We start from the raw sequence: 230,686 nt of genomic DNA, 5'->3' as shown, positions 1-230,686 counted from the left end.
TGGCCGCACTCTCTTTCTGAGCGCTGGCGCTGAAGCGTTTACTGAAGCGACGAAATTCACTGGTGGCTTCGCTCATGGCGAGCGACAGACGCTCACGTTCGCGATGGACATCCAGCGTTGAGGCAGCCGAAACCTGATCGAGCAGTGGCTGCGTCTCATCCACCCAGCCCGGTGCCACCGCCACGCCAGGCGCAGCTGCAATTGCGCGCACCCGCGTCTGCCGGAACTGACCAAACAGCTGAGCCATCTGCGACTGCGACAGCAATGCCGCCATCTGGGTGGCAAGGGTGACCAGAAACGACTCTTCGCTTTCATCAAACTGACGGTGCTCGCGCTGCTGCACCACCAGCACGCCCAGTAACTGGCGACGGCTGATAATCGGCACGCCGAGGAAGGAGCGGTAGCGCTCCTCTTTCACTGCGGGGATATATTTGAAGCTGGGATGACTCTGGGCGTCAGCAAGGTTAATCGGTTCGGCCAGACGGCCCACTAAACCGACGATCCCCTCGTCAAACGCCAGGGTCACGGTGCGGCCACGCGGTTTTTTAAGTCCGCGCGTCGCCATCAGGTAGTAGCAGTGACGATCATGGTCGGCGAGGTAAACGGAACAGACTTCCGTATCCATCGCCAGACAGATCTCATTAACCAGGATGTCGAGTGCTTCATTGAGACGCGGCGCACTCGCCACTTTTTCTACAATTTCGCGCAACTGAGTGAGCATAAAGGGCGTGGCCTATCCTCTCTTACGTCGATGGGCAGGATTATTTCGCTGCCCCGCACTCTCCTGCATAGACATCACCACGCCAGCGAATTCCTTCATCACCCGACGATAAACGTCGCGCTTAAAGGAGACAACCTGACGCACCGGATACCAGAAACTGACCCAGCGCCAGCCATCGAACTCGGGCGTGCTGCTGTGCTGCACATTGATATCCGCGTCATTACACATTAACTGCAGAAGAAACCACTTTTGTTTCTGGCCGATACATACCGGCTTTGTGTCCCAACGCACCAAACGTTTTGGCAACTTGTAACGTAACCAGTTACGGGTAGAAGCAAGTATTCGAACATCTTTCCGGTGTAATCCGACCTCTTCGAACAGTTCGCGATACATCGCCTGTTCTGCGGTTTCACCGGGATTGATGCCTCCCTGAGGAAATTGCCAGGAGTGCTGTCCAAAGCGCCTGGCCCATAACACTTGTCCCTGCCGGTTACAGATTACGATACCAACATTCGGGCGGTAGCCATCATCATCGATCACCGGACTACCTCAAAGCAAAATTTGAATGAGCTGATTGTTTCACACTCCTTACAGGCGGTAAACCACTGGATTCATGGGGGGTTAAGCCATCATCGCCGGGATAACTCACAGAAAATGGCAAAGTTATAAACAATGACCGAGAAAAAGATCGATCTTATTCACCTTTTCTGTGGATAGCTTTGTGCAGAACGCGGGAGTTATCTGAATAACCTTTTCCGTGCACGCTGAAGAGCCAAAAAGAACCAGCAACACATCCGTTTGATTTTTAATGATATTAAATCAAAAACCTTACCAGTAAATCTTTTATAAACAGTGAATATTTTCATGGTAACTGACAATTGCTTAAAATATAAGCACACTGCTTTTTATCCACAGATAATCGCTCAGGGTTAGGCCAGAGCGGCGAAATTATGGCCAGATCGTGAAAAGTCAAGGCTGTAAATGGAACCAGTACCGCACTCAGACGGTGGTTATCCCATTTTTCTGTGGATAACCGGGCTGGAGATCCTGTTCATTGTTGCGGGTAAGCTGGGATAACCCTGAAGCACCTGGGGCGGCGAGCGTGCAATCCGCTAAAAAAAGCACGATCTATCATGTTATTATCGATCCCTGACGCGGATTATTTATGTGAGAAACGTGACTCACCCGCTGCTGTACAAATTTTAATCATTGCGAGTATTCACCATGAGTTACCAGCCAGGACCACCTGAAGATGAAGCCAGCCTGCTGGCACGCGCGCAGGATTTAGCCGGTTTAACCCTGGAAACCCTGGCCGCGCGCGCCGGTCTGCTCATGCCTGCGGATCTCAAACGCGACAAGGGCTGGGTCGGCATGCTGCTGGAGTGGCATCTTGGTGCCAGCGCAGGCAGCAAAGCGGAGCAGGACTTTGCCCATCTGGGTATCGAATTGAAAACTATCCCGATTGATGCGCAGGGTAAACCGCTGGAAACCACCTTTGTCTGTGTGGCACCTCTGACCGGCAACAGCGGCGTGACCTGGCTCACCAGCCATGTGCGCCACAAGCTGGCGCGGGTATTGTGGATCCCGGTTGAAGGCGGGCGTGAGATTCCGCTGCGGGAACGCCGTGTCGGCGCGCCGCTGTTATGGAGCCCCGATGCGGAAGAAGATGAGATGCTGCGGCAGGACTGGGAAGAGCTGATGGATATGATTGTGCTGGGTCGCGTAGAGCAGATTACCGCGCGACATGGTGCCTGGCTGCAAATCCGGCCCAAAGCCGCCAATAGCAAAGCGCTGACAGAAGGAATCGGCGATCAGGGCCAGCCAATCATGACGCTGCCGCGCGGTTTCTACCTGAAGAAAAGCTTCACCGGGCCCCTGCTGGCGCGTCATTTTCTCCTCTGAACGTCGCCACCCGCGTTGATGTGTCGCAATTTTGTGGGAGATCGGCGAAATGAATGCGTATAATCGCCGTTTACTTTTCGTTTAGGATTAAATGTCGGTATGTTTGAGTGGATTTCCGATCCCAACGCCTGGCTGGCGCTGGGCACCCTGACCATCCTTGAGGTGGTGCTGGGTATTGATAACATCATTTTCCTGTCGCTGGTGGTCGCTAAACTGCCAAAACACCAGCAAGCCAGCGCACGTCGCATTGGTCTGATGGGCGCGATGCTGATGCGTCTTGGCCTGCTGGCTTCTATCGCGTGGGTAGCCCGTCTGACTAACCCGCTCTTTACGCTGATGGATCATGCGTTCTCGGCGCGCGATCTGATTCTGCTGTTTGGCGGACTGTTCCTGCTGTGGAAATCGAGCATGGAGATCCATGAAACGATCGAAGGCAGCGAAGGCGAACACAACACCCGCGTCCATTCCTTCCTGGGTGCGATTGTGCAGATCATGATGCTCGACATTATTTTCAGCCTCGACTCGGTGATCACGGCCATCGGCCTCTCCGATCATCTGTTCATTATGATGGCGGCGGTGGTTATTGCCGTGCTGATGATGATGTTCGCTGCGCGCGCGATCGGTGAGTTTGTTGACCGCCATCCGTCAGTGAAAATGCTGGCTCTCTCTTTCCTGATTCTGGTCGGTTTCACCCTGATCCTGGAGAGTTTTGCGGTCCACGTACCAAAAGGTTACATTTATTTCGCTATGTTCTTCTCAATGGCGGTTGAGTGTCTTAACCTGATGCGCAGTAAGAAAAAGCACGCCTGATAAAGTCAAGGGCGAGCCTGCTCGCCCGGTTATTTTCAGATTCATACGATTAACCCTGCCGGCAAAACCATTTATTACTACACTGTTTGCACTTGACCATTTGTGAGGATTAGGCGTGATGAAAGGGTTGGCAGGAGTAGCACTGGTGATGGTAACCGCCGCATTTTTAAGTGGATGCAGTTCTGATTATGTCATGGCGACCAAAGATGGCCGGATGATCATGACCGAAGGCAAGCCGAGCATTGATAAAGAGACCGGCCTGGTGGAGTACACTGACCAGACGGGTCATATGGTGCAGATTAACAGCGATGAGGTTTCTACGATCATTGAACGTTAAGTGCCCGATTTAATCACCTGCCACCGATTCCCGGCTGGCAGGTGATTTCCCCGACTTTTCCCCCTTCCTTCCCCGCCATTGCTCGCGCTATAGTCCCTGAGGACACAACATTCCATTCCATAAAGAAAAGGAAGCTGGCAATGCACTATCATCGTATTCCCCACAGCACGCTGGAAGTGAGTCAGCTGGGGTTGGGCACCATGACGTTTGGCGAACAGAACAGCGAAGCCGACGCCCATGCTCAACTGGATTTAGCTATCCGTTCCGGCATCAACTTTATTGATACTGCCGAGATGTATCCGGTGCCCCCGCGTCCGGAAACCCAGGGTCTGACCGAACAATATATTGGCAGCTGGCTTAAACAGCGCGGCAGCCGCGACAAAATCATTCTTGCCAGTAAAGTGGCCGGGCCTTCACGTGGCAATGATGCGTCGATTCGCCCGGATATGGCGCTGGACCGTAAAAACATCCGCGCAGCACTCGATGCCAGCCTGAAACGCCTGAATACTGACTACCTTGACCTCTACCAGCTGCACTGGCCACAGCGTCAGACCAACTATTTTGGCAAGCTTGGCTATCAGTACAGCGAAACCACTGCTCAGGTGACGCTGCTGGAGACGCTGGAAGCGCTGACCGAACAGGTGCGCGCTGGTAAGATCCGCTATATCGGGGTGTCGAACGAAACCGCGTGGGGCGTGATGCGCTATCTGCAGCTGGCGGAGAAGCATGAGCTGCCGCGCATTATCAGCATTCAGAATCCCTACAGCCTGCTGAACCGCAGCTTTGAAGTGGGTCTGGCCGAAATCAGCCAGCATGAAGGCGTAGAGCTGCTGGCGTATTCCAGCCTGGCGTTTGGAACGCTGAGCGGCAAATACCTGAATGGCGCGCAGCCTGCGGGCGCACGCAACACGTTGTTCAGCCGCTTTACCCGCTACAGCGGTGAGCAGTCACAAAAGGCGATTGCCGAATATGTGGCACTGGCTCAGCAGCATCAGATTGACCCGTCGCAGATGGCCCTGGCCTATGTGCGTCAGCAGCCGTTTGTGGCCAGCACGCTGCTGGGCGCCACCACGCCTGAACAGTTGCAGATCAATATCGACAGCTTCAATCTGACCTTAAATGCAGAGATCCTGGAAGGCATTGAGGCGATCCACCGTCGTTATACCTATCCGGCTCCCTGAGCGCTCTGTTGCCAGCTGCCGCGATGGCGGCTGGCATCTCTTACAGGTCGCGATAATAGAGTTTTACCGGCTTAGCGGGATACTCCAGCGCTTCACCCTGTGGCAGCCAGCCATAACGTTCGTAGTAACCCTCAAACGTTGACCATAACCACAACTGTGGATAGCCCCGTGCCTGTGCATAGGCGATGACATGCTGCTGCAGCGCTTGACTGACACCTTTGCCGCGCACCGACTCATCAACATAGAGCGCCGCCAGCCAGGGGAAAAGATCCTGACGGCTGATCAGGTCGCAGCGCCAGAATCCCACCGTGCCGACTGCCCTGCCCGCCTCCACGGCAACGAAAGTCACCGGAAAATCAGCACCGATAAGGCTGCTGTTCACCACACTGGCAAAGAACGCCCGGCTGGTGGCTTCACCAAATGCGCGCCACTGCCAGTCGATGATCTGATCGGCAAATTGGGGGGCATCGCTGAGCGATACAATCTCAATCACATCAGTTTCCCCTGAAAGATCGGGACTGAATCAAACAGGTAGCCATCAAAGTCAGGCGCATCGGCGTCGGAAAGCTCCAGCAGCGTATTCTTGACGTTCTCAAGGTGCTGCCAGGTGGATTGCCAGGCCCCCATCACATCACGCCGACGCAGAGCAGCCAGGATTGTCTGGTGATCGCCGAGCCACTTCAGGCGATAGGCGCGGGTTTCAAACTGCGGGCGCAGCTGCTGCCAGAGCGGGCTACTGTCATGATGTCGCCAGATGCTGGTGACGGTATCGAGCAGCATCTGATTCTGACTGGCACCCGCCAGCAGCAGATGAAACAACTTGTCGTTGTCCTGACTGCTGTCGTTGGCGGCGATAGCACGCTGCTCCTGTTCCAGCGTTCGGCGCAGATTTTCGATGTCCGCTTTGGTCGCCATTTTTGCGGCAAAGGCTGCAATATTGCTCTCCAGCAACTGACGTGCCTGTAGCATTTCAAACGGGCCAACGTCGCTGCGGAAGAAGGCCTCTTCTTCATCATCACTGGCGGAAGGAATACGCATCACATAGACGCCGGAGCTCTGGCGGATATCCACCGTACCTTCCAGCTCCAGCATCAATAATGCCTCGCGCACGATGGTCCGGCTGACGCCCCAGGTTTCAGCCAGCTGACGTTCAGGCGGCAGGCGCGATCCCACCGGATAGTGCCCGTCACAGATCTGCTGACGCAGGTGCTGACCAATTTCCTGATACTGCTTTTTTTCTTGCGGCGCTTCGGCTTTGTCCACACTGTCACCCTTTGCAATCAATGCGCTAACGGCATTGCCGCGGTTCCCTGCGCGACAATGCCCGCGAACCGGAGAGGCTGGCTCGCAAACTGGGGCTCAGTGTATCAAAGCCAGCGCCTGATCGAGTACCTTTGCACCATTCAGCGTGCCGTAAGCAACCGTATCGATCACCGCGATGGGCAACTGATAGCTGTCGGTAAGTTTTCTGTTTTCTTCCAGTTTGAAGCGCACCTGTGGCCCGAGCAGCACGACCACCACCTCGTTGCCGTAGTTTTGCAGCTCTTCACGCAGGTTTTGCTCCGGAATGGCGTAGATCTGAAATGCCAGACCGCGCGCGGCAGCCTCCTTTTCCATCCGCGTCACCACCATTGAGGTCGACATGCCCGCAGCACAGGCCAGAACAATTCGTTTCATGCTCGTTTCCTCGCGTTATTTCGGCTCATCATCAAGCCACAGGGTAAATTGCTGCGTGTCGCGCAGCGTACGGAACCAGTGGGCAGATTTCTTCATACGGCGCTGACGCTGCTTATCTAAGTCGATTTCGATAAGACCATAGCGATTTTTAAAGGCATTCATTGGCGAGACATTGTCGGTAAACGCCCACAGCATATAGCCCTGACAGTTAATCCCCGCCTGACTGGCGCGTATCGCCTGATGCAGGTGCTCGCTGATAAACGCGATGCGGTAATCGTCCTGAATCTCCCCGTCGGCATTTTTGAACTGCGCTTCGTTCTCAATTCCCATACCGCTTTCAGCCACAAACCACGGGATATTGCCGTACTCATCGCGCATCCGCTGCGCCATATCCCAGATAATTTCAGGCTGAATTTCCCAGCCGCGTGAAGGGTTCATCCGTCGCCCCGGCAGTTCAAAGTGTTCGTAATACCAGGCGGGATGAAAGGGTGTCTCGGGATGCCAGGCGCGGGACGGTGCCTTCACGCGATGCGGATAGTAGAGATTAAGCCCGACTTCATCGACGGTATTGGCGGCAATAATCGCCAGCTCTTCCGGGGTGGTTTCCCACTCAATCTGATGCTTATCAAGCAGCGCCAGCAGCTCCGCCGGATACTCGCCTTTAATGGCGGGGTCGAGAAACACCCGGTTGTAGAACAGGTCATAAATATGCGCCGCCTTCTGGTCGTGCGGGGCTGACGATCGCGGATAGGTGACTTCCGGATTGAGTATGGTACCAATGCGACCGGCATAGCCTGCCGCGCGGAACAGCTGCACTACCCGGGCGGTAGCAAGATTTTTGTGGTGGTTCCACTGCATCCATTTATGGGTGTTCTGCTCATAAGGCCAGCGCAGCGCGTCAAGATAGACGCGGGTCTGCACCACAATCGGCTCGTTAAACACAAACCAGCGCGTGACCCGACCGGCATAGCGTTTAAACACCTGTTCGACATAACGGATAAACAGTTCAACCACATGCTTTGACTGCCAGCCGCCATACTGGTCCAGCAGCGTGGCGGGCAGCTCGTAATGCTCCAGACAGAGCATCAGTTCTATGCCCTGGCGCTGCATTTCATCAATCAGCCGGTCATAGTAAGCCGCGTATTCCTCATCGACCGTAGCGGTTTCGTAATCGATCAGGAAACGCGACCAGTTGATCGAAGTGCGGTAGTGGGTCAGCCCGCTGGCCTTCATTAGCGCCACATCCTCACTAAAGCGGTTGATAAAGTCGGTGGCAACCGCCGGGCCGTAGCCGTTGTGCCAGACGTGACGATCCTGCTGATACCAGGCGTCAGGCCAGGAGTCCTGCCCCGCTTTTTTTCCGCTCCAGCCTTCCGTCTGCCAGGCGGAGGCAGCAGCTCCCAGAATGAAATTTTCAGGTATGTGGACAGTCTGACGACTCATAACACCTCCGTTCGGTTAGGGTTCAGCTCAGGTTGCAGGCTCTTTGCTTCCGCTGCTTCTGCTGCATCCGCGCGGCGGGCTGCGACTTTCACAAATGGCAGATAGATAAGTACTGACACCAGAATGCAGACGATCTGCGTCACCACCGCACCCATCGATCCGGCCGTTGACAGCCAGGCATTGATAATCGGAGGCGTGGTCCATGGCACCATCACCACGGCTTTCCCGGCAAATCCCATCACCGTAGCGAAGTAACCGATAGAACCTGTCACTAGCGGTGTGATGATGAAAGGGATAGCCAGTATCGGGTTAAGCATAATCGGCATACCAAATATAACCGGCTCGTTGATATTGAAAATGCCTGGCCCGAACGACAGTTTGGCGATTTCACGCATCTCTTTGCGTCGTGTTGCCAGCATCACGGCGGTGAGCAGCCCGATGGTCAGGCCGGAGCCGCCGATGCTCATATAAACATCCCAGAACGGCATGGTGATGATGTTCGGTGCCTCTTTTCCCTGCTCAAAAGCGGTCATGTTGACCATAATCGCGCCAAGCAACAGCGGCTCACGGATCGGCTTCACCATCTGGTTGCCGTGAATACCAATCACCCAGAACAGCTGGGCGACGAACATCAGAATCAGAATGCCCCACAGGCTCTGCACCACCGACTCCAGCGGCTGCTGCACCACCTGGTATACCGCGTCGTAAAGGTACATGCCGGTGACGCGATGGAAGATAAAGCCAAAGGTCGCTATCAGCGTCACGGTGATGATTGAGGGGATGAGCGCGGAGAAAGAGGCGGCCACATTGGGCGGCACGGTGTCGGGCATTTTGATTTTCAGCCGCTCAACCTGTTCGAGGCGGCAGTAGATCTCTACCGACAGAATGGCGATAAACATGCCGAGAAACAGGCTTTTGGTATCGGAGAATTGTTTGGCCAGCACGTCGGTGACCAGGTGCATCTGCCCATCGACCATCATCTGTAAGGTGGTCGGCGTTACGGATACAAAGCAGATGATCGCCAGCAGGCCGGGAAACAGCGTTTTTATACCGTTGATGCGCCCAAGCTCAATACCAATCAGGAACACCGCACCAATGTTGAGAAAGCTGAGCGTGGCGTAATTGATACTGCTGGTGATGGGCTTGAGGTCAGCTAAAAAAGCCAGGGCGGCAAAGCTGGCAAGGCCATTTTTGCTGTCCAGCACCATGTTAGAGATCAATACCGAGAAGGCGCCAACAATGATCACCGGCATCAGGGTAATGAACGAGGCTTTAATCGCCATGATGTAGCGATAACTGTTAAAGCGGGTGGCAAAGCTGCCCAGGGAATCGATAAGGCGGTCCTGTAGAGACATGATCAACCCTCAGAGATGTAAGATCGGTATTCCTGTAATCGTCGTGGTCTTCCCTGTTAGTGGCATACCAAAATGACGAATATCCTCGGTTTTTTCTGTGACGAACCTCCCGGAAACGTTTATTGGCATTCCAGTATGATTAAAACGGCCAATTTGGCATACCAATAGCGGAGGCGTTATGGATTACGAACAGACCATGATGGAATTGCTGATCAATGCAGGGGAAGCCCGTTCGTCGGCGATGATGGCGATTCAGTGTGCGCGCAAACGCGACTGGACCGGGGCTGACGCGGCGCTGGCAGCTTCAGATACCGCGGCAAAAGCGGCACATAAAATTCAGACCGCGTTGATTGGTGCAGACGAGGGAAGCGGAAAATTGCCGGTCACGCTGATTCTGGTGCATGCGCAGGATCATCTGATGAATGCAATGCTGTGCCGCGAGCTGGCAGAGGAGCTGGTCATGCTGCGCAAAGAGATCTATGGCTGACAGGCGGCGCGCCGGCCGCCTGAGCGAGGTGATTAGCTGATTTCCAGTGCCAGTAGCGACTCAATAGTCTGCGCGCGGCGGATCTCGCGCGGCTGGCCCTGCTCAAACAGCACTTCCGGGATCAGCGGACGGCTGTTGTAGTTAGAGGACATGGATGCACCGTAAGCACCGGTGTCGTGGAACACCAGGTAATCGCCAACCTTTGCCGCCGGAATCGCGCGTGGTTCGACCATGCCGCCCTCCAGCTGGGTAAAGACATCACCCGATTCGCACAGCGGGCCAGCGACCACGGTGTCGATAGTCTGCTGCTCATCAATGGCCCGCTCATCGCCCGCCATCAGCGAGATATGGTGATAGCTGCCATACATGGAGGGACGCATCAGGTCACTGAAACCGGCATCGACCAGCACGAAGTGACGGCTGCCCATCGACTTAACCGCCCGAACCTGAGAGACCAGCACACCGGCCTCGGCCACCAGGAAACGGCCCGGTTCGATCTCCAGCTTTATCGCGTGACCCAGATGCTGAGCGATACGCTGCCGCGCTGCATCCCACAGGCCGAAATAGTGATCGGTATCGATCGCCTCTTCGCCATAGCGATAAGGCACAGAGAGGCCGCCGCCCGCAGAGATCGCGGTCAGATCCTGACCCGACGCCATCACCAGTTCAACCATCGCATCACAGACCTGCTGCAGATGCGCATAATCGACGCCTGAGCCGATATGCATATGAATGCCCACCAGCTGCAAGCCGTGCTGCTTAATCGCCGCCAGCGCCTCGGCTAAATCGGCATGCCAGATCCCGTGCTTGCTGTTTTCGCCACCGGTATTGGTTTTCTGACTGTGGCCGTGACCAAAACCAGGATTGACCCGCAGCCACACCGCATGTCCCGGTGAGACCGCGCCGAGCTGATGCAGCATATCGATCGATCCGGCATTAACCGGCACCTTTAACGCGGTCACCCGCTCCAGCGTCGGCTGATCGAACAGATCCGCGGTAAAGACGATCTCATCACCGCCAGGCTGGTAACCCGCGGCCAGCGCACGTTCGATCTCACCCAGCGATACCGAGTCCACTTTCACGCCTGCTGCGCGCATCAGGCGCAGGATATGCGTATTCGAGCAGGCCTTCTGCGCAAAGCGCACCACATCAAATGCCTGCAGCTGGGCAATACGCGCCTGAATAATCTGCGCATCATAAGCCCAGAATGGCCCGGCGTAGCGGCGTGCCAGCGGCAGCAGGTTAGCGGCGCTGAGTGCGGTTTCGGTACTCTGTAAGGAACGTGGCATGGCAATTCTCCTGTGGCAATAGCTGCATTAAGCCAGAATCGTGTCATAGCGAAAAATATCTGTTTTAATAGCATCTATGCAGAATGGATATAGGAAGGGTGCGTGGCGAACATTAACTGGCGGCATATCGAGATTTTTCATGCGGTGATGACCAGCGGCAATCTGACTCAGGCCGCGACACTGCTGCACACCTCACAGCCGACGGTGAGCCGGGAGCTGGCACGCCTGGAGCAGCAGCTGGGATTAGAGTTGTTCGGACGGGTTCGTGGTCGCCTGCAACCGACGGTGCAGGGATTGCGTCTTTTCGAAGAGGTGCAGCGATCCTGGTACGGACTGGATCGCATCATGGAAGCGGCTGAAGGGCTGCGCCAGTTCCGTCAGGGTGAGCTGTCGATCGCCTGCCTGCCCGTTTTTTCGCAGTCGCTGCTGCCACCACTGTGTCAGCCCTTTTTACAGCGCTACCCGGATGTGAGCCTGAATGTGATTCCGCAGGAGTCGCCGCTGCTGGAGGAGTGGCTGTCAGCACAGCGCTACGATATCGGCTTAACCGAAACCCAGCACGCTCCGGCCGGCACTGACCGTCTCGCCCTGCTGACCTGCGATGAAGTGTGTGTATTGCCTCAGCATCACCCTCTGAGTCAGCGTTCAGAGCTGACGCCGCACGATTTTGCGGGCGAACAGTATGTGAGCCTGTCGCGCAGTGACAGCTATCGTCAGTTGCTGGATGCGCTGTTTCATGAGCAGGGAGTCGAGCGGCGGCTGGTGATGGAGACGCACAGTGCCGCTTCGGTGTGCGCCATGGTCAGAGCGGGCGTGGGCATTTCAATTGTGAATCCGCTGACGGCGCTGGATTACGCCGACAGCGGTGTGGTGATGCGTAAGTTCAGCGTGGCGGTTCCGTTTACCGTCAGCCTGGTGAGGCCGCAGCACCGCCCTGCATCGGCGCTGGTCGATGCCTTTGTCAGCCATCTGCAACGGCAGGTGGCTGACTTTCCGGCACGCATCGCCGCCCGCCTGGCTTAAGCGCGAACCCTGGCGGTTGCGCGGCCCGATTTGCGGAAGGTGATCAGACAGATCAGCAGGCCGATTGCCGCCAGCGCAGCGGCAGCAACCGGCACCGCCGTCAGGCCATATCCACGGCCAATCACCGCACCGCCGACCCAGGCACCCAGCGCATTGCCCACGTTAAACGCCGAAATGTTCAGGGTTGAGACCAGGTTAGGCGCCTCTTTGCCATGACGTACCACGTTGATCTGCAGGCCCGGCACCGTCGCAAAGGTCGCCATCGCCCACAGGAACAGGGTGATCTCTGCCAGCCACAGTGCATGGCTGGTCCAGCTGAACAGCAGCGAGAAGATGGCGATCAGGGAGAAGCTGAGGATCAGGCTAAAGGAGACTTTCCAGTCGGCCAGTTTGCCGCCAAGAATGTTACCGACCGTCAGGCCTGCGCCAATCAGGAACAGCGTCCAGCTGACGCCGCGATCGCTGATGCCCGTCACCTCTAGCAGCAGCGGCGCAATGTAGCTGAACAGCGCAAACATCGCCGCGGCAAAGAACACCGTCATCAGCAGCGACAGCCACAGTTTCCCGTTGGCCAGTGCCCCAATTTCACTCGCCAGGTGAACCGGCTTTTCCTGTTTATTGTTGGGCAGACTCACGATCAGGGCGATAAACGCCAGCACGCCAATCACAGCCACGCCCCAGAAGGTGGCTCGCCAGCCAAACATCTGTCCGAAACTGGTCCCCAGCGGAACGCCCAGCACGTTGGCTAAGGTCAGTCCGGTGAACATCAGTGCGACAGCGGAAGCCTGACGACCGGCTGGTACCAGACTGGCGGCGACCACCGCGCCAATACCGAAGAAGGCACCGTGACAAAGCGCGGTGACGATGCGTGCCAGCATCAGCAGGTTATAGTTGTAAGCCAGCGCACACAGCAGGTTGCCGACAATAAATATCACCATCAGCAGAATCAGCGTTTTTTTACGCGGCAGCCTGGCGGTAAGCAGCGCCATAATCGGCGCACCAATCGCCACGCCCAGCGCGTAGCCGCTGATCAGCCAGCCCGCCGACGGAATCGACACCTGAAGGTCACGCGCCACCTCCGGCAGCAATCCCATAATGACAAACTCAGTGGTTCCGATGGCGAACGCACTCAACGCCAGCGCCATTAATGCTACAGGCATAACACTCTCCCAATATCATTTGCAGGTGAACTGCACAGACGCGCAGCCCTTCGACGCTTATTAAAATTTGATCTGCGTCACGGTGAGCATTACAGCACAGTGCTGATGCGCGACATAGCCTGCGCGCAGCAAAGGATTATTGCCGGGGCCGCAATAATCCTGCTGCTTTGCCGGAACAAATGGCTTTGTCAGCCTGCTGGCTAAGCCCGTTAAAGCGCACATGACCCAGGGTCAGGTTGTCATTTCCCGCGAACCCGTTACGCTTTTTAGTGCGTATTTAATTAATAAATCCTTAACGTTGCCGATATATCCCTAATCAATTGCCAGGTGATGTGATCAACTTCTGACGCAGGGAGAGAGAATGCAACGACTCATAGCCTTAATGGTGTTTGGCTTAACCGGCTGCTCGGTGGGTCATTATGAGTACAGTAAAGAAGCTGAAAAACGGGTGGATATGACCGTGACCGGTATTCCCACCGTGCTGGGTTTAGGCACGCTCGGTACCACCATCCCACTGACGCCGGAGTACAGCCTGACCGCCGCACATGTGGCAAAGTTTTCGCTTTACCGGGTCAAAGCCTGGCATCCGCAATGCGATCTGGCCGTGGTCTACCACAAAAACAGCGAAATGAACCTGCCACCCAACTTTCGTAACAGCCACATCGGCGATCAGGTCAATCTCTACGGCTACAGTTTTATTTCGGCCATGCCGGTCAGTTCCAGCGGGCAGAACCTGATCAATACCACGCTGGCGAACAGCTGGAACAAATCAGACTGCGTCGTGGTGGCGGCGAATGCGGGGGTGGTTAAAGGGATGTCGGGCGGCGCAGTCTATAACGCCTCTGATGATACGCTGGCGGGCGTGATTATTGGCTACAGCAATAACATCAACGACAATGTCAGCGGTAAGACACTCTATAAGAACGTTGCGCTCTATGTGCCTTACTCGCGATTTCAGACATGGCTGGATCAGGCGATTAAATCCTGATATCTGCTAAACGAACAGATGTAAAAAAGGCCGGAATTTCCGGCCTTAAGCTTGGTGACAAAGTCGGGCCTGGTTCGCTGTAAGACCGAGCCTGCACAGGTAACACGGTCAGATCGGAAAGACGCAAAAACTGTCATCCATGACCGCTCGGCCCACGCCATCCATGGCGCGGGACGCTTTCCTCTTCTGACCGTGTTCCCTGTGCCGTGAGTTTATCAGTTGCTGCCAAATTCACTCTGATTCGGCTTTGTCATCACGCTGTCAGGCCTGAAGATCAGGCCTGACAGCGACTCATAACGATTACTTGCTGCCTGGGCGCAGTGCCGGGAACAGAATCACATCGCGGATAGTGTGGCTGTTGGTAAACAGCATCACCATACGGTCAATACCGATACCCAGACCGGCGGTTGGCGGCAGACCGTGCTCCAGTGCGGTGACATAGTCTTCGTCGTAGAACATCGCTTCGTCGTCGCCAGCATCTTTGGCATTCACCTGCTGCAGGAAACGCTCAGCCTGATCTTCCGCATCGTTCAGCTCGGAGAAGCCGTTACCGATTTCACGACCGCCAATGAAGAACTCAAAGCGATCGGTGATTTCCGGGTTCTCGTCGTTACGACGGGCCAGCGGAGAGACTTCAGCCGGATATTCAGTGATGAAGGTCGGCTGAATCAGATGCGCTTCTGCGGTCTCTTCAAAGATTTCGGTTACGACACGGCCCAGACCCCAGCTTTTCTCAACCTTGATGTGCAGTGATTGAGCAATCGCCACCGCTTTATCAAAGTCTTCCAGATCGGCCAGATCCGTTTCCGGACGGTATTTCTTGATCGCTTCACGCATGGTCAGTTTTTCAAACGGCTTACCGAAATCAAACTCCTGCTCGCCGTAAGGCACCACGGTGCTGCCCAGCACATCCTGCGCCAGCGTACGGAACAGGCTTTCGGTCAGCTCGATCAGATCTTTGTAATCCGCATAAGCCATATAGAGTTCCATCATGGTGAACTCTGGGTTATGACGTGGCGAAATACCTTCGTTGCGGAAGTTACGGTTGATCTCGAACACGCGATCGAATCCGCCCACCACCAGACGCTTCAGATAAAGCTCTGGAGCGATACGCAGATACATGTCGATATCCAGCGCATTGTGATGGGTGATGAACGGACGCGCAGACGCGCCGCCAGGGATCACCTGCATCATCGGGGTTTCCACTTCCATAAAGTCGCGGCCCACCATGAACTGGCGAATACCGGCCATGATCTGCGAACGAATTCTGAAGGTGTTGCGCGATTCCTCGTTGGCGATGAGATCAAGGTAACGCTGACGGTAGCGCGTTTCCTGATCGGCCAGGCCGTGGAACTTGTCCGGCAGCGGACGCAGTGCTTTGGTCAGCAGGCGCAGTTCAGAACAGTGAATCGACAGTTCGCCGGTTTTGGTTTTGAACAGTTTGCCGCGCGCGCCCAGGATATCGCCGAGATCCCACTTTTTGAACTGCTCGTTGTAGATGCCTTCAGCCAGATCGTCACGCGAGACGTAAAGCTGAATCCGGCCACCCACATCCTGCAGGGTCACGAAAGAGGCTTTACCCATGATACGACGGGTCATCATACGTCCGGCAACGCTGACTTCGATGCCGAGATCTTCAAGCTCTTCGTTGCTCTTCTCGCCATAGCTCTCATGCAGCTGGTTTGAGAGGCTGTCACGACGAAAATCGTTAGGAAACGCCACGCCATTTGCACGCAGCACGCTCAGCTTTTCGCGACGCGCTTTCAGTTCGTTATTTAACTCAACGGCGGCATCAGCGCTCTGCGGTTGTTGTTCAGACATGTCGGTTCCTTATAACCCTGCTTTTAAACTAGCTTCAATGAATCGATCCAGGTCGCCGTCCAGCACCGCCTGGGTGTTACGCGTCTCTACGCCGGTGCGCAGATCTTTGATGCGTGCATCATCGAGAACGTAAGAACGGATCTGACTTCCCCAGCCGATGTCGGACTTATTGTCCTCCAGCGCCTGTTTCTCAGCGTTTTTCTTCTGCATCTCAAGCTCGTACAGCTTCGCTTTCATCTGCTTCATCGCCTGATCTTTGTTCTTGTGCTGAGAACGGTCATTCTGACACTGGGTGACGGTACCGGTTGGAATATGGGTAATACGTACCGCAGATTCCGTCCGGTTAACGTGCTGGCCGCCCGCCCCTGACGCACGATAGACGTCAATGCGCAGATCGGCTGGGTTGATGTCGATATCAATATCGTCATCCACTTCCGGATAGATAAAGGCTGAGCTGAAGGAGGTGTGACGACGGCCGCCGGAGTCAAACGGGCTCTTACGCACCAGGCGATGCACGCCGGTTTCTGTACGCAACCAGCCAAAGGCGTAGTCGCCTGACACGCGAATGGTCACAGATTTAATGCCTGCAACTTCACCTTCAGACTCTTCGATAATTTCGGTTTTGAAGCCTTTGGCTTCAGCCCAACGCAGATACATACGCATCAGCATGCTGGCCCAGTCCTGCGCTTCGGTGCCGCCGGAACCCGCCTGCAGATCGATGTAGCAGTCGGCGCTGTCATACTCGCCAGAGAACATGCGGCGGAATTCCAGCTCGCCCAGCTTGCCCTCAAGGACATCCAGCTCGGCAACCGCTTCGTCGAAAGTCTCTTCGTCTTCCGCTTCTACCGCCAGTTCAAGCAGACCCTGCACATCTTCCAGGCCCTGCGACATCTGATCCAGCGTCTGCACGATCGCTTCCAGCGAGGAGCGCTCTTTGCCCAGCGCCTGAGCACGCTCAGGTTCGTTCCAGACATCGGGCTGTTCCAGCTCGGCGTTTACTTCTTCGAGGCGTTCTTTCTTGGCATCGTAGTCAAAGATACCCCCGAAGAACGTCGCTGCGCTCACTGAGGTCCTGAATACGGTTTTTGACCGGGTTGATTTCAAACATGGCTTTAGCGTCTTTCTTATGTTCGATGGGACAGGAAATTTAACGCACAAGTTTACCCGAAACTGGCGGCAGTTTGTAGCGCTGAGACAGCGGGCTGATGCCGGGGCGGCGTGACGCGTTGCATTTGCTTATCGGGCCGCGACGACAACCGCTCGTACAGCAGGTTAACGCAGGGAAAAAACAGGCTGACGCGCCTCTGCAGTGACCGGAGACGCGCGCGCCTTAGAAAAATCAAAGCGGCCAGATATGGTCAATGATCAGCTGTACCGAGCGGTTACCACGGTACTCATTGATATCCAGCTTATAGGCCAGTTCGACCTGGCGAATGCTGCTGTCGGGCCACAGGGTGGTATCGACATTAAAGGCGATCCCGTCGATCAGCGGACCGCCGTCCAGCGGTTCGACCATCACTTTCAGATGTCGCTCGCCCACCAGCCGCTGTTGCAGCAGCTTAAATTTGCCGTCAAAAGCGGGTTCCGGGAACGCCTGGCCCCAGGGCCCCGCTTCGCGCAGCATCTCAGCGGTCTGCAGCGAAAACTCCTGCGGCTGCAACGCACCATCTGACCAGATGATGCCCTGCAGAGATTCGCCATCCAGCCACTCACCGACCAGATCGGCAAAGCGCTGACGAAACTCCTCGTAGCGTGCGGTTTCCAGTGATAAGCCTGCCGCCATGGCATGACCGCCGAACTTCAGCATCAGGCCGGGATTCAGCGTATCCAGACGCTCCAGCGCGTCGCGCAGATGCAGACCGGCAATTGAGCGGCCTGAGCCTTTCAGCGTGCCGTCGCCCGCCGGAGCAAAGGCAATCACCGGACGATGGAAACGCTCTTTCAGACGGGAGGCGAGGATCCCCACCACCCCCTGATGCCATTCGGGATGATAAAAAGCCAGCCCCAGCGGCAGATCGCGCTGCTCACGTTCCAGCGCCTGACACAGCGCCAGCGCTTCGCTCTGCATGCCCTGCTCTATCTCTTTGCGCGTCTGGTTCAGCGCGTCCAGCTCACTGGCTAACATCCGTGCCTGACTGAGATCCTCAGTCATTAACAGCGCCACGCCCACCGACATATCGTCGAGCCGGCCTGCGGCATTGAGCCGTGGCCCCAGCGCAAAGCCGAGATCGCTGGCCGCCATCTGACGCGCATCGCGATTAGCAATCTCCAGCAGCGCCCGGATGCCTGGCCGGCATTTTCCAGCCCGGATGCGGCTGAGTCCCTGCCACACCAGAATGCGGTTGTTGACGTCGAGCGGCACCACGTCGGCAACCGTGCCGAGCGCCACCAGATCCAGCATCTCTGCAAGATTGGGTTCAGTGCGGGTGGCACCAAACCAGCCCTGGGTGCGCAGATGGGCGCGCAGCGCCAGCATCAGATAGAACGCAACGCCCACGCCCGCCAGTGCACGTGAGGGAAAGTTGCAGTCCGGCAGATTGGGATTAACGATCGCCTCAGCGGCCGGTAAGGTCTCGCCCGGCAGGTGGTGGTCGGTAATCAGTACCGGAATCCCGTGCTGATGGGCACATTCAACGCCGGCGTGGGAGGAGATGCCGTTGTCGACGGTCAGGATCATCGCCGCGCCGCGCGCCCGCGCCTGCTCAACCACTTCAGGGCTGAGGCCATAACCATCTTCAAAGCGGTTAGGCACCAGATACTGCACGTTGCCGCCGCCCATGCTGCGCAGCGCCATGACCGTCAGCGCGGTACTGGTCGCGCCATCGGCATCAAAGTCGCCCACCACCATAATGCGACGCCCATCCAGCAGCGCCTGGTGCAGCAGTTCCACTGCGCTCTCAATCCCGCTTAAAGACTGGTACGGCAGCAGGTTTTTCGCCCCGCGCTCCAGCTCTGCCGCGTCGCGCACGCCGCGTTGCAGATAGAGTCGTTTCAGCAGCGGCGGCAGCGTCGCCGGAAGCGCATCATCAACCGTCACCTCACGGCGACGGAGTTCCACATCCTGTTTTACCACCGATTAACCACCACGCTTCTGATTGTCCAGCACCTGCTTCAGCTCCTGCGGCGACTGATAACCTGGGATCATCATGCCGCTGTCAGTCAGCATCGCGGGCGTGCCCTGAATGCCGAACAGCACGCCAAGCTTATAGTGCTGGGCAATATCGATTTTGCAACTGTCTGGTGCGGCCATCTTCGGCGCATTGCCTTTCATCGCCTCATCAAACGCTTTATTGCGGTCGGCGCTGCACCAGATCGCTTTCATCGCTGGCTCAATCTGACCATTCAGCCCTTCACGCGGAAACGCCAGGTAGCGCACGGTGATGCCCAGCGCATTGTAGTCCGCCATCTGCTCGTGCAGCTTGTGACAGTAGCCACAGGTGATGTCGGTAAAGACCGTGATCACGTGCTGCTCTTTAGGCGCTTTGTAGACGATCATCTCCGGCACCAGCGCTTCGACTTTTTTGTCCAGCAGCTGGTTGGTGACGTTGACCGGCTGTTTGCCGCTGACGTCATAGAGCGGGCCCTGGATCATATGTTTGCCGTCGTCGGTCACGTAAAGCACGCCGCTTTCTGACAGCACGGTTTTAAAACCCGGCAGCGGTGACGGGCTGATCTCCGTCTGGTTCAGACCAAGCTTTTTAAGTGATTGCTGAATGGCGCTGTCATCGGCCTGTGCGAGACCGGAAAAGGCGCTGGCTAAAAGAGCCAGCATGGCAAAATGCTTGTTCATTTTTGTCCTTATCGCCGCGGTTCAGGCCCGCGGATGGTGTTGTTGATGCAACTGACGCAGGCGCTCAGTGGCGACGTGCGTATAAATTTGGGTGGTGGAGAGATCGCTGTGTCCCAGCAGCATCTGTACGACACGCAGATCGGCACCGTGGTTCAGCAGATGGGTCGCAAAGGCATGGCGCATCACATGCGGTGATAACTTTTCGCTGTCGATCCCCGCCAGCGTGGCGTAATGCTTGATGCGATGCCAGAAGGTCTGCCGCGTCATCTGCTGCGCCCGATTACTGGGAAACATCACGTCCAGCGTCTGACCGTTGAGCAGCCACGGACGACCATGTTCCATATATTGCTCCAGCCAGTAAACCGCTTCTTCACCTAAAGGCACCAGCCGCTCTTTATCCCCTTTACCGATAACCCGGACAACGCCCTGGCGCAGGCTGATGTCGCTGAGCGTCAGGCCAATCAGTTCGGAGACGCGCAGGCCCGTGGCGTAGAGAAGCTCCAGCATCGCTTTGTCGCGCAGCTCCAGCGGGATATCGATATTCGGCGCCTGCAACAGTCGCTCGACCTGCGCCTCACTGAGATCTTTCGGTAAACGCTGCGGCAGTTTTGGTGCTGACAGCAGCGCGCTGGGATCGTCCGGGCGCAGCTTTTCGCGATAAAGATACTGGAACAGGCGACGCATGGCGCTGAGCAACCGCGCTGAGCTGGTCGCCTTGTAGCCTCCCTCCAGCCGTTCAGCCAGAAACTGCTGCAGATCCAGCGGCGCCACGCTAAGCAGCGTCAGCTGATGATGCGCCAGCCATCCGGTCAGCGTCTGGAGGTCCTGGCGATAAGAGGAGAGAGTGTTCTGCGCCAGATTGCGTTCAATCCAGAGCGCATCAAGAAACTGTTCTGTCAGATCGCTGTCCTGCACGTTATCTCCGCCGTCTGGTGTAAAATCATGCTCATTATGCCTGATTCAGCAGCGCTTCTGGTACAATTGCGCCAAAGTCAGTATTTACAGAGTGTTATCTGCATGAAAATCGGTCTTTTTTACGGTTCCAGTACCTGTTACACCGAAATCGTAGCGGAGAAAATTCGCGATTTTATTGGCGAAGAGTTAGTGACGCTGCATAACGTGAAAGATGACGACCCGCGCCTGATGGAGCAGTACGATTTGCTGATCATGGGCATCCCGACCTGGGATTTCGGTGAGTTGCAGGAGGACTGGGAGGCGAGCTGGCCGCAGTTGCCTGCGCTGAATCTGCAAAACAAGATTGTCGCACTGTATGGCATGGGCGATCAGATTGGCTATGGCGAGTGGTTTTTAGATGCGCTCGGCATGCTGCACGATTTGCTGCAGCCGATGGGAGTACGTTTTGTTGGCTACTGGCCGCTTGAAGGCTATGAGTTCACCAGCCCGAAACCGCTGAGTGCAGATGGCTCGCAGTTTGTGGGTCTGGCGCTTGATGATGTGAATCAGTTTGAGGTCACCGATGAGCGCGTTGAGCAGTGGTGCGAGCAGGTGTTAACCGAAACCGCCGGACTGCTCTGACGGCCCTTCTGCCGGTGTCGAACCGTAGCCTGAACAGGTGAGCGGCTTTAATCGCTCTTGCCTGTCATTATTGAACCGCAGTGCAGGCAGATGAACGGCTTCAGACGCTCTTGCCTGCACTGCTGCCATTAATGCCGCGCCGGGCTGAAGCAGCAGGCGCGTAACGCCCGCCATTCGCCAGGCTGCATATTGTCCTGCATCAGCCACCAGCGCAGCGTGGCACCCTGTTCGCTCTTCGCCACCAGCAGCACGCCAACGGGTAACCAGCGTAGTGGCTGAGTTGGCCGCCAGCGTTTTCCCTGCCAGATCCAGCAATGGACGCTTTCCCGATGTAACGTACCGTGCCGTTGAATCAATCGCCAAACGCTGCGCCAGCCCTCAGCCAGCAACAGCAGAATAATCGGCGCTTTAACCAGCCAGCCGCCTGCAGGCAGCGTCATCAGCACCACGCCAGTCACGGCTGCTATCAGCCAGGCGCAGACTAACCCGCACGCCAGACGAGAGGGCCGCAGCTTACATTGCCACCGGGCCGCGAGCATGGTTACGCTGCTGGATCAGGTTCACCATCCGCTTAAGCTCCGGATCCTTTGGCTCACCGTGATTCATCAGCCAGTTAAACAGATCGGGATCGTCACTCTTTAGCAAATCCACAAAGACCTGCTTATCGGTGTCGCTCAGCGTCTCATACTCAAATTTGAAGAACGGCATAATAGCCACATCCAGTTCCAGCATGCCGCGACGGCAGGCCCACTGAATGCGTGATTTATCATTAATATCCATGCATCAATTTCCACAATTCACAACGTGGCGCCTAGTGTAACCTGGTTTAATGCGGCTCGCAGGCGCAGCGTCGCATGCTGTGCAACCTGCCACATTTCAGGCTGGATCTTTTCAGGGTTATCACGCCTTTTGTGCGCCGTTTTCCGTAAACAGGTTGCATTGCCAGTCGGCTCTTTTAACATTGAAGATATTATTCCGGATGAACCTTCTTATACAGGATATCTCCATGCCCACATTTACTTTACCGCCGCGCCAGCCTGCCGCGTCGTCTCGTCTGCCGTTAACCCTGATGTCACTGGATAGCTGGGCGCTGGTTTCCATTACTGGTGCCGACAGCACCTCTTACCTGCAGGGTCAGTTAACGCTGGATGTCGCCACGCTGGATGCCGACCACCATTCGCTCGCCGCACACTGCGATGCTAAAGGCAAAATGTGGAGCAATATGCGCCTGTTCCATCGCGGTGAAGGCTATGCTTATCTGATCCGTCGTGAGCTGCGCGACACCCAGCTGCCCGAGTTAAAGAAATACGCCGTGTTTTCGAAAGTGTCGATGGTGGCTGATGATGAGTCAGTATTGCTGGGCGTGGCCGGTTTTCAGGCGCGCGCCGCGCTGGCAAATCTGTTTGATAGCCTGCCCGACAGCGAAAAACCGGTGGTGCAGCAGGGAGAAACCACGCTGCTGTGGTTTGCCCATCCGGCCGAACGTTTTCTGATTGTCACTTCGCTGGCCCAGGCAGAAGCGCTGAAGCAGAAGCTCAATGACGATGCACAGTTCAATGACAGTCAGCAGTGGCTGGCGCTGGATATTGAAGCGGGCATTCCGGTGATCGATCCCGCCACCAGCGTGCAGTTTATTCCGCAGGCCACCAACCTGCAGGCGCTGGATGCTATCAGCTTTAAAAAAGGGTGTTATGCCGGTCAGGAGATGGTGGCTCGGGCGAAATATCGCGGCGCCAATAAACGCGCGCTCTACTGGCTGGCGGGTCAGGCAAGTCATCTGCCCGAAGCCAATGCCCCGCTGGAGTTGCAGATGGGTGAACGCTGGCGTCGAACCGGCAGCGTGCTGGCTGCGGTGCAGTTAGATGACGGGATTAGCTGGATTCAGGTCGTGATGAATAACGATCTGGAGCCGGACAGCGTGCTGCGGGTGGAAGGTGATGAAGGCGGACATCTGACCATTCAGCCACTGCCCTACTCGCTGGATGAAAGCTGATTGAGCGTATGGCCCTTCCGCTAAGGGAAGGGCCAGTGCCACAATTCAGAGCAGGCTCAATTTAGCGCACATAAAAGTAGATAGCGCAGAAGTGGCAGAGACTGCCGCCCAGCACGAACAGATGCCAGATGGCGTGGTTAAACGGAATACGGCGCGCCACATAGAAAATCACCCCCAGCGAATAGATAATCCCGCCTGCGGCAAGCAGCCAGATGCAGCCCGGCGGCAGGATCATCGCCAGCTGATAAACCACAATCAGCGACAGCCACCCCATACAGAGATAAGTCACCAGCGACAGCGCTTTAAAGCGATGCGCAATCGTGAGCTTGAACAGGATACCGGCCAGCGCCAGCCCCCAGATCACCGCCATTAATCCATACGCCAGCGGCGTCCTCAGCGCGACCAGCAGAAACGGCGTATAGGTGCCAGCAATCAGCAGATAGATGGCGCAGTGATCAAACTTTTTCAGCCAGGGTCTGGCCGGGCCAGCCGGAATAGCGTGATAGAGCGTCGAGGCCAGAAACAGCAGGATCATGCTGCCACCATAGAGGCTGTAACTGATAAAAGTGAGGGTGTCGGCCTGCCTCTCCGTTGCCTGATTGAGCATCAGCACCAGTCCGACGATACCGAACAGGCAGCCAAGACCGTGACTGATACTGTTGGCAATTTCCTCGGCGAACGAATAGCCCGCAGCGTGTTGATGTTTGTGAGAGAGTGTGGGGGTCATAACAGGTTCCTGATCAGCTCCATAGCAGTGATATCGTTATCCAGCGTAGCCAACACTTTTTTCAGTGTACACTTGTACGCTAAAATTATCCTGGTGAAATTCACTATCCCTTAAACCGGGTGATGAATCTGGTAAACTGGCCGCCAGTCAACTGTTCAATGAGTCATTCATGTTTTCGCATAGCGATCTCGCCCGCCTTAACGATCTGGAAATGAAGGTCTATCAGTTCATCATTAAGCACCGCGAAGGCGTCAGCTACATGACGATCCGCGAGCTGGCTGAGCAGGCTGGCGTCTCCACCACCACCGTGCTGCGTTTCTGTCGCAAGATGGGCTGTGAAGGCTGGTCGGAATTCCGCATCCGCCTGCGCTTAAACGAACAGCAAAGTGCGCCAATGCTCAACACGGCGGGCGTCAGTGAAATGCTGAGCTTTTTTAAGAGCATCAATAATCCGGAGTTTGAACAGCTCATCGCTGAGGCCGCGCAGAAGATTAATCAGGCTGAGCGGGTCTTCTTTATTGGCGTCGGCACCTCCGGCAGTCTGGCAAAATATGGCGCACGCTTTTTCTCTAACCTCGGTAAATTCAGCCACGCGATTGACGATCCCTATTATCCGGTCAGTCCCGATCTCTATGAAAACGCCATTGCCATTATTTTATCGGTCTCCGGTGAAACGGAAGAGATCCTGCGCATTGCCAGCCAGTTCAGCCTGAATAAGTGTAAAATCATTGCGATAACCAACACGGAGAGCTGCTCACTGGCGAAGATCGGTGATTTCAACCTCTGCTACCATGTGCCCATCATCCGTATGGCGGACAATTCCGACATTACGACTCAGGTGCCAGTGACCTATATTATTGAAGCAATCGGCCGCCAGCTGGGGAAATAAAACAGCCTGTTTTTTGGATGTAACAAACGCAATTATTGCCGCGCTGTTATATCGTGACTTTCATTATTGCCTTGCTACACTCAGCTCAATTTCAATATCCGTAATGGGGTGAAGCATGAGTGCAGAATTGCAGTTACCAAAAGGCTTTCTTTGGGGCGGAGCGGTGGCAGCGCATCAGGTTGAAGGCGGCTGGGATCAGGGCGGCAAAGGCGTCAGCATTGCTGACGTGATGACCGGCGGTTCACACGGCGTTGACCGGGTGATCACCGACGGCGTGCAGCCGGGTCATTTCTACCCGAACCACAAGGGTGTGGAGTTTTACTCCCACTACAAACAGGATGTCGCGCTGTTTGCCGAGATGGGCTTCAAATGTTTCCGAACCTCGATTGCCTGGACCCGTATCTTCCCTAACGGTGACGAGCAACAGCCCAACGAAGCGGGCCTGCAATTCTATGACGACCTGTTTGATGAACTGCTGAAGTATGGCATTGAACCGGTCATCACCCTTTCGCACTTCGAAATGCCTTATCACCTGGTCAAAGAGTATGGCGGCTGGCACAACCGCAAAGTGGTCGACTTCTTTGTGCGCTTCAGCGAAGTGGTGCTGAACCGTTATAAAAGCAAAGTGAAATACTGGATGACCTTCAATGAGATCAACAACCAGCGTAACTGGCAGTATCCGCTGTTTGGTTACTGCTGTTCAGGCGTGATCTTTACCGAACATGAGAAACCTGAACAGGCGATGTATCAGGTGATGCACCACCAGTTTGTTGCCAGTGCAAAAGTGGTGAAACTCGGCCACGACATCAATCCTGATTTTCAGATTGGCTGCATGATCGCCATGGTGCCGGTCTATCCCTTCTCCTGCCACCCGGACGATGTGGTGCTGGCGCAGGAATCGATGCATCAGCGCTATGTGTTCAGTGACGTGCAGATGCGCGGCTACTATCCGGCCTACACCCTGAAAGAGTGGGCGCGCAAGGGTTACGACATTCAGATGGAAGCGGATGATGCCGAGACGCTGCGCCAGGGCTGTGCAGACTATGTCGGTTTCAGCTACTACATGAGCAACGCAGTGAAGACCGATGCCAGCGGCGTTGACGATCCGATCACCGGCTTTGAAGGTGTGGTGAAAAACCCGCATGTGAAAGCGTCAGACTGGGGCTGGCAGATCGATCCGGTTGGTCTGCGCTACGCCATGAACGAGCTGTATGAGCGTTACCAGAAGCCGCTGTTTATTGTTGAAAACGGCTTTGGTGCTATCGATAAGCCAAACGCCAATGGCGTGATTGAAGATGATTACCGCATCGACTATCTGCGTGCGCATATCGAAGAGATGAAGAAAGCCGTGGTGTACGATGGTGTTGAATTAATGGGCTATACGCCGTGGGGCTGCCTCGATTGCGTCTCGTTTACCACCGGCCAGTACGACAAACGTTACGGCTTTATTCATGTGAATAAAAACGATGATGGCAGCGGCGATTTTTCTCGTGGGAAGAAAAAGAGTTTCAGCTGGTATCAGCAGGTTATCGCCAGTAACGGCGAAAACCTGTAAGTCATCACGCCGCATCAGCGGCGAAGTGAGTTAACGCCCACCGGCAGCGTCAATGATGCTGCCAGTGACGTAAGAGGCCGCGTCGCTGGCCAGCCAGACGATCGCTTCCGCCACCTCTTCTGCTTCACCGCCGCGTCCCATCGGGATCACGCTGGCAAGCCTGTCCACTCTGCCTGGCTCTCCGCCATCGGCATGCATCTCTGTATAGATAAATCCCGGACGTACGCCGTTGACCCGAATCCCCTGCTGCGCCACTTCCAGCGACAATCCTCTGGTCAGCGTGTCCATCGCCCCTTTTGAAGCGGCGTAATCGACATATTCGCCAGGCGCACCGGTACGCGACGCGGCCGATGAGACGTTGACGATGGAGCCGCCCTGGCCGCCGTGATGCGTGCCCATCCGCTTAACCGCCTCACGACAGCAGAGAAAAGACCCAATCACGTTGGTGGCAAAGACCTTATGCAGGCGTGCCGCATCCAGCTGCTCGGTGCGACACTGCTGAAACAAAATCCCGGCGTTGTTCACCAGCAACGCCAGCGGTTCGGACTGCTGGTCGAGATGCGCAAACATCGCCATCACCTGGGCTTCATCACTGATATCTGCCTGAACAGCAAAGGCTTCACCGCCCTGCTGCCGGATCTGTGCCACCACCTGTTGAGCTTCCGCTTCGCGCTGACGATAGTTCACCGCCACCCGATAACCCCGCGCGGCCAGTAACAGCGCTGTGGCCCGCCCGATACCGCGGCTGCCCCCCGTAACCAGTGCCAGTTTCATGCTGATTCTCCAGTATAAAGGGCCGACGAATCGGCCCTTTATGGTTAACGTTTGCCTGCGGGGAAATTACTGATAGTCGCTCATCGGCACGCAGGAGCAGAAAAGATTACGGTCGCCAAACACATCATCCAGACGTTTTACCGTCGGCCAGTATTTGTTGTGGCTGCCCGCCGGGAAGACTGCGAGTTCGCGGCTATAAGGATGTGACCACTCACTGACGATTTCCAGCTGAGTATGCGGCGCATTAACCAGTGGATTGTCATCCAGCGGCCATTCACCTGACGTCACCCGATCAATCTCCATGCGGATCGCCAGCATCGCGTCGATAAAGCGATCCAGTTCGATTTTGCTTTCCGATTCGGTCGGCTCCACCATCAGGGTGCCCGCCACCGGGAAGGACATCGTTGGTGCGTGGAATCCGTAATCGATCAGGCGCTTAGCAATATCCAGCTCACTGATGCCGGTCTGCTCTTTCAGCGGACGGATGTCGAGAATACATTCATGCGCCACGCGACCGTCACGGCCGGTGTAGAGCACCGGATAGGCAGACTGCAGCCGGCGGGCAATGTAGTTGGCATTCAGAATCGCGACCGAGCTGGCCTGTTTCAGCCCTTCTGCGCCCATCATGCGAATGTACATCCAGCTGATTGGCAGAATGGATGCACTGCCAAACGGCGCTGCGGATACGGCGCCCTGCTGCGTCAGCACACCGTCAATCTGCACCACGCTGTGTCCCGGCACAAACGGGGCCAGGTGCGCTTTGACGCCAATCGGTCCCATACCCGGGCCGCCGCCGCCGTGCGGAATGCAGAAGGTTTTATGCAGATTCAGGTGCGAGACATCCGCGCCGATATAGCCAGGCGTGGTGATGCCGACCTGCGCATTCATGTTCGCGCCATCCAGATAGACCTGACCGCCATACTGATGCACGATCTGGCACACTTCGCGGATGGTCTCTTCATAAACGCCATGAGTTGACGGGTAAGTCACCATGATGCAGGAGAGCCTGTCGCCCGCCTGAGCCGCTTTCTCGCGCAGATCGCCAAGGTCGATGTTGCCCTGTTTATCGCAGGCCACTACCACCACGTCCATGCCCGCCATCTGGGCTGAGGCCGGGTTAGTCCCGTGCGCCGAGCTCGGGATCAGGCAGAGATGACGATCGCCCTCGCCACGGCTTTCGTGATAGCGGCGGATCGCCAGCAGTCCGGCATATTCACCCTGCGCGCCGGAGTTTGGCTGCATACAGAGTGCATCATAGCCGGTGAGCTGCACCAGCCACTGTGAAAGCTGGCCGATCATCTGCAGATAGCCGGTAGCCTGTTCAGCCGGGCAGAATGGATGCAGCTCCGCAAATTCCGGCCAGGTGATCGGGATCATCTCTGCCGCGGCATTGAGCTTCATGGTGCAGGAGCCCAGCGGGATCATCGCCTGATTCAGCGCCAGATCCTTTTTCTCCAGGCTGTGCATGTAGCGCATCATCTCGGTTTCGCTGTGATGACGGTTGAACACCGGATGGGTCAGGATCTCGCTGTGGCGTTGCAGGCCAGCAGGAATCGCGTGGCTCTCGCTGGCCACTTCGCTGTCGAGCTTTTCCAGGTCCTGACCGTGTTCATCACCCAGCAGAATGGCAAACAGCGCCAGAATATCTTCGCGGCAGGTGGTTTCATCCAGCGTGATGCCCACGGCGTTATGGATGTCGCTACGCAGGTTAACGCCAAAGCTCAGGGCGCGGTTCAGCACGGCGGCTTTATCCGCCACTTCCACCGTCAGCGTATCGAACCAGTGCTGATGGCGCAGCTTCAGGCCGCCCTGTTGCAGTCCCGCCGCCAGAATGTTGGTGAAGCGATGAATGCGTGAGGCAATGCGTTTCAGGCCCGCCGGGCCGTGGAACACCGCATAGAGACCGGCGATGTTTGCCAGCAGCACCTGCGACGTACAGATGTTGGAGTTGGCCTTTTCACGGCGGATATGTTGTTCGCGGGTCTGCATCGCCATACGCAGCGCCGTGTTGCCCGCCGCATCACGTGAAACACCAATGATACGGCCTGGCATAGAGCGCTTATGCTCGTCGCGGCTGGCGAAAAAGGCCGCGTGAGGGCCGCCGTAGCCCATTGGCACGCCGAAGCGCTGAGCTGAACCAAAGACAATGTCTGCACCCTGTTTGCCTGGCGCTTCCAGTAACACCAGCGACATAAAGTCCGCCGCTACGCTGACCACTACTTTGCGGGCTTTCAGTCCGGCAATCAGCGCGCTGTAATCGTGCGCTTCGCCGGTGGTGCCCACCTGTTGCAGCAGCACACCAAACAGGTCGTCATGATCGGGCGCTTTGTCCGCGCTATCAATAATCAGTTCGAAACCGAACGTCTCCGCACGGGTGCGGACCACATCCAGCGTCTGCGGATGGATATCATCGGCAATGAAGAATTTATTGGCATTTTTGAGCTTACTGACGCGTTTTGCCATCGCCATCGCTTCAGCGGCAGCGGTCGCTTCGTCCAGCAGTGAGGCAGACGCGATATCCATGCCGGTAAGATCCAGCGTCAGTTGCTGGAAGTTGAGCAGCGCTTCCAGACGGCCCTGGGAGACCTCGGGCTGATACGGGGTATAGGCGGTATACCAGCCCGGATTCTCCAGCATATTACGCAGGATGACCGGCGGGGTGATCACCGCGCTGTATCCCATACCGATCCAGGATTTGTAACGCAGATTCTGGCTGGCAATCGCTTTCAGTTCGGCCAGAGCCTGCTGTTCAGTGGCGGCTTCGCCAACCGCTGGCGGGCCAGGCAGCTGAATGTCTGCCGGCACAATCGTGCTGATTAACGCTTCCAGCGAACGGGCACCAATAGCGTCAAGCATCTGCGCCTGCTGCTCAGGTGAAGGACCGATATGGCGCTCAATGAATGCACCGTTGTGTTCAAGCTGGCTGAGAGTCTGAGTCATTAGCAGTAAATCCTGAATCGGGCTGGGGGAACCGGAGAGCAAACATAAATCTGCGGCCTCAGTGTGAGGCCGCCTGACGACTACTCGTCGATGGAGGCTTTGTAAGCATCTGCATCCAGCAGCGTGTCGATTTCAGACGCGTCGCTGGCTTTGATTTTGAATAACCAGCCGCCTTCATAAGGCTCGCTGTTGACCTGCTCCGGTGAGTCAGTCAGTGCTTCGTTGACCGCCACAATCTCACCGCTGATCGGCGCATAGATATCTGAAGCCGCTTTAACGGATTCCGCGACCGCGCACTCTTCACCAGCGGCAAACGTCGCGCCCACTTCCGGCAGATCGACAAACACCATGTCGCCCAGTAACTCCTGCGCGTGTTCAGTGATACCCACGGTGTAGCTGCCATCTTCTTCTTTGCGCACCCACTCGTGGCTGTCGCGGTACTTCAACGTATTCGGCACATTGCTCATTGGCCATTTCTCCTGAATAAAATTTACTGAGCGACCGGTTTACCGGCGCGGACAAAAACGGGACGGGTAACCTGGACCGGCATCTGGCGGTTACGGATCTCAACGATGGCGGTGCTGCCGACTGAGGTCGGTACGCGCGCCAGGGCGATGCTGCAACCCAGCGTCGGAGAGAAAGAGCCACTGGTGATGATCCCCTCCTGCGGCTGCCCCTGGTCATCGGTGAAACGCACCGGCAAGCCGTTACGCAGCACCCCTTTTTCTGTGAGGATGAGTCCTACCAGCTTTTCGGTACCGCGTTCACGCTGCAGTTCCAGCGCTTCCCGGCCGATGAAATCGCGGTCAGCAGGTTCCCAGCAGACCGTCCAGCCCATGTTGGCAGCCAGCGGTGAAACGCCTTCATCCATCTCCTGACCATACAGATTCATACCCGCTTCCAGACGCAGCGTGTCACGTGCGCCCAGTCCGGCAGGTTTAACGCCAGCAGCCAGCAGACGCTGCCAGAAATCGGCCGCCTCCTCTGCAGGCATAGCAATCTCATATCCCGCTTCGCCGGTATAGCCGGTGGTGGCGATAAACAGGTCACCTGACTGCACGCCGAAAAATGGCTTCATGCCGGCAACAGCCTGACGCTGCTCCTCGCTGAACAGCGTCTGAGCCTTCTGCTGCGCCTGCGGACCCTGCACGGCAATCAGCGCCAGGTCGTCGCGTTCCGTCAGCGTAATGCCATAGCCCTGCGCGTGTTGCGTGATCCAGGCGAGATCGTTTTCACGGGTGGCAGAGTTCACCACCAGGCGGAAGAACTCTTCGCTCATAAAGTAAACAATCAAATCGTCAATGACGCCACCCGAGGCATTCAGCATCCCGGTGTAGAGCGCTTTGCCTGGCTGGGTCAGTTTTGCCACATCATTTGCCAGCAGGTAGCGCAGGAATTCACGGGTACGCGGGCCTGTCAGGTCGACGATGGTCATGTGAGAGACATCAAACATACCGGCGTCGGTGCGCACTACATGATGTTCATCCATCTGGGAGCCATAGTGCAGCGGCATCATCCAGCCATGAAAATCCACCATGCGGGCACCGCAGGCCTGATGCTGTTCAAACAGAGGTGTTTGCTGAGTCATAACCATCCTGTGCAGAAGCGAGTGAGTGCAAAAGTGCGCCGGAATTCAGTGCCGACGCAAACGTTCTCTTAGGGCTGACGTTACCACCGAATCTGACGATTAACCATAAGCAAACCGGGGTCGAAAGCAGAGGCACAGCCTAACCAGGAACGGCTGCTAACAGGATATAAAACTGCAATTTTGTGATTAATCGCGCAATAAATGCAGGGATTTTAAATATACGCAGCAAATTTATGCGGGATGGCATTCAGGATGTTAAAAAAATCCCGCGACCAGCGGGCAGAAGAATGAGAAAAAGTAATGCGAATTAGCCCGCAAAATTAGAATAAATCAAACGAAGACCTGTGCTGGTGCAGCGTTGCCTTTTTGTGGTGCAGAGCGGTGTCAGGCATAAAAAAAGCCAGCAGAAGCTGGCTTATCAGAAGGGCGGATTTAGCGTAGCCAGGCGGGCAGATCATTCAGGCCCATCGCCTGCTTCAGCATCATGGGTTTAACACCCGGCAGGCGGTCAGCCAGTTTCAGACCCACGTCGCGCAGCAATTTTTTCGCCGGATTATTGCCTGCGAACATTTCACGGAAGCCCTGCATTCCCGCCAGCATCATTGCGGCGCTGTGCTTACGGCTGCGCTCATAGCGACGCAGATAGAGGTGCTGACCAATATCTTTGCCCTGCTGATGCAGACGGCGAATCTCACCGATCAGCTCGGCGGCATCCATAAACCCAAGGTTAACGCCCTGACCCGCCAGCGGATGAATGGTGTGAGCCGCATCGCCCACCAGCGCCAGACGGTGTGCCGCGAAGTTGCGGGCATAGCGCGCCACCAGCGGAAACGATTTGCGCTCGCTTTCCAGCTGGCACAGGCCGAGCCGCATATCAAACGCCACCGAGAGCTGCTGATTGAACAGCGCTTCCGGCATGGTTTCCAGACGGCTCGCTTCCTGCGGCGAGAGCGACCAGACGATGGAACTGAGATGCGGATCCTGCATCGGCAGGAAAGCCAGAATGCCGTCGCCGTGGAACACCTGGCGCGCTACTGCGTCGTGCGGCTTCTCAGTACGGACATTAGCCACTAACGCATGGTGATCGTAATCCCAGAAGGTCAGCGGGATATCGGCTTTGTTGCGTAGCCAGGAGTTAGCGCCGTCAGCGGCAATCATTAATCGCGCACTTAACATGCTGCCATCCTGCAGGGTAACAAAGGCTTCGTTGTCACCAAACGCGACCTGCTGTAACTGCGAAGGTGCCATTATCGTCACGTCGCTGCAGGCGCTGGCACGTTGCCAGAGCGCATTGTGGATCACCGGGTTTTCGATGATATGTCCCAGATGCGACAGGCCCTGCTGCTCATCATCAAAGGCGATGGAGCCGAAACTGTCCTTATCCCACACTTCCATACCGTGATAAGCGCTGGCGCGCAGCGAGAGAATGGTCGACCAGACATCCAGCTTCTGCAGCAGCCGTTCGCTGGCGGCATTGATTGCCGACACGCGAACTGACGGTGACGCACTCAGCGCCAGCGGTGGCTCCGGTGATTTTTCCAGTACGGCGATGCGCAGTCCGCTGCCCTGCAAGCCGCAGGCCACCGCCAGTCCCACCATACCGCCACCGGCAATCACCACATCAAAAGTTTGCATCTGAGCCTCTTTATTAACGCTTAACCCAGCCAAGCGTGCGCTCAGCCAGTTGATTTCTTAACCACGGCAGATGATCCATCGCCAGCAGGCCCAGGTTACGTCCTGCCACCAGCGGGCCATAGCGATTCGCAAAGACGCGAACCAGTCCGTCGGTGATACCGATGGTGGCAGCGCGGTCGGGCTGACGACGCTGCTGGTAATGATGCAGCACCGCATAGCTGCCGGGGTCCTGGTGCTGCCGATGGGCGGCTGCCAGCGTTTCAGCCAGCGACATCACATCGCGCAGGCCCAGGTTGAAGCCCTGCCCGGCAATCGGATGCAGCGTCTGCGCCGCATTGCCCACCACCGCCACGCGATGCGTCACCGGCGACATCGCCCGGTGCAGCGCCAGCGGGTAATACTCACGCTGACCGGTATGGGTGAATTTACCCAGCCGCCAGCCAAAGGCACGCTGCAGCTGGCTGAGGAATTCAGCCTCGCTCCACTGCTCAATGCGTTCACGCTGTGAAACCGGATGACACCAGACCAGCGACAGGCGATTGCCGGACATCGGCAACAGCGCCAGCGGGCCATGTTCGGTAAAACGTTCAAATGCCCGGCCCTGATGAGGCAGCGCGGTGGAGACATTGGCAATCACGGCAAGCTGTTGATAGTCGTCTCTTTGCCACTGAATGCCGCACGAAGCCGCCAGTGCAGAGCGCGTGCCATCCGCCGCCACCAGCAGTTTGCCGCTGAGTTGTTCGCCACTGTCCAGCGTCACCTCAACCTGCTGCTCATGGCGGTTAGCCTGGATGACACGAGCCGGACAGCGCAGCGTTACGCCGGGTGCTTTTTTCAGTTCCGCAAACAGACGCTGACCGACGTCAAACAGCTCGACAACCTGTCCCAGCGCCGGAATAGCGTAGTCAGCCGCCGCCAGCGACACAAAACCGGCGTGACCGCGATCGGAGACATGGATGTCGGTAATCGGCGTGGCACAACGGGCGATGTGCTGCCACAGATTGATGTCCGCAAGCTGCTGGCAGGTACCGGCAGAGAGCGCAATAGCGCGGCCATCGAAACCGGGATGCGCCCGACTGCCAGGCTCGCTGCTTTCAATCAGCGTTACCGGCAGAGTGCCCTGGGTCAGATGGGAGATCGCCAGCGCCAGCGTCGCCCCGGTCATGCCGCCACCGGCAATCAGAATCGTCATGCCTGTTTTGCCGCCGCCATCAGTGCTTCAATCTCATCCGCCTCTTTCACGACGCTGTCGGTGAGATTTTCAATGCCATCTTCAGTGATCACAATGTCATCTTCGATTCGGATACCAATGCCGCGATACTGCGCGGGCACGTCGGCATCCGGTGCGATATAAAGACCCGGCTCGACGGTTAACACCATGCCCGGTTCCAGTACGCGGTCGCGGCTCGGGGTGCCGTAGTGGCCGACATCATGCACATCCAGCCCCAGCCAGTGGCCCAGGCCATGCATATAGAACTGACGATGGACTTCCTCGGCGATCAATGTATCGACGTCGCCCTCCAGGATGCCCAGCTCCACCAGCCCGGTGACCATGATGCGCACCACTTCATCATTCACTTCACGAATGCTGATGCCTGGCCGGAACAGTTCAAGCGAGCGGTTGAGGCAAGCCAGCACGATGTCATAAATCGCGCGCTGCGCCGGGCTGAATTTGCCGTTAACCGGGAAGGTGCGGGTGATATCGCCTGCATAGCCGTGGAACTCACAGCCTGCATCGATCAGCACCAGATCGCCGTCGCGCATTTCGCTTTCGTTTTCGGTGTAGTGCAGAATGCAGCCGTTAACTCCGGCACCCACAATGGTGTTATAGGAGGGAAAACGCGCGCCGTGACGGTTAAATTCGTGCTGAATTTCCCCTTCGAGCTGATACTCGAACAGGCCTGGCCGACAGGCTTGCATGGCGCGGGTATGCGCCAGAGCACTGATTTTCCCGGCGCGACGTAACAGTTCAATCTCATCCGCATCTTTAAACAGGCGCATCTCATGCACCCAGGGACGCCAGTCAGTGAGGGTATCGGGCGCACTGAGATGCTGGCGGAAACCGCGACGCAGCTTATCCAGCGCGCTGAACACCAGTGCGTCCGCGTGGGCATATTCGCCCTGCGCATGGTAAACCACATCCAGGCCATTCAGCAGCAGGTGCAGTTGGTCACCAATATCATTCCAGGGTAAAGCGCGATCGACGCCCAGTTTGTCGGGTGCGGCCTCCTGACCCAGGCGACGGCCAGACCAGGTTTCCGCCGCAGGATCGCGCACGCGGTTAAACAACACGCTGTGGTTATGATTCTCATCGCTTTTGATCAGCACCAGCAACGCCTGCGGCTCGTTAAAACCGGTGAAATACCAGAAGTCGCTGCTCTGGCGGAACGGATATTCGGTGTCATTACTGCGCATCACTTCTGGCGCAGCAAAGATTAACGCTGCGCTGCCAGGCACCATCTTCGCCAGCAGCGCCTGACGACGCTGCAGGAATCGTTCCAGTGAAATCATCTCTGCACTCCCTGTAAACTGACCGGTTTAACTCGTTGACCTGAAATTAGTGTAGCGTCGGTTTTTGCACTTCTGGCGCGGTTGGCTGCGGGCGGGTGAACGTATCGTGGCACAGCAGCACGGCGACACGTACATACTCAATCACCTCCTCCAGCGACTGCTCCAGCTCCTCCTGGTCTTCATCTTCTTCGTAACCGAGCTGTGCGATAGTGCGCAGATCATCGATTGCTTCGCCGGTTTCGCCGGTGACTTTATCCAGTTTAGGCTGTGTTACGCCCAGGCCGAGCAGAAAATGGTTAACCCAGCCCGCCAGCGCGTCGGCACGGTCAAAGACGGTGATGTCGTCGTCAGCAGGCAGCAGCAGCTGAAACAGGAAGCCTTCATCTTCCAGCGTAGTCGCCGTATGCTCGTGTAGCTCCGCCAGCGGCACGGCAAGAGTGTGTGAAAACGCCATGCCTTCGTTAGCCAGATCGTGTACCAGCGTCTTCCAGCTGGTGTCCTGGTTCCCACCGCAGAGGATCCCGCTCAGCAGGCCGTGCATTTCTGCGGGCGTCATTCCTACGCCCTGCTGTGAGAGCACTGCCGCGAGCGCGTTGTAATCGGGGGTTGCGTTCTGTAAGGACATAAGTTTTCATCGTCGTTGGCAGAATAAGTTCGTGTTATGCTACCACTAGCTGCCTCAAGGTTTCCAGAAAAGGGGTTGTATCTTATTTCGTGGGTCTATATAGTTGCCCGCCTCCCAAGCCATTGACTGCTAAGGGAGTTGCGAGCGAAGTAATCAGTCAGGAAGGTGGCATGTCTGCACAACCGGTAGATTTACAAATTTTTGGTCGTTCGTTGAGAGTAAATTGTCCGCCAGAGCAGCAAGATGCGCTCAATAGCGCGGCTGAAGATCTCAATCAACGGTTGCAAGATCTAAAAGTTCGCACTAGAGTCACCAATACAGAACAACTGGTGTTCATCGCCGCGTTAAACGTCTGCCACGAGCTGGCGCAAGAGAAAGTGAAAACGCGCGATTATGCTGCTAATATGGAACAGCGTATCCGTATGTTGCAGCAGACGATTGAACAGGCATTAGTTGAGCAGGGTCGCATCTCTGAGCGTGAGGGTGCGAAGTTCGAATAAAACTTCATGGTTGCTATACTTAAGTAACGGTGAGGTAAATTTTCTCTGAGATGTTTGCATGTGGGCCAGTCCCCTGAGCCGATATTTCGAAAAAACAGAATGTGACGCTCGTAACCTGTGTGCATGCTCGGTTCGTCCGAGAAGCCTGATGGTTATGACGGCATGTTCACCTTGAACCAAGGGTTCAAGGGTTACAGCCTACGGCGGCATCTCGGAGATCTCTCTTCCTGTAGTCCTGCTTTTTTCCCCTGACTGACATGTTATAGTCGCTCAACAGCGACTTATCCGGCGGGGAAATCATGTCTGAACCTTCCATGTCTGAACCTTCAATGACCCAGCGTCAGGCGATTCGCCAGCATGTGCGACATCTGCGACGGGCACTTACCGATGAGCAGCAAACGCAGGCCGCTGAGCAGCTCGCTGAACATGCGCTCAACTACGCCCCGGTGACTGAAGCGCGCAATATTGCCCTGTTTCTGTCGGTGGATGGCGAACTTAATACCCGTCCGCTGATTGCCCGCCTCTGGCATCTGAAGAAAACGGTCTGTCTGCCGGTTTTACACCCCTTCTCCCCCGGTAATTTGTTGTTTCTGCGCTATTCGCCCGATACCCCATTGCTCAAAAATAAGCTGCGCATTCCTGAACCGCCGCTGGATATCCGGCAGGTGATCACCCTTGATCAACTGGATCTGATGATGGTGCCACTGGTAGCGTTTGATCAGCATGGACAGCGTCTGGGGATGGGCGGCGGCTTCTACGATCGCACCCTGCAGAACTGGCGGCAGCACGGTTTTTTGCCGGTGGGCCTGGCACACGATTGTCAGCAGGTCGATAGCCTGCCGGTGGCAGAATGGGATGTGCCGTTGCCGGCGGTAATGACGCCATCAAAACTCTGGCAGTGGGAGTAGAAGAGTCGCTTTTGCAGCCAAGTGAAAACCCATACCTGGGCGCATCTGGCAGCAATGAAATAGCTTAACGCGCAGGGAACATGGTCAGAAGAGGAAAGCGTCCCACCGCCCGGATAAAAACGCCGGGAGCGTTTTTGAACAACGCAACGCGTTGGCCCGGTTACGGGCGCACCTCAGGGATGAGGTGCGTAATCGCGCGGGACGGGCATGCCATGGATGGCGGCTTTTGCATCTTTCCGATCTGACCGTGTTCTCTTCGCAGTCTCGGTCTTACAGCAAATCGGGACAGCCTGTATTAACTACCTGAAGAGACGCAACTAAGCGCCTGTTCAGGTTGGTAGCGCTTAGTAAAGCAGACGGGCGCGGATAGTACCCGGAATCGCCTTCATCAGCTGAAGCGCGTTCTCGGCCACTTCCGGCTCTGCATCAATGTCAATCACCACATAGCCCATAAACGGCGAGGTTTGCAGATACTGGGCGGCGATGTTGATGCCCTGCTCGGCAAAAATCTGGTTGATGGCCGTCAGCACGCCAGGGCGGTTCTCATGGATATGCAGCAGACGACTGGCGCTGATACCGTGAATCGGCAGTGACACTTCGGGGAAGTTAACAGCCGAGAGAGTCGAGCCGTTATCGGAGTATTTCGCCAGCTTGCCCGCCACTTCAATGCCGATGTTCTCCTGCGCTTCTTCCGTCGAGCCGCCAATGTGCGGCGTCAGGATCACGTTGTCGAACTCACTCAGTGGAGAGATAAACGGCTCGCTGTTGGTAGCTGGCTCGCTCGGGAAGACGTCGATGGCTGCGCCACCCACATGCTTGCTGGCCAGCGCATCGCACAGCGCCGGGATATCCACCACCGTGCCGCGTGAGGCATTAATCAGCAGCGCGCCAGGCTTCATCTGCGCCAGCTGCTCTGCACCAATCATATCCTGTGTAGAGACGGTTTCCGGCACGTGCAGGCTGACCACATCGCTCATGTTGAGGAGATCGGCCAGATGGCGTACCTGCGTGGCATTACCCAGCGGCAGCTTGTTTTCAATGTCGTAAAAGAAAACATGCATACCCAGGCTTTCTGCCAGCACGCCCAGCTGCATTCCGATGTGGCCGTAACCGATAATACCCAGTTTTTTGCCACGCGCTTCAAATGAGCCTTTGGCAATCTTATTCCAGATGCCACGGTGTGCTTTCGCATTCGCTTCCGGGATGCCACGCAGCATCAGCAGCATCTCACCAATCACCAGCTCCGCAACCGAGCGGGTATTTGAGAACGGCGCATTGAACACGGGAATCCCCCGGCTGGCAGCCGCCTGCAGATCAACCTGGTTGGTACCGATACAGAAACAGCCAACGGCGACCAGCTTTTCAGCCGCCGCAAAAATCTCTTCAGTGAGCTGGGAGCGGGAACGGATACCAATAAAGTGTGCATCACGGATCGATGCTTTTAACGCGTCGGAATCCAGTGCGCCCTTATGGAATTCGATGTTGGTATAACCTGCAGCCCGCAGGTTCTCCAGCGCGCTCTGATGGACACCTTCCACCAGCAGGAACTTAATCTTATCTTTTTCCAGTGATACCTTTGCCATTTCCCGATCCTATTCAGCATTCAATGAGGACTACCATAAGCCAGCCTTCTGTCAAAATATCAAAAAAATCGCGTCGGGCAATACAAACGATTGCCCAGCCGCCAGCACGGCAGCGGCTGACGGCAGCACATTGCCGGACAAAATAAGGAGGTCGGACTGGAAGAGAGAACGAACCCACTGCCGATGACGGTTATGTGACATAAGTCACCAAATTTCACCGCAGCGAGAAAAGATGATTTGCAGGCAGAAATAACCGACGCCGCATCGACGCCGGACAGATCATTTTTTGATGGTTTTCACGCCATCAGGCCCGCCAATCAGTGCAATATCGGCACCACGCGCGGCAAAAAGGCCCACGGTAACGACGCCAGGCAAGGCGTTGATGGTTTTTTCCAGCTCAATGGGATCGAGAATGCGCAGATTATGCACATCGAGAATAATGTTGCCGTTATCGGTGACCACGTTCTGACGATACTCAGGCAAGCCGCCCATTTTCACCAGCTGACGCGCCACATAACTGCGCGCCATCGGGATCACCTCGACCGGCAGCGGGAAACGGCCCAGCACATCGACCTCTTTTGAAGCGTCAGCGATACAGATAAAGGTTTCAGCCACGGCGGCCACGATCTTTTCGCGCGTCAGCGCCGCGCCGCCGCCTTTGATCATCTGCATCTGTGGGTTGATCTCATCCGCGCCATCTACGTACACCGACAGCAGGTCAATCTCGTTCAGGTCGAACACCTGAATACCCAGGCTCTTCAGCTTCTGGGTTGAGGCATCCGAGCTGGAGACGGCACCTTCAATCTGATGCCTGACCGTGGCAAGCGCATCGATAAAGTGGGCAGCGGTGGATCCGGTGCCCACACCAACAACGGTGCCCGGCTGCACGTACTCAAGTGCAGCCCAGCCAACGGCTTTTTTCAGTTCATCCTGGGTCATGGTATGTTTAAAACCTGTGCGACAACGAAGTGCGCGTAGTATAAAACAAGGCTTGCTGAAAATGCTCGGCTGACCGACATGGATTTATCGCTTTGGAAGCCAGCCCACAAAAAACAAGAGAGCCATCACAGGTGATACTTTTGTGGCATAGTGACATCCATCCTGAAGGAGAGAGAAGAATAATGAAACGCCCGGATTATCGAACGCTTCAGGCGCTGGATTCAGTGATCCGCGAACGCGGATTTGAGCGTGCCGCTCAAAAATTATGTATCACCCAGTCAGCGGTTTCACAGCGTATCAAGCAGCTGGAGAATCTGTTTGGTCAGCCGCTGCTGGTGCGAACCGTGCCACCACGTCCGACCGAACAGGGTCAGAAACTGCTGGCGTTGCTGCACCAGGTGGAACTGCTGGAAGAGGAGTGGCTGGGCGATGAGAACAGTGGCACCACGCCACTGCTGCTGTCGCTGGCGGTCAATGCCGACAGTCTGGCGACCTGGCTGCTGCCTGCGCTGAAAGATGTGCTGGCAGATTCCCCTGTACGCCTGAATCTGCAGGTCGAAGATGAAACCCGCACCCAGGAGCGTCTGCGTCGTGGTGAAGTGGTGGGTGCGGTGAGTATTCAGCCGCAGCCGCTGCCCAGTTGCCTGGTGGATCAGCTCGGTGCGCTCGACTACCTGTTTGTAGCGTCGCGCGACTTTGCCGATCGCTTCTTCCCCAACGGCGTCACCCGCTCTGCCCTGCTGAAAGCGCCTGCGGTGGCGTTTGACCATCTTGATGATATGCATCAGGCCTTCCTGCAACAGAACTTTGATCTCTCACCGGGCAGTGTGCCCTGCCACATCGTGAACTCCTCTGAAGCCTTTGTGCAGATGGCGCGACAGGGTTCGACCTGCTGTATGATCCCGCATCTGCAGATTGAGCGTGAGCTGGCGAGCGGTGAGTTAATTGATCTGACGCCAGGCTTGTGTCAGCGCCGGATGCTCTACTGGCATCGTTTTGCACCGGAAAGCCGGTTAATGCGTCGGGTGACCGATGCGCTCATTGCGCATGGACATCGGGTACTGCGTCAGGATGACGTCGCAGCCTGAAAACAAAAACGGGGCGAAAGCCCCGTTTTTACTGCTGACAAATTATGCCCCGAACGGCTGTAAGGATGGATTGGCTCAGGGAACAAGGTCAGATCGGGCTGTAAGGATGGATTGGCTCAGGGAACAAGGTCAGATCGGAAAGGCGCTTAAGCCAATCCCTGGCCGCTCGGCCCGCGCCGTCCATGGCGCGGGACGCTTTCCTCCTCTGACCATGTTCCCTTCGCTTTGAATTTATTCATTGCGGTCAGATCCTGAGATTCATCGGCAGTCTTAACGGGGCATCAGCCCCGTTTTGCACTATGGCGTATTGGGCTTGATCTCAAACACCACATCAACCTGATCGTCAAAGTTAATGCTCTGCTGATCGTAAGTCTCCTGCGCCGAGGTATCTGCCGCTGCAGCCGCTTTATACATACGGTTCATCGGCATCGGCTGATAGTTAGCGACCTGATAACGAATGCTGTAGATTGATCCCAGTTTCGCGTTAAAGCCTTCAGCCAGCTGTGATGCCTGCTGAGTCGCATTTTTAATCGCTGCTTTACGCGCCTGCTCTTTGTAACTCTCCGGATTTGCCACGCCTAACTCGACGCTACGCACCTCATTCAGACCGGACTTCAGCGCCCCGTCCAGCAGATCATTCAGCTTGTCCAGCTGACGCAGGGTTACCTGCACCTGACGCACCGCACGGTAGCCTTTCAGGACGGATTTACCCTCTTTGGTGTAATCGTACTCAGGCTGGGTGCTCAGGTTTGCCGCATCAATATCTTTCTTCTCAATGCCGTTTTTCTGCAGAAAATCGAAATATTGTGCAACCCGGCTATCCGCCTGCTTTTTCGCATCTGCGGCATCTTTTGACGACACGTTCACCACGATAGAGAGCGTGGCGATATCGGGACGGGCATCGACCGTTGCCTTGCCTGAGGTCACCACGTGTGGCCCGTTCGGTAACTCATCAGCGTATACGCCAGGCAATGCCCCGGCGCTCATGATTGCGGCCAGAGCCAATGCTTTCAGTTTCATGAAAGTCCTCCTTGAAAAGGTACTATGACGGCTTCCAACCGGCGAAGCCCAACAGCGCATCGGTATGCGCCATGCTTTGAGTGGTCATTATGGCAAAAGTTCGGCCTCCGCGCGGCAATAACCGCACCGGATCGACGTTGGGATCAAAATCCGGCAATGCCCTGGCGCGCCAGTTGCAGGGCGATAAACCACATCACCGCGCCTACCAGCAGGTTAATGATGCGCTGGGCTTTGGCGGTGCGCAGGCGTGGTGACAGCCAGGCGGCCAGCAGCGCCAGACCAAAGAACCACAGGATCGACGCACTGATGGTGCCCAGCGCAAACCACTGACGCGCAGTGGTGGTCGGCAACTGACCGCCAAGACTGCCCAGCACCACAAAGGTATCGAGATAGACGTGCGGATTGAGCCAGGTCACTGCCAGCAGCGTCGCGATAATGCGTCCCCTGCTCTGCTTTAATGGCTCACCATCCGCCAGATCGGCGTCGCCGCGAAAAGCGCTACGCAGTGCGCCCCAGCCATACCACAACAGAAAGGCTACGCCCGCCCAGGTGATCACCATCAGCAGCAGTGGAGACTGGCTCAGCAAGGCACTGCCGCCAAAGATCCCACCGCAGATCAGCAGAATATCACTCAGCGAGCAGAGGGCCGCCGTCATCAGATGATACTGACGCTTCACGCCCTGATTCATCACAAAAGCGTTCTGCGGTCCCAGCGGCAGAATCAGCGCGGCGCCCAGGGCAAGCCCCTGAAAATAGAGAGATAACACAGGATTATTTCCTCACATCGTTAGAGGAGGAGAAGTATAAAGAGAGAGGATGATTAGCGGAAATTGAAAGAATTAATCTGCGATTAGCAAAATGAATGGGCGACAGACGCCGCCCACTGAAAGATTACTGTGGCTGAACCTGGGTTGCTTCTGCTTCAGGCGCCGGCTTCTGATGCAGATGCACATCCATCTGCGGATAAGGAATACCAATCCCTTTTCCATCCAGCGCACGCTTAAAGTTCTTCAGCAGATCCCAGTAAACGTCCTGCAGGTCGCCGCTGTTGCTCCAGCAACGCACCACAAAGTTCATAGAGGAGGCTGCCAGTTCGTTAAGACCGATCTGGATACCTTTATCTTTCAGCACGCGGCTATCCGCTTCTACAACCTGTTGCAGTAAGGCGATCACTTCATCCACATCCGCCTCGTAAGCCACGCCAATGATAAATTCATTACGGCGAACCGGTTCACGCGAGAAGTTGACGATGTTCCCGCTGATGATCTTGCCGTTTGGCACCACCACGATTTTGCCGTCTGCCGTTCTCAGCGTGGTGGAGAAAATCTGCACATGCAGCACGGTTCCCATAACGCCGCCCAGATCGACGAACTCGCCGGTGCGAAACGGACGGAAGGTGACCAGCAGAACGCCTGCAGCAAGGTTAGAGAGTGACCCCTGCAGCGCCAGACCCACGGCCAGACCCGCAGCACCCAGCACGGCAATCACCGAGGCGGTCTGCACACCGATGCGTCCCAGCGCTGCGATAACGGTGAAGGCGATGACCCCATAGCGCACCAATGCGGAGAGGAAGTCCGCCACGGTAGCGTCTATGTGACGGGCGCGCAGCAGGCGATTTACGGCATTAGAAATGATACGGGCGATAATCATCCCGATAATAATGATGGCAATAGCTGCAACGATATTTACGGCATAGCTGATGATCAGCGCCTGATTGCGAACCAGCCAGTTACCTGCATTGTTTAAGCCGTCGACGACGTGTAACTCTTCCATTAATAAGCCCTGTTGTTAGATTCCCACCGGGAATGAAAAAACTGCCAGATGACATCCGACACCCTGCCATCAAGGGTAATCAATTATCTCCTTAAGCGCCAAACCGACCGGCGTTTAACCCTGTTTTTCCAGAAATTGTGCATAAAAAAAGGCCCTTTCGGGCCTTTTTTGTACGGTAACAACTCTTCAGTTACAGCACGTCGACAGCGTTAAGCTCTTTGAAAGCCTGCTCCAGACGCACTACCATAGAGGCCTGGGCTGAACGCAGCCAGACGCGTGGGTCGTAGTATTTTTTGTTTGGCTTGTCAGCGCCTTCCGGGTTACCCAGCTGCGACTGCAGATAGCCCTCGTTCTTTTTGTAGTACTGCAGGATGCCGTCCCAGGTTGCCCATTGGGTATCGGTATCGATGTTCATCTTGATCACGCCGTAGCTGATAGACTCTTCGATTTCTGCAGCAGAAGAACCTGAACCGCCGTGGAAAACGAAGTCCAGCGCGTTGTGCGGCAGGCCATGTTTTTCACACACATATTTCTGCGAATCGCGCAGAATGGTTGGGGTCAGTTTCACGTTGCCTGGCTTGTAAACGCCGTGCACGTTACCGAATGAAGCCGCAATGGTGAAGCGCGGGCTGATAGCATTCAGTTTTTCGTACGCGTAGTTCACATCTTCTGGCTGGGTGTAGAGTGCAGATGCGTCCATGTGGCTGTTATCAACGCCATCTTCTTCACCACCGGTGCAGCCCAGTTCGATTTCCAGCGTCATGTCGAGTTTCGCCATGCGCGCCAGATATTTGCTGCTGATCTCGATGTTCTCTTCCAGTGACTCTTCTGACAGGTCGATCATGTGAGAAGAGAAGAGTGGCTTGCCGTTTTTCTGGAAGTACTCTTCACCTGCGTCCAGCAGACCGTCGATCCATGGCAGCAGTTTCTTGGCACAGTGGTCAGTGTGCAGGATAACCGGCACGCCATACTGCTCAGCCATCAGGTGAACATGGTGCGCACCCGCGATAGCGCCGAAAATTGCCGCGCCCTGTGGTTTGTCAGTCTTGAAGCCTTTACCCGCGATAAATGCAGCACCGCCGTTAGAGAACTGGATGATGATTGGCGCTTTAACTTTCGCCGCTGCTTCCAGTGCCGCATTGATGGAGTCAGTGCCGACGCAGTTTACGGCTGGCAGTGCGAATTTGTTCTCTTTCGCAACTTTGAAGATCTTCTGTACGTCATCACCAGTGACAACGCCGGGTTTTACGAAATCAAAAATTTTAGACATGATTGTGTCCTGTTTCGTGACCGTTGTTCCCCTTGAGGAACGTCGATTTAAACGCCCAGACGGGCAAGACTTCAGGCGATGCCGCCAGGCATCGCCCCCAAAGGATTACTGCTTCGCACGCTCTTCCAGCATGGCAACTGCAGGCAGTTTTTTGCCTTCCACGAACTCAAGGAACGCGCCGCCGCCGGTAGAGATGTAGGAAATTTTGTCTTCGATGCCGAACAGGTCGATAGCCGCTAAGGTATCGCCGCCGCCTGCAACAGAGAAGGCATCGCTGTCTGCAATGGCGTTAGCTACGATCTCGGTGCCTTTACGGAAATTAGGGAACTCAAACACGCCTACCGGGCCGTTCCAAAGGATGGTTTTGGCATCCTTCAGGATGGCAGCCATCGCCTGTGCGGTTTCATCACCAAAGTCCATAATCTCTTCGTTATCCGCAACTTCCGAAACCTTTTTCACGGTAGCGGTCGCAGTTTCAGAGAATTCTGTGCCAACGCGTGAATCAGTTGGAACCGGAATACCGTGCTGATCGCGCAGGCCTTTAGCCGCTTCAACGAAGTCTGGCTCATACAGGGATTTGCCGACGTTGTTGTCGATAGCGACGAAGGTGTTGGCAATGCCGCCGCCCACAATCACGGTGTCCGCGATTTTGACCAGAGATTGCAGCACATCAAATTTGGTAGAGACTTTAGAACCCCCTACCACAGCCACCAGCGGACGCTCCGGGTTGCTCATGACTTTACCCAGCGCTTCCAGTTCTGCAGAGAGCAGCGGGCCAGCACAGGCGATAGGGGCAAATTTACCGACGCCGTGGGTAGAAGCCTGTGCGCGGTGCGCGGTACCAAAGGCGTCCATCACAAAGACGTCGCACAGAGCAGCATATTTTTTAGACAGTGCTTCGTCATCTTTCTTTTCGCCTTTGTTAAAGCGAACGTTTTCCAGCACAACCAGTTCGCCAGCGCCGACTTCAACGCCATCGAGGTAATCTTTTGCCAGGGTCACGGTGGTGCCGCTAAGCTTGTCTTTCAGGTAGTTAACTACCGGCAGCAGCGAGAACTCTTCATTGTATTCACCTTCGGTCGGACGACCCAGGTGAGAGGTAACCATTACTTTCGCGCCCTGTTTCAACGCCGCTTCAATGGTTGGCAGAGAAGCACGGATACGTGCATCAGACGTCACTTTACCTTCTTTAACCGGTACGTTCAGATCGGCACGGATCAGAACGCGTTTACCAGCCAGATCCAGATCGGTCATCTTAATTACAGACATGGTGAATCCTCTCGTTGATTCTCATAAGTTTTGCCAGACGCATACCGCGTCTTACCTGAAACCGCTTGCGGCCATCGCTAACGTCGTGTCGAGCATTCGGTTAGCAAAGCCCCATTCGTTGTCACACCAGACCAGGGTCTTGATAAGGTGTTGACCGCTGACCCGCGTTTGTGTTCCGTCCACAATGGCACTGTGCGGATCATGGTTAAAATCTACTGAGACTAACGGTAATTCCGTATAGTCAACTATACCACGAAATGTCCCTTCTGCCGCGCTTCGCAACAGGGTGTTAACTTCACACGCCGTCACCGCCTGATGCACAGAAACGCTGAGATCAATGGCCGTCACGTTAATCGTCGGGACGCGAACGGCTATCGCCTCGAAGCGATCGTTGAATTTCGGAAAAATACGGGTAATGCCTGCCGCCAGGCGAGTGTCCACCGGGATGATCGACTGACTGGCTGCACGCGTACGGCGCAGATCGCTGTGATAGGCGTCGATCACCTGCTGATCATGCATCGCCGAGTGGATCGTGGTGACGGTGCCGGATTCGATACCAAACGCATCATCCAGCAGTTTGATCACCGGGATAATGCAGTTAGTGGTACAGGAAGCGTTGGAGACGATACGGTCACTGGCGGTGAGTGACTGCTGGTTAACGCCATACACCACTGTGGCGTCGAGATCGTTTCCGCCGGGATGAGAGAACAGCACTTTTTTGGCGCCAGCCTGAAGATGCGCTTCGCCATCAGCGCGTGAGCCATAGACGCCGGTGCAGTCCAGCACCACATCCACGTCGAGTTCACGCCACGGCAGATCGGCAATGGCTGCACGGTGCAAAATGCGCAGGGTATCGCCACCCACCCACATTACATCGCGCTCCTGGCGGACATCGAAAGCAAAACGGCCATGGCTGGTATCGTATTTCAGCAGATGCGCCATACCGGTAGCTTCTGCCAGCTCGTTAATCGCGACCACGGTGAACTCTGCACGTCGGCCCGTTTCATACAGCGCGCGCAGGACGTTGCGCCCAATCCGGCCAAAACCATTTATCGCTACCCGTACCGTCATTTCTCTCCTGCCACGTCAGACTGAAAAAAACGTGCCGTTAGCCTGAGCGTTTCACTGCATTTTGTACAGGAGATTCTTACCCGGCATTGTCCGAAACCAGGGCGATTCGCCTGGCGACTGAAACGGTTCAGCTACAATAATAGAAGGAAGGAATAACAGGAATGATTGTGATCAATCTGGCTGCTTAAATTTGGATCTGCGTCACAAATTAAGGCAAAAGGCGGTTATTACTGCAGGAATAAAAAAATAAAAGGGACGAAAATTTCGTCCCTCTGTTTTTACAGCCGGGCGGGAACAGGCCCGCCTGACCGGTTTTACGCCAGCAGCGCTTTCGCTTTCGCGACGACGTTGTCGACGGTAAAGCCAAACAGTTCGAACAGCTGATCGGCAGGTGCAGATTCGCCGAAGCTGGTCATGCCCACGATAGCGCCGTTCAGGCCGGTGTATTTGAACCAGTAATCAGCGATGCCCGCTTCGATTGCGACGCGGGCGCTGACCGCTTTTGGCAGCACGGATTCACGGTACTCATCACTCTGCTTGTCGAAGGCATCCGTTGATGGCATAGAGACCACGCGCACTTTGCGGCCTTCGCTGGTGAGTTTGTCCCAGGCACCGACAGCCAGCTCAACTTCGGAACCGGTGGCGATCAGGATCAGCTCAGGCGTGCCATCGCAATCTTTCAGCACGTAACCGCCGCGCGCTACGTTAGCCAGCTGTGCCGTGTCACGATCCTGCTGCGCCAGGTTCTGACGGGAGAAGATCAGCGCAGTCGGGCCATCTTTACGCTCAATGGCATATTTCCACGCCACCGCGGATTCAACCTGGTCACATGGACGCCACAGGCTCATGTTTGGCGTGGTGCGCAGGCTCGCCATCTGTTCAACCGGCTGGTGCGTCGGGCCATCTTCGCCCAGACCGATAGAGTCGTGGGTGTAGACCATGATCTGACGGATCTTCATCAGTGCCGCCATACGCGCTGCGTTACGCGCATATTCAACAAACATGAGGAAGGTCGCGGTGTAAGGCAGGAAGCCGCCGTGCAGCGCCAGGCCATTGGCGATTGCGGTCATACCGAACTCACGCACGCCGTAGTGGATGTAGTTACCCGCAGCATCTTCGTTGATCGGCTTAGAGCCAGACCAGATTGTCAGGTTGCTGGGTGCCAGATCGGCTGAGCCGCCAAGGTATTCCGGCAGAATTTTACCGAAAGCTTCAATAGCATTCTGTGAGGCTTTACGGCTGGCGATCTTCGCCGGGTTCGCCTGCAGCTGCTCAACGAACTTCTGCGACTCTTCCTGCCAGTTAGCTGGCAGTTCGTTGCTGACGCGGCGTTTAAACTCGGCAGCCAGTTCAGGGTGAGCCTGTGCGTAAGCGGCGAATTTCTCATTCCATGCAGACTCTTTCGCCTGGCCCGCTTCTTTCGCGTCCCACTCAGCGTAGATATCAGAAGGAATTACGAACGGCGCGTGGGTCCAGCCCAGCTGTTTGCGGGTCAGTGCCACTTCATCATCACCCAGCGGTGCGCCGTGTGAATCATGGGTACCGGCTTTGTTCGGTGAACCAAAACCGATAACGGTTTTGCACATCAGTAGTGAAGGCTTGTCGCTGACGCTTTTCGCTTCCTCGATCGCTTTCGCAATCGCATCCGCATCGTGACCATCGACGCCGCGCACCACGTGCCAGCCATAAGCTTCAAAGCGCTTAGCGGTGTCGTCGGTGAACCAGCCATCAATGTGACCGTCGATAGAGATACCGTTGTCATCATAAAACGCCACCAGTTTGCCCAGCTTCAGCGTACCGGCCAGTGAGCAGACTTCGTGCGAGATACCTTCCATCATGCAGCCATCACCCATGAAGACATAGGTGTTGTGGTCTACGATGTCATGACCCGGACGGTTGAACTGTGCTGCCAGCGTGCGCTCAGCAATGGCAAAACCTACTGCGTTAGCGATGCCCTGCCCCAGCGGACCGGTAGTGGTTTCAACGCCCACGGTGTAGCCATATTCCGGGTGACCTGGAGTTTTTGAGTGCAGCTGACGGAAGTTTTCCAGTTCGCTCAGGGGCAGATCGTAGCCGGTCAGGTGCAACAGGCTATAGATCAGCATTGAGCCGTGACCGTTAGAGAGCACGAAACGGTCGCGGTCAGCCCACAGCGGGTTGGTTGGGTTGTGGTTCAGGTAGCCGCGCCAGAGTACTTCAGCGATGTCCGCCATGCCCATTGGGGCACCCGGATGTCCCGATTTCGCTTTCTGTACTGCATCCATACTTAACGCACGAATGGCGTTGGCAAGCTCTTTACGAGAGGGCATTTTCTACTCCAGGTCGGATTAATGCTTCGCACCTTAACTTATTGTTATTAATGAGTTACCGGGCAAAACAAGGAAAAAGTTGCCCATCAATGTACATGAGAAACGGGGCAAAAGTACATGCTGTAAAACGCTAAATGCAGCCGCTTCGTATGGCTTTTCCAGCCATATCTGCTAGCAAAGTGCAGACTGGCACGCTATAACCAAATCGTTTATTCACCTGTCTGAGTTTCAGGTGTTTGTTTTTATTACCTTGTTATGAATGGGATACAGCATGAAAATCAAAAAAATGGTGTTAGCGCTTGGACTGACGACGCTGCTGAGTGGCTGTCAGGGTTTAGACAACAATGCGCTGATGCAGTCGGGCGCGCAGGCGTATCAGGCTTATACCCTCAGCGACGATCAGGTAAAGCAGCTGAGCGATAAATCCTGTGAGCAGATGGACAAAGATAATCAGATTGCGCCTGCTAACAGTGATTATCAGCAACGTCTGAACAAGATCGCGGCGGCGCTGGGCGATAACATCAACGGCGTACCGGCTAACTACAAGGTTTATCAGACCAAAGATGTCAACGCCTGGGCGATGGCAAATGGCTGTATTCGTGTTTACAGCGGTCTGATGGATATGATGACTGACAATGAAGTGGAAGGCGTGCTGGGTCATGAGATGGGCCACGTCGCGCTAGGTCATACGCGCAAGGCGATGCAGCTGGCATATGCCACAACCGCGGCCCGCACCGCAGCCGCCTCGGTTGGCGGCGTGATTGGTTCATTGTCGCAGTCGCAGTTGGGTGAAATGGGTGAAAAACTGGTGAATGCGCAGTTCTCCCAGACGCAGGAGTCACAGGCGGATGACTACTCCTATGATCTGATGAAGAAGCGCAATATCGATCCAATGGGCCTGGCCACCAGCTTTGAAAAGCTGGCGAAGATGGAACAGGGACGTCAGAGTTCGATGTTTGACTCGCATCCCGCCTCTGAAGCGCGCGCAGCGCATATTCGTGAGCGAATTGCTGCCGACGGCAAGTAATTCCGCCGCTGAGCGCGCATGCACCCGGCGTGCGCGCTTAGCCGCACGAAGTCCGCTAGCGCTTAAATATCTGATCCACCATCGAGCCCAGATCCAGCTTATTGTCATGCAGCGCCTGTTCATCCATGTGTCCCTGCGGCGACATTTTATCAATCAGCTGCGGCAATAGCGCGGCCAGCGTACCCGATGCACCTTTCACATCGGTGCCGAGTTTGTCGGCCAGTGACTGCAGTTCATCCTGACCAAAAGCAGACTGAATCTCACTGTGGCCAACCGGATGGTTATCGCCGGTGCCGATCCAGGAACCAAACACCTCACCCAGCCCGCCCTGCTGGAATTTTTGCAGCAGCACTTCAATACCGCCCTGCTCCTGCACCCAATGCCAGACAGCCTGTAACTGTCCCGGCGGATGCCCTTCACTCTGGTTGCCATCCAGTGCGCCAGCCAGTTCATCAAGAAAGCCCATGATTATCTCCACTACGCCATTTTTACGCTGTAAGTTTAGTTGCAGATAGGGGTTCGCGCCTGACGGTTACCCGTCGGGGTCAGAAGGGAATCGATCGGATCATGGCAAAGAGAGGAAGATCACAGCAGCGGCGTCTGCCCGATGGACAGGACGCCGCGTTCAGCGCCTGCCGGACTGAAGCCGGCAGGCAGCAGGCATCAGCCTTTATTCACAGCCTGAACATGCAGCATATCCAGCGCCAGCGTAGCTGCTGCCAGTGCCGTCAGATCAGCATGATCGTAACCCGGTGCGACTTCCACCAGATCCATGCCGACAATGTTCATGCCCTGCAGGCCACGGATCAGCTTGGTCGCTTTATCGGTGGTCAGGCCGCCAATCACCGGCGTGCCGGTGCCAGGCGCATGCGCCGGATCCAGACAGTCAATATCGAAGGTCAGATAGACCGGCAGATCGCCGACGGTGCGTTTCACTTCGGCGAGGATATCGTCAACGCTGCGGTCGTTGACCTGCGCCGCATCCAGCACGTTGAAGCCCAGGCTCTTGTCGAATTCGGTACGGATACCAATCTGCACTGAGTGCTGCGGATCGATCAGACCCTCTTTCGGCGCGGTAAAGAACATGGTGCCGTGGTCGAAGGTCGGGCCGTTGGAGTAGGTGTCGGTATGCGCATCAAAGTGCACCAGCGCCATCTTGCCGAAGTGTTTTGCATGGGCGCGCAGCAGTGGCAGTGTGACGTAGTGGTCGCCGCCAAAGGTCATCATGCGCTTGCCATTGGCCAGCAGTTTTTCAGCATGGGCCTGCAATTTGTCGGAGAGATCCTGCGAATCACCGAAGGCGTAAACCAGATCGCCGCAATCGACGACGTTCAGACGCTGACGCAGATCGAAATCCCACGGCCAGCGGCAGCCTTCCCAGGCCAGATTGGTGGAGATCTGGCGAATCGCACCAGGACCCAGGCGACTGCCCGGACGACCCGAGGTCGCGGCATCAAACGGCACGCCGGTGATAACCCACTCGGCGTCGCTGTCGTAAGGCTGAAAATTCAGCGGAAAACGCATGAAACCAAAGGCGTTAGAAACCAGGGAGTTGTCGTACTGATTGCCAAGCGTGTTATACATAATTGCTCTCTCTATGTGCGTAAGTCGGGCCAGCCCGCAAACCATTAAGGTTGAGATGAAAAAAATCCCCTCCGCGTCGTTAGGCCCGACGAGGAAGGGATTGAGTGAGTCAGATTATCGACATAGTTAACGGCAACTGCAATATGCGATTACCGGTCGCCATAATCGATTATTCATCTTCTAAATAGGTATAACCGTAGAGGCCGCTCTCGAACTCTTCCAGGAACTGCGCGCGCAGCTCTTCGTCGAGATCGGATGCCTGAACCTGATTGCGGAACAGCGCCATCAGCTCGTTGGGATCAAGCTGCACGTAACGCAGCATGTCCGCCACGGTGTCGCCTTCATCGGAGAGCTGCACTTCCACATCGCCATTTTCGCGTGCGTAGACATCCACCGCTTCGGTGTCACCAAACAGGTTATGCATGTTGCCCAGAATTTCCTGATAAGCGCCCACCATAAAGAAGCCCAGCATGGGTGGGTTATCAAGGTCATATTCCGGCATCGGCATGGTCGTCGCGATACCGTCGCCATCCACGTAGTGATCGATGGTGCCATCGGAGTCACAGGTGATGTCGAGCAGCACGGCACGGCGCTCCGGCTTCTTGTTCAGGCCTTCCAGCGGCAGTACCGGGAACAGCTGATCGATACCCCACGCATCCGGCATTGACTGGAACAGCGAGAAGTTAACGTAGATCTTATCCGCCATCCGCTCCTGCAGTTCGTCGATGATTGGACGGTGTGCACGGTTGCTCGGATCGAGATGCTGCTGAATATAGTGGCAGATGCTCAGATAGAGCTGCTCAGCCCATGAACGCTGCTTGAGATCGTAGGTGCCTGACGAGTAGCCGGTATGGATATCAAACAGATCCATCTGGCTGTCATGCAGCCATTCACGAAGCGAGCGGCGGGTACTTGGCTCGTGCATCTCCTGCCAGGTTTCCCACATGCTGAGGATCGGGCGCGGCGCATCCGCATCCGGCGTTTCAGGTTCGCTGAACTCGTTGCGCTCCACCCCAATGATGTTGGAGACCAGTACCGTGTGGTGCGCGGTTACCGCACGGCCCGACTCGGTGATCACCGTCGGATGCTCCAGACCGTGCTCATCACAGGCAGCACCAATCGCCCAGATTACGTTGTTGGCGTACTCATTCAGGCCGTAGTTGACCGAGCAGTCAGACTGCGAGCGCGTTCCTTCGTAATCGACGCCCAGACCGCCGCCGACGTCGAAACATTTGATGTTGACGCCCAGCTTGGCCAGTTCGACATAGAAGCGCGCCGACTCACGCACGCCGGTAGCGATGTCGCGGATGTTGGACATCTGCGAGCCCAGATGGAAATGCAGCAGCTGCAGGCTGTCGATGCGACCCGCTTCACGCATGATCTCAACCAGTTTCAGCACCTGGGTGGCTGACAGGCCAAACTTCGACTTTTCGCCGCCGCTCGACTGCCATTTACCGGAGCCCTGCGAAGCCAGACGCGCACGGATACCAAGACGCGGCACCACATTCAGACGCTCTGCTTCTTCCAGCACCAGCCGCACTTCGGTCATCTTCTCCAGCACCAGATAGACCTTGTGGCCCATCTTCTCGCCGATCAGCGCCAGACGAATATATTCGCGATCTTTATAGCCGTTACAGACGATCACCGAACGGGTCTGACCGGCGTGCGCCAGCACCGCCATCAGCTCGGCTTTTGAGCCCGCTTCCAGTCCCAGCGGTTCGCCGGAGTGGATCAGTGACTCAATCACGCGTTTGTGCTGGTTAACTTTAATCGGGTAAACCAGGAAGTAGTCGCCTTTGTAACCGTAAGATTCACGCGCACGTTTAAAGGCGGCGTTAATGGAACGCAGACGGTGTTGCAGGATCTGCGGGAAGCAGAATAAAGCAGGCAGACGCTGGCCCTGCGCTTCGCGCTCTTTGACCAGACGAGCTAAATCGACGCGCACGTCAGGACGATCCGGATCGGGACAGACACTGATGTGGCCCAGTTCGTTAACGTCGTAATAGTTGTTGCCCCACCAGGCGATGTTGTACGTACGCAACATTTTGCTCGCATCCTGATCGTTCATTGCCACCTCCTGCATGGAGCGGAGTGTACCCTGTTCGCCAGCTGACGAACCTTTGATATTCTTCATGTCGTCAGACATCGCGAACCTCAATTTTCCGTTGAAAGATGAAACTGTTAACCGGCTTTATGGCCGCTAATCTGAAAACCTGTTGCCACATTAAACGCAATGTCCTGTTCACCTGACGTTGCCGTCAGCGCGATTCACGCATGAGAGTTAAGTGTAAAACACCCGGGCCATCTCCGTTTAAACAGAGAACATTTAACTGATCTGTATTGACCATGGATAACCTGCGTCGTTCCGCTGCGCGTGCGCAGAGAAGAGACAAAACCGATCGAGCAGAGATAAAGATTAGCCTGCGCCTGTGTCGGTAAAATTACCGCATCGGACATCGCGTCGGCAGGAAAGAGAAACAGATGGGAGGCAGGAGAGAGCCAGCGCAGCGCCGCAGCGCAGAGAACCGGAAGAAGAAAAAGCGTGGTTCATTACTTGTATCACCTCCGCATATGCCAGGGGCACATGGAAAACAACCTGGGTGAAAGCCAGACCAGAGTCTGACAGGCGCGACGCAAACAGTGGCGTCATCCTTGCTGCTGCTATCAAAGCAGCGGCGTTTTATACAGTTTACAGCCGTAAAATGCAAAAATATTATCGGGGAATTGCGTGTAGCGTCAGCAAATTATGCCGATAACAGAGACAGGTTAAATGCTGAAACAGAAAAAGGGCTGGTAATTGGTTTACCCTCTATCCTAAAATAGCCGTCCAGATGGTTTTCCATCTAAACAGGTTACTATCCAGGCGGTGTTGGCCTGCTGTGCTGACACAACCTCACTGCTCGCGGCTTTGCCTGAAGGGGCGTCAGGTCAGACCACCTCACTGGCGCTATGCAGTCGTACTCAAACCATATTTAAGGTAAAGAACAGAATGGCTAAACACCTTTTTACGTCCGAGTCTGTATCAGAAGGACATCCCGATAAAATCGCCGACCAGATCTCCGATGCTGTGCTGGATGCGATCCTTGAACAGGATCCTAAAGCGCGCGTGGCCTGCGAAACCTACGTTAAAACCGGTATGGTGCTGGTTGGCGGTGAAATCACCACCAGCGCCTGGGTTGATATCGAAGAGATCACCCGTAAAACCGTACGTGAAATCGGCTATGTCCATTCCGATATGGGCTTTGACGCCAACTCCTGCGCGGTATTAAGCGCGATTGGTAAACAGTCTCAGGATATCAATCAGGGCGTTGACCGTACCGATCCGCTGGAACAGGGCGCGGGCGACCAGGGCCTGATGTTCGGCTATGCCACTAACGAAACAGACGTGCTGATGCCTGCGCCGGTGACCTATGCGCACCGTCTGGTACAGCGTCAGGCTGAAGTGCGTAAAAATGGCACCCTGCCGTGGCTGCGCCCGGATGCCAAGAGCCAGGTCACTTTCCAGTATGACGATGGCAAAATCGTGGGCATCGATGCAGTTGTGCTCTCTACCCAGCACGCTGAATCCATCAGCCAGAAAGATCTGCAGGAAGCGGTGATGGAAGAGATCATCAAGCCGGTTCTGCCCGCAGAGTGGCTGAGCGCCTCGACCAAATACCACATCAACCCAACCGGTCGCTTTGTGATCGGCGGCCCGATGGGCGATTGCGGTCTGACCGGTCGTAAAATCATCGTAGACACCTACGGCGGCATGGCGCGTCATGGTGGCGGTGCGTTCTCGGGTAAAGATCCATCTAAAGTTGACCGCTCTGCAGCCTATGCGGCACGTTACGTGGCGAAAAACATCGTAGCGGCCGGCCTGGCTGACCGTTGTGAAATCCAGGTCTCCTACGCTATCGGCGTGGCTGAACCCACTTCTATCATGGTGGAAACCTTCGGCACAGAGAAAATCTCTACCGAACAGCTGACGCTGCTGGTGCGCGAGTTCTTCGACCTGCGTCCATATGGTCTGATCCAGATGCTGGATCTGCTGCACCCAATCTATAAAGAGACCGCAGCTTACGGTCACTTTGGTCGTGAACATTTCCCATGGGAAAAAACCGACAAAGCTGCCCTGCTGCGTGAAGCAGCTGGCCTGTAAGGTTACCGGCTGCTGATAAAAACCCTGCCACTGCGGCAGGGTTTTTTATTGCCTTTTCAGCCCCATTGCTAACCGGAGCAATTTTGCTCCCGCTACCCTTCTGAACGACAGGCCAGCGCAATTTCTGGTGAGCGCGTGACGACAAAAAAAACGCATCTGCCCGACATCTTCTTCTCTCTGCAGCAAATTTTCAGTTCTCAGCTACACTTCTTTTCGCTTTTTCTGACGACTAAATGTTAACGATTACAAATTGAAATGCTTTGTTTATCCGATATTTAGGAATTAACGCACGTAGTTATTCTGCTGAAAATGCGTTATTTTCAGCGTCGTCTGATAGCCAGTAAATAGAGCATTGTCAGAAACTTAATGAGTGCTATACCTCACTGGTTAATTAATCTTTCCGGGAAAAATATGCTGAATTTCAGGGTTTCAGCGTGTGTAAGCGATTACACTGATGTGATCAGGCTCACTTTTTTCCCGCAAAAGGTTTTTTAACATTGATAAAAACAATGATGGATAAACCTGGAGGCTAAAATGCCTGGCAATACACACAAAAGCAGAACTTCAAATAAGGCGATGACCTTATTTGTCTGCTTTCTGGCGGCCCTTGCGGGTCTGCTGTTCGGTCTGGATATCGGCGTTATCGCCGGTGCTCTGCCGTTTATCGCAAAGGACTTTAACGTCACCCCTCATCAGCAGGAATGGATCGTCAGTTCCATGATGTTTGGTGCGGCGGTCGGTGCTATCGGCAGCGGCTGGATGTCATCCCGCCTGGGCCGTAAAAAAAGCCTGATGGCCGGTGCGATTCTGTTCGTTATCGGTTCACTCTGGTCGGCGATGTCGCCAAACCCGGAAATGCTGATCAGCGCCCGCGTTCTGCTGGGCCTGGCAGTCGGTATCGCCTCTTATACTGCCCCGCTTTATCTTTCTGAGATCGCTCCGGAAAAAATTCGCGGCAGTATGATTTCGCTTTATCAGCTGATGATCACCATCGGTATTCTTGGCGCTTACCTGTCCGATACGGCGTTTAGCTTTACCGGCAACTGGCGCTGGATGCTGGGCATCATCACTATTCCGGCACTGTTGCTGCTGGTCGGCGTTTTCTTCCTGCCAAACAGCCCACGCTGGCTGGCGGCGCGAGGCAACTTCCGCGATGCACAACGCGTACTGGATCGTCTGCGTGACACCAGCGAGCAGGCAAAACGTGAGCTGGAAGAGATCCGTGAAAGCCTGAAGATCAAACAGTCTGGCTGGGGTCTGTTCACCAGCAGCAGCCACTTCCGTCGTGCGGTCTATCTCGGCATCCTGCTGCAGGTGATGCAGCAGTTTACCGGCATGAACGTCATCATGTATTACGCGCCAAAAATCTTTGAAATCGCGGGCTTCACCAACACCACCCAGCAGATGTGGGGCACGGTGATTGTGGGTCTGGTTAACGTACTGGCGACCTTTATTGCCATTGGCCTGGTGGATCGCTGGGGTCGTAAACCTACTCTGATTCTGGGCTTTATGGTGATGGCAGCCGGTATGGGCGTTCTGGGTACGATGCTGCACTTCGGCATTCACTCGCCGGGCGCACAGTACTTTGCGGTAGGTATGCTGCTGATGTTCATCATCGGTTTTGCGATGTCAGCCGGTCCGTTGATCTGGGTACTCTGTTCCGAAATTCAGCCGCTGAAAGGCCGCGATTTCGGTATCACTGTCTCCACCACCACCAACTGGATCGCGAACATGATCGTAGGTGCGACCTTCCTGACGATGCTGAATACGCTGGGCAATGCGAACACCTTCTGGGTCTACGCACTGCTTAACCTGTTCTTCATTCTGCTGACGGTGATGCTGATCCCTGAGACCAAAAACGTCTCGCTGGAACACATCGAACGTAACCTGATGGCAGGTAAAAAACTGCGCGACATCGGTTCACGCGACTAACTTTACCCGGTAAAAAACGCGGTAAAAAAAACGGCGGGGTTTCTCTGGAAACCCCGCCGTTTTTATTTGTTCAACGCCCCACTACGCTGTGGTTACCCGCGTTACCGGCAGGGGCCGCCGTATGCAGCAGAGCGCCAGTGCCATAATGAAAATGGTCGCGGTCTGATTATAGGGCAGCACCGAATCGGTCAGTCCGGTGGTAAATAGCGCCACCATCGGCAGCGCCACGCCGCGCAGATCACACTTCTTCAGCCAGCCCGCCAGCACCGTCAGATAGAGCAGCGCCAGCGACGCCGTACCCAGCCAGCCCTGCAATGACGTCACCTCGAGGAACTCGTTGTGCATGTTGTATTTAACGTTGGTGAAGCCTTCAACATTGAGAGGATAGTGCGCAGTGATGAACTGACGCGCCTCAGTGGTGCGCGCATCCGGCGTCGCAAAACCGCCATGGTGCTCAATAAAGTTGACCGCCCCGCCCCAGATGGCGACACGTGCGCCCAGCGAGGTCGAACTGTTTGAACCAAAGTTCTCAATATCCTGCACTCCCTCTACCCAGCGGTTGCTGGTCATCAGAATCAGCACCGCCATTACGCCCACCAGCAGAGCGCTAATCCGCCAGTTGGTCAGCAGCGACAGCCGGTAGGTCTGCACCAGGAACAGCAGCCCCACGGCAATCAGCGCAATCAGGGTCACACGGGTGCCGCACAGGTAGAGCAAGGCAAAGGTCACTGCCAGCACAGCGATATCGGCCACCTTCCAGTAAGCGTGCGTCTCATAGCGGCTTAGCCACAGCCAGGCACAGTAGATAAACAGAATCATGTAGGAGGACATGGAGGCGGCTTCGGTGGTGAGCTTGATGCGGATATTCTCAGTGTAGAGATGCTCGTGGATACCAAAGCCCAGCGTAATCAGCAGGCCAAGAAGGATGAGCCCTTTTCCGACGCGTAGCGTAGTCAGGGAGACACGATCCCCATAAACAGCCAGACTGAGCAGCACAAAGGCACCCATCAACAGCCGCTTCGCGCCCAGCAGATAGTTGCCCATATTAGTGATGGCATCGCCTGAGGGCGCGGTTTCGATCCCCTTCACGTGTATCGCCCAGAACAGCCGAATCAGGGCAAAGATAATCAGCACAGCAAACAGGGCGATATAAAAACCGTTCTCTTTAAAGTCCATCCGCCTGCGCACCAGGCCATACAGCACGGACGCGATAGAGAGATAAGAGACCTGATAGAATATTTTTTGCGGCAGGCCGGTAACAAACATATTCAGTGACAGCGCCAGGCAGAGCGCAATAACTGAAAAATTAACCATTAACGTTAATCCATTGCGACTGATTTTATTCGTCATGCTTAACCTCAGTAAGGCGGTTAAACACACTCATCAGGTGCTTCATATAATTTTCCTCATAAAAACCGGTGATGCTCGCTTTAATAGCCTGATGATCGGGGAAGTAGAAATCCCCGCTCATGGCGTTGAGAATCGCGGCCAGCGCCATGCTGTCATGGGTGGGATAGAGCTGACCATTAATACCGTTCTGAATAATTTCCGCCGGGCCGCTGATGCAGTCGGATGAAATACAGTAGACGCCGCGCGACATCGCCTCCAGCAGGATCAGCGGGAAGCCTTCGAAGTTAGAGGTCATGACCAGGCAGGTTACCTGTCTGATATGGCGGATGACATACTCCCAGGCATTCTCCTGCCAGCCATGCCAGGTGATGCGATCCTGAATGCCGAGTTGCGTCACGTAGTGCTGACATTGCGTCAGATCTTCCCCGTCACCCACTATCTCCAGCGTCCAGGGCGCATCCAGCTGCTGCAGGGCATCAAACAGATCTTTAAGCTGTTTCTGCCGCTGATAATGGACGCGACCAATATAGAGAAACTTCAGCGCCTGGGGTCTGCCGATTACCGTGTCATTGCGTTTGATCGGGTTATAGATCACGTCAACGTCAGTGGCGCGTGCACCCAGTTCCACCAGCTGCTCTTTAATCTGATTACTGATCGCAAAATGGTGATCGGCCCGCAGCAGATAATGGGGACGATAACGTTCACGCGGAGGCAGGTGCATCCAGCTCGACAATACGATTTTACGTCCTGAAAGCGTGATTGCCCGGCGCGTCATCAGGCAGGGAATGGTGTTGAGGGTCAGGACATGATCGGGCTGATAACGACGAAAGAAGGCGGCCATTCTCAGCGTATGAATAAGATTTTTTATTTTCTTATTCCGCAGCGTGCAGACGCTCTCAGCCAGAACAGCATTGGCGGTCCAGGCGCGGGAGTGGCTCTCCTCTCCGCTGTTGATAATAAACAGCCCTGCTTCGGTACCGGGTTCCGCATTCAGGGCCTTAATCAACTGACCAGTCACATTTTCCATCCCACCACGACCGGCCATCAGATCCGTCACCAGCACAATCCGTTGTTTCCTGACGTTATCATTATTTTTCATTGGTTTATCCATGCCCTGTGCCGTTCGCTTTTCATCCATCCACTCTGCGGTGAATCTCATTAATAGAATATTCTAAAAAAGCCCATAACAATATTTAAACCAGAAATTTTCCCCCAGCCAGAACCACACTTGTCGCTGGCGACGTTGAGTTCCTGCGCGGCGGCGATTATTCTGAGCGCCATGAAAACGCCTCGTCTCCCCATTGCCCTGCAGCAGGCCGTAATGCGCTCGCTGCGCCAGTCGCTTGAACGTGCGAATCAGGCGCTGAAAACCCGTTATCCGGAACCGAAGCTGCTCTACCAGCAGCGTGGTACGGCGGCGGGCACCGCCTGGCTGGCGTCCTGGGAAATTCGCATCAATCCTGTGCTGCTGCTGGAAAACCAGCAGGCATTTATCGATGAAGTGGTGCCGCATGAGCTGGCGCATCTGCTGGTCTGGAAGCAATTTGGTCGCGTTGCGCCGCACGGCAAAGAGTGGAAGTGGATGATGGAGCAGGTGCTGGGCGTTCCGGCACGGCGTACTCACCAGTTTGAGATCGCATCCGTACGCAGCAACACCTTTGCCTACCGCTGTCAGTGTCAGCAGCATCAGCTGACCGTGCGCCGCCACAATCGTATACTGCGCAAAGAGAGTGAATATCGCTGCGTGCACTGTGGCAGCCTGCTGATCGCGGGTGAATTTGTCGCGTCCTGAGAAGAATCCCCATTCCGCCCTATTCCACATTCTGTTACCCTGCCGCCCTTTTTCGTACTGAGTAGAAATCTGGAATATGTCTCGCATACTAAGTCTGGCGGTTGCGCTGCTGTTTGCGCCCGCCGCTGACGCCCTTAACCTGAATAACTATCATCAAAATAACTTTCAGCAGGCCAAAACCTTTGCGGCGGCGATCAACGCCGATGCACCGGGTTCTTTTTACTGTGGCTGTAAGATTCAGTGGCAGGGAAAAAAGGGGATTCCCGATCTCAACAGCTGTGGCTATCAGGTGCGCAAAAACGCCAATCGCGCCGCACGCATTGAGTGGGAACATGTGATGCCCGCCTGGGAGTTTGGCCATCAGCGTCAGTGCTGGCAGGATGGCGGTCGTAAAAACTGCAGCAAAGATCCCGACTACCGCCGCATCGAAACCGACCTGCACAACCTGCAGCCTGCGGTGGGTGAAGTGAATGGCGACCGTGGCAACTTCGCCTACAGTCAATGGAACGGCAGCGAGCAGCAGTACGGCCAGTGTGAGATGAAGATCGACTTTAAACTCAAACAGGCGGAGCCACCTGCGCGGGCGCGTGGTGCCATTGCCCGCACCTATTTCTATATGCGCGACCAGTATCATCTGCGTATTTCGCGCCAGCAGACGCAGCTGTTTACCGCCTGGAACAAGCTCTATCCCGTGACAAAATGGGAGTGCGAACGCGACCAGCGCATTGCAAAGGTTCAGGGCAATCACAATCCTTATGTGCAGCAGGCTTGCCAGCGCTAAAATCCCTGCCCTACACTAGCTCTTTTTCCAATGACGCCGCTGCAGCGCGGCGTCCGGTCTCAGGAACCTTATGCGCATACCTCGCATCTATCACGCCGGTCCATTAAGCATCGGCAGTGAAATTACCCTGGATGAAGATGCATCCAATCATGTGGGCCGGGTGCTCCGGATGACGGCAGGTCAGCGTCTGGAACTCTTTGATGGCACTAATCTGACTTTTGCAGCAGAGATCACGCATGTAGATAAAAAGCGTGTAAAAGTATCGGTCACAGAGAGCCAGCCGGACGATCGCGAGTCACCGTTACATCTGCATTTAGGTCAGGTGATGTCGCGCGGTGAAAAAATGGAATTCACTATCCAGAAATCGATCGAACTGGGCGTGAATGTCATTACACCCTTGTTTTCCGAGCGCTGTGGCGTAAAGCTTGATGCTGAGCGTCTGGCGAAGAAGATCCAGCAGTGGCAGAAAATTGCTATTGCCGCCTGCGAGCAGTGCGGCCGTAATCGCGTGCCGGAGATTCGTGAAGCGATGACGCTGGAAGCCTGGTGCGCAGAAGCAGATAGCGGACTGAAGCTTAACCTGCATCCGCGCGCCAGCCACAGCATCAACACGCTGCCACAGCCTGTTGAGCGGGTAAGGTTGCTGATTGGCCCTGAAGGCGGTTTGTCTGCGGACGAGATTGCGATGACGGCGCAGCACGATTTTACTGACATTCTGCTTGGCCCACGGGTATTGCGTACCGAAACTACCGCGCTGACGGCCATTACGGCACTTCAGGTGAGGTTTGGCGACCTGGGTTAAGCGATACTTTCAGCGGAAAGAGAGCAGGCATGATGTCCTGACCGATCGGCCCACTGCAGACCGAACCAGACGAGGCGGTAAATGCCGCCTCACCGAGGAGATAATAATGATTAAACTTGGCATCGTGATGGACCCTATTTCGTCCATCAATATTAAAAAAGACTCCAGCTTCGCTATGCTGCTGGAAGCACAGCGCCGTGGTTATGAAATTCACTACATGGAGATGCACGATCTCTCCCTGCGCGGTGGCGTGGCCTCGGCCCGCACCCGCCTGCTGACCGTCGAGCAGAACCCTGAGAACTGGTATCAGTTTGGCAGCGAGCAGGTGATCCCGCTGGCTGACCTGAATGTGGTGCTGATGCGCAAAGATCCGCCATTCGATACCGAGTTCATCTATGCGACCTATATTCTGGAGCGCGCTGAAGAGCTGGGTACGCTGATCGTGAACAAACCGCAGAGCCTGCGTGACTGTAACGAAAAGCTCTACACCGCCTGGTTTGCCGAGTTTACGCCTGACACCCTGGTGACCCGCAGCAAAGCGCAACTGCGCGCTTTCTGGCAGGAGCATGGCGACATCATCATGAAGCCGCTGGATGGCATGGGTGGTGCGTCGATTTTCCGCGTGAAGAAAGATGATCCTAACTTTGGCGTGATTACCGAAACCCTGACCGAGCATGAGAGCCGTTTCTGCATGGCGCAGAATTATATTGCGGCGATCACCGAGGGTGACAAACGCGTGCTGGTCGTCGATGGCGAGCCGGTGCCTTACTGCCTGGCGCGTATCCCTCAGGGCGGTGAAACGCGTGGTAACCTCGCCGCCGGTGGTCGCGGTGAAGCGCGTCCGCTGAGCGAAAGCGACTGGGAAATCGCGCGCCGTGTTGGTCCGACGCTGAAAGCAAAAGGGCTGATTTTTGTCGGTCTGGACATCATCGGTGATAAACTGACTGAAGTTAACGTGACCAGCCCAACCTGCATTCGTGAAATTGAGGCTGCGTTCCCGATCTCCATCACCGGCATGTTGATGGATGCCATTGAGAAGCGCCTGGGCTGAGCATGACGCCGGGGCGAAGCTCCGTGATCAACCCAATACCGGTGCGGCCGTCGCGTGCCGGTTATTTTTTTGGTACATCGTGTGAGAATGAATTTACAACATCACTTTTTGATTGCCATGCCTTCATTGCAGGATCCTTTCTTCAAACGTTCCGTGGTCTATCTCTGCGAACATAACGAAGAGGGTGCAATGGGACTGATCATCAATAAACCCATGGAAAACCTGACGGTTGAAGGCATTCTGAAGAAGCTCAAAATCTCTGCTGACGATCGCGATCCGGCGATCAAGCTGGATAAACCGGTGTTTACCGGCGGCCCGCTGGCGGAAGATCGTGGCTTTATCCTGCACTCCGCGCAACGCACCTTTACCTCCAGTATTCGTGTTTCAGATAACACGATCATCACCACGTCCCGTGACGTGCTGGAGTCGATCGGTACGGCGTCTCAGCCCACTAACGTGCTGGTCGCGCTGGGTTACTGCGCCTGGGAAAAAGATCAGCTGGAGAATGAGCTGATGGAAAATGCCTGGCTGACCACGCCCGCTAACAGCAACATCCTGTTCCAGACGCCGATTTCAGAGCGCTGGCGCGAAGCGGCGCGCAGTATTGGCGTCGATATTCACAACATGGCCAGCGACGCCGGACACGCCTGATGTCAACTCAAACTCTGTTAGGATTCGACTTCGGCACCAAAAGTATTGGTGTCGCCGTAGGTCAGCAACTCACTGGCAGCGCCCGTCCGCTGACCGCCCTGAAAGCGCAGGATGGCATCCCGGACTGGCTGGTAATTGAAAAACTGCTGAAAGAGTGGCAGCCCGATTTCGTGGTGGTGGGATTACCGCTGAATATGGATGGCACCGAGCAGCCGCTGACCGATCGCGCACGTAAATTTGCCAACCGCCTGCACGGGCGCTTTGGCATCCGCGTGGAGCTGCAGGATGAACGACTCAGCACGGTAGAAGCGCGTGCTGGCCTGTTTGAACGCGGCGGCTATCGCGCGCTCAATAAAGGATCGGTCGACTCACAGTCTGCTGCCATCATTTTGCAGGACTGGTTCGAAAACCATTACTGACATCCTCACTCAATCAGTCCGGCAGCCTGACGCGCCAGCCTGCTCTGCTCAAACGTCTGCATACCGGCCTGTGCGCCGGTTTGTAACAGCGCAGGGATCTGGTGCATCTTGCCTTCTCTGATCAGATTGGTGATGCCCGGTGTGGCAATCAGTACCTCAAACAGTCCGATGCGCGAACCGGCAACTGACGGCACCAGCCGCTGTGCAATTACCGCTTTCAGGCTGCCCGCCAGCTGAGTACGCACCAGCTGTTTCTCCTCTGCCGGAAAGACATCAACCAGCCGATCCACCGCCTGCGCTGCGCCACGGGTGTGCAGCGTCGCCAGCACCAGATGGCCGGTCTCCGCAGCAGTCAGTGCCTGACGAATAGTGTCGCTGTCGCGCAGTTCGCCCAGCAGTATAACGTCGGGATCTTCACGCAGTGCTGCCTTTACCCCCAGCGAGAACGAACCACAGTGCGGGCCGATTTCACGCTGCTGTATCAGCGACTGCTGGCTGTGATGGATAAATTCAATCGGATCTTCCAGCGTGATGATATGCCGCGCCTGCTGGCGGTTCAGCGCATCGACCAGCGCCGCCAGCGTGGTTGATTTACCGCTGCCGGTCGCACCCGTCACCAGAATCAGCCCATCCTGCTGCTCCAGCAGCGTCGGGACAATGGCGGGCAGTTGCAGGCTCGCAAGCGTCGGACATGCCGTGGCGATGATGCGCAGTGCCAGTGACAGGCCGTTGCGCTGCATAAAGAGATTGGCGCGCAGACGCTGACCATCGGCCAGGCTCAGGGCGAAATCGAGCTGCCCTGCGCGCTCCAGCTCCTGACGCTGCGGGTCACTGAGCCAGCGGGCCATAAACTGCGCCATCCATGCGCCAGAAAGCGGGCACTGCTGCGGCATCGCCTCCAGCCTTCCCTGCCGCCGCCAGTAGGGCAAATGTCCGCTGCAAAGGTGCAGATCGGCGGCATTATGCTTTACACTAAGCCCCACCATTTCATCCAGATTCATAATTTCTCCTGACTATGACCTCAATCCAGCAGAACCTACAGCAAGTGCGGCAGCGAATCGCTGCTGCTGCCGCGAGTTGCGGCCGCGCACCAGAAGAAATTACCCTGCTTGCAGTCAGTAAAACCAAACCTGCGAGCGCGGTCGAAGAAGCCTTTGCCGCTGGCCAGATTGCCTTTGGTGAAAATTACGTTCAGGAAGGGGTTGAAAAGGTCCAGGCACTGGCCGCACATCCTGAGCTGGAGTGGCACTTCATCGGCCCGCTGCAGTCCAATAAAAGCCGTCTGGTGGCGGAACATTTCGCCTGGTGTCACACCATTGACCGTCAGCGCATCGCGCAGCGGCTCAACGATCAGCGGCCTGCTTCGCTGCCACCACTGAATGTGTTAATTCAGGTAAATATCAGTGACGAGAACAGCAAATCTGGCATCATGCTGGAGGCCGTTTCCGGGCTGGCGGAGCAGATCGCTGCCCTGCCGCAACTGCGGCTGCGCGGATTAATGGCGATTCCGGCAGCAGAGAGTGATTACGCGCGGCAGCTGGCGGTGTGTCAGCAGATGGCGGAAGCCTTCCGGCAGCTGCAACAGCACTATCCGCATGCAGACACGCTTTCGCTGGGAATGAGCGATGACATGGAGGCGGCAATCGCCGCAGGCAGTACGATGGTGCGTATCGGCACCGCCATTTTTGGCGCACGAGATTATGCGCACAACTCACAACAATAACAGAGGAACTTCATGTTAACACTGACGTTTTTAGTAAAAACGCTGATCGATCTCTACGTCATGGTGCTGCTGTTACGCATCTGGATGCAGTGGTCCCGCTGCGATTTTTACAATCCAGTGGCGCAGTTTGTCGTAAAAGTGACACAGCCGATTGTTAAGCCGCTGCGCCGTATACTGCCGGCACTGGGCCCGATAGATACCGCCTCGCTGCTGCTGGCATTTGTGCTGACTACGCTGAAATACCCGATTTTATTGCTGATTCAGGTGGGCGTCTTCTCAGTCGACCCAACCAATCTGCTGGTCGGCCTGCTGTCGCTGGTTAAATCCGCCGGCTATCTGGTCTTCTGGGTGATTATTATTCGCTCCCTGATGAGCTGGATCAGCCAGGGCCGGGGTCCTGTCGACTATCTGCTGGTGCAGTTAACCGAGCCGATGATGGCACCTGTTCGCCGTATTCTGCCTGCGATGGGCGGCATCGACTTCTCAGCGATGATCGTCATCCTGGTGCTGTATGCCCTGAACTTTCTCGGCATGGACCTGTTCCCGGGTCTCTGGTATCTGCTGTAAATGAATCAAACTGGAACTGTTATGCAAAAAGTTGTCCTCGCAACCGGCAATCCCGGCAAAGTGCGTGAGCTGGCGGAGTTACTCTCCGCCTTTGGTCTGGATATCGTCGCACAGACCGACCTTGGGGTTGAATCGGCGGAAGAGACCGGCCTGACCTTTATTGAGAACGCGATTCTCAAGGCGCGTCACACGGCACAGATCACCGGATTACCGGCTATTGCCGATGATTCCGGCCTGGCCGTAGATGCGCTGGGCGGCGCGCCCGGCATCTACTCGGCGCGCTACGCCGGTGAAGAGGCCAGCGATCAACAGAACCTGGAGAAGCTGCTGCAGGCGCTGGAAAACGTACCGGACGGTCAGCGCCAGGCACAATTTCACTGCGTGCTGGTCTATCTGCGTCATGCGGAAGATCCGACCCCGCTGGTGTTCCATGGCAGCTGGCAGGGTGAGATCACCCGCGCCGCCGCTGGTGCCGGTGGTTTTGGTTACGACCCGATTTTCTTTGTCCCGGCACTGGGTAAAACCGCGGCCGAACTAAGTAAAGCGGAAAAAGGTGCAGTTTCTCACCGGGGTAAAGCATTGACGCTGTTGCTGGAAGCGATGCGTAATGCCTAATCTGCCGCCGTTAAGTCTCTATATCCACATTCCGTGGTGCGTACAGAAATGTCCCTACTGTGATTTTAATTCCCACGCGCTGAAAGATGAGGTGCCGCACGTTGAATACGTGCAGCACCTGCTGCGCGATCTGGAGAGCGATTTACCGCTGATCAATGGCCGGGAAGTGCGCACGATCTTCATCGGTGGCGGCACGCCCAGCCTGCTGAGCAGCAGCGCGATGCAGATGCTGATGGATGGTGTGCGGGAGCGTCTGACGCTCTCGCCCGATGCGGAAGTGACCATGGAAGCCAATCCGGGCACCGTGGAAGCGGACCGGTTCAGCGCCTATCAGCGCGCCGGTATCAACCGTATTTCGATTGGCGTACAGAGTTTCAGTCCGCAAAAGCTGCAGCGCCTTGGCCGCATTCACGGCCCGGAAGAGGCGGTCCGCGCCGCTGAACTGGCCGAGTCGCTCTCGCTGCGCAGTTTTAACCTTGACCTGATGCATGGCCTGCCCGATCAGTCGCTGGAAGAGGCGCTCGATGATTTACGTCAGGCGATTGCGCTTAATCCACCGCATCTCTCCTGGTATCAGCTCACGATTGAACCCAACACCCTTTTTGGCTCACGCCCGCCGGTGCTGCCGGATGATGATGCGCTATGGGATATTTTCGAACAGGGCGATCAGCTGCTGCAGGCTGCCGGTTATCAGCAGTATGAGACCTCTGCCTACGCGAAGCCGGGTTATCGCTGTGAGCACAACCTCAATTACTGGCGCTTTGGCGACTATCTGGGGATTGGGTGTGGCGCACACGGCAAGCTGACGCAACCGGATGGCCGCATAGTCCGCACGGTGAAAACCCGTCATCCGCGTGGATTTATGCAGGGGAACTACCGCGAAAAGCAGTATGACGTTGCCGATAGCGACAAGCCGTTTGAATATTTCATGAACCGCTTTCGCCTGCTGGAAGCCGCGCCGCGCGACGAGTTCAGCCGCTATACCGGTTTGTCAGAGCAGGTGATCCGTCCGCAGATGGATGCCGCGATTGCCGCGGGTTACGTGACTGAAACCGCGGAGCAGTGGCAGATTACGGAGAAAGGGAAGCTGTTCCTGAATTCGCTGCTGGAGCTGTTCTTAGCGGAAGAGTAACAAAAGCGCCTCAGCCCGACAGGCTGAGGCGTTGACCTATTTTTTCAGTGCGCCGGTAAGCTGTTTACGCTGATCTTCCAACGAAATAACGCGATTACACACCTCGTGACCGAAGTTCTGGAAATCCTGCTCCTGCTTGCTCCACTCAGCCTGAATCGACTGCTGCAAACCGCCCAGATTACCCATAATCGCCTGCAGCGGATTACTGCCGCCGCTGCCCTGCTTACTGCCCATCTCGTTCAGGCTATCCTGCATCACGCCGCCCAGTGTCGACTGCACCAGCCTTTCACCTTCGGCGCGAACCTGATCAATCGCCTGATGGTGGAACGTCAGCCCATCTTCACGGTGTTCAATGATGCGGTTCATCTGCTGTTTCAGCTGACCATTCAGCGTGGTCAGGCGATTACGCACGTTGCTGTCGGTGCCCAGTTTTTCAACGATGACCTGATCCAGTGCCGCACGCCCTTTCTCCAGACGTGATGTCGCCCCGCTGTCGATCCACGGCAGATCGCGACGCAGCGCGTTCTGATAGTCGATCGCTTTCTGGCGTCCGGCCGTATCGAGCGTGACCTTCTGTCCATTGAACTGCACGTCGCCCTGCGGCGAGATTTCCATATTGCCGTTGGCACCGACCACCTGCACGCTCTGCGGCTTAATCACCACATCGTCCTGCGGCTTAACGCTGCATTCATAGGCTGCCTGAGCCTGGGTTGCTGCCACCAGCAGCACAGCAAGAAGCGCTTTACGCATCATATCTACTCCCTAAGATCGGGTCTGAAACCCTCTGATCGGGCCTCAGCCCGACACTGTGTGACGACTTAGTCCCACCAGACGTCAAAGAGTTCAGTCATCTGAACGTCCTGCAGCTTGCGATCTTCCAGCCATTTGCGGACCAAAGCACGATGCTCATCAGTGCATTTGCCGGTTTTCTGCAGGCAAACCAGACCTTCCCACACCAGGTAACCGCTGCCATCGAAGGCCAGGCCGTTAGGGTCGATCGCTTCATTGATGAACTGGTTCAGCGTCTCATCAATTTCGCTTTCGCTGGTGCCTTCCGGGAAGCGCCAGGCAACCGAGAAGCCCAGTTCCTGAAACTCATCGATGTGCAGTTTTTTACGTAAACGGCGGCTGCGTTGTGTGGCCATTATTTCACCCTCTCAAACATTAAATCCCATACGCCGTGGCCTAAACGCTGCCCGCGCTGCTCAAACTTGGTCAGTGGACGCGTCTCAGGACGCGGCACATAATTCTGTTGTTCTGACTGGTTGCGGTAACCATCGATGCTGTTCATCACTTCCAGCATATGCTCCGCGTAGGCTTCCCAGTCGGTCGCCATGTGGAAAACGCCGCCCAGCTTCAGTTTACGCATCACCAGCTCGGCAAAAGGCACCTGGACGATACGGCGTTTATTGTGACGCGCTTTATGCCACGGATCGGGGAAGAAGAGCTGAACCATGCGCAGCGAGTTATCCGGAATCATCTTCTCCAGCACTTCCACCGCGTCATGGCACATCACCCGAAGGTTCTGCACATCGGCTTCTTTGGCGGCGGCCAGACAGGCACCCACGCCCGGCGCATGCACTTCAATACCCAGGAAGTTCTGATGCGGCGTGTTCTGCGCCATCGTTACCAGCGAAGCGCCCATGCCAAAGCCAATTTCCAGCGTCACCGGGGCTTCGCGGCCAAACAGCGCAGGCAGATCGACAGGCTCCGGCTGATATTCCACCCCCATGACCGGCCACAGGGTGTCCAGCGCCTGCTGCTGGCCTTTGGTTAAGCGGCCCTGGCGGCGCACAAAGCTGCGGATCCGGCGTAATGGCCGCCCGTTCTCATCAAATTCTGGGGTGATGACGTCATTAATCATGTAAAAGCCTGCTGGTTAGCCTGTTCCGGGAAACGGGCATTATGCAAAGTTCATAAGCAGAAGCAAGCCTTTGCAATCTTCCGGTTTACACCCAGGTGCGCATGTGCTGGAATTCCTGCCTGAGTGTAGAGTAAACACGGAAAATTTCCTTCTTATGATGCAAGCGCCGCAGTTCGCGCAACAGGTGCTGGACTGGTATCAGCGCTTTGGTCGCAAAACCCTGCCGTGGCAGCTGGAGAAAACGCCTTATAAGGTGTGGCTCTCCGAAGTGATGCTGCAGCAAACCCAGGTTGCCACGGTTATTCCCTATTTTGAACGCTTTATGGCGCGCTTCCCCACGGTTACCGATCTGGCTGCGGCTCCGCTGGATGAGGTGTTACATCTCTGGACCGGCCTCGGCTACTACGCCCGTGCGCGTAATCTGCATAAAGCCGCAAAGCAGATTGTCGAGGTTCATCAGGGCGAGTTCCCGCGTAATTTCGATGATGTCTCTGCCCTGCCCGGCGTAGGCCGCTCCACGGCGGGCGCGATCCTGTCGCTGTCACTGGGGCAGCATTTCCCGATTCTGGATGGCAACGTCAAGCGCGTGCTGGCCCGTTGCTATGCTGTCAGCGGCTGGCCGGGTAAGAAAGAGGTCGAAAAGCGGCTCTGGCAGATCAGCGAAGAGGTCACACCCGCCGAGGGCGTCAGCCAGTTTAATCAGGCGATGATGGATCTGGGTGCTATCGTCTGTACCCGATCAAAGCCGAAGTGCGAAATCTGCCCGCTGAACAGCGGTTGTGAGGCGTATGCCAGCAGCAGCTGGGCGAGCTATCCCGGTAAGAAGCCTAAGCAGGTGCTGCCAGAGCGCAGCGGCTGGTTCCTGATGATGCAGGATGGTGATGATGTCTGGCTGGAGCAGCGCCCGCCTGTGGGCTTGTGGGGCGGCCTGTTCTGCTTCCCGCAGTTCACAACGGAAGCGGCGATGACCGACTGGCTGGCGGCCCGCGGCATCCATGCAAAACCGCAGCAGCTTACTGCGTTCCGTCACACCTTCAGCCATTTCCATCTCGATATCGTGCCAATGTGGCTGACGTGGCCTTCTGTCGGGGCGGCGATGGATGAAGCAGGCGGTCTCTGGTATAACTTAGCGCTGCCACCATCTGTGGGATTAGCCGCACCCGTTGAGCGCCTGTTACACGAGCTGCGCCATCCCCGACAACTGGCTTTGAACAGTTGTGAGATTAATGAGGAAGAATAATGAGCCGCACTATTTTTTGTACTTTTTTACAGCGCGACGCGGAAGGACAGGATTTTCAGCTCTACCCGGGCGATCTGGGTAAGCGCATTTACAACGACATTTCTAAAGAAGCCTGGCAGAAGTGGATGGCGAAACAGACCATGTTGATCAACGAGAAGAAGCTCAACATGATGAATCCCGAAGATCGTAAAGTGCTGGAGAAGGAGATGATCAATTTCCTGTTCGAAGGTAAAGACGTTCATATCGAAGGCTATACACCGCCAGAAGCGTAAACATTCCGGGCCTCATCGCTGAGGCCGGTTATCCAAGTCAGGCTTGCATTCCCAATGAATAAAAAATTAATCGCCCTGCTGGTGATAGCACCACTTTTGGTTTCCTGTTCCGGGTCAAAGAAACAGCAGTCCCACGAGGAGTGGGTAAAAGATACCAACGCCTTTGATATTCTGATGGGGCAGTTTGCTCATAATATTGAGAATATCTGGGGTATCAATGAGGTCCTGATCGCCGGACCCAAAGATTACGTCAAATATAGCGACAACTATTACACCCGCAGCCACATTAACTTTGAAAGCGGTAAGCTGACCATCGAGACGATTTCTGGCACCGATCCTATGGCCAGCCTGCGTCAGGCAATCGTGACCACCCTGTTGATTGGCGAAGATCCGGGTAATGTCGATCTCTACTCTGACGCCAACGATATTGAAATCAGTAAAGAGCCGCTGCTGTATGGGCAGGTGCTGGATAATACCGGTCAGCCGATTCGCTGGCAGGGTCGCGCGGAAGCCTTTGCTGACTATCTGATTCAGAATAAATTGCAGCGCCGCACCTCGGGTCTGCATGTGATTTACACCATTTCGATTCCGATGGTGCCGAACCACCTGGATAAGCGTGCGCACAAATACCTGCCGATGGTGCGTAAAGCCGCCGATCAGTATGGTGTCGATGCCTCGTTGATTCTGGCGATTATGCAGACCGAGTCGAGCTTTAACCCCTACGCCGTGAGCCATTCTGATGCGCTGGGTCTGATGCAGGTGGTGCAGCATACTGCCGGTGTTGACGTGTTCCGCATGAAGGGTAAATGGGGCAAGCCGAGCCGCAGCTACCTGCTGGATCCAGAGAACAATATTGATGCGGGTACCGCTTATCTGTCGCTGTTGCAGCGTAGCTATCTGGGCGGCATTCAGGATCCGGTGTCACGTCGTTATGCGGTGATCACCGCCTATAACGGCGGCGCAGGCAGCGTGCTGCGCGTCTTCTCCAGCGATAAAGATCGGGCGTTTTCGATGATTAACGGCATGTCACCGAGCAAAGTTTATTCGACCCTGGCGAACCAGCATCCGTCGGCGGAATCGCGTCGTTATCTTTATAAGGTGAGTACCGCGCAGAAGAGTTATCGGGGATTCTGATTGGCTCAGCGCTAAAGCGGGGAGTGTTCGCTGCGCGAACGGGCTTGGGTGCAGCGCCTGAAGCTGGGATTGTTCGCTGCGCGAACAGGCTATGAGAAGGTTTCGTTCGCTTAGCAGCGGGTATGCACTGAGCGGGTTCCGCCCGCCAGGCGATCAGGAGTGAAGCGCCTGAAGCTGGGAGTGTTCGCTGCGCGAACGGGCTATGAGAAGGTTTCGTTCGCCTGATTAGCCGGGCAGTTTCAGATTCGCCTCTGCAGGCGACCGACAAGGGGGCGCCAGTCGCCGCGCCCCCTTGACCCCGGGCTCCGGCCTGCTTCACCGCCGCTTCGCGGTTCCTTCGCCTCTTCAGGATTTCTCACGGAACGGCGGGACGCGCCATCCATGGCGCGAACCCGCCTCTTCGCGACATCCCTGTCGCTCGTCCTGAAATCCCTCATCCGCTCAGCGGTTCTGACGGCCTCCCCACCCCCTCGCTGTTATCTTCTCTTTTTATGTTAGGTTCGCTGTCGCTGTGAGTTTGGGATTGCCTCTGACTTTCGGCTCAGCAAACAGAATGGCATTCAACTAGCCCGCTGTTATCTCTGCTTTTATGTTGAGTGCTTTTTCGCTGTAATTTTTTTGGGATTGCCTCTGACTTTTGGCTCAGCAGACCGAATGTTATTCAACCCACCCGCTGTTATATCTTCTTGTTATGTCGGGTAATTTATCGCTGTGTTTTTTTGGGATTGCCTCTGACTTTCGGCTCAGCACACAGAATGGCATTCAAACCTACCCGCTGTTATCTCGTTTTCAGGTAACTAAGATTGTTGCGGTGAACTTCAGGAATTGAGACTGGCTTTCAGACCACCAGACAACTGTGCACCAAAGAAAACATAAAGAAATCACCGGCAGGGGTTTGCCAGAGGCGTCCGCAGCGCTGAGGAACAACCGGAGGCCAGGATGAGCCGACAGGACGTCGGCGAAAGGACGGTACGAGCCAGGGATGGCGAGTCCGGACGGTCCGTCGGCCGCAGGGCGTGACGAAGGCACCCCGCACAGCGGGGCGCGCAGGCAGCCGGACGCCGGGATTGTTAAGGGGCGGGCGTCCGCCCCTTAATACGTCCGCCTGCTCGGGCGATCTGAAACTCCCCATCGCCTGGCGGGCGGAACCCGCTCAGTGTTAGCCCGCTGCTAAGCGAACGAAAACCTCTCATAGCCCGTTCGCGCAGCGAACCCAGGGCCTGCCGGACAAAACCTGCTCAGTGCATACCCGCTGCTAAGCGTAGCCCGCTGCCAGGCGAAAACCCATTAAGTGCCAGCTCGCTGCAAAGCGTACACCGCCGCCAGGCGAAACCTTCTCAGCCCCGTTCGCGCAGCGAACAAAAAGGCAGGCGGGCCGCTACCCGCCTCTGCCCACGCTCAGATCAGCGCCCCACTATCATATTGGCCACCAGATACTTCCGTCCCTGGTCATCCTCTTCGGTGTAAACGCCCTGCAGCTCTGGTGAGAAGCCAGGCAGCAGATTAAGCCCCTCTTCCAGCGCCAGGAAGTAACGCTGCACCGCGCCGCCCCAGACTTCCCCAGGGACTACGCACAGCACACCCGGTGGATAAGGCAGTGCACCTTCTGCGGCAACCCGGCCTTGCGCTTCGGCTATCGGCACCAGCTCCACTTCGCCGCGAATATAAGCCTGATGCGCATCCTGCGGATTCACCCTGACCGGCGGGAACTCCGCGGCGCGGAACATCAGGCGCTGCAGATCCTTGACGTTGTGACTGACGTAAAGGTCGTGCATCTCCTGACAGAGGCGACGCAGGGTATACCCGGCATAGCGTTCGGCATTTTTGCGATAAATGGTCGGCAGCACTTCGGCCAGCGGCGCATCCTCTTTGACGTGCTGTTCGAACTGCGCCAGCATCGCCACCAGATTCGCCATCTTCTCCGGACTCTCTGCCGGGGTCAGCAGGAACAGGATTGAGTTGAGATCGCACTTCTCCGGCACAATGCCGTTTTCGCGCAGATAGTTCGCCAGAATGGTCGCCGGAATCCCGAAATTACTATACTCACCGCTGGCCGCATCAATCCCCGGCGTGGTCAGCAGCAGCTTGCAGGGATCCACCCGATACTGATCGCGCGCATAGCCCGCGAAACCGTGCCACTTCGCCTGCGGTTCAAAGCTGAAGTAGCGCAGATCGCGGGCGATCGTCTCAGTGGGCGCATCCTGCCAGCGCTGACCATCTACCGTCTCCGGCACAAACGGCAGGATCATCTCACAGCGATCCAGGATCGCTTTACGCGCCTCAATACCCAGCGTGACGCACTCATCCCACATGCGACGCCCCGCTTCGCCCTGATGCATTCTGGCGTTGATATCCAGCGCGGCAAACAGCGGATAAAACGGACTGGTGGATGCGTGCAGCATAAAAGCGTTATTCAGTCGCTTATGCGGGCAGAAGCGGCGCTGTCCGCGAATATGATTATCTTTTTTATGGATCTGCGAAGTCTGCGAAAAACCTGCCAGCTGCTTATGCACTGACTGCGTGACAAAAATGCCGGGATCGTTCTCGTTCAGTTGCAGGGTCAGCGGCGAACAGCCTTCCATCAGTGGAATGAACTGCTCATAACCGAGCCACGCGGAATCAAACAGGATGTAATCACACAGATGGCCGATGCGATCCACTACCTGGCGCGCGTTGTAGACCGTGCCGTCGTAGGTGCCCAGCTGGATGATCGCCAGACGGAAAGGCCGCTCTTCAGCCGCGCGCTGCGGAGCCACGGCCGCGATCTGCTCGCGCAGATAAGCCTCATCAAAACAGTGCGCGTCAATGCCGCCAATAAAGCCGAAAGGATTGCGCGTCGCTTCAAGATAAACCGGGGTCGCGCCCGCCTGAATCAGCGCGCCATGATGGTTCGACTTGTGATTGTTGCGGTCGAACAGCACCAGATCGCCACGCGTCAGCAGCGCATTGGTCACCACTTTGTTGGCACTTGAGGTGCCGTTGAGCACAAAGTAGGTTTTATCGGCGTTAAACACCTTTGCCGCATACTTCTGCGCATCTTTAGCCGAGCCTTCGTGGATCAGCAGATCGCCCAGTTTGACATCGGCATTGCACATATCAGACCGGAAAACATTCTCGCCGTAGAAGTCATAAAACTGTTTGCCCGCCGGATGCTTTTTAAAGAACGCACCGCCCTGATGTCCGGGACAGGCAAAGGTGCTGTTCTGCATATCGACATAGCGGGTCAGCGTTTCGAAGAAAGGTGGCAGCAGCGCCGCTTCATACGCCTGCGCAGCCGCTTCCAGCGCGATCCACTCCTGCGGATCGCCATTCAGCTCACCGCAGACGCCGGGCAGGTGCATCACCTCTTCTTCAAACACGTTAGCGACAAATACCGGCAAATTAAAGCCGGTATGACGCAGCAGCGCCAGCACGCCGCTACGGGTATCCGCCAGCGAGACGACAACCGCCGCCACATCGGTGAAGTCGGTGTTATCCAGCGTCACCACGTCTCGCGCAGTGTTCAGGGTCAGACTGGGCGCCACAGCGGCGCTGGCAGCAATTTTCAGTGGAGTCATAACAGAATCCCTAACGTCAGGGAGGAAGTGCCAGAGGCACAATTATGGGGACAGTGCCCCGGCGAATACTTAACAGTCAGAAGGCGTTACGCAGCCCGTGGAGAGCAGATCCATAGCCGCTGCCCGGCTGGCCTCACCGCATGGTGAATAACGGAGATATCGGAAAAGAGGAAAACCCGGTGAGCGCCGGAAAAAGCGAACGGTAATCCGGGCGGATGCGCGGTGAACCGGACATGGCGACGTCCTCAGTGGCAAAGAAGCAGGGTCAAAAAGTGGCGGTCATAATGTCATCTTTTTCAGGCATGGACAACCCGAACCAGGTAATTATTCAGTCACCCTCTTCGCATGTAACAACATGATTTTTATAGTCTATTTATCATAAAAAATTCACAATACGACTAATTATCTGAATTATATGCAGATTTATGCACTTAACTCACTGCCGCTGTCAGCCTGTTTTTCCGCTCGTGTCGTCTTCATTGCCGGGAGACGGGGCCATTGCCCTACCGCATTGCATCTGCCAGGCGTAAACTGATCTTCTCTTTCCCACTCTGCCGGAGGCTGCATGTTCAAGGCACTGGTCATTGAAAATGACGAACAAGGTTACCGTTCCCTGCTGAAAGATCTCCCCGAATCTCAACTGCCTGACCACGATGTCACGCTCGACGTCAGCTACTCATCCCTGAACTACAAAGATGCCCTGGCTATCTGTAACAAAGGCCCGATTGTGCGCCAGTTCCCGATGGTGCCAGGTATCGATTTTGTTGGCCGGGTGACGGCCAGCCGCCATCCTGACTGGAAAGAGGATGATGTGGCGCTGCTGACGGGCTGGGGCGTGGGCGAAAAACAGTGGGGCGGCCTGGCACAGAAAGCCAGCGTCAGTGGCGACTGGCTGGTGCGCCCGCCCGCCACGCTGAGTCCGCTGCAAACCATGGCAATCGGTACGGCGGGACTGACCGCAATGCTCTGCGTGATGGCGCTGGAAAAACAGGGCATCACACCTGAACAGGGGCCGGTACTGGTAACCGGTGCCAGTGGCGGCGTCGGCAGCTATAGCGTCAGCCTGCTGGCGCGTCTGGGTTATCAGGTGATCGCTTCCAGCGGGCGCACCAGCGACCATGCCTATCTGATTGATACGCTGGGCGCGGCATCGGTCATTGACCGTGAAGAACTCTCCCAACCCGGCAAGCCACTGGCAAAAGAGCGCTGGGCCGCCGCGATAGACAGCGTCGGCAGTCACACCCTGGCGAATGTGCTGGCCGCCACCCAGCGGGACGGCGCGGTTGCCGCCTGTGGTATGGCGCAGGGACTCGACCTGCCAGCCAGCGTCGCACCCTTTATTTTGCGTGGCGTTACGCTGGCCGGTGTCGATAGCGTGATGTGTCCGAAGCCGCTTCGTCAGCAGGCGTGGCAACGACTCGGTGAGCTGATGGATAGCGAACGGCTCAGTAAGCTGAGCCGGGTGATCCCGCTAAGTGAAGCCAGAGAGGGTGCGCAGGCATTGCTGGATGGCAAAGTGCAGGGTCGTCTGATTGTCGACTGTCGCTAATCCTGTTTAAAGGCGCGTTTCGCGCCTTTAACGATCGGCTCGCTGCAGCCGTTTTATGAGTCCTTCCAGCACGAACTGTGTCCCCTGCTCCATCACCGATTTCGGATCGCCGCTGAACTGATGGCACTCCGCTTCGTCTCTGCCGTCGGGCAATACCCAGCCAAACCAGATGGTGCCCGCCGGTGTACCATCTTCGCCGCCATCCGGTCCGGCATAGCCGGTAATGGATAATCCCACCGGTTCGCCGGAGCGGGCGCAGGCGCCCTGCACCATCTCCCGCGCCGTCTGTTCGCTCACCGCCGTATGCTGTTTAAGCGTGTCAGGGCGCACCCCCAGCAGACGGATTTTGGCATTTTCGCTGTAGGTCACAAAGCCGCTGGTATAAAAGTCTCCGCTGTTTTCCACCGCGGCCAGCGTCATGCTGATCAGCCCGGCGGTACAGGATTCGGCGGTCGCCAGATGAAGTCCGGAAGAGAGTAAAATATTACCCAGTTGCTCAGCGGTCTGATCTAATGATTTTGCCATTATGGTCTCCTTGAATCTGTCCGGAACTCCAGGTATAGCGCAAAATCAGCGAATAAAACCGCGCAAGGCGATGTTTTTAAAGCGAAACGGTCTAGATACGCAGCTGGATATGCGGCTGTCCACTCCCGGTATGCGCCACTACCTGCAGATCGGCCTGGTACCAGCGCGTCAGCGTCGATTCCGTCATCACCGTCTGCGGTGAGCCTTGTGCCACCAGTCGGCCTGCGTGCAGCAGCAGTATGCGATCGGCCCATAAGGAGGCCTGATTAAGGTCATGTAATACAGTGCAGACGGTGAGATCTCCGGCGCGCGTCAGCTGGCGTAGTAAACGCAGGGTTTGCTGCTGCCAGAAGAGATCCAGCGCCGAAGTCGGCTCATCCAGAAACAGCCAGCCGCGTGGTCTTCCCTCCTGCCAGAGCTGTGTCAGCACCCGTGCCAGCTGAACCCGTTGTTGTTCACCGCCAGAGAGCTGGCGGTAATCGCGCTGCGCCAGCCCTTCACAACCGGTCAGCCGCATAACCTCGGCTACAATCTGCGATGTCTGCGCCTCCGGCCAGGGCGCACGGCCCATCGCCACGACCGACTGTGCAGACTGTGCAAAGGTCAGGTTGTTCTGCTGGCGCATCACTGCCCGGCGTCGTGCCAGCTGCTCACGCGGCCATGCCGTCAGCCGTCGATCGCCCAGCCAGCACTCGCCCCGATCGGGCGACAGAAATCCCGTCAGCATCCGCAGTAGCGTCGACTTACCTGCGCCGTTGGGGCCAATCAGCGCCACCAGCTCGCCACCTGACAGCGTGACGTCGAGATTATCGATAACGGTTTTGCCGCCGCGCGCGAGACACAATCCCCTGGCCTGTAAAATTTCCATCACTCCAGCCCTCGTTGTTGACGCAGAATCAGCCAGAGAAACCACGGACCGCCAATCAGGCTGGTCAGCAACCCCACCGGCATCTCGGCCGGAACCACCAGAGTGCGCGCCAGCGTATCGGCCAGCAGCAGCAGAATCGCCCCCGCCAGCGCTGAGCCGGGCAGCAGCCAGCGGTGATCGCCGCCAAGGCAAAAACGCATCACGTGTGGTACCACCAGTCCGACGAAGCCGATCACGCCGCTGACCGAGACCGCCGTACCGACCAGCAACGCACTGAGGATCAGCAACTGATGCTGAGTACGCTTCACATCAACTCCCATGTAGTGCGCATCCTCTTCACCCGACTGCAGCAGGTTAAGGTGGCGGGCACGGGTCTGTAACAGCAGCAAGGCTGGCAGAATCAGCAGCAGGCAGATCAGCAGTGCAGGCCACTGTGCCTGGCTGAGGCTTCCCATGCCCCACAGCGACAGCTGGCGTAGCTGCTGGTCGTTGCTCAGCCATGACAGCACGCCTACCGCCGCCCCGCACAACGCATTAATCGCAATGCCGACCAGCAACAGCCGCGAAAGATTGCCGCGCGCCAGCCGACTGAAACTGAAGATCAGCAGTGTAACCAGCAGACTGCCGATAAACGCGGCGATCATCGGTAGCCACAATTCCAGCGGTGCCGGCAACGCCAGCGGAATAATGATTGCCAGCGCCACCGCCAGTCCCGCCCCGCTGCTGATCCCCAGCAAACCGGGATCGGCCAGTGGGTTACGAAAAACACCCTGCATCACTGCGCCAGAGACTGCCAGCGCCATGCCCATCACCACCGCCAGCAGCACGCGCGGCAGACGGATATCCAGCCAGATCTGCCAGATAAGATCGCTGAGCGGTGCCTGCCACAGCGCCCGCACTGAAAGCGACATCGCCCCCAGATTTGCCGCCAGCACCATCGCCACCAGCAGGAAGATCAGCATCAGCACCAGGCCGCGCAGCGCATTATCCTTAATCATGGTTCAGCGATTCCGCCGCCTGGCGCAATTTCACGATTGCCCGTGGCGTATCAAGGCCAAACCCCAGCAGTGCCATGGTGTCGATCACCAGCAGACGATGCTGCTGCCCGGCAGGCGTCAGCGCCAGACCCGGTAACTGCCACAGCTGCGCTTCGCCGCCCAGGGTTTTCAGGCCATCCTCGCCTATTACCACCAGATCCGGCGCGGCGGCGATCACCCCTTCCTGCGACAGTGCCTGATAGTGCGGCACCGAGCCCATAGCATTCTCCAGCCCGGCGCTGCGAATGGCGCCATCGGCCGCAGTCTGATTTCCCGCCGCCATCGACTTCATGCCGCTGTTGGCCATGATGTAGAGCACTTTTACCGGCAGCGGTTGCTGCGGCAACTGGCGAATCTGCTGCGTCATTTGCTGCGCCAGTGCCTGAGCTTCGCTTTCACGCTGCAGCGCCTGGCCCACAGTGATAATTTTCTGCGGAATCGCCTGCAGGCTGCTGTCACCGCTGACCGTGACCACCCTGACGCCCGCGCGGGCAATCTGTTGCAGCACCAGCGACGGTTGCGCCTGCGCGCTGGCGATCACCAGCGTCGGTTTCAGTGCCAGAATGCCTTCGGCGTTGAGCTGGCGCATATAACCCACGTCCGGCAGTCGGGCGGCCTGCGCCGGACGCAGACTGGTGCTGTCGCGCGCCACCAGCTGTGACTGGGCATCCAGCGCATAGATAATCTGAGTGACGTCACCGCCAATCGACACCACCCGCTCCGCCGCCAGTGATGGCAGCGTCATCAGCAGCCATAACAGCATCACTCTTTTCATGCCGCCGCTCCCGGCGTGCGGAGTGCGCCAATCTGCTCGCGCCAGCGTGACTGCTCTGGCGTACCTTCCGTGCGCTGACCGTAGAGCTGGGCGATCTGCGTGCCGTCGGCGGCGAACAGTTCCAGGCTGGTAACAAAGCCATCGCCCGTTGGCTTGCGTGTTACCCAGCTTTCGCTGATCTGATCAGCCATCAGATGCAGCGTGAACTGCGGATTGAAGATGTTGAGCCAGTTTTCCACTGGCTGCAGCTTCTCTACCCTGCCGGTGAAAATCTGAGTACAGCCACGGTTGCCGACAAAAATCATAATTTCATTGCCCGCCTGCTGTGCCATCTGTAGCAGGCGCTCAAGTGCGTCGTTGCCGGTCTGCCAGGCGAGATCCTCACCCACCGCGCGAAACGCCTGCGGCCGTGACACCTGGTGGCGCTTCAGCAACGCGAAAAACTGATGAACATCGGTCATGGCGCGCCATTCACGGTCGATGGCGGTGGCATCAATCGCCTCCGTCAGGGGAGCAGCGGCAACCGGCTCAACCACGAGCGGCGTCGCCGCGGCGTCGGTAAAGTCGGCGATCAGCGTCTGCCACGCTGCCATGCTGGTCTGCTCCGTGGCGTAAACTTTCAGTACCGCATCGCCATGACGATCAAAAATCTGAATGCTGTGACGAACGCCCTGCCCGGTCGGCTCCTGCAGAGCAAAGGCGCTGCACCACTGACCGACGAACAGGCGCAGATCGAGCGCACGGGGATTAAGCACCAGGCCACCATGCGCGCCAATCTGTACATTGTGGTATTCACCCAGGTGTTCATGTACCGCATAAGCGTTACGGGTAATGTTTTTGGTTTCGCCGACTGCGCCCAGTGCCTTCAGCAACGCCGGAAAATCGCGTTTCAGCGCCACGGCATCAACGCCGATGCGCGCTTCACACAATTCCGCTTCGCTGATGCCGATCAGCGCGGCCAGGTCGCGGGCATATTTCTTCGGTTGTTCACCTTTAAGGACAAGATAGTGCTGATAAATCGGGTTCATGACTCAGGCTCTCTTAGTAATGCCCTGCATCAGCGCAGGGCGACGGCTATCAAAAATCGACGTTAACACCTAACTGGAAAGTACGGCCCGGCATCACGGCCAGTGCCTGATCGTTGCGCTCCTGCTGAGTGGCGCTGGTCAGTTCACGGCTGCTGAGGTAATCCCGGTATTTGCGATCGGTTATGTTGTAAAGCCCGCCACTCAGCCTGACGTTGTGCGCGACACGCCAGTAAGCGGTCATATCCACCATGCCATAACCCGGCACCCGCATGTAATCGGTGCTGGAGTCGGCCAGGCTGCTGCCGTTGTTAGCGAAGCTTTCGCGGTTAGTCGCACTGGCTTGCTTACCTTTGACAAAGGTAGCGGTAACGGCGGCACCGTAGCCGCGCGCCTCATCATCCCAGGCGAGTCCGACGATCGCTTTCATCGGGGCAACACTCTCAAGGTCGATGTAGCGGTCACCAAGGTAGCTCGACTTTGCCGCGCCCTGCGTATAACCAAACGCCAGATTGGCGCTCAGACCTTCGACCTCGCTGAACCAGCTGCCGAAGTTCACTTTACTGCTGATTTCAGCCCCGTAGATGTAGGCTTTATCGCGGTTCTCCGCCTGATAGGTGGTGTAAATGTTGGCAGGCACATTGACGAACTGACCCGGATTAGCCGCCCGGCTGTAGCGGGTAAAGGCAATAAAGTTTTTATAGTCGTTATAAAAAGCGGCAGCGTTAAGCGTGACGCCTTTTGCCACCTCTCCTTTTACACCCCACTCGTAGTTGTTGCTGGTTTCGGTTTTCAAATCTGCATTACCAATCAGCGCATACTGCGCGGTGCCGGCATAGCTGGAGCCAAGATTCCATGAACCATAAAGCTGCGTATCGTTGGGGAACTGCGCGCCACGGGTATATTGCAGATAAGTCATCAGCTTCGGTGTGAGATCGTACTGGAAGGCGATAGACGGCAATATCTGGGTGTCGCTGTTTGGCGATCCATAGAGCGCTGAAACTTCGCTGGCGTCGAGCACGCTACTGTTCGTGGTCAGCGTCGCCACATCACGCGGTCGGGTGTTCTGATAGGCCACGCGCGCGCCAGGCACGATGGCCGCCCGATGTCCGTCAGCATCGAAGCTGATGGTATCCTGCAGATAACCACCCACGGTGTAGCTGCGACTGTTAGCCTGCGGCTGCATGATCGCAGTAAAAGCACTGGCTGGCGGTGACTGACGGAAAGGTCGCTCAGTATCCACCAGGCGCGCATTCAGCCCGGCACTCAGTTCATGTCGCCCGACGCTTTTAAGCGCGCGGGTGTCAAAACCGAAGCTGTCGCTGTTGTAATCGGAATAGACGGTTTGCCTGGCGGTGGCACTCGACGGCATCCGGGTGTTGTCATGCGCCTGGGTCTGCTGCCAGTAAACGCGGGTCGTCAGGCTGTCGACCAGGTCATTGTAAGGGGTGTACTCATCCGCCAGGCTGATGCCCCAGCGGCGGGTATCACTCTGCTGCTGTGCCGTCCCCCAGACTGTATTGCCTGAAGTGCTCCAGCTGTCGTAATGGCTGTGGTGGGTTTTGTGATAGTAATCGACCGTCGCGCTGAGCTTGTGAGCATCATTGGGCTGCCAGATGCCGGAGGTCATAAAGGCGTCGGAGTGCCAGTTAGCGGGATACGCATCCAGCGTGCCGCTGTTGTTACGGGTCTGCTGTCCGTCACGGCGACTGTAAACAAAGATGCCGCGCAGTTCATCGTCACCGGCAGCGGCGGTGATGCCGTTATGCCAGCTGCGACTGGATGAGTCATAGTCGCTCTGATAACTGAACGCGGTCGCTTTTCCGGGATGCAGGTAATCGTCGGGAGACTTATTACGGAACGAGACGTTGCCGCCAATCGAGGTGTTCGGCTGTTCCACTGCTGTGGCGCCCTTCTCAATCTCAATACGGCCAAACATATAAGGATCGATGTAATCGCGGCCAATGCCAAAGCTGTCGAGACCTGCGCGTCCTACATAGCTGCGGCCAGTGGCCTGCGGCAACGGAATACCGTCCACATCCAGACCGACGCGGTTGCTCTCGAGGCCACGAATGTTGTAGCCGGTATAACCGGCCCGATCAAAACCGCTCTTACCGGCTGATGAACCGCCACGGGTACCGGTAGCACTGATCAGCGGTTCATAGCGCATGATCGATCCGAAGTCAGTGGCACCACGCTGTTGCAGATCGCTGGCAGAGAGCGAGGTTTTACTGCCTGCCGTTTTTTTGATTTCCGGTGCTGTCACCGTCATTACCGGTTCGGCACTGCTGCCATAGCGATCAGAAAGGGTTAGCGTGGCAGATTCACTGCCCGCAGCATAAGTGCAGGTGGTATTGATGAAGGTGGCGAGCAACGCCAGTTGAGTCAGACGCGGTTGCGTCAATCTCCGAAAACGTGGTGACATAGGCGCGAATTACCTGATTAATTGTTAGTATTCGCTCACTTGCTTGCTGGCAACAGTAAAACGGCTCCGCATAAAAGCCGTGAAAAGTCAGAACGTCATGCTGGTGTAGTAATTATCGCCCGGAATTTAATGCAACTGATAATCATTATCAATATTATTTACATTTAGATATAAACCACAGCGCACAAATTGTTAACCCGAATGCATTGGCATTTATCAACACGTAAAGGAATAGAGTTATGGCGCAAAAACCTGTGGTTGTTATTCACTACTGTATGCAATGCAACTGGCTGATGCGGTCAGCGTGGATGGCACAGGAACTTCTGCATACGTTCGCTGAGGATCTGGCGGAGGTGACGCTGAAACCGGGCACCGGCGGTATCTTTGAGATTACGCTGGATGAGCATCTGCTGTGGGAACGTAAGCGGGATGGTGGCTTCCCGGATGCGACCACGCTGAAACAGCGTGTGCGGGACATCTGCTTCCCGGATCGTACGCTGGGCCACATCGACAAACACAAAACTGAAGTCAGCTAACTCCGCGATTAGCTGAGGGTGATTTTTTCTGCCGCGTCGTGCAGCGCCTTAATCAGCGTCTGCAGCGCGGCTTCTGAGATATCTTCCTGCGCAAGCCGCCGGTTCAGCGCGACCTTCAGCCCATGAATCGCCTGCTCAACAGCAGGAATGCTGCGGTTATTGACCAGAATTGCCAGCGTAGAGAGCCGTGTAATCAGGCTGGTGACCGTTTCACGATTCTCTGCCAGCTGCGCTTCTCCCGATGCCGTCAGGCGGTAGGCTTTACGCGTTGCCTGCGCATCCACCACCTGAATCGCCTCCATCTCTTCCAGCAGCGTCAGGTTGGGGTAAATGATCCCCGGACTGGGCGAGTACTCTCCCTTTGACAACTCCTCAACAGACTTGATCAGCTCATAGCCGTGCGCGGCATTGTGCGCCAGGAAATGGAGCATCAGCAGGCGAATCTCACTTGCTTCCAGCATCTTTTCACGTCGCTTGCGCCGTCCGCTGCAACTGCCTGCGCGCGCAGTCTGATCCTCAGATGAAGTGGAAGTCGGATGCTGTTTCATGGCCTGCCCTGCTGCGAAAAAGTGGGATTGATGGTAGTGCGCCGCCTGGCAAAACTCAATTGCCTTAGCGGCTTACTTCTGGTGCCAGTAGGCCACCGCCCGTACGAAGTCACTGTTGAGGCCGCGCTGCACCGTAAAGTAGTCACACAGCGCTTTAACAAACTCACCTTCGCCGGTCAGCCAGACAAAGTAATCTTCCGTCGGGATAGTGATCTGATCCAGCCGGGCAATCAGCTGGCTGAGCTGCGCTTTCTGCATCTGGCCGCTGCCGAGCCAGTTTGTCGTCACATCAGCCGTATCAGATAAATAGTCGCGGCCCGTCGCTTCATCGGTAAAGGCATAGAGATGCAGCGCCTGCGCCCGGGCGTCACGCTGACGGCGCGCAAAAGCCGGCAGCCCGGTTTCATCACAGACGTAGAGCTGGAATGCGTAATCGGTCGGCACCACCAGCGAGCCGCGTGGCCCGCCGACAATCAACCGATCGCCAGGCTGCGCCTGAGTTGCCCAGTCACTGGCTACGCCCTGCTCATGAATATAGAAATCGAGGGTCAGTGAAGATTCACCATCGAATTCCAGCGGTGTGTAATCACGCGCCTGCGGACGCAGCCCTTCGGGCCAGACAATCCCTGCATCGGTGATTTGTGGCAGAGCCAGTGTGGCCCCTTCAGCGGAAGGGAAGAAAACCTTAATGTGGTCATCAAAGCCTGGCGACGTAAAGCCCGCCAGATCGCTGCCGCTGAACCGGATACGCCAGAATTTACCGGCAATGTTAGTTTTACTCGCGACCTGAATATGACGGAAACGCAATTCATTACGGACGCGCTGTGGTACACGCTGATCGGCTGATACAGGCAAAATTTCTCTCCTGAAACGGGATGGATGCCCGTGACTCAAGGGCATGCTGATAATAATGGAATAACAATCATTCTCATCTGAAGTGCCAAGATTAGCTATGATATATCTTCACTACAAGAACGAAAAATGCGATCCAGCGGCTTAAGATATATTTTATGCCGGTACGGGTGTGCGTAGTGCAGACGAAGAGCGGCCCTGATAAGAGCATTCAGAGAGAGGTAAGCAGCAGGTGCGGCGTGTTTACGGGGGCAGGCAGAGAAGGCGGAAACTGTCCGGCTCCTGACGAGCCGGGCATAGATGTTGCGCCGCACATTCTGGCAGCGCGTGACCACTTACAGTGTGTCGTTGAATCCTGAGAGGGAAGGATTGCTGCTGGTGTGTTCCGGCAGCTCACCATCACCCAGAATTTCATGCTGGGTGGCCTGAGAGTGCGGATGCAGTCCGGCAGGAGGTGAAAAAGGTTCAGCCTGTTGTGCCATCGCCATGACAGGCAATGCCAGGATCAGTGAAATCATTAAGCGTCGCATAGTTGTCTTCGTTTGTTTTTTTGACCAGAAAAGGCCTGAAATGCAGGTAAATATTCCAGCCCTGGCACAGATGCACGATGATTCAGGCATGGCAGGGTTTCGGGAGAGGATTTTACGCCAGAACGGCGAGTTATTTTATAAAATCGTGCGGTTTGTCACGGTTTACCGCACGAATTATGCATTAACAGGGTCGGGAGCCACACACCCTGCCCTGCTGGCTAAGCCTGCATCACCGGAATAGAAAAAACGCCGCTCAGCCAGTCGGGCTTACAGTGCGCAAAATCGAGACGCAGCAGATCTTTACCTGGACGACGCGATACACCCAGTGCTGGCAGATGCTGATAGTAGATATCCTCGATAAAGCGTGTCAGCTGCTCCGGGCTGCCGCTCCAGCGGATCGACGCATAGAGTCCACGAACCTCGCTCCAGCTGGCGGTGTTGTCACCCAGCAGCCCGGCATGTTGCGGCTCCAGCGCCTGAAACAGGCTGATATTTTGCTGATCAGCAGAGCTATGGCCGGGGCCATACTGAAAGCCTAACCAGCCCTGCGACACGCGGCCGCCCGCCAGCGCCACCAGTTGCCGCGCCTGTTCAGCCACCCGGTGATCGCGATCGGCAATGTAATCGCCAAACTTACACTCCCACTCCAGCGTTTCTCCGCACAGATGCAGCTCTTCCTCACGCTCCACCAGCGTTGCACGCTCTGCCAGCGATCGCACCAGAATGCGGCCATGGAAGTTTTTAACCGGCAAATGGGAAATACGGCGAAACGCGCCAGGCGTCAGCGAAAAGTGACCTTTGAATACCCGGGTAAAATTTTGCTGGTTATCAAAACCAAAACGTACGGCGATATCGATCAGCGTCATGCGGGTCAGACGCAGCGCCATAGCGGCCATCGTCAGACGCCGTTTACGGGTGTAAGCCGCCAGGGTCTGTCCGGTCATCTCCTTAAACATGCGCTGCATGTGCCATTTGGAATAACCTGACTTGAGGGTAATCTGATCGATATTAAGATCGTCGGTGAGATTGGCTTCAATCCACTCGACCAGATCGTTGATGTGCTGTTTTTTAATGGCCTGACTGAGCATGATGGCGATTTACGACGCAGGTTAGGACTGGGATTTCAGTTACAAAAGGATAACAAAAATCGCAAATCGGTGTAAGGAAAGGGTAAGCATTGCGCGCCCGTTCAGGGCGTTTCCGCATTAATTGCTTAGGTTACTAACTAAAAAAGGCTGACTTACGTCAGCCTTCTGATTATTGATAAAAACTGCGCCGGATAGCTGTAAGACGGAGCCTGCGACAACTAATGACTGCGCATTCCGGCCGCTGTCATCATCATACGGAACAGCGAGGCGACAACGCCCAGCGCCAGCACGCTGGCGGCATAGATAAACACCAGCCACATCACACGCTTCCACCATGGCGCTTTCGTTTCTTCATTGTGATTGTGGTCTTTCATGCTGCTGAGGCTTTTCATATCAATGATATCCTGCGTCTGCTTTGATTTTTCCACGGAACACGTAGTAGCTCCAGAAGGTGTAGCCCAGGATCATCGGGATAATCAGCAGGCTACCCACCAGCATAAAGGCCTGGCTCTGCGGCGGTGAGGCGGCAGCCCAGATGGTCACTGATGGCGGAATAATGTTTGGCCAGATACTGATGCCCAGCCCGGAGAAGCCCAGGAAGATCAGCGCCAGCGTCAGCAGGAACGGTGAATAGTGCGCCTCGCGCTTAATGGCGCGCACAATGCCCCAGGAACAGAGCAGCACCAATACCGGAACCGGCAGGAACAGGAACAGGTTGGGTTTGCTGAACCAGCGATGCGCGATATCCGCATGCGCAAACGGTGTCCACAGGCTGATGATGCCGATAATCACTAACAGCGCAATCACCAGCGGCGTAGCCAGCGCAGACATTTTACGGTGCAGCTCGTTCTCGGTCTTCATGATAAGCCAGGTGCAGCCCAGCAACGCGTAGGCAACAACCAGACCCACGCCGCAGAACAGCGGGAACGGTGCCAGCCAGTCCATTGCGGAACCGGCAAAACGACGTCCCTCAACAGGAATACCATCCAGCAACGCACCCACGGCCACACCCTGACTGAAGGTGGCGATGACTGAACCGGCAATAAACGACTTGTCCCAGAACGCCCGATGGCCTTCTACCGCCTTGAAACGGAACTCAAAGGCGACTCCACGGAAAATCAGGCCAATCAGCATAGCGGTCAGCGGAATCGACAGCGCATCGGCAATTACCGCATAGGCCAGCGGGAACGCGCCGAACAGGCCAGCGCCACCCAGAACCAGCCAGGTTTCATTTCCGTCCCAGACCGGCGCGACGGTGTTAACCATCATGTCGCGCTCGCCAGCATCTTTATTGAACGGGAACAGCAGACCAATACCCAGGTCGAAGCCATCCATCACGATATACATCAGGGTTGCGAAAACGATAATCGCAAACCAGATAACGGAATAATCGATCATCTTAGTGGTCTCCATCCTTAAAGGTGGCAGCGGAAAGCGGACGCGCCGGGGTTTTCTTCTGACCAGGACCACCCTCTTCGGTGATATGGCCTTCGCCGGTAACCGGTCCCTGCTTAATCAGACGCATCATGTAGTGATACCCCACGCCGAACACCGAGCTGTAGACCAGAATAAAGGCCAGCAGGCTGATGCTCATGTGCATATCCCCATGTGCCGAGACCGCATCAATCGTGCGCTGCACGCCATAGACAACCCACGGCTGACGACCGATTTCAGTGGTAAACCAGCCTGCCAGAATCGCAATCAGACCCGACGGTCCCATCAATAGCGCAAACCACAGGAAAGGACGCGACTCATAGAGACGCCCTTTAAAACGCAGCCACAGGCTGACTACGCCCAGCGTAATCATCAGCAGGCCCAGCGCCACCATCACGCGGAAGGACCAGAAGATGACCGTTGAATTAGGCCGGTCCTCTTTCGGGAAGGACTTCAGCGCCGGGACCTGCTTGTCCAGGCTATGCGTCAGAATCAGGCTGCCAAGATAAGGCACCTCCAGCGCATACTTGGTACGTTCCTGCTCCATGTCGGGGATGCCGAACAGGATCAGCGGTGTGGCTTCACCCGGTGGGTTTTCCCAGTGCCCTTCAATCGCCGCGATTTTGGCAGGCTGGTGTTCCAGCGTATTCAGACCATGAGCATCACCAATCATCGCCTGAATCGGCGCGACAATCAGCGCCATCCACAACGCCATTGAGAACATCTTGCGGATAGCGGGATTGTTATTCCCCTTCAACAGATGCCAGGCCGCCGACGATCCCACAAAGAAAGCACTCGCCAGGAACGCCGCTACAGACATATGGAACAGGCGATAAGGGAATGAGGGGTTAAAGACGATTTTGAACCAGTCCTGCGGAACCACGATGCCATTCTGGATGATGTAGCCCTGAGGCGTATGCATCCAGCTGTTAGAGGCCAGGATCCAGAAGGTGGAAATCAGCGTACCGAGGGCGACCATGCAGGTGGCAAAGAAGTGCAGCCCGGGACCCACGCGATTCCAGCCAAACAGCATCACGCCCAGGAAGCCCGCTTCCAGGAAGAACGCCGTCAGTACTTCATAGGTCAGCAGCGGACCGGTGATACTGCCAGCAAACTCCGAGAAGCCGCTCCAGTTCGTCCCGAACTGATAAGCCATGACCAGTCCTGATACCACACCCATGCCGAAGTTAACGGCAAAGATTTTCGACCAGAAGTGGTAGAGATCGCGATAGGTGTGATCGCGGGTTTTGAGCCACATACCTTCGAGCACGGCCAGAAAACTGGCGAGACCGATGGTGATGGCGGGAAAGATAATATGGAAGGAAACAGTAAATGCGAACTGAATCCTGGCCAGATGAAAGGCATCTAATCCGAACATTGCTTACCTCTTTGCCACATAGAACACCATGTATTTACTTATAATTAACAACTTAAGCCTGATGCGCCTGGTTCTCTGCGCTTATTGAAATTCCCGCCGCAAATTTAAAACTATTCGCGGCGAGGAAATAGAAACAGTGGGGTTAATGAAAACTATAACAGTCTTTATTGATTCTGATCATTGTTTTTGACGGGAATTATTTATTTAAAAATAAGGCCTAAAGGTTAATCAGAGCGTGTTTATGTGTCGTTAATGTTACGGTAATTTGTACTTTAAAAATCGATCGCGCTAAAGCGAACCTTGCCTGAAAAATGCCTTCAACAGGCTGTTTTCAGGCACTATTTTGTTATAAACCCTGATTCAGTAGAGGTCAAATTTTAGAGCCTCCAAATTAAATACCCTTATTTTTTAACAGGTTAAAAGAGTAAATAGTTACCTCTGCCGCTTTGTTTGCTTTTTTGCTTTTGCCTGGCTAATGCAGCTATAACTTCTGACAGAAAAAACGCAGAACGGCGCTTTTAAGCGCCATCAGAGATGTTAATAAAATGAGTCAAAAAGAAGGTATGAATTAACAGCGCGCTGCGGGTAGTCGATTATTCCGGGCCAGAGATTCATAAAACGATTTAATAACCAGCAACCGTGCGAAAAGATCGACTGGATTATTTGCGCTGCCGTTACGTTATCGCGCTTTCAGGAAGTGAGATGACAGACAAATGGGGTCAGAAATTTTGCAGCGAGTATACCCATGCCGTCACGTTATGACGGCTGATACAGGGTGATTTTACTCTGCCGCAGATTTTTCGCGCTGTGCCAGAATCCGGCTCAGGTTCAGCTCCAGCCAGTCAGCCAGCCCCACAACCTGTTCACCGACTTCGCGTCCAAGCGGGGTTAAGCGATATTCCACGTGCGGTGGCACCACATCGTAGGCGATACGCTGCACGAAGCCATCTTCTTCCAGGTAGCGCAGATTCTGCGCCAGCATCCGCTCGCTGACGCCACCGACCGTCCGGCGCAACGCGCTGAAGCGCAGCGTCTGGTCCTGCAGGGCCAGCAGAATTAATACGCTCCAGCGGCTGGTTACGCGTTTCAGCACGTCACGTGACGGGCAGTTGACGTTGAGCAATTCACCGCGGATAAATTTTTCACTCATTTTTTCAGACATTTAACTTATCCACCTCAAACTAACAATTCTGTAAGTACTTACTAAAAATTAGTTTATACACTAGTCTGAATTTCACCAACAGCCACAGGAGTATTAACATGATTGCAGTTACAGGTGCCACCGGCCAGCTGGGCCGTTTCGTGATTGATGCATTACTGAAAAAAGTCCCGGCGGGAGAAATTATTGCCGCCGTCCGTACGCCTGCCAAAGCGGCCGATCTCGCAGCGCTGGGCGTCATTGTCCGCCAGGCCGATTATGGCCAGCCAGAGACGCTGGAGGCCGCTTTTGCAGGCGTGGATAAGCTGCTACTGATCTCCGGTAGTGAAGTGGGCCAGCGTGAAGCGCAGCATAAAGCCGTCATCGAGGCTGCTCGGGCGGCGGGCGTGGGCTTTATCGCCTATACCAGCCTGTTGCATGCAGATACCTCGCCGCTGGGCCTGGGCGTTGAACACCGTGCAACAGAAGCGCTGCTGAAAGCCTCTGGCATCCCGTTCGCCCTGCTGCGTAACGGCTGGTACAGCGAGAACTACGCAGCCAGCATCCCACCGGCGCTGGCGCATCATGCGTTTATTGGCGCAGCGGGTGAAGGTCGTATCGCCTCGGCAGCGCGTCAGGATTATGCTGAAGCGGCGGCAGAAGTGATAACCCGTGAGGATCAGGCGGGCAAAGTGTATGAACTGGCAGGTGATGACAGCTACACGCTGGCGCAGTTTGCTGCGGAGATTGCCGCACAGAGCGGTGAAAAGGTTGATTACGTCAATCTCTCTCAGAGTGAGTTTGCGGCGGCGCTGAAAAACGCAGGCCTGCCAGAAGGTCTGGCGGAAATGCTGGCGGATTCTGATGCCAGTGCAGAGAAAGGCGGTTTGTTCGATGACTCCCGTCAGCTAAGCCAGCTCATCGGTCGCCCCACCACCACCTGGCAGGCAGTCATTCGCGCGGCACTGGCGAACCGTTAATTCTGTCTCTCATGAGCGGACAATCGGGTCCGCTCACCTCACTCTCCTGTCCGAATTCCCGTTGGGTATGCCACTTTCTGCACTCTTTGCGGCTGCTGTTTCTTTTACAAAATGTGAATAAACGCCAGTTTTCTTCAGGTTAAATTTTTTTATTCAGGTCGCTAAGAGATTCATCTGAAATGCGTTTTTTGTGAACAGCGTTATATTTGGTTGAATTGTCTGGAATTTATCCAAAAACCTCGATTAATCGACAATATTTATTACGTTCATAGATATTCTGCATTGTTGTTCCGGGGGAGGAGAGGTCTATAATTTGTCCTTTGTGCAACCACGACCGCTCAGGAGGCCGTTATTAATACCCATCGCCAGCAACAAAATGCACTTGAAGAGGTTCGTGCCGGGGCGGAAGTTGAGTATCAATACGATCCCCATGAACTGAAGCTGGATCGCATGCAGGATTCTGAACCGGAGCCGGAGCTGATTGAAGGCTTGCCGGCGCCGGATGCGCTGACCCCTGCCGATCGTTATCTGGAACTGTTTGAACATGTTCAGATGTCGCGGATTTTCGAGGACAGCAAAACCTTCCCCGACTGTTCGCCCAAGTACGATCCGCTGGATGTGCTGATGCGCTATCGTCGACAGAAACGCAGCAGTGATTTCGACCTGTCGCGTTTTGTCGCCGATCACTTTTATCTGCCTGGCGTAAACGAAAGCTTTTATGTCTCCAACCCGGATAAAACGCTCAATGAGCATATCGACGACCTGTGGCCGGTTCTGACCAAAATGCCGCAGCAGCATATGCCGCACTCATCGCTGCTGCCATTACCCAAACCCTATGTGGTGCCGGGCGGACGTTTTGGCGAAACCTACTACTGGGATTCTTATTTCACCATGCTCGGCCTGGCAGAATCGGGCCGTGACGATCTGCTGCGTCACATGGCGGATAACTTTGCCTGGTTGATCGATAACTACGGTCATGTGCCAAACGGCAACCGTACCTATTATCTCAGCCGCTCGCAGCCACCGGTGTTTGCCCTGATGGTTGAGCTGTTCGAAGAAGATGGCGTGCGCGGTGCTAAGCGCTATCAGGAACAGCTGATGAAGGAGTATCAGTTCTGGATGGACGGTGCTGGTTCACTGATGCCGAACCAGGCTTATCGTCACGTAGTGCGGATGCCAAACGGCTCACTGCTGAACCGCTACTGGGATGACCGCGATACGCCGCGTGATGAGTCGTGGATTGAAGATGTGGAAACCGCCCGCGAATCGAAACGTCCGGCCAGCGAAGTGTATCGTGACCTGCGTGCCGGAGCGGAATCGGGCTGGGATTACTCCTCGCGCTGGCTGCGTAACCCGAAACGGCTGTCGAGCATCCGTACCACGCAGTTTATTCCTATCGATCTGAACTCGTTCCTGTACAAACTGGAGCTGATGATCGCCACCCTGTCGCACGCAAAAGGCGAAGAGCTGACCGCGCTGGCCTGGCAGAAAAAAGCGGAAGCGCGCAAGCGTGCGATTACCCGTTATCTCTGGGACAGCACCGCCGGTGTGTTCCGTGACTACGACTGGCGTCGGGAGCGTTTCGGTGCCTTTACCGTCGCTTCCGTGGTGCCGCTGTTTGTCGGTCTTGCGACGCCGCACCAGGCGCACCTGCAATCGATCTCGCTGCGCCATCTGCTATTGAGCAACGGCGGCCTGCTGACCTCAATGGTGGAAAGCGGTGAGCAGTGGGATCGACCCAACGGCTGGGCACCGATGCAGTGGATGGCGGTTGTTGGCCTGAATAATTACGGTGAAGAGACGCTGGCGACTGAAGTGGCAGTGAACTGGCTCAACACGGTCAACAACTTCTATCAGTTGCACCATAAGCTGGTAGAGAAGTATGACATCAGCGGCGAGCGCGCCCGTCCTGGTGGCGGTGGTGAGTATCCGTTACAGGATGGATTCGGCTGGACTAACGGCGTCACACGTAAGCTGATGACGATGTATGGGCATTTAATGGCTGACTGAGTAGCGCAGCCGGTAAACCTTTAAAACGCAAAAAGCCGGGTTATCCCGGCTTTTTCATGTTTCATGCAGGCTATTCAGCGCTACTTCTTCGCTTCAGTGCCTGGTTGTGACGCACGTTGCAGGAACTGCTGTGTCACTTCAGGCAGGTGCTGCAGCAGCCACTCCGCCATCGCCACTTCCTGATCGCGGATCTCATTCAGTATGCGTACGCCCTGCGCATCACCAACCTGCTCAGCCGCAGCGATCAGGCTGGTGTAGCTGGCGATCTCGGCATTCTCGAATACATAGCCACTGATGGCGCCCTTCACCACTTCATCTGAGTTAAACATGCCGCCCACGGCCTGACCGGTGGCTGCCATTTTGCCTATCGCATCTTTCATTACAGAGTGATCGATACCATGGCTGTCGAGCAGCTGTTCCAGCAGAGTCAGCTGATGTTTGGTCTCTTCAAGATGTTGCGCCAGACGCTGTTCCAGCGCCGGATAGTGTTCAAGACGACCTGACATCTTGCTCAGCATGCTTTCTGCTTGTTTTTCCATCGCATGCGCATCGCGCAGCCAGTCGTGATAATGTTCAATCGCAGTCATGTGTTGCTCCTTAAGAGACGGTAATAGAGTCGGCTACCGAGGTGAGCTTCTCATCCGTTTGCTTCTCTTCATTCAGGGTTTCTTCCAGCAGCTGTGCGGCTTTGGTGTAACCCAGCTTCAGCGCCAGCGCATGCAGGGTACCGTAGGTGGCAATCTCATAATGCTCAACTTTCTGCGCCGCACCGATCAGTCCATGATCGCGAATCTCGCCCTTCTCGACCGAGTCGATAATTTCCTGCGCTTCTTCAACCAGACCTTCCAGCGCATGACATTTCATTCGTTTGATTTTGACTTCAGGTGTCACTTCCACCAGTTCGTCGAGTCGTTCAATCTGAGCACGGGTCTCTTCCAGATGCTGATTAAACGCAGCGATAAGATTTTCGTCACTGGCTGCACGCGCCATTTTAGGCAATGCACGGGTTATCTGCTTCTCAGCGCTGTATACATCGGATAAGTCATGGATGAACAGGTCGTTTAACGTTTTCACTGTCATAAGATAGCCTCATTGATTAAAAAGCTGCGTCTGTAATAACGCAGCGCCAGTCATATCGTTGACACCTGAAAAGTCTAGTGGAGATTCTTAATATCGCACGCTGCATCAGTATGAATTTAAGACAAAAGTGGCATGTAAAATGCACTTTCCTTTTTACAGCAACGCGTTAGCTAAAAATTGTTTTTAAGATTGCGGCTTCGCTAGCAGTGCTGGATTTTGTACAAAGTGATAAATCGTTGTATACATTTTTTAAGATTAACTGCATAAAAAAGTACCACTCGAAACTTATCTGTACAAAGTTGTATTTAACGGTACAGCTTTAATCGATAGGAAATAAAAAACCGGAAGGGAAAACCCTTCCGGTTCAATTCACAGCTCCAGCCATTGCCAATGATGGAGCAATGACATAATTCAGGGTGTAATTATCTTCACGAGGAACTAAAAAGATTCAAAATGCCCGGCTAACAGAGTAACCCTGCCGTTACAGCAGTGTTAAAGACGTTCAGCTCCGGCGGCTAACCTTACCTCCCTTGCGCCCCGCTTCAATGGCACGTTCAGGATCGTTTTTGAAGTTACCGCCGCTTTTCTGGCCTCCTTTGCGCCCTGCTTCAGCAGCACGCTCTTTGTCGGCCGCAAAATTCCCGGCCCCACCGCGATATTGAGTCATATGCGTCCTCTTTGAATTTTAAAAATTGGAATTTGCACAGTTAACGCTTCATCAGGCCGATTCAGCAACATAAATGTAGACAGAAAATCGGACCGATCAAGTCAGAGAAATAAAAAACCCGTCACAGTTCTGGTTTATTGGCCGTCCTACCCTCAACCGGATTGATAACGGATTTCAACCATCGCTCTTTTCTATTCATAAAAGAGCCGCAGCATGGAAAATATTTATAACGAAAATCGCCGCGCCCTATTAATCGATCATTTTCAAAAAAAGTCCAATTGAAAAAATATAAGCGAAGCGGCAAAGAGATAATTTCATCAATATCAGGTAGTGAAGATGATCAACAAACGATCAAATTCCCCAAGCGAAGCGCTAATTAGAAATCTGAAACCCTGCTTTTACGTTAAAAATAAGCGAAGCGTGACGCATTGATAGCACCAGTTAAAAATAGCCTGAATCGATCAATAAACGATCAATTATGCTGGTTAGATGAAAATTTTTATTAAAAAGAGAGGTCAGATTTAGCACTGATATCTGAATATAACCGAAGCGGCAAGATTCAGGTATTTGGTGGCAAAAAGCGGGTTTTCGGAATAGTACTAAAAAGTCCTTTCTGCGGGCATACGCATAAATTTTGCATGCCTGCGAAAAGGGGAACTCAACATTATGAGTAAGATCGAGCAAAGCCATGAGGGAGATTGTGCGTTATTGACTTGCAAAACATATGCCCTGTTCAGCAGAGTCAGAGGGAGTCGGGAAAAGTGGAATCAAAAGCGACACCGCGCTTGCCATTTTTCTTGATACGGTACATCGCTTCATCAGCACGCTGCAGTGCAGTATCAAAGTCATCTTTGTCCTGCGCCTGAGACACACCGACAGACGCCCCAATGAGGGCATGCCCGTTTGCCATATCAAAAGGTGCCATTACCGCGTCAAGACAGGCGTGCGCCAGTTTCTTTACCCGCGGATGGTTCAGCGCCCAGGGTATTAACAACACAAACTCGTCGCCGCCCAGTCGGCCAATGATCACTTCTGCCGGAGAGAGTTCCGTAAACCGCTGACTTAACTGGATGAGGACTTCATCTCCGCTGCGGTGCCCCAGGGTGTCGTTGACGTGTTTGAAGTTATCCAGGTCAATAAAGACCACGCAGAGCGGTCCCTGAGCTTTCATTTCACCGAAATAATTCTGCAGAGCATGGCGATTGTTGAGCAGCGTAAGGGGATCGTGCAGCGCCAGCAGGGCGAGCTGCTCCTCATATTGCTTCTCTTTGGTCATATCGATGTGAGTGCCGATCACTTTAACCGGCTCTCCGTGCGCATTCCATTCGCTGACCCGTCCCCGATCCAGCACCCACGTAATGCTGCCATTTTTGGCGATCATGCGGTGCAGAGCCTCGTAATAAGGCGCTTTCCCGGCGATGTGGTCGTTGAATGCCTGTAAAACGTCGGCGGCATCATCGGGATGCAGGCTCTCTTTCCAGGATTCAAAGTTGGCGTCGGTCTCTTTCGGCTGGAAGCCCAGCATCGCACCCCAGCGCCGGTTGAAAATCACCAGTTTGCCGCTGGGAATATCCAGCTGCCACAGGAACAGCCCGGTACCATCCAGCGCCGCATTGAGTTTTGTGCGGGCGTCATGCGCTATACGCTTCAGACGCGCATTGTGCTTTTTGAGGTTCTGTATCTGCAGACGCAGCGCTTCTTCTGACATAACCGTGTAAGAGGAGGAAAAAGGGGTATTGTGCCTGTCAGGCTGATTCTGTAAAGGGTGGCTTATAAAACACGATTAGCCGCGGTCAATTGCAGGCTGGACAGGATATCAGGCGGTACCAGTCTGGCAACGCAGCACAGAGGCGAAGCGGCAAATTGGTTTCGCCATGAAATCTGTTTGTGTTGCTACAGGGTTAAGAAGTGGAATGGGCACGGGAGAGGCGAAATTCGGAATGTTCGGGAATGGCGGGAGTCTGTCGAACCTTCGATAACGGGTTCGCTCCAGAATGCAAAAACCCGCCAGAGGCGGGTTCTTTAAATATGGTGCCCGAACCCGGAATCGAACCAGGGACACGGGGATTTTCAATCCCCTGCTCTACCGACTGAGCTATTCGGGCAACGGGGCGCATTAAACCAAAGCGGCCCGGCAGCGTCAAACGCTTTTCACCAAAATCAAATCGACTGACCGCTTTTCCATCAACCCAAAGAGTGGGTCTGACCTGCCGCCATAAACCTCTCTGTTGGCCGGATATATTTTAGTCAGAAGGCAGGCAGAGTCTGCATTGTGACGCGAAATTGCCGATATAGCATGCGAGACCAACACTAATAATAAGGATCGCCATGTTTTCCACCATTACATCAGGTATCGCTTCCCGTCACAGCTGGCAGAAGCGTTCACACTCAGCGGCAACGCTGAGCTCTCTCAACGGCTCCATCGCCATGATTGAATTCTCCCCCGATGGCACCATTCTCAGCGCGAATGCGCTGTTTCTGGCGCGCATGGGCTACACGCTGGCGGAGATCGAAGACCAGCACCACAGCCTGTTTTGTACCGCCGAGCAGCTTGAGTCGCGGGACTATCAGGATTTCTGGCTGCGACTGAACCGGGGCGAAAGCTTCAGCGATAAGTTCCTGCGCGTGGCGAAAAACGGCCGACCGGTATGGCTCGAAGCCAACTATGTGCCGGTGCAGAACCGCCATGGCCGGGTGATTAAAATCGTCAAACTGGCAACCGACATCACCGATCATATCAACGATGCGCAGGAGCAGCGCGCCATCACCACCGCCATAGAACGGTCGATGGCGGTGATCGCTTTTAACCTCAAAGGTGAAGTGCTGAAAGCCAATGACAACTTCCTGAAAACCATGGGCTACCGTCGTGAGGAGGTCGAAGGTGTCCACCACCGTCGCTTCTGCTCGCAGGCGCTGCGCGACAGCCGCGAATATAGCGAGTTCTGGCAGCAGCTGAACCGCGGCGAATTTGTCTCAGGTCAGTTTCCCCGGGTCAATAAACGGGGCGAGACTATCTGGCTGCGCGCCACCTACAACCCGGTGTTTGACGAACAGGGCAGACTCTACAAAATCGTGAAATTCGCCACTGATGTGACCGCGCAGGTGGAAAAGAATCAGCAGGAACATGATGCGGCACAGCGGGCTTATCACACCGCGCTGCAAACGGATGAAAGCACAAAGCTGGGTGCCGATGTTATCGCCAGCAGCGTGCAGACCATGAACGCCCTGGCGGGTGAACTGCAGGGGATCTCCGGTGATATTACCGGACTGAGTGAATCCTCAGAGCGTATCGGCGCGATTGTGGAGGGCATCCGCCGGATAGCCGATCAGACTAACCTGCTGGCGTTGAATGCCGCTATCGAAGCGGCACGGGCCGGAACCCATGGCCGCAGCTTTGCGGTAGTGGCTAATGAAGTCCGCACGCTGGCAGCAAACATCAATCGCGCCACCACCGACATCGAAAATCGGATACAGCAAAACCATCAGCTGGCGAGCCGGGCACTGAAAGGAATTGAATCCAACCTGAAGCGCGCCGATCAGGGCGTACAGCTGGCCCAGGAGGCGGGCGGCGTGATTGCGGAAATCCGTGAAGGCGCAACCGATGTAGTACGCGCCATCGGCCAGGTGACCAAAACGCTTAAAGTCTGACGCTCTGCGGGGGCAACCGCCCCCTTTTAAGGTGTTGCCTGAACCGGCGCTTCTGGCACCGGCGGGATAAAGATATGATCCAGAATCGCCCGCATTACAGGTGCCGCAGTAATTCCTTCGTTGCCACCATTCTCCAGAATTAACGCTACCGCCACTTTCGGGTCATTAAAGGGCGCAAAGGCGGTGTAGAAGATATGGTCACGCAGCCGTACCGGTATCATCTTCGCGTTATAGGTCTGGTTCTGGCGCAGGCTGAACACCTGCGACGTCCCGCTTTTCGCAGCGATGCCATAGGGTGCCGTGTGGAAATATTTATAACCGGTGCCGTTGGGTGCGTTAGCCATGCCAAACATCGCGTGGCGTACCAGCGACCAGTAAGGTGAATGAGGATCGCCAATCTGCGCTTCATGCTGCTGCGGATGATAGTTCTCCACCAGCGTGCCGCGCTGGGTTTTCTCCAGCAGATGGGGAGCAATGACCCGACCGTTATTAATCAGCGCCACCATCGCTTTCACCATCTGAATGGGTGTCGCAATCCAGTAACCCTGCCCAATGCCAACCGACACTGTATCACCCTGATACCAGGCCTTTTTATGCACCTTCTGCTTCCACTCACGGCTCGGCAGTAAACCGCTGTACTCCTCATTCAGATCGATACCGGTCGATTTACCATAGCCAAACTGGCTGAGCATGGTGTGAATGCGATCAATGCCCATCATAAACGCCACCTGGTAGAAAAAGGTATCGGCGGACTCTTCGATTGCCCGCGTCACATCCAGCATGCCGTGCCCGGTTTTTTTCCAGTCGCGATAGCGCCGGTCCGTGCCTGGCAGCGTCCAGGTGGGTGCGCCAAAGAATTGCGACTGCGGCGTAATCACATGAGTCAGCAGCGCCGACATCGCCATGTAAGGCTTCACCGTGGAGGCGGGCGGATAGAGTCCCTGCGTGACGCGGTTAATCAACGGCAGGTCTTTATCCTGTAGCAGCTTTTTATAGGCCTGATAGCTGATGCCTTTCACAAACGGATTGGGATCGTAGCTGGGGCTGGAGACCATCGCCAGCACGGAGCCGTCGTGCGGATCTTCAATCAGCAGCGCCGCACGCTGCCCCGCCAGCAGGCTTTCCACATACTGTTGCAGGTGCAGATCCAGCGTCAGCGTCAGGTTTTTACCCGCGACCGGCGGCACCTCTTTCAGCACCCGCACAATGCGGCCATGATTATCCACTTCCACTTCCTGATAACCCGGCTTGCCGTGCAGCAGCGCTTCGTAATAGCCCTCAATCCCCTGCTTACCAATGTTATGGTCAGCCGCATAGTTTTCGGCGATGCCTTCCGCATTCAGCCGTTTATAGTCGTTATCGTTGATTTTCGACACATAGCCGATCACATGCGCCAGATCCGCGCCATAGGGATATTCACGATCCTGGTAGGTCTCAATGCTGGCGCCGGTGAAGTGAAACTGATTGACCGCAAAGCGGGCGACCTGCTCTTCAGTCAGCTCCTCTTTCAGCACCACCGGCTTGTAACGGCTGGTCTGCTTCAGCGCATGGCGGAAGGTGTCGATTTCGTCCGGCGTCAGATTAACGATCGGCGTGAGTGCCCGCAGCGTGGCGTCCATGTCGCTGATTTTGTAAGGCGTCAGCGTAATGGCATACCAGCTGACGTTTCGTACCAGCGGAATGCCGTTGCGGTCATAAATCAGCCCACGCGTCGGCGCAATGGGGATCATTTTGATGTCGTTCTGGTTGGAGCGCGTCTGGTAATAGCCATGGTCGCGCACCTGTAAGCGAAAAAGGTTTACGCCAAGAATGGTGAAACAGAGACAGACCAGAGCAAAGGCTATTGCAGCGCGGCGGGCAAACAGCTTCTCTTCAGCTTGGAAATTACGAAAGTTCATCAGGGGGCATTATCAGGCGATTAATTATTATCTGTTATTGCGCACCATGATAAAGCGCGATCGCGGGCGTGCCAGCGCGAAGATGCACAAGCCTGAGCAAAAGTGTGTCATTTGATGTGAATGTTACCAGGACGGCGAGGCGGGAAAATGCAGATCCCCCGGTTAAGGGGGATCTGCGCAAGGGGATCGGGCAGCAGGCGTCAATGCCTGCCACGCTGATTAATCACCCAGCAGAACAGACTCCAGCGCAATCTTGATCATGTCGTTGAAGGTGGTCTGACGCTCAGCAGCGGTGGTCTGCTCGTGCGTACGGATGTGGTCTGATACGGTGCAGATGGTCAGCGCTTTAGCACCGAACTCTGCGGCCACACCGTAGATACCTGCAGCTTCCATCTCAACGCCGAGGATGCCATATTTTTCCATCACGTCGAACATCTGCGGATCCGGGGTGTAGAAGAGATCGGCAGAGAAGATGTTACCCACGCGCGCTTCAACACCCAGGTTTTTCGCCGCATCAACCGCGTTACGCACCATGTCGAAGTCAGCAATCGCAGCAAAATCGTGATCTTTGAAACGCATACGGTTCACTTTGGAATCGGTGCAGGCACCCATACCAATCACGATGTCACGCAGTTTTACATCGGCACGCACGGCACCACAGGAGCCCACACGGATGATCTTTTTCACGCCGAAGTCGGTGATCAGCTCTTTGGTGTAGATGGAGCAGGAAGGAATACCCATTCCATGGCCCATTACAGAGACTTTGCGGCCCTTATAGGTGCCGGTGTAGCCCAGCATCCCGCGCACGTTGTTCACTTCTACCGGATTTTCCAGGAAGGTTTCAGCAATGTGCTTTGCACGCAGCGGATCGCCAGGCATCAGCACGACGTCTGCGAAATCGCCCATTTCAGCATTAATATGAGGGGTTGCCATTGTTTAATCCTTATTAAATTGCTGATTTACAGCATGTTCTTGCCATAGTCCATCTCGGACAGGCCAAAATAGTGTGCAATTGTCTGACCAATATCGGCGAAAGTTTCGCGGTAACCGAGTGAACCCGGCTCGACTTTCGGTCCGTAGATAAGAATCGGAATGTGCTCACGCGTGTGTTCAGTACCTTCCCACGTCGGGTCACAGCCGTGGTCAGCGGTCAGGATCAGAATGTCATCTTCTCCGACTAACTCCATCAGCTCAGGCAGACGACGGTCAAACAGCTCCAGCCCGCCCGCATAACCGGCAACATCACGACGATGTCCCCAGGTTGAGTCGAAATCAACGAAGTTAGTGAAAACAATCGCCTGATCCGGCGCAGTTTTCATCTCCTGAATCGTCGCGTCAAACAGCGCATCCAGACCGGTCGCTTTGACCTTTTTGGTAATGCCCTGCTCAGCATAGATATCGGCGATTTTACCCACGGAGATCACGTGACCGCCCTTCTCATCCACCAGCTTTTTCAGCATGGTGGCGGATGGCGGCTCGACTGCCAGGTCGTGACGATTGCCGGTACGCTCGAACTGACCCGCTTTGTCGCCCACAAACGGACGGGCGATAACCCGGCCAATGTTGTAGCCACCTTCGGTCAGCTCTTCACGGGCGATTTCGCACAGCGCATAGAGACGATCCAGACCAAAGGTCTCTTCGTGACAGGCGATCTGGAACACCGAGTCCGCAGAGGTATAGAAAATCGGCTTGCCGGTTTTCATATGCTCTTCGCCCAGCTGGTCGAGGATCACCGTACCTGAAGAGTGGCAGTTCCCGAGATAGCCCGGCAGATCTGCGCGCTCGACCAGTTTGTCCAGCAGTTCCTGAGGGAAGCTGTTCTCTTTGTCGCTGAAGTAGCCCCAGTCAAACAGCACCGGCACACCGGCGATCTCCCAGTGGCCTGACGGCGTATCTTTACCTGACGAAAGCTCGCTGGCGTAAGCGTACGCGCCGGTGATTTTCGCCTCAGGATCCAGACCTGCCGGGAAGCGGCCGGTCGACAGCTCTGCGGCTTTGCCCAGACCCAGCGCGGTTAGATTAGGCAGATGCAATGGGCCTTTACGTCCCTTGTCTGCTTCACCCCTGAAACAGGCTTCGGCGATGTGACCTAACGTATCCGAACCTGCGTCGCCGAATTTATCGGCATCTTTACTGGAGCCAATTCCAAAGGAATCGAGAACCATAATAAAAGCACGTTTCATGCAAGTCTCCTGCGCATTGGCGCGTGACAAGTCAAAAAAAAGCGATCAGATCAGTATACCCGAATGCATCGCGGCTGGCACCGGTTACCGGTCAGTTAGCTGATATCGCTCACACGGCGATAGACAACCGGCGTCTCAGCCGGGGCGGAATCACCGAGCACCAGCGCGGCTTTGACCGCCGCGGCGGCCTGCTGCCATTTGTCTTCGCTGCTGGCGTGAATGATCGCCAGTGGACGCTGCGCATCGGCACGTTCGCCCAGGGTGATCATGTCGCTTAAGCCGACGCTGTAATCAATGCTGTCGCTGGCACGCTGACGTCCGCCGCCCATTGCCACCACCGCCAGACCCAGCGCACGGGTATCCATGCTGCTGACGATGCCTGGCTGGTCGGCATACACCGGCTTGCTCAGCATCGCCTGCGGCAGATAAGCGTCGTAGCGTTCAACAAAATCGGCAGGTCCCTGCTGGGCAGCGACCATACGACCAAATACCTCGGCTGCTTTGCCGTTATCCAGCACCGTCATCAGTTTCTGACGCGCTTCGGTGTCGCTGGCGGCCAGTTTGCCGGAGACCAGCATTTCGCTGCAGAGCGCCAGCGTCACTTCCAGCAGGCGCGGATTCCGCTCTTCGCCGGTCAGGAAGCGAACCGCTTCACGCACTTCCAGCGCGTTACCGGCTGAGGAGGCGAGAACCTGGTTCATATCCGTCAGCAGTGCGGTGGTCTGGCAGCCTGCGCCATTGGCGACGCCAACAATCGACTGCGCCAGACTTTCTGACGCCTCATAGGTTGGCATAAACGCGCCGGAACCCACTTTGACATCCATCACCAGTGCATCCAGCCCTTCTGCCAGCTTCTTCGCCAGAATCGAGGCGGTAATCAGCGGGATCGAATCGACGGTGGCGGTGATGTCACGCGTGGCGTAGAAACGCTTATCCGCCGGTGCCAGCGAGCTGGTCTGGCCGATAATCGCCACACCCACCTGCTTGATGATCTCGCGGAAGCGGTCATCACTCGGGAAGATATCGAAGCCCGGGATCGCTTCCAGTTTATCCAGCGTGCCACCGGTATGGCCAAGGCCACGACCCGAGATCATCGGGACATATCCGCCGCAGGCCGCGACCATCGGCCCTAACATCAGCGACGTCACATCGCCGACGCCGCCGGTCGAGTGCTTATCCACCACCGGCCCATTGAGGTTAAGTGATTTCCAGTTCAGTACCGTACCGGAATCACGCATCGCCATAGTCAGCGCGACCCGCTCAGGCAGCGTCATGTCGTGGAAATAGATGGTCATCGCCAGCGCGGCAATCTGACCTTCCGAAACGGTGTTATCACGCACGCCATTGATGAAGAAGCGAATCTCCTCTTCAGTCAGCGCATGGCCGTCACGTTTTTTGCGAATTATTTCTTGTGGCAGGAACAAGGTAACCCCCTGGTTCAGGGAAATCAGGATGGGGAACAGGCGGTCAGCGACCGCCTGAAGGATCAGTAACCCGCTTTGCTGGTGTCGCTGTCATGGCCCAGGGTGTTGAGCAGGCTCGCCAGCAGGCTTGAAGCACCAAAGCGGAAATGACGCGCATCGGCCCAGTCGGCACCCAGCGTCTCTTCCGCCATTTTCAGATAGATAGCGGCATCTTCAGCGGTGCGCACGCCACCAGCGGGCTTAAAGCCAACCTGCTGGCTGACGCCTTTATCACGGATCACGTTCATCATGATCTGCGCCACTTCAGGCGTGGCGTTAACCGGCACTTTACCGGTAGAGGTTTTGATGAAATCGGCACCGGCATCAATGGCAATCTCAGAGGCCTGACGGATCAGCGCTTCCTGCTTCAGTTCACCGGTTTCGATGATCACTTTCAGCAGCACATCTGCTTCGGCACAGGCGGTTTTACAGGCTTTCACCAGATCGAAACCGACCTGACTGTTACCGGCGATCAGCGCACGATACGGGAACACCACATCCACTTCATCGGCACCGTAGGCGATAGCGGCGCGGGTTTCTGCCAGCGCAATATCAATGTCGTCATTGCCGTGCGGGAAGTTAGTCACCGTGGCGATGCGGATCTCCGGAGTTCCCTGCTCGCGCAGCGTTTTACGGGCAATCGGAATAAAACGCGGATAGATACAGATTGCGGCGGTGTTGCCTGCCGGGGATTTGGCCTGATGACACAGGGCGATCACTTTTGCGTCGGTGTCGTCGTCATTCAGGGTGGTTAAATCCATCAGTTTCAGGGCGCGCAGGGCAAGGTCTTTGATATCGGTCATGAGGCTCTCCAAAGGATCGGGGTGCAACCCACCGGCTCGCCGGCGGAATGTTATAATAATAACACTCTGATGCGGCCTGATATGTGCCAGGAGTCACATAGGAATAAGAAATTAGTGCAACATTGCCACGTTTACTGTGACTAACATTACAGATAACGGTACCTGATGGTCATTATACGCCAGCGGGTGCAATGTTACTATTATCACATTTAAGCGCAATGGCTGCAGGTCGGGTGAGACACGGGCGGTCAGTTGCGCAGCGCCGGGAAAGCGGGGTCGAGCTGAAATAGCTTCTGACTGTTGTGCCACAGCGCATCGGCAATCTCCTCCGGTGACTCTTCTCGCAGGCTGCAGAGCACCTCCCACACCTGACGCGCCCGCTCCGGACGATTAGGCTGGCCCTGAAAGCCCTGCAGCGGCATATCGGGTGCATCGGTTTCCAGCAGCAGCGAAGAGAGCGGCAGCTGCGCCACGGTCTGACGGGTTTTGCTGGCGCGTTCATAGGTAATGGTCCCGCCGATGCCAATCGCATAACCCAGCTTAATAAAGGCCTGCGCCTGCTGCAGACTGCCCGCAAAACCATGCACCACGCCACGGCGCGGCAGATCGTAACGACGCAGAATCTGCGCCAGTTTGTCATGAGTGCGGCGCGAATGCAGGATCACCGGCAGCTGATACGCTTTCGCCAGCTTAAGCTGCGCCTCAAGAAAGCGTTGCTGCTTATCAAACTGCGGATCGTCGCGATAGAGATCCAGCCCGATCTCGCCGATCGCCACCAGCTTAAGCGGCCGCTGTTGCAGTAAGGTTTCCAGCTGGTCGAGATGGGCCTCCTGATGATTTTCGATGACGATTGGATGCAGGCCCAGCGCGGCATAGAGCGCCGGTTGCGCCGCGGCTAACGCGCAGACCCGCTCAAAGCGGCTGGCATCGATCGCCGGAACGATAATCTTTTGCACGCCCGCTTCTGCAGCACGTGCCAGGCTGCCAGAGATATCCCCTTCAAACGGCGGGAAATCGAAGTGGCAGTGCGTATCGATAAACTTCATGCCAGCGATCCTTTGTCGTAATCAGCATCATTATCCGCCAGCGGCGGTGTGATGATGAGGCGGGTATCGGGTGCATTGGCTACCGGAGCAGGCGGCGTAACGATACGCGCCGTGGTCATCGGTTCCGCATCGCTCAGCCACTGGCCCAGCGTGGCAAGAAAATAGCGACCACAACGCCGTCCCAGATGATAATCCTGATTCAGTGAAGCGATGCGGCTCCCCAGCGCACTGCTGGCCAGCGCATGCGGCGGAAAGATTTCGATAATGCGCAAATCATCGGGCGGATTCTCAATGAACTGCTGAATTTCCCGATAGCTCTGTTCATGCTTATTCAGCACGTTAATCATCGGCTGCAGTGTGCCGGTGCTGAGCCAGCGTTCCATCCGCTTAAACCATTTCGGGGTATAGAACATCTGCGACGGCACGGTGCGGATCACCACAATGGTATCAGCGCCACGGCGCGCGGCTTCACGCACCGGAATCGCATCGCTGATGCCGCCATCGAGATAGCTGATCCCTTCCAGACTGACCCCCAGCCGGTAAAAACCGGGAATGGCACTGGAGGCTTTGATCAGATCCAGCCAGTTATCGGCGGTCGGGTTGAAGTAGCCAGGCGTGTAGTCGTCACTGCGGCAGGCGCACATATAAAACTCGCGGCCGCTGGAGAACAGCTGTTCCGCGCTGCTCATCGCCAGCGGAAATTCACTGCGGGTGATATCTATCAGCCAGTCAAGGTCGATCAGATTGCCACCACGCACAAAGCGCAGCGGATCAAAAAAGAGTTTACTGGTGGTATAGCGGGTAATCACACGCCGGGCATAGCCGGGCTGACCACAGACAAAGGCAGAAAGATTTTGTGCACCGGCAGAGGTGCCGAGCATCAGCTGAAAGGGGTTAAATCGGGCACGCTGAAATTCATCTAACACGCCTGCGGTGAAAATGCCGCGTTGACCGCCGCCTTCACAAACCAGGGCAATTTTCTGAGATTTAAACGGAGTCAGGGCCAGAGGTTCAATGGCGCCGAGCGTGACAGGAATGCGTATACCCACTGTACGAACCTTAAAAAGGGGTTCCGGGTCTGCTGGAGGATCGATCCGTTAAAGACGGCAGCATTCCGGAGAACCAGTCATATGTTCCTTTAACCGGCAGGCCAGCAGGGCTGGCTTACCTTGCAGCGATGTGAAGGTGTCCCTCTCTTCACGTCAGTCGCTACAGATGACTGGTCTCCGCTCTATGCTTTGCGTTGCATTACACTGCAGGACTCATCGGCTAAAGCTTTTTACGGCCGGTAAACAGGCTGATGAGGAACAGGATAATACCAACGACGAAGACAACTTTAGCTGCCCATGCTGCTGTGCCCGCTAAACCGCCAAAACCTAACGCTGCAGCGATCAGTGCGATCACCAGAAAAATAATGCCCCAACGAAACATAAGCCTCTCCTTACCCTATTTAAAAATCGAATATTTTAAAATCGATCTGCTTATTTCATCCCCGGATGGGTATCTTTTATTCGTGCGGCCACAGAAGTGACCGCACGCAAGCTTAAGATTTAACCGTCAGGTCATTCTTAACGCTTTTCACGCCTTCAATGGCTTTAGCAATGCTTTCTGCACGATCTGACTGTGCCTGATTAGCAACCTGCCCTGAAAGCTGAACAACGCCGTCGGTGGTCTCAACTTTTACGTTGCGCGACGGAACAATGTCATCCGCTAATAGCTTAGCTTTAATTTCGCTGGTCGTGGCGGTATCGCCCGCATAACCTTTCATTGATGATGCTTTGCTGTCTCTGACGTGTAGTTTGTCGCTGACGGATTTAACACCTTCGATTTTCTGCACCACAGCCACAGCCTTCTCAGCCTGATCCTGTGAGGTGACGAAACCGCTTAAGGTCACGACGCCGCTATGCGTTTTTACCGAGATATCCGTGCTTTTAATTGCGTCATCATCTACCAGTGCCGCTTTGGCTTTGGCGGTGATGCCGCTGTCATCCATATAACCATCGACTTTTTTCATAGAACTATCGATTTTTGAACCCGCGCTGTCGGCTGTCTGTGACGCTTTCTGCGACATTGATTCGTCAGCCAGTGCGCTGCCGCTGATCAGTGCTGAGCCAATCATGGCGGCCATCAGGGTTTTAGCAATCTTAGTCTTGTTCATCGATATCTTCCTTCTATCAGTTAACTCACCCAAAAACTGTGGGCGCAACAGAGGCACAGGTGCCGCTGCGTTACAGGACGTAAGGACAAGAGAAGTCTCTTCCGCCGTCCGATAGAGTAATCATAGACGGCATTTTGCAATTTGCCTGGCTAACTGGTTGATCACACGTCAAAACAGAAGAAAAACGGGGTTTTTAGGAGGAGTCTGGAAGGAGGAAAACAGGGCCACTCCCAGCTGGAATGGCCCGGAAACAGGCGATTAGTGCTCGCGCGTTTTGCGGAAACGGACGTCGGGGTAACGTTCCTGCGTAATATTAAGATTAACCATGGTTGGCGCGATATAAGTCAAATTATTGCCGCCATCGAGCGCCAGGTTAACTTCGTTTTTACGCTGGAAGTCCTCAAACTTTTTCGCGTCGCTGCATTCAACCCAGCGCGCCGTAGAGACGTTGATCGCTTCGTAGATCGCTTCGACGTTATATTCGCTTTTCAGACGGGCAACCACCACATCGAACTGCAGCACCCCGACCGCGCCCACGATCAGATCGTTGTTATGCACCGGACGGAACACCTGTACCGCACCCTCTTCCGACAGCTGAACCAGCCCTTTCAGCAGCTGTTTCTGCTTCAGCGGATCGCGCAGACGAATACGGCGGAACAGCTCTGGCGCGAAGTTCGGAATACCGGTGAACTTCATGTTTTCACCCTGCGTAAAGGTGTCGCCAATCTGAATGGTGCCGTGGTTATGCAGGCCGATGATATCGCCAGGATAAGCCTCTTCAACGTGCGAACGGTCGCCCGCCATAAAGGTCAGGGCGTCGGAGATCACCACATCTTTGCCGGTGCGCACCTGACGCAGCTTCATCCCTTTTTCATATTTACCTGACACCACACGCATAAAGGCCACGCGGTCGCGGTGTTTCGGGTCCATGTTGGCCTGGATCTTAAACACGAAACCGGTGAACTTCTCTTCTTTCGCTTCAACCGTCCGGGTGTCGGTGTCACGCGGCATCGGACGCGGTGCCCATGCCACCAGGCCATCCAGCATATGGTCAACGCCAAAGTTACCCAGTGCGGTGCCGAAGAAGACCGGCGAAAGTTTGCCGCTCAGGAAGGCTTCCTGCTCAAACTCGTGCGATGCACCCTGTACCAGCTCCAGCTCTTCACGCAGCTGTGCCGCCAGATCGTCACCGACTGCGGTGTCGAGGTCCGGGTTGTTCAGCCCCTTCACGATGCGGACATCCTGAATGGTGTGGCCTTTACCGGTCTGGTAGAGATAGGTCTCATCTTTGTAGAGGTGATAAACCCCTTTGAACAGCTTGCCGCAGCCGATAGGCCAGGTGATCGGTGCGCAGGCAATTTTCAGCTCGCTTTCCACCTCATCCAGCACTTCCATCGGGTCGCGGATGTCACGGTCAAGTTTGTTCATAAAGGTCAGGATCGGCGTATCGCGCAGACGGGTAACTTCCATCAGCTTGCGGGTACGATCCTCGACGCCTTTAGCGGCATCAATCACCATCAGACAGCAGTCAACCGCGGTCAGCGTACGGTAGGTATCTTCCGAGAAATCTTCGTGGCCCGGGGTATCCAGCAGGTTCACCAGGCTATCGCGATAGGGGAACTGCATCACCGAGGTGGTAATGGAGATACCACGCTGTTTCTCCATCTCCATCCAGTCCGACTTAGCGTGCTGGTTAGAGCCACGGCCTTTTACCGTACCGGCGGTCTGGATAGCCTGTCCGAACAGCAACACTTTTTCGGTAATGGTGGTTTTACCGGCATCCGGGTGCGAAATGATCGCGAAGGTGCGGCGGCGTGCCACCTCTTCTAAAAAGGGATTAGACATGGAATTCTTCTCAATAGGCAGCGCAATTTACTGGCGCTGCTGATAAATCACGGTGGCCGGCAGAACCTTACCGGCGGGTAAACGGTGCCAAAAACGATCTTTCATCGTTGGCGGGTCAGCGCGAAGTTACATTGGCGTGAATTCCGGTTACCTGGTCAGCTTTAAGGCGGCATAGCATACAATATTTTGCACGCGGCGGCGAACAGCGGCGGCGGAAATTGTTGCCCCCCGGCGCGCAGTGGTCAAAACAGATGACAACCCGGCACACACTGTGCAGGATAAAGGTTTTCATTTTCAGGGAATCACCCATGAGCGCCAGACCGGTCCCCCTGGAGGGCCGTATTCGACAATACTGGGATGAGCTTTCCCTTCACGAACAACGGCTGGCGGAAGTACTGCTCGCGGCACCCGGCCAGCTGGCGATGAATACCGCCACGGAACTGGCGCAGAGTGCGGGCGTCTCCAAAGCGACTGCCACGCGCTTTTTCCGTCATCTCGGCTATGAGAGCTACGAAGCGGCGCGTCGTCAGGCGCGGGAGATGCAGAACAGCGGCTCGCCTCTTTATCTGCACTCAGGCTCGAGTGCCTCGCCCTTCGATAGCCTGATGCAGCACCATCTTGAAAAAGAGATTGCCAATCTGGTCAATACCTTCCGCTCGCTGGAGGGGGAAACGCTGCAGGCGTGTGTTGAGGCGATAGCGGGGGCGCGTCGCGTCGTGGTGCTGGGCTGGCGTCACAGCCAGACTATCGCTGCCCTGATCTATCGTGATCTGCTGCACGTCCATCCCAGCGTTTCGCTGCTGCCACGCGCGGGCGATTCGCTGGCCGAACAGCTGGCGGCTCTCGGCCCGCAGGATATGGCAATCTGCGTCGGTCTGCGCCGCCGGATGCCCGCGCTGGATGCGGCGATGACGGCACTCAGTGCGCAGCAGGTTCCTATGCTCTATCTCTCCGATGCACTGGCGGGCAAACCAGCACGCCACGCGCGCTGGACACTGCGCTGCCACACCGACGGCAGTCTGATTTTCGACAGCACCGTGGCGCTCTCCGGCGTCTGTAACCTGCTTTGCTCGCTGGTGGCGCGCCATTCAGGCAAGGCGGGCAGCGATCGTCTCGCCGCCATCGAAGTTCTGCACCAGCAGCTCGACGAGCTCGAATAGCGCGCCATTCTGGCGCATTTTTGTTCAACTGATGCCCTGAAAAGGTGCACCGCTGTCCGGCATGTCTGACCGCTTAAACTGTCAAAGAAACAAAAGAAAAATAAATATCATAATGAGAAACGTATGTTTCTCACTGATTCTGTTTATAAAAGCAGGACGCGCGCCTGCCTTCTGCCTCTCCGCTGTCACAACGTGGCACAAAATCTGCTCAGGTACAGGTGACCTTCACCAATACCAGGGACCAGCATAATGAAAAAAATTGCACTGCTCATCACTGCGCTGCTTGCCGTCAGTGCGGCGCAGGCTGATACGCTCTCGGACATTAAGAGTGCCGGCAAAATCACTGTCGGTATCGACCCGACCTTTCCACCCTATGAATACACCAGTGACAAAGGTGAGGTCACCGGTTATAGCGTGGCCATCATGCGATCTTTTGCCGACGATCTGGGCGTGAAACTGGAGTTTCAGAAAACCGCCTTCAGCGGCATTCTTCCCGGTCTGATCTCCGGCTCTTTCAACGCGGAAGGATCTTCACTCAACGTCACCGCTGAGCGTGCGAAAAAAGTGCTGTTTACCGTGCCCTACAGCAAAACGGTTAACGGCGTCCTGATGCGTAAAAGCGACGCCGAAAAGTTCAGCAAACTCACTCTCTCTCCCGAGCGCCTGTCAGGGTTGCGTGGTGCAGTTAAGAGCGCCAGCGTGCCGGAACAGTTGCTGAAAAACTTCAATAACGAGCTGAAGAAAACAGGCAAACCGCCAATTACCATTATCAGTGTCGATACCCTGGATCAAACCGTGAGCACGCTGATGACGAAGCGTGCCGACTTTGTTCTGGATGATATTGCGGTGCTGGCCCCCATCGTGAAGAAGTATCCCGACAAAATCGCGCAGGCCGGCGAAGTGGGGCCTTCGCAGTGGATGGCCTGGGCCACGCGTAAAGAGGACCTCAGTCTGAACAAGGCACTCAGTGACCATATTCTGGCCATGCAGCAGAGCGGCAAACTTGGAGTGCTTCAGAAGCAGTATCTCGGCACCACCTTTACTGTGCCCGCCAGCAACTTTATTCCCATGGAGTAAGCGATGAGTCATCACTCTCTCTCGGTACCCGCCGGGCACGGCCGCACCTTTCAGGTTCGTAAAGGCCAGCGGATTATCATCATCGACAGCGAGGGGCAGCAGGCCGCTGACTTCGTTGCGGTGAATGCGGCTAATCATAATGAGAAGCTCTCGCCGGTGCATACCCGCCAGCATCTGCGCTCGCTTTTCTTCAAGCCAGGGGATGCACTCTGGTCCAGCGACAACCGACCGCTGCTGCGCATCGTCTCCGACACCATTGGCATTCACGATGCCAATGTCCCCGCCTGCGATCGCACCCGTTTCAGCGTCGATTTCGGCATAGAGGGCCATCGCAACTGTGTCGATAATCTGCTGGAAGGCATGAAGGCGCACGGCATCACCTATTACTCATTACCGGAACCGTTCAACCTGTTTCAGAACGGCCCGGTGACCGCCGACGGACGCATGGAGGTCACCGATCCACACAGTCGGGCCGGTGACCGGATCGTGTTCGAGGCGCTGTGCGATCTCATCTGCGCCGTCTCCTCCTGTCCACAGGACATCATTCCCGGCAACGGCCTGCAGGTCACGCCGATCGCCATTGAGATCCATGACGACGAGCCTGCGGAGGTCAACCATGCTGCTTATGCGTGAAGGTTTTACGGAAGAGGTGCCGCGTCCGGTTGCCGCTCCGCTCACCGTCGCAGCGGGTGATGTCGGCGCAATTCAGGTGCTGCGCGGCCAGCTGCTACGCATCAGTGCGCTGGCGCCGGGCGCGGTGGCGTCGCTTTTCGGGTTCAGCCTTTTGGATCCGGCGGTATGGCTCTCGGTTCACCACACCCGCGTCTTTAGCAACAGCTATCTGCTCGGCTCCGGCATGCGCCTGGTTAACAATCGCCGCCGTCCGATGATGGTGCTGGGCAAAGATAGCGTAAAACGTCACGACCTGCTGCTTCCCGCTTCGACGCGCGACTTCCTCGCCTCCCGGGGTTATCAGGATGAGGGATGTGTCGAGGCGGTAAGTCTTGAGCTGTCACGTCTCGGCATCCGGGTGCCGAAGCTGCCCGATCCTATCAATCTCTTCATGCACCTCAGACTCACGCAGGCGGGCGAGATCCTGCCTGAACCCAATCTGACCCGCGCGGGCGACGCGGTTACCTGCCGCGTCACCATGGATATGCAGTTTGTCGTTTCCGCCTGCAATACCGGAATTGAGGGTAATGACCAGCCTGCGCCGCTTCGCCTTGCTGTTGCGGAAAATCTGTCCGATTTTAACAGGGAGTAGCCGGTGATGGGGCTGAACGAACAGGTCGTCAGCGCCCTGCCCGAACTGGGACATGGCCTGCTGATGACGCTCTCTCTCACTGTGCTGGCGGCGCTGCTTAGCCTGGTGTTGGGCCAGCTCGGCTGCTTTCTTCAGCTGCGACGCTTCTGGTTGTGGCGCGGTGCAGGACGTCTCTACGTCAGCCTGATGCGCGGCACCCCCGCCATCGTGCAGCTGTTTGTAGTCTTTTTCACCCTGCCACGCCTTGGTCTTGGCGGACACCCCATGCTGGCGGCGGTGGTCGCCATTGGCTTAAATAGTGGCGCTTACGTGGCGGAGATTTTGCGCGTGAATCAGGGTCTGGTGACACGCGGTCAGCGCGAAGCTGCACGCACGCTGGGACTGAGCCGGTGGCTGACCTGGTGGTACGTCATTAATCCACAGGTCGTGCGCGCCAGCCTGCCGATGCTGGTGAGCGAATTTACCATTCTGCTCAAGACCACGCCGCTGGCATCGGTGGTGGCGCTCACCGAACTGACCTATGCCGGACAGATCGTGATCGCCCGCACCTATGAGTCAACACAGGTATTACTGCTGGTGGCTGCGGGCTATCTGTTGATTGCGCTGCCGCTGATGCGCATCGTGCATCAACTCGAACGCAGAGGGAAACGCACATGATGGACTGGCAGGCGATTCTTACGGCGCTGCCGTCACTCGGCGAAGGAATGGCAGTGACGTTGCAACTCTGCGCCGTCGCGGCCCTCTGTTCGTTACTGTGGGGCGTCATCATGGCGGTCGGGATGCTGCGCGCGCCCGCTTTCTGGCGAAAGCTGCTGCGTTTATACAGTGCGCTGACCCAGGCGCTGCCGCTGCTGGTGGTGATCTACCTGCTCTATTTCGTGTTGCCAGAATATAACCTCACTTTCAGCTCGTCTCAGGCAGGCGTGCTCGCGCTGACGCTCTACTACGCCCCCTACGTTGCCCAGGTCATATGCAGCGCGATCAAGACGCTGCCGCGCGGTCAGTGGGAAGCGAGCCGCGTACTGGGGCTGAGCCGGATGGAGCAGTTGCGTGACGTGGCACTGCCACAAACGCTGCCACAAATGCTCTCACCGCTGGTTGGGCTGCTGATCGGTCTGATCAAGGACTCCGCGTTGCTCTCTATCGTCTCAGTACAGGAGTTTATGTACGCGGCCAAAGAAGCGATCTCCGCCACCTATGCTCCGCTGGAGATCTACCTCACCGTTGCGCTCTGCTATTGGGTACTCAACAGCCTGCTCGACTGGCTGACACGCCGTATTGAATTTCGTATGACGCGCTACCGTCGCACTCTGCCACATTGATCAGGAGAATAGTATGTCAGTTGAATATCAGCAGCGCGATGCGCTGCTAGTCCCCGCACGTCACGGTAAAGCCGTATTACTGCGCAAGGGCGAAGCCGTGCAGGTCATCAATCTGCACGGCACACAGGTGGTGGATTGCTGGGCGTATAACGCAACCGACCTGACTGAATATATGTCGATGGAGGCATCACGGGTCTGGAACCAGCGCCTTAATCCCCGGGTGGGCGACAGTTTTATCACCAGCCAGCGCCATCCCATTCTGACACTGGTAGCGGATACCTCGCCGGGCGTACACGACACCTTTATGGCAGCCTGCGATGCACGCCGCTATGAACTGCTGGGCTGTACCGAACCGCACCGCAACTGCCATGACAATCTGTTTGAGGGAATGGCGGCGCTGGGCGTGAAGCTGCCGCACGGCAATCTGGCGTCGTTTAATATTTTTATGAATATTCAGGTGCAGCCAGACGGCATAACGCTAAAAACGCTACCGGTGGTGACGCGTCCGGGGGATTACATCATTCTTCGCGCGGAAATGGATTGCTATGTGGCTTTTTCCGCCTGCCCACAGGATATCGTCAGCATTCAGGGTGCGGGCGATAATACCCCGCGCGATGCGGAGCTGCGTATTCTTACCGGTGGTTTTCCTCAGCCCCCGCTGGCAGGGCCGTGGGTACCAGCCTGACTGGAATGCGTTGCCCGCCGCGAGCCGGGCAACGTTTATATCTATCCCAGCACCTTTCTGACGCAGGCTTTGAAGATCTGCACACCAATCTCCAGCGAGTCGAGATCAAAATGCATGTCGGGATGATGCAATCCGGGCGTCAGGTTGGTGCCCAGCCCCCAGAAGCCCGCTTTTACACCCGGACGCTTCACCGGATAGTAGAAAAAGTCCTCGCTGCCTGGCGTGGTCCGGGTTGACAGCGCGCCCTCTTCGCCCAGCACCTCGACGATCGCGGCGCGGATCACCGCCGTCGCCTCATCATCAATCTCGGCGGCGGGCATCTCTTTTAATACGCGGACCTCGGCGCTGGCACCCAGTGCCGCCACGCTGTGAGTAATGGCGCGCGTGACCTGCTCTTTCAGCAGCGTCATCGGCCCGTTCTCCTGCGAACGCAGATCCCAGACTACGCGGGCTTCATCCGGCACCGAGTTGGTGACACCGGCGTCGCACAGGAAGCGGGTCGCTTTGACGCTCCAGGTCAGGCCGGGCGAGAGGTGGATGGCGTTGACCGCCTGAACCGCCTGTACGGCAGCATCCAGCGCATTCACCCCCAGGTGCGGACGCGCCGCATGGGCGGGCTGGCCTTTGATGGTCGCTTCCAGCGTGCTGCAGGCTGAGTAGAGCACCGCAGGCACCGCCTGTCCGACCACGCACTCCTCCAGCGGACGCAGATGGAACCCCAGAATCATCTCCACATCATCCAGTGCGCCACCTTCGATCATTGAGAGCGCACCGGCGCCCAGCTCCTCGGCGGGCTGGAACAGGATCTTCAGCCGGCCACGTTTCACCGCGCCCTCCTGCAGCAGAGCCGTCGCCGCCGTCAGCACGACCGAAGAGTGACCGTCGTGACCACAGGTGTGGCGCGCACACGGCACGCCATCAATGATGTGCCCCAGCGCATCCATATCCGCGCGCAGCGCCAGCACCGGGCCCGGTACACCGCTGTCGATCTCGGCCACAATGCCGGTGGTGTTATTGATATTGCGCGTCACCTTCAGGCCCGCTTTCTCCAGCTGATCGGCGATGTAGGCCGAGGTTTTCACCTCCTGAAAACCCAGCTCCGGAATTTCGTGCAAATAGTGGTAATGCTCTAATACCTTAGACACAGCGTTACTCCTGAATAAACAGACGCATAACAGACATTGCGATCAGCGCGTTGATGATGCTCACCAGCATCAGCAGCGGCCAGTATTTTTTTGGCACATCGGCCACGCCCAGCAGCCGTCCCATATATTGCAGCTGCGATCCCATCAGGAAAATCGCCGGGGCCAGAATCGTGATATCCGCGCCGGTCAGCAGCCCTTTGGTCAGCAGACTCACCGCTACGCCGGTACCCGCCGACGATGAGAGCCAGGCGGTGAGCAGCACCGTAATTGCCTCACCCGGCAGCCCGAACAGCCCCATCACTGGCGCAAAAACGTGCCCGAGAAACTGCATGATGCCGAGCAGATTGAGCACTTCTGCCAGCACATAGGCCATCACCACATTTGGCATCAGGTTGTGAATGGCGATGTGAAAGCCTTTACGCGCGCCGGTCACAAACACATCAAAGGGATTACTGCTGGTCGTGATTTTATTTTCCATCGGCGAAATCCTTTTTATAAACACTGTTTAACACAGCGCGCGTTATCGCCGCACCGACAAATTTCAGCACGAACATTAATAACAGCGGAATAATAATCGGCAGCGTCATTGAGGCGAATAGCGCGGAGCCGATGGCGAAATAATTATTGATTAAGCCGGCACCGGAATATTGCCAGGCACTCATCACCACCACCTCTTTTTTACCGATCTGATTCTGGTCGGCCATCTCTTTGGTTAATGCCGCGCCCGCGTCGGTACTTTGCAGGTCGGTGATTAACGCCAGACCGCAATTGCCCGGCAGCCCCATCAGCGGCTTAAGCAGCGGCGTCAGCAACCGATGCGCCGCGCGAATCGCGCCGTAGTGGGTGAAGATTTCCAGCACGCCCAGCGCCAGCATCACCGTGGGCGTCAGCGACAGCGCAAACAGGAAACCCGCTTTGGCACTGAGTCCGCCTGCGCCAAGAAAGGTGTTGCTGGCGGGATCTTTCATGGTGCCAAAGCTGCCGCCCAGCGTGGTGAAGTCAAAGGCGCCCAGCCATGAAAGACCCTCGACGTTATAAAAAAGCCCTGAGAAAAACAGGATGGCAAAAATTAACGCGACATAACTGCCTTTGGTCGCCGTCATTTTTACCGGACTTACCACACTTTCATCTGACATTATTTTCTCCTGATAACCTGGCTTGCCGCCTGTTCCCTGCCGTGGCAAGTTTCAATATATGGAACTGAGTTCTAAGCATGATTTATGCCAGAGCCGATTGGCGCGCGATGATTAATGGCCCTGCTGTCACCTCTGGGCGTTTAATCCACGCCATGCCTGTTATGGCTCTGCGAAATATCTTTTTCTGACAGCAACGTGATATTTCCGGCGCGTCATCAGATGACCGCTATTTCTCCAGCTTCAGCGGCGATTGCACCAGCAGGATAGCGACCGGGCGCACTATCATGGTGCTGAAATTCTGATTTTGTTGCCCGATAAGGAGTGATGCAGAATGAGAATCGCTCGTATTCAACTTGTGAAATAATTCTATTTAAATCAATCAGATAAATTAGCTGTTTTTGCGGAAAAGCCTTCGCTTTACTAACATATTTGATGCATAATTCACCGACTATACCTGTTTATTTAACATCTTCTTAAAAGGACTCGGCCATGCTGACTGCTGAAATGACTGGTCGTTTAAACGACCAGCTGAACCTGGAATTTTTCTCTGCCAATCTTTATCTGCAAATGAGCGCCTGGTGCAGCGACAAAGGCTTTGAGGGTGCCGCTTCCTTCCTGAAGATGCATTCACGCGAAGAGATGCAGCATATGCAGCGTCTGTTTGATTACCTGAGCGATACCGGCGGCATGCCGGTGCTGGGTACCATCGCTGCGCCGCCAGTTTCTTTCACCTCGCTGAATGAAATTCTGCAGCAGGCGCTGGAGCATGAGCAGCTGATCACCAGCAAAATCAATGAACTGGCCCATGCTGCCATGACCTCACAGGATTACTCTACCTTCAACTTCCTGCAGTGGTATGTCGCCGAGCAGCATGAAGAAGAGAAGCTGTTCAAAACCGTGCTGGATAAACTGGCGCTGGTCAGCAACAGCGGCAACGGTCTGTTCCTGGTCGATAAAGATCTGGGCCGCATGAGCACCGAGAACCACGCAGAATAATGTTTATCGGCCCCTTTTCGGGGCCGATCTTATTGCCGTCTTGCTGACACCACTGCACCGCTATTCCAGCCGGTAACTCGCGGCTTTCACGCCATTCACCCACAGTTCACGGCTTTCACCCGCAGGCAGTAACAGCGCGATCTCCCGCCAGGCTGGCTGGTAATCTCCACGTTTTTCCACCGTCAGGTCGATACGCGTGGCGCTGCTGCAGAGCGTCCAGCGAAGCCATAGCGCATTACCCTGCTGCCAGCCGTGGCTCTCGCCATCGTCATCAAACATTTCGCCTTGAGTCTGCACGCCTTCGGGGGCAGGCCATAGCTGCCATTGCCGCACCGTATCACGCCGCGCATCGGTGGTGCTTTCGCACTCGCCCAGCGGGATCACCGCACCGGCCCTTACCAGCAGCGGCAGCCGATCCAGCGGCGCATCCAGCGTGATGGTCTCGCCGCCCGCAAACGCCTTGCCGCTGTGCCAGTCATACCAGCCGCCGCGGTTACGGGGCAGATAGACTTCACGACTGCGCGCGCCCTGCTCCACTACGCTGGCGACCAGCAGATCGCGCCCCAGCATAAAGTCATCACACTCCTGATAGGTCAGCGGATCCTGCTCGTGATCGAGAAAGGTCGGGCGCAGCATCGGCTCATCTTCCACGCTGGCCTGCCACGCCAGGTTATAGATATAGGGCATCAGGCGATAGCGCAGCCGGATCGCCTCGCGGATCATCGGTGTGACCTCCGGGTACATCCAGGGCTCGTTTACCGTGTGATCGTCATTCCAGGAGTGAATAGTAAAGCGCGGGTGCATCACGCCGTTCTGAACCCAGCGCACAAACAGCTCGGCATCCGGCTTATCGCCCGAGAAGCCGCCGACATCGTGCCCGACGTTAAACAGCCCGGAGAGGCTCATCCCCAGTCCCATGCGGATGTTGTAGCGCAGGGTTTGCCAGCTGGTGCGGTTATCGCCGCTCCAGGTCTGTACATAGCGCTGCATCCCGGCGCAGCCGGAACGGGAGATCAGATAAGGGCGTTTGTCCGGTGCAAATTGCTGCTGGGCTTCCATTGAGGCGCGCATCATCAGCAACGGCATTACCGGCCGGATATGCTTGATGGCGATCGGCTGACCAAAACCGTGACAGCGCGCTTCGCCATCCCACACCTCATATTCGTTGTTGTCATTCCAGGTGGAATCAATGCCCTTTTCCAGCAGCTGCCGGGTGACATTCTCCTGCCACCAGCGCACCGCCTGCGGATGAGTGAAGTCGAGGTGCGATCCTTCATCGTCCCAGAACACCGACCGCTCAGGACGATCCTGCTCAGAGTCACGAATAAACAGCCCCTGCGCAGCCACTTCCTGATAGCGCGGATGATCCTGCAGCAGGCAGGGCTTGATGTTGGCTGCCAGCTTCATTCCGGCAGTATGAAACGCGTCGCTCAGCGCATTGGGATTCGGGACTTTGTCGTAGTTCCAGTTGAAGACGTAGCGCTTGTTGTTAATCGAGGTGTAACCCGATGAGAGCTGGAACGAGTCGCAGGGAATTTCATGCTCGCGACACAGACGGATAAAGGATTGCAGCTGCTGTTGTGCGTCGGGCGCGTCGGTGTAGTGCATGGTGGACCCGCTGTAACCCAGGCTCCACTTCGGCTGAAACAGGGTGCGACCGGTCAGACGCACAAAGGCTTTGGTGACGTCGAGCAGCGTCGGGCCCAGCATCATGTAGTAATCGAGATCGCCCGCTTCGGCGCGGTAACGGCGATAAGGGAGATGGTAGTTATCCAGCTCATTCCCCAGATCGAGCCAGCTGCTGCTCAGGTTGTCATAGAACAGGCCAAAACTGACGCCATCGCGCTGCGTCAGGGTAAACGGAATATGTTTATAGAGCGGATCGGTGCTGGCGGCGTTGTAGCCCATGGCGTCCAGATTACGCATCTCAAAACGGCGGTTAACGCGGTTCAGGTCGCCGCTCTTCTCGCCCAGGCCATAAACCCGATCCTGCGGCTGGCGACGCTGATAGTGCTCGACTCCATCACCGTGCGCATTGAGCAGATAGGCACCGGTGTGACGGTCGGCGGCCAGCGGCTGCCAGCTCTCACCATCAAACTGCTCCCAGCTCAGGCAGAGCGGCTGATGCACCGTGACACGCAGCCGTTGCGTGCTGATGCGCAACTGCTGCGCATCGTATTCAACCTTAAATGCCGGCAGCGTAAAGCCATCCAGCGCCTCACGATCCCGCCCCTGCCAGGGCACGTCGTTGACAGGCGCAATGCTCCAGGTGCGGTTCAGCGCCAGCTCACCGTCGCGCTTCAGCAGCACGCGCATCAGCTTATCCTCCAGCACGTAAAGCCGCAGGAAGTGACGATCTTCGACCTTGAGTTCAACAAAGTGATCGGCCTGCTGATGCAGCGTCCAGTTCTTCAGGGTTTTCATCGCGATATCCTTATGGGTTAGCAGGGCGCTGGCGGCGTTCGGCGACCAGCATCACCAGGAAAACGGCACCAATCAGGTCAAAGAAGCCCATCGCCACAAACAGCGGATTGAAGCCGATGGTATCGGCGGTGACACCGATAATCAGCGAGAAGATAAAGCTGGCGATCCAGGCGCAGGAGCCGCGCATGCCGTTGACCGTGGCCATCTGGCGGCGATCAAAACGCTCCACCACCAGCGCGCTCAGCATGCAGGAGATCACCTGATGGCCGAAGCCACCGACGGAGATCAGGGCGATCGCCAGCCAGGGATCTTTTACCAGCGTCATCAGCGCCAGTGAGACCATCAGCAGTGCGCCGGTCACCGAACTGGCAACAATCGAATTGACGCGGGTGAGACCAAACCAGCGCACATAGATTTTGGTCAGATAGCCGCTGGCAACGCTGCCGAGGTCGGCGGCCAGAAACGGCAGCCAGGCAAACATCACGATCTGCTTGAGATCCATGCCGCGCTCATTGGCCAGATAGAGCGGCACCCAGAAGCTCAGGACCGCCCAGGCCGGTTCGGCCAGAAAAGCCGGGATGGCGATGCCGTAGAATTTCTTCTCTTTACCAATCACTTTCAGCGCGGTGAAGAACGGCAGTTTTTCCCCGATCGCTTCGTTGTCCTGATTAATAAAGGCCCGCTCTTCATCAGAGAGACGAGGATGGCTCTCGGGCGAGTGATATCCCCACCACCAGAGTGCAACCCACAGCAGGCCCAGCCCGCCTGTCAGCAGAAAGGCGCCCTGCCAGCCAAACGTTATGTGCGCGACATAAATAATCGGCGGTGCCAGCATGGCACCAATCGAAAAGCCGACGCCCGCCCAGCCCGCCGCGACCGGACGCTCCTTTTTCGGAAACCAGTCACCGATCGCTTTGGCGTTCGCGGGCGTTGCCGCCGCCTCAGAGGCGCCCATGACAAAGCGCAGCAATGCCAGATGCAGCCAGCTTCCCGCGCCGGCGTGCAGCAGACAGGTCACCGACCAGATCAGCGCACAGATCAGGAAGCCCATTTTCAGTCCGATCACATCGATCAGCCAGCCGCAGATTGGCTGAAACAGGGTATAGGCCAGCTGAAACGCCGCCACCACCCAGGAGTACTGTTCGGTCGTCATGTGCAGACTGTTTTTAAGTTCCGGTGCCAGAATGCCGAGCGAGTTGCGGGTGATGTAGTTGACGGTTACACCCAGCAGGAACATTCCCAGCATCCACCAGCGTAAATTTTTAATCACGCGCACCGTGCGGGATGCACTGATGGGTTTGGTTGTTGATTCGAGGCTCATTGTGCCACTCCTGATTGCCATTGATGACGCACACCGCCTGCTGGCGTACCGCGTGTCCTGTAACGAACTTAGAAAAGTGCGAAACGTGGGTACAGACACTTTTTTGCAACGCTTTTCATGGCAGGCTGAATCCCGGCAGAAAATGGCACTGAAACGCTTATCTGACGCGATTCAGCATGTTATGAAAAATTTTTCATCAGCAGATTTGAAGGCGATCACAGAATGAAACAAAGGCTGAAAGTAAGCGAAATTGCGGCACTCAGCGGCGTCTCCATCAGTACGGTGTCGCGGGTGCTGGCGGGTAAAGCCAATACCCGGCCCGCCACCCGTGACAAAGTGCTGGCCGTGGCGCAGCAGCAGGGCGTGCTTAACAATCTGCACAGTGGTCGCCTGCTGCTGAATAACCTGATGGTCTTTGCCCCGCCGCGCGCCTTTGATGTACGCAGTGACATCTTCTACTACAAAGTGATTCAGGGGATCAGCCAGGCGGTGGAGCCGCATGAGGTGCGGCTGCGCTACTGCCCGCTGGAGGAGGTAGAAAGTGATGCGGCGCTGTTTATCGATAAGATGCAGCAGACCGAAGCGGCACTGCTGATCGGCATTGATGATGAGCATATTCATCAGCTGGCGGCGGAGATGAACAAACCCTGCGTGCTGATTAACGCCCGCGATCGCCGAATGCGCCTGCCTTCGGTCTCGCCCCATCATCAGCTGATCGGTGAATTCTCAGCGCGCTATCTGTTTGAGCAGGGACACCGGCAGATCCTGTCGCTGCATTGCTTGCGCCGCTACACCATGGAGCAGCGATTGCAGGGGGTGCGCGACGCCTGGCATGCCATGAACCTGCGGTTTGACAGCCGCCAGCATCTGCTGACCCTGAACAGCTTCAGCAGCAATGAAGCGGCGGAACGGCTGAGTGAATATCTGCGCCACTGCCCTGATGCGCTGCGCCCGACCGCGATTCTCGCCAGCGGTGATTACATTGCGGCGGGCGCCGTCACTGCGCTGGAGCAGGCTGGCCTGCGGGTGCCGCAGGATATTTCGGTGATGAGTATGGATGGCTTTAACCTGGCCGCTATCCACGATATTCCGCTGACCTCGGTGCAGGTGCCGCGTGATGAGCTGGGCGCAGCGGCAGTGAGAATGTTGCAGGAGATGCGACTGAATCCAGGCACACCCACCGGCAGCCTGCTGCTGAATGGCAGGCTGGTGGTGCGCGAGTCGGTGCGGCGCATTCGCGATAATCTCAGCCATGCGCCGGTCCAGCAGCATGGCCTCTATGATTAACACGGTATGGATTAACACGGTATGGATTAACACGGTATGGATTAACCCGGCGCGGATTAACCCAGCGTTTTCAGCCGCAGTTCCGACGGCTGAGGCCGTCCGAACAGGAAGCCCTGGAACAGGGTACAGCCCTCATCGCGCAGCTTAGCGAACTGCTCATCGCTCTCCACCCCTTCGGCAGTAATCTGGATATCCAGACTGCGACTCATGCCGGTGATGGCGCGGATAATCGCCAGCGCCTCGCGGCTGTCACCCATATCATTAATAAAGGATTTGTCGATTTTGATTTTGTCGAACGGGAAAGATCGCAGATAACTCAGTGACGAATAGCCGGTGCCGAAATCATCCAGCGCAATCTGCACGCCCAGCGCCTTGAGATTTTGCAGGGTACGGATATTACCCAGCGAATCATCCAGCAGCACTGATTCGGTAATCTCAACCTCCAGCCGCGCCGGATCGAGACCCGACTCTTTCAGCGCACCTTCCACCACCGGCACCAGCGAGCTGTTTTTAAACTGCAGCGGTGAGAGGTTGACCGAGACCGACTGCTCCCCTTCCCAGCTCGCCGCTTCGCGACAGGCTTCGTAGAGTGCAAACGCCCCCAGCATATGAATCAGGCCGGTCTCTTCAGCGATCGGGATGAAGTCGTTGGGCATGATCAGCCCGCGAATCGGATGATGCCAGCGCATCAGCGCCTCATAGCCAATGATGGTGCGGTTATCGCCGTTGGTGATGGGCTGATAGTAGAGCCGCAGATGCCCGCCGCTAATCGCATCGCGCAGATCGTTTTCAATCAGGCGTCGACTGCGCGCCACATCGTCCATCTCCAGCGTGAAATGCTCATAGCGGTTGCGACCGTTGCGTTTGGCTTCATACAGCGCCATGTCCGCACAGCGCAGCAGCTGCTCCGGCGTATTGGTAATGGTGGTGCTGAGCGCAATCCCCACGCTGAGTCCGACCGACAGATTATGGCCTTCAACGTTGACCGGCGGGCGAATCGCCTCAATCAGGCGCTGCGCCACAATGCTCGCCTCTTCATTACTGGCCACCGAAGGCAGCACGATGGCGAACTCATCGCCTCCGATACGCGCCAGAGTATCCTGGTCACGCAGCGCGTTACGCAGACGCTTAGCCACACTGCGCAGCAACTCGTCGCCAATCTGGTGGCCCAGCGCATCGTTCACATTTTTAAAGTTATCGAGATCAAGGCAGAGCGCGGCAGTCTGACGCTGTATCTGACCGGCAGTGCGCAAGGCTTCACTCAGACGCTGGCGGAACAGAATGCGGTTCGGCAGGCTGGTGAGATTGTCGTGGTGCGCCATATGGTGAATACGGGCATCAGCAGCGCGCTGGTCAGTGACATCTTCCACCAGCAGCATCAGGTAGTTACGTCGCGCATCCTGACCGTTAATCGCGGTGGCGCGGGTATGCAGAATGCGTTCGCCGCTGGCGGTCATCAGCAACTGCTCACGCTCATGCATGCCCTCACTGCGCAGCGCAACATCCGCCAGATTATTAAAGTAATCGCTGAGTTCGGGCGACATACATTCATGCGGGCGCTTGTTGACGATCAGCGATTTCGACAGGCCGAACAGCTGCTGAGTGCGGTCGTTAACCAGCAGGATCTCGCGGGTGATCGCATCTTCAACGATCACGCAGGAGGGAATATTGGCGATGATGTTATCCAGGAATTTAGAGAGCGCGGTTTTCTGGGTGCTCTGGGCTTCAGCCAGATCCCTGGCGCGCAGCACCTGCTGCTCCTGCTCACGGCGTTCCGTGCGGTCGCGGGTGATCTTAGCGAAGCCGACCAGCTTACCGTCATCATCGTGGATCGCGTCGATGACCACATGCGCCCAGAAGGCGCTGCCATCTTTGCGGTAGCGCCAGCCCTCATCTTCAAAACGGCCGGTCTTAAGCGCGATACCGAGATTCGCTTCCGGGATGCGGTTCAGCCGCTCCTGGGAACTGTAAAACAGCGAGAAGTGCTGACCCACCACTTCATCCGCTTTGTACCCTTTGGCACGCTGCGCACCGGCATTCCAGTTCACCACCACGCCGTCGACATCGAGCATATAGATGGCGTAATCGGTGACTCCTTCTACCAGCAGACGGAAACGCTGCTCCTGCTCCCGTTGCTGGCTGCGGACGCGCTGCTGTTCGGTGCAGTCGCGGGTGATTTTAGCGTAGCCCAGCAGCTTGCCCTGATCGTCGCGGATCGTGTCGATCACCACATGCGCCCAGAAGGCGCTGCCATCTTTGCGGTAGCGCCAGCCCTCATCTTCAAAGCGGCCGGTGCGATAAGCGGTTTGCAGGTTCTGCTCCGGGACACGGTTCAGGCGATCCTGGGCGCTGTAGAAGCGGGAAAAATGCTGGCCGACAATCTCTTCCGCCACATAGCCTTTGGCGCGCTGTGCCCCGGCATTCCAGTTCACCACGTTGCCGTCATGATCGAGCATATAGATAGCGTAATCGGTAACGCCCTCCACCAGCAGGCGGAAGCGCATCTCCTGCTCCCGCTCTTTGCGCTGCTGCTCCTGCTGCTGAGTACAGTCGCGGGTAATACAGGCGTATCCCACCAGCAGACCGGCGTCATTGCGTATCGGGTCGATCGTCTCGTGCGCCCAGAAAGCACTGCCATCTTTGCGATAGCGCCAGCCTTCGCTTTCATGGTGTCCGGCAGTGGCAGCCATATCCAGCCCACGCTGCGGCAGGCCCCGGCGGCGATCTTCTTCGCTATACAACAGGGCAAAGCTGCAGCCAATCATCTCGTCTGGCGTATAGCCTATCGTGCGCTGAGCACCCTGATTCCAGCTGCCGATGATACCGTCAGGTTTTAGCATAGTGATGGCGTAATCATTCACGCTTTGTACCAGCATGCGATAGATGACCTCAGAGTTATTATCCATTGTGATTAGCCTGCTGCTCTGTAGCCGGATGACGGCTTAGGAATGTTCTTAATAGCGTGCGCAGACTACAGCCGAAAAGAGCTGAGATGACAAGCGCATTAAGAAGATTAATCAGTGTTTATAAGGGGTTTATCGGCAGCGGCGAGTAAATGTTCAATGACTCCGTGGCGGCGGCGCGTCAGGCGACCCGCTCCCAGCGCGAGGAGAGCGAATAACGGTGCTGCCAGCAGAGCATTGCCGGACTTTGGCTCATCAGCTGCTGGCACTCTTGCGGCGCGACAAACGCCGGGATCACTTTCTGGGCCGCCGTCTGTCTGATCAGCGCCAGCTGATCGTCGAGGGGCGGATGCACATTCCACGGCAGCCAGCGTGCCATGCCGGATTGCAGCATCTCAAAGGCACGGGTGCCGCTGGAAACGTGACTGCTGAAGATCAGACGAAAGTCGGGCTGATGGCTGAGCTGCGCCGCCAGCCCGCTGTCAGCCACCGCATCCGCCGCGACAATTACCTTATCCGGTCGCCAGTGGTCGGGTGTTGCGACGCGCAATAACCGGGCCAGCGCCAGCATCGCCGCGGCGGGCAGGCTGTTGAGCGCCAGCAACTGCGCCACCTCTTCGCGCACCTGGGGACACATCACTACCGGCAGCCCGCGAGCGCTGAGCTGCAGCGCCATCTCAGGGCCGCGCCCGTGCAGCGGCGCGGTGACCACGGCGCCCCCTTGTGCCACCAAGGCCAGCGCGTCGATCTGCTGCGCCAGTCGCTGATTGCGGTCGCCATAGGAACCATCGGTAATCAACAGCCGTGCGCGTGGCGGGCAATCAAACGGCAACAGCAGCGATTCGCGACTCCAGTCGCCCATATAGGTGATGCCACCCGCAATCGGCAGATGGAACCAGATCGATCCCGGCGAATGCCCGCTGCGACCGGTAAAGAGATTCAGCGGCCCCAGCGCGCACTGGCCGCGCAATGGCAGGATGCGTCGCGCCTGAGCCGGCACGCCAGCCTCGCCCAGCTGCTGCCAGGTGATCTCACTGGCATAGACCGGCGGTGAACCGATGTCGGCCCAGCTATCCAGCGCCGCCGCGTGATCCACATGGGAATGGGTCAGGCAGAGCGCATCGACCTGGCCGATGGCGTCCATTGCGGGCCGGACGCCCGGCTCCGGCCCGGCACCTAAATCCCATAACAGACGGTATCCCTCTATCTCCAGCAGGAAAGCGGCCGGCAGTTTTCCGCCGACGCCGCTGATCACCGTCAGGCTTGCCATGGCAGGACTCCCTGCGGCAGACGGCGCGTCAGTCGTGAGGCCAGTAGCATTAAGCCCAGCACGATCCCAATCATCAGGCATCCGACCGCCGCCGCCAGCGGCGCCGATCCGCCTTCGTCCAGGAAAATAATGGTCGGGCCAAGCGTCTGGGTTTGCGCGGTAACCAGCAGCACTGAAACCTGTATTTCATTCAGCGCGGTGAGGAACACCAGCAGCGCACCGGCCAGCACAGAAGGTGCCGCCAGCGGCAGCAGGATGTCAGTCATCCGCCGCATCAGACCCGCGCCGCATAAGCGCGCCGCCTCATCCAGTGACGGTTCGATTTGCGCGAACCCGGCCAGCGTCGGCCTTAACACCAGCGCCAGGAAATTGGCCAGATAGGCCGCGAGAATAATCCACACCGTTCCGTAAAGAGAAAATCCCAGCAGCGGCAGTGGCCGCAGGAAAAACAGCATCGCTGCGACGCCGGTGACAATGCCGGGCAGCGCATAGGTCAGCTCGCTGGCGAATCCCAGCCCCCGCACCAGCCGGGTCCGATGCCAGCTGAGAAAGAAAGCCAGGAACAGTGCCATGACGCTGAGCAGCAGCGCCGTCAGGCCGGTGAGCCACAGGCTGGTAAAGAACGCCTGCCGTATCGCCGGATAGCCCCACAGCGCCTGCTGAAAATTCTCCAGCGTCAGGGTTTGCCAGTTCAGAGCCTGACCGAAACCGCGGGTTAAGGCGGTGGTCAGCAGGGCGCTGAGCGGCAGTAGCAAGGTGATCACCATCCACAGCCAGGCGATGATTTCGCCCGGCAGTCGCGCGCGCCGCAGCGGCTGGTGCCAGGGTCGTGGCGATCCGCTGACCCGGACATCGCGTCGTCCGCCCAGCCAGCCGCTAATCAGCATCCCGGCGAGGGTGATCAGCGCAATCAGCATCGAGTAGACGGCGGTATTGGGCAGCGCACCGGGGCCGAGGGTATTGAGCTGCTGATAAACCAGCGTAATCAGCGTCGGCACCCGCGCCGGAATACCCAGCATCGCCTGGATACCGAAATTCCCGACCGCAGCGACAAACGCCAGCGCCGCCCCGGCGAAGATCGCGGGGCGCGCCAGCGGCAGGATCACCGTGAACAGAATCTGCCGGGGTGATGCGCCGCTGATGCGGGCCGCCTCCACCAGTTCGGCGGGGAGTCGACGCAGGCCAGCCCGCACCGTGAGGAACACCAGCGGCGCATTGTGCAGACCCAGCAGCAGTACCATGCCGGTCGCGGAATAGAGCGGTTGCTGACCGGGTGCCAGCCATGTCCCGCCCAGCGCATTCACCGCAGTGGCCAGCAGACTGCCCGGTGCCAGCGCCTGTATCCAGGCCAGCGCAGTCACCTGCGGCGGGATCATCAGCGGCAGGATAAAGGCGAATACCCAGGCCGCTTTGGCACGCAAATCAGTGAGCGCCACCAGCCAGGCGGCCACCGTTCCCAGCAGCAGCGACAGCAACGTCGCGCTGATGCCGATCGCCAGGGTATTCAGCGTGGCACTGAGTACCCGCCGGCTGGTCAGCAATCTCAGCAGGCGATCGCTATCCAGTATGCCATCCGGTGCCAGCGCGGTTCCCATCAGCCGGGCAAAAGGTGCCACCGACAGCAGGCCGATCACCAACACCAGTATGCCCAGCACCAGCGGTTCCGCCCGCCATCTGCGATGCCTGGCGGCCTGGCCTCTTCGCCATTCGTTGCCCAGCACGCTCACGATCAGCCGCCAAACAGTTCAGTAAAGGTTTCGCGGACCTGAGCATCCTCGGCCACCGCTTTTGCCACATCCGGCGTCAGCAGCGTGATTTGCTCAATCGGCGCAAAGCCACCGGGTGCCGCCACGCGGGCATCGACCGGCCGGTTTCCCTGCTTCGCCACCAGCTGCTGTCCTGCTTCCGACAGCATGAAATCAACAAAGGCTTTGGCGGCCGGCAGATTATGCGCCGACTTCATGATCGCCACCGGCTCGGTCACATAGGAGACGCCCTCCTGCGGATAGACCAGATCGATGGGCGATCCCTGCTTTTTGGCGCGGATAATATCGGCATCCGTGATCACGCCATACTTATCCATGCCGCTGGCAACCGCTTTCAGCGCCGGTCCATTGCCGCCCTGTGGCGCAATGCCGATGGCGGCCAGTTGCTGATAGAACGCCCAGCCTATCGACGGGGTATGGATATCTGTATGCAGCTTATAGAGCGCCGCACCGGAATAGAGGGGACTGGGGACCGCAATCTGGCCTCTGTTTTCTTCTACTGCCAGCGCTTTCCAGCTACTGACCGGCTTCGCACGCTGGGTGTTATAGGCGATCACCGTGGCGATAATTTTGGTGCCGAAAAAGGTTTTATCCGCATCATAATAGGCAGGCTTCAGGTGGCTGACCGGGGCGGCCGGATATGAATAGAGCTGCCCCTCTTTCTTGAGCGCGCCCAGATTGATCGCGTCGGCCACCAGCAGCACATCGGGTTTGACCTGGCCGCTCATCATCTCCGTGCGCAGCACGTTCATCAGTTGAGTGGTGCCGTTGCGGGTCCACTCCACCTCCACCGCCGGATACGCGGCCTTAAACGCATCGATGGTCTGTTGCGCAATTTCAGGTGCCTGCGACGTGTAAACCACCAGCTTGCCGCCGGGCGCGTCGGCCGCCTGCAACAGGGTTGAGGCCGCGAGGCCCGACAGCAACAACAGCGCGTGAAGCGGAGTACGAAAAGCCGTTTTCATGGTTTCTGAAACCCTTTATGCAGGAAGAATCCAGCCGTCATCGACGGCGACGCCGACGGTGTCATCCACCGCCAGTAATGCAGCATCATTAAGCGTCAGCGACAGGCTGACATCCGGTTGATTAAGCGGTCGAAGGTTGATCTGATGGTAGCCACCGCGAAAGATGATGCGCTCAACGCGGGCGGTAAACTGCCGCTCTCCCTCAGTGGCGAGGTGAAAACTGACGCTGTGGAAGCTGGCTTTGCCGTGTGGCAGCGGGCGCTGGTGAGGCGAGCAGCGCAGCAAAACCCGCAGCCCGCAGAGCGTGGCGGTTGCCTGACCCGGATCGAGCGGCTCAATGTCGCTGACCGGCAGCACCCGCCCCTCATCAATAAAGGTCGCCACCATCTCATTAGCCGGTTCGCGCCACAGGGTCTGCGGGCTGGCGAACTGCATCACTCTGCCGTGTTCGAGCACCACGATGCGGTCGGCCAGTGCCATCGCTTCGCGTTGATCGTGGGTGATATAGAGTAAGGTGGCGCCACTGTGGCGATGGAAGCGGCGGAACTCCTCTTCCATGGTGGCGCGCAGATGGACATCGAGGTTAGCCAGCGGCTCATCCAGCAGCACCAGCGTCGGCCGTGCCACCAGGCAGCGTGCCAGTGCCACGCGCTGGCGCTGACCGCCGGAGAGATCGGCGGGTCGGCGGTCGGCGAAGCGATCCAGCCCGACCAGCGTCAGGGCCTGGGTGGTGCGCAGTTCGCGTTCTGCGCGCGCCACACCGTTCACCTTCAGGCTGTAGCCGACGTTCTCCGCGACCGTCATATGCGGCCACAAAGCGTAGTTCTGGAACACCACGCCGAGCTCGCGGGCTTCCGGCGGCAGGTGCAGCCCGTCTGCGGCAACCTGACGTTCACCGATGCGGATTTCACCGCTGTCGAGCGTTTCAAAGCCGGCCAGCAGGCGCAGCAGGGTGGTTTTGCCGCAGCCAGAAGGCCCAAGAACGGCGACAAACTCGCCCTGGTTAATCTGTAACGAAACCGCGTCCAGTACCGGCTGCGCGCCGAACGCTTTGCTCAGTCCGGTTAAGGATATTGCCGCCATCTTACTCTGCCTTTGCCGTTGACATGCTGGGCAAAACGCTACGACAGTTTGATGACAGCCCGGTGACAGCCAGGCTTACGGGACGCGAAAGCCGGGCTGGCGGAGCGGCATCGGGGCGTGCTCGCCCCATGGCTTACTGCTGGGCGGTGAGCGCCGCAATCGGCTGCCAGATCTCGGTTAATGCGCCCTCTTTGCCGGTAAAGGGATCCTGCGTCGGCAACGGCACTTTTTTTACCTGCTCCTGGGCCATTTTCAGCTTCGCGGGCTCATCGCGCAGCGTCTCCGGCGACATCCCGTGCGGATAGGCGCCTATCACCATAAAATCTTCGCTGGCGCTGACCTGCCGATGGCCGACACCCGCCGGAATCAGGACTGCATCGCCTGCGCGCAGGGTCACCATGCGGCCACTGTCGCCGCCAAACAGCACTTCCGCCCAGCCTTCAGCGACGCCCAGCAGTTCATGGGTATTGGGATGATAATGGGTGTATGGGAAGATCGGATAGCGCCAGGCGGGTGGCCAGCCGTTCTCCTCAAAGGTTTTCTCAAACCACGTGGCGATCTCCTCCTCTTCCGGCACCACGCGCGGCCAGATAATCAGAGGTAAGGGGTTATTGGGTACACCGCCCGACGGGCTGGCAAGCATCAGATGCTGAGGATTGTCAGAGGCCCCGGCCGAGAAGGTGCCAGCGGCAAAGGACATCATTAATAGCAGACTGGAGGATGAGGCACGCATACAGGTTCTCCGATGTTTTTCTAAGTGTGGCAAACCCGCGGCACAATGCAATGTGCGCCAGACGACACAATTGAGATAATTGACTGATATTGCTGACTAAAGCCAAATGTGTCGTTAACTATAGGGTCGGAGTGTGCCTGCGCGACGGCGGATAGCGGTTCTTACTGCGGCAAAGTGTTGCAAAATGTCAGGCGGAAAGTCACAGAGGCGCAGCAGCCCGACGCCCCGGTCACTGTCGTATAAACTGTTATATAAAAAAAGCACAGATCTGTTTCTGATATGCTTGACTGTTATCTGTTGTAATAGCTAACAGATGACAGTGAGGTAACAAATGGACGCTATTAAACAAATCCTGATTGACGAGATCGCCCTGCTTAACCGCGAAGAACGTCGCGACAATTTGCCGCGTTTCAGCCTCTCGTTTCTGAAGAACCACCCTGGTCTCTGGGCAGTAATGTACCTCTGCTACGGCCTGTGCGTGGCGCTGATTTTCACCACCGAGATGCTCGGCTGGCCCGCCTTCTGGTTTGCCACCGTGTTTGTGCTGGTGATGAGTGTGCTGATGCTGCTGGATATCAACCCGAAATATCGCTTTGAAGATATCGATGCCCTCGATCTGCGCGTTTGCTACAACGGCGAGTGGTATTACATTCAGCCGGTGCGCGAACAGGCAATCTCACGCATTCTGTCGCTGCCTGAGACACCAGAACGCGTGAAGAGCGGTATCCAGCGTCTGCTGACGCAAAAAGGGGAAGTGGACTTCTATGATGTCTACTACCTGACCTGGGGCCATCAGGAAGCGGCGCGGGTTTAATCCGCCTGCCCTTCCGCCATCAGCTGACCCAGCTTCACGATTGCCGCCTCGGCCCGACTATCCCACGGCCAGGCGGTATTTAACCTGAAGCAGTGCCTGAACTGCTCACCTGCCGAAAATAGCTGCCCCGGTGCAATACTGATCCCCTGAGCCAGCGCCCGCTGATAGAGCCGGGTCGTATTGATGCTTTCCGGCAGCGTCACCCAGAGAAAATAGCCGCCGCGCGCTTCGCTGACCGTGGCCTGCGGCGGCAGCACCTTTATTAACGCCTGGCGCACCATCTGCTGTCGCTTCGCCAGAATCTGTCGCAGCCGCTTCAGATGGGTGTCGTAACGCCGCGTGGCAAGAAAATCGGCCAGCGCCAGCTGCATCGGCGCACTGGTAGAGAGCGTGCTCATCAGTTGCAGCCGCTGAATACGCTGCGCATGTTGTCCCGCCGCGACCCAGCCGACGCGGAATCCTGCCACCAGCGACTTTGAAAATGAGCCGCAGTGCAGCACGTTCCCCTGGCGATCCCAGGCTTTCGCCGGCAGCGGCGGCGCATCACCCGCCCAGAGTTCGGCATAGACATCATCTTCAATCATCGGTACCTGATAACGCGCCAGCAGTGCGACCAGCTGCTGTTTGCGTTCCGGCGTTAAGGTTACGCTCAGCGGATTCTGCAGGGTGGTCATCAGCCAGCAGGCTTTCACCGGCCAGCGCTGCAGTGCTTCCTCCAGCTGGACGAGGTCGATGCCATTTCTGGCATCGACCGGAATCGCCAGCGCCTTGAGCTTAAGCCGCTCTATCGCCTGCAGCGCGCCATAAAAACTCGGCTGTTCAATCACCACATAATCGCCCGGCTCGGTCAGAGATTGCAGACTGAGGTTCAGCGCCTCCAGCGCTCCGCTGGTGATGACAATTTCATCCGGCGACAGGGTGATGCCCTGACGCGCATAGCGCTGCGCCAGCAGCTGTCGCAGTGTGGCGTTGCCGGGCGGCAGATTGTGCAGCGCATCGGTTGGGGTCAGATGATGAGAGACGTTAGCCAGCGAGCGCATCAGCTGGCGCTGCGGAAAGAGTGCGGGATCGGGAAAGGCGGAGCCAAACGGCACGATGGCCGGATCGCGCGTGGCCTGCAGCACATCAAACACAAAGTCGTTGATATCGACCTGTTCACTGATCGCCACGCTCAGCGGCGCGGGTGCTAAGGCACGCGGTGCAACGTAGTAACCCGACTGTGGACGGGAGACGATCCAGCCCTGACTCTCCAGCAACTCATAGGCATGCAGCACCGTCATCAGGCTGACGCCCTGCTGCGCGACCTGCTGACGCAATGACGGCAGACGGGTGCCCGGCAGCCAGATGCCGGCCTCAATCTGCTGCTGAATCTCATCCATCAATCGCTGGTATTTCGCCACGGGTGACCTCTCCTTGTTTGACCGTGAATAGTCTGACCGCGAGACTTTACCACGCACGGCGACCAATGACAGGCGGCGCGAATCGCTTTATCCGATTGCGCTGATTCTTCACGGCTTCAGGCAGGTCAGATCACAGCGACCTGCGGCGTCAGCGGCTGCCCGGCTTCGGCTTCGGCTTCGGCATTAAGACTCACTTCCGCAATTGCCTCTTCAATTTCTGCCACCACATAATCAGCCAGCTCCGGCACCCGCTCCGGGGGAACCGGCTTGCCCAGCAGATAGCCCTGCAGCGTATTACAGCCCAGGCTGGTCAGGAAGGCCTGCTGCTCAGCGGTTTCAACGCCTTCGGCCACCACTTTCAATTGCAGCGACTGCGCCAGCGCCACTATCGCCGACACGATGGTGGCATCTTCTGTGTGATGCTGCAGCTCGTTCACAAAGGCCCGGTCAATCTTGAGTTCACTGGCCGGTAGCCGTTTCAGATAGAGCAGGCTGGAGTAGCCAGTGCCAAAGTCATCAATTGAAGCTTTCACCCCGAGCTGGGTCAGCTCAGTCAGAATACGCACGCTCTCATCGGGATCGCGCATCGCGGTGGTTTCCGTCACCTCCAGCGTCAGCAGTTCGGCCGGAATCTGATGTTTTTCCAGCGCATCCACCACCGTCTTCACCAGATTCGATTGCTCAAACTGCAACGCCGACAGGTTCACCGCCACCGACCAGTGCGGATGGCCCTGCAGATGCCACTGGCGCAGCTGGCGACAGGCTTCATAGATTACCCAGTTGCCGATATTGACAATCATTCCGGTCTTTTCTGCCATTGGCAGAAATTTATCGGGCGACAGCAGGCCGCGCTGCGGATGCTGCCAGCGCAGCAGCGCCTCAAAACCGAGAATCGGACCGCTCGGCGCGCAATATTTTGGCTGATAGAACAGGCGCAGTTCATCATGATCCAGCGCCTGCCAGAGATCGTTATTCAGCTGAAGCTGGCTCTGGGCCTGAATGTTCATTGAAGGCTGAAAGAAGGTGTAGCCGTTACGGCCATTATTTTTGGTGTGGTACATCGCCGCATCGGCGTTGAACATCAGTTCGCGCTCATCCACGCCATCGCCGGGATAGACCGCGATGCCAAGACTCAGCGATACCACCAGCTCATAGCGTGAGATATCAAACGGACGATCCACCGCTTTGACCAGCTTATCGGCGATGGCCGCCGCATCATTGGGATCGTCGATTTCCACCAGCAGCACAAACTCATCACCGCCGAGCCGCGCCAGCGTAAAGTAGCCGGTCATCTGCTCGCTCATGCGCTCGGTCACGCCGACCAGCAGACTGTCGCCAATGTGGTGCCCGAACGCGTCGTTGACCGCCTTAAACCCATCGAGGTCCATAAACATCAGGGCAAACTGCCTCTGCTCACGGTTCGCTTTGTTGATCGCCTGCTCCAGCCGATCCTCCAGCAGGATGCGGTTGGGCAGCCGCGTCAGGTTGTCGTGCAGCGCCAGCTGTGCCAGCTCGCGATTGGCTTCAGCCAGCGAACTGGCGAGAATCGAGGTACGCGCCTGCATCCGCGCATCCAGCATCGACACCAGCAAGGTAATGCCCAGAATCGAAATAGTGACCACCGTGACCAGAATCGCCAGCCAGTTGCTGTTGACGCCCTGCCCGACCGGATGACTGTGGACGGGAAACTCTGCCGCCATCATGCCGGTGTAGTGCATGCCGGCAATAGCACAGCCCATCACCACCGATGCGCCAATGCGCAGCAGGGTGACCCGGCTGGTCTGTCCTTCCCGCAGGTTAAACGCCAGCCACAGCGCGGTGCCAGAGGCGGCCAGGGCGATCGCCACCGACAGCGCCACCCAGCCCCATTTCCAGACGATACCGGGGGAGAACATCAGCGCCGCCATGCCGGTGTAGTGCATCGCGACTACGCCGCTGCCGAGGATCAGCGCGCCGCCCGCCAGGCGCGGCAAAGGCAGATCGCCACTGCAGACCAGCCACAGCGCAAATATCGATGCACACACCGCGATGGCCGCAGAAAAGGCGGTGAGCCCGGCGTTGTAGCTCATGACCATCTCCATGTTCATCGACAGCATGCCGATAAAGTGCATCGCCCAGATGCCGATGCCCATGGAAAAACCGCCGCCGAACAGCCAGACCAGCGCAACTTTGCCGGTTGAATGCACCACCCGTCCCGCCATATCTAAGGCGGTAAACGAAGCCAGCATCGCGACAAGAACGGAGACGATGACGATAAAAGAGTCGTATGAGGTCGCTAACATAGTGCATTCCCGCGAAAGCAGAGCTTGTGGTTGGGCAGAGGGTTTTAAAATTATTCTCTTAGTTATCGGCACAGCCCGGCGGTTAATGAGCCGCGAACCCTGCATCCTTCCACTCATTCTGAGTGATGAAATCTATCGTTGCTGTCAGCGCTATCAGCCGGACAGTGACGCCACCGGCTGTCGCAGTGAGGGAAAACTCAGCGCCTCAACCCGGTCCGCTGGCGTTGGCTTGCCCAGCAGATACCCCTGCAACGCATCAAAGCCTAAGCTGGTGAGCAAATGCTGCTGCTCTTCAGTCTCCACCCCTTCCGCCACCATGCGCAGATTGAGGCTCTGCGCCAGGGTCAGCATGGCGCTGACTACGGTCGCATCTTCACTGCCGGGCCGCAGGCAGTTGATAAAGCTGCGATCAATTTTGAGTTCACTGGCATCCAGATCTTTGAGATGCAGCAGGTTGGCATAACCGATGCCGAAGTTATCAATCGCGACGCTGACACCCGCCTGCTGCAATTCACGAATGCGCTGCTGGCTGAAAGCGGGATCGCGCATGGCAATCGCTTCAGTGATCTCCAGCATCAGCGCGCTGCCTGGCAGCTGGTAACGCGCCAGGGTCTGCGTCAGGATAGTCAGCAAATCACGCTGGTGAAACTGCAACGCGGAGAGATTCACCGATACCGTCCAGTCACTGTGGCCCTGGCTGTGCCATATCCTGAGCTGACGGCAGGCCTCCCCGATCACCCAGTTACCCAGCGCAATAATCTGACCGGTTTTTTCGGCGCGCGGCAGAAACAGCTCAGGCGTCAGTAAACCGCGCTGCGGATGCTGCCAGCGCAACAACGCCTCGAATCCCATTAACCTGGTGCCGCCGGAACAGAATTTCGGCTGATAGAACAGCCGCATCTGCTCGCGCTCTATCGCCTCCCACAGATCGTTCGCCAGCTCCAGCTGATGCTGCGTCGCGGCGCTCATGGCCGGTTCAAACAGGCACCAGCCGTTTCGTCCGCTGTGTTTGGTGTGATACATCGCCGCATCAGCATTAAACAATAGCTCCTGCCGGTTGCGACCGTGCAGCGGAAAGATCGCAATGCCCGCGCTGAGTGAAACGTGCAGCACATAGCGGTCAAGTTCAAACGGCGAACTGATAACTTTAACCAGTTTTTGCGCCAGCTGGCGGGCTGCGCTGATATCGCACTCAGCCATCAGCACAAATTCATCGCCCCCCAGACGCACCAGCAGCATCGTGTTGCTGAGCTGGCTGCACAGCCGTTCCGCCACCGCCACCAGCAACCGGTCACCGACGTGATGTCCCCATGTGTCATTGACCGCTTTGAAGCCATCGAGATCCATATAGATCACGGCAAAGCGATGCTCATTAAGCATCGCCTGTTTAATGGCGAGATCGAGCTGCTGCTCCAGCATTACACGATTGGGCAGCGTGGTCAGGTTGTCATGCATCGCCAGCTGACGCAATTCCTGGTTAGCGCGATTGAGGCGGGTCGCCAGACGCGCGGCGCGCAGCTGCGCATCCAGCATCGAACTCAGCAGAGTGATACCCAGAATAGTCAGGGTAATCAGCGTCACCCACACCGCCAGGCCCGCATTACTGACGCCGTGCGGCTGCATCATACTGCTGTGGCTGAACTCTGCTGCCGCCATACCCACATAGTGCATACCGGCGATGGCGATGCCCATGACCAGAGAGGCCAGCCCGCGCATCAGCATCAGATGATGATCGCCCTGGCGCAGATGAAAGGCCAGCCACAGCGCCAGGCCAGAGGCCGCAAACGCAATCAGCACAGAGAGCGCCACCAGCAGCGCATTCCACTCCGGTTGCGGTTCAATCAGCAGGGCATACATACCAAGATAGTGCATGACCACCACACCCGCGCCCAGGATCAGCGTGCCGCGCAGCAGCCGCTGGCGGGTGAGATGCAGGCCACCCACCGTCTGGCCAAAAGCCAGCACAGACGCCAGGATCGCCACCAGCAGCGAGAGGATCGTCAGTCGCGTGTCATAGCGCATCATCATCGGCATCATCATCGCCAGCATCCCGATAAAGTGCATTGACCAGACGCCAATCCCCATTGCGATGCCGCCCACCAATAGCCAGAACCGGGCGCTCCAGCCACGGGATACCGCCACTCGTCCGGTAGTATCCAGGGCTGTAAAAGAGGCAATGAACACCACGATCAGCGAAACGCAGATCAGGACGCTATCCCAGGTGACAGGCAACATGTGTAACTCCTCACCACCCGCGGAGAAACGGGTGCTGTGTACAGTCTGATAAGTGATCTGAAAACACCCGATGGGTGAAAGTGATTAAATTTCGGTATTTTCTGGTCCTGAAGGTCAGGCAAAACGCGCCCGCCGACGCTGGCAATTTATAACCTGCATCTTATTAACCGCCCCCAGAGCAAGCCGGTAAACCGTTATTATGTCTGATTGGTACAGGAACATATCACCGAAGCAGAAAGCATGCCAGATACCGAAAAAACAAAGAATTTTGTTTTATCGCCTCGTCTTCGCGCCTTGCTGTTACTGGGTTATCGGCCGGGGTGACGTTTTGATTAATCAAAAATAAATAGCAAGGCTTCGCGTAACGCTTTAACTGATCTATAGTAAGTAAAACTGATATAAATCAGCATTCTTAAGTCTAAGATTTTTCTTAAGATAGCGGCACTGCCTCCCTTGTTATTTTATTTCCTTTATTTTGGGTTGAATCGTTAATAAACACCGGGTGAAAAAGCACTGACTCTGGATAATCCGTAAGGAAATATTATGAAACTCAAGCTTTTTCTGTTTGCCGCTGCAGGATTAACTGTCGCTATTCCGTCATTAACCCAGGCGGCGACGACCTCGGGAACCATCAATGCCACGTTAACCCTGACCACCGGTTGTCTGGTGAACGGCCAGTCGGCTACGGCGGGCGTTAACTTCGGTACCCTGAACTTTGGTAGCAGCGCAGCCACGTTCGATACCCTGAACGCCACACTGGTCGGTGCGGCTGGTAACGGTATTTTTGTGCGCTGCACCACCGGTCAGGATTACAACGTGGTGGTCACCAGCAGCAATACTGCACCGGCGACCATCTACGGCACCGCCTCTGCATCGCCGCGTTATCTGGTGCTGGGATCGGATAATGCGCAGGGCATCGCCTATACCCTCTACAGTGATGCCTCCTTTACCACGGCGATCGCCAACAATACGCCTATCGCCGCCAGCGGTACCACCGATCCGACGCTGGGGACCAACTACGCCATCTATGGCCGGGTGGTCGGCGGCGGCTTCAATCCCCTGATCCCTGCCGGAACCTATACCGACACGATTAACGTTGCCGTGAACTATTAACTGCTGTCGCAGGTAAATACGGTTGGTTCTCTGGCGATCCTGCCTGACGATCGCATGCGGTCTGCCCCTGCTGACAGGGAGTATCAGCGCCTGGAGTCTGCCAACCAGCACCTTCCAGGTTACCGCGTCGATTGTGGCAGGCTGCGTGATATCCGGTACCAATACCGGCGTCTTTGGCACGCTTAATTTCGGCACGCAGTCTGGCGTGGCGGCGAATACCGTCAACGCCAGCTATCTGCAGAGCACCTCGATTAATCTCGCCTGTACGCCAGGCACAACGCTGAGCATGAGCATTAATCAGGGCAACAATTTCACCACGACCCGTAACCTGAAGCTGCCCAATTTCAGCAACACCGTTCCCTACACGCTCTTTAGCAACGCCAGCCGCACCACGGTGATCCCGGTGAACCAGGCGGTGCCGCTGAGTTATAGCAATGCCAATAACATTACGCTGCCGATCTACGGTCAGCTACAACTGCCCGGCACTGCGCGCGCCGGCGTTTATACCGACACGCTGACCGTCACCCTGAGCTGGTGAGGTGATAGAAAACAAGGATATGATCATGAAGCCACTGCGCGCCCTGTTGCTGCTGCTAAATTCCACCCTGCTCTCCCCGGCCTTCGCCGCGAATTCGGTCATGATCTGGCCCATCGATCCCGCCATTAATCCTGAAGAGAAAGCCAGCGAACTCTGGCTGGAGAATCGCGGTAACAGCACCACCATGATGCAGATCCGCGTCTTCAGCTGGCAGCAGAACAATGGCCAGGAGCAGTATCAGACTCAGCAGCAGGTAGTCGCCAGCCCGCCGATGGTGCGGATGGAGCCAGGCCAGAAACAGCTGGTCAGGCTGATTAAACAGACGCCGCCTGCGGCCGGTAAAGAGCTGGCCTATCGGGTGGTGCTGGATGAGATCCCGACCCCGCGAAATCCCGGCGAGAATCAGGCCGGGCTGACTTTCCAGATGCGCTATTCGGTGCCGCTGTTTGTTTACGGTACCGGGCTGAACACAGACAGCGCTCGCCCGGCTCTGCGCTGGCAACAGGTCAGCGAGGGCGGCAGGCGCTGGCTCCAGTTAACCAACAGCGGCAGCGGTCACGCCCGGTTAAGCAATGTGGCGATTGGCGGTCGCAAACTGGGCGAAGGCTTGTACGGCTATGTGCTGGCTGACAGCTATCACCGCTGGCCGCTCTCCTCGCCGGTGAGCGGCGAACTCACCGCAGAGGTTAACAAGAGCCAGTGGCGCAGCGCTGCCCAGAAGTAAGCGCTGAATGAGACCGTTTTCCCTGCATCCCTGTGCGCTGGCCGTGGCCAGCGTTATTTACGCTTTTACGCCGGATCCTGTGCTGGCGGAGACTTACTCATCCCTGCCCCCGCCACCCAGCCTGCAGACCAGCAGCAACGGTCAGCAATATATGCTGGAGCTGGTGATTAACCAGCAGGAGAACGGCAATATTGTGCCGGCAGAGCAGCGCGACGGTCATTTCTGGATTCGCAGTGGCGATTTGCAGCGTGCCGGCCTGCCAGCGGATAAGCTGGGCCAGCAGCCGCAGGTCGATGTCAGCAGCCTGCAACCCATCAAAGTGGAGTATGACGCTGCGCGACAGCGTCTGCTGCTGACCGTACCGCCTGAGTGGCTGCCCGGTCAGGTGATTGGCGAGGCGAAGAACGGACCGCGCTATCCGGGCCGTACCAGCAGCGGCGCGCTGATTAATTATGATCTTTACGCCAGCCGCACGGATAACAGTGGCTCCCGCCTGTCCGCCTGGAACGAACTGCGGCTGTTTGGTGATGCCGGTCATTTCTCCACTAACGGCGTCTGGCAACAGCAGCTGGAAGGCAGTACGACTTATCAGGATGATGGCTATATCCGCTACGACACCTGGTGGAGCAATGAAGATGAGAATGCGGCGGTAAGCTGGCGGGTCGGCGATCTGGTCACCGACTCGCTGGCCTGGAGCAGCAGCGTGCGGCTCGGTGGCATCCGCGTCGGTCGCGACTTCAGCGTCCGTCCCGATCTGGTGACCTATCCGCTGCCCGCCTTTTCCGGTCAGGCCGCCGTGCCTTCCACCGTCGATCTGTTTATTAATGGCTATCGCTCCAGCCAGGCGAACGTGCAGCCTGGCCCCTGGTCGATGACCAATGTGCCATTCGTTAACGGCGCGGGTGATGCCGTGATCACTACCACCGATGCGGTTGGCCGCCGTGTCACCACCACCATGCCGTTTTACGTCTCCAGTAACCTGCTGAAATCGGGGCTGTCGGACTACGCCTTCTCTGCCGGGGCAATCCGCGAAAACTACGGCATAAAGAACTTCGATTATGGTGAGGCAGCGGCCAGCGGCTCTTATCGTTACGGTATGACCGACTGGCTGACGCTGGAGAGCCACGCCGAAGGCAGCGAAACGCTGGCGATGGGCGGGCTGGGTGGTCAGCTGCGCGTCGGCAGCTGGGGCGTGGTCAACGGCGCGGTGGCGCAAAGTCAGCTCGATGGCGAGAGCGGCAGGCAATATAGCTGGGGATATCAGTACAACAACCGCTGGTTCAACATCGGCACTCAACAGACCCAGCGCAGCAGCGACTTCGGCAATCTGGCGCTGGTCGGCAGCCGTGCCGGTAGCCAGGCGGATAGCCGCTACGCACTCTCACGCCGCAGTGCTCAGTACAGCGCCAGCGTCTCGCTGAACCGCTTTGGCAGCGTCGGTGCCGCTTTCATCGACATCACTGACGGTCAGGGCGATCGCACCCGACTGTGGAACCTCTCATGGAGTAAAAACCTGTGGGGTAACAGCAGTCTGTATGTCTCGGCCAGCCGCGATCAGCAGGAGAAAAGCTGGACCGGGGCGATTTCGCTGGTGATCCCGTTTGGCGAACAGGGCAGCGTTGCCCTCAGCACCGAACGCGACCAGCGTGGCCGCGACAGTCAGCGCGTTTATGCCTCACGCGCCATGCCCAGCGACGGCGGGTTCGCCTGGGATGCCTCCTGGGCGAATCAGAGCGGAGACAGCGGCGATTATCGTCAGGGCAGTCTGCGCTATCGCAACAACCAGATTGACACCTCGGCGGGCTTCTATGGCGATGATGACAACCTCACCCAGTGGGCCGATCTCTCGGGTGCGCTGGTGTTAATGGACAACAGCGTCTTTGCCGCTAACGAGATCAACGACGCCTTTGTGCTGGTGAAGACCAACTATCCCGATGTTAACGTGCGCTACGAGAATCAGTCGATGGGACGCACCAATCAACAGGGCTATCTGCTGGTGCCCGCCATCAGCAGCTACTACCCGGCCAAATATGATATCGACACCCTCGACCTGCCGGCAGATATGACCACGCCACGGGTTGAGCAGCGCTTTGCGGTGAAACGCCAGAGCGGTTATCTGCTCAACTTCCCGGTGGAGAAACTGCGCTCAGCCAGCGTAATCCTGGTCGATGCGCAGGGCCAGCCGCTGCCGGTATCAAGCCTGGTGCAGCGTCCCGATCATCCCACCGAGTATGTCGGCTGGGATGGCATCGTCTGGATGGAAGATCTCACCGCAAGTAACCCGATGCAGGTGGTGACGCCCGATGGCCGCCAGTGCGAAACCGAACTGCGCATCGCCAGCGGTCAGCCGCAGGCGCTGAAAACTTACGGCCCCCTGACCTGTGCGCTGCCCGCCCCTGCCGCAGGCAGCGCCCCCTCTCCCGCTGAATCTTTTACGTCCGGAAACCGACCATGATGAAATCTGTGATACTGGCTGGCCTGCTACTCTTACTGCCGTCGCTGGGCTACGCCGCCTGCGCCCTGCCCGCATCGACCGCCAGTTTCGGTTCAGTCACAACCTTTGTGGCTAACACCACCGTCAGTTCCACCACCACCAATGCCAACGTCAACTGTGGCGCGGGTGCCGGGCTGTCGCTGCTGGGCAATAACCAGATCACCTTTCAGCTGACGGGCGCGACCAATAGCAACGGCACGCGCGGTACGCTGAAACGCAGCGGTGATACCGGCAGCGATAATGTGCCGGTGCGGCTCTGCACCGACACGGCCTGCGCTACCGAACTGACGATTGGCGGCACGCCATTTGTCTATGGTTCGCAGACCCTGATCAACCTGGCGGGTTTGCTGGGCAGCCTTAACTTCGCCATCCCGGTCTATCTGCGCACCGTTCCCGGTCAGGTGGTCGCCGCCGGGACGTACCAGCTGACGCTGAATATGGCCGTGACTTATCGCATCTGCACCAGCGTTGCGATTGGCAATGTCTGTTTAAGCGAGCAGAACGGCAGCGGTGTCATCCCGATTAATATCACCGCCATTCTTACCAATGACTGCACCACCATTACCGCGCCGAATATCAGCTTTGGCAGCGCGCCGCTGGTCGGCAGCTTCTCCGCCGTGTCACAGACCATCAACGTGTTGTGCAGCAAAGGCAGCACCTATACCGTCGGGCTGAGCAACGGCAGTTATCCGGTGGGCAGCGTCAGGAATATGGCGAGCGGCGCGAATCGGCTAAGCTATGAAATTTATAAAAGTACCACCAGCAATCGCTGGGGATCGGCAGGCACTGAACGCTGGAGCAGTACCACCTCGACGGCGGTATCCACGGATGGACTGACGCGCGGTTTTAACTACACCGCGCGCATCCTGACCACGCAGAACACGCCGCCAGCCGGAAACTACAGCGACAGCGTGGTGGTCGATTTGTCGTTTTAGAGTGAAGCACTGACCGGCGTGCCGCTGTGACGGGTCTGATACTGCTTCACCATCCGGCCAATCAGCAACGTGCCGATTAACCCACAGACTGCGGCAAAGGTCAGCCAGACGCCCGGCATCGCTTTGTCACCGGTGGCATGGATCAGGTAGCTGGAGATGGCAGGCGTAAAGCCGCCAAACAGCGCCGTCGCCAGGCTGTAAGCCATGGAGAAACCGGCGGCGCGCACCTCCGCAGGCATGATCTCCGCCAGATAGACCACCATCGCACCGTTATAGCTGGCATAGAGAAACGACAGCCACAGTTCCGCTTCCAGCAGGTGGGCGAAGCTGGCCGATCCCACCAGCCAGTGCAGCACCGGCCAGGTGGTGACAATCATCAGCAGGGTAAAAATGATCAGCAGCGGACGGCGTCCGACGCGGTCCGACAACGCCCCCATCAGCGGCAGCCAGATGAGGTTTGAGACACCGACACAGAGCGTCACCAGGAACGCCTGCTTGTCACTCATCATCAACACCGTTTTACCAAAGGTCGGGGTAAAGGCGGTGATCATGTAGAACATCACCGTGGTGGTGACCACCATCAGCATCCCCGCCAGCACCAGCGCCCAGTTGCTGGCGACAGACCGCATGATTTCCGTCATGCTCGGATGATGTTTACGTTTGCTGAACGCCTCGGTCTCTTCCAGCATCCGGCGGATATAGAACAGGAACGGCACAATCAGACAGCCGATCACAAACGGGATACGCCAGCCCCACTCCGTCACCGCCTCTTTCGCCAGCAGATGATTCAGCATCAGACCCAGCAGAGCAGCAAAGATCACCGCAATCTGCTGGCTGCCCGACTGCCAGCTGACGAAAAAGCCTTTGCGTCCTTTGGGCGCGACTTCGGCCAGATAGACCGACACGCCACCCAGCTCCACGCCCGCCGAGAAGCCCTGCAACAGCCGTCCCAGCAGGATCAGAATCGGCGCTGCCACGCCCAGGGTGGCATAGCCCGGCACCAGCGCGATGGTCAGGGTGCCCATCGCCATTAAGCCCAGCGTCAGCAACAGTCCTTTACGACGACCATGATGGTCGATGTAGGCACCGAGGATGATCGCCCCCAGCGGGCGCATCAGGAAGCCTGCACCGAAAGTCATCAGGGTCAGCATCAGGGAGGCAAACGGGTCATCGCCGGGAAAGAAGGTTTTTGAAATGGCGGTGGCGTAGTAGCCAAACACCATAAAATCGTACATCTCCAGGAAGTTACCACTGGTGACGGTGAAGATGGTTCGGGCGGCACTTTTCGGCGGCTTTTGTAAAGAGGGGGTGTGACTCATAACGGCTTCCTGTTGTTTTTTAGCCGTTTTAGCCTGCCTGATGCGGGATTAATGTGACCTGGCTCACCATTGCACTTTACAAACCCATGTACATAAGTAACAACTAATTAACAAGTCAGTTCGAGGAGCATAAGTGATTACCCTGGCCCTGATTTGCCTGATTTTATAGGGCTGGAGAGCAGCCATAAAAAAAGGCGACCTGAACAGTCGCCTTTTTCCTGAGCCGGATAACCCGCTATTTCTTCACGGTTTCCATGCCCATCAGACCAATTTTCAGATAGCCCGCCGTGCGTAGCTTATCCATCACGCTCATCAGCGTTTCATAATCGACTGACTTATCCGCCTGGAAGAAAATGGTGGTCTCTTTGTTGCCCTGGGTCTGGTTAGTCAGCACGTTAACCAGCGACTCCGGCGTGACCTGATCGTTACCGACATAAAGCTGCTTATCCGCTTTAATCGACAGGTAAACCGGCTTTTCCGGGCGCGGCTGCGGCGCGCTGGTTGAGGCGGGCAGATTGACGCGTACGTCGACCGTGGCCAGCGGCGCGGCCACCATAAAGATGATCAGCAGAACCAGCATGACGTCGATAAACGGCGTCACGTTGATCTCATGCATTTCACCATCCGTTTCCAGATCGTCGTTTAATCGCATTGCCATAAGAACTTACCCTAAGCGCAGTTTCTGAGCCGTCGCAGGACGAGGAACATCAGTGGCGACGGTGCCCAGATCGATATCACGGCTCTGCAGCAGCATCACCTGAGCGGCGACATCACCCAGCGAGGCTTTGTAGTTGGCGATCATGCGGGCAAAAACGTTGTAGATCACCACCGCCGGAATCGCAGCGATCAGGCCAATCGCAGTTGCCAGCAGCGCTTCGGCGATACCCGGTGCAACAACCGCAAGGTTCGTCGTCTGGGTTTTAGCGATGCCGATAAAGCTGTTCATGATGCCCCATACGGTGCCGAACAGGCCGATAAACGGCGCAACCGAACCGATGGTCGCCAGGAAGCCATTGCCCCGGCCTGCATAGCGGCTGAACGCAGCGACGCGGCGCTCAAGGCGGAAACTGGTGCGATCTTTAATCCCGTTGGTATCTTCCACGCCAGCCGACAGTTCAAGCTCATTCTGCGCATCATTCAGCAGCACCACACTGTGGCTGTGGCCGGTAAACGACTGGGCAATGCGGGCGGCGTCATTCAGATTGCGGGCTTCGCTCAGCGCCAGATGCTCGCGCTTCAGGCGGCGCTTAGCGGCGCTGAGTTCGGCGTATTTGCCGAAGAAGATCGCCCAGGTCACCACTGAGGCCAATAACAGGCCAATCATGACCACCTTTACCACGATATCGGCATGTTGATACATGCCCCAAACGGAGAGGTCCGTTTGCATCAAATCACTGGCTACCACGCTGCTTCTCCAACTTCTGATTCAGGGATGCGAGACAAGCGCGAATAATAGCAAAACGACGGCGAATTGATAGTAGTTCTCATTAGTATTTACAAAGCTGATCGACGCCATTTACCCGCAATTGACCAGGTTTAAACACTTTTGACAAGGATGTTTCGAAAATGTGAAGTTGCATGAAAATTTATTAAAACATCGTTTCAAAATGTGATGGCATTCATTCAATCAGCATTGCCGTATTTTACTGGCGCGCGTTTTCACTATGCTGGCTCCACACGGTTCTCTCCGGTTAGCCCCCGACGCCGGACGCCGTCCTACCTCAGCGGGAGACAAAATAATGAGAATGACGAAAACATGCCTGGCCAGTGCCCTGGCGGCGATGATGATGAGCGCCACCGCCACGGCACAGGTGATCAAAGTGGCTGAAGTCCAGCCTGCCGGTTATCCGACCGTGGTCGCGCTGCAGCACATGGGCGACAAACTCAAACAGGCTACCGATGGACGGCTGGAGATGAAGCTCTTCGCCGGTGGCGTGCTGGGGGACGAAGATCAGACGCTGCAACAGGTGCAGCTGGGCGCAATCGACATGATCCGTGTGTCGCTGGCGCCGGTCACCTCGATCGCCCCGGAAACCAGCGTGCTGACCCTGCCCTACATTTTCCGCGACATTGACCACATGCACAAAGTGCTGGATGGCGAGATAGGCCGCGAGATTGCCGACAAATTCGATAAAGATCCCAACGCCCGCATGGTGTTCCTGGGCTGGACCGATGCCGGTGAGCGCAACATGATCACCAAGAAGCCGCTGGCAAAACCGGAAGATCTGAAAGGCATGAAGATTCGGGTGCAGAACAGCGCCATCTCATTGGCGACCCTGAAAGCGATGGGCGCGAATCCGGTGGCGATGGGCGTCAGTGAAGTGTTCAGTGCGATGCAGACCGGTGTGGTCGATGGCACCGAGAACAACCCACCGACCTTTGTCGCCCATAACTATATGCCGGTGGCGAAGTACTACACCCTCAGCGGCCACTTTATCCAGCCAGAGATGATCCTGTTTTCAAAACGCGCCTGGGATCGCCTGAAACCTGAGGATCAGGCGCTGCTGAAGAAGCTCGGCAAAGAGGCGCAGGATGAGGAGCGTCAGCTCTGGGCGACCTATACCGAAGAGTCGATCGCCAAGATGAAGGCAGGTGGCGTCACCTTCCAGCAGACCGACCGTGACTACTTCGTCAAAGCGACCCAGCCGGTGCGCGATCAGTTTGGCGGCAAATATCAGGATCTGATGACCCGGATCGCTGAGGTGAAATAACCCTTCCGCGCCACACTGCCGTGTGGCGTGCTTAATCAGGTATCAATTATGGCTGCTTATACACGTCTGATGGATGGGCTCTATCTGCTGTGCATGCTGATTGCCGCCGTGGCACTGATGATTATGGTGACGGTGATCCCGATCGGGATCTTCGCCCGCTACGTGATGAACGGCGCGCTCTCCTGGCCGGAACCGGTGGCCATTATCTGCATGATCATTTTTACGTTTATTGGCGCACCGGTCGGACTGCGGGCCGGAACGCATATCTGCGTTTCCATGGTCACCGATCGCCTGTCACCCGCCCGGCAGCGCCTGATGCTGCGCGTCAGCGATCTGCTGATGATCATCACCTGTCTGGTGATCTTTCAGGCCAGTTACAGCCTGTGCGAAGCGATGTGGGTGCAGACGCTCGCTTCATTACCGGCAGTGACTTACGGCGAGATGTATCTGCCGATTCCGATTGGCGCGATCTTCACCCTGCTGTTTGTTGTTGAGCGATTGCTGACCGGCGATCAGAGCCAGCGGCCGATTGTCACGCTGGGCGGCACCCACTAACGCGGAGCAGAAAAATGGATGCATTGATCTTGATAGGCAGTTTGCTGGTGTTGCTGATGGTGGGTTTTCCGGTCGCCTTTGCGGTGGGGCTGAGCGCCTTTATTGGCGCCTGGTGGATCGATCTGCCGCTGGAAGCGGTGGTGATTCAGGTGACCAACGGCATTAACAAATTTTCGCTGCTGACTATCCCGTTCTTTATTCTCGCGGGTGCGATTATGGCGGAGGGTGGGATTGCCCGGCGGCTGGTCAACTTCGCCTATATCTTTGTCGGCTTTATCCGCGGTGGCCTGTCGCTGGTGAACATTGTCGCTTCCACCTTCTTTGGCGCGATTTCCGGCTCATCGGTGGCGGATACCGCCTCGATAGGCTCGGTGATGATTCCGCAGATGGAGGAGAAAGGCTATCCGCGTGATTTCGCCGCCGCCGTCACCGCCAGCGGCTCAGTGCAGGCGGTGCTGACGCCACCCAGCCACAACTCGGTGATTTACTCGCTGGCGACCGGCGGCATGGTGACCATCTCCTCGCTGTTTGTTGCCGGTATCTTTCCCGGCCTGCTGCTGGGTGGCTGCCTGATGATAATGTGCCTGGGTTTTGCCCATAAACGCGGCTATCCCAAAGGAGAACGTATTCCGTTTCGTCAGGCGCTGAAAATCTTCTTCGACGCGTTCTGGGGCCTGTTTACCGTGGTGATCATTATGGGTGGCATTCTCTCCGGCATCTTTACCGCCTCGGAGTCCGCCGCGATCGCCTGTATCTGGGCCTTTTTCGTCACCATGTTTATCTACCGCGACTTTAAATGGAACCAGCTGCATATCCTGCTGTTCCGCACCATTAAGACTGTCACCATCGTGATGGTGCTGATCGCCTTTGCCGCCGGATTTGGCGCGGTGATGACCTTCATGCAACTGCCGACGATTATCACCGAGGCGTTCACCAGCCTCTCCGATAACAAATATGTGATCCTGATGTGTATCAACATCCTGCTGCTGGTGGTGGGGACGCTGATGGATATGGCACCGCTGATCCTGATCCTGACGCCGGTGCTGTTGCCGGTCGCCACCGCGCTTGGCGTCGATCCGGTTCACTTTGGCATGATCATGCTGACCAACCTCGGGATCGGCCTGATCACCCCGCCGGTCGGTACGGTACTGTTTGTCGCCAGTGCGGTCAGTAAGCAGAAAATCGAGCAGGTGGTCAGAGCCATGCTGCCGTTTTACGGCATGCTGTTTATCGTACTGATGCTGATTACCTATATTCCGGCCATCTCCCTCTGGTTACCGCGCCTGATGGGCGTGATGTAGCGTCGGCAAAATCGGGTCCGGTGGCGGACCCGATTTTCATCCTGCGAAGCACTCTGATAATCACCATTGAGTCTCAACCCTGCTGGTCGTTTCGTGGTAACGTGAGGGCTTAGTCAGAAGCGGCAAAGGCGACTCATGACCACCAGAAAAATTGATACCACGCTCGTCAGTGCAGGACGCAGCAAGCGTTATACCCAGGGCTCGGTGAACAGTGTGATTCAACGGGCCTCCTCGCTGGTTTTTGATACGGTCGCGGAGAAGAAACGCGCCACTGCCGGTCGGGCAAAAGGCGAGCTCTTTTATGGCCGTCGTGGCACCCTGACGCACTTTGCACTGCAGGATGCGATGACGGAGCTGGAAGGCGGCGCAGGCTGTGTGCTCTACCCCTGCGGCGCGGCTGCCGTGGCGAACGCGATTCTGGCGTTTGTCGAGGCGGGCGACCACGTGCTGATGAGTGGCGCAGTCTATGAACCGACCCAGGATTTCTGTACTAAAATCCTGACTAAGCTGCAGGTTTCAACGGGCTGGTTCGATCACTGCATCGGCAGTGAAATCGGTGAGCTGGTGCAGCCCAATACCCGGGTCGTTTTCCTGGAATCGCCTGCCTCTATCACGATGGAAGTTCAGGATATTCCGGCGATTGTGGCGGCGGTTCGCGCCAAAGCGCCCGAGGCGATCATCATGATCGACAACACCTGGGCGGCCGGTATTTTATTTGATGCGCTGGCGCACGGCATCGATATTTCGATTCAGGCGGGCACCAAATATCTGATTGGTCACAGCGATGCGATGATCGGCACGGCGGTCGCCAATGCGCGCTGTATCGATCAGCTGCGCGAGAACTCCTATCTGATGGGTCAGATGGTCGATGCCGATACCGCCTACATGGCGAGCCGGGGGCTGCGCACGCTGGGCACCCGTCTGCGTCAGCATGAAGAGAGCGCGATTCAGGTGGCAGAGTGGCTGGCCGCGCGTCCCGAAGTGGCGCGGGTTAATCACCCGGCGCTGGCGCAGAGCAAAGGTCATCAGTTCTGGCAGCGTGATTTTAACGGCAGCAGCGGCCTGTTCTCTTTTATCCTGCAGGAAAAACTCAGCGCGCCCCAGCTGGCGGAATATCTCGATCACTTCCATCATTTCAGCATGGCGTACTCCTGGGGCGGCTATGAATCGCTGATCCTGGCGAATCAGCCGGAAGAGCTGGCCGCGATTCGTCCGGCGGGTGGAGTCGATTTCACCGGTACGCTGGTGCGACTGCATATTGGTCTGGAGCACGTTGACGATCTGCTGGCTGACCTGGACGCCGGTTTTGCGCGCCTGATGCGTTAATAAACTCAGGTAAAAGATAAACAGACGCTAAACAGAAGATGAACCGGGTAGCGGCCACCCGCAGAGTTTGCCGGGCTGCTGCTCATTTATTGTTAAAATTTATCCCAGACCGTTCAGGTCATCAGTGAGGTCGCTGCATTTATTGCGCAGCGCCGCGACCGATTGCCTGAATGCAGACGGATAGTTCCTTGTGACGTGATGGAATAGCAAATGGGTGTTTTACACGAGATTGTCCACGCGCTCTGGCATCAGGATTTTGCCGCGCTGGCAAATCCGGATGTGGTGTGGGTGGTGTACGGCGTGATGTTCCTGACGCTGTTTCTGGAAAATGGGCTGTTACCCGCCTCTTTCCTGCCGGGCGACAGCCTGCTGCTGCTGGCGGGTGCGATGGTGGCAAAAGGGGTGATGGATTTTGTGCCGACGATGGTGATCCTCACCACCGCCGCCAGCCTGGGCTGCTGGCTGAGCTATCTGCAGGGTCGCTGGCTGGGGAATACCCGGCTGGTGAAGAGCTGGCTGATGCATCTGCCCGCGCAGTATCACCAGCGCGCGTGGAATATGTTTAACCGTCACGGCCTGATGGCGCTGCTGGTGGGCCGTTTTCTGGCTTTCATCCGGACGATCCTGCCAACCATGGCGGGCATTGCGGGCTTGCAGAATGGTCGCTTTCAACTGTTCAACTGGCTCAGCGGCGTGCTGTGGGTCGGCATCGTCGTGACGTTTGGCTATGGCATCAGCCAGGTGCCGTTCATCAAGCGTCATGAAGATCAGGTGATGGCGATCCTGATGATACTGCCGATGGTGTTGCTGTTTCTCGGGCTGTTCGGCAGCATTCTGGTTATCTGGAAAAAGCGTCGGCAGAAACAGGCCTGACGTCAGCGCATAGCATCAGGATCCGCCGCCACTCAGGCGGACGGATCCGCTACCGTCTGCCGCACACGATTCACCTCTTCCCCTGGCGTCACGCCAAAATAGCGCTTAAATTCCCGCGAAAACTGTGAGGGACTTTCATAGCCAACCCGCACCGCCGCCGCACTCGCTTTCAGTCCATCGTGCAGCATCAGCAATCGCGCCTGATGCAGGCGATATCGCTTGAGATACTGCAGGGGCGACGTCTGCGTGACCGCTTTAAAGTTATGATGAAAGGCTGAAACGCTCATGTTCACTTCCGCCGCCAGCGCATCGACGCTGAGGTTTTCCGCATAGTGATTCTCAATCCGTCGCAGGGCACGCGCGATCAGGCTGAATTGCGTCTGTCGGCTCACCAGTGAGAGCAGCGCACCACCAATCGGGCCAGTCAGCACGTAGTAGATAATCTCCCGCACGATGTGCGGCCCCAGCACCCGCGCATCGCGTGGCTGGGTCATCACATCAAGCAGCCGCTCAGCGGCACACAGCATCGGTTCCGTCAGCCACGCCGAGTGGATCCCCGAGGTCTGCGGCTGCGGCTGGAACTGATCGTCATCGCCGATTTCAATCAGCAGATCCTGCAGGCTGGCGGTATCGACATTAAGACACAGCCCGGCAATCGGCACCTCTGGCGAGGCCCAGGTTTCGCACTCCACCGGCAGCGGCACCGTGAGCATCAGGTACTTGCTGGCGTCATACTGAAACACCGTGCTGCCGAGATAGCCGGTTTTGCTGCCCTGAAACAGGATCACAATGCCGGGCTGATACATCATCGGCGTACGGGGACGATATTGATTAGCGTAAATCAGCGACACATTTTCGACCGGACAAAGACGGTCGTGACCATGGGTCATTAATGTGACGACCTGCTGCGCCAGCCGGTGACACAGGGCATCGTGCGCCATAGCGACTCCTTTTACGGGCAAAAAACCAGTGTGCCGTGCGAATGCCTGAATCACCAGCAGCCTGGAGAATCAGGCAAGAAATTTACCGGATCGGGCATGGCGGCAGAACCGCTGTTGTTGCCTCAGCTAAGCAGGCTGAGAATTGTTGGCTAGACTTAAGCACAGTGAAATCTCACGGATTAACCGCAACGGAAAGGAGCAACTATGGCAGACCAACCCATTATCAAACTGCGCGATGGCAATATGATGCCGCAACTCGGACTCGGTGTGTGGCAGGCCAGCATTGAAGATGCACGTCATGCGGTGCTGAAAGCGCTGGAGGTCGGCTATCGCTCAATCGATACCGCCGCCGCCTATAAGAATGAAGAGGCGATTGGCCAGGCACTGCAGGAAACTGACGTGCCGCGAGAAGAGATTTTCGTGACCACCAAACTCTGGAACGACGATCAGCAGAACGTTCAGCAGGCGATGGAAACCAGCCTGGAGAAACTGAAACTGGAGCAGGTTGATCTCTATCTGATGCACTGGCCATGCCCGGAAAAAGACAATTATGTCGATGCCTGGAAGAAGATGATTGAACTGCAGCAGCAGGGGCTGACTAAAAGTATCGGCGTCTGTAACTTCCATGAGGCGCATCTGAAGCGACTGCTGGATGAAACCGGTGTCACGCCGGTGGTGAACCAGATTGAGCTGCACCCGATGCTACAGCAGCGCACGCTGCATGCGTGGAACGCACTGCATCAGATCCAGACCGAATCCTGGAGTCCGCTGGCGCAGGGCGGCAAAGGGGTCTTCGATCAGGAGATCATCAAGTCGCTGGCGAAGAAATATGGCAAGACGCCGGCACAGATCGTAATCCGCTGGCATCTGGATAGCGGCCTGGTGGTGATTCCGAAGTCGGTGACACCAGCCCGCATTGAAGAGAACTTTAAGGTGTTCGACTTCCGTCTGGACAAGCATGAAGTGAGCGATATTGCGAAGCTGGACAGCGGCAATCGTCTGGGGCCGGATCCGGAAACCTTTAACTAAGGCTGGGCGTCACCAGGTGACCTCACCTTATCTGCCCTGCGGCTGGGGCAGCTAACGATTAACGCGGTCAGGCGGGCTCTTCCTGCCTGACCGCGCTGTTATGCGCTGGGCTGCACCACCAGCTGACCGGCAGTACCGCGGTCGGCCAGTTCCAGCGTCTGACTGTAGTAGACGAACGGGAAGTGATCTGACGAACTTTGCGGGAAAGTGACCATCAGTTCCACGCTGCCATCGACCCACACCGTATCTTTCCAGCCACGATCTTCGCCCATCGGCTGCGCACCATTGACACTTTTAATCAGGAACATCACGCCCTGGATATGCAGCGACTGTGGCCGGTCAGCATGCAGGATCCAGCGCTCAAAGGTGCCCTGCTGTGCCGTGGTGTCAATGCGGCTCATATCCCAGATCGCGCCGTTAATGCCCGGCATGCTGTCACCGATGCGGAATTCACGGGTGCGAACCGCCACGCCATCCAGAATCTGATCGGCCAGCAGCCGCATCGGCAGATTATCCGTCACCAGCGGCAGCAAGCCGGTTGGCCGCAGCGTCAGGATCAGGGTTGACGTCAGAATGGAGGATGGCTCAAAGAAGCCGCGCAGCCGATCCATAATGCCCGCCGCCGTACCTGCGGTAATCGACACTTCATCGCCCTGCGACATATCCACCAGCACTTCGCGGCGTTCGCCTGGCGCCAGTGACAGGCGCTGCACCGCGACCGGCGCAGGCAGATAGCCCTGATCGCTGGCGATGACCATAAACGGGCGATTGTCGCTGAGCACCATCTCATAGCGGCGCGCATTCGAGGCGTTCAGCAGACGCAGACGCACCCAGCCGCGTGATACCTCCACAAACGGATTGCGTACGCCATTCACCAGCAGCGTGTCGCCCAGGAAACCGCCATCCTGCGGTGGGTCATAGACCGGCGTGGCAAAGTTATCGAGCCGCTTGTCCTGAATGATAATCGGGAAGTCATCGACGCCGTAATGCTTCGGCAACGGCAGCTGCCTGCCAATATCATCTTCCACCAGCCACATCCCCGCCAGTCCGTTATAGATGTGCGGAGCCATGCGGTTCGGCGTGTTGGCGTGATACCAGCAGGTTGAGGCCGCCTGACGAATCGGCAGCACCGGCGACCAGTCGACACCGGCTGACATCATACGCGGCGCGCCACCCATCAGCGCGCCCGGCAACTGCAGGCCGCTGATAGTCATGGAGACCGGCTCGTTCAGACGGTTGCTGTAGATCAGCTTAACGTCGTCGCCGCTGTAAACCCGGACGGTCGGGCCAAGATAGAGGCCATTAATGCCCCACACCGGCACTTTGTTGTTGTCGCCATTAAAAGACCAGTGGCTGCGCTGCATTGTCAGGAACAGCGGCTGGCCGCGACGGGATTCCAGCAACGGCGGAACCGGAAGTGGCGTATCGCCATTAGCTGAAGAAGCGGCACGCGCCGCATGAGGTAGTACACTGGCGCTAAGCGCCGCTCCGGCAGAAAGCTGGATGAACTGACGTCTGCTGAAAGACATAAAACTTCTGACCCTTTACGCGTGGCGCTAAGCGCCGACCCTGTTTTTATTGATCTGTTTTTGCTGTGCTGCGTTCACGACGGGCGGACGTGCCCCGCCGTGCGGCATCCCTGCAGGATAGTTCGGCGAATGGTTCGCCGGTCAGATATTTCCGTTTTTTTCGCGTTCTGCAACTTCGGCGTTCAGCTCTTCCAGCTTTGCCGCCATCAGTTCGCGACAGTGGGTCGCCAGCTTACGCACCGACGACGACTCGAAAGCCTTTACATCAATCGGTGGCAGCATCTCAACGATCACCAGCCCGTTTTTCCAGCGATTGAGGTTGATCTTGCCATGCGTGTTAGAGACCACAATCGGAATGATCGGCACACCCGCCGCCACAGCGGCGTGAAAGGCACCGGTTTTAAACGGCAGCAGGCCACGACCACGGCTGCGCGTTCCTTCCGGGAACATCCAGATGGAGATGCGCTTACTGTTAAACTCATCTACCAGCTGACCGATCGTGCCGCGTGCTTTTGCACGGTCATCGCGATCAATCAGCAGGTTACCGGTCAGCCAGTAGAGCAGGCCAAAAAACGGCACCCACAACAGGCTCTTCTTGCCCACCGTCACCGTACAGGGCTGCACCATTTTAGCCGCGGTGACCATGTCGTAGTTGTTCTGATGGTTCGCGATGTAGATCGCATTACCATAGTTCTCAGCACCTTCCGGTCTGCGCAGTTCTACTTTAAGGCCAAATACCGTCGACAGTTTGCCGAACAGATGGCCAAATGTGGCGACGTGACGCGGATTGCGCGGTGAAAACAGACACCAGATACAGCCAGATATACAGACTAAGATCGAATAGATGACCACAATAATGGCACGCAGAATCAGTAACATAGTTCCCTCATTGAGCCACGGCTGACGCGGTGTCAGCCGGGTAGTTTACGCTTCGCTATCCGGGCTCGCCGGACGCGCAGGCGCATCCAGTTCAACACGATCAATTTTTTGCAGGCCGCGCGGTAACAGCGTGCCGCGACGTCCGCGATCGGCGCGGAATTTTTGTAGCTCTTCACTGCGCAGCAGCATTTTACGCTTGCCCACGTGCAGCGTGATAGCGCTGCCCGGCGGCAAAATCATCAGCCAGGCCAGTTTGTCCTGACCGGCGGCCGCTTCCGCGGATGGAATCGAGATGATTTTGTTGCCCTTGCCTTTCGACATCTGCGGCAGCTCCCCGACCGGGAACATCAGCATCCGTCCCGCCTGGGTGATCGCCAGCAGCATGTCATCTTCATGATGGACGGCCATCGGCGTCATCACGCGAGCGTTTTCCGGCAGCGTCAGCAGCGCTTTACCGGCGCGGTTGCGCGACACCAGATCGCTGAAGGTACAGATAAAGCCGTAACCCGCATCAGAGGCCATCAGCAGGCGCTGGTCATCCGGCTCCATCAGCACCTGTTCAACTACCGCACCCGGCGGTGGCGTCAGCTTGCCGGTCAGCGGCTCGCCCTGCCCGCGCGCTGAAGGCAGCGACGTCGGATCCAGGGTGTAGCTGCGGCCGGTGGAGTCGATAAAGGCCACCGGCTGATTGCTCTTGCCGCGTGCCGCAGCCAGATAGCTGTCGCCGGCTTTGTAGCTGAGTCCGGCTGGATCGATATCGTGGCCTTTGGCGCTACGCACCCAGCCCATCTGCGACAGCACAATGGTCACCGGTTCAGACGGCACCAGCTCGGTTTCGCTCAGGGCTTTGGCTTCTTCACGCTCACGCAGCGGCGAGCGACGATTGTCGCCGTAGCTGGCGCTGTCAGCCTGTAACTCTTTTTTCAGCAGGGTATTCATCTTGCGTTCAGAGGCCAGCGTGGCCTGCAGCTGATCGCGCTCTTTTTCCAGCTCCGCCTGCTCGCCACGGATCTTCATCTCTTCCAGTTTTGCCAGGTGGCGCAACTTCAGTTCGAGGATCGACTCGGCCTGGGTTTCGCTGATGCCAAAGCGTGACATCAGGACCGGCTTAGGCTCATCCTCAGTACGGATGATCTCGATCACTTCATCGATGTTCAGGAACGCAACCAGCAAACCTTCCAGGATATGCAGGCGGCGCAGCACGCGATCCAGGCGGTGATTCAGACGACGTTTGACCGTATCGCGGCGAAACACCAGCCATTCGGTCAGGATCTCATGCAGGTTTTTCACCGCCGGGCGGTTATCCAGCCCGATCATGTTGAGGTTAACGCGGTAGCTCTTTTCCAGATCGGTGGTGGCGAACAGATGGTTCATCACCTGATCGAGATCGACGCGGTTGGAGCGCGGAACGATCACCAGGCGGGTCGGGTTCTCGTGATCCGATTCATCACGCAGATCCTCCACCATCGGCAGCTTTTTATTGCGCATCTGGTTCGCAATCTGCTCCAGCACGCGCGCGCCCGACACCTGATGCGGCAGCGCGGTAATCACCGCCTCGCCCTCTTCCTTCTTCCAGACTGCACGCTGGCGAATCGAGCCGCGACCGGTCTGATAGATTTTGCGGATCTCGTCACGCGGCGTGATGATCTCCGCCTCTGTAGGATAATCAGGCCCCTGGACAATATCCAGCAGCTGTTCCAGCGTGGTTTTCGGCGAGTCGATCAGTGCGATGGCGGCCTGAGCTACTTCGCGCAGGTTGTGCGGCGGAATATCGGTCGCCATACCCACGGCAATCCCGGTGGTGCCGTTCAGCAGAATATTGGGCAGGCGCGCCGGTAACATCTTCGGCTCCTGCAGCGTGCCATCAAAGTTCGGCTGATAATCGACCGTCCCCTGACCCAGCTCACCCAGCAGCAGCTCGGCATATTTTGACAGGCGGGATTCTGTGTAACGCATCGCCGCGAACGACTTGGGATCATCCGGTGCCCCCCAGTTACCCTGGCCATCGACCAGCGGATAACGGTAGGAGAACGGCTGCGCCATCAGCACCATCGCTTCATAACAGGCGCTGTCGCCGTGCGGATGGTATTTACCCAGCACGTCACCTACGGTACGCGCCGATTTTTTGAATTTTGCGCTGGCGCTCAGTCCCAGTTCGGACATGGCGTAGACGATACGTCGCTGAACCGGCTTTAATCCGTCGCCAATGTAAGGCAGGGCGCGGTCCATGATGACGTACATCGAATAGTTTAAGTACGCATTCTCGGTGAATGTGTGCAGGGCAAGACGCTCTGCACCATCCTGAGTCAGTTCACTCATTAATTTCTCATCCTCACATCGTGGCCCACAACGGCGGGACACCCGGCGGTGGTTTGGCGAGGATAGTACCTTATTCGCTGGTGTTAGTCACAGGGGAAGCGCGGGAGAGCAGGCGTCCCGCCGCGCGATTTCATGTGCCGGAGGCACGCCGGATTCAGACCGGCAAGTGTCTGACCTCTCTGCGGAAGTGGATCAGGGCTTTGCGCCCATCCACTGGCGGGCAATGTCACGATATTCACCAGTGGCGGTGCTGAGATGCAGCCACTGATCGACATAGAGCTTCCAGCTGATGTCGTCACGCGGAATCATGTAAGCCTTCTCGCCATACTGCAGCGGTTTGTCGGGATTGATCGCGCAGAGCGTCGGGTAATGCTGCTGCTGAAAACGCGCTTCAGAGGCATCGGTGATCATCACATCCGCATTGTTGTCCACCAGTTGCCGGAAGATGGTGACGTTATCGTGGAACAGCGTCAGTGAGGCCTTTGGCAGGTGGCTATGCACAAAGGCTTCGTTGGTGCCGCCTGCCGGTTCAATCAGCCGCACGTCAGGCCGGTTGAGCTGTTCTATGGTCTGGAAGCGATCTTTATCGCTGCAGCGCACCAGCGGGATTTTGCCATCCACATCCAGCGGCCGGGCGAACCAGGCGGTCTGCTGACGTTTCAGCGTGACGGAGACGCCGCCGACGGCGATATCACACTGCTTTGCCAGAAAATCGGGCATCAGGTTTTTCCAGCTGGTTGGCACCCACTCCACTTTCGCGCCGATCGAGGTAGCCAGCGCGTTCGCCATGCTGATATCCAGCCCTTCATACTGACCATCGGGTCGCAGGTAGCTGTAAGGCTTGTAATCCCCGGTGGTGCAGACCTTAAGCGTTTTAGAACTGAGGATGGTGTCGAGATGAGATTGTGCCTGGACAGCACCGGTGGCCAGCAGCAAAGAGAGGACAATTTTTTTCATTTTGCGTTTTTCTATAATTGTTTCACAGTGAGTTTGCCTGCCGATGGTGCCATAAACCGGCGCATTGTTGCTTCCACAGCAAAAGTGTTGTGATCAACCTCCCATTTTTCTGCGACCGCAGCGCGCGTAAGCTAAGCGCCATATTCAGGAAATGAGGCAAACAATTCATGAGCAAGATTTTAATTATCGATGGCGGCAAAACCTTTGCCCACTCTAAAGGCGAACTGAACCACACGCTGACCGACGTTGCGGCCAGCCAGCTGCGTGACATGGGGCATGAGGTGTCTGTGACCCTGGCTGACAGCGACTACGTGGTCGCCGATGAAGTGCAGAAATATGTCGATAGCGATGTGGTGATTTATCAGATGCCTGGCTGGTGGATGGGCGAGCCGTGGACGGTGAAGCGTTACATCGATGAAGTCTTTACCGAAGGCCACGGCTCACTCTACGCCAGCGATGGCCGTACCCGTTCTGATGCGGCGAAGAAATATGGTTCCGGCGGTCTGCTGCAGGGCAAAAAATATATGCTGTCGCTGACATGGAATGCGCCACTGCAGGCCTTTACCGATCCGGAGCAGTTCTTTGAAGGCGTCGGCGTCGACGGTCTTTATCTGCACTTCCACAAAGCCAACCAGTTCCTGGGTATGGAAGCGCTGCCGACCTTTATCTGCAACGATGTGATTAAAGCGCCGGACGTGCCACGCGATATTGCCGCTTATCGGACCCATCTTAGTCGCGTTTTTGCGTAAGATGGCTGGGGGATACCCCCTATTTTCCCACGAAAGAGGAATTCGCGAATGTTAACAGTCGTTGCTGAAATTTGTGTCAAACCCGGTCGCCGTCAGGCCGTGCTGGATGCGGTGAAAAAACTGATCCCGCTGGTTTTAGAAGAAGAAGGCTGCCATCAGTATGACGCGCTGCTGGACCATCAGGCGCAGGTGCCGTGGAAACAGAACTCGCCGGACTCCATTTTTATGCTGGAACAGTGGGAAACGCTGCGTCATCTGGAGCAGCATCAGCAGATGCCGCACATGGATGCGCATCGCGCCATCATTAAAGATGATGTGGTGGATGTGAAGATTCTGGTGCTGGAACCCAGCGCCTGATTCGTGCTGAAGGCTTAACCCCTTTTCGGTAAAAGGGGTCAAGGCTGCTGACAACCTCAAACCTGAGTGCCTCTGGCAGCAATGAATTAGCTCAACGCGAAGGGAACACGGTCAGAAGAGGAAAGCGTCCCGCGCCAGGGATGGCGCGGGTAGAGCGACCAGGGACTGGCTTGAGCGCCTTTCCGATCTGACCGTGTTCCCTGTGCAAGCACAATCTCACAGCGAATCCGGCCAGACTTGCCAGCATCTCCAAACCCCTGCCCTATGACAGGGGTTTTTTATTATGGCAGGAGAGATCATAGCAGCTGACGCCGATCAATCTCGGTGCGGAGAAAATCCAGAAAGCAGCCGATGCGCGAAGAGAGCGTGGTGTTGCGGTAATAGACCGCATGCACCGGCAACCGCAGCTCGCGGGTTTCAGCGGGGAGAACCGGCACCAGCCGGCCTGCCGCGCAATCTTCCCGGCTGACAAAGTCGGAGAGGCGTGCGATCCCCTGTCCTGCCAGCGCCAGCTGCCGGATGGTTTCGCCGCTGGAGGCAGAGATTGTGGGCTTAATGCGCATGAAATCGCCATCAGGCTGCCAGATCGGCCAGACGTTGTGCGCCTCAAGATGGCTGAAGCCGATGATTTGATGCTGCGCGAGATCGGCCTCGCTCTGCGGGGTGCCCGCTTTCGCCAGATAGGCCGGACTGGCCATCAGCCGGATCGCACTGCTGCCAAGCATCCGGGCGCGCAGCGTAGAGTCGCGCAGTTCGCCGATGCGAATGGCAATGTCCGTTTGCTGCTCCAGCAGATCGATCAGGATATCGTCGGTATTCAGTTCAAGCTGGATCAGGGGATAGCGGGCGCGGAAATCGTCCACCAGCGGCACAATCACATGCAGCATAAAAGGGGTGGCGGCGTTTACCCGCAGCCGCCCTGACGGCATCTCGCGCCGCAGGGCTATCTGCTCTTCGGCCTGCTCAACCGAGGCCAGGATCTGTCGCGCATGCTCCAGAAAAACCTGTCCCTCTTCGGTCAGCGCCAGCCGTCGGGTGGTGCGATGCAGCAGGGTGGTCTGCAGCTTGCTCTCCAGCCGGGACAACGCCCGGCTGATGCCCGAACTGGTCTGCGCCAGCTGGGATGCCGCCGCGGTAATGGAACCGCTGTCCACCACCGCCACCCAGGCACGTAACTCTTCCAGGGTAATTTTCACAAGGATTACTGTCTCTGCTCTGAATCTGCCGGGTTCTCCGGGGATGTGCTGGCTGAAGCACAAAGAGAACAGGACGCTTTCGCGTCCTGTTCTTTTACACTTCGATATCGGCCTTGTCGCCTTTTTCCTGCAACCAGTTACGCCGGTCTTCGGAGCGTTTCTTCGCCAGCAGCATATCCATCATGCGCAGCGTCTGGTCGATATCCTCTTCACTGATGGTCAGCTGTACCAGACGGCGGGTATTCGGATCCAGCGTCGTTTCGCGCAGCTGCAAGGGATTCATCTCACCCAGCCCTTTAAAGCGCTGAACGTTAGGTTTGCCCTTTTTGCGTTTCAGCTGCTCCAGCACGCCCTCTTTCTCATCTTCATCCAGCGCGTAGTAGACCTCTTTACCGAGATCGATACGGTAGAGCGGCGGCATGGCAACGTAGACGTGTCCGTTTCTGACCAGTGAACGGAAATGTTTCACGAACAGGGCACACAGCAGCGTGGCGATGTGCAGACCATCCGAGTCCGCATCCGCCAGAATGCAGATCTTGCCGTAGCGCAGCTGTGAAAGATCTTCGCTGTCGGGATCGATGCCGATCGCCACGGAAATATCATGCACTTCCTGCGACGCCAGCACCTCATCGGAAGAGACTTCCCAGGTGTTAAGGATCTTGCCCTTAAGCGGCATGATCGCCTGATATTCACGATCGCGCGCCTGCTTGGCCGAGCCGCCTGCCGAGTCCCCTTCGACCAGGAACAGTTCTGTTTTATTCAGATCCTGCGCGGTGCAGTCCGCCAGTTTGCCCGGCAGAGCCGGACCGCTGGTGAGCTTTTTACGCACCACTTTTTTGGCTGCCCGCATACGTCGCTGGGCGCTGGAGATCGCCAGCTCAGCCAGTTGCTCTGCGATCTGGATATTCTGGTTCAGCCACAGGCTGAAGGCATCTTTTACCACGCCAGAGACAAAGGCTGCGCACTGACGTGAAGAGAGACGCTCTTTGGTCTGCCCGGCGAACTGCGGATCCTGCATTTTTACCGACAGCACATAGGCGCAGCGATCCCAGATATCTTCAGCGGAGAGCTTCACGCCACGCGGCAGAATGTTGCGGTATTCGCAGAACTCGCGCATCGCATCCAGCAGCCCCTGACGCAGGCCGTTGACGTGAGTCCCGCCCTGCATGGTCGGGATCAGGTTAACGTAGCTTTCAGTTAACAGCTCACCGCCTTCCGGCAGCCACAACAGCGCCCAGTCAACCGCTTCCACATCGCCAGCAAAGCTGCCGACAAACGGTTTTTCCGGCAGCGTCGGTAAGCCATTCACCGCTTCGCACAGGTAGTCCGTCAGGCCATCTTCGTAGCACCAGGTCTGTTCGGTATTGTTCAGCTTGTCTTTAAAGACAATCTCAACGCCAGGACAGAGCACCGCTTTGGCTTTCAGCAGATGTGATAAGCGTGACACCGAAAAACGTGGGCTGTCGAAGAAGCTTTCATCGGGCCAGAAATGGACGCGCGTGCCGGTGTTGCGTTTAGCCACCGTGCCGGTAACCGTGAGATCCTGGACTTTGTCGCCGTTCTCAAACGCCATGTCATAGATTTCGCCATTACGGCGCACCGTGACTTCGACGCGTTTTGACAGGGCGTTAACCACCGAGATGCCGACGCCGTGCAGGCCGCCCGAGAACTGATAATTTTTATTGGAGAACTTGCCGCCCGCGTGCAGACGACACAGGATCAGCTCGACGGCAGGCACGCCCTCTTCCGGGTGAATATCCACCGGCATGCCGCGACCATCATCAATAACTTCAAGCGACTGGTCAGCGTGCAGAATCACTTCAACCCGCTTCGCGTGGCCGCCCAGCGCCTCATCGACGCTGTTATCAATCACTTCCTGACCCAAATGGTTGGGCCGCGTCGTATCGGTGTACATCCCCGGGCGACGGCGAACAGGCTCAAGGCCAGTCAGGACCTCAATGGCATCCGCGTTATAGTTAGATTGACTCATCGTAAATGTCTGATTAGAAGGGTGAAATGGGGTGCGATTTCCGCATTACTCAGGGATGATTCAGACCGAGAAAGTCCAGAATCTGCGGGAAATGGCGCTCGAATCCAGTAAATGCATGATTTCCGCCCTCTTCTACCGTGTGACGGCACGCGCTGTAATAGTCGAGCGCCTGACGGTAATCGAGAACTTCATCGCCGGTCTGTTGCAGCAGCCAGAGTAAATCGGGCGCTTCCAGCGGTTCAATCTGCATTACTTTCAGATCGTAAATGTGGCGTGACTCTAACACATATTGCTGGCCGGTGTAGGGATTCTGATTTTCGCCCAGGAAATCCGCCAGCAGCTCAAAAGGCCGCACCGCGGGATTGACGACCACAGCAGGCAGCATAAAGCATTGCGACAGCCAGGTGGCGTAATAACCGCCCAGCGACGAGCCCACCAGCCCCAGCGTTTCGCCGCTGCGGCTCAGTACCAGATCTTCCAGCATTGCGGCGGCATCGGCCGGAAACGTCGGCAGCTGGGGCACGATCATTTCGATCTCCGGATGCTGCGCCTCTAACCATTGCCGGAACTGCGTCGCCTTAGCCGACTGCGGCGAGCTGTTAAAACCGTGCAGATAGAGTAATGCCGCCACGCGTCAGTATCCTTCTGAGTCTAAATCGGGACGAAAAGCGTCGGTGTCGAGCCGGTTAACCTCGGTCTCAAGGCCGCCATCCGGATACAGCGTGAACCAGCGCCAGCCTGGTGCCACGGTATCGATCGTAAAGCTGGTGCAGTGCGGTTTGAACTGAACGCAGGTTGAAGGGGTGGCCAGCACACGACGACCGTGCCACTCAACATCCAGCTCCTGGTGAATATGACCACAGACCAGCGTCCGGGCTAACGGGTAATGCTGTAACACCGCATCAAGCTGATGTGAGTTGCGCAGGCTGTGCTGATCGAGCCAGGTACAGCCAGAGGCCAGCGGATGGTGGTGCAGCAGGACCAGCGTATGACGTTGCGGATAGCGGGCCAGCGCGTTATCGAGCCACTCCAGCTGATAATCGCTCAGCATCCCGTGCGGCACACCCGAGACCTGGCTGTCCAGCAACACAATCTGCCACTGCTCACCCACCAGCACCTGCTTGTGGGCATTGATATGAGCGGCTGCCAGCGTGTCGAACATCGCGGGCTGAAAATCATGATTACCGGGCAGCCAGACGCAGGGCCGCGGCAAACGTGAGATGCCCTCAGCAAAATGCTGATAGGCTTCGATAGAGTGATCCTGGGCGAGATCGCCGGTGGCGATAATCAGGTCGTAGTCGCGATGTTGCGCAATAATCGCATCCAGCACCGCTTTATAGCTCGACCAGGTGTTCACCCCAAGCAGCGATTCATGTTTTCCCGCGAACAGGTGGGTATCCGTGATTTGCAAAATCCTGATTTCGGAACCGTTCGCTGCAGGAAGAGTTAGCAGGCTATCCAAAGCGTTTCCTTCGTCTCCACGCCATTTACTGCATTATACGCATCAGCAGACCGGAACTGCCATCGCACCATGTGCCAGGCAGTAGCGCAGCCAGTCTGCGAGAAACTGGTTTATCTGATGTTTTTCATCGCGCTGATGCAATTTTTTATTAGGATAATCATAGCGCGCTTTGAAACGATAGATCTGTTGAGTTGAACACACTTCGGCGACCATCGCATCGTGATAGAGCCTTACCGACATCGAGGGCAGACTCCAGTAACTCACGGCAGGCGCGACCTGGCGGATCTCCACCAGCGTGGTGTAGCGTGTGGACTCCTGGATCGTCAGCTGATAACGGGCGCCACTCACCTGATAGATCACCGATTCTCCCGCCTCATCGTTACGCGGCAGCAGGCGGCGTAACTGGGCGAAATTGGTTTCGCAGAGCCGCATCATTTCGGGAAAGTCAGGGGTATAGCGCTGTTTCATTTTTGTATCCACTCTTCGCGTAGTTTCTCATGGTGCAACGCCAGCCATTGCAGGGCGATGACAGACGCCGCATTGTCAATTATCCCCTCTTCCACCCAGCGGTAAGCCTGTTCGCGGCTTACCACATGGACAAGAATATCCTCATTCTCTTCCTCCAGACCATGGCATCCCTCTGCCTGGCTGGCATCCACTTCCCCAATCAGCACCGACAGACGTTCGCTGGTGCCGCCAGGGCTGGCCAGATAGTTAAGCATGGGCTTAATCCGGCCGACCTCTAATCCTGCTTCTTCAACGGCTTCACGGCGCACGACCTGCTCAACAGATTCACCGGGCTCAATAATGCCGGCGACCATCTCCAGCAGCCAGGGCGAAACACTGCTGTCATAAGCCGGGATGCGGATCTGTTCAATCAGCACCACTTCATCGCGTAAGGGATCATAAGGTAGCAGCACGGCGGCATGTCCGCGCTCAAAAACTTCGCGCTGTACTTCCCCACTCATTTCGCCGTTAAACTGGCGGTGGCGGAAGCGATAACGTACGACGGAAAAAAAACCATCATAGACGGTTTCGCGTGCAATAATTTCTACATCGTTTTTTGTGAAAGTCACAGGGGATTTTTTTTCTTCCGGCATCATCGGGTTCCTTATGCAGATTGGGGTGGAGCGAAAAAAGCCTGTAACCGTGCTCCATGTAAGTGGTTCTTTCTGAATTATTTACGTAAATTAGGGGGAGAAGGCACGTTCAGCCAACTTATCTCACAGTTGCCCTCTGCTAGAATCGGCGATAATTTTTTGGCTTACCCGGCAGCGCACCCACTGCAATTTGCTGCAACAAAAGGAATGCAAATGAAAAAACTGCTCCCATTTTTTATTGGGCTGAGCCTGGGCGGTTTCAGCTTCGCCAGCCAGGCCGAAGACCTGCTTCAGGTTTATCAACAAGCACGTCTGAGCAACCCGGATCTGCGCAGCGCCGCTGCCGATCGCGATTCTGCCTTTGAGAAAATCAACGAAGCGCGTAGCCCATTATTACCCCAGCTCGGCCTGGGTGCAGACTACACCTATAACAACGGCTATCGCGACAGTAGCGGTCTCCATTCCAACACGACCAGCGGCTCGCTGCAATTAACCCAGACTATTTTCGACATGTCGAAATGGCGCGCACTGACCCTGCAGGAAAAAGCTGCCGGTATTCAGGATGTGACCTATCAGGTGGCGCAGCAGGATCTGATTCTGAACACCGCGACCGCCTACTTCAACGTGCTGAAAGCGATTGATACCCTTTCTTACACCGAAGCGCAGAAACAGTCGATCTATCGCGAACTGGATCAAACTACCCAGCGCTTTAACGTTGGTCTGGTTGCCATTACTGACGTACAGAACGCCCGTGCGCAATATGACAGCGTGCTGGCTAACGAAGTGACCGCGCGTAATAACCTCGATAACAACGTGGAAACGCTGCGTCAGATCACCGGCATGGACTACATGTCGCTGGCGTCGCTGAGCATTGATCGCTTCAGAACCGATAAGCCCGAACCGGTCAGCGCGCTGCTTAAGCAGGCGGAAAGCCGTAACCTGTCGCTGCTCTCTGCGCGTCTGAACCAGGATTTAGCCCGTGAGCAGATCCGCTCAGCTGAAGCTGGCCACATGCCGACGCTGGGTCTGACGGCCTCTACCGGCATGTCGAACAGCAAATATGGCGGCAGCCGTGCGAACCAGAGCCAGGGGTCTACTGACTCCATTACCGGTTCTAACCAGGTGGGTCTGAGCTTCTCACTGCCACTCTATAGCGGCGGCAGCGTCACCTCTCAGGTGAAACAGGCGCAGTACAGCTTCGTCAGCGCCAGTGAATCACTGGAAAGCGCGCACCGCTCTGCGGTTCAGACAGTCCGCTCATCGTTTAACAACGTGAATGCTTCTATCAGCAGCATCAACGCTTATAAACAGGCCGTGGTCTCTGCGCAAAGCTCTCTGGATGCGTCAGAAGCGGGCTATCAGGTTGGTACGCGTACTATCGTTGATGTGCTGGATGCAACCACCGTGCTCTACAACGCTAAGCAGCAGCTCTCTGATGCGCGCTATAGCTATCTGATTAACCAGCTGAATATCAGCTATGCGCTGGGTACGCTCAATGAGCAGAGCCTGCAGAAACTGAACAGCCAGCTGGGTAAAGAGATCCCGACCTCACCGGAAACGGTAGCACCGGAAAATGCACAGCAGACCGCGCGCGTGGATAGCGGTCCGGCAGCAACCGGCTCTTCTGAGGCAGCACGTCCTGCGGCTCGCCACAGCAGCGGTAATCCTTTCGGTAATTAATGAGCGGACGGGCTGCTTTGCGGCCCGTCTCTCTGTTGAACGTATAACTAAGTAAAGATCCCTGTTGTATCAGGCCTCCAGCTTCAATTTTACCCCCCCATCCCCTATTCTATGCGCTACCTTTGGGCACAGGATAATCATAATGAAACGCACAAAATCTATTCGCTATGCCGCTTTTCGCAAGAGCTGGCAGGCACGCCATTTAACGCCCGTTGCTATCGCCGTTTCGGCGGTATTTATGCTGGCTGGTTGTGAACAGAACGACGAAACAGTTTCGATGTACCAGAATGCCGATGACTGTTCAAAAGCCAATCCGGGCCAGAGTGCGCAATGTACTACCGCATTCAATGAAGCCAAAAAAGAGGCGGAACGCACCGCGCCAAAATATGCCACGCGTGAAGATTGTGTCGCTGAATTTGGTGAAAACCAGTGTCAGCAGACACCGGCTCAGGCGGGCGTGGGCACCACTAATGCGGAATCGCAGCAGAGTGGCGGCAGCTTCTGGATGCCACTGATGGCAGGTTACATGATGGGTCGCATGATGGGCGGTGGTTCGGGCTTTGCACAGCAACCGCTCTTCTCACCGAAAAATGCCCGCAGCCCGGCCAATGGTCAGTTTGTTGATGCATCAGGCCGTAATTATGGTGCAGCAACATCCGGCAAAAGCATGACCGTGCCGAAAACGGCGCTGGCACCAAAACCGGCTACCACCTCCACCATTACCCGTGGTGGCTTTGGTGAAACCGTCGCGAAGCAGAACAGCATGCAGCGTAGCAGCGCCAGCGGCACTTCCAGCCGCTCAATGGGAGGCTAACGCCCCGATGGAACGCATTGCCATTTCAGAGCGCCCAGGCTGGCGCGAAAAAGCCACCGAGTTCGGTTTTCGTTTTCACACCATGCATGGTGAACCCTACTGGTGTGAAGATGCTTATTATCAGTTCACGCTGGCGCAAATCGAGCATCTGGAAGATGTGACCGCTGAATTACATCAAATGTGCCTGCAGGTGGTGGAAAAAGTGGTTAACAGCGAAGCGCTGCTGGCTAAATTCCGCATTCCTAAACACACCTGGGACTTTGTGCGCGATTCATGGCATCAGCGTCAGCCTTCGCTTTACTCTCGTCTGGATCTCGCCTGGGATGGCAAAGGCGATGTAAAGCTGCTGGAGAACAATGCCGATACGCCGACCTCGCTGTATGAAGCGGCATTTTTCCAGTGGCTATGGCTGGAGGACCAGCTTAACGCCGGTCAGCTCCCCGCAGGCAGCGATCAGTTTAATAGCCTGCAGGAAAAGCTGATTGAACGCTTCGCCGCGTTACATCAGCAGCACGGCTTCAACTGGCTGCACTTCGCCTGCTGCCGTGACACCGACGAAGATCGCGGCACCGTGCAATATCTTCAGGATTGCGCCACCGAAGCGGGACTGCCGAGTGAGTTTCTCTACATGGATGAAATTGGACTGGGCGAGAAAGGGGAATTTACCGACGCCCAGGATCAGGTGATTAGCAACCTGTTCAAGCTCTATCCGTGGGAATTCATGCTGCGTGAGATGTTCTCCACCAAGCTGGGCGATGCTGGCGTGCGCTGGCTGGAACCGGCCTGGAAAAGCATTATCTCGAATAAAGCCTTGCTGCCGCTGCTGTGGGAGATGTTTCCGAATCACCCTAACCTGCTGCCCGCCTGGTTCGCGGAAGATGACGTGCCGCACATGGACAAATATGTGGTGAAGCCGCTGTTTTCACGTGAAGGTGCCAACATCCGCATCGTGGAAAATGGTCAGGAGATCGCCCGCGTCGATGGGCCGTATGGCGAAGAGGGAATGATCGTCCAGCAGTTCCATCCGCTGCCTAAGTTTGGCGACAGCTATACGCTGATCGGCAGCTGGCTGATTGACGATCAACCGGCCGGTATCGGCCTGCGGGAAGATCGCGACCTGATCACGCAGGATCTTTCCCGTTTCTATCCGCACGCTTTTATCGGTTAATGCACCGCAATAATCTCCGTTTGGTTTAGCGGTTAGACCGAGCCTGCGCAAAGAACACGGTCAGATCGGAAAGACGCAAAAGCCGTCATCCATGACACGCTCGGCCCGCGCCGTCCCTGGCGCGGGACGCTTTCCTCTTCTGACCGTGTTCCCTGCACAATAAGCTCTTCTATGGCTGTCAGCTTCGCCCTAACCTACCTGAACCGACAACATGCTGATCGCACCCATCTCCATGCCATCAACCGGAATGCTGATGGCGTCATCCGGCTGACGTGCGCCAAGTACATAGAGCAGCGGCAGATAGTGCTCAGGTGTCGGATTAGAAAGCGCCGCACCAGGATGATCCATAAAGTTAACCAGCGGATGAGAAGCAGCATCGCTCTGCACCGCCAGGTTATCGCGGACAAACTGTTCAAAACTGCTGGCCCATGGATAAACTTCGCTGTTGCCATCCCAGCGCACTTTACGCAGGTTATGTACCACGTTGCCGCTGGCGACAATCATCACACCCTGATCGCGCAGTGCAGCCAGTTTCTGACCCATCTCAAAGTGCCATGCCGCAGGTTTGGTGCCATCAATGCTTAGCTGGACCACCGGAATATCGGCCTCCGGATACATCTTGATCAGCACACCCCAGGAACCATGATCCAGTCCCCACTCGTGATCCAGCGTCACCGCAATGGGCGCTAACTGCTCCACCAGCTGCTGCGCCAGTTCAGGCGATCCCGGTGCCGGATAGCGCGTATCAAACAGCGCCTGCGGAAAGCCCCCAAAATCATGAATGGTCTCAGGCTGTGCCATTGCCGTCACGGCGGTGCCACGCGTATACCAGTGCGCCGAAACCGCAATAATCGCGCGTGGACGTGGCAGAGTATCGCCCAGGTGACGCCACGCGGCGGTATAGCGATTCTCTTCAAGAGCATTCATCGGGCTGCCGTGACCCAAAAACAGCGCTGGCATTCGTAACTGGCTCATTCGTGATCCCCGGGATCGAGTATTTGATAGCCATTACGATACGCGCATCCGCTGCTTTATCACGCGGATAACCATGATGGTGATCATCAGGAAATTTGAATGAAATTTAACGTGGCAGGTTTAACAGCGCTTTCGGCATGAAGGAGAGAGGAGAAGTCAGCGGTCAGGCCGCGCCATCCCTGGACGGCAGGAAGAAAAACAGGCCCGGGAGGGGCCTGTTTATCGCGGCAGCCAGATTAGCTGGCGTGGCGTGTTTCGTGCGCGCGACGCCAGGCGATCAGATCTTCGATGGTCACCACCGGCATGTTGTGCTGACGGGCGAACGCAATCGCTTCTGGCGCATGGGCCATGGTGCCATCGTCGTTGGTCAGTTCGCACAGCACACCTGCGGGCTTAAAGCCGGCCAGGGTGACTAAATCAATAGTCGCTTCGGTATGCCCGCCACGGGTTAATACGCCGCCTTCGCTGGCACGCAGCGGGAAGACATGACCAGGGCGATGCAGATCGGTGGGTTTGGCATTATCGGCAATGGCGGCGCGGATGGTGGTGATACGATCCTGCGCGGAGACGCCCGTGGTGACGCCTTCTGCGGCCTCAATGGTCACGGTGAAGCCAGTGCCGAAAGAGCTGGTGTTGTTTTCCACCATCATTGGCAGATCGAGCTGCTGGCGACGCGCTTCGGTCAGGCAAAGGCAGACGATGCCGCTGCCGTGACGGATAGTCAGTGCCATCTGTTCAACGGTCATGGTTTCTGCGGCGAAGATCATGTCGCCTTCGTTTTCGCGATTTTCATCGTCGAGTACCATCACACCGCGTCCCTCACGCAGGGCGGCGATAGCACGTTCTACACGCTGTTCAGGCGTGCCAAATTCAGAAAGTAGCGTCTGATTCATGGTAATAAAAACCTTAAAATGTATGGGTTACCAGAATCAGGGCGTGCTTAGGAGTGACGTCAAAAAGACGTGGCAATAACGTGAAGCAGACACAATTGTCCGACAGATGTCGTTACCCTCTCCCATCCGGACTGTAACCGTCGGCCCCGGAATTACACCGGATCTGCTGACCTTTACCTCTCTTTTCATCAAGATAAAGCGCTCGCGGGCTTTCAGCCGAAGCTGATTTACCGCCGGTGGGGAATTGCGCCCCGCCCTGAGAATAAGCACTTTAACTATAACGCCGATCGTTTGAGGCGGCAATCATCAATAGCGCAATTGCTTTTGCATTTCCTGCGTTACCGATTTGAGGTTTATCCTTTTCATTTCTGGCATTACACTTAACACTTATTACGTTGGTAAACACGCTGACACAGCTCCCCGTAACCAGGAAATCATCATGATCGACACGAAAAAAATTGAACAACTTGCCCGTCAGGTTCACGAAGCGATGCCTAAAGGTGTTCGTGAGTTTGGTGATGATGTCGAAAAGAAAATTCGTCAGGTTCTTCAGGCGCAGCTGACCCGGATGGATCTGGTCAACCGTGAGGAGTTTGATGTGCAGACGCAGGTATTACTGCGTACACGTGAGAAGCTGGCGGCGCTGGAGCAGCGTCTGGCGCAGCTGGAAAGTCAGGGGTCATCAGCCGGTACGCCGCCGACGGCAACCGCACCAGTAACACCTGCTGCCGCGACCACACCATCAGCCGCCGTAGCGACCTCACCTGCAGCCTCGCCGTCACCGGTTGCGGACGTGGTGAAACCTGTTGTGGACAACAAGCCCGAATAAGCCTTTAAGCGGGAGCGCGGCTCCCGCTTACGCTGCGTTTTAGCTGCCGCGGATGGTTTTGATAATGTTGGTAGTGGAGATACCATCTTCGAAGTTCAGCACCTGAACGTCGCCGCCATTTGCCCACACTTCTTTGCTGCCCGCGATATCTTCCGGCTTGTAATCTCCCCCTTTGACCAGCAGGTCAGGGAGAATGCCCGCAATCAGCCGCTGCGGCGTATCCTCTTCAAATACCACCACCCAGTCGACCGCTTCCAGCGCGCCCAGCACGATCATCCGGTTTTCCTGCGGATTCACCGGACGGCTTTCGCCTTTCAGACGTTTAGTCGACGCATCGCTGTTCACCGCGACAATCAGTCGATCGCCGAGCTTGCGGGCATTTGCCAGGTAGGAGACATGACCGGCATGCAGAATGTCGAACACGCCGTTGGTCATCACCACTTTTTCGCCACGGCGGCGGGCCATCTCCACGGCGGCTTTTAACTGCGCTTCGGTCATGATGCCGAAACCCTGTTCCGGGCGGGCATGAATCGCATTTTCCAGCTCAACGGTGCTGACGGTAGACGTACCCAGTTTCCCCACCACCACACCCGCAGCCGCGTTGGCAAGGAAACAGGCTTCTTCCAGCGAATCACCGGCCGCTAATGCCGCCGCCAGCACGCCAATCACCGTATCGCCCGCACCGGTCACGTCATAGACTTCCTGTGCCTGGGTGGGCAGATGCAGAGGCGCTTTGCCCGGCTGCAGCAGCGTCATGCCATTTTCTGAACGGGTCACCAGCAGCGCGGAGAGGTCAAAATCGGCGATCAGCTGGGTGCCGCGCGCCACAATTTCCTCTTCGTTTTTACATTTGCCGACCACGGCTTCAAACTCAGAGAGGTTCGGCGTCAGCAGCGTCGCGCCACGGTAGCGCGCAAAATCGGTGCCTTTCGGATCGATTAATACCGGTACGCCCGCTTCGCGCGCCAGAGTAATCATGGTCTGCACGCTGGAGAGCGCGCCTTTGGCGTAATCGGACAGCACCAGCGCACCCGCGGCAGCCAGTGAATCACGCATTTTCTGGTGAATCGGCTCCGGATCGACCTGATCAAAGCCCTCTTCAAAATCGAGGCGGATCAGCTGCTGATTACGGGAAAGCACGCGCAGTTTGGTAATGGTCGGATGGCTTTTGACCGCCACGAAGTCACAATGCACGTTGACGTCTTTCAGCGTGTTACTCAACACACGCGCCGCATCATCTTCGCCAGTCAGGCCAATCAGGCGCGACGCGGCACCGAGTGCTGCAATGTTCATCGCCACGTTTGCCGCGCCGCCAGGGCGCTCTTCAACCGTGTCCACTTTCACCACCGGAACCGGCGCTTCAGGGGAGATACGGCTGGTTGGGCCATACCAGTAACGATCCAACATTACATCGCCAACAACCAGCACTGAGGCTTGGCCGAACGCGGGCAGAGTCACTTTCATTCCAGACACTCCAGACTGCATTAAAAATAGTGCGCGGATGATAGCACAGTTGCGATTTGTGCTATCAGCATCACGCCAGGATAGACGCAGGCGTTATCAGCCAGCGCTGCCAGCTGCTCAGAACCGTCTGCCGCTCCGCTGCATAGGCCTCTGGCTCAACGTGGCCGGGCTGTTCCTGCAGGGCGCGATGGTGCAATGCGTCGCGCAGCGTCACATAAGCCTGCGTCAGCGCCTGTGCTTCATCGGCGGGCATTTTATGGTACTTCGCCATCAGCTCGAAAATGCGCACATTGTCAGACCAGCGCGTCAGTTCAGGCTGCTCAGCGGCGTAGCGTAAGACAAGATATTGGGCGATGAATTCAATATCGGTGATGCCGCCCGCGTCGGCTTTAATATCCCAGCGACCTTTATGTTTGTTGCTGAGGTGAGCGCGCATTTTTTCACGCATCTCACGTACTTCAGTTTGCAGCGCTTCAGCGGCACGTGGCAGCGACAGAATCGCCTGACGAATCACGCTGAAACGTTCACCCAGTGCCGCCTCGCCAAAGACGACGCGTGCCCGGACCAGCGCCTGATGCTCCCAGGTCCAGGCTTCACTGCGCTGATACTCTTCAAAGGCCTCAAAGGTACTGACCAGCATGCCCGCCGCGCCCGAAGGACGCAGGCGCGCATCCACTTCATAGAGAATGCCGGAGGAGGTGCGGGTACTGAAAAGATGCATGATGCGCTGGGCGAGGCGCAGATAGAACTGACGGCCATCGATGCTGCGCTCCACTTCTGTCACCGCGTCTGCCGGGCAGTCATGCAGGAACACCAAATCGAGGTCAGAACTGTAACCCAGCTCCCAGCCCCCCAGTTTGCCGTAGCCCAGCACGGCAAAACCGCGTTCATGTTCATTACTCAGATGCGAAGGACGGCCGTATCGCTGCACCATCATATTCCACGCCTGGCGCACCACAGATTCGATAATCGCTTCTGCCAGCCAGGTGAGATGATCGCTGACTTTCATCACCGGCAGCGTTCCGGCGATGTCGGCGGCAGCAATACGCAGATGCTGTGCCTGCTTAAACTGCCGCACCGCTTCCAGCTGCTGCTCTTCGTCCTCGGTAGGGATGCGCAGCAGATACTGTCGCAGCTCATCGCGATAGGCATCGGTGGCGGTTGGCTGATAGAGCGTGGCGGGATCGAGCAGTTCATCCAGCAATAAGGGATGACGCGCCAGCTGGCTGGCTACCATCGGTGAGGCGGCGCACAGGCGAATTAAGTGGCGCAGCGCACCGTGATATTCGGTCAGCAGTTCCAGATAGGTGCTGCGGGTCAGTACGCCGATCAGCAGCGGCGTCAGGCGGCCGAGCGTCACCGCCGCATCTTCACGCGGGCAGACTTCGCTCAGCAGACGCGGCATCAGCTGGTCCAGCGCCTGACGGCCACGCGGGCCGATGGTGCGCCGGTTGATATCCTGACGAAACGCCTCCAGCGTCTGGTGCAGCGTAAGCCGCTGCTCGTCACTGAGCTGCGGCACCAGCGGCGCCAGTTCGCTATCCTCCAGCTGGTCCTGCCACAGCACCTGAAACTCTGCCAGCTCACGCTGATCGCCAATCTCAGGGGTATCTTCGCCAATCAGCTCGTCGAAGATGGCGCGCACCGCCGCCATCTGGCCGTCGAGCCGGGTCATCAGAGCAGGCCAGTCGGCACAATCCATCGCCCACGCCAGCCGGGCGCGATCCAGTTCATCCTCTGGCAGGGTCTGGGTCTGCTCGTCGCCCAGGCTTTGCAGCAGATTCTCCAGCCGCCGCAGGAACAGGTAGGCAACACGCAACGCATCGACCTGTTCCGCGGGCAGCAGGGCCAGGGTTTTGATCGCCTCCAGCGTCGGCAGCAGTGAGCGCAGCTGCAACGAGCGCTCACGCCCGCCGCGAATCAGCTGGAATACCTGCACGATAAATTCGGTTTCACGGATGCCGCCCGCACCCAGTTTGATATTGTTTTTCAGCCCGCGTCGCCGCACTTCACGGCTGATCATCCCTTTCATGTTACGCAGCGACTGGATCACGCTGAAGTCGATGTAGCGGCGGTAAACGAATGGTCGCAGCATCTGCTGTAGCTCCAGGCTCCAGCGATCGTGGTCATCACCCATCAGCCGCGCCTTGACCATGGCGTAACGCTCCCAGTCGCGTCCCTGCTCCTGGTAATAATCTTCCAGCGCGGCAAAGCTCATCACCAGCGGGCCGCTGTCGCCAAACGGGCGCAGACGCATATCCACCCGATAGACAAAACCATCCATGGTGGGTTGATCCAGCACTTTAATCAGCCGCTGTCCCATGCGGGTAAAGAACTGAGCGTTGTCGAGTTCACGCCGTCCGCCACGCGTTGTGCCGTTTTCCGGCCAGGCAAAGATCAGGTCAATATCAGAAGAAAAATTGAGTTCGCCGCCGCCCAGCTTGCCCATGCCCAGAATCAGCATCGGCTGCGCGTCGCCGTCCGCATTACAGGGCGTACCAAAATCACGACAGCAATCCTGATAAACCCAGTCACGCGCCCGGCTGATCAGCACTTCGGCTAATGCGCTGAGCTGTTGCAGGCTCTGTTCGGTTGTAGCGTGCTGCAGAGACTGCATCCAGGCGATGCGTACCAGCATACGGCGACGAAACAGCCGCAGTTCGCGCATCAGGCTCGCTTCACTGTCGATGCCGCTAAGCGCCTGATCGAGCCACGCAGAGTAGTGTTGCCACTCATAAGGCTGCGGCGGCTGGTCGAGCATCGCCTGCCACCAGTCGGGATGTTGTTGCAGGTTTTCCAGCACAAAATCGCTGAAAGCCAGTCCGGCAGCCTGCTCCGGGCTTAACGAAGCCAGCGGAACCCCAATCTGTCGGGCGGCCTCTTCGGCCTGGTCGCGTAGCAACGCGGGAAGTGCTGACAACATAACTCCCTCCTTGATGGCGTGACGGAATGCCCGTTAGCGACCAGCGCCGCTGGTGAGCCAGAACGGAGGCTGTTTCAGCGCCTGCATCGCCAGCCAGGCTAACCCGGACGTCTGTTTTTCATGAATTGCCGACAGCAGCTGTTGCCACGGGTCGAGCCAGCTCACGACCGCCTCAGACGGATAGAATCCCGCCAGCAGGTGGACGGTAAGCAATTGACGCGCCAGACGGGTAGCTTTGTCCTGATACTCGTTGGGTTGTTTTACCGTGATGAACGTTTCTCTCAGATCGGCATTGACGCGGCTCAGCATAATGTCGCTGAAGCGTTTATAGGAACCCTGCAGCTTGGCTTCCCCTTTGGCATCGATCCACTGACGCCACTGAGATTCAGCCAGCCAGTGTGTCAGCGCCAGCTGCGTCTCAACCGAGAGGGAAGATAAGCAGAAAGTGGCAGCATCCTGCTCTTCATTCACCAGCGTCTCTTCCAGCGTGGTCAGCTGCTGACGCAGCGCACTGCTGGCTTTACGCGGCACCAGCGCACCAAACAGGCTGAACGCCTGACGCAGCAGATCCAGCGCTTCGCGCACCGCATCCTGGGCCGCCGCATTGCCGCGCAGCCAGACTTCTTCATGATATTGCCAGTGATGAAGTCCTGCTGACATCGCGGCCACCATGCCCTGCTCTACGGTGGCTTTGGCGCCCGCTTTCAGCAGCGGGAAAGGCTGTATCTGGCGCGGCGGATTACCCTGCGCCAGCTGATAGCCGCGGGCAGCTTTGCTCAGGCTGCCCATACGCAGACCGCCCAGCGCCACCAGCTGCTGTGCGAAGGCCAGCAGATCCTGGCGTTCGCCACGTTTCAGCTCCAGCTCGATCTCGCACAGCGGTTCGCTGAGATCACCTGCCGTGACCTCGCCCTGATCAAACGCCACTTCAATTTCACTGTTGCCTGTGGTGATCAGCCAGATCTCGCGCTGGAAATGGGTGGTGAACAGGGGCTGCAAGCGCGGCTGCAGCGCCGCGACATCGGTGCCCTGCGGCCAGATCTCTGCCGGCAGGCGTGCAATGTCCAGAACCGGTTCGCTGAGCTCAACGTTGTATTCCGGGCGCTGATGCAGTCCGCCGAGCGTCTGCCCCGCCGCTTTCAGCGTCATTTCATAACGCTGGTCTACGCCGCGGATACGCAATCCCATATCCCAGCGTCGTAGCTGGTTGTCGTCGGTTTCAAAGTAGATGTTGGTCAGCTCGCGAGCAGCCTGATGCTGATGCGGCAGAGTGGAGAGCAGTTCAGCCAGTTTCCCGGCCGCCTGTGGAGTTGCAATGAACTTTAGTTCGATTTCGATGGTCATAATTTTTTATTCACTACGCCGCTGGCACTTAAGAGGGTGTTTCCTGCATATTTCAGGCGATTATCAGCAGGTTACTCAAGCTGTCGCCTGGAGGGCAAGGGGTTATCAGGCGAAGATTAATGCACAGAAGCCGCGCTGTCTCTGCTTTCTTTGCTCTTTCGCAGACCTTTTCGCACTCTCATGAGACCAGGATAGTTCTCATTCAGATTTATGCGAGGCCTCTCCAGACTGTGCCGGTAAATTTTTAGTCAGACTAAGCCAAACGAAATCGAATGAAAAAAATTACTCTCGCTGGACTCACTTTGCTGGCCCTTAGCACCCTTGCACCTGCCCATGCCGAAGAAAAACGCTATGTTTCTGATGAACTTTCAACCTGGGTTCGCAGCGGACCGGGCGATCAGTTTCGCCTGCTCGGTAAGCTGAACGCCGGGGAAGAGGTGCAGCTGTTACAGACCAACAATGACACGCATTATGGCCAGATCCGTGATTCGGAAGGCCGCACCACCTGGATCCCCCTGTCGCAGCTCAGTGCTAATCCGAGCCTGCGCACCCGGGTGCCTCAGCTTGAGCAGCAGGTGAAAGATCTGACTGCCAAACTGGATAACATCGACAACAGCTGGAACCAGCGCACGGCTGAGATGCAGAACAAAGTCGCCAGCAGCGACGGCGTTATCAACGGGCTGAAAGGCGAGAATCAGAAGCTGAAAAATGAGCTGATCGTCGCGCAGAAGAAAGTCAGCGCCGCTAACGTTCAGCTGGATGATAAGCAGCGCACCATCATCATGCAGTGGTTTATGTATGGCGGCGGCGTGCTGGGCGTCGGCCTGCTGCTGGGCCTGTTACTGCCGCACATGCTGCCGCGCCGTAAGAAAAGCGATCGCTGGATGAACTGACACCATTTAGCCGGATTTGAGCAGGGGATCGCAGGATCCCCCTTTTGGCATGTCTGCAATCCGGGGAATCTGTGCAACAATAAAATGATATGCACAGCTGATTTCAGGCGCGGGACGCGCCCGGCGTGCAGGTCATTTCTTTTTCTCTGGAGTTTTGCGTGAAGACGTTTCTTGTTGGCGGTGCGGTGCGTGATGCGCTGCTGAATCTGCCGGTTACAGACAAAGATTGGGTGGTGACAGGTTCCACGCCCGAAGCCATGCTTGAGCAGGGCTATCACCAGGTCGGTCGCGATTTTCCCGTTTTCCTGCATCCCGTCAGTCGCGAAGAGTATGCGCTGGCACGTACCGAGCGGAAAAACGGGAAAGGCTACACCGGTTTTGTCACCTGGTCCGCGCCCGACGTGACGCTGGAGCAGGACTTACAGCGCCGCGATCTGACCATCAATGCGATTGCGCAGGATGAAAACGGCGTGCTGGTTGATCCTTATAATGGCCAGCGTGATATTGCCCTGCGCCTGCTGCGTCACGTCTCCGACGCCTTCAGTGAAGATCCGCTGCGGGTACTGCGCGTTGCGCGCTTCGCGGCGCGTTTTGCCCATCTCAACTTTCGTATTGCCCCCGAAACCCAGCTGCTGATGCAGCAGATGGCCGAAAGCGGCGAGCTGTCGAATCTCACTGCTGAGCGGGTGTGGAAAGAGACGGAAAAGGCGCTGAGTTCCCGTAATCCGCAGGTCTATTTTCAGGTCCTGCGCGACTGCGGTGCATTGCAGGTGCTGTTTCCTGAGCTGGATAATCTGTTTGGTATTCCTGCGCCGATTAAGTGGCACCCGGAAATCGATACCGGCGTCCATACGCTGATGACACTGGCGATGGCCGCCGCCCTCTCCAGTGAGATCGAGGTGCGCTTCGCCACGCTGTTCCATGACGTCGGCAAGGCGCTGACGCCGCCTGAGCTGTGGCCCAGCCACCACGGTCATGGCCTGGCGGGTGTTCCCCTGGTCGAGGCGCTGTGCCAGCGACTGCGGGTACCAAACGCGATTCGCGATCTGGCGCTGATTGTGACCGAATTTCACGACGTGGTGCACACCATTGAACGGCAATCTGCCGCGTCGCTGGTAGCACTGTTTGACCGAATCGATGCCTGGCGCAAGCCACAGCGCGTTGAGCAGATGGCGCTGACCAGTGAAGCGGATGCGCGCGGGCGAGCCGGACTGGAGAGCATGCCTTATCCGCAGGGTGACTATCTGCGTCGTGCTTTTGCGCTGGCGCAGGCGGTGCCGACCAAAGCGGTGGTCGAAGCGGGATTTAAAGGTGCAGAAGTGCGGGAAGAGTTGACGCGACGACGGATTGACGCCGTCGCGCAGGGTCTGGCGATTACGCAGCCTGACTAGCAGGCTGCGTGGGCTTTACATGAAGACCATGTAAACCGCGGCTGCCACAATAAAACGGTAGATCGCGAACGAAACAAACGAGATGCGTTTGATCAGCTGAAGGAAAGCTTTAATCGCAATCAGCGCCACGATAAACGCCGTGACAAAGCCCACCGCAAACATCGGGAAATCCGCCATCGTCAGGAAGCCGATGCTCTTGTACATATCCAGTACGGTCGCACCCATCATCATTGGCACCGCCAGGATGAAGGAGAACTCCGACGCGGCATAGCGGCTCACGCCCATCAGCATGCCACCGGAGATGGTTGCACCGGAACGTGAGAAGCCCGGCCACAGCGCTAAGCACTGGAAACAGCCAATCATAAACGCCTGACGATAGGTAATATCATCGACGCCCACCGCTTTCGGCTGTTTTGGCTTAAGGTACTCAGCTGCCAGCAGCAGCACACCACCTACCACCAGGGCGTACATCACGTTGATCGGATTAAACAGCGTTTTGATCTGATCGTGCAGCACCAGACCCACGACCACCGCCGGTACCATACCCAGCAGGATATGGATCAGCGACAGACGGCCAGTGCCGACGCCTTCATGTTTGACTTCGCCAAAGTGGATGCCGATCAGGCCAAACAGACGGCGCCAGAACATCACTACTACAGCCAGAATCGATCCTAACTGGATCACAACTTCAAAGGTCTCGGCTTTTTCACCCTCAAAGCCCAGCAGGTGACCCACTATAATCATGTGCCCTGTGGAAGAGACCGGTAAAAATTCGGTCAGCCCTTCCACAACGCCCAGGATTGCAGCTACCCAAAGCTGATGAATATCTGCCATCAAATGTTTCCTCTATCCGTTTCAAAACCATTAAAAAGGCGGTAGCGCGTGGCTATCGCCTGAAATCATGCCGCTATCAGCCTGAATTAAACCTTAAGGTCTACACCATTTCGCCTGCTGTAACGAAACGGTACACGCTATGACAGACAGTAATTTGGTTTGGTTTCATTGTGATGGCAATCACATCGTATTTATTTAGGAATAGTCCCGCGCTCAATTCGCACGCCAACCTGTGCTGCCTGGGCTACAGCCCCCGGTTTGCTTACCTTTATGCGGACGCCAGGCGAATTGAAACGGTTCATCAACAGATCCGCGATTTCTTCAGCAACCCGTTCAACCAGCGCAAAACGACTGCCGGTAAGATGCGTCAGAATCGCCGAGGAGACATCCGCATAGCTCAGACAATCTTTCACATCGTCGCTACTGGCCGCCAGACGGTTATCCCAGGCCATTTCGACATCGAGCACCAGCTTCTGCTGTATGCCCTGTTCCCAGTCGTAAACGCCAATAGTGGTGAAGACCGTGAGTTGTTCTATAAATACGATATCCATGATGAGAGTCTCTGTTTTTGGCTAAGCCGGATACCACTTCCGGCTGATTATGCGTATTATCCACGGTTAAAGAGATCAAAACGACCCTAAAGGGAACGGTACGGTGTTATGAGTGCTTTCGCGCTTGGTATGATTATTTTCGCGTATCTTTGCGGTTCGATTTCCAGTGCGATTCTGGTTTGCAAACTCGCTGGCCTGCCCGATCCGCGCACACACGGTTCCGGCAATCCGGGTGCCACCAACGTCCTGCGTCTGGGCGGTAAAACCGCAGCAGCCAGCGTATTAGTGTTTGATGTGCTGAAAGGGATGGTGCCGGTCTGGCTGGCCTATCTGATGCACGTGACTCCGCTCTATCTGGGCCTGACCGCCATCGCCGCCTGTCTGGGTCATATCTATCCGGTATTCTTTCACTTTCGCGGTGGCAAGGGTGTGGCGACGGCATTTGGCGCGATTGCGCCGATTGGCTGGGACTTAACCGGGCTGGTCACCGGCACCTGGCTGTTAACGGTCTTACTCAGCGGCTATTCCTCGCTGGGTGCCATCGTCAGCGCGCTGATCGCGCCTTTTTATGTGTGGTGGTTCAAACCGCAGTTCACCTTCCCGGTTTCCATGCTCTCCTGTCTGATCCTGCTGCGTCATCACGATAATATTCAGCGGCTGTGGCGGGGTCAGGAAGGCAAGATCTGGAAGCGCAAAAAGAAATCTCAGCCATAAAAAAAGCCGGCAAGCCGGCTTTTTTCACATCAGATGGCGGGCAGTTCCGACAGCGGCCAGCGCGGTCGCACGCTGACGCTTAACTCTCCCCGCGTTCCGCCTTTTAACCGCACCATGCCCGCATACGCGATCATCGCACCGTTATCGGTACAGAACTCCGGGCGGGCGTAGAACACTTCGCCGCCGCGCTTTTGCATCATGATCGCCATCTGCTCGCGCAGTGTGCGGTTAGCGCTGACGCCACCGGCAATCACCAGACGCTTAAAGCCGGTCTGATCCAGCGCACGCTTACATTTTATCGACAGCGTATCCACCACCGCGTCTTCAAAGGCGCGGGCGATGTCAGCACGGGTCTGAGCATCATCATCATTGGCGCGGATGGTATTAGCGGCAAAGGTTTTCAGGCCGGAGAAGCTGAAATCCAGGCCCGGACGATCGGTCATCGGACGCGGGAAGGTAAAACGTCCCGCCGTGCCCTGCTGCGCCATCTTCGACAGCATTGGTCCGCCCGGATAATCCAGCCCAAGCAGCTTGGCCGTTTTGTCGAACGCTTCACCCGCCGCATCATCGATCGATTCACCCAGCAGCGCATATTCACCAATGCCGGTGACGCTAATCAGCTGCGTATGTCCGCCCGACACCAGGAGTGCAACAAACGGAAATTCCGGCGGATTCTCTTCCAGCATCGGTGCCAGCAGATGGCCTTCCATATGGTGGACCGGCACGGCGGGGACTTTCCAGGCAAACGCCAGGGCGCGGCCAATGGTGGCACCAACCAGCAGCGCACCGACCAGTCCAGGGCCTGCCGTGTAAGCCACCGCGTCGATCTGCTGCGGCTCCAGACCGGCCTCTTTCAGCGCAGCCTGAATCAACGGCACGGTTTTACGCACGTGATCACGTGAGGCCAGTTCCGGCACCACACCGCCATAATCGGCGTGCAGTTTTACCTGGCTGTAGAGTTGGTTAGCCAGTAATCCGGCCTCGTCATCATAGATTGCGATGCCGGTTTCATCGCACGACGTTTCAATACCCAGAATTCGCATTGCATCACCTCATTCTTGCGGCGCGCAGTTTATCACAGCAATTGGATGTGCAGCGCGGGCATCCACCGTAAAAAGTCATTTTCTGTCGGCTAAAGAGTGCGCTATACTCCCGCCCCTGGAAAAACCGGCAGCCGCACAGGCAAACGCTCCTGTTGGTTTCAAATTATCCATGGTGCTTTACAAACCAACTTGAGTTGGAGTAAAATGCTGCACCATTTTGAAATGTGCTGGCGCCGCAGTCAGCAGCAAAAACCGAATTTTATCGAGGTGAGAGTTACATGCCGGTAATTAAAGTACGTGAAAACGAGCCATTTGACGTAGCACTGCGTCGCTTCAAGCGTTCATGCGAGAAAGCAGGCGTTCTGGCTGAAGTTCGTCGTCGTGAGTTCTATGAAAAACCGACTACCGAACGTAAGCGCGCTAAAGCGTCAGCAGTTAAGCGTCACGCCAAGAAACTGGCTCGCGAAAACGCACGCCGCACTCGTCTGTACTAAGTCGTTCCGGAGGTCCGCCTCCACCGCGTGATTCACGCAGACAGAGTCAAGTAAAAGGCCGTGCTTTCCGAAAGGAAGCGCGGCTTGTTGCCGTTTATGAGCTGAAAATCTGGGGCGTATGGCTGGACGAATTCCACGCGTATTTATCAACGATTTACTTGCCCGCACGGATATCGTGGATCTTATCGATGCCCGCGTTAAGCTGAAAAAGCAGGGTAAGAATTTCCATGCGTGCTGTCCTTTCCATAATGAAAAAACGCCCTCTTTCACCGTAAACGGCGAAAAGCAGTTCTATCACTGTTTCGGCTGTGGTGCACACGGCAACGCTATCGACTTTTTAATGAACTTTGATCGTCTGGAGTTTGTGGAAAGTATTGAAGAGTTAGCCACTTCCCACGGTTTAGACGTGCCTTATGAAGCAGGCAGCGGGCCCAGCCAGATGGAACGCCATCAGCGCCAGAGCCTGTATCAGCTGATGGAGAACCTGAACGGTTTTTATCAGCAGGGTCTGCAGCAATCCAGTGCGCAGCCAGCACGCGACTATCTTGATCGTCGTGGTCTGAGCGCCGAAATCATCAATCACTTCGCCATAGGTTACGCGCCAGCCGGCTGGGATAACGTTCTCAAGCGTTTTGGTAAGCAATCGGAAGATCGCGAGTCATTGATGGAAGCGGGCATGCTGGTCAGCAATGACAAAGGCCGTACTTATGACCGGTTTCGCGACCGCGTCATGTTTCCGATCCGCGATAAGCGTGGACGCGTCATAGGTTTTGGCGGACGCGTGCTGGGTAACGATACGCCGAAGTATCTGAACTCGCCGGAAACACCTATTTTCCATAAAGGCCGCCAGCTCTATGGCCTCTATGAAGCCGTTAAGAACCATCCTGAACCCGCCCGCCTGTTAGTGGTTGAGGGATACATGGACGTGGTTGCGCTGGCGCAGTACGGGATAGATTATGCCGTCGCGTCATTAGGCACCTCCACCACTGCTGAACACATTCAGTTGCTGTTTCGCAGTACCGACACCGTGATCTGCTGTTACGACGGCGACAGGGCTGGTCGTGAAGCGGCATGGCGTGCGCTTGAAACCGCATTGCCTTACATGAATGATGGTCGTCAGCTACGCTTTATGTTTTTACCCGATGGTGAAGACCCGGATACGCTGGTACGCAAAGAGGGTAAAGACGCCTTCGAAGCGAGGATGGAGCAGGCGATGCCGCTCTCTTCGTTTTTATTTGATAGTCTGCTGCCGCAGGTGGATCTGAGCTCACGCGACGGAAAAGCGCGCCTGAGCACGCTGGCTTTACCGCTGATTACGCAGATCCCTGGTGAGACCTTACGTATTTATATGCGTCAGGAACTGGGGAATAAACTGGGTATTCTTGACGACAATCAGCTTGAAAAGCTGATGCCGAAGCTGGCCGCAAGCGGAACGACGCCGGTAGCACCACCGCTGAAGCGTACCACTATGCGCGTGCTGATCGCGTTGCTGATTCAGAGTCCGCAGTTGGCCACCCTGGTGCCTTCGCTTGATGGGCTGTCTGAGTCAAAAATGCCGGGTTTACCGCTATTTATTGAATTAGTGGGCCGTTGTAATGAGAATCCTGGATTGACCACCGGTCAGCTACTAGAGTTATATCGCGGAACAAATTTTAGTCAGACGCTTGAAACACTGGCGATCTGGAACCACATGATAGTAGATGAGGAAGCCGAAGCGGTGTTTCAGGACTCGCTGGCCAGCATCTACGACTCTGCTCTTGAAGAGCGCCTGGAGTTTTTGATTGCGCGTGAACGCACCCAGGGACTGAGCGCCGATGAGCGCCGGGAACTCTGGACACTCAGTCAGGCGTTTGCCAGAAAGTAACTGTTTTCAGCACGCTGCCCGTTCTGACAGATGAAAGGGCAGATTGCCTGTTTTAGTGCTGCCAGCTGTTTCACTACCGTGAGTGATGCCGGTACCGAAATAGTCCGCAGTACCACAAGTTAAAGGCCACAGGCGTCGAAGCCAGTCTGGTCACCGCCAGCGCACAGCTTCCGGAGCGTACTGAAGTACGTAAGGAAAGCGAGCACTGCCGGGGATAAGAATGGCGAGTAAGCCAGGCCCGCAGCACATAGTTTAAAGGCCGCAGGCGTCGAAGCCAGTCTGGTCACCGCCAGCGCACAGCTTCCGGAGCGTACTGAAGTACGTGAGGAAAGCGAGCACTGCCGGGGAGCAGAATGGCAAGTAAGCCAGGCCCTTAGCACAGAGTTTATACAAGCGGCTTAAGTGCCGATTACTGATGGGCAAAGCCCACGCCGCGACGAAGGCAGCGGCAAGAATTAAATGCCTTTACTGCTATTGTTGGCTCGCTGCCGACCGACACCAATCTAATTTAACAGAAGTGTGGATACCGTCTTATGGAGCAAAACCCGCAGTCACAGCTCAAGCTTCTTGTCACCCGTGGTAAGGAGCAAGGCTATCTGACCTATGCTGAGGTCAATGACCATCTGCCGGAAGATATCGTCGACTCAGATCAGATCGAAGACATCATCCAGATGATTAACGACATGGGTATTCAGGTGGTTGAAGAAGCCCCGGATGCCGACGATCTGATGCTGAACGAAAACAGCTCCGATACTGACGAAGATGCCGCGGAAGCTGCCGCTCAGGTGTTATCCAGCGTTGAATCTGAAATCGGGCGTACCACTGACCCGGTCCGCATGTATATGCGTGAAATGGGTACCGTTGAACTGCTGACGCGCGAAGGCGAAATTGACATCGCTAAGCGTATTGAAGACGGTATCAACCAGGTTCAGTGTTCTGTAGCCGAATACCCTGAAGCGATTACGTATCTTCTGGATCAGTACGACAAAGTTGAAGCAGGCGAATCACGCCTCTCCGATCTGATCACCGGTTTCGTCGATCCTAACGCAGAAGAAGATATCGCCCCAACGGCAACGCACGTGGGCTCTGAACTTTCTGAAGCCGATCGTAAGGACGATGAAGAAGAAGATGAGGAGGATGATGACAGCTCCGACGACGATAACTCAATCGATCCGGAACTGGCGCGCGAGAAGTTTTCTGACCTGCGTAAGCAATATGAAACTACCCGCGCAGTGATTAAAAGCAAAGGTCGCAGTCATGCTGCCGCCGTTGCTGAAATCCAGAACCTCTCTGATGTCTTCAAGCAGTTCCGCCTGGTACCGAAGCAGTTCGATTACCTGGTAGGCAGCATGCGCACCATGATGGAACGCGTCCGTACGCAGGAACGTCTGATCATGAAGCTCTGTATTGAGCTGTGCAAAATGCCGAAGAAAAACTTCATCACGCTGTTTACCGGCAACGAAACCAATGAAACCTGGTTCAAAGCCGCACTGGCCATGAACAAGCCGTGGTCTGAAAAGCTGCTGGAAGTGCAGGATGACGTGACACGTTCCCTGCAGAAGCTGGCGCAGGTTGAAGAAGAGACCGGTCTGACCATTGAACAGGTCAAAGACATTAACCGTCGCATGTCGATCGGTGAAGCTAAAGCCCGTCGTGCCAAGAAAGAGATGGTGGAAGCTAACCTGCGTCTGGTTATTTCGATTGCCAAGAAATATACCAACCGCGGTCTGCAGTTCCTTGACCTGATTCAGGAAGGTAATATCGGCCTGATGAAAGCGGTAGATAAGTTTGAATATCGCCGTGGTTACAAGTTCTCGACCTATGCGACCTGGTGGATCCGTCAGGCTATCACCCGCTCTATCGCCGACCAGGCGCGTACCATCCGTATTCCGGTGCATATGATTGAGACCATCAACAAGCTCAACCGTATTTCACGCCAGATGCTGCAGGAGATGGGCCGCGAACCCACGCCGGAAGAGCTGGCCGAACGTATGCTGATGCCAGAAGATAAAATCCGCAAAGTGCTGAAAATCGCTAAAGAGCCGATCTCTATGGAGACGCCGATTGGTGATGATGAAGATTCACATCTGGGCGATTTTATCGAAGACACCACGCTGGAGCTGCCGCTGGATTCTGCTACCTCAGAGAGCCTGCGTTCTGCGACCCATGACGTGCTGGCTGGCCTGACCGCGCGCGAAGCGAAAGTGCTGCGCATGCGTTTCGGTATCGATATGAACACTGACCATACGCTGGAAGAAGTGGGCAAACAGTTCGACGTTACGCGTGAGCGTATTCGTCAGATTGAAGCCAAAGCTCTGCGTAAACTGCGCCATCCGAGCCGTTCGGAAGTGCTGCGCAGCTTCCTCGACGATTAAGTCAGACAAAAACCCCGGTTCGCCGGGGTTTTTTATGCCTGCCTGTTACTGCCTCTCCCCTGCCCTGCGCAGATTCATTCGTTCCCCGCATGCAGTTCCACATAGAGCTGACGATACGCCTCTACCATCTCTTCCAGAGATGCGCGATTAAGGCCGCTGGGATTCGGTAACACCCATACCTGCGTTTTCCCCATACATATCGGCTGTTTGCCCCATTCGACTTTACTCTGTTTAAAAGCACGACGAAACGCATCCTTACCCAGAATCGCCAGCGCAGCCGGCTGGTAATCCAGTACCTTTTCCATCAGCCGTTTGCCGCCATCGCGCAGCTCATCAGGCGCTAACTCACTCGCCTGCACTGTGGGCCGCTCAACCAGCATGGTGATGCCGCAGCCGGTCTCCGTTAAGCGCTGCTCCTCTTCCGGCTTCAGCTGCTGCTGGGTGAATCCCGCCAGATGGATCACTTTCCAGAACCGGTTGCCGGGATGCGCAAAGTGAAACCCCTGATGGGCCGTTGACTGACCCGGATTAATGCCACAGAACAGCACATCAAGACCGGAGGTGATGATGTCGCGGATCGCGTGTTCACTCATGCCGCCACCTCCAGCGTTCGCTGCTTCAGCGCATCGCGGCTGCGTTGCAGCATCTGGCTGGCCTGCTCTGCATCCGGACAGGCGCGCGCCAGCGCCAGCGCGCCAACCATCTCTGCCAGCATGCTGGAGGCCAGCGCTTCCGCATCGGGCAACTTCAACTCACGTAATATCTGCGTCAGACTGCCGTGCATCGCATTAAAGCCCTGTGCGAAGATCTGCCGTGTCGGCTGTGGAAGATGAGCTACTTCACTCACCAGAGCGGCTAATGGACAGCCCTGCGCTGGTGCATTGCGATGCGCCTCGGAAAGATAGCTATCAATAAAATCTGCCAGCTGTTGCGCTGGCTGGGTCACGGACTCCGCGGGCTTTAAGGTATCGGCTTCAGCAAACATATGCTTCAGCACCTCCTCAACCAGCTCCTCGCGTGAGGTAAAATGCGCATAAAAACCGCCATGTGTCAGACCGACCCGCTTCATCAGCGCCGCTACACCAATTCCTTCGGTGCCGGTTTCACGCATCACGCGCGCCGCCTCATCAAGGATACGCCGCCGCGTATGCGCTTTGCTGCTCTGCTTCTCCATCTCATCTCCTGCGGTATCTGCTACGTAGCGTCTGGCTATTATAGTAATTATTACGGTCATCATATTCCAGCTTGACGACAGATATGATGATCGTCATATTGATAGCTATTATGACGACCATCATACGAGGAAAAAGAGATGTCACAATCAGGCACAGCTTTAATCACCGGCGCATCCAGCGGTATCGGTGCGACCTATGCAAAACGACTGGCAGCACGCGGTTATGATTTGATTCTGGTTGCACGCGATCAGGGGCGGCTCACCACCCTGGCTGACACACTGGCAAAGCAGCACGATATTCGGGTGACGGTTATGGCGGCTGACTTAACGCACGAGCAGGATCTGCAACGCGTGGAGTCGGAGCTCGCGAACAACGCACAGATTACGCTGCTGCTGAACAACGCGGGCATGAACGTTGAGGGAGAGTTTCTTGAGGCGGACATCACACGCATTAACAGCATGCTGGCGTTAAATATTCTGGCACCCACCCGTCTGGCACAGGCGGCTGGCCGGGCTTTCAAAGCACGCGGTAACGGCATCATTATCAATATCGCCTCGGTGTTGTCGCTGGTGCACGAGATGTTCAACGGCGCTTATAACGCCACTAAGTCTTATGTACTAACTCTGACGCGTGCGATGCAGCGTGAACTCGCAGAGAGCGGCGTGCAGGTACAGGCGGTGTTACCCGGTGCGACCCGTACGGAGATTTTCGACCGCGCAGGCCAGTCTATTAATGACATTCCGGCTGAAATGCTGATGGACGTTGATGAGATGGTGGACGCCGCGCTTGCCGGACTCGACAGCAAGGAGACGGTAACTATTCCGGCGCTGGAAGATCTGCAGATGTGGCACGACTACGATCAGGCTCGTGGCACAATGGTTCCCCACCTTTCACGGAATCAATCAGCATCCCGTTATCGTCAGAGCTGAGTCAGCCATCAGCCATAACGACTGAAGTCCGGTTTCACTAAAGGCACGGAGAAGCATTATCCGTGCCTGTTTGCGACTTCGGGATCGCGGTTCGCCAGATTTGTTATAGAAATCAGCAGCTAAATCACTGCTGCTTATTTCAGCAACCGATGGCTGAGTGCTGGATTGCCCTGAAGAGATACTTTATAATCCCCGCTCCGCTGGCCCCTTAGCTCAGTGGTTAGAGCAGGCGACTCATAATCGCTTGGTCGCTGGTTCAAGCCCAGCAGGGGCCACCAAATTTTTTTATTGATTTCATCTAGTTAAGCCACCTTATTGCAGGTGGCTTTTTAGTTTAAAGAAGCAAATGTCGCACTAGTTTTGGCCCCTCCCTTCTAATCGAGTTTTTTCAAACTAAGCAGGAAATGGCAAAGGCATGAAAATCCAAGGCGCAAAGGTCAAAGAGTTAATGCAAAATGCTCAATTTTTTTTCAGAACCAATCCGCATTTAGGCCCTTCTCTTTTCCTCTTTTGTTTAGGCATGATATTTCTTTCAACTACAAAGTACACCGCCGCATCCGGAGCATTATTCGGAGCTGGAGCATCATTATTAGGTGCATGGATTTCAGACTTTAATTCAAGAAAAAAAGATGCGGCCTCTAAACAACTAAAGGAAGTTGAAGCTGTTAGTTATCTCAGTCCAGAATTGATTAGAACAATCAAACGGCTTATTTATATTCAACAGAGAGCTATTGTTAACTACAGCATGAATGCATCTGAAAACAATAACAGAATAAAATCTGGCGGCTCACTTAGCTCAGGTCACCATGAACCCGTAGCATTAGGAGACCAAAAAGAAGACTTTCTTCCTTACTTACCCCTTCTTTATCCTCAGGCTCCGCAGCTTCAACACTTATCAGGCAACAAAGCCGTAAAGTTAGTCATTTACTATGATTCACTATTTGAGCTGGAAATGTTTGTTAAAGATTGGTGGAAAAGAGAGGGCCAATTAGCATCAAATATATTTAACATGATTAGTCACCAATCAGAGATAAGCCTGAAACTTGCCTCGGATTGCATAATTGAATTAGGTGTCGAGCAAAATGATAGTAACAACATCGATGAAAACTCTTTGCTTTCGCAAATTAATAAATCTCTTGAGAGTGCAATAAAAACCAGAGAGCGCTGTTATAAAGACTTTGAAGAAGCAACTACCCATAAAAAGCTCACTAAATAGTTAGCTATTAAATTTTTATTTGATGGTAAACAGGCAGCTCATTCCAATGTGAATAAGCTGCCTGCCAAGCCTCTCCTTCATTCGCAATTGGTCCATCTGCAACGGGTAACCATTCCAGTTTTCCATTTTCAACTTTTTTAAATCGTACATCCCAAAACTCACCCCGCGGCCAAAACACGTATCTGTTATGCGGTCCCCATGCTTCATTCCAGATCGCATCTTCAGTTAGTTTTTCACCTCGCGCCATGAACAAAAAAAGCGCGCCGTTAATGGAAATTTTCTTCATTCTGTTATCCTCATACACAATTAATTACTGTATATAATAACAGTAATTTTATTTCGTGCTTTTCAGTTGCCCTTAGCGCTCTGAAATTCCCCAACCCCCTGCCACTGCTGGATTTTGTTGGATAATGGCTTTAACCAACTGAGATCTCTTAAAGATCCAATAGCGACACAAAATAGACAATATCCTTAAATTTCATGCTCATGCATTTTTATTTAGATCCATTCGAGATCCTTAAAACTGAAAAACACTGAAATCTCTTTCAAAGTTTTCAGTTACCGAACTCCGGAATAAAGCCAGCAGCAGCGCGCTCTGCCATACCGGTTTGTAGAAAAATAAAACTGAAAAATTTTTATGATCCAAAACCTGCAGGCGGGTGCGGTGTAGCGCCGATTTTGTCTGCCGGACGATTATTTTGCCGTGCTGACGCGCAGCCAGTGCCGCGCTGTGCGGATGATCTGTTTATGGTTGTCTTGCTTGAAGGGCGCGCCTTTGCGTGGCGCATCGTGCGTCTGAGGCGTTCTGGTGACGGGCAATAAAAAACCCGCTGCGATAGCGGGTTAGTATGCTGGCTTACTTGCCGATGACGGGTGAATATTTCGTAATGAGCGCGGCGGCCTGCTGGCTGCTCTGTGCGATGTCGCTGCTGTTCGTGGGCTGCCCGGTTGACGGGTGCGTATGGCTGGCCAGCTGCTGCACAAGCGCCACGGTATCAAGCATCAGCTGGGCCACGTTAATCTTCTCTGAACCAATCTACACAACTGGCGCGATAATTTCCTGACGCGTCCCGGCTATGCTCTGGCGCAGCTGGCCGATTTTTTCCGTCAGCGCCTGCCCGACTTCTATTGCCGCGCTACCGGTGATGTCCGTTTCCGCATTGCCGCCCACTGTAATCAGCTGGCTCTGCTGCGTGGCCATGCTGTAACTGCCGGTAGTAACGTGCTGAATTGCTCCGGCCATCAGTGACGCCGTTCCGATTACAGTGGTCCTGTCCGTGACTTTGACTGTCGTTTTCCTGCTGACCAGATCACGCGTTTCCGTATCAGCTTAAACTTCCCTGCTCATAGGCGTTTCACGGATAGCCTGATCGGTCTGAAGCTCCCAGTATCCGACCCTGCCGCTGAAGGTGAGTATGTCGGTTAACAGTACTGAGCGATTTAGCGGAAAGGTGGCCGCGTCGTCGCCGTCGCCGCCGGTACAGATCAGCCCGACAATCGCGGTGCTAACGGTGGTGATGGTTCGCGTGCCTTCGTTGATTTCCTCAACGCGCATGCCGTGGTGATAATCCTGTGACATGTGGCGGTTCTCCTGTGAAGGGGTTCCGCGATGGTCAGATTTTAGGGAAGGGAAATCATGCTGTTGTCACTGTGTGGCAGCTGACACAACGGGCAAACCTGCTGCCCACTGACAGTGACTAAAAGAGCCAGCGACCGGCAGCGGCTGACTCAATAAACATTCGTATAGTCAGGGGGGCTTTATCCTGCTTTACTGGCGCGCGGGTGAAAAAAGAACGGGTTTTCCAGGGGAAATATGTGGCGAGCGTAAAACCTGCTGGCTGTACGTTAAAATCACGAAAAAATCTCTCCGATACCTCTGCAATATCTTCTGCTTCAAAGAGTTCCTGCAAAACATCATCGTCACCGATTTCAATCTTTTTTAAAAGAAGCGTGGTTACCAGCGGCAGTTCGCGCAGGATATATTTGCGCACCAGGTCAGGAGTAGTCGTCATATCATTCACCAGATTTTATCCTCCGGCCTCACAATCATGTTATAGCGATGTACGGTGCGAAAACTGATTTGCGCAACATCATTTGCCAAGATAACCCACCCTACAACCGGCACGGCCCTGCCCACAAAGGCTCCCAGATTATTCACCCAGAAAATTTTCAGCCCGCGCAGACTGAAGGATTTTAAGGTCAGAGTTGGAAGAATGCGCCGTCGGAATTTATAGGATATATGCCTGCGGAAAAAGAGTGACACAACCGACGTGCCTGGCGTTGACGTGAGCGGTTTCCCCGGCACGTCAATATTATTGTTACCGAGAATGATGTTTGCAACGGCTACAATATCCTGCACGCCCAACTGTTTCTGGGTTTCATCAAGCTTACATTTTAGTAAAGCCACTCCCCCGCCTCAGCGGAATCAATCAGCATCTGAACAGTTAAAGGCTCAGGTTGATGATGATCGGTGCGCAGATATTTTGGCAAAATAGCGTTCGGCAAAAAAGGGATTCCTGTAGCCGGGAAATAGAGACGAAAATCAAATCGCTTCATATCAACACTAAATAGTTCAGCATATTCTTCAAAAAAATCAAAAGCCTCTTCAGGCAAAACGCAATTTTTACCTGTACTCAGGGATGCATCAGCTGGCATTTCCCAAAAGTATTTCTTTATCAGACGATGAACATCTTCAACTTTACTCATAACCAGCCTTATCCTTTTTCACCTGTAATCAGCTTATAGCGATGAACAACATTGCGGGTAATAATCGAAAGATCATATGCAGTTAACACAGCGCCAATCCAGGGCACCCAACGTCCAACATATGCCCCGACACTTGTTGTATATTCCCATTCACCGCGCAGCATGCTTTTCCATGTAATAGTACGACTTTTTTTCTGAAAACGCTGGCGAATAAGCATTCGGCTTGCGAGAGAAAGCGGTCTGGTTCCACGTGTATTTTTTTGAGGATCCAACTTACTATAGTCTCAGCTTCCCCGATCAAGCTTCTGCAGAGGATAATTTTATGTTTAACGCCTGTACGGTTTATACATACTTTCTCCATTACGTAAGCGATGCTTTTAACCGAAGCAGTAATAATCTACGTAGCCCATGCATAATTCGTTAATAAAAATCTAACTAATGATATGCATCACTCTGACTTTGTTAGTCAGCTTTATAGTTTTATTGCTTTTTTTACAACCATAAAGAAGGCCATAATCTGTGTCACGGCCTTGTTGTTTGATAGCTTAATTACGGATAAAAACACATACCGATCATGCTTCTCCTTTTAGCTTATCCAGCAGGTAAGCAACTAAGTAGGCCAGCATGAAGAACCCGAAGAAACCAATAATTTTCCATAGCCAGCCATCAAGTAAAAACAAAGAGAAAAATGCGGCAAATGAGCAAATACCCGTAGAAATGGCTTCAACAACATTTGTGGTTTGTATACCAATGAACTTAACGAATTTTAGAAGAAATGATTTTGCAGAGTTCATTTTGTATCCTTTCACAAATTAATCTATGGCTGTTGATATAAATCAGATAGGGTTCGAGTGGCCTCTCTACGAGGAAATAGACCATATCCAGATTCATTCGTGAAACCTTTGAATAGGTCATTGGAAATCTATTTTGCATCCGTCTTGATGCGACTGAAGCCTCTTCAATCAATCCTTGCACCATGAGAATGTTCAACGAAAGCGATGAACCAACTCTGACAAACCGCTTAAAGGCCTCAACTGTCACGATACGAGTTAGTATTCTTTTAGCAATAAATTGGGCCAAGAAAAATTGTGAACCAATCCTTCCCCCCATTCTGCCAGCACCATAGCCCAGTTTACTATCGATAGCTTGTTTGCTTTCATTATCGAGCTTTGCATAGAAATCGTTAATCACAATAGTAATCAGTTGCCGGATGGGTTCATGTCTGTCTGCAGTGGCTTTGATTAATCGCATAAACCGTTCAGTTTCCCTTTGATTTCGGTTCTTCAGATCGCTCCCGGCAAGACCGCTTCCCTCCCATGTTCTTACAACTCCCTGATACATGCCTGAAGGGATAGATGACATACCCTCCACGATTCCATAGGCAATTTGCTTTGCATCCATACTTATTCCTTGTAAGCAAATAATGTTCAAGGCTGAGAATATCTAATCTGAAGTAGTAATTCCATTAGCACTCTATTTAAGTTGTTTATGCGTCAGTCATTCTTTTGATCTACTGATTACTAGCGTTATTTATTGATTCAATTAATAAGTACATCAAATGTTCGCGATCTATCCAAAAAATTCATGATTAAGTTTATTTTCAATAATAACAATAAGTTAGATTCTTTTTCAGACCATTCTTTAATGATTAAATCACTAAAACTCTTTTTAATTTTTTAGCTTGGTTTTCCGATAAAAGCCCAATGGCAGTGCGGACTGTCGATGTAGTTTGTAGCAAAATGAAACTGAAAATTTTTATGTTCAGAATTGCACTGCCGGGAGCAGTGTAGCCGCCGTTTTTGTCTTCAGGACGATTATTTGCCGGTGTTGACCCGCAGTCAGTGCCAGACTATGCGGATACTCTCTTTGTGGTTATCGTGCTCGTAGTGGCCACGCATTAGCGTGGTGCTGCGTACGTTTGGTGCTCTCTGGTGATGGATAATCAAAAACCCGCTGCAATAGCGAGTTATCAGTGTGGATTATTTGCCAATCACGGGCAAATGTCTGGCATTAAGCACGGCGGCCTTCTGGCCAATCTACGCAATGTCGCTGCTATTAACTGGCTGGCCGCGGACCAAAGGGCTCGTCTTGCTGGCCAGCAAACTGCTGCACAAGCTCCAGGATATCGTTATCAACTGAGCCACGCTATTCTTTGCTAAGCCAATCCATTAACGCACTTATCTCCCGTTGCGTCCCGACAATGCTCTTACGAAGTTAGCCAAATTTAGTCGGCACCTGCCAGACCGTAATCACTGCGCTGCCGTCACTCATCTTAAGCACCTGCACGCCTTGGTGAAAATCACTCAGCCGGTTACTCCGTGGTTAGTCCGACTCAGCCAGACGTGCGATCTCGTCATCAGCTGCAATGCTGATATCAACCGCATCCTGCAGCGGCTTGGTGGTCCGGTTTGCCTCATCGGTCGCGGCGGCGAGTCAGTTGATAGCTTTCAGCACTGCATTTTCAGCTTCTGGTACCGACTCAGCCGTTTCACCTCACCCTTTCCCCGATTAACCTCACACTCTCATACCCACTATTTTCCCTGTAAAAGACGCCACTCATCCTCACTCTGATAACCCGACTGATACCCCGGAGTCACTTTTTAACCCTGCAGAGGGTGTATCAGATTATTTTCATAAACCCGCTATATTTACGGATATGAACAAATGCAGTCAAAACGGGCCAATTGAAATCTGCACAACGTGTGCGCTGAGGTCAGATCCACAATGCTGCAGATTAATTTATTGAACAGAAGAGTATGAATAGATTAGAGGTTTATCATGAAAAGTTCATCGAGTGCTGAACTCTGCTGCCGGGTAATTCGTGGAAGAACCATCATGCCGCTGAAGAAAGTTGCGTTGTATCAGGTCGAATTTGAAAATGGCAGATTTGCTGTGTTACGCATTAATAACCTTCTGACGCTGCAGGAAGGCGATATTATCTCAAGAGTTAATGAAGTGTGGTCTGCAGGACCAGATATTATTCAACTTTCACCATTCGAATTTCTCGACCAGAGTGAATCAAAGCGTTATTTCACCGAGTACGAAAGATAATGCAGGATTATCAGCACATTGAAATTAATGTTACGGATAAATTGCCTCAATGAGGGATAAGGTTAAACAGTATGACTTGCTGCTGCCTGGTGATCGCAACATAAAAAGACGACGGACTTTATATAACATACAATGACTTACAGTGAGGACATAAGACTGCCTGTCCTTTATTCTTTTTAGCTACAGACTGTCTGGAAAACTTTTTACACACCGGACACTGTGTATTGGTTTCGCTGCTGTGTAGCGCGTCGAAGAGAAAGCTCAACCAGGTCATGTCGTTATCCTCTGAAATGTTGCCATTAGCGTAACACAGTGCAGGTAAATTAATTTTTTTATCTGTCGGCTCTGATGTTAAAAAGGGCTAAGGTGAGGAGAAGGCAGCTGTTTATTTTTTTTAACTTTATTTAATCGCCATAAAGGAACGCCAGCCGGTTAATCAGGATAGCTACGAATAACGGAAACAGGACTATAATCAATATCATCTACACCTGTTTATCACCTCCAGCCCTTCTTTTGGCTCCTTTTTTGTCATCCTTTCTTTTTTTCCGGATCCAGCTGCTGCGTAAGCGCAAGGAAATGAGTGTGAAAATAAAACTGACGACGTGGTTCAGCCGGGAAAGTGAATTACCCGATGAGCATTTTCCTTTGTTCCCGACAGAAGGTATTTATCAGGCCCATCGGCCAGATATTTTTTCGGCTGAACAAATGGATAACTACGGCGAAAAATTAGCGAAAACGCATAATCTGTCGGGTGGAAAATGGTCCTACCGACTGTTGCAGCAGCTGGCAGATAATGAACTGTCATTGACGCGCAGCGCAGAAATCCTGAGTGAAGGCGATAAGCGCAGCCAGACACCAGCGGCCGTCTGGATACTGGATAATTTTTACATCATTGAAGAGCAGATCCGCCTGGTCCGGCACCTGTTACCGGCAAAATTTGGTAAAGGACTGCCCATGCTGGAGGAGTCGGCTCATTACCTGCGCATCCAGGCTATCGCCGAGGAGATGATTAAGCACAGTGATGGCCGACTGGAAACCAGCGTCCTGCATCCTTTTATCGCTGCCTACCAGCGCGTTACGCCCCTGCTGCTCGGCGAACTGTGGGCCATGCCTGCCATGTTACGGTTTGCGCTTATCAACAATCTGGCCCGGATTGCGGCTGACGTCGCCAGGGTACATCAGGAACGTAATAAAGCGGAGCAGTGGATCAGCGATATTCTCTCCACTGCCGCCGAAGATGCGTCAAAAGTTATTCTGGTCATCGCTGATATGGCTCGCCAGAACCCGCAGGTTTCCGGCGCTTTCGTTGCTGAACTTGAACGGCGCTTAAGTGGCCAGAACAATACTCTGGCGTTAACCTGGGTCGAACAACAGCTGGAAAATACCGGCCGGAAAACCTCGGAAGTCATTGAGCAGTTCAACCGGCAGCTGGCCCTGAGTCAGCTCTCTGTCAGCAACAGTATTACCGGCCTGCGACAACTCGGCGAAATTGACTGGCAGGCCTTTGTCGAATCCGTCAGCCTGGTTGAGAAAGTCCTGCAGCAGGATCCCACCGGGACATACCCGCTGATGCATTTTGACAGTCGCGATGACTACCGCCACGTGATTGAACGTCTGGCGCGGCACAGTCGGTTTGATGAACGTGAAGTCGCCCAGGCTGTGCTGACGCTGGCAAGCCAGCCTGATCTTCCCCTGCGTCAGCAGCATGTCGGCTATTACCTGCTGGATAAAGGATTTCAGCAACTGGAACAGCAGCTTGACGTTAAAGTAACGTGGCTGAACAGGAGCCGGCAGCATCTGAGCCAGACTCCTTTACTCTCCTGGTTAGGCAGCCTTTTACTGCTGACAACCGCGTTTACCGCCGAGATGCTCTACAGCACCCATCAGGCGGGCATGGCGTCATTACTCTGGTTGCTGGTGCTGCCCGCCATCATTGTCAGCAGCCAGCTAGCCTTACAGTTGCTGAGCGAGTTAACCACCCGTAGCCGCCATCCCCTTCCCCTGCCCCGACTCGATTATTCTCTGGCGGTACCGGAGCATGACCGCACACTGGTAGTTATCCCCTGTTTACTCAGCAGCAATGAGGGAACAGACGCCCTGTTGCGCTCTCTGGAAATCTGCTATCTCGGTAACGCCTTAACGAATATCAGTTTTGCGTTGCTGACCGACTTTACCGATAGCGCCGAACAGGACCATCATCATGACGCCGCGCTTATCCGTTACGCCGTGCTGAAAACGGAAGCGCTGAATCGGCGCTACAGCGGGGGTAAATCGGATATTGCGCTCTTCTCCCTGTTACACCGTGACCGCACCCATAATATTTCTCAGGGCGTCTGGATGGGGTATGAACGCAAGCGCGGTAAGATCCATGCCCTGAATCGCTGGCTTCAGGGTGAAGAAAACGCCTTCAGCGTCACGGTAGGTGCCACACAGGCTCAGCTGCACAGCGTTAAATATGTGATTACTCTCGACAGCGACACAATACTGCCGCGTGAGACTGCGCATAAGCTGATTGGCGTCATGGCCCACCCGCTCAATGCGCCGGTATTCGATGATGTCAAAAATCGGGTGGTTGAAGGCTATGCCATCCTGCAGCCTCGTCTGGCTGAAGAGATACCGGTTAACGGTCAGAGCCGCTATGCCCGGCTGTGCAGCAGCATTCCGGGGAATGATGCTTACTCCTCACTCTCATCCGATATTTATCAGGATCTGTTTGGTGAAGGCTCATTTGTCGGCAAGGGTATTTACGATGTCGCTGCCTTTAGCCGGGCGATACGCAATACCTGTCCGGAAAATTTGGTGCTGAGCCATGACCTGCTTGAGGGGTGCTATGCCCGCTCCGGTGTGGTCAGTAACGTCGTCCTGTATGAACAATATCCGGATAGTTACCTGAGCGATGTTGCCCGACGATTTCGCTGGGTGCGGGGCGACTGGCAGCTCCTTAACTGGCTACGGTTGCAGGTGCGGCAGGAAGATTGCAGTCGTCAAAAGAACCCGCTCAGTGCGCTTTCCCGCTGGAAATTAACAGACAATCTGCGCCGCAGCCTGGTGGCACCAGCCCTGCTGATGCTGGTATTTATGCTGTGTACGATAGTACCGAACCCGGCATTCTGGGTCGGATGCATCATGCTCTTTCTGCTGCTTCCGGGACTGCCAGCGTTGGTAATCGACGGGGTGACGAAAAGTAAAAAGCGTGCCTGGCGGCAGCATTTATCCATGCTGGTCACCGATGCCTTTAACCGCCTCTCCCGCGCTGGCCTGGCGCTGGCCATTCTGCCTCACGAGAGTTACTGGTCGCTGAAGGCGATTATCGTGACCTTATGGCGCCTGACTATCAGCCATCGCTTTCTGAACGAGTGGAAAAGCGCTTCATCACAGAAACCTGTCGAGTCTGATGTGCGCCATTTCTACCGCCGCATGTGGATTAATCCGGTAGCAGGCGCGGCTCTGGTATTCCTGACCAGCCTGAGCATGCCGTCGATGACGCATGTCGCACTGGCGCTCGCTTTATTGTGGGCGGTCGCCCCCGCGTTACTGAGCCGCATGAGCCAGCCCAAACGCGCTCAGCCAGGCAGCCTTTCAGCGGAACAGCGCCTCTTTTTGCGTCGCACCGCGCGTAAAACCTGGGCCTGGTTTAACGAATTTGCCAGCAGTGACAACAACCATTTGCCGCCGGATAATCTGCAGGAGATTCCGGAGTCGCGGGTGGCCCACCGGACGTCACCGACCAACATTGGCCTGTCGCTGCTGGCAAACCTGACGGCATGGGATTTTGGTTATATCAGCCAGAATCGGGTCATCAGCCGGACTCTCGACACCCTCGATACCCTTGATCGAATGGAGCATTTCAGAGGACATCTTTATAACTGGTATGACACCCAGACGTTAAAACCACTGAACCCACGCTACGTCTCAACCGTAGACAGCGGTAATATGGCGGCTCACCTTGTGACCCTTCAGGCTGGCCTGGCGCAGTGGAAATACCAGCCGGTGATGTCTCTCCCCTGTATCCTGGAAGGTCTCTCCGATACCTTCTCACTGCTTAAAGACCAACTGAGCGACACCCGCAGCGACATTGTGGAACAAATCGCAGCTAAGCTAAGCCTGATGCAGCGCGCTTCACCCGCCGATTTTCACGCCGGGATGCAGGCTCTGCTGGCATTAAGCGTGGTGGCAGAACAGGCTTATCTTCCGACAACGCGGGTAAACTGGCCGGCGCTTTTCCACCAGCAGCTGGTCGATTTCACTCAGGAGTGGGCCCTCCTTTTCAGCTGGGTTACCCCGGATGCGCCACTGCCTGCCGACATTCCGTCATTGCTGTGGCTCGCTGAGTTGAACCTGAACCGCCCCGGGCTCCCGGAAAAACAGGCAGAGACTGCGATATGGGCCGCCCGCGAACGGATGGCTGCCCTGCTGGAGCTGGACAGCCGCCTCAGCGATCACGCCAGTATGGACTTCCGCTTTCTCTATTATCCGGCCACATCTTTACTCAGCGTGGGCTATAACATGGACAGCGGTCTGCTGGACGCCAGCAAATATGACCTTTTCCCTTCAGAAGTCCGCCTGACGCACTACTTTGCTATCTCCACCAGCCAGCTTCCGGCCAAGAGCTGGTTTGTACTGGGTCGCTTATTTACTCAGCTGAATAACCAGCCCGCCGTGATGTCATGGAGCGGCTCAATGTTTGAATACCTGATGCCGCACCTGGTCATGCCGGTTTACCCCGACACGCTACTGGAAAAGATGGCGTTATCGGCGGTCAGGCAACAGATTGCCTCGGGTAACAGCACCGATACGCCCTGGGGCGTTTCGGAATCGGGTTACGCTGCGTTTGACGTCAATCATAACTACCAGTATCGGGCATTTGGTACGCCGGAACTGGGTCTGAAACGCGGCCTGAATGACAATCATGTTGTTGCCCCCTATGCGACGCTGCTGGCGCTGATGGTGCTGCCGCAGGAGGCGACAGCTAATCTGATAAGACTTAAAAAAATGGGTGCCAGCGGTGACTACGGTTATTACGAAGCGCTGGATTTCACCGCGGACCGACTGGCTCCCGGTCAGCCATTTTCGATCGTCAAATCGTATATGGCCCATCACCAGGCGATGGGATTGCTAGCACTCTCTCACCAGCTGCTGGATGCGCCCATGGTCGCGCGCTTTATGTCCAGCGCACTGTTTCAGTCTTCGCGTTTGCTGCTGCAGGAAAAAGTGCCTGATGATATTGAGCTCTATACCCCACGCCGCAGTTTTGTCGAAAACAGTGACCCTAAACAGCAGCGCAGCATTCCCGACCAGCGTGAATTCAGTGGTTCAGATCCGCGTCAGCCACAACTTCAGCTGCTTTCCAATGCAGATTATCATCTGATGGTGACGCACGCGGGGACAGGCTACAGCCAGTGGAAGGGGCTGGCACTCACCCGCTGGCGTGCGGATAGCACCAGCAACAACTACGGAACGTTCTGCTACGTTACCGATCAGCAATCCGCCGAAGTGATTGCTCACAGCTATCAGCCGACCTGCTGCGAGCGTCCGCATTATAAAACCCGTTTCAATGATGCCGGGATTGAGTTTGACGCTTCAGGCACCACCTTCAGCATTCACACGCATATCGTGGTCTCCCCGGAAGATGATGTGGAAATCAGACGCATCACGGTCACTAACCGTTCCCGTCAGACCCGCCCGTTTGATATCACCAGCTACACCGAAGTGGTACTGGCACCAGCAGCCAGCGATATGGCCCACCCTGCGTTCAGTAATCTGTTCGTCCAGACTGAGATCGTTGACAGGCTGGAAGCGATTCTGGCTCACCGTCGGCCACGTGAAGAGAAAGAAGTGACGGCATGGATGTTTCACGCGATGGCGATACATGGCAATACCGGCCGCCAGACCTCTTTTGAAACCGACCGGGCTCGTTTTCTCGGGCGCGGCAGGACGCCAGCCGATGCTCAGGCGCTGATGCCGGGCAGTGAATTAACGGGTCAGCAGGGAGCGGTGTTAGATCCCGTGTTATCAATTCGCCAGTCAGTGACGTTAAAAGCGGGAGAGGCCGTCACCATCGATATGCTTTACGGTGTGACACTTCAGCGTGACACCACTATTGCGTTGATTGAGAAGTACCGTAACCACATCAGCGCCGATCGGGTGTTTGAACTGGCGTGGTCTCATAGTCAGGTCGCCTTGCGTCAGTTGAATATCCGCACCGAAGATACCAGCCTGTTTAATCAGCTGGCCAGTGCCGTGCTGTTTTCCAGTGCCGAAATGCGTGGCGAATCAGACGCGCTGATGCAGAACCGGCTGGGCCAGGAGTCATTGTGGCGTCATGCGATTTCGGGTGATCTGCCGATTCTTCTGGTTCGGATAGAAAACATTAATCAGCTCGACCTGGTCACCACCCTCATTCAGGCGCACCAGTACTGGCGACAAAAAGGGCTGACGGTCGATCTGCTCATCCTGAACAGCGACCAGGGCGGCTACCAGCAGAACCTGTTCAATCAGCTCACGACCCTGATCCCTGCCGGAGATGAACGGCAGCAGGCGGACAAACCTGGCGGCATATTTATCCGCAAAAGCGAAAGTTTTTCCGCTGACGATCTGCAACTGTTGCTGAGCGTCGCGGCGGTCGTGCTGGAAGGCCGGAACGGCAGCCTCGCCGATCAGCTCAGCACGCTGTTAAAACCGGTGCGCACCCCGCCTGCTTTTGCGTTTCCATCGGTCAGTAAGACGCCGCCGCCTGCAGCCGTCACCTTTTCGCCGGAGCGGTTGCAGTTTTTTAATGGCACCGGTGGCTTCAACGAGGACGGCAGCGAATATCACATCATTTTTTCCGGCCAGCAGCAGACGCCTGCGCCGTGGTGCAATGTGCTGGCCAACAGCCAGCTTGGTACCGTCATTTCCGAGAGTGGTCAGGGCTATAGCTGGTATGAAAACGCGCATGAATATCGTCTGACGCCCTGGCACAATGACCCCGTCAGTGACAGCTCTGGCGAAGCGCTTTATCTGCGTGATGAAGAGACGGGTGATGTCTGGTCGCCCACGCCGCTTCCGGTTCGCGGCAAGGGCGATTATCTGACCCGTCATGGCTTCGGTTACAGCACGTTTGAACACACGGAGTATGGCATCAGCAGCACGTTAACGGTGTTCGTGGCAGAGGAGGCGCCGGTCAGACTTTCCCTGCTGACGCTGAGTAACCTCTCTGGCAAAACGCGTAATCTGTCGATTACCGGATACGTCGAATGGGTTCTGGGTGAGCTGGCGAGCCGCTCTGCAAGGCATGTGGTGACATCCCCTGCCGTTATCGCGACAGGCAGCGCGGTTCTGGCCAGAAACTTTTATAACAGCACGGGCTCTGCACGGACCGCTTTTTTTGCCGTCACAGGTAACCGGATTGCGTACAGCGGCAACCGGCTTGAGTGTCTGGGCCGTAACGGCACCACACGGCAGCCCGCGATGATGAATGTTCGTGGTCTGTCGGGTAACACCGGGGCAGGAATGGATCCCTGCGCCGCGCTGCAGACGCTGACGACACTGATTGACGGCGACAGCCGCAGCTTTGTTTTTGCTCTCGGCGTCGGGGAAGATGAGGGTGCAGTGACCGCGCTGATGCAGCAGTTCCTCTCCAACGGGGAGGCTCAGAACGAGCTGACCAAAGTTAAACAGCACTGGCACCAGCTACTGACTAAAGTGCAAATCCAGACACCGGCAACGGAGGTCGATTTACTGGCAAACGGCTGGCTGCTGTACCAGACGCTGGCCAGCCGTTTGCTGGCGCGCAGCGGATATTACCAATCCGGTGGTGCCTTTGGTTTCCGCGATCAGTTGCAGGATACGCTGGCGCTGACTCACGCTGCCCCGCAGCGGCTGCGCGATCAGCTGTTGTTGTGTGCATCCCGCCAGTTTATCGAGGGAGATGTACAGCACTGGTGGCATCCGCCTGCTGGCCGCGGCGTCAGAACCCGCTGCTCCGACGACTACCTGTGGCTGCCTTATGCGCTGTGCCGCTATGTGCAGGCAACCGATGATATTGCGCTGCTGTCACAGCCCGTCAGCTACCTTGAAGGTCGCCTGCTGGCAGAGGACGAAGAGTCTGTCTATGAGCTTCCGGGCGTCAGTAAGATTAATGAACCGCTATGGCAGCACTGCGTTCGCGCGGTTAACCACGCCCTTAATTTCGGCCAGCACGGCCTCCCGCTGATGGGCTCCGGGGACTGGAACGATGGTATGAGTACCGTCGGGATTGCCGGCAAGGGTGAAAGCGTCTGGCTCGGCTTCTTCCTCTATACGGTTCTGGACCGCTTTGCCGCGCTGGCTGTGCGGTTCGGCGATACCGATACCGCCCGCCACTGTCAGGAGCACGCGCAGACGCTCAAAACCGCGCTTAACCATGCGGCCTGGGATGGCGAATGGTATCTGCGCGGCTTTTTTGACAGTGGCCAGACGCTCGGTTCACATGCTGACAGTGAGTGCCGGATAGACGCCATTGCCCAGAGCTGGTCGGTACTCTCTGGCGCAGGCGAGGACGCCAGATGCCGGTCAGCAATGGAGGCGCTTTATCAGCATCTGGTTGATAAGGATAACCGGCTGATTAAATTGCTCACTCCGCCTTTCGATGGTGCAGGGCCAAATCCGGGCTACATTCGCGGTTATTTACCGGGCGTCAGGGAAAATGGCGGTCAGTACACCCATGGGGCTCTGTGGGCGATTATGGCCTTTGCGGCGATGGGTGAAACAGAGCGCGCCTGGTCCCTGCTCTCGATGATTAATCCGGTTAATCATAGTGGCAATCAACAGGATATGGCGATCTACAAAGCGGAACCTTATGTGATGGCTGCGGATGTGTATGCGGCCGAAGGCCACAGCGGGCGAGGCGGCTGGACCTGGTATACCGGTTCGTCAGGCTGGACCTATCAGCTTATCAGTGAGAGTCTGCTTGGGATAACCCGGCGCGGCAACGCGCTGTCTCTTCGCCCACAGCTTCCCGCTGACTGGTCAGAGATAAAAATTGTCTACCGTGAGGGAGAAGGGATCTACAACATCCGGGTTACTCGCGGTGACAGCACCTATCAGCTGTGGCTGGATGGCAAACGGTGTGACGGTGACGAAATAGCGCTGGAAAGCCATCGCCAGGAACATCAGGTTGAAGTCAGGCTGGGCTCTGCATCAGGTTAAGTTAAACCAGACACCCCGCCTGCATCAGCTTAAAGAGGAGATTAAGTGGCCTTTGCGAGCGGGCCGTTGAGCTGCCACCCGCGTCAGGTCGGGCAGCTCAACGGCAGCGTTCTGGTGAGTGGCGAGGGTTAATCGCCTGCTCACAATTATCTGTCGCCCTGCCCTGTTTTCCCTCGCGAAGCCCATGCTATCTTGTGGTTTTGATTTTTTCAGTGGGCAAAATTGATGACAAAGTTGCGGGTAGGGATCGTGTTTGGCGGGAAATCGGCTGAGCATGAGGTGTCGTTACAGTCGGCCAAAAATATCCTTGAGGCGATCGACAAAACCAGGTTTGACGTGGTGCTGCTGGGCATTGATAAGCAGGGACACTGGCGTCTTAACGATGCTTCAAACTTCTTACTTAACGCTGAAAATCCGGCGCTGATCGCGCTGAATCACGCCGCTGAAGATGTGGCGCTGGTGCCCGGCACGACTCAGCAGCAGATCATCACCCGTCATAACGCCCATCCGCTGTCGCAGATCGACGTTATCTTCCCTATTGTGCACGGTACGCTGGGTGAAGATGGCTCCCTGCAGGGCCTGTTGCGTATGGCCTCGTTACCTTTTGTCGGTTCCGACGTGCTGGGCTCTGCAGTCAGCATGGATAAAGATTTTACCAAACGCCTGCTGCGCGACGCCGGCCTCAACGTCGCGCCGTGGGTGAGCGTCACCCAGGCCCAGCGTGCACAACTGGACGCCAGCGCAGTGATTGCCCGCTTTGGCCTGCCGCTGTTTATCAAACCCGCCAACCAGGGTTCATCGGTGGGCGTCAGCAAAGTGGATAGCATTGAAGAATTTGATGCCGCGCTGGCGCTGGCCTTCTCCTTTGACCGCAAGGTGCTGATTGAGCAGGGTATCAAAGGCCGCGAGATCGAGTGTGCGGTGCTGGGCAACGATGCCCCTGAAGCCAGCCCCTGCGGTGAAGTGGTGGTGCATGACGCCTTCTATTCGTATGACACCAAATATATCTCCGAGAGCGGTGCGCAGACGGTGGTCCCGGCAGCCATTTCATCGGAAACCAGCGATGCGATACGTGAGGTTGCCATCAAGGCCTTTACCGCGCTGGAGTGCTTTGGCATGGCGCGCGTCGATGTGTTTTTAACTGACGACGGCGAAATTATCGTCAACGAAGTGAATACCCTGCCGGGCTTCACCAATATCAGCATGTATCCGAAACTGTGGCAGGCGGCCGGACTCAGCTATCAGGACCTGATCAGTCGCCTGATCGACCTGGCGATTGAACGCCACCAGCAGGCCAGTACCCTGAAAAGCAGCGTCAGCTGACAGAACCCGGCGGCGTGGCCTTATGCCACGTCGCTGGTGATGGCACGGTAGTTAACCGGCGAGGTCTGATTGCGGCCATTGCGTTTCGACAGATAGAGATTTTTATCGGCTGCGGAAATCAGCCGGTTGATCACGCGGTGCCACTCCGTCGCCTCACCGGCACTGCCATGCGCCAGCCCCAGACTGACGGTGACCGTGGCCGTACTGCCCTGCAGCCAGAACTTCTCTTTCGCCATCTTCTGCCGGATGCTCTCAGCAAGAAAGTAGAGCTTTTCCGGATTCTGGTCGAACAGCACCACCGCAAACTCTTCGCCGCCAAAACGGCAGATGCGCCCCTCTTTACCCACAACGCGCTGCATACGGCGGGCGATCTCTTCCAGCACGCTGTCACCCGCATCATGACCAAAATTGTCGTTAATCGCTTTAAAGTAGTCGACATCCAGCAGGATCACGCCCGCCCGGCGGTCCGGGAAGATCGGCTCAGCACGCAGACTTTCATAGAGGCCGGAACGCGACAGTAGCCGGGTCAGGAAGTCATAGTTGGCGCGCAGCGCCAGACGCTGGTTGAGCTGGCGAATCGCATCCATGCTCACCGCCACAATCAGCGGGCTGATCGCAATGGTCGCCACGCCCAGCCGTGCCGAGGTCAGATGGGTGATCGGCAGCATATTGTCATCGCCCTGGATATTCATCACGCCGTGCGAAACCAGAATGATTTCGCTAATGCCGGTGAGCAAAATCACCAGACTGGTGAGCGGCATCGGCAGCACGATGGCGCACCAGACCAGCGCCGGAACCGGGAACGTCAGGCTGCCTGCGCCGCCCATCATCGCGCCAATCATCAGCGAAAAAATCACGGCGACAACCGGTGCCAGCTTGCGCATCTGCATAAACTGCCGGGGCGACAGCGACGCCCAGTCGCGCGTCAGCAAAAAGGGCAGCAGCATCAGCCCGGTTGAGAACTGTTCGCTGAACCATTCGCCCCAGGCCGTCACCAGCCCGCTGTTAAAATCGGCCTGCTGCGCCAGCGCCCCCCAGCTGGCGCAGGCCAGTCCGGCCAGCAGACAGGCCGGAAAAATGCGCAGCACGCTGGTTATACGCTCGCTGCCGGAGTCGTGCTGAAGATGTTTTACCAGCAGCGTCACCGCCACCAGCACAAACAGAAGATTCGCCATGTTGAGGGTAAAAGCAGAGAGCGCCCAGCCTGAAAAAACGATGTCGTTAAACACCATCGCAGCAAAGGTGGCCAGGTAATAGCGGGTCTGATGCAGAAAAGGATTCCGGACGATCACGCCAGTGACGATCGCATTGACCGGCCAGAACAGCGACAGCTCCTGTGGAAAGCGCAGGTGTCCGCCGATAAAGCAAAACAGCAACGTGATTAAAAACAGTGAAAATGCGTTCTTCTTAACGTTGTGCTCTTCAAACAGCTGTATGCGCATACATCCGGACCTTGTCACAGAGAGGCTGGCTGTCCACGCCAGCCTGGACAGGCGCGTGGTGTCAGAATGATTAAATCCTGAATCTCCTCAATGTCATCCGGCGATAAAACCTCGTTTCATGGGCTAACTCAGAAAAGTTACCGTTTTGAGGCTAAACCCATCAGATGACAGCAAAAACTGGGGCTCTATTATGCATCGCAAATAAAAAAATCGGATATCCGAGATATCCGATTTTTGCTGTTCTGACGACTTTACCGTTGCGCTAAACGCTATTTTACGGCAACCGGCCACTGACTCAGGCGAATGCCGCGTTTGTCGGCATTATCGCCAAAATCTTTCAGCACCGCTTTGACGTCGGGATCGATATATTCCGCATTGTCGTTATCGACGATGACTACGCTGTTCTCCGGGATCTCATCCAGCAATCCCTGCAGCTTTGGATTGTGCATAAAGGTCAGGTTCTGCTGAAAGCGCAGCACGTAGTGGTCGTCATAGCGGGTGAGCTGCAGCGCGTTGCGATGGCTTTTATAGATGCTATAGAGGATCTGCGTGGCGATGCCGATACCAATCCCGACCAGCATGCCCAGCGTGATAATACCGACGATGGTGGCCAGAAACGGCACGTACTGCTGCGCGCCCATCCGGAACTGCTCAATAAACAGTTTGGGTGTCGCCAACTTGTAGCCGGTATAGAGCAGCACGGCAGCGAGGCTGGCCAGCGGAATGGCGTTCAGCATCTCACTGAACCACATGCCGCAAATCAGCAGCAGCACACCGTGAATGAAGATCGACAGTTTGGTCTGCGCGCCCGCACTGACGTTAACCGAACTGCGCACAATCACCGCCGTTATCGGCATCGCGCCAAGGAAACCGGCCGCCAGGTTACCGATGCCCTGCGCGAACATCTCTTTGTTAGGCGATGGCGCGGGCGTCTGAGGACGCAGTTTTTTCAGCGCCTCCTGACTCAGCAGCGTTTCCAGACTGGCGACCAGGGCTAAGGTTACCGCAACAACCCAGACCTGCGGATTCTGCCAGGCCATCCAGTCGGGCGTTTCCAGCTCTGCCACCAGCGCGGAAATGCTGTCAAAAGCGGGCAACGAAATGCGCGCCAGACCGCTGGTCATTTCCGGGAACAGCCGTCCACCCACGATGGTAGCAACGCAGCCTATCAGCACGGCAATCAGCGGCCCAGGGATCCAGGCCAGCGCTTTGATCCGCTTCACCGGTGCGGTGGTCCAGAGACATAAAATGGCCAGGCCGACACCCGCTACCGCTACCGCGGGCAGCGAGAAGGTCATCTCACCGGTCACCAGTGAAACCAGCTCCGCATCGCCCGCGGCTCCCAGCGCCACCGGGATCTGCTGCATGATCAGCAGCAAACCGATCGCCGCCAGCATCCCTTTGATGACGCTGCCCGGCACCAGCGAAATAAACCGTCCGGCACGCAGCAGGCCAAACAGACATTGCAGTGCTCCGGCGATAATCAGCGCGGTGAGAAAGGCGGAAAAACTGCCCAGAGACGCCATTGAGGCGACGACGATGGTGACAAGGCCTGCCGCCGGGCCGCTGACGGCAAACCGGGACGGACTCAGTGATGTGACCACCAGGCCGCCAATCACACCGGTCAGCAGACCGGCAAACGGCGGTAATCCGCTGGCCTGTGCGATGCCAAGACAGAGCGGTAAGGCGACCAGAAACACCACCAGACCCGCAGGAATATCACGACGCAGGGTATCGAGGTTCATAATGAAGGTTCCTCTGCAGATTGATGAATCAGCTCTTTAAGATGGCCGGAGCGCAGGTCATAAACACAACCAAACACTTCCAGTTCCTGGCCCGATTGCCAGATTTGCCGGACCGGTTCAGATTTCACCAGTCTGGCGAATTGCGCCTTAACGTTGGCTTCAACCAGCCGATCGAGCTGTTCACCCGGCTCCGCGTCTGAAGGGGGGCTTTCCGCCAGGCCATGCTGAATGTCATGACGCAACGTCTGAATGCGTCTCGCCAGCGCGCTCTCCTGCCCGTCCAGCACGCTGCCCGGCAGATTCTGCGCAGCTTCCACCCCACCGCAGCCATAGTGGCCGCTTAATACAATGCGTTTTACACCGAGAAAGAAGAGCGCGTATTGCAGCACGCTCAGTAAATTGTCATCGTCCTCAATCACCATGTTGGCGATATTACGATGCACAAAGAGTTCGCCAGGATGGGAGCCGGTTAAGACTTCTGCCGGAACGCGACTATCAGAACAACCTATCCAGAGTGAGTGCGGCTTTTGCTGATGAAGGAATTTTTTAAAGTAGTCTGGATTACGCTGGCGGCGCTGTAATGCCCAACTGCGATTTTTCGCTAATAAGGGTTTAAGTGTCGTCACAATCATCTTCTCTCTACTACCGGGATGTCGCATCCTGGCTAACCACAAAGTGTATCGGCTCACAAATAAAGCGTGAGCCGCCAGGTAAATAAGAACTGAGTCACAGAAAAAGGTTATAGCCGCTAACCATTACCAATGCACGAGCAATATTTCACAGCACTTTAACATCATGCTATTTGTCAATCTGGCGTCAGTAAGAGTCAGGGTTAAGTAAATTTAATTAAGCAGAAGAGAAGTGGGATAATTAGCGTTTATAAATTTAAAATCAACAATATCAATAGATTAAAATATAAAAGATAATAAACTAAAGTTACTGCTGACAAAAAAATACAATCATTAACCAAGGGGATATTCACTGCCATACCAACCGGCCTGCTTTTTACCAGGAATACTCTTAATTAAAAAATTAACCATTAGCACGATCAACCTGGTTAATTGCTGATAGCCAGTCAGATATGCCTGATTTTAGATAAGAATGAAGCAAGAGATAATTAATTTAATTTGCAGTAAAATAGTGACGGGAGAAAGTAAATCAGGACCATGTTTTAACAGAGCCTGACACGGTCAGGCTCTTTTTCTTGACGAATTATTTACCGTTCCAGCTTTGCAGGCGCGATTCCCGCACAGACAGCTGCTGTTCGGGCGTCAGTTTATTGTAGTTTTCCGCCATTCCGCTCTCCCAGTCGCCGTAGAGCGGATTCGGCAGCACGATGAACTGCGTTCCAAACTGCTGATGGTTAAGATTCACAAAATCACGACGCGTCTGATTACCCTGATGCCAGGTCGCGCCACCAAAATCGTTGAGGTTATCGCCAACGTAGAGCACCACGTTATAGCCGGCATTTTTAATGGCATCGAAACGTGCCTGCTTATTGGAGCTGTCAGTATTCAGACGTACCGTTTTATCGCTGACGTTGGGGAAACCGAGCTGCTGCATGTTAGCGACCGTGGCCGCGTAATCTTTCTGATCGCGGTTCGACACATAGAACAGCGTGCCGCCATTCTGTGTGACATGACGCGCAAACTCTATCGCGCCCGGCACCGCTTTCGCCTGCCGCGCCTGTGTCCAGGCTGACCAGGTTTTGCTGCTGAACGGCTGGCCGTTCTTCGCCTGCCACGCGCTGTAGGCACTGTTATCCAGCATCGTCTCATCCAGATCGACAATCACCGCTTTGGGTTTGCCAGTCAGCGAGGGGGCCTGATCAAACGCCATACGCGCGGTATTAAATGCCTGCCAGGTCAGCGCCTGATATTCACCAGACTGCTGGAACCAGTTTACCGCCAGCACCGATTGCTGGCCGAGTTGCTGTTGCGCGGTCTGATGTGTCGACGAGGCGCAGCCGGTAAGCAGCAGCGCGACCAGTCCGGATGCAGCCAGTTTTGCGGAGGTTTTCATCATTTCATCCTTAAGGTGAGAAAGGTCTGAGGAGAAGCTTCAAAAATGTAGCAGTTAACGTAAGCTGTGGGCAGCCCAACGCACGCTGTTATAACAGGAGATTCCTATGGCCGTGATCCCGCGCTCGCCATTGCTCGATTCGCTGGAGTGGCTCGAATATGCGTTTCAGCCAGCCGGAGAGCCCCCACCCGCTGATGCCGCCTATGGACATCAGCGCCACAGCGCGACCGTGGTCACCGATATCGAGAACATCCCACCCAAAAGCTGCGAGTCTGATGGCGTGATTGGCAGCGGGACGCGCCCGGTGGCGGTCTACACCGCCGACTGCCTGCCAGTGCTGTTCGCCGATCGCCAGCAGCGGATCGTGGCCGCGGTTCATGCCGGACTCAAAGGTACGCTGGCGGGTGTGCTGACCCGCGCGGTTGAAAAACTGTGCGAGCAGCGCTGTGAGCCGCAGAACCTGATGGTGGCGATCGGTCCGGCGATGGGCCCCTGCTGTTATGAACTGGCCGAACCGCAGCTGGCGGAGATTGCGCAGAACCCGGCATTGGCCAGCGGGCTGCGCTGGCACCAGAACCAGCCGGTTAATCCTCTGGCGCAACGTCCACAGGCCGCTGCCCGCCAGCAGGGTGTCTGGTTCGATCTGCCTGCGCTGGCGACGCAGTTGCTGGTAAACGCGGGGGTGCCGGCTGCGCAGATCGATAACGTCAATGTCTGCACCTACTGTATGGCCGAAAGCGGTTCAAGCTACCGCTTTAATACCCACCACGGCAGCGGCTATCACTCCCGCTATTCATGGATCCGTCGACGTTAATGGGTTTTCTGGCACCGCGCTGACAGCATGTAGTGGAATCTGAACTGCGACGGGCGCTGACGCCTGTCGTAAAGCTACGCGGGCCACGGATGGCGGTCTTAACCTCTTTGCGCAAGGCACGGGCTACCTCCGCCCACTCTTTGTTACTCACCTCACTCCCCTGCCGTTGTTTATGATTTCACTCACACCCTGACATTCTTTCACTTTTTTTTAACGCAGAAGTGGCTAGAGTGAACTCATCCGACCACTTTACCGTGAGTGACTATCATGTCCGTCAATCCTGACTATCCTGCGCTGTTTACGCCGCTGGACCTTGGCTTTACCCGACTGAAAAACCGCTTTCTGATGGGGTCGATGCACACCGGACTGGAAGAACACCCGGATGGTGCAGCCCGGCTGGCGGCTTTTTACGGCGAGCGGGCGCGTGAAGGCGTCGCGCTGATCGTCACCGGCGGCATCGCCCCCAATGCCCAGGGTGTCACCACCGCGCATGGCGCGATGCTCACCGACGAGACGCAATGTGACTGGCACCGGCAGATCACGGAGGCGGTACATCAGCATCAGGGCAAAATCGCCCTGCAGATCCTGCATACCGGTCGTTACAGCTATCAGCCCGATCTGGTTGCGCCCTCGGCACGCCAGGCGCCGATTAACCCGTTTACGCCACAGGCGATGAGCGAGGCGACGATTGAACAGACCATTGATGACTTTGCCCGCTGCGCCCGACTGGCACAGCAGGCGGGCTACGATGGCGTGGAGATCATGGGTTCCGAAGGCTACCTGATTAATCAGTTTCTGGTGAAGCACACCAATCAGCGCACCGATCGCTGGGGTGGCGACTTCCGGCAGCGGATGCAGTTCGCGCTGGCGATTACCCGCGCCGTTCGCGCCGCGACCGGTGACGCCTTTATCATCATCTTCCGGTTGTCGATGCTCGACCTGATCGAAGAGGGCAGTACGCTGGAGGAGACGCTGTTGCTGGCGGGCGAGCTGGAGCAGTGCGGCGTCACGCTGTTTAATACCGGTATTGGCTGGCATGAGGCGCGCATCCCGACCATCGCCACCTGCGTGCCGCGCGCGGCCTTTGCGTGGGTGACGCAGCGCCTGCGTGAACAGGTGAAGGTGCCGGTCATCGCAACCAATCGCATCAACCATCCCGCCGTCGCCGAGCAGCTGTTGCAGTCCGGCTGCGCCGATATGGTGTCGATGGCGCGCCCTTTTCTCGCCGATCCCGCCTTTGTCACTAAAGCACAGCGCGGTGAACCGGACAGCATCAACACCTGCATTGCCTGTAATCAGGCCTGCCTCGATCAGGTGTTCGCCGGTAAAATCACCTCCTGCCTGGTCAATCCGCGCGCCTGCCATGAGTCGCTGATGCCGGTCATCGCCAGCACCGCCCCGCGCAGGCTGGCCGTAGTGGGTGCCGGTCCGGCCGGCATGGCGTTTGCGCTGCAGGCGGCGCAGCGCGGTCATCAGGTAACCCTCTATGAGGCCGCGCCGGAGATAGGCGGCCAGTTCAATATTGCCCGGCTGATTCCTGGCAAATCGGAGTTCAGCGAAACGCTGCGCTATTTCCGGCATGAGCTGGCGGCCGCAGGCGTGACGGTTCAGACGGGCTGTCGGGTGACGGCGGATGAGCTGAGTGACGCCGATGAAGTGGTGCTGGCGACCGGCATTCAGCCGCGTACGCCCGATATTCCGGGCATCGACCACCCCAGCGTGCTGAGCTATCTGGAGGTGCTGCGCGATAAGCGCCCGGTGGGGAAACGGGTGGCGATTATCGGCGCAGGCGGTATTGGCTTTGATGTGGCGGAGTATCTGTCACAGCCATCCCATGACGAGGATCTGGCGGCGTTTTATGCCGAATGGGGCATCGACCACAGCCTGACGCAGCGTGGCGGCGTGATGAAACCCGAGCCCCCTGCCGCGCTACGGCAAATCTGGCTGCTGCAACGCCGATCGGGAAAACCGGGTGCCGGGCTGGCAAAAACCACCGGCTGGATCCATCGCGCCAGTCTGCAGGCGCAGGGCGTAGAGATGTGGGGCGGCGTTGAGTATCTGGCGATTGATGACAGCGGCCTGCATCTGCGGCGCAACGGCGAAACGCTGTTGCTGGAGGTCGATAATGTGATTATCTGTGCCGGACAGGAGCCGCAGCGCGAACTGGAAGCCGCGCTGCGTGCAAAAGGACAGAGGGTGACAGTCATCGGCGGTGCAGATGTGGCGCAGGAGCTGGATGCGCGCCGTGCGATTGCGCAGGCGACGCAGCTGGCATTAACCGTCTGACTAGCGCATTTTCACCGCGCGCAGCACCACGAACTTCTGGTTAGAGGCGATCAGCGTACAGTTACCAAACAGCTTCTTCAGCTTGTGGTGATAATCGAGGTGGCGGTTGCCGACAATACGCAACTCGCCGCCATACTGAAGGCAGCGTTTGGCATCGCGGAACATCTGCCATGCCAGGTGATCGGTCACCGCGTGCTGCTGGTGGAACGGCGGGTTGCACAGCACCGCGTGCAGCCGATCTGACGGATAGCCGCTCAGCACGTTGTTCACCAGGAACTGACAGCGTGACAGATCCTCAGGACGGTTCACTTCCACATTAAGCTTGCTTGAAGCGACCGCCATGTAAGACTCATCAAGGAAATGCACCTCGGCCTGCGGGTTCTGCTCCAGCGCCACCAGTCCCACCACGCCGTTACCACAGCCGAGATCGACAATCTCGCCCTCAATGTTTTCTGGCAGATGCTGCACAAAGAGCCGTGCGCCGATATCCAGCGAAGCGCGCGAGAAGACGTTGGCGTAGTTGTGAATCTGATAAGGGGTACCATCCAGCGGCCAGACCAGCGTCGGCGTGGCCTCGCGCAGTGCAGGCTTGCTGAACTGGCTGTAGATCAGACGCGCTTTTTTCCACGCCAGTGAGGTTTTGGTTTCACCAATGATCTGTTCGAACAGCTGCAGGGTAGAGTTATGGATCTCTTTGGCGCGCGCCGCCGCCAGAATCACCGTATCAGGCGTGACAACTTCGCGAATGGCGCGCAGCTGGTGCTCCAGCAGCGCCAGGGTTTTAGGCACCTTGATCAGCACAGCCGCAGGTGAAGCAGGCAGTTCAGCCAGGCTATCAACAAAGTGAACGTTGCTGTCATCCAGCCCATTAAAGGTCAGGTTCTGACGGGCGGCCTGCTGGCTCAGCCAGGAGTCGCTGACGTGCCAGACGGTACGCGAATTCAGGGCGCAGGTTAAGGCCCCGAAACTGTCGTTGAAGACCAGCACCGGCCCCTCTGGCAGCGCCTGCTGTAACAGATATTCATCAGCCGCATCCCAGGCTTGTAATGGACTTTCGTCACGCATCTGCGGGAAGCGATGCAGGATCAGTGTGCGATCGTTCAGTTCAAGTTGGCTCATGAATTCTCCGGCGTGGTACACTTTGGTTGATTTTCGCCCCAAAATCGGGGGCGCAGTATACTGTCTTTCGCCTGGAATCCCTAATGTCCTCACTGATCTACCTTCAGGGTTATCCTGCCCCCCTTCTTGAGCAGGTTCAGTCGCTGATCGCCCATCAGCGCTTAGGTGCGTTTCTGCAGGAACGTTATCCCGACACCCATGACGTGATGAGTGATAAAGCGCTGTATGACTACACGCAGGCGCTGAAAAATCGCTATATGCGCAATGCGCCGCCGATCAGCAAAGTGATGTGGGATAACAAGATTAAGGTGATGAAGCATGCACTCGGGCTGCACACAGCCATCTCGCGGATTCAGGGCGGTAAGCTTAAGGCGAAAGCGGAAATCCGTATCTCGACCTTTTTCCGCCTCGCGCCAGAGCCGTTTCTGCGGATGATCGTGGTGCATGAGCTGGCACACCTTAAAGAGAAAGATCACGATAAGGCGTTCTACCAGCTCTGCTGCCATATGGAGCCGGATTATCACCAGCTCGAATTTGATGCGCGACTGTGGATGACGGACCAGGCGATGCGCGGCAACGCGGCTTAAAGAAACTCCTGCGCTTTCTGAATCAGGCTGGTTTTGGTCAGCGCGCCCAGAAAGCGCCGTTCCTGCGGATTGTTGAGCACCGGCAACCGCTCCAGTGTCACCGCCGCAAAGGCTTCCCATCCCTCACGCATACTCTGATTCTGATACACCACCGGGAAATCCTGATCCATCACGCACTGCACCGGTGAGTCGAGGGTGATCTCCTGGGCCAGCACCCGGCGCGAAATTTCATGAATCGAGACCACACCGAGGAAAGCGCCCGCGGCGTTGATCACATAAACATAGCGTTCACGCTTCAGGGAGCTGACCGCCAGCGCCTGCCCCACCGACTCCTCCGGCTGCAACGCCGCACCCGCAATAATCAGCTCGGCAATGCGCATGTTATCGAAATCATATTTCGCTTCTGAACGGCTGAAGTGATGACTCACGACCGGATAAGTACTGGCGGATTGCAGGCGATAGACCACCATCGACGCCAGCACCGTGGCGATCATCAGCGGAAACAGCAGGCTGCTGTTGAGTGTCATCTCCAGCACCATCAGCATCGCCATCAACGGCGCCTGACTGACCGCCGCCAGCACCGCCGCCATACCAATCGCGGCATAGAGCAGCACATTGCCGAGCGGCAGATGCAGCGCCGCACCCACCGTCGCGATGATCACCCCCAGCAGCGCGCCAATCAGCAGCGAAGGGGTAAAGAGTCCGCCGACGGCATTCGACCCTACCGACAGGCTGGTAGCGAGGGTTTTCAGCACCAGCAACAGCAGCAGACCCGGCAGCAGGTAGTGCCCTGCCATTACTTTGACGATCACCTCGTAGCCGTTGCCGAGGATATCAGTGGAGATCAGCGCCAGTAAGCCGACCGCAAAGCCGCCCGCCCCGAGGCGCAGCGGCAGGGAGGCGACCCGGCTGAACAGCACTTTGCTGCGGGCGATGCATTTAATCACGATCCAGCCCGCCAGACCGGCGCACAGACCAATCACCACCGTCATCAGCAGGCTGCTGAGATCCATGGCGAAGTTCGCGTCTGCCAGCGGATAGAGCGCGCTGCGAAAACCCAGCGTCCACATGGTCATCACCGCCGTGGCGGCAGCGATGATCAGGGGAATCAGCCGCTGCAACGCAGAAATGCCGAAGGCGATTTCCGCCACAAAAATCGCCGACGCCAGTGGCGCATGGTAAACCGACGCGAGGCCCGCCGCCGCGGCCATCGCCACCACGTCACTGTTTTTCAGGTTAAGTGAGGCCGGTAACAGGCGACCAATCGCACTGCCGCACAGTGCCGAGAGCTGCACCATCGGCCCCTCTTTACCTATCGACGCGCCGCTGCCGATACTGGCAATCGACGATAAGGCGCGGAACAGTGAGGTCCGGGTCGGCACCGCATCCAGCCGGGCGTTGATCACTTCAAGGTAATCCGTTTTCACCGTCTGCTGCTGCTCGATGGCAACGGCATAACGCAGAAAATAGCCCGCCAGTACGCCGCCCGCCCCCACCAGCAGCGGCCAGAAGATCCACGGCCAGAGATGCAGGGATTCGGTTATTTCGCCACTGCGGGCAAACAGCAGATGGTTGATCAGTTCAATCACGCCGCGGAAAGCCAGCGTCACCAGCGACGCCGCACACCCGACCGGAATGGCGATCAGAAGTGTGGTCCAGTTTAATGCGTGCTTACTTGCTTTCACCTGCGCTCCCTGGTTGGTACATAAACATCATCGCTTCCGCATATTATTGGAATGCGGATCGCAGGATCAATCCCTGCCCGCCCGGCACCATTGCACAGCGTGGGTGAGATGTTACTCTGCCGCTTTACAGCTGCCGGAGAGATGACGTGATTCGTTTTGCCATTGTGGGAACAAACTGGATTACACGCCAGTTTATTGATGCCGCTCATGAAACCGGAGCGATGAAGCTCTGTGCGGTCTATTCACGCAGTCAGCAGCAGGCTGAGGCCTTTATCGCCGATTATCCCTGCAAACAGACCTTTACCTCACTGGAAGCGCTGGCCGCCAGTCCGGAGATCGATGCGGTCTATCTGGCCAGCCCCAACGCACTGCACTGCCAGCAGGCGCTGCTGTTTATGTCGCACGGCAAGCATGTGATTTGCGAAAAACCGCTGGCCTCTAATCTGGCAGAAGTGGAACAAATGATCGCCTGCGCCCGTGAGCATCAGGTGGTGCTGTTTGAGGCGTTTAAAACTGCCAGCCTGCCTAATTTCCTGCGGCTGCAGCAGGCACTGCCTGACGTGGGTAAACTGCGAAAAGCGCTGCTGAATTACTGCCAGTACTCCTCACGCTACCCGCGCTATCTCAACGGTGAGAACCCCAATACCTTTGATCCGCGCTGGTCGAATGGCTCAATTATGGATATCGGTTATTACTGCCTGGCCTCGGCGGTGACGCTGTGGGGCGAGCCAGATCGCGTGCAGGCCAGGGCGACTTTGCTTGCAAGCGGCGTGGACGCGCACGGCGTGGTGGTGCTGAGTTACGGTGATTTCGATGTGACGATTCTGCATTCGAAGGTGAGTGATTCCAGCCTCCCCAGCGAGATTCAGGGTGAAGCGGGCGCGCTGGTGATAGAGAAGTTATCGGAGTGCCAGCAGCTGACTTTTGTGCCGCGGGGCGCGGAAAAGCAGACGCTGAGCCAGCCGCAGCATATCAACACCATGCTGTATGAGGCCGCCGCTTTTGCCCGGCTGGTTGAGCAGCGCCAGGTGGACCACCCTTCGCTTGAGGTTTCGCGGATTACTGCATCGCTGCTGACTGAGATACGCCGTCAGACCGGCGTGATCTTCCCGGCCGACCAGGCTGCTGTGTAAATATTTCTAAATATGTCTGAGAGGTGTTGCTTCCTGTGCGGCTAAACCGTAACTTACCCTCCTGCAAAGGGGAGTAACTTGTAAGCTGATTGATCGTCATTACGATGCGAAAGCATCCGGTCATCAGGCAACCCGGAATCAATTTCTGTGTTGTAAGTGAGACCTTGCCGGAAGGCGAGGTTTGCTTACACAAAAATAAGCGGCTGACGTCTTCTGACTTCAGCCGTTTTTTTTATTTTTCGGACAGGATACGAATATGCAAACTGTGGGTACGCCTTTACTGTGGGGCAGCTTTGCGGTTGTGGTGCTTATCATGCTGGCTATCGACCTGCTGTTGCAGGGACGCCGTGGCGCGCAGACCATGTCTTTCAAGCAGGCGGCCATCTGGTCGCTGATCTGGGTTTCAGTCTCACTGCTGTTCAGCGCCGCCTTCTGGTGGTATCTGGAGGGCAGCACGGGACGTGAAGTCGCTAACACGCATACGCTCGCCTTCCTGACCGGTTACGTGCTGGAAAAAGCGCTGGCGGTGGATAACGTCTTCGTCTGGCTGATGCTGTTCAGTTACTTCTCTATTCCGGCCAATCTGCAGCGCCGGGTGCTGATCTATGGGGTATTAGGCGCTATCGTGCTGCGTACCATCATGATCTTCGCCGGTAGCTGGCTGGTCACGCAGTTCAGCTGGATCCTCTATGTGTTCGGTGCCTTCCTGCTGTTTACTGGTGTGAAAATGGCGCTGGCGAAAGAGGATGACAGCGCGGTGGGCGAAAAACCTGTGGTGCGCTGGCTGCGTAAGCATCTGCGCATGACTGACGATCTCGACGGCGAGAAGTTCTTCACCCGCAAAAACGGCGTGCTGTTTGCGACGCCACTGCTGCTGGTGCTGATCATGGTGGAAATCAGCGACGTGATCTTTGCGGTCGACAGTATCCCAGCGATCTTCGCCGTGACCACTGACCCGTTTATCGTACTGACCTCAAACCTGTTCGCTATCCTGGGTTTGCGTGCCATGTACTTCCTGCTGGCAAACGTGGCGGAACGGTTCTCGATGCTGAAGTATGGCCTGGCGATTGTGCTGGTGTTCATCGGCTTTAAGATGCTGATTGTCGACATCTACCATATCCCGGTCGGTATCTCGCTGGGTGTGGTCGGTGCCATTCTGGCATCAACCCTGCTGATTAATGCCTGGGTTAACCGCAAAAGAGACCAGAAAAAGCTCGCACCATAATTACCTGCAGGGGCAGCCGATGCCCCTGTTTTATTTTGTGGCAGCCTGTCACGCCATTTCATCCCTCTGTCACACTTCCACTATCCAGCATAATAAAAATCTGACCTGCTCCACAGTGACAGAACTTTCTCTTTTCTCGTCCGATCTTTTCCTTATACTCCGCCGGGCAAACCGTTTTAGCCGATGCAAAACATCGCGTCTGAAACTACATCCGCGACAAAATATAGAAAATATTATGCAGAAAACTCTCTCCGCACGTCTGGGCACGCTGCTCGCCGGAAGCCTGGTGAAGCAAATCATGATTGGGCTGATCGCCGGTGTGGCGCTCGCCTGGATTTCACACGATGCCGCTATCGCGGTCGGTCTGCTGGGTGAACTGTTTGTCAGTGCGCTGAAAGCAGTCGCGCCATTGCTGGTACTGATGCTGGTAATCGCCTCGATTGCCAACCACCAGCAGGGCCAGAAGAGCAATATCCGGCCGATTATTATGCTTTATCTGCTGAGCACCTTTTTCGCGGCGGTGGTCGCGGTGGTCTTCAGCCATCTGATCCCGCAGACGCTGACGCTGGCGGTGGGCACCACGGAAATCACACCACCATCCGGCATTACCGAAGTGTTACGCGGACTGCTGATGAGCATGGTGTCGAATCCAATCACGGCCCTGATGAACGCCAACTACATCGGCATTCTGGTGTGGGCAATTGGTCTCGGGCTGGCGTTCCGTCATAGCAGTGACACTACCCGCGCCTTTCTCAATGATGCCTCTCATGCGGTGACCTGGCTGGTACGCTGCGTGATTCGCTGCGCGCCGATTGGTATTTTCGGTCTGGTGGCCTCGATCCTCGCGTCTACCGGCTTTGGCGCGCTGTGGCAATATGCGCATCTGCTGGCGCTACTGATCGGCTGTATGCTGCTGATGGCGCTGGTGGTGAACCCGCTGCTGGTGTTCTATAAAATCCGTCGCAACCCCTATCCACTGGTCTTCACCTGCCTGCGCGAAAGCGGCGTGACCGCCTTCTTTACCCGCAGTTCTGCCGCCAACATTCCGGTGAATATGGCGCTGGCGAAACGTCTGGATCTGGATGAGGATACCTATTCGGTGTCGATTCCACTGGGCGCAACCATCAGTATGGCGGGGGCATCGATTACCATTACCGTGCTGACGCTGGCGGCGGTGCATACGCTGGGGATCAGCATTGATGTGCCGACGGCGATTCTGCTGAGTCTGGTGGCGTCACTCTGTGCCTGTGGTGCATCTGGCGTGGCGGGCGGTTCGCTGCTGCTGATCCCGGTGGCCTGTAACATGTTCGGCATTCCGAATGATCTGGCAATGCAGGTGGTGGCGGTCGGCTTTATTATCGGCGTCCTGCAGGATTCGGCGGAAACCGCGCTGAACTCCTCAACCGATATTCTGTTTACCGCCGCTGTCTGTCAGGCAGAAGCGGAGCGCGAAACCAGCCGGGCTTAACCTTTCAGATAGCTCAAAAGCTCAAAGAGTGGGTGGCAGAGTCCGAAGAGCAAAGCGTCCCGCGCCAGGGAAGGCGCGGGCCGAGCGAGCAGGGATGCTTTAAGCGACTTTGCGATCGGACTCTGCCACCCACGAAGGGCACAGGATTAACCGACGGTAATAACAACATCAGGATCGCCATTGTTTGCCTGACAAACTATAGCGTCACACCGCTTTTGAAAATCGCCAGCTCGCGGAAATCGTTCTTCTCGTTGTTGGTCGGCTGACCGCTGGCAATCGCCACAATGCTGTCGACAAAGTCTTCCAGCATCGCATCCATACTCATTCCCTCGATCAACCGTCCGGCATTAAAGTCGATCCAGTGCGGTTTCTTCTCCGCCAGCGGCGTGTTGGTGGCCAGCTTCACCGTCGGCACAAAACCGCCATAAGGCGTGCCGCGTCCGGTACTGAACAACACCATGTGGCAACCGGCACCCGCCAGCGCACTGGTGGCGACCGCATCATTGCCCGGCGCACTCAGCAGATTCAGCCCCGGCGTTTTTAACCGTTCGCCATACTTCAGCACATCAACCACCTGGCTCTGCCCCGCTTTCTGGGTACAGCCCAGCGACTTCTCCTCCAGCGTGGTGATACCGCCCGCTTTGTTGCCTGGCGACGGGTTTTCATAGATCGGCTGCTGGTGATCGATAAAATACTGTTTGAAATCGTTGATCATCGCCACCGTTTTGCTGAAGGTCTCCTCGTCGCGACAGCGACTCATCAGAATCCGTTCTGCGCCAAACATTTCCGGTACTTCGGTCAGTACGGTCGTGCCGCCATTGGCGATCATCTGGTCCGAGAAACGTCCCAGCAACGGATTGGCGGTGATGCCAGACAAACCATCTGAACCGCCGCACTCCAGACCAAACTTCAGCTCGCTGAGTTTGCCCGGCTCGCGCTGGTCGTGACGCATTTTTTCATACAATGCGTGCAGCCGCTCCAGCCCGGCTTCCACCTCATCGTCATGCTGCTGGCACACCATAAACTCGACCCGGTCGCTTTCAAACGCGCCGAGGGTGTCACGGAAGGCATCAACCTGATTGTTTTCGCAGCCGAGACCAATCACCAGCACCGCGCCAGCATTAGGATGGCGCACCATATTTTGCAGCATGGTGCGGGTGTTTTCGTGATCCTGCCCCAGCTGCGAACAACCGAAGGTATGGCTGAACAGGAATGCACCATCGATATCTTCTGCCTCCTGCGTCTCTTTCAGGAAACGCTGCAGGATCTGACGCGCAATGCCGTTGACGCAGCCAACGGTCGGCAGGATCCACAGCTCATTGCGGATGCCGACCTCGCCGTTAGCACGACGGTAGATCTGCACCTCACGGTCACCCGGCTGCGGCGGTAGCGTCACAAACTCGGGCTGATACGCATACTGATCCAGATCGCTGAGATTGGTGCGGGCGTTCTGCGAATGGATTAACTCACCGGCGGCCACAGGCTGCGTGGCATGGGCAATCGGCAGCCCATATTTGATCACCAGCTCATCCTGCGCGATAGGCTGCAGGGCAAATTTATGCCCGCGTCCGACCGCCTGTTGCACCGCCACACTCAGTGGCGGCAGCTCTATCATGGCGCCCGCGTCTAAATCACGTAACGCCACGGCGACATTGTCGCGGGGATCAATTTTAATTGCGTCTTGCATAGCGTTATCTCAGTTGGCTCAGCGCCTCACGCATTCCGTGGGCGATGATATTTTGCAGGTGTTGGGTGACAGCCGCAGCCAGTCCGGGCTGACGGGTTAAATCTTCACCCCAGTGTTGCGCGTCGCTGAGTACGCCGTTCACCAGCTGTTGCGGTGACAGCTGATCCGCATCAAGTGCTTTCCAGGCGTCGGCGTAGCGCTGTAACCACTGCGGCTCGTCCTGCAATGGCCAGCTTTTGCCGGCTGACTCGCCGCGATAAAAAGCGATCAGCGCGGCCAGCGCAAAGGTGATGTGTGTCGGCCACTCGCCGGTTTGCTGATGCGCGGCAAGGAGTGGGGTCAGCAGACGGGTGCGGAATTTGGTCATGCCATTAAGGGCAA

Annotated in this window: 208 protein-coding genes, 2 tRNA genes, 1 other RNA gene, 4 pseudogenes and 1 riboswitch (2 of these 216 only partly in view); of the genes and pseudogenes, 83 read left to right on the top strand and 132 right to left on the bottom strand. The window is 56.1% G+C overall.

Translation table 11 applies throughout. From position 1 onward, the window contains the following. Positions 1-721 carry the beginning of a phosphoenolpyruvate--protein phosphotransferase gene (gene ptsP / locus ACVKSX_RS13230; protein ID WP_010248647.1) on the bottom strand. The gene continues 1,526 nt to the left of window position 1, outside the view, so 721 of the gene's 2,247 nt are visible here — the first part of the coding sequence; its start codon is at positions 719-721; the stop codon falls past the left edge of the window. 12 nt (positions 722-733) lie between these two features. After that, entirely contained in the window at positions 734-1,261 is a 528-nt protein-coding gene (gene rppH / locus ACVKSX_RS13225; RefSeq protein WP_009087042.1) for an RNA pyrophosphohydrolase, read from the bottom strand. A 684-nt stretch (positions 1,262-1,945) separates the two neighbouring features. Here rppH and mutH point away from each other — a divergent pair. From mutH to ACVKSX_RS13205, 4 genes are all read left to right on the top strand, one after another. Beyond that, a complete protein-coding gene (gene mutH, locus ACVKSX_RS13220) occupies positions 1,946-2,623 on the top strand; it encodes a DNA mismatch repair endonuclease MutH (protein WP_159226957.1) in 678 nt (225 codons plus the stop codon). Between the two features lie 99 nt (positions 2,624-2,722). Next, on the top strand, positions 2,723-3,433 hold the full coding sequence (locus ACVKSX_RS13215; RefSeq protein ID WP_010248654.1) for a TerC family protein: 711 nt from the start codon (positions 2,723-2,725) through the stop codon (positions 3,431-3,433). Between the two features lie 118 nt (positions 3,434-3,551). Next, complete coding sequence (locus ACVKSX_RS13210) at positions 3,552-3,770, top strand: YgdI/YgdR family lipoprotein (protein ID WP_003853956.1); 219 nt, start codon at positions 3,552-3,554, stop codon at positions 3,768-3,770. 140 nt (positions 3,771-3,910) lie between these two features. Continuing rightward, the gene (locus ACVKSX_RS13205) at positions 3,911-4,951 is read left to right on the top strand and encodes an NADP(H)-dependent aldo-keto reductase (RefSeq protein WP_010248659.1); all 1,041 of its coding nucleotides are present in this window, start codon (positions 3,911-3,913) and stop codon (positions 4,949-4,951) included. 40 nt (positions 4,952-4,991) lie between these two features. Here ACVKSX_RS13205 and ACVKSX_RS13200 read toward each other — a convergent pair whose 3' ends face one another. From ACVKSX_RS13200 to ACVKSX_RS13180, 5 genes are all read right to left on the bottom strand, one after another. After that, entirely contained in the window at positions 4,992-5,444 is a 453-nt protein-coding gene (locus tag ACVKSX_RS13200) for a GNAT family N-acetyltransferase (RefSeq protein WP_167430391.1), read from the bottom strand. Next, positions 5,441-6,214, bottom strand: a complete 774-nt coding sequence (locus tag ACVKSX_RS13195; protein ID WP_010248663.1) for an FCD domain-containing protein — start codon at positions 6,212-6,214, stop codon at positions 5,441-5,443. The genes ACVKSX_RS13200 and ACVKSX_RS13195 overlap by 4 nt, the downstream gene beginning before the upstream one ends. Positions 6,215-6,310: 96 nt before the next feature. Then, positions 6,311-6,628: a PTS sugar transporter subunit IIB gene (locus ACVKSX_RS13190; protein ID WP_010248665.1), complete on the bottom strand. Its 318-nt coding sequence runs from the start codon at positions 6,626-6,628 to the stop codon at positions 6,311-6,313. A gap of 15 nt (positions 6,629-6,643) precedes the next feature. Further along, entirely contained in the window at positions 6,644-8,071 is a 1,428-nt protein-coding gene (locus ACVKSX_RS13185; protein ID WP_010671043.1) for a glycoside hydrolase family 1 protein, read from the bottom strand. After that, a complete protein-coding gene (locus ACVKSX_RS13180) occupies positions 8,068-9,426 on the bottom strand; it encodes a PTS sugar transporter subunit IIC (protein WP_010248669.1) in 1,359 nt (452 codons plus the stop codon). Before ACVKSX_RS13180 ends, ACVKSX_RS13185 begins: the two co-directional genes overlap by 4 nt. A gap of 178 nt (positions 9,427-9,604) precedes the next feature. Here ACVKSX_RS13180 and ACVKSX_RS13175 point away from each other — a divergent pair, with 178 nt between their 5' ends. After that, entirely contained in the window at positions 9,605-9,913 is a 309-nt protein-coding gene (locus ACVKSX_RS13175) for a PTS lactose/cellobiose transporter subunit IIA (RefSeq protein ID WP_010671044.1), read from the top strand. A 32-nt stretch (positions 9,914-9,945) separates the two neighbouring features. On the opposite strand, the gene lysA is transcribed toward ACVKSX_RS13175, so the two are convergent. Next, entirely contained in the window at positions 9,946-11,202 is a 1,257-nt protein-coding gene (gene lysA / locus ACVKSX_RS13170) for a diaminopimelate decarboxylase (RefSeq protein ID WP_010248673.1), read from the bottom strand. A 102-nt stretch (positions 11,203-11,304) separates the two neighbouring features. Here lysA and ACVKSX_RS13165 point away from each other — a divergent pair, with 102 nt between their 5' ends. Beyond that, complete coding sequence (locus ACVKSX_RS13165; protein WP_010248675.1) at positions 11,305-12,225, top strand: LysR family transcriptional regulator; 921 nt, start codon at positions 11,305-11,307, stop codon at positions 12,223-12,225. Here the strand turns inward: ACVKSX_RS13165 and ACVKSX_RS13160 are convergent. Continuing rightward, the gene (locus ACVKSX_RS13160; protein ID WP_033785642.1) at positions 12,222-13,385 is read right to left on the bottom strand and encodes an MFS transporter; all 1,164 of its coding nucleotides are present in this window, start codon (positions 13,383-13,385) and stop codon (positions 12,222-12,224) included. The two genes, ACVKSX_RS13165 and ACVKSX_RS13160, sit on opposite strands and share 4 nt — an antisense overlap. Before the next feature lie 361 nt (positions 13,386-13,746). Between ACVKSX_RS13160 and ACVKSX_RS13155 the strand changes: the two genes are divergently transcribed. Further along, positions 13,747-14,373: a serine protease gene (locus tag ACVKSX_RS13155; RefSeq protein ID WP_029519406.1), complete on the top strand. Its 627-nt coding sequence runs from the start codon at positions 13,747-13,749 to the stop codon at positions 14,371-14,373. 300 nt (positions 14,374-14,673) lie between these two features. Here ACVKSX_RS13155 and lysS read toward each other — a convergent pair whose 3' ends face one another. From lysS to xerD, 5 genes are all read right to left on the bottom strand, one after another. Continuing rightward, positions 14,674-16,194 carry a lysine--tRNA ligase gene (gene lysS / locus ACVKSX_RS13150; RefSeq protein WP_010248682.1) on the bottom strand — a complete coding sequence of 507 codons (1,521 nt, stop codon included), beginning with the start codon at positions 16,192-16,194 and terminating at the stop codon, positions 14,674-14,676. Between the two features lie 9 nt (positions 16,195-16,203). Next, positions 16,204-17,302 (bottom strand): peptide chain release factor 2 gene (gene prfB, locus ACVKSX_RS13145; protein WP_099257461.1). Its coding sequence is split into 2 segments (ribosomal slippage): positions 16,204-17,226 and positions 17,228-17,302, totalling 1,098 coding nucleotides; the frame shifts between segments, so codons are not numbered across the junction. 231 nt (positions 17,303-17,533) lie between these two features. Next, the gene (recJ, locus tag ACVKSX_RS13140) at positions 17,534-19,267 is read right to left on the bottom strand and encodes a single-stranded-DNA-specific exonuclease RecJ (protein WP_033769918.1); all 1,734 of its coding nucleotides are present in this window, start codon (positions 19,265-19,267) and stop codon (positions 17,534-17,536) included. A gap of 3 nt (positions 19,268-19,270) precedes the next feature. Continuing rightward, positions 19,271-19,984, bottom strand: coding sequence for a bifunctional protein-disulfide isomerase/oxidoreductase DsbC (gene dsbC, locus ACVKSX_RS13135; RefSeq protein WP_010671049.1), 714 nt, complete (start codon positions 19,982-19,984; stop codon positions 19,271-19,273). 21 nt (positions 19,985-20,005) lie between these two features. Further along, positions 20,006-20,899 carry a site-specific tyrosine recombinase XerD gene (gene xerD, locus ACVKSX_RS13130; RefSeq protein WP_010248689.1) on the bottom strand — a complete coding sequence of 298 codons (894 nt, stop codon included), beginning with the start codon at positions 20,897-20,899 and terminating at the stop codon, positions 20,006-20,008. Between the two features lie 102 nt (positions 20,900-21,001). Between xerD and fldB the strand changes: the two genes are divergently transcribed. Continuing rightward, on the top strand, positions 21,002-21,520 hold the full coding sequence (gene fldB / locus ACVKSX_RS13125; RefSeq protein WP_354438831.1) for a flavodoxin FldB: 519 nt from the start codon (positions 21,002-21,004) through the stop codon (positions 21,518-21,520). A gap of 128 nt (positions 21,521-21,648) precedes the next feature. Here the strand turns inward: fldB and ACVKSX_RS13120 are convergent, their stop codons facing one another. Both ACVKSX_RS13120 and sdhE read right to left on the bottom strand, forming a co-directional pair. Next, a complete protein-coding gene (locus ACVKSX_RS13120) occupies positions 21,649-22,059 on the bottom strand; it encodes a protein YgfX (protein WP_354438832.1) in 411 nt (136 codons plus the stop codon). Next, a complete protein-coding gene (sdhE, locus tag ACVKSX_RS13115; protein ID WP_010248781.1) occupies positions 22,034-22,300 on the bottom strand; it encodes an FAD assembly factor SdhE in 267 nt (88 codons plus the stop codon). The genes ACVKSX_RS13120 and sdhE overlap by 26 nt, the downstream gene beginning before the upstream one ends. A 226-nt stretch (positions 22,301-22,526) precedes the next feature. Between sdhE and ygfZ the strand changes: the two genes are divergently transcribed. After that, entirely contained in the window at positions 22,527-23,513 is a 987-nt protein-coding gene (gene ygfZ / locus ACVKSX_RS13110; protein WP_354438834.1) for a tRNA-modifying protein YgfZ, read from the top strand. Between the two features lie 61 nt (positions 23,514-23,574). Here the strand turns inward: ygfZ and trhA are convergent, their stop codons facing one another. Beyond that, complete coding sequence (gene trhA, locus ACVKSX_RS13105; protein ID WP_033785639.1) at positions 23,575-24,240, bottom strand: PAQR family membrane homeostasis protein TrhA; 666 nt, start codon at positions 24,238-24,240, stop codon at positions 23,575-23,577. 169 nt (positions 24,241-24,409) lie between these two features. Between trhA and ACVKSX_RS13100 the strand changes: the two genes are divergently transcribed. Then, entirely contained in the window at positions 24,410-25,129 is a 720-nt protein-coding gene (locus tag ACVKSX_RS13100; RefSeq protein WP_354438835.1) for a MurR/RpiR family transcriptional regulator, read from the top strand. Positions 25,130-25,244: 115 nt separating this feature from the next. Then, positions 25,245-26,684, top strand: coding sequence for a 6-phospho-beta-glucosidase (locus ACVKSX_RS13095; protein WP_124890310.1), 1,440 nt, complete (start codon positions 25,245-25,247; stop codon positions 26,682-26,684). Positions 26,685-26,714: 30 nt separating this feature from the next. Here the strand turns inward: ACVKSX_RS13095 and ACVKSX_RS13090 are convergent, their stop codons facing one another. The 8 genes from ACVKSX_RS13090 to ACVKSX_RS13055 all read right to left on the bottom strand — a co-directional run bounded on the left by ACVKSX_RS13090 (position 26,715) and on the right by ACVKSX_RS13055 (position 36,757). Continuing rightward, positions 26,715-27,458 (bottom strand): SDR family oxidoreductase, encoded by a 744-nt coding sequence (locus tag ACVKSX_RS13090; protein ID WP_050680493.1) that lies wholly within the window; start codon positions 27,456-27,458, stop codon positions 26,715-26,717. Positions 27,459-27,524: 66 nt separating this feature from the next. Further along, complete coding sequence (gcvP, locus tag ACVKSX_RS13085) at positions 27,525-30,398, bottom strand: aminomethyl-transferring glycine dehydrogenase (protein ID WP_050680494.1); 2,874 nt, start codon at positions 30,396-30,398, stop codon at positions 27,525-27,527. A gap of 80 nt (positions 30,399-30,478) precedes the next feature. After that, positions 30,479-30,865, bottom strand: coding sequence for a glycine cleavage system protein GcvH (gene gcvH, locus ACVKSX_RS13080; protein ID WP_010248802.1), 387 nt, complete (start codon positions 30,863-30,865; stop codon positions 30,479-30,481). 23 nt (positions 30,866-30,888) lie between these two features. After that, the gene (gene gcvT, locus ACVKSX_RS13075; RefSeq protein WP_354438837.1) at positions 30,889-31,986 is read right to left on the bottom strand and encodes a glycine cleavage system aminomethyltransferase GcvT; all 1,098 of its coding nucleotides are present in this window, start codon (positions 31,984-31,986) and stop codon (positions 30,889-30,891) included. Between the two features lie 432 nt (positions 31,987-32,418). Then, positions 32,419-33,621 (bottom strand): FAD-dependent 2-octaprenylphenol hydroxylase, encoded by a 1,203-nt coding sequence (gene ubiI, locus ACVKSX_RS13070; RefSeq protein WP_010671056.1) that lies wholly within the window; start codon positions 33,619-33,621, stop codon positions 32,419-32,421. A gap of 13 nt (positions 33,622-33,634) precedes the next feature. Further along, positions 33,635-34,813 (bottom strand): 2-octaprenyl-6-methoxyphenyl hydroxylase, encoded by a 1,179-nt coding sequence (gene ubiH / locus ACVKSX_RS13065; RefSeq protein WP_346554489.1) that lies wholly within the window; start codon positions 34,811-34,813, stop codon positions 33,635-33,637. Continuing rightward, a complete protein-coding gene (pepP, locus tag ACVKSX_RS13060) occupies positions 34,810-36,132 on the bottom strand; it encodes a Xaa-Pro aminopeptidase (protein ID WP_354438839.1) in 1,323 nt (440 codons plus the stop codon). Before pepP ends, ubiH begins: the two co-directional genes overlap by 4 nt. 46 nt (positions 36,133-36,178) lie before the next feature. Then, complete coding sequence (locus ACVKSX_RS13055; RefSeq protein ID WP_354438840.1) at positions 36,179-36,757, bottom strand: YecA/YgfB family protein; 579 nt, start codon at positions 36,755-36,757, stop codon at positions 36,179-36,181. A 170-nt stretch (positions 36,758-36,927) separates the two neighbouring features. Here ACVKSX_RS13055 and zapA point away from each other — a divergent pair, with 170 nt between their 5' ends. From zapA to ACVKSX_RS13040, 3 genes are all read left to right on the top strand, one after another. Next, positions 36,928-37,257 (top strand): cell division protein ZapA, encoded by a 330-nt coding sequence (zapA, locus tag ACVKSX_RS13050; protein ID WP_008925677.1) that lies wholly within the window; start codon positions 36,928-36,930, stop codon positions 37,255-37,257. 39 nt (positions 37,258-37,296) lie between these two features. Continuing rightward, positions 37,297-37,479, top strand: a non-coding RNA gene (gene ssrS / locus ACVKSX_RS13045) — 6S RNA. Positions 37,480-37,571: 92 nt separating this feature from the next. Next, positions 37,572-38,165: a 5-formyltetrahydrofolate cyclo-ligase gene (locus ACVKSX_RS13040; protein WP_010671060.1), complete on the top strand. Its 594-nt coding sequence runs from the start codon at positions 37,572-37,574 to the stop codon at positions 38,163-38,165. A gap of 344 nt (positions 38,166-38,509) precedes the next feature. Here the strand turns inward: ACVKSX_RS13040 and serA are convergent, their stop codons facing one another. Both serA and rpiA read right to left on the bottom strand, forming a co-directional pair. Beyond that, positions 38,510-39,748, bottom strand: coding sequence for a phosphoglycerate dehydrogenase (gene serA / locus ACVKSX_RS13035; protein ID WP_010248817.1), 1,239 nt, complete (start codon positions 39,746-39,748; stop codon positions 38,510-38,512). Between the two features lie 279 nt (positions 39,749-40,027). After that, positions 40,028-40,687: a ribose-5-phosphate isomerase RpiA gene (rpiA, locus tag ACVKSX_RS13030; RefSeq protein ID WP_010248819.1), complete on the bottom strand. Its 660-nt coding sequence runs from the start codon at positions 40,685-40,687 to the stop codon at positions 40,028-40,030. Positions 40,688-40,869: 182 nt separating this feature from the next. Here rpiA and ACVKSX_RS13025 point away from each other — a divergent pair, with 182 nt between their 5' ends. Then, a complete protein-coding gene (locus ACVKSX_RS13025) occupies positions 40,870-41,775 on the top strand; it encodes a LysR family transcriptional regulator ArgP (RefSeq protein ID WP_010248822.1) in 906 nt (301 codons plus the stop codon). 297 nt (positions 41,776-42,072) lie between these two features. Here the strand turns inward: ACVKSX_RS13025 and ACVKSX_RS13020 are convergent, their stop codons facing one another. The 7 genes from ACVKSX_RS13020 to tkt form a co-directional block, all read right to left on the bottom strand. After that, a complete protein-coding gene (locus ACVKSX_RS13020) occupies positions 42,073-42,795 on the bottom strand; it encodes an oxidative stress defense protein (RefSeq protein WP_064690347.1) in 723 nt (240 codons plus the stop codon). Between the two features lie 143 nt (positions 42,796-42,938). Continuing rightward, positions 42,939-43,562, bottom strand: a complete 624-nt coding sequence (argO, locus tag ACVKSX_RS13015) for an arginine exporter ArgO (RefSeq protein WP_010671062.1) — start codon at positions 43,560-43,562, stop codon at positions 42,939-42,941. A gap of 124 nt (positions 43,563-43,686) precedes the next feature. Then, the gene (gene mscS, locus ACVKSX_RS13010; protein WP_010248833.1) at positions 43,687-44,568 is read right to left on the bottom strand and encodes a small-conductance mechanosensitive channel MscS; all 882 of its coding nucleotides are present in this window, start codon (positions 44,566-44,568) and stop codon (positions 43,687-43,689) included. Positions 44,569-44,758: 190 nt separating this feature from the next. Further along, entirely contained in the window at positions 44,759-45,838 is a 1,080-nt protein-coding gene (fbaA, locus tag ACVKSX_RS13005) for a class II fructose-bisphosphate aldolase (protein WP_010248835.1), read from the bottom strand. Positions 45,839-45,943: 105 nt separating this feature from the next. Continuing rightward, on the bottom strand, positions 45,944-47,107 hold the full coding sequence (pgk, locus tag ACVKSX_RS13000; protein WP_010248837.1) for a phosphoglycerate kinase: 1,164 nt from the start codon (positions 47,105-47,107) through the stop codon (positions 45,944-45,946). A gap of 51 nt (positions 47,108-47,158) precedes the next feature. After that, a complete protein-coding gene (gene epd / locus ACVKSX_RS12995; RefSeq protein ID WP_354438843.1) occupies positions 47,159-48,178 on the bottom strand; it encodes an erythrose-4-phosphate dehydrogenase in 1,020 nt (339 codons plus the stop codon). Positions 48,179-48,492: 314 nt separating this feature from the next. Beyond that, positions 48,493-50,487 (bottom strand): transketolase, encoded by a 1,995-nt coding sequence (tkt, locus tag ACVKSX_RS12990; protein ID WP_010248841.1) that lies wholly within the window; start codon positions 50,485-50,487, stop codon positions 48,493-48,495. A 271-nt stretch (positions 50,488-50,758) separates the two neighbouring features. On the opposite strand from tkt, the gene loiP reads away from it, so the two are divergent. Continuing rightward, positions 50,759-51,514 (top strand): metalloprotease LoiP, encoded by a 756-nt coding sequence (loiP, locus tag ACVKSX_RS12985; protein ID WP_010671064.1) that lies wholly within the window; start codon positions 50,759-50,761, stop codon positions 51,512-51,514. A 55-nt stretch (positions 51,515-51,569) separates the two neighbouring features. On the opposite strand, the gene ACVKSX_RS12980 is transcribed toward loiP, so the two are convergent. The 3 genes from ACVKSX_RS12980 to speA form a co-directional block, all read right to left on the bottom strand. Next, positions 51,570-51,980, bottom strand: a complete 411-nt coding sequence (locus ACVKSX_RS12980) for a YidB family protein (protein ID WP_010248845.1) — start codon at positions 51,978-51,980, stop codon at positions 51,570-51,572. 197 nt (positions 51,981-52,177) lie between these two features. Next, positions 52,178-53,098, bottom strand: coding sequence for an agmatinase (speB, locus tag ACVKSX_RS12975; protein WP_010248847.1), 921 nt, complete (start codon positions 53,096-53,098; stop codon positions 52,178-52,180). A gap of 169 nt (positions 53,099-53,267) precedes the next feature. After that, the gene (gene speA / locus ACVKSX_RS12970; RefSeq protein WP_010248849.1) at positions 53,268-55,244 is read right to left on the bottom strand and encodes a biosynthetic arginine decarboxylase; all 1,977 of its coding nucleotides are present in this window, start codon (positions 55,242-55,244) and stop codon (positions 53,268-53,270) included. Positions 55,245-56,087: 843 nt separating this feature from the next. Here speA and metK point away from each other — a divergent pair. Together metK and ACVKSX_RS12960 are read left to right on the top strand one after the other, a co-directional pair. Next, positions 56,088-57,239, top strand: coding sequence for a methionine adenosyltransferase (metK, locus tag ACVKSX_RS12965; RefSeq protein WP_010248851.1), 1,152 nt, complete (start codon positions 56,088-56,090; stop codon positions 57,237-57,239). A gap of 534 nt (positions 57,240-57,773) precedes the next feature. After that, complete coding sequence (locus ACVKSX_RS12960; RefSeq protein WP_010248855.1) at positions 57,774-59,171, top strand: sugar porter family MFS transporter; 1,398 nt, start codon at positions 57,774-57,776, stop codon at positions 59,169-59,171. 81 nt (positions 59,172-59,252) lie between these two features. Here ACVKSX_RS12960 and ACVKSX_RS12955 read toward each other — a convergent pair whose 3' ends face one another. The 3 genes from ACVKSX_RS12955 to ACVKSX_RS12945 are packed head-to-tail and all read right to left on the bottom strand — an operon-like array spanning position 59,253 to position 61,802. Beyond that, positions 59,253-60,485 carry an O-antigen ligase family protein gene (locus tag ACVKSX_RS12955; RefSeq protein WP_354438847.1) on the bottom strand — a complete coding sequence of 411 codons (1,233 nt, stop codon included), beginning with the start codon at positions 60,483-60,485 and terminating at the stop codon, positions 59,253-59,255. Positions 60,486-60,510: 25 nt separating this feature from the next. Continuing rightward, positions 60,511-61,659: a glycosyltransferase gene (locus ACVKSX_RS12950; RefSeq protein ID WP_191918878.1), complete on the bottom strand. Its 1,149-nt coding sequence runs from the start codon at positions 61,657-61,659 to the stop codon at positions 60,511-60,513. Positions 61,660-61,679: 20 nt separating this feature from the next. Then, the gene (locus tag ACVKSX_RS12945; protein ID WP_259393884.1) at positions 61,680-61,802 is read right to left on the bottom strand and encodes a hypothetical protein; all 123 of its coding nucleotides are present in this window, start codon (positions 61,800-61,802) and stop codon (positions 61,680-61,682) included. On the opposite strand from ACVKSX_RS12945, the gene ACVKSX_RS12940 reads away from it, so the two are divergent. From ACVKSX_RS12940 to ruvX, 6 genes are all read left to right on the top strand, one after another. Continuing rightward, a complete protein-coding gene (locus tag ACVKSX_RS12940) occupies positions 61,801-62,313 on the top strand; it encodes a SprT family zinc-dependent metalloprotease (RefSeq protein WP_010671067.1) in 513 nt (170 codons plus the stop codon). The genes ACVKSX_RS12945 and ACVKSX_RS12940 overlap by 2 nt on opposite strands. A 76-nt stretch (positions 62,314-62,389) precedes the next feature. After that, on the top strand, positions 62,390-63,094 hold the full coding sequence (gene endA / locus ACVKSX_RS12935) for a deoxyribonuclease I (RefSeq protein ID WP_010671068.1): 705 nt from the start codon (positions 62,390-62,392) through the stop codon (positions 63,092-63,094). Between the two features lie 70 nt (positions 63,095-63,164). Then, positions 63,165-63,896 carry a 16S rRNA (uracil(1498)-N(3))-methyltransferase gene (gene rsmE, locus ACVKSX_RS12930; RefSeq protein WP_010248866.1) on the top strand — a complete coding sequence of 244 codons (732 nt, stop codon included), beginning with the start codon at positions 63,165-63,167 and terminating at the stop codon, positions 63,894-63,896. A gap of 106 nt (positions 63,897-64,002) precedes the next feature. Then, positions 64,003-64,947, top strand: a complete 945-nt coding sequence (gshB, locus tag ACVKSX_RS12925) for a glutathione synthase (protein WP_010248868.1) — start codon at positions 64,003-64,005, stop codon at positions 64,945-64,947. Positions 64,948-65,034: 87 nt separating this feature from the next. Continuing rightward, the gene (locus tag ACVKSX_RS12920) at positions 65,035-65,598 is read left to right on the top strand and encodes a YqgE/AlgH family protein (RefSeq protein WP_010248870.1); all 564 of its coding nucleotides are present in this window, start codon (positions 65,035-65,037) and stop codon (positions 65,596-65,598) included. Beyond that, a complete protein-coding gene (gene ruvX, locus ACVKSX_RS12915; protein WP_003853387.1) occupies positions 65,598-66,017 on the top strand; it encodes a Holliday junction resolvase RuvX in 420 nt (139 codons plus the stop codon). The genes ACVKSX_RS12920 and ruvX overlap by 1 nt, the downstream gene beginning before the upstream one ends. Before the next feature lie 5 nt (positions 66,018-66,022). Here ruvX and ACVKSX_RS12910 read toward each other — a convergent pair whose 3' ends face one another. Beyond that, on the bottom strand, positions 66,023-67,018 hold the full coding sequence (locus ACVKSX_RS12910; protein ID WP_010671070.1) for a type IV pilus twitching motility protein PilT: 996 nt from the start codon (positions 67,016-67,018) through the stop codon (positions 66,023-66,025). A 14-nt stretch (positions 67,019-67,032) separates the two neighbouring features. On the opposite strand from ACVKSX_RS12910, the gene ACVKSX_RS12905 reads away from it, so the two are divergent. From ACVKSX_RS12905 to hemW, 4 genes are read left to right on the top strand one after another with little or no spacing between them, the layout of a single operon-like run. Beyond that, entirely contained in the window at positions 67,033-67,740 is a 708-nt protein-coding gene (locus ACVKSX_RS12905) for a YggS family pyridoxal phosphate-dependent enzyme (RefSeq protein ID WP_010671071.1), read from the top strand. 12 nt (positions 67,741-67,752) lie between these two features. Then, positions 67,753-68,307 carry a YggT family protein gene (locus tag ACVKSX_RS12900; RefSeq protein WP_010248879.1) on the top strand — a complete coding sequence of 185 codons (555 nt, stop codon included), beginning with the start codon at positions 67,753-67,755 and terminating at the stop codon, positions 68,305-68,307. 21 nt (positions 68,308-68,328) lie between these two features. Next, positions 68,329-68,922: an XTP/dITP diphosphatase gene (locus ACVKSX_RS12895; RefSeq protein WP_228312453.1), complete on the top strand. Its 594-nt coding sequence runs from the start codon at positions 68,329-68,331 to the stop codon at positions 68,920-68,922. Further along, complete coding sequence (hemW, locus tag ACVKSX_RS12890; RefSeq protein ID WP_022623847.1) at positions 68,915-70,054, top strand: radical SAM family heme chaperone HemW; 1,140 nt, start codon at positions 68,915-68,917, stop codon at positions 70,052-70,054. The genes ACVKSX_RS12895 and hemW overlap by 8 nt, the downstream gene beginning before the upstream one ends. Positions 70,055-70,090: 36 nt before the next feature. On the opposite strand, the gene ACVKSX_RS12885 is transcribed toward hemW, so the two are convergent. From ACVKSX_RS12885 to trmB, 3 genes are all read right to left on the bottom strand, one after another. Further along, positions 70,091-70,807 (bottom strand): YggN family protein, encoded by a 717-nt coding sequence (locus tag ACVKSX_RS12885; RefSeq protein WP_010248885.1) that lies wholly within the window; start codon positions 70,805-70,807, stop codon positions 70,091-70,093. 65 nt (positions 70,808-70,872) lie between these two features. Beyond that, positions 70,873-71,199 carry a YggL family protein gene (locus ACVKSX_RS12880; protein WP_003853403.1) on the bottom strand — a complete coding sequence of 109 codons (327 nt, stop codon included), beginning with the start codon at positions 71,197-71,199 and terminating at the stop codon, positions 70,873-70,875. Further along, on the bottom strand, positions 71,199-71,918 hold the full coding sequence (trmB, locus tag ACVKSX_RS12875; RefSeq protein WP_010248887.1) for a tRNA (guanosine(46)-N7)-methyltransferase TrmB: 720 nt from the start codon (positions 71,916-71,918) through the stop codon (positions 71,199-71,201). The genes ACVKSX_RS12880 and trmB overlap by 1 nt, the downstream gene beginning before the upstream one ends. Before the next feature lie 154 nt (positions 71,919-72,072). On the opposite strand from trmB, the gene mutY reads away from it, so the two are divergent. Genes mutY through mltC form a run of 3 tightly spaced genes read left to right on the top strand, consistent with a single transcriptional unit; the run spans position 72,073 to position 74,564 of the window. Next, positions 72,073-73,158 carry an A/G-specific adenine glycosylase gene (gene mutY, locus ACVKSX_RS12870; RefSeq protein ID WP_033780716.1) on the top strand — a complete coding sequence of 362 codons (1,086 nt, stop codon included), beginning with the start codon at positions 72,073-72,075 and terminating at the stop codon, positions 73,156-73,158. Continuing rightward, positions 73,158-73,430: an oxidative damage protection protein gene (locus ACVKSX_RS12865; protein WP_003853409.1), complete on the top strand. Its 273-nt coding sequence runs from the start codon at positions 73,158-73,160 to the stop codon at positions 73,428-73,430. Before mutY ends, ACVKSX_RS12865 begins: the two co-directional genes overlap by 1 nt. Before the next feature lie 54 nt (positions 73,431-73,484). Continuing rightward, positions 73,485-74,564: a membrane-bound lytic murein transglycosylase MltC gene (gene mltC / locus ACVKSX_RS12860; protein WP_010248892.1), complete on the top strand. Its 1,080-nt coding sequence runs from the start codon at positions 73,485-73,487 to the stop codon at positions 74,562-74,564. Positions 74,565-75,967: 1,403 nt separating this feature from the next. Here the strand turns inward: mltC and ACVKSX_RS12855 are convergent. After that, entirely contained in the window at positions 75,968-78,121 is a 2,154-nt protein-coding gene (locus tag ACVKSX_RS12855) for an ornithine decarboxylase (protein ID WP_354438852.1), read from the bottom strand. Positions 78,122-78,686: 565 nt separating this feature from the next. Here ACVKSX_RS12855 and acuI point away from each other — a divergent pair. Continuing rightward, positions 78,687-79,670 (top strand): acrylyl-CoA reductase (NADPH), encoded by a 984-nt coding sequence (gene acuI, locus ACVKSX_RS12850; protein ID WP_064689971.1) that lies wholly within the window; start codon positions 78,687-78,689, stop codon positions 79,668-79,670. 27 nt (positions 79,671-79,697) lie between these two features. On the opposite strand, the gene ACVKSX_RS12845 is transcribed toward acuI, so the two are convergent. The 6 genes from ACVKSX_RS12845 to ACVKSX_RS12820 form a co-directional block, all read right to left on the bottom strand. Next, on the bottom strand, positions 79,698-80,195 hold the full coding sequence (locus ACVKSX_RS12845) for a CinA family protein (RefSeq protein ID WP_010248900.1): 498 nt from the start codon (positions 80,193-80,195) through the stop codon (positions 79,698-79,700). A gap of 91 nt (positions 80,196-80,286) precedes the next feature. Next, positions 80,287-81,063 carry a heme ABC transporter ATP-binding protein gene (locus tag ACVKSX_RS12840; protein WP_354438854.1) on the bottom strand — a complete coding sequence of 259 codons (777 nt, stop codon included), beginning with the start codon at positions 81,061-81,063 and terminating at the stop codon, positions 80,287-80,289. Further along, the gene (locus ACVKSX_RS12835) at positions 81,063-82,061 is read right to left on the bottom strand and encodes a FecCD family ABC transporter permease (protein WP_354438856.1); all 999 of its coding nucleotides are present in this window, start codon (positions 82,059-82,061) and stop codon (positions 81,063-81,065) included. The genes ACVKSX_RS12840 and ACVKSX_RS12835 overlap by 1 nt, the downstream gene beginning before the upstream one ends. Beyond that, on the bottom strand, positions 82,054-82,875 hold the full coding sequence (locus ACVKSX_RS12830; RefSeq protein WP_277972000.1) for a heme/hemin ABC transporter substrate-binding protein: 822 nt from the start codon (positions 82,873-82,875) through the stop codon (positions 82,054-82,056). Before ACVKSX_RS12830 ends, ACVKSX_RS12835 begins: the two co-directional genes overlap by 8 nt. Next, positions 82,872-83,903 carry a hemin-degrading factor gene (locus ACVKSX_RS12825; protein WP_010248907.1) on the bottom strand — a complete coding sequence of 344 codons (1,032 nt, stop codon included), beginning with the start codon at positions 83,901-83,903 and terminating at the stop codon, positions 82,872-82,874. The genes ACVKSX_RS12830 and ACVKSX_RS12825 overlap by 4 nt, the downstream gene beginning before the upstream one ends. A gap of 49 nt (positions 83,904-83,952) precedes the next feature. Next, on the bottom strand, positions 83,953-86,325 hold the full coding sequence (locus tag ACVKSX_RS12820) for a TonB-dependent receptor domain-containing protein (protein WP_354438858.1): 2,373 nt from the start codon (positions 86,323-86,325) through the stop codon (positions 83,953-83,955). A gap of 239 nt (positions 86,326-86,564) precedes the next feature. Between ACVKSX_RS12820 and ACVKSX_RS12815 the strand changes: the two genes are divergently transcribed. Next, positions 86,565-86,861: a SelT/SelW/SelH family protein gene (locus ACVKSX_RS12815; RefSeq protein ID WP_010248912.1), complete on the top strand. Its 297-nt coding sequence runs from the start codon at positions 86,565-86,567 to the stop codon at positions 86,859-86,861. Positions 86,862-86,869: 8 nt separating this feature from the next. On the opposite strand, the gene ACVKSX_RS12810 is transcribed toward ACVKSX_RS12815, so the two are convergent. The 8 genes from ACVKSX_RS12810 to ACVKSX_RS12775 all read right to left on the bottom strand — a co-directional run bounded on the left by ACVKSX_RS12810 (position 86,870) and on the right by ACVKSX_RS12775 (position 93,853). After that, positions 86,870-87,409 carry a PadR family transcriptional regulator gene (locus ACVKSX_RS12810; protein ID WP_122889629.1) on the bottom strand — a complete coding sequence of 180 codons (540 nt, stop codon included), beginning with the start codon at positions 87,407-87,409 and terminating at the stop codon, positions 86,870-86,872. A gap of 72 nt (positions 87,410-87,481) precedes the next feature. Continuing rightward, positions 87,482-88,264, bottom strand: a complete 783-nt coding sequence (locus ACVKSX_RS12805; RefSeq protein WP_022623856.1) for a siderophore-interacting protein — start codon at positions 88,262-88,264, stop codon at positions 87,482-87,484. A 332-nt stretch (positions 88,265-88,596) separates the two neighbouring features. After that, on the bottom strand, positions 88,597-88,791 hold the full coding sequence (locus ACVKSX_RS12800; protein WP_010671084.1) for a hypothetical protein: 195 nt from the start codon (positions 88,789-88,791) through the stop codon (positions 88,597-88,599). Between the two features lie 218 nt (positions 88,792-89,009). Continuing rightward, entirely contained in the window at positions 89,010-89,879 is an 870-nt protein-coding gene (locus ACVKSX_RS12795) for a helix-turn-helix domain-containing protein (RefSeq protein WP_354438860.1), read from the bottom strand. 218 nt (positions 89,880-90,097) lie between these two features. Next, the gene (locus tag ACVKSX_RS12790; RefSeq protein WP_010671086.1) at positions 90,098-90,271 is read right to left on the bottom strand and encodes a DUF2474 domain-containing protein; all 174 of its coding nucleotides are present in this window, start codon (positions 90,269-90,271) and stop codon (positions 90,098-90,100) included. Position 90,272: 1 nt separating this feature from the next. Next, on the bottom strand, positions 90,273-91,277 hold the full coding sequence (gene cydB / locus ACVKSX_RS12785) for a cytochrome d ubiquinol oxidase subunit II (RefSeq protein WP_010248926.1): 1,005 nt from the start codon (positions 91,275-91,277) through the stop codon (positions 90,273-90,275). A gap of 1 nt (position 91,278) precedes the next feature. After that, a complete protein-coding gene (locus ACVKSX_RS12780; RefSeq protein ID WP_010671087.1) occupies positions 91,279-92,691 on the bottom strand; it encodes a cytochrome ubiquinol oxidase subunit I in 1,413 nt (470 codons plus the stop codon). A gap of 781 nt (positions 92,692-93,472) precedes the next feature. Then, on the bottom strand, positions 93,473-93,853 hold the full coding sequence (locus ACVKSX_RS12775; RefSeq protein WP_010248931.1) for a winged helix-turn-helix transcriptional regulator: 381 nt from the start codon (positions 93,851-93,853) through the stop codon (positions 93,473-93,475). Positions 93,854-93,951: 98 nt separating this feature from the next. Here ACVKSX_RS12775 and ACVKSX_RS12770 point away from each other — a divergent pair, with 98 nt between their 5' ends. Continuing rightward, positions 93,952-94,809: an SDR family oxidoreductase gene (locus ACVKSX_RS12770; RefSeq protein WP_346449881.1), complete on the top strand. Its 858-nt coding sequence runs from the start codon at positions 93,952-93,954 to the stop codon at positions 94,807-94,809. A gap of 351 nt (positions 94,810-95,160) precedes the next feature. After that, positions 95,161-96,819, top strand: a complete 1,659-nt coding sequence (gene treF / locus ACVKSX_RS12765) for an alpha,alpha-trehalase TreF (protein WP_045139632.1) — start codon at positions 95,161-95,163, stop codon at positions 96,817-96,819. Between the two features lie 80 nt (positions 96,820-96,899). Here treF and ACVKSX_RS12760 read toward each other — a convergent pair whose 3' ends face one another. The 5 genes from ACVKSX_RS12760 to ACVKSX_RS12740 all read right to left on the bottom strand — a co-directional run bounded on the left by ACVKSX_RS12760 (position 96,900) and on the right by ACVKSX_RS12740 (position 100,671). After that, positions 96,900-97,406, bottom strand: coding sequence for a ferritin-like domain-containing protein (locus ACVKSX_RS12760; RefSeq protein WP_010248938.1), 507 nt, complete (start codon positions 97,404-97,406; stop codon positions 96,900-96,902). A 10-nt stretch (positions 97,407-97,416) separates the two neighbouring features. Continuing rightward, a complete protein-coding gene (locus ACVKSX_RS12755) occupies positions 97,417-97,899 on the bottom strand; it encodes a YciE/YciF ferroxidase family protein (protein ID WP_010248940.1) in 483 nt (160 codons plus the stop codon). Between the two features lie 502 nt (positions 97,900-98,401). Further along, positions 98,402-98,566 (bottom strand): con-10 family general stress protein, encoded by a 165-nt coding sequence (locus ACVKSX_RS12750; protein ID WP_004571242.1) that lies wholly within the window; start codon positions 98,564-98,566, stop codon positions 98,402-98,404. A gap of 742 nt (positions 98,567-99,308) precedes the next feature. After that, positions 99,309-100,274, bottom strand: a complete 966-nt coding sequence (locus ACVKSX_RS12745; RefSeq protein ID WP_010671090.1) for a sensor domain-containing diguanylate cyclase — start codon at positions 100,272-100,274, stop codon at positions 99,309-99,311. Positions 100,275-100,595: 321 nt separating this feature from the next. Next, positions 100,596-100,671 (bottom strand) — tRNA-Phe (locus ACVKSX_RS12740). 223 nt (positions 100,672-100,894) lie between these two features. Between ACVKSX_RS12740 and ACVKSX_RS12735 the strand changes: the two genes are divergently transcribed. After that, on the top strand, positions 100,895-102,214 hold the full coding sequence (locus ACVKSX_RS12735; RefSeq protein ID WP_010248946.1) for a methyl-accepting chemotaxis protein: 1,320 nt from the start codon (positions 100,895-100,897) through the stop codon (positions 102,212-102,214). A gap of 26 nt (positions 102,215-102,240) precedes the next feature. Here the strand turns inward: ACVKSX_RS12735 and mrdA are convergent, their stop codons facing one another. From mrdA to prfC, 10 genes are all read right to left on the bottom strand, one after another. Then, the gene (gene mrdA, locus ACVKSX_RS12730) at positions 102,241-104,112 is read right to left on the bottom strand and encodes a penicillin-binding protein 2 (RefSeq protein WP_010248949.1); all 1,872 of its coding nucleotides are present in this window, start codon (positions 104,110-104,112) and stop codon (positions 102,241-102,243) included. 219 nt (positions 104,113-104,331) lie between these two features. Continuing rightward, on the bottom strand, positions 104,332-105,045 hold the full coding sequence (deoD, locus tag ACVKSX_RS12725; RefSeq protein WP_010248951.1) for a purine-nucleoside phosphorylase: 714 nt from the start codon (positions 105,043-105,045) through the stop codon (positions 104,332-104,334). Positions 105,046-105,071: 26 nt separating this feature from the next. Further along, positions 105,072-106,295: a phosphopentomutase gene (gene deoB / locus ACVKSX_RS12720; RefSeq protein WP_010671093.1), complete on the bottom strand. Its 1,224-nt coding sequence runs from the start codon at positions 106,293-106,295 to the stop codon at positions 105,072-105,074. Positions 106,296-106,390: 95 nt separating this feature from the next. Beyond that, the gene (gene deoA / locus ACVKSX_RS12715; protein WP_060681058.1) at positions 106,391-107,719 is read right to left on the bottom strand and encodes a thymidine phosphorylase; all 1,329 of its coding nucleotides are present in this window, start codon (positions 107,717-107,719) and stop codon (positions 106,391-106,393) included. Positions 107,720-107,781: 62 nt separating this feature from the next. Continuing rightward, entirely contained in the window at positions 107,782-108,561 is a 780-nt protein-coding gene (deoC, locus tag ACVKSX_RS12710; protein WP_010248957.1) for a deoxyribose-phosphate aldolase, read from the bottom strand. Positions 108,562-108,809: 248 nt separating this feature from the next. Next, on the bottom strand, positions 108,810-109,607 hold the full coding sequence (locus ACVKSX_RS12705) for a TatD family hydrolase (protein ID WP_187491931.1): 798 nt from the start codon (positions 109,605-109,607) through the stop codon (positions 108,810-108,812). After that, a complete protein-coding gene (locus ACVKSX_RS12700; RefSeq protein WP_010671096.1) occupies positions 109,604-110,656 on the bottom strand; it encodes a patatin-like phospholipase family protein in 1,053 nt (350 codons plus the stop codon). Before ACVKSX_RS12700 ends, ACVKSX_RS12705 begins: the two co-directional genes overlap by 4 nt. A 220-nt stretch (positions 110,657-110,876) precedes the next feature. Next, positions 110,877-111,038 (bottom strand): DUF1328 domain-containing protein, encoded by a 162-nt coding sequence (locus ACVKSX_RS12695; RefSeq protein ID WP_003848537.1) that lies wholly within the window; start codon positions 111,036-111,038, stop codon positions 110,877-110,879. 112 nt (positions 111,039-111,150) lie between these two features. Further along, positions 111,151-111,765 (bottom strand): molecular chaperone OsmY, encoded by a 615-nt coding sequence (gene osmY / locus ACVKSX_RS12690; RefSeq protein ID WP_010671097.1) that lies wholly within the window; start codon positions 111,763-111,765, stop codon positions 111,151-111,153. A 258-nt stretch (positions 111,766-112,023) separates the two neighbouring features. Then, positions 112,024-113,610, bottom strand: coding sequence for a peptide chain release factor 3 (gene prfC, locus ACVKSX_RS12685; RefSeq protein WP_010671098.1), 1,587 nt, complete (start codon positions 113,608-113,610; stop codon positions 112,024-112,026). Between the two features lie 308 nt (positions 113,611-113,918). On the opposite strand from prfC, the gene ACVKSX_RS12680 reads away from it, so the two are divergent. The 7 genes from ACVKSX_RS12680 (at position 113,919) to ACVKSX_RS12650 (ending at position 119,118) form a co-directional block, all read left to right on the top strand. Then, the gene (locus ACVKSX_RS12680; RefSeq protein ID WP_124890325.1) at positions 113,919-114,770 is read left to right on the top strand and encodes a MurR/RpiR family transcriptional regulator; all 852 of its coding nucleotides are present in this window, start codon (positions 113,919-113,921) and stop codon (positions 114,768-114,770) included. 249 nt (positions 114,771-115,019) lie between these two features. Then, a complete protein-coding gene (locus ACVKSX_RS12675) occupies positions 115,020-115,847 on the top strand; it encodes a transporter substrate-binding domain-containing protein (protein ID WP_124890326.1) in 828 nt (275 codons plus the stop codon). A gap of 3 nt (positions 115,848-115,850) precedes the next feature. Continuing rightward, positions 115,851-116,480, top strand: a complete 630-nt coding sequence (locus ACVKSX_RS12670) for a DUF1989 domain-containing protein (protein WP_122889620.1) — start codon at positions 115,851-115,853, stop codon at positions 116,478-116,480. Then, a complete protein-coding gene (locus ACVKSX_RS12665; RefSeq protein WP_163799419.1) occupies positions 116,464-117,111 on the top strand; it encodes an urea carboxylase-associated family protein in 648 nt (215 codons plus the stop codon). Before ACVKSX_RS12670 ends, ACVKSX_RS12665 begins: the two co-directional genes overlap by 17 nt. Positions 117,112-117,117: 6 nt before the next feature. Next, positions 117,118-117,768 (top strand): amino acid ABC transporter permease, encoded by a 651-nt coding sequence (locus tag ACVKSX_RS12660; RefSeq protein ID WP_187512101.1) that lies wholly within the window; start codon positions 117,118-117,120, stop codon positions 117,766-117,768. After that, entirely contained in the window at positions 117,768-118,433 is a 666-nt protein-coding gene (locus ACVKSX_RS12655) for an amino acid ABC transporter permease (RefSeq protein WP_122889677.1), read from the top strand. Before ACVKSX_RS12660 ends, ACVKSX_RS12655 begins: the two co-directional genes overlap by 1 nt. 13 nt (positions 118,434-118,446) lie before the next feature. Next, a complete protein-coding gene (locus tag ACVKSX_RS12650) occupies positions 118,447-119,118 on the top strand; it encodes a DUF1989 domain-containing protein (protein ID WP_122889617.1) in 672 nt (223 codons plus the stop codon). 41 nt (positions 119,119-119,159) lie between these two features. Here the strand turns inward: ACVKSX_RS12650 and ACVKSX_RS12645 are convergent, their stop codons facing one another. Genes ACVKSX_RS12645 through ACVKSX_RS12635 form a run of 3 tightly spaced genes read right to left on the bottom strand, consistent with a single transcriptional unit; the run spans position 119,160 to position 121,399 of the window. Further along, positions 119,160-120,263, bottom strand: coding sequence for a M20 peptidase aminoacylase family protein (locus ACVKSX_RS12645; protein WP_033758792.1), 1,104 nt, complete (start codon positions 120,261-120,263; stop codon positions 119,160-119,162). A 4-nt stretch (positions 120,264-120,267) separates the two neighbouring features. Then, positions 120,268-120,741 (bottom strand): YjiG family protein, encoded by a 474-nt coding sequence (locus tag ACVKSX_RS12640; protein ID WP_010248980.1) that lies wholly within the window; start codon positions 120,739-120,741, stop codon positions 120,268-120,270. After that, positions 120,731-121,399 (bottom strand): nucleoside recognition domain-containing protein, encoded by a 669-nt coding sequence (locus ACVKSX_RS12635; protein WP_163799421.1) that lies wholly within the window; start codon positions 121,397-121,399, stop codon positions 120,731-120,733. The genes ACVKSX_RS12640 and ACVKSX_RS12635 overlap by 11 nt, the downstream gene beginning before the upstream one ends. 489 nt (positions 121,400-121,888) lie before the next feature. Here ACVKSX_RS12635 and ftnA point away from each other — a divergent pair, with 489 nt between their 5' ends. Further along, positions 121,889-122,395 carry a non-heme ferritin gene (gene ftnA / locus ACVKSX_RS12630; RefSeq protein WP_010248984.1) on the top strand — a complete coding sequence of 169 codons (507 nt, stop codon included), beginning with the start codon at positions 121,889-121,891 and terminating at the stop codon, positions 122,393-122,395. 60 nt (positions 122,396-122,455) lie between these two features. Here ftnA and ACVKSX_RS12625 read toward each other — a convergent pair whose 3' ends face one another. Both ACVKSX_RS12625 and ACVKSX_RS12620 read right to left on the bottom strand, forming a co-directional pair. Beyond that, complete coding sequence (locus ACVKSX_RS12625; RefSeq protein WP_354438866.1) at positions 122,456-124,819, bottom strand: glycoside hydrolase family 31 protein; 2,364 nt, start codon at positions 124,817-124,819, stop codon at positions 122,456-122,458. A gap of 10 nt (positions 124,820-124,829) precedes the next feature. Beyond that, positions 124,830-126,140, bottom strand: a complete 1,311-nt coding sequence (locus ACVKSX_RS12620; RefSeq protein ID WP_010248988.1) for an MFS transporter — start codon at positions 126,138-126,140, stop codon at positions 124,830-124,832. Between ACVKSX_RS12620 and ACVKSX_RS12615 the strand changes: the two genes are divergently transcribed. Further along, positions 126,112-126,366: a hypothetical protein gene (locus ACVKSX_RS12615; protein ID WP_033770027.1), complete on the top strand. Its 255-nt coding sequence runs from the start codon at positions 126,112-126,114 to the stop codon at positions 126,364-126,366. The two genes, ACVKSX_RS12620 and ACVKSX_RS12615, sit on opposite strands and share 29 nt — an antisense overlap. Beyond that, positions 126,363-127,427, top strand: coding sequence for a LacI family DNA-binding transcriptional regulator (locus ACVKSX_RS12610; protein ID WP_010248992.1), 1,065 nt, complete (start codon positions 126,363-126,365; stop codon positions 127,425-127,427). The genes ACVKSX_RS12615 and ACVKSX_RS12610 overlap by 4 nt, the downstream gene beginning before the upstream one ends. A 56-nt stretch (positions 127,428-127,483) precedes the next feature. Here ACVKSX_RS12610 and ACVKSX_RS12605 read toward each other — a convergent pair whose 3' ends face one another. The 6 genes from ACVKSX_RS12605 to ACVKSX_RS12580 form a co-directional block, all read right to left on the bottom strand. After that, complete coding sequence (locus tag ACVKSX_RS12605) at positions 127,484-130,333, bottom strand: sensor domain-containing protein (protein ID WP_010671103.1); 2,850 nt, start codon at positions 130,331-130,333, stop codon at positions 127,484-127,486. A 178-nt stretch (positions 130,334-130,511) separates the two neighbouring features. Then, complete coding sequence (locus ACVKSX_RS12600) at positions 130,512-131,600, bottom strand: MBL fold metallo-hydrolase (protein WP_187512100.1); 1,089 nt, start codon at positions 131,598-131,600, stop codon at positions 130,512-130,514. Then, entirely contained in the window at positions 131,588-133,327 is a 1,740-nt protein-coding gene (locus ACVKSX_RS12595; RefSeq protein ID WP_031291968.1) for an ABC transporter permease, read from the bottom strand. Before ACVKSX_RS12595 ends, ACVKSX_RS12600 begins: the two co-directional genes overlap by 13 nt. A gap of 2 nt (positions 133,328-133,329) precedes the next feature. Continuing rightward, positions 133,330-134,331, bottom strand: a complete 1,002-nt coding sequence (locus tag ACVKSX_RS12590; RefSeq protein ID WP_022623871.1) for an ABC transporter substrate-binding protein — start codon at positions 134,329-134,331, stop codon at positions 133,330-133,332. Positions 134,332-134,346: 15 nt separating this feature from the next. After that, a complete protein-coding gene (locus tag ACVKSX_RS12585; RefSeq protein ID WP_354438869.1) occupies positions 134,347-135,414 on the bottom strand; it encodes an ABC transporter ATP-binding protein in 1,068 nt (355 codons plus the stop codon). A 133-nt stretch (positions 135,415-135,547) separates the two neighbouring features. Further along, positions 135,548-136,147, bottom strand: coding sequence for a cupin domain-containing protein (locus tag ACVKSX_RS12580; RefSeq protein WP_010671108.1), 600 nt, complete (start codon positions 136,145-136,147; stop codon positions 135,548-135,550). Positions 136,148-136,478: 331 nt separating this feature from the next. On the opposite strand from ACVKSX_RS12580, the gene ACVKSX_RS12575 reads away from it, so the two are divergent. Next, entirely contained in the window at positions 136,479-136,961 is a 483-nt protein-coding gene (locus ACVKSX_RS12575) for a YlaC family protein (RefSeq protein WP_010249002.1), read from the top strand. On the opposite strand, the gene ACVKSX_RS12570 is transcribed toward ACVKSX_RS12575, so the two are convergent. From ACVKSX_RS12570 to ACVKSX_RS12560, 3 genes are all read right to left on the bottom strand, one after another. Next, on the bottom strand, positions 136,958-138,361 hold the full coding sequence (locus tag ACVKSX_RS12570; RefSeq protein WP_346438594.1) for an aminotransferase-like domain-containing protein: 1,404 nt from the start codon (positions 138,359-138,361) through the stop codon (positions 136,958-136,960). The two genes, ACVKSX_RS12575 and ACVKSX_RS12570, sit on opposite strands and share 4 nt — an antisense overlap. Before the next feature lie 125 nt (positions 138,362-138,486). Next, positions 138,487-140,643: a putative bifunctional diguanylate cyclase/phosphodiesterase gene (locus ACVKSX_RS12565; protein ID WP_354438872.1), complete on the bottom strand. Its 2,157-nt coding sequence runs from the start codon at positions 140,641-140,643 to the stop codon at positions 138,487-138,489. Positions 140,644-140,796: 153 nt separating this feature from the next. Further along, positions 140,797-142,878: a putative bifunctional diguanylate cyclase/phosphodiesterase gene (locus ACVKSX_RS12560; protein WP_354438874.1), complete on the bottom strand. Its 2,082-nt coding sequence runs from the start codon at positions 142,876-142,878 to the stop codon at positions 140,797-140,799. A 543-nt stretch (positions 142,879-143,421) separates the two neighbouring features. Between ACVKSX_RS12560 and ACVKSX_RS12555 the strand changes: the two genes are divergently transcribed. The 5 genes from ACVKSX_RS12555 to ACVKSX_RS12535 are packed head-to-tail and all read left to right on the top strand — an operon-like array spanning position 143,422 to position 148,682. Beyond that, positions 143,422-143,991, top strand: coding sequence for a spore coat protein U domain-containing protein (locus tag ACVKSX_RS12555; protein ID WP_010249006.1), 570 nt, complete (start codon positions 143,422-143,424; stop codon positions 143,989-143,991). Between the two features lie 43 nt (positions 143,992-144,034). After that, positions 144,035-144,529, top strand: a complete 495-nt coding sequence (locus ACVKSX_RS12550; RefSeq protein ID WP_154210535.1) for a Csu type fimbrial protein — start codon at positions 144,035-144,037, stop codon at positions 144,527-144,529. 25 nt (positions 144,530-144,554) lie between these two features. Then, complete coding sequence (locus ACVKSX_RS12545; RefSeq protein ID WP_354438876.1) at positions 144,555-145,253, top strand: fimbrial biogenesis chaperone; 699 nt, start codon at positions 144,555-144,557, stop codon at positions 145,251-145,253. Positions 145,254-145,260: 7 nt separating this feature from the next. After that, positions 145,261-147,708 (top strand): fimbria/pilus outer membrane usher protein, encoded by a 2,448-nt coding sequence (locus ACVKSX_RS12540; protein ID WP_064689992.1) that lies wholly within the window; start codon positions 145,261-145,263, stop codon positions 147,706-147,708. Further along, positions 147,705-148,682, top strand: coding sequence for a Csu type fimbrial protein (locus tag ACVKSX_RS12535; protein WP_010671114.1), 978 nt, complete (start codon positions 147,705-147,707; stop codon positions 148,680-148,682). Before ACVKSX_RS12540 ends, ACVKSX_RS12535 begins: the two co-directional genes overlap by 4 nt. Here the strand turns inward: ACVKSX_RS12535 and tcuC are convergent. The 3 genes from tcuC to exbB all read right to left on the bottom strand — a co-directional run bounded on the left by tcuC (position 148,679) and on the right by exbB (position 151,388). Continuing rightward, a complete protein-coding gene (gene tcuC, locus ACVKSX_RS12530) occupies positions 148,679-150,001 on the bottom strand; it encodes an MFS transporter (protein ID WP_010671115.1) in 1,323 nt (440 codons plus the stop codon). The two genes, ACVKSX_RS12535 and tcuC, sit on opposite strands and share 4 nt — an antisense overlap. 235 nt (positions 150,002-150,236) lie before the next feature. Next, entirely contained in the window at positions 150,237-150,659 is a 423-nt protein-coding gene (gene exbD, locus ACVKSX_RS12525) for a TonB system transport protein ExbD (protein ID WP_010249013.1), read from the bottom strand. Positions 150,660-150,665: 6 nt separating this feature from the next. Then, positions 150,666-151,388 carry a tol-pal system-associated acyl-CoA thioesterase gene (exbB, locus tag ACVKSX_RS12520; RefSeq protein ID WP_010249014.1) on the bottom strand — a complete coding sequence of 241 codons (723 nt, stop codon included), beginning with the start codon at positions 151,386-151,388 and terminating at the stop codon, positions 150,666-150,668. A 352-nt stretch (positions 151,389-151,740) separates the two neighbouring features. Here exbB and ACVKSX_RS12515 point away from each other — a divergent pair, with 352 nt between their 5' ends. The 5 genes from ACVKSX_RS12515 (at position 151,741) to ACVKSX_RS12495 (ending at position 156,767) form a co-directional block, all read left to right on the top strand. Next, entirely contained in the window at positions 151,741-152,712 is a 972-nt protein-coding gene (locus ACVKSX_RS12515) for a TRAP transporter substrate-binding protein (RefSeq protein WP_010249015.1), read from the top strand. A gap of 48 nt (positions 152,713-152,760) precedes the next feature. Next, a complete protein-coding gene (locus ACVKSX_RS12510; RefSeq protein ID WP_010671117.1) occupies positions 152,761-153,267 on the top strand; it encodes a TRAP transporter small permease in 507 nt (168 codons plus the stop codon). Between the two features lie 14 nt (positions 153,268-153,281). After that, positions 153,282-154,568 carry a TRAP transporter large permease gene (locus tag ACVKSX_RS12505; RefSeq protein ID WP_010671118.1) on the top strand — a complete coding sequence of 429 codons (1,287 nt, stop codon included), beginning with the start codon at positions 153,282-153,284 and terminating at the stop codon, positions 154,566-154,568. A gap of 135 nt (positions 154,569-154,703) precedes the next feature. Next, positions 154,704-155,894 carry a cystathionine beta-lyase gene (gene metC / locus ACVKSX_RS12500; RefSeq protein ID WP_192073197.1) on the top strand — a complete coding sequence of 397 codons (1,191 nt, stop codon included), beginning with the start codon at positions 154,704-154,706 and terminating at the stop codon, positions 155,892-155,894. 210 nt (positions 155,895-156,104) lie between these two features. Continuing rightward, positions 156,105-156,767 (top strand): DedA family protein, encoded by a 663-nt coding sequence (locus ACVKSX_RS12495; protein ID WP_010249020.1) that lies wholly within the window; start codon positions 156,105-156,107, stop codon positions 156,765-156,767. Between the two features lie 32 nt (positions 156,768-156,799). Here ACVKSX_RS12495 and ACVKSX_RS12490 read toward each other — a convergent pair whose 3' ends face one another. Beyond that, the gene (locus ACVKSX_RS12490; RefSeq protein ID WP_010249021.1) at positions 156,800-157,708 is read right to left on the bottom strand and encodes an AraC family transcriptional regulator; all 909 of its coding nucleotides are present in this window, start codon (positions 157,706-157,708) and stop codon (positions 156,800-156,802) included. Positions 157,709-157,912: 204 nt separating this feature from the next. Between ACVKSX_RS12490 and dkgA the strand changes: the two genes are divergently transcribed. Then, on the top strand, positions 157,913-158,737 hold the full coding sequence (dkgA, locus tag ACVKSX_RS12485) for a 2,5-didehydrogluconate reductase DkgA (protein WP_010249022.1): 825 nt from the start codon (positions 157,913-157,915) through the stop codon (positions 158,735-158,737). Between the two features lie 98 nt (positions 158,738-158,835). Here the strand turns inward: dkgA and ftsP are convergent, their stop codons facing one another. From ftsP to ACVKSX_RS12465, 4 genes are all read right to left on the bottom strand, one after another. After that, positions 158,836-160,266 carry a cell division protein FtsP gene (ftsP, locus tag ACVKSX_RS12480; protein ID WP_010249023.1) on the bottom strand — a complete coding sequence of 477 codons (1,431 nt, stop codon included), beginning with the start codon at positions 160,264-160,266 and terminating at the stop codon, positions 158,836-158,838. A gap of 141 nt (positions 160,267-160,407) precedes the next feature. Continuing rightward, positions 160,408-161,145, bottom strand: coding sequence for a 1-acylglycerol-3-phosphate O-acyltransferase (locus ACVKSX_RS12475; protein ID WP_010671121.1), 738 nt, complete (start codon positions 161,143-161,145; stop codon positions 160,408-160,410). A gap of 45 nt (positions 161,146-161,190) precedes the next feature. Beyond that, entirely contained in the window at positions 161,191-163,464 is a 2,274-nt protein-coding gene (gene parC, locus ACVKSX_RS12470; RefSeq protein ID WP_354438880.1) for a DNA topoisomerase IV subunit A, read from the bottom strand. A gap of 192 nt (positions 163,465-163,656) precedes the next feature. Beyond that, positions 163,657-164,421: a transporter substrate-binding domain-containing protein gene (locus tag ACVKSX_RS12465; RefSeq protein ID WP_346554479.1), complete on the bottom strand. Its 765-nt coding sequence runs from the start codon at positions 164,419-164,421 to the stop codon at positions 163,657-163,659. Positions 164,422-164,588: 167 nt separating this feature from the next. Here ACVKSX_RS12465 and ACVKSX_RS12460 point away from each other — a divergent pair, with 167 nt between their 5' ends. Both ACVKSX_RS12460 and ACVKSX_RS12455 read left to right on the top strand, forming a co-directional pair. After that, a complete protein-coding gene (locus ACVKSX_RS12460) occupies positions 164,589-165,170 on the top strand; it encodes an NAD(P)H-dependent oxidoreductase (RefSeq protein WP_010249028.1) in 582 nt (193 codons plus the stop codon). 48 nt (positions 165,171-165,218) lie between these two features. Continuing rightward, on the top strand, positions 165,219-165,527 hold the full coding sequence (locus tag ACVKSX_RS12455; RefSeq protein WP_010249029.1) for a putative quinol monooxygenase: 309 nt from the start codon (positions 165,219-165,221) through the stop codon (positions 165,525-165,527). A gap of 296 nt (positions 165,528-165,823) precedes the next feature. Here ACVKSX_RS12455 and ACVKSX_RS12450 read toward each other — a convergent pair whose 3' ends face one another. From ACVKSX_RS12450 to nudF, 6 genes are all read right to left on the bottom strand, one after another. After that, positions 165,824-166,723: a LysR substrate-binding domain-containing protein gene (locus ACVKSX_RS12450; RefSeq protein ID WP_163799441.1), complete on the bottom strand. Its 900-nt coding sequence runs from the start codon at positions 166,721-166,723 to the stop codon at positions 165,824-165,826. A 94-nt stretch (positions 166,724-166,817) separates the two neighbouring features. After that, positions 166,818-168,713 carry a DNA topoisomerase IV subunit B gene (gene parE / locus ACVKSX_RS12445; protein WP_010249031.1) on the bottom strand — a complete coding sequence of 632 codons (1,896 nt, stop codon included), beginning with the start codon at positions 168,711-168,713 and terminating at the stop codon, positions 166,818-166,820. 49 nt (positions 168,714-168,762) lie between these two features. Continuing rightward, positions 168,763-169,344, bottom strand: coding sequence for an esterase YqiA (gene yqiA, locus ACVKSX_RS12440; RefSeq protein ID WP_010249032.1), 582 nt, complete (start codon positions 169,342-169,344; stop codon positions 168,763-168,765). A 3-nt stretch (positions 169,345-169,347) separates the two neighbouring features. Further along, positions 169,348-170,175 carry a 3',5'-cyclic-AMP phosphodiesterase gene (cpdA, locus tag ACVKSX_RS12435; protein ID WP_010671125.1) on the bottom strand — a complete coding sequence of 276 codons (828 nt, stop codon included), beginning with the start codon at positions 170,173-170,175 and terminating at the stop codon, positions 169,348-169,350. 42 nt (positions 170,176-170,217) lie between these two features. Beyond that, positions 170,218-170,643 (bottom strand): DUF1249 family protein, encoded by a 426-nt coding sequence (locus ACVKSX_RS12430; protein WP_008925735.1) that lies wholly within the window; start codon positions 170,641-170,643, stop codon positions 170,218-170,220. Beyond that, positions 170,640-171,275, bottom strand: a complete 636-nt coding sequence (gene nudF, locus ACVKSX_RS12425; RefSeq protein ID WP_033758832.1) for an ADP-ribose diphosphatase — start codon at positions 171,273-171,275, stop codon at positions 170,640-170,642. The genes ACVKSX_RS12430 and nudF overlap by 4 nt, the downstream gene beginning before the upstream one ends. A gap of 213 nt (positions 171,276-171,488) precedes the next feature. On the opposite strand from nudF, the gene tolC reads away from it, so the two are divergent. From tolC to ACVKSX_RS12410, 3 genes are all read left to right on the top strand, one after another. Then, positions 171,489-172,955, top strand: a complete 1,467-nt coding sequence (gene tolC, locus ACVKSX_RS12420) for an outer membrane channel protein TolC (RefSeq protein WP_010249035.1) — start codon at positions 171,489-171,491, stop codon at positions 172,953-172,955. Positions 172,956-173,097: 142 nt separating this feature from the next. After that, positions 173,098-173,769, top strand: coding sequence for a DUF1190 family protein (locus tag ACVKSX_RS12415; protein WP_010249037.1), 672 nt, complete (start codon positions 173,098-173,100; stop codon positions 173,767-173,769). 7 nt (positions 173,770-173,776) lie between these two features. Next, on the top strand, positions 173,777-174,937 hold the full coding sequence (locus tag ACVKSX_RS12410) for a glutathionylspermidine synthase family protein (protein WP_033769850.1): 1,161 nt from the start codon (positions 173,777-173,779) through the stop codon (positions 174,935-174,937). A 189-nt stretch (positions 174,938-175,126) separates the two neighbouring features. Here the strand turns inward: ACVKSX_RS12410 and ygiD are convergent, their stop codons facing one another. Next, positions 175,127-175,912 carry a 4,5-DOPA-extradiol-dioxygenase gene (gene ygiD, locus ACVKSX_RS12405; RefSeq protein WP_062758427.1) on the bottom strand — a complete coding sequence of 262 codons (786 nt, stop codon included), beginning with the start codon at positions 175,910-175,912 and terminating at the stop codon, positions 175,127-175,129. A gap of 236 nt (positions 175,913-176,148) precedes the next feature. After that, on the bottom strand, positions 176,149-176,805 hold the full coding sequence (gene ribB / locus ACVKSX_RS12400; RefSeq protein ID WP_022623886.1) for a 3,4-dihydroxy-2-butanone-4-phosphate synthase: 657 nt from the start codon (positions 176,803-176,805) through the stop codon (positions 176,149-176,151). A gap of 110 nt (positions 176,806-176,915) precedes the next feature. Continuing rightward, positions 176,916-177,073, bottom strand: a riboswitch (FMN riboswitch). 171 nt (positions 177,074-177,244) lie between these two features. Here ribB and ubiK point away from each other — a divergent pair. Beyond that, positions 177,245-177,634: a ubiquinone biosynthesis accessory factor UbiK gene (gene ubiK, locus ACVKSX_RS12395; RefSeq protein ID WP_022623887.1), complete on the top strand. Its 390-nt coding sequence runs from the start codon at positions 177,245-177,247 to the stop codon at positions 177,632-177,634. Between the two features lie 39 nt (positions 177,635-177,673). Here the strand turns inward: ubiK and hldE are convergent, their stop codons facing one another. From hldE to ACVKSX_RS12380, 3 genes are all read right to left on the bottom strand, one after another. Beyond that, positions 177,674-179,098, bottom strand: a complete 1,425-nt coding sequence (gene hldE / locus ACVKSX_RS12390; RefSeq protein WP_010249049.1) for a bifunctional D-glycero-beta-D-manno-heptose-7-phosphate kinase/D-glycero-beta-D-manno-heptose 1-phosphate adenylyltransferase HldE — start codon at positions 179,096-179,098, stop codon at positions 177,674-177,676. 70 nt (positions 179,099-179,168) lie between these two features. Further along, positions 179,169-182,021 (bottom strand): bifunctional [glutamate--ammonia ligase]-adenylyl-L-tyrosine phosphorylase/[glutamate--ammonia-ligase] adenylyltransferase, encoded by a 2,853-nt coding sequence (glnE, locus tag ACVKSX_RS12385; RefSeq protein ID WP_354438884.1) that lies wholly within the window; start codon positions 182,019-182,021, stop codon positions 179,169-179,171. A gap of 33 nt (positions 182,022-182,054) precedes the next feature. Beyond that, positions 182,055-183,365: a CYTH domain-containing protein gene (locus tag ACVKSX_RS12380; RefSeq protein WP_010671132.1), complete on the bottom strand. Its 1,311-nt coding sequence runs from the start codon at positions 183,363-183,365 to the stop codon at positions 182,055-182,057. Between the two features lie 272 nt (positions 183,366-183,637). Here ACVKSX_RS12380 and ACVKSX_RS12375 point away from each other — a divergent pair, with 272 nt between their 5' ends. Continuing rightward, entirely contained in the window at positions 183,638-184,258 is a 621-nt protein-coding gene (locus ACVKSX_RS12375) for a TIGR04211 family SH3 domain-containing protein (RefSeq protein WP_010671133.1), read from the top strand. Positions 184,259-184,416: 158 nt separating this feature from the next. Beyond that, positions 184,417-185,649 carry a multifunctional CCA addition/repair protein gene (locus ACVKSX_RS12370; RefSeq protein WP_045139609.1) on the top strand — a complete coding sequence of 411 codons (1,233 nt, stop codon included), beginning with the start codon at positions 184,417-184,419 and terminating at the stop codon, positions 185,647-185,649. Positions 185,650-185,664: 15 nt separating this feature from the next. Here ACVKSX_RS12370 and bacA read toward each other — a convergent pair whose 3' ends face one another. Both bacA and folB read right to left on the bottom strand, forming a co-directional pair. Beyond that, on the bottom strand, positions 185,665-186,483 hold the full coding sequence (gene bacA, locus ACVKSX_RS12365) for an undecaprenyl-diphosphate phosphatase (RefSeq protein ID WP_010249058.1): 819 nt from the start codon (positions 186,481-186,483) through the stop codon (positions 185,665-185,667). Positions 186,484-186,674: 191 nt separating this feature from the next. Further along, positions 186,675-187,034, bottom strand: coding sequence for a bifunctional dihydroneopterin aldolase/7,8-dihydroneopterin epimerase (folB, locus tag ACVKSX_RS12360; RefSeq protein WP_010249061.1), 360 nt, complete (start codon positions 187,032-187,034; stop codon positions 186,675-186,677). Positions 187,035-187,142: 108 nt separating this feature from the next. Here folB and plsY point away from each other — a divergent pair, with 108 nt between their 5' ends. Further along, positions 187,143-187,748: a glycerol-3-phosphate 1-O-acyltransferase PlsY gene (plsY, locus tag ACVKSX_RS12355; protein ID WP_010249063.1), complete on the top strand. Its 606-nt coding sequence runs from the start codon at positions 187,143-187,145 to the stop codon at positions 187,746-187,748. Between the two features lie 29 nt (positions 187,749-187,777). Here plsY and tsaD read toward each other — a convergent pair whose 3' ends face one another. Beyond that, a complete protein-coding gene (tsaD, locus tag ACVKSX_RS12350) occupies positions 187,778-188,791 on the bottom strand; it encodes a tRNA (adenosine(37)-N6)-threonylcarbamoyltransferase complex transferase subunit TsaD (protein ID WP_022623892.1) in 1,014 nt (337 codons plus the stop codon). Between the two features lie 278 nt (positions 188,792-189,069). On the opposite strand from tsaD, the gene rpsU reads away from it, so the two are divergent. The 3 genes from rpsU (at position 189,070) to rpoD (ending at position 193,524) form a co-directional block, all read left to right on the top strand. Further along, positions 189,070-189,285, top strand: coding sequence for a 30S ribosomal protein S21 (gene rpsU / locus ACVKSX_RS12345; RefSeq protein WP_001144069.1), 216 nt, complete (start codon positions 189,070-189,072; stop codon positions 189,283-189,285). A gap of 118 nt (positions 189,286-189,403) precedes the next feature. Beyond that, positions 189,404-191,149 carry a DNA primase gene (dnaG, locus tag ACVKSX_RS12340; RefSeq protein ID WP_010699748.1) on the top strand — a complete coding sequence of 582 codons (1,746 nt, stop codon included), beginning with the start codon at positions 189,404-189,406 and terminating at the stop codon, positions 191,147-191,149. A gap of 533 nt (positions 191,150-191,682) precedes the next feature. Then, positions 191,683-193,524, top strand: coding sequence for an RNA polymerase sigma factor RpoD (gene rpoD / locus ACVKSX_RS12335; RefSeq protein WP_010699749.1), 1,842 nt, complete (start codon positions 191,683-191,685; stop codon positions 193,522-193,524). Positions 193,525-193,598: 74 nt separating this feature from the next. On the opposite strand, the gene mug is transcribed toward rpoD, so the two are convergent. Both mug and ACVKSX_RS12325 read right to left on the bottom strand, forming a co-directional pair. Continuing rightward, positions 193,599-194,117 carry a G/U mismatch-specific DNA glycosylase gene (gene mug, locus ACVKSX_RS12330; RefSeq protein WP_111534643.1) on the bottom strand — a complete coding sequence of 173 codons (519 nt, stop codon included), beginning with the start codon at positions 194,115-194,117 and terminating at the stop codon, positions 193,599-193,601. Further along, positions 194,114-194,698, bottom strand: a complete 585-nt coding sequence (locus tag ACVKSX_RS12325) for a TetR/AcrR family transcriptional regulator (RefSeq protein WP_154210442.1) — start codon at positions 194,696-194,698, stop codon at positions 194,114-194,116. Before ACVKSX_RS12325 ends, mug begins: the two co-directional genes overlap by 4 nt. 138 nt (positions 194,699-194,836) lie before the next feature. Here ACVKSX_RS12325 and ACVKSX_RS12320 point away from each other — a divergent pair, with 138 nt between their 5' ends. The 3 genes from ACVKSX_RS12320 to ACVKSX_RS12310 all read left to right on the top strand — a co-directional run bounded on the left by ACVKSX_RS12320 (position 194,837) and on the right by ACVKSX_RS12310 (position 196,844). Next, positions 194,837-195,628, top strand: coding sequence for an SDR family NAD(P)-dependent oxidoreductase (locus ACVKSX_RS12320; RefSeq protein ID WP_354438899.1), 792 nt, complete (start codon positions 194,837-194,839; stop codon positions 195,626-195,628). Positions 195,629-195,830: 202 nt separating this feature from the next. Further along, positions 195,831-195,906 (top strand) — tRNA-Ile (locus ACVKSX_RS12315). A gap of 137 nt (positions 195,907-196,043) precedes the next feature. Further along, a complete protein-coding gene (locus tag ACVKSX_RS12310; RefSeq protein ID WP_354438901.1) occupies positions 196,044-196,844 on the top strand; it encodes a hypothetical protein in 801 nt (266 codons plus the stop codon). Positions 196,845-196,851: 7 nt separating this feature from the next. Here ACVKSX_RS12310 and ACVKSX_RS12305 read toward each other — a convergent pair whose 3' ends face one another. From ACVKSX_RS12305 to ACVKSX_RS12260, 10 genes and pseudogenes are all read right to left on the bottom strand, one after another. After that, positions 196,852-197,130, bottom strand: coding sequence for a hypothetical protein (locus ACVKSX_RS12305; RefSeq protein WP_354438902.1), 279 nt, complete (start codon positions 197,128-197,130; stop codon positions 196,852-196,854). A 570-nt stretch (positions 197,131-197,700) separates the two neighbouring features. Next, positions 197,701-197,859, bottom strand: coding sequence for a hypothetical protein (locus ACVKSX_RS12300; RefSeq protein WP_354438903.1), 159 nt, complete (start codon positions 197,857-197,859; stop codon positions 197,701-197,703). Positions 197,860-197,880: 21 nt separating this feature from the next. Next, positions 197,881-198,087: a hypothetical protein gene (locus ACVKSX_RS12295; protein ID WP_354438905.1), complete on the bottom strand. Its 207-nt coding sequence runs from the start codon at positions 198,085-198,087 to the stop codon at positions 197,881-197,883. Positions 198,088-198,234: 147 nt separating this feature from the next. Next, positions 198,235-198,423, bottom strand: a pseudogene (locus ACVKSX_RS12290) (phage tail sheath family protein); the annotation flags it as partial. A gap of 118 nt (positions 198,424-198,541) precedes the next feature. Continuing rightward, entirely contained in the window at positions 198,542-198,865 is a 324-nt protein-coding gene (locus tag ACVKSX_RS12285; RefSeq protein ID WP_187515559.1) for a DUF1493 family protein, read from the bottom strand. Beyond that, positions 198,862-199,230, bottom strand: a pseudogene (locus ACVKSX_RS12280) (STM2901 family protein); the annotation flags it as partial. The gene ACVKSX_RS12285 and the pseudogene ACVKSX_RS12280, both read right to left, overlap by 4 nt. Before the next feature lie 8 nt (positions 199,231-199,238). Continuing rightward, positions 199,239-199,550, bottom strand: coding sequence for a DUF1493 family protein (locus tag ACVKSX_RS12275; protein WP_010256599.1), 312 nt, complete (start codon positions 199,548-199,550; stop codon positions 199,239-199,241). A gap of 8 nt (positions 199,551-199,558) precedes the next feature. Further along, a pseudogene (locus tag ACVKSX_RS12270) lies at positions 199,559-199,825 on the bottom strand (STM2901 family protein); the annotation flags it as partial. A 297-nt stretch (positions 199,826-200,122) separates the two neighbouring features. Beyond that, a complete protein-coding gene (locus ACVKSX_RS12265) occupies positions 200,123-200,344 on the bottom strand; it encodes a hypothetical protein (protein ID WP_050541948.1) in 222 nt (73 codons plus the stop codon). Further along, a complete protein-coding gene (locus tag ACVKSX_RS12260; protein ID WP_010256596.1) occupies positions 200,307-200,951 on the bottom strand; it encodes a hypothetical protein in 645 nt (214 codons plus the stop codon). Before ACVKSX_RS12260 ends, ACVKSX_RS12265 begins: the two co-directional genes overlap by 38 nt. 530 nt (positions 200,952-201,481) lie before the next feature. Here ACVKSX_RS12260 and ACVKSX_RS12255 point away from each other — a divergent pair. Further along, positions 201,482-201,709, top strand: a complete 228-nt coding sequence (locus ACVKSX_RS12255) for a hypothetical protein (RefSeq protein ID WP_134161569.1) — start codon at positions 201,482-201,484, stop codon at positions 201,707-201,709. A 163-nt stretch (positions 201,710-201,872) separates the two neighbouring features. Here the strand turns inward: ACVKSX_RS12255 and ACVKSX_RS12250 are convergent. Continuing rightward, positions 201,873-201,962 (bottom strand): annotated as a pseudogene (locus tag ACVKSX_RS12250) (tail fiber assembly protein); the annotation flags it as partial. A 366-nt stretch (positions 201,963-202,328) separates the two neighbouring features. Between ACVKSX_RS12250 and ACVKSX_RS12245 the strand changes: the two are divergent. Continuing rightward, complete coding sequence (locus ACVKSX_RS12245; RefSeq protein WP_231113900.1) at positions 202,329-202,601, top strand: hypothetical protein; 273 nt, start codon at positions 202,329-202,331, stop codon at positions 202,599-202,601. A 118-nt stretch (positions 202,602-202,719) separates the two neighbouring features. Here ACVKSX_RS12245 and ACVKSX_RS12240 read toward each other — a convergent pair whose 3' ends face one another. Then, entirely contained in the window at positions 202,720-202,875 is a 156-nt protein-coding gene (locus ACVKSX_RS12240; RefSeq protein ID WP_216844881.1) for a YnfU family zinc-binding protein, read from the bottom strand. Between the two features lie 308 nt (positions 202,876-203,183). On the opposite strand from ACVKSX_RS12240, the gene ACVKSX_RS12235 reads away from it, so the two are divergent. Then, positions 203,184-211,769, top strand: coding sequence for a GH36-type glycosyl hydrolase domain-containing protein (locus ACVKSX_RS12235; protein WP_354469008.1), 8,586 nt, complete (start codon positions 203,184-203,186; stop codon positions 211,767-211,769). Positions 211,770-211,994: 225 nt separating this feature from the next. Beyond that, positions 211,995-213,092 carry a D-alanine--D-alanine ligase gene (gene ddlA, locus ACVKSX_RS12230; RefSeq protein WP_111534648.1) on the top strand — a complete coding sequence of 366 codons (1,098 nt, stop codon included), beginning with the start codon at positions 211,995-211,997 and terminating at the stop codon, positions 213,090-213,092. A 20-nt stretch (positions 213,093-213,112) separates the two neighbouring features. Here the strand turns inward: ddlA and ACVKSX_RS12225 are convergent, their stop codons facing one another. From ACVKSX_RS12225 to ACVKSX_RS12210, 4 genes are all read right to left on the bottom strand, one after another. Continuing rightward, on the bottom strand, positions 213,113-214,534 hold the full coding sequence (locus tag ACVKSX_RS12225) for a GGDEF domain-containing protein (RefSeq protein WP_022623912.1): 1,422 nt from the start codon (positions 214,532-214,534) through the stop codon (positions 213,113-213,115). Between the two features lie 269 nt (positions 214,535-214,803). After that, complete coding sequence (locus ACVKSX_RS12220) at positions 214,804-216,279, bottom strand: SulP family inorganic anion transporter (RefSeq protein ID WP_201499846.1); 1,476 nt, start codon at positions 216,277-216,279, stop codon at positions 214,804-214,806. Continuing rightward, positions 216,276-216,911 (bottom strand): carbonic anhydrase, encoded by a 636-nt coding sequence (locus ACVKSX_RS12215; protein WP_029519418.1) that lies wholly within the window; start codon positions 216,909-216,911, stop codon positions 216,276-216,278. The genes ACVKSX_RS12220 and ACVKSX_RS12215 overlap by 4 nt, the downstream gene beginning before the upstream one ends. Positions 216,912-217,491: 580 nt before the next feature. Next, positions 217,492-218,301, bottom strand: coding sequence for a 5'-nucleotidase, lipoprotein e(P4) family (locus tag ACVKSX_RS12210; RefSeq protein WP_010699771.1), 810 nt, complete (start codon positions 218,299-218,301; stop codon positions 217,492-217,494). Between the two features lie 106 nt (positions 218,302-218,407). Between ACVKSX_RS12210 and ACVKSX_RS12205 the strand changes: the two genes are divergently transcribed. Further along, positions 218,408-219,115 carry a polyphenol oxidase family protein gene (locus tag ACVKSX_RS12205; RefSeq protein ID WP_354438912.1) on the top strand — a complete coding sequence of 236 codons (708 nt, stop codon included), beginning with the start codon at positions 218,408-218,410 and terminating at the stop codon, positions 219,113-219,115. Between the two features lie 267 nt (positions 219,116-219,382). After that, entirely contained in the window at positions 219,383-221,401 is a 2,019-nt protein-coding gene (locus ACVKSX_RS12200) for an NADPH-dependent 2,4-dienoyl-CoA reductase (RefSeq protein WP_354438913.1), read from the top strand. Here the strand turns inward: ACVKSX_RS12200 and rlmG are convergent, their stop codons facing one another. Then, positions 221,402-222,520 (bottom strand): 23S rRNA (guanine(1835)-N(2))-methyltransferase RlmG, encoded by a 1,119-nt coding sequence (gene rlmG, locus ACVKSX_RS12195; protein WP_115387154.1) that lies wholly within the window; start codon positions 222,518-222,520, stop codon positions 221,402-221,404. Positions 222,521-222,603: 83 nt separating this feature from the next. Here rlmG and ACVKSX_RS12190 point away from each other — a divergent pair, with 83 nt between their 5' ends. Next, the gene (locus ACVKSX_RS12190; protein ID WP_010256568.1) at positions 222,604-223,107 is read left to right on the top strand and encodes a M48 metallopeptidase family protein; all 504 of its coding nucleotides are present in this window, start codon (positions 222,604-222,606) and stop codon (positions 223,105-223,107) included. Here the strand turns inward: ACVKSX_RS12190 and ACVKSX_RS12185 are convergent. Beyond that, complete coding sequence (locus ACVKSX_RS12185) at positions 223,104-224,792, bottom strand: chloride channel protein (RefSeq protein ID WP_022623916.1); 1,689 nt, start codon at positions 224,790-224,792, stop codon at positions 223,104-223,106. The two genes, ACVKSX_RS12190 and ACVKSX_RS12185, sit on opposite strands and share 4 nt — an antisense overlap. A 146-nt stretch (positions 224,793-224,938) precedes the next feature. Between ACVKSX_RS12185 and ACVKSX_RS12180 the strand changes: the two genes are divergently transcribed. The 3 genes from ACVKSX_RS12180 to sstT all read left to right on the top strand — a co-directional run bounded on the left by ACVKSX_RS12180 (position 224,939) and on the right by sstT (position 228,618). Further along, a complete protein-coding gene (locus tag ACVKSX_RS12180) occupies positions 224,939-225,925 on the top strand; it encodes a Gfo/Idh/MocA family protein (RefSeq protein ID WP_033769826.1) in 987 nt (328 codons plus the stop codon). Between the two features lie 256 nt (positions 225,926-226,181). After that, on the top strand, positions 226,182-227,150 hold the full coding sequence (locus ACVKSX_RS12175) for a TerC family protein (RefSeq protein WP_354438915.1): 969 nt from the start codon (positions 226,182-226,184) through the stop codon (positions 227,148-227,150). Between the two features lie 235 nt (positions 227,151-227,385). Continuing rightward, positions 227,386-228,618, top strand: a complete 1,233-nt coding sequence (gene sstT, locus ACVKSX_RS12170; RefSeq protein WP_010256557.1) for a serine/threonine transporter SstT — start codon at positions 227,386-227,388, stop codon at positions 228,616-228,618. A 196-nt stretch (positions 228,619-228,814) separates the two neighbouring features. On the opposite strand, the gene ACVKSX_RS12165 is transcribed toward sstT, so the two are convergent. Both ACVKSX_RS12165 and ACVKSX_RS12160 read right to left on the bottom strand, forming a co-directional pair. Then, the gene (locus tag ACVKSX_RS12165) at positions 228,815-230,305 is read right to left on the bottom strand and encodes a UxaA family hydrolase (RefSeq protein ID WP_010256556.1); all 1,491 of its coding nucleotides are present in this window, start codon (positions 230,303-230,305) and stop codon (positions 228,815-228,817) included. A 4-nt stretch (positions 230,306-230,309) separates the two neighbouring features. Further along, positions 230,310-230,686, bottom strand: the final stretch of a protein-coding gene (locus ACVKSX_RS12160) for a tagaturonate reductase (RefSeq protein WP_122889569.1). 1,072 nt of this gene lie beyond the right edge of the window; the window shows 377 of its 1,449 coding nt (coding positions 1,073-1,449); the start codon falls outside the window, past its right edge; it ends in the stop codon at positions 230,310-230,312.

This window comes from Pantoea sp. PvP021 (genome assembly GCF_054056055.1).
Note: the sequence above shows the minus strand (reverse complement) of the source record. Positions and strands in the feature narration are given on the sequence as shown.

What these genes read in the sequence shown, in the direction of transcription:
- ACVKSX_RS12495 (WP_010249020.1), top strand. Translation starts at nt 156,105, where the DNA reads ATGGGTGTTTTACACGAGATTGTCCACGCGCTCTGGCATCAGGATTTT.
- ACVKSX_RS13175 (WP_010671044.1), top strand. Translation starts at nt 9,605, where the DNA reads ATGGATTACGAACAGACCATGATGGAATTGCTGATCAATGCAGGGGAA.
- ACVKSX_RS12430 (WP_008925735.1), bottom strand. Translation starts at nt 170,643, where the DNA reads ATGAAACAGCGCTATACCCCTGACTTTCCCGAAATGATGCGGCTCTGC.
- ACVKSX_RS12675 (WP_124890326.1), top strand. Translation starts at nt 115,020, where the DNA reads ATGAAAAAAATTGCACTGCTCATCACTGCGCTGCTTGCCGTCAGTGCG.
- ACVKSX_RS12210 (WP_010699771.1), bottom strand. Translation starts at nt 218,301, where the DNA reads ATGAAAACCTCCGCAAAACTGGCTGCATCCGGACTGGTCGCGCTGCTG.
- pepP (WP_354438839.1), bottom strand. Translation starts at nt 36,132, where the DNA reads ATGATTTCACTGGAACGATTCCTGCAGCGTCGTCAGGCGCTGCTGGCG.
- gcvH (WP_010248802.1), bottom strand. Translation starts at nt 30,865, where the DNA reads ATGAGCAATGTGCCGAATACGTTGAAGTACCGCGACAGCCACGAGTGG.
- ACVKSX_RS13020 (WP_064690347.1), bottom strand. Translation starts at nt 42,795, where the DNA reads ATGAAACTGAAAGCATTGGCTCTGGCCGCAATCATGAGCGCCGGGGCA.
- ACVKSX_RS12380 (WP_010671132.1), bottom strand. Translation starts at nt 183,365, where the DNA reads ATGACCATCGAAATCGAACTAAAGTTCATTGCAACTCCACAGGCGGCC.
- ACVKSX_RS12775 (WP_010248931.1), bottom strand. Translation starts at nt 93,853, where the DNA reads ATGTCTGAAAAAATGAGTGAAAAATTTATCCGCGGTGAATTGCTCAAC.
- hemW (WP_022623847.1), top strand. Translation starts at nt 68,915, where the DNA reads ATGCCTAATCTGCCGCCGTTAAGTCTCTATATCCACATTCCGTGGTGC.
- ACVKSX_RS12535 (WP_010671114.1), top strand. Translation starts at nt 147,705, where the DNA reads ATGATGAAATCTGTGATACTGGCTGGCCTGCTACTCTTACTGCCGTCG.
- ACVKSX_RS13185 (WP_010671043.1), bottom strand. Translation starts at nt 8,071, where the DNA reads ATGAGTCGTCAGACTGTCCACATACCTGAAAATTTCATTCTGGGAGCT.
- mutH (WP_159226957.1), top strand. Translation starts at nt 1,946, where the DNA reads ATGAGTTACCAGCCAGGACCACCTGAAGATGAAGCCAGCCTGCTGGCA.
- prfC (WP_010671098.1), bottom strand. Translation starts at nt 113,610, where the DNA reads ATGTCTAATCCCTTTTTAGAAGAGGTGGCACGCCGCCGCACCTTCGCG.
- ubiI (WP_010671056.1), bottom strand. Translation starts at nt 33,621, where the DNA reads ATGCAAACTTTTGATGTGGTGATTGCCGGTGGCGGTATGGTGGGACTG.
- ACVKSX_RS12670 (WP_122889620.1), top strand. Translation starts at nt 115,851, where the DNA reads ATGAGTCATCACTCTCTCTCGGTACCCGCCGGGCACGGCCGCACCTTT.
- ygfZ (WP_354438834.1), top strand. Translation starts at nt 22,527, where the DNA reads ATGCCCACATTTACTTTACCGCCGCGCCAGCCTGCCGCGTCGTCTCGT.
- ddlA (WP_111534648.1), top strand. Translation starts at nt 211,995, where the DNA reads ATGACAAAGTTGCGGGTAGGGATCGTGTTTGGCGGGAAATCGGCTGAG.
- ACVKSX_RS12835 (WP_354438856.1), bottom strand. Translation starts at nt 82,061, where the DNA reads ATGATTAAGGATAATGCGCTGCGCGGCCTGGTGCTGATGCTGATCTTC.
- ACVKSX_RS12845 (WP_010248900.1), bottom strand. Translation starts at nt 80,195, where the DNA reads ATGGCAAAATCATTAGATCAGACCGCTGAGCAACTGGGTAATATTTTA.
- ACVKSX_RS12885 (WP_010248885.1), bottom strand. Translation starts at nt 70,807, where the DNA reads ATGATGCGTAAAGCGCTTCTTGCTGTGCTGCTGGTGGCAGCAACCCAG.
- ACVKSX_RS12815 (WP_010248912.1), top strand. Translation starts at nt 86,565, where the DNA reads ATGGCGCAAAAACCTGTGGTTGTTATTCACTACTGTATGCAATGCAAC.
- ACVKSX_RS12865 (WP_003853409.1), top strand. Translation starts at nt 73,158, where the DNA reads ATGAGCCGCACTATTTTTTGTACTTTTTTACAGCGCGACGCGGAAGGA.
- dkgA (WP_010249022.1), top strand. Translation starts at nt 157,913, where the DNA reads ATGGCAGACCAACCCATTATCAAACTGCGCGATGGCAATATGATGCCG.
- gcvP (WP_050680494.1), bottom strand. Translation starts at nt 30,398, where the DNA reads ATGACTCAGACTCTCAGCCAGCTTGAACACAACGGTGCATTCATTGAG.
- exbB (WP_010249014.1), bottom strand. Translation starts at nt 151,388, where the DNA reads ATGCAAACGGACCTCTCCGTTTGGGGCATGTATCAACATGCCGATATC.
- ruvX (WP_003853387.1), top strand. Translation starts at nt 65,598, where the DNA reads ATGTCAACTCAAACTCTGTTAGGATTCGACTTCGGCACCAAAAGTATT.
- ACVKSX_RS12545 (WP_354438876.1), top strand. Translation starts at nt 144,555, where the DNA reads ATGAAGCCACTGCGCGCCCTGTTGCTGCTGCTAAATTCCACCCTGCTC.
- endA (WP_010671068.1), top strand. Translation starts at nt 62,390, where the DNA reads ATGTCTCGCATACTAAGTCTGGCGGTTGCGCTGCTGTTTGCGCCCGCC.
- ACVKSX_RS12745 (WP_010671090.1), bottom strand. Translation starts at nt 100,274, where the DNA reads ATGTCAGAAGAAGCGCTGCGTCTGCAGATACAGAACCTCAAAAAGCAC.
- ACVKSX_RS13095 (WP_124890310.1), top strand. Translation starts at nt 25,245, where the DNA reads ATGAGTGCAGAATTGCAGTTACCAAAAGGCTTTCTTTGGGGCGGAGCG.
- ACVKSX_RS13160 (WP_033785642.1), bottom strand. Translation starts at nt 13,385, where the DNA reads ATGCCTGTAGCATTAATGGCGCTGGCGTTGAGTGCGTTCGCCATCGGA.
- ACVKSX_RS13090 (WP_050680493.1), bottom strand. Translation starts at nt 27,458, where the DNA reads ATGAAACTGGCACTGGTTACGGGGGGCAGCCGCGGTATCGGGCGGGCC.
- bacA (WP_010249058.1), bottom strand. Translation starts at nt 186,483, where the DNA reads ATGGCAGATATTCATCAGCTTTGGGTAGCTGCAATCCTGGGCGTTGTG.
- ACVKSX_RS12600 (WP_187512100.1), bottom strand. Translation starts at nt 131,600, where the DNA reads ATGGCAAGCCTGACGGTGATCAGCGGCGTCGGCGGAAAACTGCCGGCC.
- ACVKSX_RS12910 (WP_010671070.1), bottom strand. Translation starts at nt 67,018, where the DNA reads ATGAATCTGGATGAAATGGTGGGGCTTAGTGTAAAGCATAATGCCGCC.
- parC (WP_354438880.1), bottom strand. Translation starts at nt 163,464, where the DNA reads ATGAGTGAACTGACTCAGGATGGTGCAGAGCGTCTTGCCCTGCACACA.
- mug (WP_111534643.1), bottom strand. Translation starts at nt 194,117, where the DNA reads ATGAGTGAACACGCGATCCGCGACATCATCACCTCCGGTCTTGATGTG.
- ACVKSX_RS12490 (WP_010249021.1), bottom strand. Translation starts at nt 157,708, where the DNA reads ATGGCGCACGATGCCCTGTGTCACCGGCTGGCGCAGCAGGTCGTCACA.
- ygiD (WP_062758427.1), bottom strand. Translation starts at nt 175,912, where the DNA reads ATGAGCCAGTTACGAATGCCAGCGCTGTTTTTGGGTCACGGCAGCCCG.
- ACVKSX_RS12825 (WP_010248907.1), bottom strand. Translation starts at nt 83,903, where the DNA reads ATGAACCCGATTTATCAGCACTATCTTGTCCTTAAAGGTGAACAACCG.
- exbD (WP_010249013.1), bottom strand. Translation starts at nt 150,659, where the DNA reads ATGGCAATGCGATTAAACGACGATCTGGAAACGGATGGTGAAATGCAT.
- ACVKSX_RS12795 (WP_354438860.1), bottom strand. Translation starts at nt 89,879, where the DNA reads ATGCTCAGTCAGGCCATTAAAAAACAGCACATCAACGATCTGGTCGAG.
- ACVKSX_RS12190 (WP_010256568.1), top strand. Translation starts at nt 222,604, where the DNA reads ATGTCCTCACTGATCTACCTTCAGGGTTATCCTGCCCCCCTTCTTGAG.
- ACVKSX_RS12680 (WP_124890325.1), top strand. Translation starts at nt 113,919, where the DNA reads ATGAGCGCCAGACCGGTCCCCCTGGAGGGCCGTATTCGACAATACTGG.
- rpoD (WP_010699749.1), top strand. Translation starts at nt 191,683, where the DNA reads ATGGAGCAAAACCCGCAGTCACAGCTCAAGCTTCTTGTCACCCGTGGT.
- rpsU (WP_001144069.1), top strand. Translation starts at nt 189,070, where the DNA reads ATGCCGGTAATTAAAGTACGTGAAAACGAGCCATTTGACGTAGCACTG.
- ACVKSX_RS13055 (WP_354438840.1), bottom strand. Translation starts at nt 36,757, where the DNA reads ATGTCCTTACAGAACGCAACCCCCGATTACAACGCGCTCGCGGCAGTG.
- ACVKSX_RS12205 (WP_354438912.1), top strand. Translation starts at nt 218,408, where the DNA reads ATGGCCGTGATCCCGCGCTCGCCATTGCTCGATTCGCTGGAGTGGCTC.
- hldE (WP_010249049.1), bottom strand. Translation starts at nt 179,098, where the DNA reads ATGAAAGTGACTCTGCCCGCGTTCGGCCAAGCCTCAGTGCTGGTTGTT.
- ubiH (WP_346554489.1), bottom strand. Translation starts at nt 34,813, where the DNA reads ATGACGATTCTGATTGCCGGTGGCGGCATGACCGGGGCGACGCTGGCG.
- lysA (WP_010248673.1), bottom strand. Translation starts at nt 11,202, where the DNA reads ATGCCACGTTCCTTACAGAGTACCGAAACCGCACTCAGCGCCGCTAAC.
- ACVKSX_RS12695 (WP_003848537.1), bottom strand. Translation starts at nt 111,038, where the DNA reads ATGTTTCGTTGGGGCATTATTTTTCTGGTGATCGCACTGATCGCTGCA.
- ACVKSX_RS12810 (WP_122889629.1), bottom strand. Translation starts at nt 87,409, where the DNA reads ATGAAACAGCATCCGACTTCCACTTCATCTGAGGATCAGACTGCGCGC.
- ACVKSX_RS12620 (WP_010248988.1), bottom strand. Translation starts at nt 126,140, where the DNA reads ATGAGCCTCGAATCAACAACCAAACCCATCAGTGCATCCCGCACGGTG.
- ACVKSX_RS12310 (WP_354438901.1), top strand. Translation starts at nt 196,044, where the DNA reads ATGAAAATCCAAGGCGCAAAGGTCAAAGAGTTAATGCAAAATGCTCAA.
- parE (WP_010249031.1), bottom strand. Translation starts at nt 168,713, where the DNA reads ATGAGTCAATCTAACTATAACGCGGATGCCATTGAGGTCCTGACTGGC.
- ACVKSX_RS12165 (WP_010256556.1), bottom strand. Translation starts at nt 230,305, where the DNA reads ATGCAAGACGCAATTAAAATTGATCCCCGCGACAATGTCGCCGTGGCG.
- ACVKSX_RS12770 (WP_346449881.1), top strand. Translation starts at nt 93,952, where the DNA reads ATGATTGCAGTTACAGGTGCCACCGGCCAGCTGGGCCGTTTCGTGATT.
- mrdA (WP_010248949.1), bottom strand. Translation starts at nt 104,112, where the DNA reads ATGAACTTTCGTAATTTCCAAGCTGAAGAGAAGCTGTTTGCCCGCCGC.
- tkt (WP_010248841.1), bottom strand. Translation starts at nt 50,487, where the DNA reads ATGCCCTCTCGTAAAGAGCTTGCCAACGCCATTCGTGCGTTAAGTATG.
- deoC (WP_010248957.1), bottom strand. Translation starts at nt 108,561, where the DNA reads ATGACCGATATCAAAGACCTTGCCCTGCGCGCCCTGAAACTGATGGAT.
- ACVKSX_RS12305 (WP_354438902.1), bottom strand. Translation starts at nt 197,130, where the DNA reads ATGAAGAAAATTTCCATTAACGGCGCGCTTTTTTTGTTCATGGCGCGA.
- ACVKSX_RS12225 (WP_022623912.1), bottom strand. Translation starts at nt 214,534, where the DNA reads ATGCGCATACAGCTGTTTGAAGAGCACAACGTTAAGAAGAACGCATTT.
- sdhE (WP_010248781.1), bottom strand. Translation starts at nt 22,300, where the DNA reads ATGGATATTAATGATAAATCACGCATTCAGTGGGCCTGCCGTCGCGGC.
- tsaD (WP_022623892.1), bottom strand. Translation starts at nt 188,791, where the DNA reads ATGCGAATTCTGGGTATTGAAACGTCGTGCGATGAAACCGGCATCGCA.
- ftsP (WP_010249023.1), bottom strand. Translation starts at nt 160,266, where the DNA reads ATGTCTTTCAGCAGACGTCAGTTCATCCAGCTTTCTGCCGGAGCGGCG.
- ACVKSX_RS13040 (WP_010671060.1), top strand. Translation starts at nt 37,572, where the DNA reads ATGTCTGAACCTTCAATGACCCAGCGTCAGGCGATTCGCCAGCATGTG.
- ACVKSX_RS13205 (WP_010248659.1), top strand. Translation starts at nt 3,911, where the DNA reads ATGCACTATCATCGTATTCCCCACAGCACGCTGGAAGTGAGTCAGCTG.
- ubiK (WP_022623887.1), top strand. Translation starts at nt 177,245, where the DNA reads ATGATCGACACGAAAAAAATTGAACAACTTGCCCGTCAGGTTCACGAA.
- ACVKSX_RS12295 (WP_354438905.1), bottom strand. Translation starts at nt 198,087, where the DNA reads ATGGCCGGAGCAATTCAGCACGTTACTACCGGCAGTTACAGCATGGCC.
- ACVKSX_RS12200 (WP_354438913.1), top strand. Translation starts at nt 219,383, where the DNA reads ATGTCCGTCAATCCTGACTATCCTGCGCTGTTTACGCCGCTGGACCTT.
- deoD (WP_010248951.1), bottom strand. Translation starts at nt 105,045, where the DNA reads ATGGCAACCCCTCATATTAATGCTGAAATGGGCGATTTCGCAGACGTC.
- ftnA (WP_010248984.1), top strand. Translation starts at nt 121,889, where the DNA reads ATGCTGACTGCTGAAATGACTGGTCGTTTAAACGACCAGCTGAACCTG.
- ACVKSX_RS12650 (WP_122889617.1), top strand. Translation starts at nt 118,447, where the DNA reads ATGTCAGTTGAATATCAGCAGCGCGATGCGCTGCTAGTCCCCGCACGT.
- ACVKSX_RS12275 (WP_010256599.1), bottom strand. Translation starts at nt 199,550, where the DNA reads ATGAGTAAAGTTGAAGATGTTCATCGTCTGATAAAGAAATACTTTTGG.
- ACVKSX_RS12665 (WP_163799419.1), top strand. Translation starts at nt 116,464, where the DNA reads ATGCTGCTTATGCGTGAAGGTTTTACGGAAGAGGTGCCGCGTCCGGTT.
- ACVKSX_RS13190 (WP_010248665.1), bottom strand. Translation starts at nt 6,628, where the DNA reads ATGAAACGAATTGTTCTGGCCTGTGCTGCGGGCATGTCGACCTCAATG.
- ACVKSX_RS12590 (WP_022623871.1), bottom strand. Translation starts at nt 134,331, where the DNA reads ATGAAAACGGCTTTTCGTACTCCGCTTCACGCGCTGTTGTTGCTGTCG.
- ACVKSX_RS12510 (WP_010671117.1), top strand. Translation starts at nt 152,761, where the DNA reads ATGGCTGCTTATACACGTCTGATGGATGGGCTCTATCTGCTGTGCATG.
- ACVKSX_RS12265 (WP_050541948.1), bottom strand. Translation starts at nt 200,344, where the DNA reads ATGAACTCTGCAAAATCATTTCTTCTAAAATTCGTTAAGTTCATTGGT.
- cydB (WP_010248926.1), bottom strand. Translation starts at nt 91,277, where the DNA reads ATGATCGATTATTCCGTTATCTGGTTTGCGATTATCGTTTTCGCAACC.
- ACVKSX_RS12640 (WP_010248980.1), bottom strand. Translation starts at nt 120,741, where the DNA reads ATGGAAAATAAAATCACGACCAGCAGTAATCCCTTTGATGTGTTTGTG.
- ACVKSX_RS12800 (WP_010671084.1), bottom strand. Translation starts at nt 88,791, where the DNA reads ATGCGACGCTTAATGATTTCACTGATCCTGGCATTGCCTGTCATGGCG.
- pgk (WP_010248837.1), bottom strand. Translation starts at nt 47,107, where the DNA reads ATGTCTGTAATTAAGATGACCGATCTGGATCTGGCTGGTAAACGCGTT.
- ribB (WP_022623886.1), bottom strand. Translation starts at nt 176,805, where the DNA reads ATGAATCAGACGCTACTTTCTGAATTTGGCACGCCTGAACAGCGTGTA.
- dsbC (WP_010671049.1), bottom strand. Translation starts at nt 19,984, where the DNA reads ATGAACAAGCATTTTGCCATGCTGGCTCTTTTAGCCAGCGCCTTTTCC.
- ACVKSX_RS13210 (WP_003853956.1), top strand. Translation starts at nt 3,552, where the DNA reads ATGAAAGGGTTGGCAGGAGTAGCACTGGTGATGGTAACCGCCGCATTT.
- ACVKSX_RS12735 (WP_010248946.1), top strand. Translation starts at nt 100,895, where the DNA reads ATGTTTTCCACCATTACATCAGGTATCGCTTCCCGTCACAGCTGGCAG.
- nudF (WP_033758832.1), bottom strand. Translation starts at nt 171,275, where the DNA reads ATGCCGGAAGAAAAAAAATCCCCTGTGACTTTCACAAAAAACGATGTA.
- trmB (WP_010248887.1), bottom strand. Translation starts at nt 71,918, where the DNA reads ATGATTAATGACGTCATCACCCCAGAATTTGATGAGAACGGGCGGCCA.
- ACVKSX_RS12320 (WP_354438899.1), top strand. Translation starts at nt 194,837, where the DNA reads ATGTCACAATCAGGCACAGCTTTAATCACCGGCGCATCCAGCGGTATC.
- mutY (WP_033780716.1), top strand. Translation starts at nt 72,073, where the DNA reads ATGATGCAAGCGCCGCAGTTCGCGCAACAGGTGCTGGACTGGTATCAG.
- ACVKSX_RS12580 (WP_010671108.1), bottom strand. Translation starts at nt 136,147, where the DNA reads ATGCGTGCCTCATCCTCCAGTCTGCTATTAATGATGTCCTTTGCCGCT.
- ACVKSX_RS12945 (WP_259393884.1), bottom strand. Translation starts at nt 61,802, where the DNA reads ATGGCGCTCAGAATAATCGCCGCCGCGCAGGAACTCAACGTCGCCAGC.
- fldB (WP_354438831.1), top strand. Translation starts at nt 21,002, where the DNA reads ATGAAAATCGGTCTTTTTTACGGTTCCAGTACCTGTTACACCGAAATC.
- ACVKSX_RS12585 (WP_354438869.1), bottom strand. Translation starts at nt 135,414, where the DNA reads ATGGCGGCAATATCCTTAACCGGACTGAGCAAAGCGTTCGGCGCGCAG.
- sstT (WP_010256557.1), top strand. Translation starts at nt 227,386, where the DNA reads ATGCAGAAAACTCTCTCCGCACGTCTGGGCACGCTGCTCGCCGGAAGC.
- epd (WP_354438843.1), bottom strand. Translation starts at nt 48,178, where the DNA reads ATGACGGTACGGGTAGCGATAAATGGTTTTGGCCGGATTGGGCGCAAC.
- ACVKSX_RS12325 (WP_154210442.1), bottom strand. Translation starts at nt 194,698, where the DNA reads ATGGAGAAGCAGAGCAGCAAAGCGCATACGCGGCGGCGTATCCTTGAT.
- ACVKSX_RS12635 (WP_163799421.1), bottom strand. Translation starts at nt 121,399, where the DNA reads ATGTCAGATGAAAGTGTGGTAAGTCCGGTAAAAATGACGGCGACCAAA.
- ACVKSX_RS13180 (WP_010248669.1), bottom strand. Translation starts at nt 9,426, where the DNA reads ATGTCTCTACAGGACCGCCTTATCGATTCCCTGGGCAGCTTTGCCACC.
- ACVKSX_RS12415 (WP_010249037.1), top strand. Translation starts at nt 173,098, where the DNA reads ATGAAACGCACAAAATCTATTCGCTATGCCGCTTTTCGCAAGAGCTGG.
- ACVKSX_RS12455 (WP_010249029.1), top strand. Translation starts at nt 165,219, where the DNA reads ATGTTAACAGTCGTTGCTGAAATTTGTGTCAAACCCGGTCGCCGTCAG.
- ACVKSX_RS13100 (WP_354438835.1), top strand. Translation starts at nt 24,410, where the DNA reads ATGTTTTCGCATAGCGATCTCGCCCGCCTTAACGATCTGGAAATGAAG.
- lysS (WP_010248682.1), bottom strand. Translation starts at nt 16,194, where the DNA reads ATGTCTGAACAACAACCGCAGAGCGCTGATGCCGCCGTTGAGTTAAAT.
- ACVKSX_RS12605 (WP_010671103.1), bottom strand. Translation starts at nt 130,333, where the DNA reads ATGGATAATAACTCTGAGGTCATCTATCGCATGCTGGTACAAAGCGTG.
- ACVKSX_RS12220 (WP_201499846.1), bottom strand. Translation starts at nt 216,279, where the DNA reads ATGAACCTCGATACCCTGCGTCGTGATATTCCTGCGGGTCTGGTGGTG.
- ACVKSX_RS12460 (WP_010249028.1), top strand. Translation starts at nt 164,589, where the DNA reads ATGAGCAAGATTTTAATTATCGATGGCGGCAAAACCTTTGCCCACTCT.
- metK (WP_010248851.1), top strand. Translation starts at nt 56,088, where the DNA reads ATGGCTAAACACCTTTTTACGTCCGAGTCTGTATCAGAAGGACATCCC.
- ACVKSX_RS12960 (WP_010248855.1), top strand. Translation starts at nt 57,774, where the DNA reads ATGCCTGGCAATACACACAAAAGCAGAACTTCAAATAAGGCGATGACC.
- ACVKSX_RS12820 (WP_354438858.1), bottom strand. Translation starts at nt 86,325, where the DNA reads ATGTCACCACGTTTTCGGAGATTGACGCAACCGCGTCTGACTCAACTG.
- ACVKSX_RS12465 (WP_346554479.1), bottom strand. Translation starts at nt 164,421, where the DNA reads ATGAAAAAAATTGTCCTCTCTTTGCTGCTGGCCACCGGTGCTGTCCAG.
- ACVKSX_RS12560 (WP_354438874.1), bottom strand. Translation starts at nt 142,878, where the DNA reads ATGTTGCCTGTCACCTGGGATAGCGTCCTGATCTGCGTTTCGCTGATC.
- ACVKSX_RS13025 (WP_010248822.1), top strand. Translation starts at nt 40,870, where the DNA reads ATGAAACGCCCGGATTATCGAACGCTTCAGGCGCTGGATTCAGTGATC.
- gcvT (WP_354438837.1), bottom strand. Translation starts at nt 31,986, where the DNA reads ATGACTCAGCAAACACCTCTGTTTGAACAGCATCAGGCCTGCGGTGCC.
- ACVKSX_RS12240 (WP_216844881.1), bottom strand. Translation starts at nt 202,875, where the DNA reads ATGACCTGGTTGAGCTTTCTCTTCGACGCGCTACACAGCAGCGAAACC.
- ACVKSX_RS12950 (WP_191918878.1), bottom strand. Translation starts at nt 61,659, where the DNA reads ATGGATGAAAAGCGAACGGCACAGGGCATGGATAAACCAATGAAAAAT.
- ACVKSX_RS12615 (WP_033770027.1), top strand. Translation starts at nt 126,112, where the DNA reads ATGGGTTTGGTTGTTGATTCGAGGCTCATTGTGCCACTCCTGATTGCC.
- ACVKSX_RS12940 (WP_010671067.1), top strand. Translation starts at nt 61,801, where the DNA reads ATGAAAACGCCTCGTCTCCCCATTGCCCTGCAGCAGGCCGTAATGCGC.
- ACVKSX_RS12895 (WP_228312453.1), top strand. Translation starts at nt 68,329, where the DNA reads ATGCAAAAAGTTGTCCTCGCAACCGGCAATCCCGGCAAAGTGCGTGAG.
- ACVKSX_RS12840 (WP_354438854.1), bottom strand. Translation starts at nt 81,063, where the DNA reads ATGGAAATTTTACAGGCCAGGGGATTGTGTCTCGCGCGCGGCGGCAAA.
- ACVKSX_RS12245 (WP_231113900.1), top strand. Translation starts at nt 202,329, where the DNA reads ATGAAAAGTTCATCGAGTGCTGAACTCTGCTGCCGGGTAATTCGTGGA.
- serA (WP_010248817.1), bottom strand. Translation starts at nt 39,748, where the DNA reads ATGGCAAAGGTATCACTGGAAAAAGATAAGATTAAGTTCCTGCTGGTG.
- ACVKSX_RS12880 (WP_003853403.1), bottom strand. Translation starts at nt 71,199, where the DNA reads ATGGCCACACAACGCAGCCGCCGTTTACGTAAAAAACTGCACATCGAT.
- ACVKSX_RS12610 (WP_010248992.1), top strand. Translation starts at nt 126,363, where the DNA reads ATGAAACAAAGGCTGAAAGTAAGCGAAATTGCGGCACTCAGCGGCGTC.
- rlmG (WP_115387154.1), bottom strand. Translation starts at nt 222,520, where the DNA reads ATGAGCCAACTTGAACTGAACGATCGCACACTGATCCTGCATCGCTTC.
- folB (WP_010249061.1), bottom strand. Translation starts at nt 187,034, where the DNA reads ATGGATATCGTATTTATAGAACAACTCACGGTCTTCACCACTATTGGC.
- ACVKSX_RS12790 (WP_010671086.1), bottom strand. Translation starts at nt 90,271, where the DNA reads ATGAAAAGCCTCAGCAGCATGAAAGACCACAATCACAATGAAGAAACG.
- fbaA (WP_010248835.1), bottom strand. Translation starts at nt 45,838, where the DNA reads ATGTCTAAAATTTTTGATTTCGTAAAACCCGGCGTTGTCACTGGTGAT.
- ACVKSX_RS12750 (WP_004571242.1), bottom strand. Translation starts at nt 98,566, where the DNA reads ATGACTCAATATCGCGGTGGGGCCGGGAATTTTGCGGCCGACAAAGAG.
- speB (WP_010248847.1), bottom strand. Translation starts at nt 53,098, where the DNA reads ATGTATAACACGCTTGGCAATCAGTACGACAACTCCCTGGTTTCTAAC.
- ACVKSX_RS12575 (WP_010249002.1), top strand. Translation starts at nt 136,479, where the DNA reads ATGGACGCTATTAAACAAATCCTGATTGACGAGATCGCCCTGCTTAAC.
- deoB (WP_010671093.1), bottom strand. Translation starts at nt 106,295, where the DNA reads ATGAAACGTGCTTTTATTATGGTTCTCGATTCCTTTGGAATTGGCTCC.
- rpiA (WP_010248819.1), bottom strand. Translation starts at nt 40,687, where the DNA reads ATGACCCAGGATGAACTGAAAAAAGCCGTTGGCTGGGCTGCACTTGAG.
- osmY (WP_010671097.1), bottom strand. Translation starts at nt 111,765, where the DNA reads ATGAACAAGACTAAGATTGCTAAAACCCTGATGGCCGCCATGATTGGC.
- acuI (WP_064689971.1), top strand. Translation starts at nt 78,687, where the DNA reads ATGTTCAAGGCACTGGTCATTGAAAATGACGAACAAGGTTACCGTTCC.
- ACVKSX_RS12760 (WP_010248938.1), bottom strand. Translation starts at nt 97,406, where the DNA reads ATGACTGCGATTGAACATTATCACGACTGGCTGCGCGATGCGCATGCG.
- ACVKSX_RS12955 (WP_354438847.1), bottom strand. Translation starts at nt 60,485, where the DNA reads ATGGTTAATTTTTCAGTTATTGCGCTCTGCCTGGCGCTGTCACTGAAT.
- ACVKSX_RS12900 (WP_010248879.1), top strand. Translation starts at nt 67,753, where the DNA reads ATGTTAACACTGACGTTTTTAGTAAAAACGCTGATCGATCTCTACGTC.
- mltC (WP_010248892.1), top strand. Translation starts at nt 73,485, where the DNA reads ATGAATAAAAAATTAATCGCCCTGCTGGTGATAGCACCACTTTTGGTT.
- ACVKSX_RS12555 (WP_010249006.1), top strand. Translation starts at nt 143,422, where the DNA reads ATGAAACTCAAGCTTTTTCTGTTTGCCGCTGCAGGATTAACTGTCGCT.
- ACVKSX_RS12905 (WP_010671071.1), top strand. Translation starts at nt 67,033, where the DNA reads ATGACCTCAATCCAGCAGAACCTACAGCAAGTGCGGCAGCGAATCGCT.
- zapA (WP_008925677.1), top strand. Translation starts at nt 36,928, where the DNA reads ATGTCTGCACAACCGGTAGATTTACAAATTTTTGGTCGTTCGTTGAGA.
- ACVKSX_RS12375 (WP_010671133.1), top strand. Translation starts at nt 183,638, where the DNA reads ATGAAAAAAATTACTCTCGCTGGACTCACTTTGCTGGCCCTTAGCACC.
- gshB (WP_010248868.1), top strand. Translation starts at nt 64,003, where the DNA reads ATGATTAAACTTGGCATCGTGATGGACCCTATTTCGTCCATCAATATT.
- metC (WP_192073197.1), top strand. Translation starts at nt 154,704, where the DNA reads ATGACCACCAGAAAAATTGATACCACGCTCGTCAGTGCAGGACGCAGC.
- dnaG (WP_010699748.1), top strand. Translation starts at nt 189,404, where the DNA reads ATGGCTGGACGAATTCCACGCGTATTTATCAACGATTTACTTGCCCGC.
- ACVKSX_RS12830 (WP_277972000.1), bottom strand. Translation starts at nt 82,875, where the DNA reads ATGAAAAGAGTGATGCTGTTATGGCTGCTGATGACGCTGCCATCACTG.
- ACVKSX_RS12980 (WP_010248845.1), bottom strand. Translation starts at nt 51,980, where the DNA reads ATGGGCTTTCTTGATGAACTGGCTGGCGCACTGGATGGCAACCAGAGT.
- ACVKSX_RS12705 (WP_187491931.1), bottom strand. Translation starts at nt 109,607, where the DNA reads ATGAAGTTTATCGATACGCACTGCCACTTCGATTTCCCGCCGTTTGAA.
- tolC (WP_010249035.1), top strand. Translation starts at nt 171,489, where the DNA reads ATGAAAAAACTGCTCCCATTTTTTATTGGGCTGAGCCTGGGCGGTTTC.
- ACVKSX_RS12540 (WP_064689992.1), top strand. Translation starts at nt 145,261, where the DNA reads ATGAGACCGTTTTCCCTGCATCCCTGTGCGCTGGCCGTGGCCAGCGTT.
- ACVKSX_RS12755 (WP_010248940.1), bottom strand. Translation starts at nt 97,899, where the DNA reads ATGACAGTGAAAACGTTAAACGACCTGTTCATCCATGACTTATCCGAT.
- ACVKSX_RS12475 (WP_010671121.1), bottom strand. Translation starts at nt 161,145, where the DNA reads ATGTTACTGATTCTGCGTGCCATTATTGTGGTCATCTATTCGATCTTA.
- ACVKSX_RS12655 (WP_122889677.1), top strand. Translation starts at nt 117,768, where the DNA reads ATGGACTGGCAGGCGATTCTTACGGCGCTGCCGTCACTCGGCGAAGGA.
- ACVKSX_RS12625 (WP_354438866.1), bottom strand. Translation starts at nt 124,819, where the DNA reads ATGAAAACCCTGAAGAACTGGACGCTGCATCAGCAGGCCGATCACTTT.
- speA (WP_010248849.1), bottom strand. Translation starts at nt 55,244, where the DNA reads ATGTCTGACGACATGAAGAATATCAAAGGTTCGTCAGCTGGCGAACAG.
- ACVKSX_RS12175 (WP_354438915.1), top strand. Translation starts at nt 226,182, where the DNA reads ATGCAAACTGTGGGTACGCCTTTACTGTGGGGCAGCTTTGCGGTTGTG.
- ACVKSX_RS12855 (WP_354438852.1), bottom strand. Translation starts at nt 78,121, where the DNA reads ATGACTCCACTGAAAATTGCTGCCAGCGCCGCTGTGGCGCCCAGTCTG.
- ACVKSX_RS12515 (WP_010249015.1), top strand. Translation starts at nt 151,741, where the DNA reads ATGAGAATGACGAAAACATGCCTGGCCAGTGCCCTGGCGGCGATGATG.
- ACVKSX_RS13155 (WP_029519406.1), top strand. Translation starts at nt 13,747, where the DNA reads ATGCAACGACTCATAGCCTTAATGGTGTTTGGCTTAACCGGCTGCTCG.
- ACVKSX_RS12260 (WP_010256596.1), bottom strand. Translation starts at nt 200,951, where the DNA reads ATGGATGCAAAGCAAATTGCCTATGGAATCGTGGAGGGTATGTCATCT.
- ACVKSX_RS12410 (WP_033769850.1), top strand. Translation starts at nt 173,777, where the DNA reads ATGGAACGCATTGCCATTTCAGAGCGCCCAGGCTGGCGCGAAAAAGCC.
- glnE (WP_354438884.1), bottom strand. Translation starts at nt 182,021, where the DNA reads ATGTTGTCAGCACTTCCCGCGTTGCTACGCGACCAGGCCGAAGAGGCC.
- ACVKSX_RS12215 (WP_029519418.1), bottom strand. Translation starts at nt 216,911, where the DNA reads ATGATTGTGACGACACTTAAACCCTTATTAGCGAAAAATCGCAGTTGG.
- ACVKSX_RS12920 (WP_010248870.1), top strand. Translation starts at nt 65,035, where the DNA reads ATGAATTTACAACATCACTTTTTGATTGCCATGCCTTCATTGCAGGAT.
- ACVKSX_RS13120 (WP_354438832.1), bottom strand. Translation starts at nt 22,059, where the DNA reads ATGCTCGCGGCCCGGTGGCAATGTAAGCTGCGGCCCTCTCGTCTGGCG.
- rsmE (WP_010248866.1), top strand. Translation starts at nt 63,165, where the DNA reads ATGCGCATACCTCGCATCTATCACGCCGGTCCATTAAGCATCGGCAGT.
- ACVKSX_RS12780 (WP_010671087.1), bottom strand. Translation starts at nt 92,691, where the DNA reads ATGTTCGGATTAGATGCCTTTCATCTGGCCAGGATTCAGTTCGCATTT.
- mscS (WP_010248833.1), bottom strand. Translation starts at nt 44,568, where the DNA reads ATGGAAGAGTTACACGTCGTCGACGGCTTAAACAATGCAGGTAACTGG.
- tcuC (WP_010671115.1), bottom strand. Translation starts at nt 150,001, where the DNA reads ATGAGTCACACCCCCTCTTTACAAAAGCCGCCGAAAAGTGCCGCCCGA.
- ACVKSX_RS13215 (WP_010248654.1), top strand. Translation starts at nt 2,723, where the DNA reads ATGTTTGAGTGGATTTCCGATCCCAACGCCTGGCTGGCGCTGGGCACC.
- ACVKSX_RS12565 (WP_354438872.1), bottom strand. Translation starts at nt 140,643, where the DNA reads ATGTTAGCGACCTCATACGACTCTTTTATCGTCATCGTCTCCGTTCTT.
- ACVKSX_RS12505 (WP_010671118.1), top strand. Translation starts at nt 153,282, where the DNA reads ATGGATGCATTGATCTTGATAGGCAGTTTGCTGGTGTTGCTGATGGTG.
- trhA (WP_033785639.1), bottom strand. Translation starts at nt 24,240, where the DNA reads ATGACCCCCACACTCTCTCACAAACATCAACACGCTGCGGGCTATTCG.
- plsY (WP_010249063.1), top strand. Translation starts at nt 187,143, where the DNA reads ATGAGTGCTTTCGCGCTTGGTATGATTATTTTCGCGTATCTTTGCGGT.
- loiP (WP_010671064.1), top strand. Translation starts at nt 50,759, where the DNA reads ATGAAAATCAAAAAAATGGTGTTAGCGCTTGGACTGACGACGCTGCTG.
- ACVKSX_RS12660 (WP_187512101.1), top strand. Translation starts at nt 117,118, where the DNA reads ATGGGGCTGAACGAACAGGTCGTCAGCGCCCTGCCCGAACTGGGACAT.